Below are 210,959 nucleotides of genomic sequence, written 5' to 3'. Positions count from 1 at the left end.
TGGAGAACCCGTTCGCGCCCGGTTGGATGCAGGGTGGCAACACCTGGATCACCCTGGTGCTCGTCGGCGCGCTGGGCGCGGTCTTCCTCAAGGGGCCGGAGCCGCCGGTGGAACCGTTGGAGGCAGGGGCGGCGGGAGCCGCCGGAGGTGCCGTGAACTCGGGCGCGGTCGGCGCCGGCGAGGCCGGGGCGGGCCGCGGCGCGGGCCGCGGGCCCGGACGGGGACCACCGGTGGAGGCCGGAGCGGCCGGAGCGGCGGGTGCCGCGGCGGAGCTCTCGGCGGCGGCCGGCTTCGGGGCCGGCGGGCGCGGGGCGGCCGGACCCGGACGGGCGGCCTGCGCGGAAGAGGGGGCTGCCGGCCGTGCCGGGGCAGCCTTGCGTGCGGGGGCGGGCTTGCCGCCTCCGCTGCCCTGCTGGAGGGCGTCTGTCAGCTTGCGTACAACGGGCGCCTCGATCGTCGAGGACGCCGAACGGACGAATTCACCGAGTTCTTGGAGCTTGGCCATGACGACCTTGCTCTCCACCCCGAACTCCTTGGCGAGTTCGTATACCCGGACCTTAGCCACTTCGCTCCTTTTAGGTCCGGGTGCGTCCGGACCGTCGCTACTTCATGGGCGTACTCATCGCGTGCTCATCGAGTGCTCATCGCAATCTCGACCTACTTCCAACTCGCGGAATACCGGGCCGCACGGAGGTTCCGTACGACTCGCTCTTACTGTGTTGCCTGCTCGACGTGGAGACGCAACGCCTTTGTGTCGAGCGGTCCCTGGGCACGCAGCGCCCGCGGGAACGCCCGGCGACGTACCGCCAGGTCGAGACAGACCAGGGCGGGATGCAGATACGCACCCCGGCCGGGCAGCGTACCGCGATGATCGGGGACGCATTCGCCCTCGACCGCCACGATCCGCAGCAGTTCCTTCTTGGCCGCTCGCTCCCGGCACCCCACACAGGTGCGTTCAGGGCATGCGCGGGCTCGCGTCCGGCCAGACACTGCTAAGTCTACCTCCCCGCACCGACCTCACCCCTGCGGGGGAAGAATCGAACGGTTGTTGTCGTGATCTAAGCCACGGGCGGCCGAGATCTATTCCTCTGGCTGGTCGGACGGCTGTTCGGTGTCCGGACGGATGTCGATCCGCCAGCCGGTCAGGCGGGCCGCAAGTCGGGCATTCTGCCCTTCCTTGCCGATCGCCAGCGAGAGCTGGTAGTCCGGCACCGTCACCCGCGCGGAGCGGGCCGCGAGGTCCACCACCTCGACCCTGGAGACCCGAGCCGGGGACAGCGCGTTGGCCACCATGTCGGCCGGGTCGTCCGACCAGTCGACGATGTCGATCTTCTCGCCGTTCAGCTCGCCCATCACCGCGCGCACCCGGCCGCCCATCGGGCCGATGCAGGCGCCCTTGGCGTTCAGACCGCTGCGGGTGGAGCGGACGGCGATCTTCGTACGGTGGCCGGCCTCGCGGGCGATGGCGGCGATCTCCACCGACCCGTCGGCGATCTCCGGCACCTCCATGGCGAACAGCTTCTTCACCAGATTGGGATGCGTACGGGACAGCGTCACGGACGGGCCGCGCACACCCTTCGCGACCCGGACGACGTACGACCGAAGGCGCATCCCGTGCGGGTACGTCTCCCCGGGGACCTGCTCCTGCACCGGCAGGATGGCCTCCAGCTTGCCGATGTCGACCAGCACGTTCTTCGGGTCGCGGCCCTGCTGGACCACTCCGGTGACGATGTCGCCCTCGCGGCCCGCGTACTCGCCGAGCGTCGCGTCGTCCTCGGCGTCGCGCAGCCGCTGCAGGATGACCTGCTTGGCGGTGGTGGCGGCGATCCGCCCGAAGTCGGACGGGGTGTCGTCGAACTCGCGCGCCTCCTGCCCCTCCTCCAGGTCCTCGGGGTCCTCCTTCGCCCACACCGTCACGTGGCCGGTCTCCCGGTTGAGCTCCACGCGCGCGTGGCGGCGGCTTCCCTCGGTGCGGTGGTAGGCGATGAGGAGGGCCGACTCGATCGCCTCGACCAACAGGCTGAAGGAGATCTCCTTCTCCCGCACCAGACCCCGCAGGGCGCTCATGTCGATGTCCACGGCTACGCCTCCTCTGTGTTCTCGGCGGTCTCTTCGTTCTTGTTCTTACGGTTGAACTCGACCTGGACGCGGGCCTTGACCACATCCGCGAAGGCGAGCCGCTTGGCGGTGGGCTTGCGCCCCTTCACGCCGGGCACCTCCACGTCGATGCCGTCGTCGTCCACCTCGATGATCCGGGCGACCAGCTCACCGCTCTCGGCCAGTTGGAACCTCACCAGCCGGTCGGTGGCGCGTACGTAGTGACGGTGTTCGGTGAGCTCGCGCTCGGCGCCGGGGGTCCCGACCTCGAGGGTGTACTCGCCCGCGCCCATCGCGTCGGTCTCGTCGAGCTTCGCGGAGAGCGCACGGCTCACATCCGCGATCTGGTCCAGATCGGCACCCGTGTCGGAGTCGACGACCACGCGCAGCACCCGCTTGCGTCCGACCGAGTCCACTTCGACCTCTTCGAGATCGAGTCCCTGGGAACTGACGAGGGGTTCCAGCAGTTCTCGCAGCCTCTCGCTCTGGGTCGTGCTCATCCGGGTGACTCCTCGGCCGCGTGTGCTGTTGTGGGTAGGGCGCGTGTCTGCTCAAAGGGTATCCGGTCCCGGAGCGTGTTGCCGCCCACCTGCGGCCCGACCAGTGCCGGTGACTGCCGTCGGGCGGGTGCGCGGGTACCGTGATCACGGGCGCGCCGCCCTTCCCGCCAATTCGTTCGTACGAGCCCCCCGAGGACGATCTGCCGTGCCGTTCCCCCCACCTCCGCGCACCCTCCCGGGGCCGCGCAGAAGGAGCCTGCTCGCCTCGGCCGCCGGAGCCGCCCTCCTGGTGGGCTGCTCCAACGGCGCCGACGACGCCGAGGACACCGCGGGCAGCCCCTCGGCCGACGAACGCGCACGCGCGCGTGCGGCCTCCGACAGCGAGGCCCTGCTCCGGCGCTACGACGCGGTGCTCGCCGCCCACCCGACGCTGGCGGCGCGACTGAACCCCCTGCGCACGGAGGTCGTCCGGCACGCGACGGCCTTCGGGGGCGGAAGCAGTGGCTCCACGGCCACGACATCTCCTACGACCGCTGCCTCGCCGTCGGCCTCCGCCGCGCCCGGGACCGAGAGCGACGCCCTCGCCGGGCTGGCCGCGGCCGAGCGGGACCTCGCCGACCGGCGGGCCAAGGCACTGCTCGACCTGCCCGGTGAGCTGGCGCGGCTGCTCGCCTCGGTGGCGGCGGCCGGGGCCGCGCACGCGTATCTGCTGACGGAGGGCGCCAAGTGAGCGACGAGGAAAAGAAGGCGGCGCTGACCGCGCTGCAGGCCGCGCTCGCCGCCGAGCACGCGGCGGTGTACGGCTACGGCGTGGTCGGCGGGCGCATCCGGGAGGGCCGGCGCACGGAGGCCAAGGCGGCCTACGACGCACACCGGGCCCGGCGGGACGCGCTCGTGCGCGAGGTGCGGGACCTGGGCGGCAAGCCGGTGGCCGCGTCCGCCGCGTACGCGCTGCCGTACCCTGTGCCGGACTCGGCCGCCGCCGTACGGCTCGCCGCGGAGCTGGAGGAGCGGGTGGCCGGGGTCTACTCCGACCTCGTGCGGGCGGCGACGGGCGGGCTGCGCGGTACGGCCGCCGAGGCGCTGCGGGAAGCGGCGGTCCGGGCGGTGCGCTGGCGCGGCGGGAGCGTACCCTTCCCTGGTCTCGCCGAGCGGGCCGCGACCCCCACGGCCTCGGCGACACCCACGGCGTGATCCGCACGGGGACGCAGGACGGCAGGACCGCAGGAAGGGAACAACTCGCGCATGGCTTTCGAACCGCCGCAGCGTCTGGTGAGGGCGCTCGGTGAGACGGCACCGAGCGGTGACGACTGGTTGGAGAAGCTGCCCGAGGTGGCCCAACAGGCCGTTGATCTACGCGAGTTGACTGTGGAGCGGGTACAGGTGCCCGGTGGGCGCAGCAGCCTGGTCGTGCTGGTGCGCCGACCCGACGGGACACCCGCGGTACTGAAGCTCGCCCCGCACCGGGCCCGGCCGGAGAGCGAGCGGGCCGCGCTCGCGCGCTGGGGCGGTCTGGGTGCCGTCCAGCTCGTCGAGCCGTTCGCCGCCGAGGGCGTGCTCGTGCTGGAGCGCCTGCATCCGGATGTGTCGGTGCGGTCGCTGCCGGAGGCGAAGGCTTTGCTGGAGGCGGCGGGGACGTTGCGGCGGCTGTGGGTGGAGCCGCCCGGGGATCACGCGTTCGAGACCGTCGCCGAGCGGACGGGTCGGCAGGCCGAGCTGATGAGGGGCAGCGGGGCGGAGGTGGCTTCGCTGGTCTCTGCCGCGCTGGATGCCCGGGAGGAGTTGCTGGCCTCGCCGCCCGAGGTGCGGTTGCTGCACGGGACGTTTCGGCAGAGCAAGGTGCTGGCCGCTGAGCGGATGCCGTGGTTGGCCGTGGGGCCGGATCCTGTGGTGGGTGAGTGTGCGTTTGATCTGGCTCGGTTGGTGCGGGACCGGGTGGAGGATCTGATCGCTACGCCCTCGGGGGCGTCTACCACTCGGCGGCGGGTGAAGCGGCTTGCGGAGTCGTTGGAGGTGGATCAGGAGCGGTTGCGGGGGTGGACGTTGTTCCGGGCGGTTGAGTCTGGAGTGAGGGCGCTTCGGGTGGGGCGGCCTCGGGATGCTGAGTTGTTGCTGGAATTTGCCGGGTGGCTTTAGGGGCGCTTATAAGTGCGGGGCGTTGTCGCTGGTCGCGCAGTTCCCCGCGCCCCTGGGCGGGATCACTTCATCGTTAGTTTCAACGCCAGCGCCGGGCAGTCCGCCGCTGCTCTGCGCGCCCTCTTGCGCGTTCGGGGTGGGATGGGGTTGCCGTCCACCAGCGGGTAGCCCCACTCGTCCAGGGTGATGTGGTCGGGGAGGATCTCCGCGCAGAGGCCGTGGGCCTGGCAGGACGTCCAGTCGATGTCGATGTGCTGGTCCATGGTCAGTGGGCCTCGTTCGGGATCGGGAGCAGGGGCGTGGGGTCGGTCGCGGTGCACAAGCCCCTTGCGTGGGCGTCGAGTTCGGCTGTGAAGGTGGTCAGGGCGCTGCGGACCAGGCGGACCGTGCCGTCGGGGTGGTGGCAGGCGCCCCGGCCCTCGACCAGGCCGGACCAACGGGCCACGTCCTGGCGGGTGTTGGACTGGGGGCCCGGAGTGGCCAGGGTCCGGAACGCGGTGGCGATGCGCGGGAGGCCGTTGAGACAGGGGCCGCACTGGCCGGCCGACTGGAGGGCCAAGTAGCGCAGGACGCGGGCGGTTTCGGCCAGGCCGCAGCGGTCGGCGGGGAGGGCGGCGAGGACGCCTGCTCCCAAGTCGCCCGCGTCGAGCGTGCGTTGGGCTGCTTCGCCGGCCGGTATCCAGGTGCCGTGGTAGCCGCCGACGAGGACCGCCGACATGCCCTGGAGCGGCAGCAGACGGTGCAGCGGGAGGCCGAACGGGGCTTCCACGACCCGGACTTCGCGCCCTGGCACATGCAGGGTGCAGAGCGTGCTGCCCGGCTGGGCGGGGGTGCCCGCGCTGCGGAACCAGTCGGCGCCGTAGCGGGCGACCAGGGCGAGGTGGGCCAGCGTTTCCACGTTCTGGACGAGTGTCGGGGCCTTGCGCACCCCACGTTCGCGGACCGGCGGGCGTTGGTCGCGGGGTAGCGGGGCGTTCCCGGAGACGTACTGCGCGAGCGCCGAGGCCTGGCCGGACAGGAAGCGTTTGGGCAGGCGGACGATTCGTACGGGTAGGGGGTCGGCGCGCTGGGCCAGGGCCGATTCCAGGTAGGACGCGCCGTCCTCCACGGCCAGGTGGGCCTCCCCCGCGCCTATCGCCCGAGCCGCCAACTGCAGCCCGTCCAGGACAAGATGGGGTGAGAGGCGCAGCAGGGTCTTGTCCTTGCGGCTGGCCGGTTCGCCCTCGGCGCCGTTCGCGATGACGACGGGGGTGCGGCCGGTGCGGCGGCTCGCGTCGCTGACCACGACCAGTTTGCGGTAGGTCGGGAACGCGGCGCCTCCGCGTCCGGTGAGGCCGGATTCGGCGACGGTTCTCAGGAGCCCGTCGGGGTCTCCGTACGACAGTGGGCCGTAGCGCAGTTCGTGGGTGGCGAGGTCGGCCGCGGTGCCACCGGGGGCGAGGAGGCGGGGGGACATGTAGACGTCGGTGAAGGTCGTGGTCGTCATGAGTGGGCTCCTTCGGCGGTGCAGAGCAGGGCGGCCGGGGTTCGGCGGGCGGCGCGGGCGGAATGGGCGAGGCGAATGCCGAAGGCTGCGACCACTGCGGCCACGCAGGACACGGTCAGCCAGGTCATCCAGTCGGTGCCGGTATCCGTGCCGATGCCTATGCCGTGGATCAGGGCGACCGGCCAGGAGGCGTAGGCCAGCCAGTGGACTGCCCGCCAGGTGCGGTGGCCGATGCGTTCCCTGAGGAGGCTGGTGACCAGGACCGCGAGCATCAAATCGAGGGCGACCGTGCCGAGGCCGAGCCAGAGGGGCTGGTAGTCGGAGACGAAGGGCACGAACGCGTCGACGACGCCGATGCTGACGTATCCGTCGACCACCGCCACCGCGATGTGCAGGGCCAGGAAGGCGGTCGCGGAGAGGGAGAGGGTGCGGTGCAGGGTGACCGTGCCGAAGCGGGGCAGGCCGGGGAGCCGGGTGCGCAGGCGGACCGCGATGCCTAGCAGGACGACGACCGTGAAGAGGACCAGGCAGACGGCTCCGGTGGCACGGTTGGCGTACCAGAGGGTTTCGGAGGTCATCGTCCCGCAACTCCCTGACCGGGCATCGGAGTTGTGGGCCAGCCCGGGGTCGTGACGACCGTGCCGTCCTGGGCGACCAGGCGGGCGGGCAGGCCGAGGCGGGTGAGCCAGCGTTCGGCGCCCGCGCCCTTGACCAGGGAGGCCGTGCTCGCCGCGTTGGCGTCGGCGCTGGTCGCGGCGGCGACCGAGACCGTGCGCCAGGGGCTGCGGACGGGGAGGCCGGTGCGCGGGTCGACGATGTGGTGCAGCTCGTAGCCGCCCCGACGCCAGCGGCGGGCCGCCGTGCCCGAGGTGGCGAGGCCGCCGGAGCGCAGCCCGACCGTGGCGTATGTGCCGTGCGTGGGCGTCTCGTCGACGGAGCCGGTGACGTCCTGGACGCGGATGTTCCAGCCGCCGGCCGGGGGCTCCCCCGCCACGGCGGTGTCGCCGCCCAGGCTCACCAGGACTCCGCAGCCGGCCACCTCGGCGAGCATCGCCGCCGCCTTGTCGGCGGCCCAGGCCTTCGCCGTGGCGCCGAGGTCGAGGCGGACGCCGGCCGGGACGGTGACCGTGCCCGTTGTGCGGTCGAGGTCGATCGTGCGCCAGCCGGGGGCCCGCTTCACGGTGAGCCTGATCGGGCGGTCGTCCTCGCGGACGAGGGTGAAGTCGCGGTCGTAGCCGATGGCGTTCATCGCGGAGCCGACGGTCGGGTCGACCGCGCCGTCCGTCGCTTCGGCGGCGCGCAGGGCGACCGCGAGGGCCTCGGCGAGCAGCGGGCTCACGGTGACCGGCCGGCCGGCCGCCGTGTCGAGGGCGGCGAGTTCGGAGTCGGTACGGAACCGGCTGCACGCCGCGTCGACCTCGGCGAGGTGCCGGGCGAGGAGCAGGTTGCAGGAGTCCAGCAGGGCCGGGTCGGTGACGACCAGCCGGACGCTGGTGCCGAGGGCGCGCCAGTCGGCGGCGGCCGTGGTGCGCGGGGCGGTGGTGGCGGTGGTCATCAGGACGCCCCCGACGTGGAGTCGGTGGAGCCGCCGGAGGACGACGTCACTCCGGACGAGGAGGACTGGAGGTCCGAGGAGGATGAAGAAGATGAGGACGAGGACGAGCTGTCCGTGCTGGACGTCGTGGACGAGGCGGACGGCGAGGGCGTCGCAGTCGAAGAGGCCGACGACGAACCGGTGTTGGTGTTGCTGGCCGTCGTGTCCGCGTCGGTCGACGTCTGCATCGTGCCGACCAGGGCGAACACCCCGGCTGCCGCCGCCAGCGTGACCGCCGCCGTGGCCGCCGCGATACGCCGCCTGCCTCTGCGGACCGCCGCAGCGGCCCCACGCTCCTTGACTGTCATGGTCGTTCCCCTCCGCAGTGACTCTCTGTCACTCACTACGGTCGGGGAACGACCTGAGAGAAGTCTGTGAGGCGTCCATACGCCTCCCGAGAACTCCCTGAGAGCTTTATTTACGCGGCTCGCTTCATACGGCCAGGCGGGCGATCGCCTCGTCGACCGTCAGTTCCTCGCGCTCGCCGGTCCTGCGGTCCTTCAACTCCAGGACGCCTTCGGCCGATCGGCGGCCCGCGACCAGGATCTTCGGTACGCCGATCAGCTCGGAGTCGGTGAACTTGACGCCCGGGGAGACCCCGGCCCGGTCGTCGACGAGGACGCGCAGGCCGGCCGCGCGCAGCTTCTCCGAGACGTCCAGGGCGAGTTCGGTCTGGAGGGCCTTGCCGGCGGCGACGACGTGCACGTCGGCCGGGGCGACCTCTGCGGGCCAGCACAGGCCCTTGTCGTCGGCGGACTGCTCGGCGAGGGCGGCGACCGCGCGGGAGACGCCGATGCCGTAGGAGCCCATGGTCACGCGGACCGGCTTGCCGTGCTGGCCGAGGACGTCGAGCTTGAGGGCGTCGGCGTACTTGCGGCCGAGCTGGAAGATGTGGCCGATCTCGATGGCGCGGTCCAGCTTGAGGCCGGTGCCGCACTTGGGGCAGGGGTCGCCCTCGTTGACGACCACGACGTCGACGTACTCGCCGACCTCGAAGTCACGACCGGCGACCACGTTCTTGGCGTGCGTGGCGTCCTTGTTGGCACCCGTGATCCAGGAGGTGCCGGGGGCCACGCGCGGGTCGGCGATGTAGGTGACCTTGTCACCCAGGCCCTGCGGACCGACGTAGCCGCGGACCAGGTCGGGGCGCCCGGTGAAGTCCTCCGCCGTCACCAACTCCACGGCGGCGGGGGCGAAATGGGCCTCGACCTTGCCGAGGTCGACCTCGCGGTCGCCGGGGACGCCGACGGCCACGATCTCGCCGTCGACCTTGACGAGGAGGTTCTTGAGGGTGGCGGAGGCGGGCACGCCGAGGTGGGCGGCGAGGGTCTCGATGGTGGGGGTGTCGGGGGTGGGGATCTCTTCGAGCGCGGGCACGTCGGTGGCGTCCACGGGCTTCAACTCATACGTGATCGCTTCGGTGTTGGCCGCGAAGTCGCAGTTCGGGCAGTCGGCGAAGGTGTCCTCGCCGGCTTCGGCCGGGGCGAGGAACTCCTCCGACTTGGAGCCGCCCATCGCGCCCGCGGTGGCGGCGCAGATGCGGTAGTCGAGGCCCAGGCGCTCGAACACCTTCTGGTACGCCTGGCGGTGCAGGGCGTAGGAGTGGGCGAGGCCCTCGTCCTCGGTGTCGAAGGAGTACGAGTCCTTCATGAGGAACTCGCGTCCGCGTAGGACGCCGGCCCGCGGGCGGGCCTCGTCCCGGTACTTGTTCTGGATCTGGTAGAGGATGACCGGCAGGTCCTTGTAGGAGGACGCCTGGTCCTTCACCAGCAGGGTGAAGATCTCCTCGTGGGTCGGGCCGAGGAGGTAGTCGCCGCCCTTGCGGTCCTTGAGGCGGAACAGCTCGGGACCGTACTCCTCCCAGCGGCCGGTCGCCTCGTAGGGCTCGCGCGGCAGGATGGCGGGGAGCAGCACCTCCTGGGCGCCGATCGCGTCCATCTCCTCACGGACGACCCGCTCCACGTTGCGCAGAACCCGCATGCCGAGCGGCAGCCAGGACCAGATACCGGCCGCGGTACGGCGGACGTAGCCGGCCCGGACGAGCAGCTTGTGACTGAGGACCTCGGCGTCCGCCGGGTCGTCGCGCAGCGTCTTCGCCATCAACTGGGACATGCGCTGGACCGGTGCGTTCGCCATGGTTCTCGTACTCCTGCCGGGAAAGGGTGATGGCTAGGAGGTTAGCCGGGCGCGCTGTGCCGGTGGAAATCGGTTAGGGCCTGTTGCGGGGCAGGCGGGACTTTCGCAACAGGCCCTAGCGGCGACGCAAGGGAAGCGGGGCGCCCATGACGGCGTACGGCTTCGGGGCGCTGGGGAACAGGACCTGGCGGGCGAGGTCCTCGTAGCCGAGGGAGTGGTAGAGGCCGCGGGCCGGGCTGTCGGTGTCGATCGCGGAGAGGATCGAGCGGGGTTCGTCGACGGAGTCGGTGATGGTGGTGATCAGGGAGCGGCCGACACCGCGGTTCTGGTACTGCGGGTGGACGTGCAGCTCGGTGATCACGAAGGAGTCGTCGAGCCATGCGTCGTGGTCCCGGGCCCGGAGGTAGGGCTCCACGACCGTGGACCACCAGTGGGCGCGGTCGTTGGGCATGCCGTAGACGAACCCGACGAGGCGGCCTTCCGCGGTGGCGCCGAGGGCTCTGGCCCCCGGGTAGGTCATGTGGCGCAGGACGATCTGACGGCGTACGGCCACCTCGTCTGCCCCCAGGCCGAAGGCCAGGGCCTGGACTGCGAGGGCTTCGTCCACACGGGCGGACAGGTCCAGGGGACCGATCACGACGTCTTCGGGGTGGCGGTGGCCGTGACCTGGGAATCGCAGCATGCCGGGGAGACTACAGGCAGTGCGTGGGGCTCAGAACTGCGCACGGGGTCCCGGTCAGAACAGAACGCTCATGAACGCGCCGACCTCCTGGAAGCCGACCCTCAAGTAGGCCCGCCTGGCCGGGGTGTTGAAGTCGTTCACATAGAGGCTGACGACCGGGGCCACGTCCGCCAGGGCGTAGCGCAGGACCGATGCCATGGCGGGTGCGGCCACTCCCCTGCCCCGGTACTCGGGGGCCACCCACACGCCCTGGATCTGGCAGGCCCGGGTCGTCGCGGCGCCGATCTCCGCCTTGAAGACGACCTTGCCGTACTCGTCGAGGCGGGCGAACGACCGCCCGGAGCCGACGAGTTCGGCGACGCGCGCCTGGTACAGCAGCCCCCCGTCGCCCGCGAGCGGGGAGACGCCCACCTCCTCGGTGAACATGGCGACGCAGGCCGGCATGATCGTGTCCATCTCGTCCTTGCGGATGCGGCGGACGTAGGGGTCGGGGGCGATGTCGGTGGGCAGCCGGTCGGCGACCATGAGGGGCTGGTGGCCGCGGACCTCGCGGGCCGGGCCCCAACTGGGTTCGAGGAGCCGCCAGAGCTGGGCGGTGGCGTCGGCCGGGCCGACGATGGAGGAGCAGCGGCGGCCGGCCCGGCGTGCGCGGTCGGCGAAGGCGCGGACGGCCCGGGGGGTCGCGCAGATCGGCACGAGGTTGGCGCCCGCGTAGCAGAGGGATGTCAGCATCCCGTCCTCGTACCAGCCCCACATCTCGCCGCCGAGCCGCCACGGGTCGAGGCCCGCGACCTGCACCCGCGAGGTCACGAAGGCGTTCGTGACCGGCTCGCGGTCCAGTACGGCGAGCGCGGCGTCCAGGTCGCTCGGTTCGAGGACCCGGGAGGTGGTCTGCGTCAACACGGTCGGGAGCCTCACCCTGGGGTCTGCGGATCTCAGCACTTTACCCGGCGGAACTTTGTGGCGCCGCCCGGCGCCGCGACCGGTCCGGGCCCGCGTACAGGTGTGCCCCGGCGCCCGCCCTGAGGGGGTACCGGGGCACGGACGTGGAAGAAGGCACTCAGCCCGCGACCGCCACCGAGGGCTCGCCGGAGGCGACGCCGTCCGCCTCCATCTGCTCGGCGATCTTCATCGCCTCCTCGATCAGGGTCTCGACGATCTTCGACTCGGGGACGGTCTTGATGACCTCGCCCTTGACGAAGATCTGCCCCTTGCCGTTGCCGGAGGCGACCCCGAGGTCGGCCTCCCGCGCCTCGCCCGGACCGTTCACCACACAGCCCATGACCGCGACGCGCAGCGGGACCTCCATGCCCTCCAGGCCCGCCGTGACCTCCTCGGCCAGCTTGTAGACGTCGACCTGGGCGCGGCCGCAGGAGGGGCAGGAGACGATCTCCAGGCGGCGGGGCTTGAGGTTCAGCGACTCCAGGATCTGGTTGCCGACCTTGACCTCCTCCACCGGAGGCGCGGACAGCGAGACCCGGATCGTGTCGCCGATGCCCTGGGAGAGGAGCGCGCCGAAGGCGACGGCCGACTTGATCGTGCCCTGGAAGGCGGGGCCCGCCTCGGTGACGCCGAGGTGGAGGGGGTAGTCGCACTGGGCGGCGAGCTGGCGGTAGGCCTCGACCATGACGACCGGGTCGTTGTGCTTCACCGAGATCTTGATGTCCCGGAAGTCGTGCTCCTCGAAGAGGGACGCCTCCCAGAGGGCGGATTCGGCGAGCGCCTCGGGGGTCGCCTTGCCGTACTTCTTCAGCAGTCGGCTGTCCAGCGAGCCAGCGTTGACCCCGATGCGGATCGGGGTGCCGTGGTCCTTTGCGGCCCGCGCGATCTCCTTGACCTTGTCGTCGAACTGCTTGATGTTGCCGGGGTTGACGCGAACTGCCGCGCAGCCGGCCTCGATCGCGGCGAAGACGTACTTCGGCTGGAAGTGGATGTCCGCGATGACCGGGATCTGCGACTTGCGGGCGATGGTGGCGAGGGCGTCGGCGTCGTCCTGGGTGGGGCAGGCGACGCGGACGATCTGGCAGCCGGACGCGGTGAGTTCGGCGATCTGCTGGAGGGTGGCGCCGATGTCCGACGTACGGGTCGTCGTCATGGACTGCACGGACACCGGCGCGTCGCCGCCGACCGCCACGGTGCCGACCTGGATCTGCCGGCTCTTGCGGCGCTCGGCGAGCCTGGTCGGAACGGACGGAATGCCGAGAGAAATCGCAGTCATCTGCTGTGCAACCCCAAGTCGTGGATCAAGCCCCGGTCCCGGAACAGCGGGCTCCAGGCTTCGAGATTACGTCAAGCGTGCGGGCCGGAGCACATCCCGGAGGTAAACCCACTCAATGGGGAGCGGCCCCGCACGAACAATGCGAGGCCGCCACGAACCAGGGGTGACTAGGAGATTTTCACCGGGTTAACCACGTCCGCGACCAGCACGAGCAGAGTGAAGCAGACGAAGATCCCCGCCACCACATAGGCGACCGGCATCAGCTTCGCCACGTCGAACGGGCCCGGGTCCGGGCGCTTGAGCACCTTGGCCAGGTTCCGCCGCAGCGCCTCCCACAGCGCGCCCGCGACATGCCCGCCGTCGAGCGGGAGCAGCGGGAGCATGTTGAAGAGGAACAGGGAGAGGTTGAAGCCGGCGACCAGCATCAGGGCCATGGCCAACTGCTGGGTGGGCGGGATGTCCAGGGTGAAGATCTCGCCGCCGACGCGGGCCGCGCCGACCACGCCCATCGGGGAGTCGGCCTGGCGGGGGGCGCCGTCGAAGGCCGCGTTCCACAGGGCCGGGATCTTGCCGGGGAGGGCGGCGATGGAGTCGACGGCCTCGCCGAGGCGGTCTCCCATCCAGGTGACCGAGTCGCCGAAGTCCTGGCGGACGATGCCGGTGGCCGCGCTGAAGCCGAGGAAGCCTGCGGTGACGTACTGCCCCTGGACGATCTGGCCGCTGGAGTCCTTCTTGGCGACCTGGTTGGAGGCGATCTTCGCGTGCAGGATGACGTCCTGGCCCTTGCGCTCGACGACGATCGGGACCGTCTTGCCGGGGGCCGCGCGGATCAGGTCGGACAGCTTGTTCCAGTCGGTCGTCTTGACGCCGTTGAAGCTGAGGATCTTGTCGCCGGCCTTGAGGCCCGCGGCGGCGGCCGGGGAGGCCGGGTCGGTGGACTTGCAGGTGTCGCGGTTCTGGCTCTGCGCGATGACGCACTGGGAGACCGAGCTGACCGTGTTGGTCTGCTGCGAGATGCCGAAGCCCATCAGGACGGTGAGGAAGAGGGCGACCGCCAGGATCAGGTTCATGAAGGGGCCCGCGAACATCACGATGACCCGTTTCCAGGGCTTGCGGGTGTAGAACAGGCGGCTCTCGTCGCCGGGCTGGAGTTCCTCGAAGGCCGCCGAGCGGGCGTCCTCGATCATGCCGCGCCAGGGCGAGGTGGAGCGGGCGGTGATCCGGCCGTCGTCGCCGGGCGGGAACATGCCGATCATGCGGATGTAGCCGCCGAACGGGATGGCCTTGAACCCGTACTCGGTGTCGCCCTTCTTCCGGGACCAGATGGTCGGCCCGAAGCCGACCATGTACTGGGGCACCCGGATACCGAAGAGCTTCGCCGTGGACAGATGCCCCAGCTCGTGCCAGGCGATCGAGACCAGCAGGCCGACCGCGAAGACGACTATGCCGAGGATCATCATCAGGGCTGTCATGCACGCGCCTCCGCGTTCACCGTGGTCGTCTGCGTTGTCGTCTGCTGCGCTGTCAGTTCGCGGGCCCGGGCACGCGCCCAGGTCTCCGCTTCGAGGACGTCCGGCACGGTCAGTGAGGTTCCCCCGGCCGGTGTCCCGTGTTCGTCGACCACTCGTGTCACCGTCTCCATGATGCCGTTGAACGGCAGCGCGCCCGTACGGAACGCCTCCACGCACTCCTCGTTCGCCGCATTGAACACCGCCGGGGCGGTGCCCGCGAGCTGTCCCACATGCCGGGCGAGACCGACCGAGGGGAACGCGTCGGTGTCGAGCGGGAAGAACTCCCAGGTCGACGCCTTGCTCCAGTCGAACGCGGGCGCCGCGTCCGGGACCCGCTCGGGCCAGCCGAGCCCGATGGCGATCGGCCCGCGCATGTCGGGGGGCGTCGCCTGGGCGATTGTCGAGCCGTCCGTGAATTCCACCATCGAGTGGACATACGACTGCGGGTGCACGACCACCTCAATGCGATCGAAGGGAATGTCGTACAGCAGGTGCGCCTCGATCACTTCGAGCCCCTTGTTCACCAGGGTCGCGGAGTTGATCGTGATCACCGGGCCCATGGCCCAGGTGGGGTGCGCGAGGGCCTCCGCGACGGTCACGTTCGCCAGCTCCGCCTTCGTACGACCGCGGAAGGGGCCGCCGGACGCGGTGACGACCAGCTTGCGGACGTCGGCGCGGGTGCCGGCCGCGAGGGCCTGGAAGAGCGCCGCGTGCTCGGAGTCGACCGGGATGATCTGGCCGGGCTTGGCGAGCGCCTTCACCAGCGGTCCGCCGACGATGAGCGACTCCTTGTTGGCGAGCGCGAGGACGCGGCCCGCCTCCAGGGCGGCGAGGGTGGGCGCGAGGCCGATGGATCCGGTGATGCCGTTCAGCACGGTGTGGCAGTCCGAGGCGGCGACCTGGGTGGCCGCGTCCGGTCCGGCGAGGATCTCGGGGAGCGGCTCCCCGGTGCCGTACCGCGCGGTGAGCGCTTCGCGCAGGGCCGGTACGACGTCCTCGCGGGCGACCGCGACGGTCCGCACCCGGAGCCGGTGCGCCTGCTCGGCGAGGAGCCCGACCCGGCCGCCGCTCGCGGCGAGGGCGGTGACCCGGAACCGGTCCGGGTTGCGCAGCACCAGGTCGATGGCCTGGGTGCCGATGGACCCGGTGGACCCGAGGATCACCAGGGCCTTGGGAGCGTCGCCGACGACGGGGTCGTAGACGAGATGCGGGTCGGCGAGGGGTGCTGGACTGTCGCTCATCCCTCCATTGTTGCCGCAACGGATGCGGTGGTGGACAGCGGTTCCCTCGGGCGGGTGGCTTATCGGCTCTCGTCGGTTATTGAAGCGAAATCACCGTTTGTGAATATGGCGTGAAGTTCATGTGATAACACTTCAGTCCTGCGCCGGTGGACGACCGGTGCGGTGACGAGATCCTGGGGGGATTCTCCATGCGGATACGCGCTGCCCTGCCCGCGCTCGCGGGCGCCGTGATATTCACCGGCACCTTGCTGAGCACCCCGGCCGAGGCCGCCGGCGGGGTCACGATCTACCACGTCTGGTTCGACAGCCCGGGCTCGGACAACCGGTCCAACACGAGCCTGAACGGCGAGTGGGTGCAGATCAAGAACACCAGCCGGTCGGCGATCTCGCTCAAGGGGTGGGTCCTCAAGGACGTCTCGAACCACCGCTACGTCTTCAAGAACATCAAGATCGGCGCGGGCAAGTACATCAAGGTGCACACGGGCAAGGGCTCGGACACCGCGTCGAACACGTACCAGAACCGCGCCGCCTATGTCTGGAACAACACCAGCGACACGGCGACGCTGACCAGGGCGACCGGCAGCAAGGTCGACACCTGCTCCTGGACGACGCGGGATCCGAGCGACAAGTACTGCTGATCCAGCCTCAGTCGACGGGTCGGTGGACGTTCTCCACCTTGCTGGGTCCGGGGCTCGCGTCGGCGATCCACGGGCCCTCGCCCGACGGGTCGACGATGCCCTCCTCCAGCCACTCGTAGGCACCGCCCATGACCCCCTTGACCACCTTGCGGTCGAGGTCGTCGGTGTTGGACCACAGGCGGCCGAAGAGTTCCTCGACGCGGATGCGGGACTGGTGGCAGAAGGCGTCGGCGAGTTGGTAGGCCTCGCGGCCGTGATCGCCCTGGGAGCGCAGGAGTTCGGCCCGTACGCAGACCGCGCTCATCGCGAACAGTTCGGCGCCGATGTCGACGATCCGGCCCAGGAAACCCTGCTTGGTCTCCATGCGGCCCTGCCAGCGGGACATCGCGTAGAAGGTGGAGCGGGCCAGCTTGCGCGAGTTGCGCTCCACGTAGCGGAGATGCTTGGAGAGGTCGATGCCTTGGCGGAACTCGCCGTAGGTGCCCGGGAGTTGGCCGCTGCCCGCGACCAGCTTCGGGAGCCACTTGGCGTAGAAGACACCCGCGTTGGCGCCCGCCTTCGCCTTGTCGGAGAGGGTCTTGTCCGGGTCGATGAGGTCGCCGGCGACCGTGAGGTGGGCGTCGACGGCCTCGCGGGCGATGAGGAGGTGCATGATCTCCGTCGAGCCCTCGAAGATGCGGTTGATACGGAGGTCGCGCAGGACCTGTTCGGCGGGGACCGCCTTCTCGCCGCGGGCCGCGAGGGACTCGGCGGTCTCGAAGCCGCGGCCGCCACGGATCTGGACCAGCTCGTCGGCCATCAGCCAGCCCATCTCGGAGGCGAACAGCTTGGCCAGCGCGCCCTCGATGCGGATGTCGTTGCGGTCCTCGTCGGCCATCTGCGAGGAGAGGTCGAGTACGGCCTCCAGGGCGAAGGTGGTCGCCGCGATGAAGGAGATCTTCGCGCCCACGGCCTCGTGCTCGGCGATCGGCCTGCCCCACTGTTCACGGGCCGCCGACCACTCACGGGCGATCTTCAGACACCACTTGCCGGCCGCGACACAGGACGCGGGCAGCGAGAGGCGGCCGGTGTTGAGGGTGGTCAGCGCGATCTTCAGACCCGCGCCCTCGGGGCCGATGCGGTTGGCGGCGGGCACCCTGACCTGGTGGAAGCGGGTGACGCCGTTCTCGATGCCGCGCAGGCCCATGAAGGCGTTGCGGTTCTCGACGGTGATGCCGGGCGAGTCGGTCTCCACCACGAACGCGGTGATGCCGCCCTTGCCGTTCTCGGACTTCGGCACGCGGGCCATCACGACCAGCAGGTCCGCGACCACCCCGTTGGTGGTCCACAGTTTCACTCCGTCGAGGACGTACGCGTCCCCGTCCCGCACCGCGGTGGTCGCCAGGCGCGCCGGGTCGGAGCCGACGTCCGGTTCGGTGAGCAGGAAGGCGCTGATGTCGGTGCGGGCGCAGCGGGGCAGGAACTCCGCCTTCTGCTCGTCCGTGCCGAACAGCTTCAGCGGCTGCGGTACGCCGATCGACTGGTGGGCGGAGAGCAGCACGCCGACCGCCGGGCAGGCCGAGCCCACGAGGGACAGCGCCTTGTTGTAGTACACCTGGGTGAGGCCGAGGCCGCCGTACTTGATGTCGATCTTCATGCCGAGGGCCCCGATCTCCTTGAGGCCGCGGATGACCTCGTCGGGGATGCGGGCCTCGCGTTCGATGCGGGCGGCGTCGATCTCCGTCTCGCAGAAGACGCGCAGCTTGGCGAGGAACTCCTCACCGCGCCGCGCGTCCTCGTCCGGCGGCATCGGGTGCGGGTGGATGAGGTCGAGCCGGAAGCGGCCGAGGAACAGTTCCTTGGCGAAGCTGGGCTTGCGCCAGTCCTGTTCCCGGGCGGCCTCGGCCACCTGCCGGGCTTCTCGCTCGGTGACGGTGGGTTTGCTGGATGGAGCGGACATGAAGCTCACCTCGCCGCGAATCGGGCCCTGGCCCCTCGGCGGTTACCGATGGGTGCTACCCGTTCGTATCTACCCGATCCGCCGCGAAGCGGCCACCCTTCGCGCGTCCGTTCAGCCGATGTCGACGGAGTACGCCTTGGTGTCAAGACGGCCCGAGCCCTTGAAGACCTCGGTGCCCGATTCGATGCCGGAGAGGTACTTGTCGTTGCTCAGCAGCTTGCGGCGGACCAGGGCCTGGGTGAAGTCGTCGATGTTCAGGGTCGCCTTGGTGGTGTTGGCCCGCCGGACGAAGGAGTACACGTTCCAGCCGATGTCGCCCTGGTAGATGTCCCACATGGCGCCGTCGAGGCTGACGCTGCCGTACTTGGTGCCGAGAGGGCCCGCGCCGCCCTGCCGGTCGAGCCAGATCATGATCTCGTCGGTGGGCTGGTCCTGCCAGTCTGCGGTGTTCTTGGAGTGCAGCCACAGGTCGTACGCGACGTCGAGCGTGCCGGGGTTGCTGCTGAGCGAGAAGTCCCAGCTCGTCTTCACCGGCTTGCGGTCGCCGACCCGGATCGGCAGGCCGGTGGTCGCCTTGTCGACCTTCCAGCCCCAGTGCCAGCCGAGGACGGTACTGGCGTAGGACTTCACGTCGGCATCCGTGCCCTTGGCACTGTTGGCCCAACTGAAGGACGTGCCCCACGAAATGGTGGACCCGGACTGGGAGTTGTCCCAGACGCACTGGCTGCCGGTGGCGTTGTCCTGGCCCCAGAGGTTGTTGTTCACGTAGTACTTGCCGAGCGTGACGGTGTCGTAGGCCCCGCACTTCTTGCTCGACTCGCCCGCCTGGGCGACGGTGACGCCGGCGAGAGCCATGAGGGCGACCGCGGCGGCGGCCAGCACCTTCGCCTTCTTCGAGAGGCGGGGTCTGCGGTGTTGCATCGGGGGTCCTTCCGGGGGACGGTTCGTCTACGACCTCTCAGTGGCCGCCGACCCGCCCGGAGGTTGCCTCGGAATTCACCCGATCCGGGCTCCGCATGCACCGATCCGGGCGCCGAGAGAAAGTGTCGAAGCGCTTCGACAACCTATGGACACCCCACACCGCCTGAAGCTAATGTCGAACCATCCTCACTCGCCCTTGTCAGCAACGCGCACTGTCGAAGCGCTTCACAAAGCTTGGAGAGCTGGATGGTCACCCTCGCCGAGGTCGCCCAGCACGCCGGAGTCTCGGCGAGCACGGTGAGCTATGTCCTCAGCGGCAAGCGGTCCATCTCCGGAGCCACCCGGCAGCGGGTCGAGCAGAGCATCCGCGAGTTGGGCTACCACCCGAACGCGGGCGCCCGCGCCCTGGCCAGCAGCCGGTCGAACATCATCGCGCTGATGGTGCCGCTGCGGACGGACATGTATGTGCCGGTGATGATGGAGATCGCCATCGCCGTGGCGACCACCGCCCGCCTGCACGGCTACGACGTACTGCTGCTCACCGGCGAGGAGGGTCCCGACGCGGTGCGCCGGGTCACCGGCAGCGGGCTCGCCGACGCGATGATCCTGATGGACGTCGAACTCGACGACGAGCGGCTGCCGTTGCTGCGCGGCACCGACCAACCGTCCGTGCTGATCGGGCTCCCGGCCGACACCACCGGACTGACCTGTGTGGACCTCGACTTCGGGGCGACCGGCGCGCTGTGCGTCGAGCATCTCGCGAAGCTCGGTCACCACGACATCGCTGTCATCGGCGAGGCACCCGCGGTCTACGAGCGGCACACCGGCTTCGCCGAGCGCACCCTCGACGGACTCCGGTCCCGGGCACGGGAGTTGGGCCTGCGGGTGCTGCACCGGCCGTGCGAGGGCGGGTACGACGCGATGTCGGTGACGCTCGCCCGGATCTTCGACGAGCGCCCCGGCACCACGGGCTTCGTCGTGCAGAACGAGTCGGCGGTCGAGCCGCTGCTCGCGCTGCTGCGCCAGCAGGGCCGGGCCGTGCCGGAGGACGTGTCGGTGGTCGCGGTCTGCCCCGACCAGGTCGCCACCCAGGCCTCGGTGCGGCTGACGTCCGTCGCCATCCCCGCGCAGGAGATGGGGCGTTACGCCGTCGAGCATCTGGTGGCCAAGCTGGACGAGCGCGGCAGCGACGAAGTCGTGCTGATCTCGCCCGAGTTGACGGTGCGGGCGAGCACCGGACCGGCGCCCGCCAGCACTTCCTGACCCCGCTTCTCCCTCCGTATGTATCCGTGCCCTGCGGGCACCTCATGTCCCTTGGGGAGCACACTTCGTGAATCAGCCTGCCGAGAACCAGATCAGCCGGGGCGCGGTCAGCCTCGCGCAGTCGTCGCCCACCGTCGGCACGTTCCGTGAGCGGGACGGCGCGCTGGAGTGGACCGGCCGTCAGGAGACCCTCCGGGTCGAGCCCTGGGGACCGGACGCGGTCCGGGTGCGGGCCCGGCTCGGCGGTCCGCTGCTCGACGGGCTGCCGGGCGCACTGCTGGACGAGGCACCGCCCACCGAGGCGAGCGTCAAGATCGAGGACGGCCAAGGGACCCTGACCGTGGGCGCGTTGACGGTCCAGGTCGACGCCGAGGGCCTGATCCGCTTCCTGCGCACCGCCGACTCCGCCGAACTCCTCGCCGAGGAACGCGCCCACTTCTGGTGGCCGGGCTCGCGGCTCTACACGGCGGTCGGCAACGGCCACCACCGCCTGGAACAGCGCTTCGCCGCGTACGAGGACGAGAAGCTCTACGGCCTCGGGCAGCACCAGCACGGGAAGTTGGACCAGAAGGGCCTGGTCGTCGACCTCGTCCAGCGCAACGCCGAGGTGGGCATCCCGGTGCTCGTCTCCAGCCGCGGCTACACCCTGCTGTGGAACAACCCGGCGATCGGCCGCGTGGAACTGGCCGGCAACGGCACCCGCTGGGTGGCCGATTCGGCCCGGCAGCTCGACTACTGGATCACCGCGGGCGACCCGGCCGAGGGCCAGCGCCGCTACAGCGCGGTGACGGGCCGTACGCCGATGCTGCCCACGTGGGCGGCCGGCTTCTGGCAGTGCAAGCTGCGCTACCGCACCCAGGACGAACTCCTCTCCGTGGCAAGGGAGTACAAGCGCCGGGGCCTGCCCCTGTCGGCGATCGTCTGCGACTTCTTCCACTGGACGCACCTGGGCGACTGGAAGTTCGACCCGGCCGAGTGGCCCGACCCGGCCGCCATGGTCCGCGAACTGGACGAGCTGGGCGTGAAGTTGGTGGTCAGTGTCTGGCCCTCCGTCTCCCCGCTCAGCGAGAACCACTCCGTGCTGGAACAGCGCGGCCATCTGATCGGCACCCAGTACGGCCCGATGGCCCACGCCGACTGGCCCGACAAGGGGGTCGCGTCGACGGTCCAGGTGGCCTTCTACGACGCGACCAACCCCGGGGCCCGCGAGTTCGTGTGGTCGAAGATCCGGGACAACTACCTCGTGCCGTACGGCATCACGGCCTTCTGGCTGGACGCCTGCGAGCCGGAGCTGAAGCCGGGCTTCCAGGAGAACCTGCGCTACTGGGCGGGCCCGGGTCTGGAGGTCGGCAACCTCTACCCGGCCGAGAACTCCCGCACCTTCCACGAAGGGCTGCTGGCCGAGGGCGAGTCGGAGGTCATCACCCTCAACCGCTCGGCGTGGGCGGGGAGTCAGCGTCACGGTGCCGCTCTGTGGTCGGGTGACATCGGCACCGACTTCCCGACCCTGCGCCGCCAGATCGCGGCCGGCCTCAACACCGCGCTGTCGGGCATCCCTTGGTGGAACACGGACATCGGCGGCTTCCACGGCGGCGACCCGGACGACCCGGCGTACCGCGAAGTCATGGTCCGCTGGTTCCAGTTCGGGGCGCTGTCGCCGCTGATGCGCCTGCACGGCTTCCGCGACCCGGGCATGCCGCTGGGCCCCGACATGACCGGCGGCCCCAACGAGGTCTGGTCGTACGGCGATCAGGCCCTGCCGATCCTGGAGAAGTACCTGCGGCTGCGCGAGCGCCTGAGGCCGTACATCCTGGAGGTGATGCGCGCCGCGCACGAGGAGGGGCTGCCGGTGATGCGGCCGCTGTTCCTGGAATTCCCCGGGGACCAGACGTCCTGGTCGGTCGACGACGCGTATCTCTTCGGCCCGGACCTGCTGGTCGCTCCGGTGCTGACGGCGGGCGCCACGGCCCGTACGGCGTATCTCCCGGCGGGCGCCTGGTGGACGGACGCGTGGACCGGCGAGACATACGAGGGCGGTACTGCGGTGACGGTCGACGCCCCGCTGGACCGCATCCCGCTGTTCCTGCGGGACGGGGCGACGCTGCCGGTGGCGGAGTAACTCCCCTGCGGAACAAGGGCGTTGGCTCCCGAGCCGTGACACTTCCGTTGCGCGGAACTGTGGGCTCCGTCACAGCCGTACCGATCTTGTTCTGCTGGAGTCGAGCGATGATGCTCCGCAAGCTCGCCGGCGCAGCGGGCCTCGCCGCGTTCGTCCTCTATCTCTGGGGTCTGCTCCACCTCGTGGGCGCGCTGCTGGAGGCGGAGGACGGCGGCACCGACTCGGCACCGCTGCGCCCTTGCCGCACGGCCGGCTGGCAGTACGACAAGAAGGTCCTGAGCGTCACGGACTATTCGGTGGACTACGTCCCGCTCCGGTTCGTCTGCGAGACGGCGGACGGCCGGAGCTATGTCGCCGACACGGTTCCCGGCTACGTCAACCCCGCGGTGGGCGGCCTCGCGCTGGCCGGCCTCGGCTGCTGGGTCGCGGCACTCGTCGTGGCGGAACCGCCCGGTCCCCGGCTGGGCTGACGGGCGTTACTTACCGGTAAATCTCTCACCACATGAGCATGACAACGCAGTCGACGAGGGTACGTAAGCCCTTTCCCCGTCCCCTGCGAGAGGAATCGCTGTCGTGTTCTCCGGTCCCCCGGCCCGCACCGTGGCCAATCTGCTGCTCCGGCCGGGCTTTCGGTCCCGCCGTACGCCCGACGCGGTCTTCGACCGTCTGCTCGCCGACGCCGGGCAGACGAAGGGCGACGAGCCGTTCGTCGACGAGTTCCGGTTCTTACTGCGATGTTGGGCCGGCGCCGAGAACCTCACTCCGGTCGGCTGGCTGTCCGCGCGCGGACACGTCGGCCGGCATCTCAGCAACCGGACGCGGATCAGGCGGCTGATCGCCGAGCACCCGGAGATAGCCGAAGAGCCCATCGACAGACCGGTGTTCGTGGTGGGCCTGCCGCGCACCGCCACCACCCTCACCCACGGTGTGCTGTCCCTGTCCGACGAGCACCGCTGCCCGCTGCTGTGGGAGTTGCTCACGCCCGACCTCGAACTCGGCCCGGAACAGCGGGAGTCGGCGATCACAGCCGCACGTCGACTGGTCGGCGGCATCGATCTGCTCACCCCGCGCTTCCGCGACATCCACGGCCTGCGGCCCGAGGGCCCGGAGGAGTGCACCTTCGCCCTCCCGCACACGGTGATGCCCCTGTCCCAGGCCCGCATCCCCGAGTACCTGCCCTGGCACGACGCGCGGGACTTTGAACCCGACTACCGGCATCTCAAGCAGGTCTACCAGGTGCTCCAGTACGGCCGCCCCCGCCGCCGCTGGGTCCTCAAGTCGCCGCTGCACCTGGAGAACCTGGGGGCCCTGCACACCGTGTTCCCCGACGCCACGATCGTGTGGACGCACCGCGACCCGGCCACCGTCGTGGCCTCGTTCTGCAGCCTGGTCGAGCACGGCATGACCGTGAGCACCCACCCCCTCGACCTGCACGGCATCGGCTCCACCTGGCTGGAACTGCTGAGCCGCTCCGCGTCCCGCGGCCTCGCGGCCCGTGCGGCCGTCCCCCAGGACGCCCTGGTGGACGTGCCCTACTCCTGGCTCGGCTCCGACCCGGCCGCGGGCGCCCCGAAGCTCTACGCGGCCGTCGGCGCCCGCTGGACCGACGCCGACGCGGCCCGTCTCCCCCAGGTCGCCACCCGCCCCAAGGGCACCCGTCCTCACCAGTACGACCTGGCACGCTACGGCCTCACCCGCGCCGATGTCGCCTCGGCCTTCGCGGACTACGACGCCCTGCGCGCCGAGGTCGAACGGGCCTGACGGCACGGGCCGACCCCGCGCGAGTGCGGGGCCGGCCCGGCCGTCCACCGGACTTGCTCAACTACTGGTGACGCTCTCGCTGTTGGTGGTGAAGGCGAGCCCGCCGGACGAGGACGTGATCTCGAAGCCGAACTGCAGGTCCCCGATGGTCACGTTGCCGAACCAGCCCTTGGTGTCCTTGATCCACTTCAGGATCGGCAGGATGTCGATCGTGCCGGACGAGGAGTTGGAGCTGCGGACGAACGAGAACACGTCGTTGCTGCCGTTGTTGCCCTTGTAGACGGTCCAGGTGGAGCCGCCCAGCGTCAGGCTGCCCTGCGAGGTGCCGAGCGGGCCGACCGCGCCGGTCTTGTTGACCCAGAGCATGATCTCGTAGGCGTAGTTGGTGTCCCAGATGTCGTACGACGTGTTGTACGCGCCGGACGACGGCACCGTGACGTTGTAGCTGCTCTTGAGCGAACCGAGCGAGGTGATCGACTTGCCGATCACCTTCTTGGCGTTGGGGTAGGCCTTGATGCCGCCGGTGTTGGGGTGGTTGGCGGTGACACCCCAGTTGGTACCGGAGTTGGCCCAGATGCACTGGGTGCCTGCGCCGGAGCCCCAGATGTCGTTGTAGAGCGTGTAGCCGTTCAGGGTCGTGCTGCCCCACTGGTCGCAGGAGCTCCAAACGGCGGCGGAGGCGGGGGCCGAGGCGAGGCCGACGGTGGCGCCGAGCGCGAGGGCGGGGGCGAGAACGGCCGTAAGTACACGGCCCAGCTTGCGTGTTGCCATGGTGTCCCTTCCATGGGTGGGGGGAATGCGACTGGCTACCGCGCCCCCAGGGTGAGGACGCGGTCTTCTCCGGCGACGAGTTCGAGCGGCTGCGCGCCGGCGGAAGTCCGGAGTTCGACGCGGTGGGTACGGGAGGGGCGGACGACGGCGGTGGCACCGTGGGGGGCCCAGCTCAGGTCGACCTCCGCCCCGAACCTCGTGCGTACGCCGGTGAGTTGACCGTGCGGATACGCCGCCGAAAGCGCGGGCAGCAGGACCAGCCGGTCCGGGGTCGACTGCACCAGCGTCTCGACGAGCAGGCCTGGCAGGGTGTGCGCGGCGTCCGCGTTGTAGACGTCGCGGTTCGGGTAGTGCGCGCTCATCAGCGACGCGTGGAAGAAGTCGCCGTCGAGCACCTGCCCCAGGGCGTGCGCCACGCGCTCGCCGTCCCGGAGGCGGGCGGCGACGAGCGCGTGGTGGAGGTGTCCGTGCGCGGAGTCGTTCTCGGCGCCCCGGAGTTGGAGGGCGCGATGGGCGGCGGACGCGAGCCGCGGGGTGTCGTAGGGGTTGATCTCGTCGAGGGGCCAGACCCCGTAGAGATGGCTGAGGTGGCGGTGATCGTAGCTGTCGTCCAGACCCGGCCAGGCCCATTCGGCGAGGGCTCCGTCGGCGTTGACGCGGTGCGGCGGGAGCCGGTCGGCGAGGGCGAGCCAGCGGAGGGCCTGCGGGGTGTCCGGGTGGTAGGCGGCGGCGGTGCGGAGGGCGTGGCGGGCGGCGGAGAGGTCCATGGCCGCGTTGATCGCACCCCAACTGGCGTTGGCGGGACGGTTCTCGGGCGAGTAGGAGGGGACGAGGACCAGGGTGCCAGCGGGGTTGTGCGGGGCGCTCGGGTCGTCCGGGGCGCTCGGACCACTCAGGCTGGTCGGGCCGCTCGGGTCATCCGGCTCGTCCGAGTCACTCGGGTCGGTCGAGCCGCTCGGGTCGGTCAAGCCGCTCGGGTCGGTCAAGCCGCTCGGGTCGTCTGGGCCAGTCGGGTCGTCTGGGCCGGTCGTGCCAGCCGGACCATCCGAGCCTTCCGGACCGTCCGAGCCGTCCGGGTCACTCCGGCCAACCGGACCGCTCGGGTCGTCTGGACCGCTCGGGTCAACCGAACCGCCCGGGTCGCCTGGACCGCCCGGACCAGCCGGACCATCCGAGCCGCCCGGGTCAGTCGGACCGCTCGGGCCATCCGGGTCACTCCGGCCAACCGAGCCAACCGAGCCAGCCGGACCGCTCGGGTCATCCAGGCCAGTCGGACCGCTCGAGTCTGTTCGGGTGAGGAAGTCCTCGTAGAACAGGGCGACTTCGGCGAGAGCGGCGGCGGTACGGGGGTCGTGTTCGCCGCGTGTCTCGTCGTGGTCGACGAGTGGCTTGAGGAGCCAGTCCGCGCCGGCGGTCCACAGGTGCAGCGGATATTCGCGGCTGAAGTGGTACGACAGCCCGGACTCACCGTCGGTGTGCGCGGGGGCGACGACGCCTCGGGCGCCGAAGACGGCACGGGCGTTCTCGCGCCAGTCGTCGAGCTGACGGTGGATCAGGGAGGCGAGGGCGTCCGTGACTTCGGGGAGGGCGGCGCTCGCGGCGGAGGCGGTCTGGAGATTGAGGTTGGCGTCGTTGGTGAACGCCCCGGACCAGGCCGTGTTCCAGTCGCCGGTCCACAGACCGGTGAGGCGGGGTGGGAGCAGGCCGCTGGAGGAGAGGAGGTGGTAGCGGCCGGCGGCGAAGAGGCGCTCCAGGAGGGCGGGACTGCCTGGGCGCTTGAGCAACTCGGTTCCGGGGAGCGCGCGTTCGGCGGGGTCGGCATGGAGGTCGAGGGTGACGCGGCCGTAGGCGGTGCGGTGGAGGGCGAGGTGCCGGTCGAGGAGGGCGTCGTAGGACTGCTCCCGCTGGGTCAGTTCCCGCAGTGCACGCGTCTCTGCCACGACGTCCGGTTCGCCGCGGTGGCGCCGGACGCGGGTGAGGAGGAGGACCTCGGTGGCACCGGCGACGCGAACTCCGTTCGGGGCGAGTCGAGTTGTCCCACCGGTGACTACGACCAAGGTCACCCCGGTGTACGCGCGGTCGCTGTCGGGATAACGGACGCGGAGGCTGAGCACGGCACCGTCGGGAGTGAGGAGCGTTCCGTGGCCGACGCTCAACCCGGCCGGGGCTCCGGGGAGTTCGTGTTCCTGGGCGAGGTCGAGAGTGAGGTCGGGGGCGGTGACGTGCTGGACGATCACGTCGTCGGCACGGGACACGAAGACACGGCTGCGCCAGTCCGCGCGGTTAGCGGTGGCCTCTCCAGTGCTGAAGTCGACGGACCTGCGGTAATCGACGTCCACTCCGCCGCCCAGTTGTTGCCCACGCAGCCGTACCTGGAAGGCCGGATGGAAGGGCTGCACCCACTGGAGCGGGCGACCGTCCGTGAAGGTCTCGGCGACGGCGAGGTCACCGGCGAGCAACCTCTCCTGGAGCGCCGGGAGTTCGGCGGCGAGTTCCGGGGGCCGGGCGTGCTCGCCGCCGTTCGGGCGGACGAGGGTGTGATGGGTGACGATGACTCGGTCGTCGCTCGGATCACCGAACACGAGGACGCCGTGGCGGCCGTTGCCGCTGAGGAAGGCTTCCTCCCAGCGGGTCGCGGGGTGGGGCTCCCAGGTGGCGTGGACGGGACCCTCGGTCATGGCCGCAGCACCGCCACGCCGTAGCGGCCGAGCGTGATTTCGCCCTCGACGGTCGCGCCGGTGAGCAAGTCGCCGTAGGGGCCCGGGACTTCGACGGTAACCGGCTCGCGTCCGTGGTTGAGCAGGAACAGGAGGTCGCCGCGTCGTACGGCCTCGACGCACCCGGGGAGGCCGTCGAGCACCGGACGGGCACCCGCGTCGGCGGCGATGCGGGTGAGGAGAGCGCTGAGGGCCTGGGGCTCGGGGAGGGTGGAGACGTACCAGGATCGGCCCTTGCGGAGGATGGCGGGGAAGGCGTCCAACTCGCCGCCCTTATAAGGGATCACCTCGTCGACGCTGCCGTCCTCGGGCTCGATCTCCTCCGACCAGAGCGTCCCGCGGAAGCCCTCGCACTCGACGGTCTCCCCCGCGTCCAGCGGCCACCACTCGTGCAGGGTGCGGATGCCGAAGAGGTCGCGGAGGCGGGGGTGCATGCCGCCGGGGCGCACCCGGTCGTCCTCGTCGGCGATGCCGGTGAGGAAGCCGCAGACGAGGGTGCCGCCGTCGCGGACGTACGCGAGGAGGTTGTCGATCGCGGTGTCCGTGAGGAGGTAGAGCTGGGGGACGACCACCAACCTGTAAGCGGACAGATCGTGTTCGGGGTGGGCGAAGTCGGTGGTGAGGTGGGACTCCCAGAGGGCGCGGTGCCAGGCGCGGAGGACGTCGGGGTAGTCGACCTCGGTGGAGGGGCGGCCGTCCTGGGCGCCGGCCCACCACGCGTGCCAGTCGTGCAGGATCGCGATGTCGGAGGTGACGACGTGAGTGCCCGTCACCTTGCCGCCGACAAGGGCCAGTTCGGCACCAAGCTCCTTGACCTCCTGGAACGTGCGGCCCCGCTCCCCCGCGTGGCTGAGCATCCCGGAGTGGAACTTCTCGGCACCCTGCCGCGATTGGCGCCACTGGAAGTAGCAGACGGCGTCGGCGCCGCGGGCCACGGCCTGGAGGGACCAGAGGCGGTTGAGGCCGCGGGGCTTCGGGTGGTTCACTCCGCGCCAGTTGACCGATCCGGCCGCCTGCTCCATGAGCATCCACGGGCCGCGCGCCTGCGAACGGGTCAAGTCCTGGACGAGAGCGGCACTTTGGGCACCGAGCGGATCGCGCGGGTCGGGATAGAGGTCGACCGAGACGACGTCCTCCTCCTCGGACCAGCGCCAGGCGTCCTGCCCCACCCACAACGGCATGAAGTTGGAGGTGACCGGGAGGTGCGGGGTGTGCCGACGGACGATGTCGCGCTCGGCGGCGTAGCACTCCAGAAGCATGTCGGAGGTGAAGCGCCGGAAGTCCAGTACCTGCGTGGGGTTGTTGAGGTAGTGGGCGTGGCGTGGGGGCAGGACACCGTCCCAGGTGTCGTAGCCCTGGCTCCAGAAGGCCGTGCCCCAGGCCGAGTTGAGGGCGTCGAGGGTGCCGTAGCGCGTCCGCAGCCAGCGGCGGAAGGCGTCGGCGGCCTCGTCGCCGTAGTCGAAGGTGCAGTACTCGTTGTTGATGTGCCACATCGTGAGGGCGGGGTGGCTTCCGTAACGGGCGGCCAGGTCCTCGGTGATAGCGGCGGCGTGGCGGCGGTAGACGGCGCTGGAGTGGGAGAAGTGCTGGCGCCCGCCCCACCATTCGACCCGGCCGTCCGCGTCTCGGGGCAGCGTCTCCGGGTGGAGGCGGCCCAGCCAGGGAGGTGGGGAGGAGGTGGGGGTGGCGAGGACGACGCCGATGCCGTTGTCGTGCATCAGGTCCATCAGCCGGTCGAGCCAGCCGAACTCCCTCGCTCCCGGCTCGGGTTCGAGTTTCGCCCAGGAGAAGACGCCGAGCGTGACGGAGTTGACGGCGGCGTCCTTCATCAGCCGGACGTCCTCGTGCCAGGTCTCCTCGGGCCACTGCTCGGGGTTGTAGTCGCCGCCGAAGAGGATGCGGCCACGGGTGGCGTCACCGAGTCGCGGCATCAGACCCGCTCCCCGTACTGGATGCCGCGCCCGTTGGTGGCGAGGTACACGCGGCCGTACACGCGCGGGTCACCGGTGATGCACTGACCTGTCCAACCCCACTGATGCTGATCGTCGTTGATCCGCACCCAGGTCTTCGCCTCGTCGTCGGAGCGGTAGACGGCGGTGATGGTCTCGGTCGAGCCGACCTGATAGACGGCGGGGTACGCGGCTCCGTCGGCCGCCTTGCCGAAGCCGAGGGTGTACGACGCCCAGCAACTGTCGACCTTCGAGAAGCTCACGCCGCCGTCGACGGACCGGTACAACCCGTTCCACTTGACGCTCAGCCACAGGTCACCGGATCTGCCGGGCGCCGCGGCCAAGTGGAACTGACTGTCGCCTGCGGGCAGCCCGCCTGCACGCGCGGTGAAGGAAAGGCCACTGTCAGTGCTGGCGTATAGCGTTCCTGTGTCGGTGTCGTATGCGTAGAAGAGCGTCGGGTCGGCCGGGTCGGCGACCGGCGTGGCGCCCTTCGGGAAGGAGGAGATCTCGGACCAGGTCGCGCCGTTGTCCGCCGAGCGGTGGGCTGCGTACTTCGTGCCGTCCCAGTGCACGAAGGACCACAGCAGCGTACTGCCGTCGGCGTTGGTGGCGATCGGCCCCGGCGCGTCCTTGGCGATGTCGGGCTGGGCAGCGAAGGGCGCCCAAGTCCGCCCGCCGTCGCGGGAGTACGCGCCGTTGCCGTTGTCGCCCCAGCCCGTGCGGACGACGCACGACGGCCTGTCCGCGGCCTGCGCGATCCCCGTCGCCGACCCGAACACGGGGTTCGCCGCCATGCCGCGCGACGGAGACGCCGTGAGCCGCTCGTGGTACATCACACCGATGTCCCCCGAGGCGCTGATCAGGTGCGCCTCCCCGACCGGGGGCGAGATCAGCTGGATCACGGACGTCTCCTCCAGGCCGCGGATCCGCGGTGCCCAGTGGGTGAGGTCACGGGTGCCGTAGAGGGTGGCGCCGGTGCCGTAGACCACGTGCTTCGAGTCGTACGGGTCTACGGCGACCGCCTGGATCCACCAGCCGAACTTCGGCTGATCCGCACCCCACTTGAGGAAAGGAGTCTCGGACACGTCGAGGACAGCGGTCTCTTTGAGAGACGTCCAGGTGCGGCCGCCGTCGGTGGTCCGGTACAGGGTGTCGCCGGCCGTCCAGCGGTTGTTGGTGGAGACGACGACGGTGCCCGCTCGACGGGCGTCGACGGCGACCCCGCCGTAGCCGAAGGTGTCTCCGGGTCCGGGCAGGGCGGGGGTGACGTCCGTCCAACGGCCGGTGCCGGGGGCGTACTTGTGGACGCTGCCGGTGGACTGGCCGTTGGGGCCGGGAGCGTCGGCGTAGGTCACATACAGCTCGCGGGCGTGCCGGTCGTAGGCGGCGCGGACCGGGAACTTGGCGGAGGTGCCGGTGGGCTGCGCGGGGACGGCCGTCCAGGTGGTGCCGTCCGTGGTGCGGTAGAGGGTGACGGCGGTCGAGGTGCCGTCGCCGTCGCCCCAGCCAGCGTAGACGGCGCGGCCCACCGCGAGGAGGAAGGTGACGCCCTGCCCGGTGGCGCTCGGGGTCGCCGGGAAGGCGGTCGCGGCTGCCCAAGTGGCGCCCCGGTCGGTCGACTTGAGCAGGCCGTCGTGCCGGGTGCCGAGCCAGAGGGTGTCGCTGTCCCGCGGGTCGACGAGCAGCCGCTCGCCCGTCCCGCGTCCGTCCTCGTTGCCGCCGAGCTTCACGGCGAGGTCGGTGCGGGTCCAGGTGGCACCGCGGTCCTCGGAGCGCAGGACCGCGCCGTTGCCGGCCCAGGACTGGGCGTAGGTGCCGAGGGCGAGGTAGAGCCGGTCCGGGTGCGCGGGGTCGACGGCGAGGGCCTCCACGCCGAGGAGGTTCCAGTCGTCCCAGCCGAGTTGATCGGTGAGGGGGGTCCAGCGCGCGGCCCGGTCGTCCCAGCGGTAGGCGCCGCCGATGTCGGTGCGGGCGTAGGCGAGGCCTCGGACGGAGGGGTGGAAGAGGACACCGGTGATGAATCCGGTGCCGCCGATCACCGCGTTGCGCCAGCGGTAGGCGGGGGTGGCCTGGGCCGCCGCGTGTGCCCTTGTCGTGAGGGCGGGCACGGTGGTCAGCGCGGCGGCGGCCGCGGACGCGGCGAGAACGGCACGCCGACTTGGTTTGGACGCGGCCATGACATACCTCGCTCTATGGGATGGGGTGGGGATACTTACGCAGGGGCGCGGGGAACTGCGCGACCAGCCACAACGAACCCGCAGCCGCCGAACCACCGCAGCCTGCGCTTCGACAGGCGCCGCTCAACCCTTGACCGCGCCCGTCAGCATCCCCTTCTTGAAGTGCCGCTGCACGAACGGCGACAGCACGGCCACCGGCAGCAACGCCATCACCATGACAGCCATCTGCACAGCCAGCCCGGACAACTCCCCGGTCTTGATCGCCTGCCCGAGTCCCACCGGGGCTTCCTGCTTCTGCACGAGCTGGATCATGACGTTCTGCAGCGGCATCATGTCCTGGTCGTTGAGGTAGAGCGAGGCGTTGAACCAGGCGCTCCAGTAACCGACGGCGTAGAACAGCGTGATGACCGCCAGCACCGCGCGGGACAGCGGCATCACGATCTGCCACAGGACGCGGAAGTCACCGGCGCCGTCGATCCGCGCGCTGTCGATGAGTTCCTGCGAGATGCCCATGAAGAAGCCGCGCAGCACAAGGATGTTGAAGACACTGAGCGCGCTGGGCAGGATCAGCGCCAGATAGCTGTCGGTGAGGCCGAGGGACTGCACCAGCAGATATGTCGGGATGAGCCCGGCGCTGAAGAACATGGTGGCGAGCAGCAGCATCAGGATCCACCGGTGCCCGACCGATCCGATGCGCGAGAGGCCGTAGGCGCACAGGACGGACACCGTCATGGAGAACGCCGTGCCGACGACGGTGATCAGAACACTGATGATCGCCGCGCGGGTGACCTGGCCGCCGCTGAGGAGTTCCTTGTAGGCGATCAAGGTGATGCCCTTGGGCACCATGACCAGGCCGCCGGCCTCGTCGATGGTCTTGCGCGAGGAGAGGCTGGTGACGAGGACGATCCACAGCGGGAAGAGGATGCCGAGGCAGGCGAGGGTGAGGACGAGTCCCTTGCCCGCGAGACCGGCCTTGCTGGGTTCCTCCTCCCAGGTCGGGCGGGGCGGTGCGGCCCACCTGCTCGGCTGTCGCACAGGCTTGTCGATGACGGCGGTCATTTCTTGTACACCCCCTGCTCGCCCATGAGATGGGCCACCTTGTTGGCTGCGAGGACCAGGCCGAGGCTGATCACGCCCTTGACGAGTCCGGCGGCGGCCGCGTAGCCGAAGTCCTGGTTGCGGACGCCGTTCCACCAGACGAAGGTGTCCAGGACCTCCGCCGCGCCCGGTCCCACAGCGTCACGTTGCAGCAGGATCTGTTCGAAGCCGACGGTGAGGGCGTCACCGACGCGCAGCACCAGCAGCAGCGCGATCACCGGGCGGAGCGCGGGCAGCGTGACGTGCCACATGCGGCGCCAGCGGCCGGCGCCGTCCATCGCGGCTGCCTCGTACAGGTCGGGGCTGACCGAGGACAGGGCGGCGAGGAAGACGATGATCCCCCAGCCGGCGTCCTTCCACACGCTCTGCGCGGTGATCAGGAACTTGAACGTGTTCGGGTCGGTCATGACGTCGAGGCCGTCGAAACCGTGTTGCCGCAGGAGCTGCGAGAACAGGCCCGCCCCGCCCAGGAGTTGCTGGAAGACGGCGATGACCAGCACCCAGGAGAAGAAGTGCGGGAGGTAGAGGATGGCCTGGGAGAGTGCCCGGACCCGGGGCCTGACCACGCTGTTGATGAGCAGTGCGAGCAGGATCGGGATCGGGAAGAACAGGACCAGTTGGAGGGAGAAGAGGACGAGCGTGTTCTGCACGGCGTTCCAGAACGCCGAGTCGGCGAAGATCTGCTGGAAGTTCTCCAAGCCGACCCAGGGGCTGTGCAGCATCGAGACGATGCCGTTGTCGCTGACGTAGGGGTCGTAGTCCTCGAAGGCGACGATGTTGCCGAGGATCGGCAGGTAGTTGAAGACCAGGATGAGCAGGACGGCGGGCAGGGTCATCAGGAGCAGGACGCGGTCGCGTCTGAACCTGAGCCGCAGACTCACCTTTCCGCTACGGCGTTTGGGCCGGGTGCCGGTGGCGCCGCCGGACGCCACCGGGGTCTTTCCCGTCGTGTCGGCCTCGGTCCTGCTCCGAGGCACCGTGCTGTGGGACACGGCCGTTCTCCTTGCCTCGGTACCCGGTCAGCTCGCCGCGGTGCCGTTGTCGTCGAGCAACTTCTGGTACCAGGCGCGGAGTTGGTCTCCGCCCTTGCTCTTCCAGTCGGACACGGCCTGCTGCATGTCGCTGATCTTCTTGCGGCCGCGGGTGACGTCGTCCTCCAACTGCTCGAAGTCGTTGGAGAGGTTGGTGTATCGGCTCGGCTCGGTGATCTGCTGACCGTAGAAGCTCGACTTCTTTGTGAAGGCGCCCATCCGCTGCTGCCACTCGACCTGTGCCTTGGCGACCTCGGGGAAGTCGGGGTGGGCGATGGTGGAGGCGGGGCTCGCGACCATGACGTAGGCGTTGATGACCTCGTTGTTGCCCTGGTCGGTCTTGGTGGGCACGCCGTTCTTGACGGTGTAATGGGTGCCTTCGACGCCGTAGTTGGTGAGCATGTACTCCTTGGTGCCGTACGGCGCGGCGGTGACGTTGGCGACGGCCAGCGCGTCATGGATGACCGACTCGGAGGCCTTCTTGCTGATGAAGGCGAAGATGCCGGCCGGTTCGCCGGCCCAGAGGACCGGGTCGCCGCCGTCGTGGCCGAAGATGTCCATGCCCCAGATCTTGTACGCCGGGTTCTGGGTGGCCTGTTCGGCGGTGCGGCTCCACCACTGCGAGATGTCCTGGGGGTAGATGAGGAACTCGCCGGCGGCGAACTTGGGGCCCGGGTCGGTGGCCGCGCTCTTGCCCAACTTGGCGTCCGGGTGCACGTATCCGGCGGCGAACAGCTTGCGGGTCCACTCCAGCGCTTCGAGGTACTCGGGGGTCTCGATGCGGTTGACCAGCTTGCCGTCGACCAGGTTCCAGCCGAGCGCCTTCTCACTTCCCGAGAGCACGCCGAAGGACTGGAAGGCGGTCCACTTCATGTCCAGGCAGGCCCAGCGCTTGGCCTTGGCGTTGGTGATCTCCTTGGCCAGGGCCATGAACTCGTCGGCGGAGGTGGGGACTTCGTACCCTTCCTTGTCGAAGATGTCCTTGCGGTAGAGGGGCACGATGTTGGGGACGTACGAGGACGGCATGGGCAGGCCGCGCAGTTTGCCGCCGAAGACGCAGCGCTGCCAGGCGTCGGTGGGGATGGCGGCGAGGTTCGGGTAGTCCTTGACCTTGTCGCCGGAGAGGTAGGGGCCGAGGTCGGCGAACTTGCCGATGATGGCGCTGGGTATCTTGCCGCCCATGTTCCAACTCGGGACGACCACGACATCCGGGATGTCGCTGGAGGCGAGGACCGCGCCGAGCTTCTGGTCGTAGGTGTTGCCGTCCTGGTTCTGCCAGGCCACATCGACGCCGATGAGGGCGTTCATCGCCTTGTAGTAGGCGTTGTCGCTCTTGGGCGGGGAGCCCCAGAACGGCGACATGATGGAGACCTTGCCGCCCTTGCCGAGCTTCTTGGGCACCGAGGTCTTCAGGGTCGCGAGGTCGAGCTTGCTGGTGAAACCGACCGAGGAGCCGTTCTTGGAAGGGATGTCCGGGGCCACCACATTGCTGGCGACGAACGCCGGCAGCAGCTTCTTGATCCCCTTGCCCTCCGAACTGCCCCCGCCCGAACCGCTGTCCGAGGCGCCGCAGGCGGAGAGCAGCGGTACCCCTCCCGCCACCGCTGCGGCGACGACCGCCGTGGAGGCGAGGAAGCTTCTCCGGCTCGGAGCGGAGGCGGCGGAGGCGTTCGGCGTCATTGCGTCAACCCTTCATGGCGCACCAGGACACCCGGCGGAGGAGCCGTCGGCTGCGGTGTCTTGAGTGGAGCTGCGATGTGGAACAGAGCACTTGGTCGAACTTCGTCGAAGCGCTTCGATGTTGCTGCGAGGTTAAGTGAACACCCAAGGGTGCACAAGGGTCGCTTCCAAGATTCCTCCGAGGTGTAGGGGGTGACCTGTCCGTATGTGCTGCTTGAAATAACGGTGAAGGTCTCTTGACACCCACCCCTGCGTCGAATGAGCATCGAAGCGCTTCGAAAGAGCCGCGCCGCTCCATCGCAAGGGGAACCCCACGTGACCGCAATGCCGCCGACCACGCCGCCTTTCCGCGATCCGCGACTGCCGTTCGCGAAGCGCATCGACGATCTGCTGGCGCGGCTCACCCCGGACGAGAAGATCGGGTTTCTGCACCAGTACGCGCCCGCCGTGGAGCGCCTCGGCATCGCCGCCTTCCGTACCGGCCAGGAGACCCTGCACGGGGTGGCGTGGATGGGCCCGGCGACGGTCTTCCCGCAGGCGGTGGGCCTGGGCGCGACCTGGAACGAGGATCTCGTACGACGGGTCGGCGACGCGGTGTCCAAGGAGGCCCGCGCGATGCACGCGCGCGACGACCGCGTCGGCCTCAACGTGTGGTCCCCCACGGTGAACCTGCTGCGCCACCCGCTGTGGGGCCGCAACGAGGAGGGCTACTCGGAGGACCCCAAGCTGACCTCGGCGATCGCCACCGCGTACACGCACGGTCTGCGTGGCGACCATCCGACGTACTGGCGCACCGCGCCCGTCCTCAAGCACTGGCTGGCGCACAACAACGAGACGGGCCGGGACGTCGGTTCGTCCTCGGTGCGGCCCCGGGTGCTGCACGAGTACGACCTGCGCGCGTTCCGCGAGACGGTCGAGGCGGGCGCGGTGGCCGGGGTGATGCCGGCGTACAACCTGGTCAACGGCCGCCCCAACCACGTCTCGCCGTATCTGCGCGAGCACCTGCGCACCTGGACCGACGAGGATCTCCTCGTCTGCTCGGACGCGGGCGCGCCGTCCAACCTGGTCGACTCCGAGCACTACTTCGACACCCACGAGGAGGCCACCGCGGCCTCGCTGCTCGCCGGTGTGGACAGCTTCACGGATCACGGCACGGACGGCTCGACGATCGTGGCGCGGGTCCAAGGGGCCCTGGAGCAGGGCCTGTTGACCGAGGCGGACATCGACACGGCGGTCCGCCGTCAGCTCTCGGTGCGGTTCCGGCTCGGCGAGTTCGACCCGGCGCACGACCCGCACGCGGGCATCGAGGACTTCGACACACCGGCCCACCGAGCCCTCGCCCAGGAGGCCGCCGAACAGGCGGTGGTCCTCCTCAAGAACGACGACCTGCTGCCGCTGGCCCACGACACCCGCCTCGCCGTCGTCGGCCTGCTCGCCGACGAGTGCAAACTCGACTGGTACAGCGGCACGTTGATCCACCGCTCCACCCCGCTGGAGGGCGTGTACGAGCGGTTCGGCGCGGAACGCGTGGAGTTCGCGGAGGGTGTCGACCGGGTCCGCCTGAAGACGTCCCAAGGCGCCTTCCTGCACGTGCCGTTGGCGGACGTGCCCGACGAAGTGCGCGGCGCCGAGGGCGCGTTGGACCCCGCGCTCCTCGCGGGCCGCACCGACCTCCCGCCCCTCACCACCGACGCCACCGGCACCGAACTCGCGCTCGTCGACTGGGGCGAGGACGTCCTCACCCTCCGCGCCCCGGACGGCCGTTACCTCTCGGTCGCCGAGGACGGCTATGTGCGCGCCTCCGCCGACCAGCCCGGCGGCTGGGTCGTCCAGGAGACATTCCGCCTGGAACCCCACGAGAACGGTCACCTCCTGCTGCACATCGGTACGGGTCGCCACGTCTCTGTCGCCGCCGACGGCGTGAAGGTTGCCGAAACGGACGCGGAGATCTTCGAGCTGATCGTCGCCGAACGCGGCGAGGACGCGGTGGCCCGGGTCGCCGAGGCGGCGGACGTGGTGCTCGTGGTCGCGGGCAACGACCCGCACATCAACGGCCGCGAGACCGAGGACCGTACGACCCTCCGACTCCCCGCCCACCAGGAACGCCTGCTGCGCGCGGCCCGTACCGCGAACCCGAACACGGTCCTGGCACTGGTCTCCGCGTACCCGTACGCGGCCGACCCCGCCGATCTCCCCGCGATCCTGTGGACGGCCCACGGCGGCCAGGGGGCTGGCACCGCCCTCGCCCGGGTCCTGGCCGGCGACGTCTCCCCGGCGGGCCGTCTCCCCCAGACCTGGTACGCCGACGACACGGACCTGCCCGACCTCCTCGACTACGACGTGATCGGCGGCCGTCAGACCTACCTCTACTTCGAGGGCACCCCGCTGTTCCCGTTCGGCCACGGTCTGTCCTACGCGTCCTTCGCGTACGGCGACCTGGCGGCCCGGGTCGAATTCGGCGCGGTGCACGTGTCGTTCAGGGTCACCAACACCGGTGATGTGACGGCGGACGAGGTCGCGCAGATGTACACGCGCGCCGCCGACCCGTCGGTCCCGCGCCCGCGCCGCGAGCTGACCGCACACCGCCGCGTGACACTCGCCCCGGGCGATGCGGCGGACCTCTCCTTCGAAGTCCCGCTGTCCGCCTTCGAGTTCTGGGACGTGGCCCGGGGTGGCCACCGCCTCGAACCGGGCGCCTACGACCTCCTCGTCGGCGCCTCCAGCGAGGACATCCGGCTGCGGACGACGGTCACGCTCGCCGGTGAGGCCGCCGCTCCGCGCGCCGTCCTCCAACACGGCCTGGACGCAGCCGACTTCGACGAGCAGTCGGGCAGCGAGGTCGTCGACCGGACGAAGGCGGCGGGCGACGCGGTGACACCGGGGCGCGACGGCACGGCCGAACTGCTCTACCGGCACTGCGACTTCGGCACCGGTGTCACGGAGGTGACCGTGGAGGTGGCGGGCCAGGGGATCGTGGAACTGGCCCTGGACGGCGGCCCGACACTCGCCGAACTCGCCCTCGCCACGCCCACATCGGGGCCGTACGACTACACCACGCTCGGCGCCGGGATCGTCGCCGAGGGCGTGCACGACGTGCACCTCAGGCTGCGCGGCCCGCTGCGGCTCGCGCACGTCGGCTTCTCCGGCTGAGGGTCCGGAGAGGCCGACGCCGGTCCGGGGGGACCGGCGACAGAGAAGGGGCCCGGCACCGGAAGGCATCGATGCCGGGCCCCTTCGGGGAAGGCTATCTGAAAATGGTTCCCATTAGCTAGAGCTGCCGGGTAAGGCTACGGGCGAGAGGACGGTCAGAGCGCGAGCCCCGTGAGGACCAGCACCCGCTCGTAGGTGTAGTCGTCCATCGCGAACTTCACGCCCTCGCGGCCGACACCGGACTGCTTGGCACCGCCGTAGGGCATCTGGTCGGCGCGGTAGGACGGGACGTCGCCGATCACGACACCGCCGACCTCCAGGGCGCGGTGGGCGCGGAAGGCGACCTGCACGTCGTGGGTGAACACCCCTGCCTGGAGGCCGTACTTGGAGTCGTTGGCGGCGGCGAAGGCCGCGGCCTCGCCGTCCACCTTCGTCACGGTCAGCACCGGTCCGAAGACCTCCTCGCAGGAGATCGTCACGTCGGCCGGTACGTCCGTGAGCACGGTCGGCGCGTACGAGGCGCCGTCGCGCTTGCCTCCGGTGCGCAGAGTGGCGCCGGCGTCGACGGCCTCCTGGACCCACGACTCGACGCGCTGCGCGGCGGCCTCGCTGACCAGCGGGCCGACGTCCGTCTTGTCGTCGCTCGGGTCACCGGTGACCTGGGCCTCGACTGCGGCGACGATACGCGGCAGCAGCCGGTCGTAGACGGAGGCGTCCGCGATGACCCGCTGCACGGAGATGCAGGACTGGCCGCCCTGGTAGTTGGAGAAGGTGGCGATGCGGGTCGCGGCCCAGTCGAGGTCGGCGTCGGAGGCGTAGTCGGCGAGGACGACGGCCGCGCCGTTGCCGCCCAGCTCCAGGGTGCAGTGCTTGCGCGGCACCGAGTCCATGATCGCGTAGCCGACCTTCTCCGAACCGGTGAAGGAGATCACCGGCAGCCGCTCGTCCTGGACCAGGGCGGGCATGTGGTCGTTGGCGACCGGCAGGACGCTCCAGGCGCCGGCCGGCAGTTCGGTCTCGGCGAGCAGGTCGCCGATGATCAGGCCGGAGAGCGGGGTGGCCGGGGCCGGCTTGAGGATGATCGGGGTGCCGGCCGCGATCGCGGGGGCGATCTTGTGGGCGCACAGGTTCAGCGGGAAGTTGAAGGGCGCGATACCGAGGACGACACCCTTCGGGAAGCGCCGAGTGAGGGCAAGCCGACCCTGGCCGCCGAGGTCGGTGTCCAGGCGCTGGGCCTCACCGCCGTTGAACCGGCGGGCCTCCTCGGCCGCGAACCGGAAGACGGAGACGGCGCGGCCGACTTCTCCTCGCGCCCACTTGATCGGCTTGCCGTTCTCGGCGGAGATGAGCCGGGCTATCTCTTCGGTGCGCTCGACCAGACGCCGGCTGACGTGGTCGAGGGCGGCGGCGCGGACATGGGCGGGGGTGGCGGCGAACTCGTCCCGTACGGCGTACGCGGCGGCCACCGCCTCCTCGACCTGGGCGTCGGTCGGCACGCTGACCTTGCCGACGAGGCGTCCGTCCCACGGGGAGGTGACGTCGAAGGTGTCCTCGCCGGTGGCCTGACGGCCGGCCAGCCAGAAGGCGTGGGTGGAAGTCATGTCCCGGCCCTTCCGCGTTGGGGATGTTCTTGGGTCTTCTGCGTCAACCGTAGGGGCGGGAGCACCGCGGTGCGCTTAGCCGAGTCGTAGTGGTGCCCGGCGGGAACGCTCCAGTTCGGCAGATGCCGTCACTCGGCCGCGGCGGTCGCCTTCAGCGCCAGCCACAGCTCCATCCGTACGTCCGGATCGTCCAGCGACCGTCCGAGGATCTCCTCGACCCGCCGCATCCGGTACCGGAGCGTGTGCCGGTGCACCCCGAGATCGGCGGCCGCCGCGTCCCACTGCCCGTGCCGAGACAGCCACGCCCGCAGCGAGGCCACCAGGTCCCCCCGCCCGGTCGCGTCGTGCTCGGAGAGCGGTCGTAGCAGACCGTCCGCGAACGCCCGTACCGCGTCGTCGGCGAGCAGCGGCAGGACGGACCCGGCGGCCAACTGCTCGTGCTCGACGAACACCCGCCCGCGCCTGCGGGCCACGGACAACGCCTGCTCGGCCTGCTTGTAGGCGGCCGCCGCGGCGATGGGCCCGGCCGGCGCCGAGAGCCCCACGACCGGATCGTCGTCCTCGCCCTGCTCCCCTACGTCGGCGGAGGCGCGCTCGCCCTCCAGCGTCGCCGTGTACTCCCGGCAGGCCTCGACCGTCGCGCCGCCGTCCACGGCCAGCACGACCAGCCGTCCCGGCCCTTCCGGCACGACGAGCACGGCCTCCCCGGACCGCGCGGCGGCCGACTCCACGACCTCGGTGAGCCCGCCCAAGGAGTCACCGTCACTGTCCGCCTCGGCGACGATCACCCGGAACGGCGCGTCGAGGAGCCCGCCGAACAACTCCCCGGCGACCGCCCGCGCGTGATCCGGCTGACCGGCGAGCAGCATGCGCAGCACCGCCGCCCCGATCCGCTGCTCGGCGGCCTGGAGCGAACGCGAGCGTTCGGTGGTGAGGGTCAGGAGCGCGATCGCCGAATGCACGGCGTACCGCTCGGCCGTCCCCAGGGCCGCGGCCGTGCCCACGGCGAGTACGGCGCGCGGGCGGCGCCCGGTGCCCAGGGTGTGCAGTTCGACCCGGTCCTCGTTGTCCGGTCCGCCTACGACGGAGGAGGCCGGTGCGGGCCGGTCGCGGAGCCGTTCGACGTCCGCCGTGAGCCGGGCGGCGCGGCGGCCCGCCCATTCCGGTGCGGTGGCGACGACGGCACCGGACGCGTCGTAGAGCGCGGCCCATCCGTCGACCTGCGCGGCGAGCGCGGCGAGCAGTCCCTCCGGGCCGTCGGTGAGGGCCTGCCTGGTCAGTTCCCGCTGTGCGGCGAACCCCGCTGTCACGGCCCGGTACTGGTCGGCGGCGATCGCGGCGGAGACGGCCTTGCTGATCGCGAGGAACGGTGTCCGCCGGGGCACTTCGAGCAGCGGCAGCCCCTCCTCCGCGGCCGTGTCGACCAGTGCCTTCGGGATCTCGTCGTAGTTGACCCCGACCGCGAAGCCGAGCCCGACGACCCCCGCCCCCACCAGCCGCTTCACATACCGCCGCATCGCCTTCGGATCGTCGGCGTCCAGCTTGAGGGCGGTGATCAGCAGCAGTTCCCCGCCCTCCATGTACGGCACCGGGTCGGCCAGTTCACTCACATGGGCCCACCGGACGGGCACGTCCAAGTGGTCCTCGCCTGCGCGCACGGTGAGCTTGAGCGCGGAGTGGTGGACGAGCGAGGCGAGGGTGGGGGGCATGGTGCCTTCAGAGCTGCGGGCGGTTCCGGGGAGGTCGAGTGATCCCGGTGATCTTTTGGCCGTCGCGTATGAACGGCTCGGGGTGATTCTGCCTCACTGTACGGTCACCCTGTACCCGTATGTGGGGTTCAGAGCCCCGACCCCCGCAGATCCACCAGCAGCGGGGGCGCGTGCTCCCCCTTCACGCTGGTCAGGGACAGCACCGCGTGGCCGGCCGGGACGCCGTGCGCCAGTTCGGACGCGGACCACCGCTCCCGCTCGACCTGACGGACGGTGACGGCCTCCGTGGTCACGGCCTTGCCGGTGACCAGCTTGCGGAGGGCGTGGATGGCACGGGTCATGGGCTGGTCGGCGAAGACGGTGTGCTTGGCGACGTCCGTGGTCTCCACCCACTCGGTACCCCAGGCGTGCGCGAAGCGGCTGCCGTCCCAGGTGGTGACGCCGGAGAAGGCCATCCGGCAGCCGACCGCCCCATGCAGGGGTCCGTGCAGAGCCTCGGGCACATCGCCGAGCGTGCGCAGGGAGAGGAGCACGCCCGCGTTCTGGGAGCGCAGACGCTGCATACGGCGGACCGACTCGGTGGTCACCGTGCCGGTGGCGTCGTCGAGGACGAGACACGCGAAGTGGCGGCGCCCGCTGTCGTGCACGACATGGTCGAACTGGGCCAGGATCAGCCGGGTGATCAGCCGGGAGGCCTCCTCGTGCCCGTGGGCCGGCACGTCGATGCGGACGCGCAGGGGGTGGTGGGCGACGGCACGCAGTGAGAACGGCCGGGCCGCCGCGTCGCCGGTGGCGAAGAAGTCGGCGAACACCGGTCGGTCCAGCAGCGCGAGCCGGTCGGCGAGCACCGGGCCCGGGTCGGCGGCGCCACCGGTCTGGCGGAGCCGGGCGTCGAGATCTCGGAGCAGGCCGGCCTGCTCCGGCGCCGACAGGGCCTGGCGCAGGGCGGCGAGCACGGACGGCTCACCCTCCAGGAGTTCCCGTAGGACAGGCAGGGACGGGAAGGTGCCGTGCACCGCCCGGTACGGTCCGAGCAGTTGGGCGAGCGCGGTCGCGGCCCGCTGGGAGCCGACGGTGTCGAGGTCTCCGACCAGTGCCTCGGCGAGGAACGAGGCGGCCGCGTCGGGGTCGCTGGTGTCGGCGTACGGATCCAGGTCGTAGACGGAGGCGGGGTCCCCGATCCGCACCACGACGTCGTACGCCGAGTCCGGGCCGAGCGGGGTGCCGGCCGCGCAGACCGCGACGACGGCGCACTGTCCGGTGAGCGCCCTCAGGGCGAGGGACTCGACGACCGGGGCGACCACATGCCGGGTCTTGCCGGAGCCGGACGGCCCCACGACGAGGAGCGAGGTGCCGAGCGCGTCGGGGCCGAGCGCCGTGCCCGCGCCGCGGTAGGCAGAAGGAGTACGCTCCCCGGCCGACCACTGGCCGATGCGCACCTGCCCTTCGAGCACGTCGTGCCGTGCGGCGCGGCCGGGCAGGTCCCGCGCTCCGGACGGGTGGCTCCAGGCCGCCGCCCCCTTGCGCAGCACGGTCTCGGTGAAGACGGCCGGCCGCGCCTCCCGGCGGGCGGTCTCCCACGCGTACTCGATCCGGGCGCAGTCCACGTCGTTCATACGGCCCGAGAGCACCTCGGCGGTGAGCAGCTCCGCCGCTTCATGCTGGCCCGCCGCCCGCAGCTCGGGCCATTGGGCGGGCGGCAGAGCGGCAGGCGCCGGCTGGGCGCTGTCCGTCTCCGTGCGGCCGCCGCGCGCCGCGAGCCGTTCCTTCGCGAGCGCCCACCAGCCTCCGAGGCGGGCGAACGGCCACAGGACCAACGCGGTGATGAGGCCGTACAGCGTGTCGGTGAGAAGCACCGACTGGAAGATGTCGTAGCCACCGGTGACCAGGGCGAGGAGGGAGAACAGCGGGTCCTGCACCGGCAGAGCGCTCCAGCCGACGCCGAACGCGTCCGGGAACACGAAGCTCAGCGCGATCAGGCCGCCGACGGCCGCCAGCAGGGCGCGAGCGGGCTGTGGGCGGCCGCCGACGACATGGCGGGCGACCTCGAGCCAGCCGCCCAGCCTGACGACGGCATAGACAAGCAGGGCGAAGAAGACACCGTCGTAGACGCTGATGGCCTCGGCGCCCCTGAAGTTCTTGGGTGAGGTGGTGCCGGCCCACCACCAGTCGCTCGGGGTGAACAGCTTGAGCACGACCCATTGGTACGGAACGGCACCGTGGCGCCAGAAGGACCACACGATCAGCGCCACCACCAGCGGGATCAGCAGACCGAGGACCGCGACCGGGGTAAGGCGCGCCGGTGCCCGATCGGGCTTGGCCGGCTGGTAGCCGTAGCGCCAGATGCCGGGTCCGGCGGGCGGGCGGGGCTCGTTCAGCCAGTCGGCGACGGACAGGCCGAATCGCGGAGGCTGTTCGGGCGCGGGGTTCATGTCGGGTGTTCGCGCAGGCCGCGGCGGCATGGCCGGTACCTCCGGCGGCCGCGCCGGACGCGGCACAGGATTGGCCTGTGTGTGTCGCGCGTCCCGCGTCCCGTCGCTGTCCATCGTCCTCGCCCTCGCCCCTTGACCAGCCGTTCCGTACACCGTCAGCGAGTCAATCTAACGCGCCCCGCAAGGGAGTTCACTGCTTACGCGGCCGGGCTGCGACAAGCTCCGCGAACCCGGCACTGTCCATGGCGGACAACCCGCTCCCCCGACACCGCCCACATGGAGCATGCCCACCCCCCGTCCCCCGCCCTAGCCTGCGAGAAAGGAAGAAAAGGAATGCGCGAAAGCGTCCGCACCACCCCAGGAGCCCCTCATGACCGCACTTCCGCAGGAGCGCCGCGTCCTCACCGCCATCCCCGGTCCCAAGTCCCAGGAGCTGCAGGCCCGCCGTACCGCCGCGGTCGCGGCCGGTGTGGGTTCCGTGCTGCCCGTGTTCACCGCGCGGGCCGGCGGCGGGATCCTGGAGGACGTCGACGGGAACAGGTTCATCGACTTCGGTTCCGGTATCGCGGTGACCAGCGTCGGCGTGTCCGCCGAAGCCGTCGTCCGGCGGGCCACCGCGCAGCTCGCCGACTTCACCCACACCTGTTTCATGGTCACGCCGTACGAGGGGTACGTGGAGGTCGCGGAGGCGCTGGCCGAGCTGACCCCGGGCGAACACGCCAAGAAGTCGGCGCTGTTCAACTCCGGTGCCGAGGCCGTCGAGAACGCCGTGAAGATCGCGCGGGCATACACCAAGCGGCAGGCCGTGGTCGTGTTCGACCACGGGTACCACGGGCGGACCAACCTGACGATGGCGCTGACGGCGAAGAACATGCCGTACAAGAACGGCTTCGGGCCGTTCGCGCCCGAGGTGTACCGCGTGCCGGTGGCCTACGGCTACCGCTGGCCGACCGGTCCCGACAACGCCGGTGCCGAGGCCTCCGCGCAGGCCATCGACATGATCAACAAGCAGATCGGCGCCGACAACGTCGCCGCGATCATCATCGAGCCGGTCCTCGGCGAGGGCGGTTTCATCGAGCCGGCGAAGGGCTTCCTGCCGGCGCTGAGCAAGTTCGCCGCGGACAACGGGATCGTGTTCGTCGCCGACGAGATCCAGTCGGGGTTCTGCCGTACGGGTCAGTGGTTCGCGTGTGAGGACGAGGGTGTCGTCCCGGACCTGATCACCACCGCGAAGGGCATCGCCGGCGGTCTGCCGCTCGCGGCCGTCACCGGTCGCGCCGAGATCATGGACGCCGCGCACGCCGGTGGCCTGGGCGGTACGTACGGCGGCAACCCGGTCGCCTGCGCCGGTGCGCTCGGCGCCATCGAAACCATGAAGGAGCTGGACCTCAACGCCAGGGCCAAGAACATCGAGGCCGTGATGAAGGGGCGCCTCTCCGCCATGGCGGACAAGTTCGACGTCATCGGGGATGTACGGGGGCGCGGCGCGATGATCGCCATCGAGCTGGTCAAGGACCGTACGACCAAGGAGCCGAACCCGGAGGCGACCGCCGCGCTCGCCAAGGCGTGCCACCAGGAGGGGCTGCTGGTCCTGACCTGTGGCACCTACGGCAACGTCCTCCGCTTCCTGCCACCGCTGGTCATCGGGGACGACCTGCTGAGCGAGGGGCTGGACATCATCGAGCAGGCGTTCGCACGTATCTGAGCCAGTCCCACGCATGCCCGCCAGTCACGTCCGTCAGGCCATGTGAAGAAGGTGTGCGGGGTGCATGACGGGACGCGATATCGCCTGTCGTACCCGGAGCCCCTGCCGTAGGTTCTACCCAGATGAGAGATACACCCCGCCCACAGGGGACTGTGGGCGACTTCAGGCCGGGGCCTCCCCAGCTTCGACCTGGTCGTGCCCTCGCGCACACAACAGGAGCCTCTGGCTCCGAATCTCCTCACCGATCGGACAGTCGCCCGCCCCAAACCCCCCGGGGCGCGCGACCCGCCGATCCGGACGGCTGGCCCGGAACTACCCCCCCTGTTCCGGGCCGGCCGACCTCCTTTTTCTGGCTGCTTCTGGCCCTTCCCGCGCTGCTCTTCGCGTTGATCACCTGGCAGGTGGCCGCCGACGGCCCGCTCCTGAGCCTGGACTCCCGCGTCAGCCGTGCGCTCGTCCACCCGGACCGTTTCTCCGCACTCCTCTCCGACCTGGGCAACATCGAGGTCGCGGTTCCCGTCTTGATCGTCGTCCTGGCCCACGTCGCCCGGCGCGGCCGTGCCAGTGGTACGGACCGCTGGTGGCTGCCGCCCCTCGCGGGGGCCCTGCTGATGGCCCTGGTCCCGGCGCTGGTAGTCCCCCTCAAGGAACTGATCGCCCGCGGCGGCACCCCCGTGGTCCCGCCCGGCACCGGCTACTACCCCTCCGGCCACACCGCCACCGCGATGATCGCGTACGGCACCTCGACGCTGCTCCTCCTCCCCTGGCTCCGCACGGCACGCGCCCGGCGCTCAGCCGTGGCCGTCTGCGTCCTCCTCGTCGCGGCCGTCAGCTTCGGCCTGGTCAGACGGGGCTGGCACTGGCCACTGGACGTGGTGGCCAGTTGGTGCCTCGGTACGGTGCTGCTGAGGTTCCTGTGGCTGTTCCTCAGCCGAAGTAGCCGTCGAACGTCTTCTGGAACTCCCAGTTCGAGTAGCGGTCCCAGTTGATCGACCAGGTCATCAGGCCGCGCAGGGCCGGCCAGGTGCCGTGGGTGGTGTACGAGCCGCAACTCGCCTTCTTCGTCAGGCAGTCCAGGGTCTTGGTGACCTCGGCCGGGGCGACATAGCCGTTGCCCGCGTTGACCGACGCCGGCATGCCTATGGCGATCTGGTCGGGGCGCAGGGCCGGGAACACGTTGTTCGTGTCGCCCGCGACCGGGAAGCCGGTGAGCAGCATGTCGGTCATCGCGATGTGGAAGTCGGCGCCGCCCATGGTGTGGTACTGGCCGTCGAGACCCATGATCGGGCCCGAGTTGTAGTCCTGGACGTGCAGCAGGGTCAGGTCGTCACGCAGGGCGTAGATGACGGGCAGATACGCCCCGCACCTCGGGTCCTGGCCGCCGAACTTGCCGGTGCCGTAGAACTGGTAGCCCATCTGCACGAAGAAGGTCTCGGGCGCCATGCTCAGCACGAACTTCGCGCCGTACTTGGCCTTCAGGGTCTTCAGGGCCGAGATCAGGTTGACGATCACGGGAGTTGTGGGGCTCTTGAAGTTCGTGTCGCTCGCGTCCAGTGACAGCGAGTGGCCCTCGAAGTCGATGTCGAGGCCGTCGAGACCGTAGGTGTCGATGATGTTCGAGACGGACGACACGAAGGTGTCCCTGGCCGCCGTCGTGGTCAGTTGGACCTGGCCGTTGGCGCCGCCGATGGAGATCAACACCTTTTTGCCGGCCGCCTGTTTGGCCTTGATCGCCGCCTTGAAGTCGGCGTCGCTCTCGACGTTCGGGCACTCGGCGACCGAGCAGCGGTTGAAGCGGATGTCGCCCGAGGTGGCGGACGTCGGTTCGCCGAAGGCCAGGTCGATGACGTCCCAACTGTCGGGCACGTCGGCCAGACGCGTGTAGCCGGAGCCGTTGGCGAAACTCGCGTGGAGGTAGCCCACCAGGGCGTGGGTCGGGAGGTCGGTGTTCCCACCGCCCGATCCGGTGGATGTGGTCGCGGTGACGGCCGTCGACTTCGCCGACTCGCCCGCGTCGTTGGCCGCGGTGACCTGGAAGCTGTACGCCGTCGCCGAGGAGAGGCCGCTCACGGTGGCCGAAGTGCCGCTCGCCGTCTGGACTTTCACCCCGTCACGGTAGACCGCGTAGCTCGTCGCGCCGGTGACGGCGGACCAGGACAGGGCGACGGAGGAGGACGTGACGGTGCCCACGGCGAGGCCGGTCGGGGTCGCGGGCGGTTGTCCCACGTCCGCCGCCGGGCCGGTGAGGGAGAGGTCGTCGGCGTAGTAGGCGCCGGTGCCGTACCAGCCGTGGGTGTAGATCGTGACCTTGGTGGTGGACGGGCCGGTGTGGAAGCTGGTCGTCAACTGCTGCCAGTCGGGGGCTGATTGGGTCCAGGTGGAGACGTCGGTGGTGCCGGTGCCGCTCGCGCCGAGGTAGACGTAGCTGCCGCGGACGTAACCGGCGAGCGAGTAGGAGGAATCCGGTTTCACGGTCACCGTCTGCGCGCACTGGGCGTAGTCGTTGCTGGCCGGGGTCGCCTGCAACGCCGAACTGCCGCCGTGCACGGGCGACTTGACCGTCGTACCGCTGCTCGCGGTACAGGACCAGCCATCCAGGCCGGACTCAAAGCCTCCGTTCTTCGCCAGGTCCGCGTCGGCCGCACGGGCGGCCGACGAGAGCGCGGTGATGCCGGGTACCGCCAGCAGGGCGGCCGTGAGCATGGCGAGGACGGATCTGGTGCGATCCACAAGTGCCTCCGGGCATGGGGGAATTGGAGGGGTGGAGCGCGCCCAATTTGGTCCAGACCAATACCGTTGTCAAGACATCTGTCGGCTACCCGTCCCCCTCCGTGGCCAGCCCCGCCGCCGCCTCGTGCATGGCGAGTTCGAGGAGTGCGGGATCGGTGAGGGTGCCGGAGCCGTCCGGCGGTACCAGCCAGCGGACTCCGCCGGTGGACCGGCCGGGGTACGGCACGACGATCCAGGTGCCGGGCCCGGCCGTGCGGATGCCGGTGCCGAGCCAGCGGGCGGCGGTGCCGGGCGGCACCAGGAAGCCCATCCGTGCGTCGCCGAAGTCGACTAGTACCGGGCCCAGTTGATCGATGACCCTGGTGAGCACATCGAGCGTGGGATAGCCGAGCTCACCCGGCAGGATGAGTACGTCCCAGGCCTTGCCGGCGGGCAGCAGCGCGATCCCGAGGGGGTTGCGCTCCCATTCCCAGCGGCAGGCCTCCGGATCCGGAGCCACCGATGCCAGCCACTCGACGGCCGTCTGCGCCCCAGTCATGAGGAGACCTCCCTTTCTCATGTCGACGCTGGTCGCGTCACAGGAGAGAGGGAGGTCACCCGCCGGCATTACGCGGGTTCCCGCACCTCGAAAGAGTGAACCACGTCACACCGAAGGGAAAGTGCGGCTCAACTGTCGAAGCCGAGGCCCAGCTTGTCCATCGTCTTCAGCCACAGGTTGCGCCGGCCGCCGTGGTCGTCCGCGCGGGCCAGCGACCACTTGGTGAGCGCGATACCGGTCCAGGCGAAGGGTTCGGGCGGGAAGGGCAGCGGCTTCTTGCGGACCATCTCGAGTTCCGTGCGCTCGGTCCGCTCCCCCGCGAGCAGGTCCAGCATCACGTCCGCGCCGAAGCGGGTGGCGCCGACGCCAAGGCCGGTGAAGCCCGCCGCGTACGCCACCTTGCCCTGGTGGGCGGTGCCGAAGAACGCGGAGAAACGCGAGCAGGTGTCGATCGCGCCGCCCCACGCATGGCTGAAGCCCAGGCCCTCCAACTGCGGGAAGCAGGTGAAGAAGTGTTCGGCGAGCTTGGCGTAGGTCTCCGGCCGGTCGTCGTACTCGGCGCGCACCCGGCCGCCGTAGGGATAGATCGCGTCGTAACCGCCCCACAGGATGCGGTTGTCGGCCGACAGCCGGAAGTAGTGGAACTGGTTCGCCGAATCCCCCAGCCCCTGGCGGTTCTTCCAGCCGATCGACGCCAACTGGTCGGCGGAGAGCGGCTCGGTCATCAGCGCGTAGTCGTAGACCGGGACGGTGTACGAGCGGACGCGCTTGACCAGGTTCGGGAAGATGTTGGTGGCGAGCGCGACCCGGCGGGCGCGGACCGAGCCGTAGGGGGTGCGGACGGCCATGCCCGCGCCGTACGGCTTGAGGGCGAGGGCGGGGGTGTGTTCGTAGACGCGGACGCCGAGCCCGAGACAGGCGCGCTTCAAACCCCAGGCCAGTTTCGCCGGGTTGAGCATCGCGACGCCCCGGCTGTCGTACAGGCCGGCCAGGAAGGTCGGGGAGGCGACCTGCTCGCGGACCGCTTCCGCGTCGAGGAACTCGGTGCCTTCGGCAAGGCCCTTGCTTTCCAACTCGGCGTACCAGTCGTGGAGTTCCTCGGCCTGGTGCGGTTCGGTGGCGACGTCGATCTCGCCGGTGCGCTCGAACTCGCAGTCCAGGGAGTAGCGGGCGACCGCCGCCTCGATCTCGTCGAGGTTGCGGGCGCCCAACTCCTCCAGCTTGTGGATCTCGTCCGGCCAGCGGGTGAGCCCGTTGGACAGGCCGTGGGTGAGGGAGGCGGCGCAGAAGCCGCCGTTGCGGCCCGAGGCGGCCCAGCCCACCTCGCGGCCTTCCAGCAGGACGACATCCCGTTGCGGGTCGCGCTCCTTGGCGATGAGCGCGGTCCACAGTCCGCTGTAACCGCCGCCGACGACCAGCAGATCGCAGGTCTCGCCGGTGGTGAGCGCGGGCTCGGGATGAGGTTTGCCGGGATCGTCCAGCCAATAGGGAATCGGCTGGGCTTCGGAAAGAGACTTGGTCCAACGGGTCATGGCGCTTGGGGCCATGATTTCAACTCCCTACAGGGCGCTTGCGGTTATGCCTTCACTTTGTTGCGGCGGTTGGTGATCGCCATCGAGACGAGCACCAACAGTACGGCGACGAGGAACATGGCCGTACCGATGACATTGATCTGAACGGGTGTGCCGCGCTGTGCCGAACCCCAGACGAACATGGGGAAGGTGACGGTGGAGCCCGCGTTGAAATTGGTGATGATGAAATCGTCGAAGGAGAGCGCGAAGGAAAGCAGCGCGCCCGCCGCGATTCCGGGGGCCGCGATGGGCAGGGTGACGCGCAGGAACGTCTGCGCCGGGCCGGCGTAGAGGTCCTGTGCGGCCTGTTCCAGGCGCGGGTCCATCGACATCACCCGGGCCTTGACGGCGGTGACGACGAAGCTGAGGCAGAACATGATGTGGGCGATCAGGATGGTGTAGAAGCCCAGTTGGGCGCCCATGTTGAGGAACAGGGTGAGCAGCGAGGCCGCCATGACGACCTCGGGCATCGCCATCGGCAGGAAGATCAGCGAGTTGATGGCACCGCGGGCGCGGAAGCGGTAGCGGACCAGCGCGAAGGCGATCATCGTGCCGAGGACGGTTGCGCCGATGGTCGCCCAGACGGCGATCTGGAGGCTGATGGAGAGCGAGCCGCACATGTCGGCGACACCGCACGGCTGCTTCCAGGCGTCCAGCGAGAACTGCTGCCACTCGTAATTGAAGCGCCCCTTCGGCTTGTTGAAGGAGAACACCGTGACGATGACGTTCGGAAGGAGCAGATATCCGAGGGTCAACAGCCCCGCGATGACGACGAGATGGCGCTTGAACCAGCGTACGAAGGCCATTTAGACCAGATCCTCCGTCCCGGACTTGCGAATGTAGATGGTCACCATGGCGAGAATGGCGGCCATGAGGATGAAGGAGAGTGCCGCGGCCGTCGGATAGTCCAGGACGCGCAGGAACTGCGTCTGGATGACGTTTCCGATCATGCGGGTGTCGGTGGAGCCGAGGAGTTCGGCGTTCACGTAGTCACCGGCCGCCGGGATGAAGGTCAGCAGGGTGCCGGAGACGACGCCGGGCATCGACAGCGGGAAGGTGACCTTGCGGAAGGTGGTGAACGGCTTGGCGTACAGGTCGCCGGCCGCCTCGTGCAGCCGTCCGTCGATGCGTTCGAGGGAGGTGTAGAGCGGCAGGACCATGAACGGCAGGAAGTTGTACGTCAGTCCGCAGACGACGGCGAGCGGAGTGGCGAGGACGCGGTCCCCCGACGTCCAGCCGAGCCAGTTGGTGACGTCCAGGACGTGCAGCGTGTTGAGGACGCTCACGACCGGGCCGCTGTCCGCGAGGATCGTCTTCCAGGCGAGGGTGCGGATCAGGAAGCTGGTGAAGAACGGCGCGATCACCAGGATCATGATCAGGTTGCGCCAGCGTCCCGCGCGGAAGGCGATGAGGTAGGCGAGCGGGTAGCCGAGCAGCAGACACAGGATGGTCGCGGCGGCGGCGTAGAGGCCCGAGCGCACGAACTGCGGCCAGTACTCGGACACCGCGTCCCAGTAGGTCGCGAAGTGCCAGGTGACCTTGTAGCCGTCCTCCAGGGAGCCCGTCTGGATCGACGTGGAGCCCTGGTAGATCATCGGCAGCGCGAAGAAGATGATCAGCCAGAGGATGCCGGGCAGGAGGAGCCAGTACGGCGTCCAGCGGCCCCTCTTGCGCGGGGGCTTCTTCTCCGGCGCGGTCGGTGACAGGGGCGGGGGCGCCTCGGTGAGGGTCGACATCAGGCGGCCTCTTCCTCGGTGTCGACGCCGGCGTCGATGTCCTGGGCCGCGTCGAGGCCGAAGGTGTGCGCCGGGTTCCAGTGCAGGACGACCTCGGCGCCGGGCCGCAGCCGGGAGTCGCGGTCGATGTTCTGGGCGTAGACCTCGAACTCGGGGCAGACGGGGCTGTCGATGACGTACTGGGTGGAGACGCCGATGAAGCTGGAGTCGGCGATCCGGCCGGTGATGCGGTTGCGGCCCTCGGCGATGTCGCCCGCGTCGTCGGCGTGGGTGAGGGTGATCTTCTCCGGGCGCACGCCGACGAGGACCTTGCCGCCTGTCGTGGTGGGCGCGGAACAGCGCGCCTCGGGGAGGACGAGCTTGCCGCCGCCCGCCTTGAGGACGATCTCGTCGCCCGACTTGGAGTCGACCTCGGCCTCGATGAGGTTGGAGGTGCCAAGGAAGTTGGCGACGAAGGTGGTGTTGGGGTTCTCGTAGAGGTCGGCGGGCGAGCCTAGTTGCTCGACGCGGCCGGCGTTCATCACGGCGACGGTGTCGGCCATGGTCATGGCCTCCTCCTGGTCGTGCGTGACGTGGACGAAGGTGATGCCGACCTCGGTCTGGATGCGCTTGAGCTCCAACTGCATCTGGCGGCGCAGCTTGAGGTCGAGGGCGCCGAGCGGCTCGTCGAGGAGCAGCACCTTGGGGTGGTTGATGAGCGCGCGGGCGACGGCGACGCGCTGCTGCTGGCCGCCGGAGAGCTGGTGCGGCTTCTTGCGGGCCTGCTCGCCGAGCTGCACCAGGTCGAGCATGTCCTCGACCTGCTTCTTCACCGACTTGATGCCGCGCCGGCGCAGCCCGAAGGCCACGTTCTCGAAGATGTCGAGGTGCGGGAAGAGGGCGTAGGACTGGAAGACGGTGTTCACCGGCCGCTTGTACGGCGGGAGATGGCCGACTTCCTGGTCGCCGAGGAACACGGTTCCGGAGGAAGGTTCCTCCAGGCCCGCGATCATGCGCAGGGTGGTGGTCTTGCCGCAGCCGGAGGCGCCGAGCAGGGCGAAGAAGGAGCCCTGCGGGACGGTCAGGTCGAGCGGGTGTACGGCGGTGAAGGAGCCGTAGGTCTTGCTGATACCGGAGAGGCGGACGTCGCCGCTGTTGTCCTTGGTGTTCATCGTCGTCACGCCCCTGTGAGCTTTGCGAACTTCTGCTGGTAGGCCGTCTCTTCCTTCGAGCTCAGTGAGCGGAAGGCGTGGGACCTGGCCGCCATGGCCTTGTCGGGAAGGATCAGCGGGTTGCTCGCCGCCGACTTGTCGAGCTTTGCGAGGTACGGCTTCACGTCCGCGACCGGGCTGACGTAGTTGACGTAGGCGGCGAGTTCGGCGGCCGGCTCGGGCTCGTAGTAGTAGTCGATGAGCCGCTCGGCGTTCGTCTTGTGGCGCGCCTTGTTGGGGATCAGCAGGTTGTCGGTCGACGTCATGTAGCCGCTGTCGGGGATGACGTAGCCGACGTCCGGGTTGTCCGACTGGAGTTGGACGATGTCGCCGCCCCAGGCGACGCACGCGGCGAAGTCGCCCTTGGTGAGGTCGGACGTGTAGTCGTTGCCGGTGAAGCGGCGGATCTGGCCCTTGTCGACGGCCTTCTGGAGGCGGGCGATGACCGCGTCGTAGTCGTCGTCGGTGAACTTCCCCGGGTCCTTGCCCATGTCGAGCATGGTCATGCCGACGCTGTCGCGCATCTCGGTGAGGAAGCCGACGCGGCCCTTGAGCTTGGGGTTGTCGAGCAGGTCGGAGATCGACTTCACCTCGACGCCGTCGAGCGCCTTCTTGTTGTAGGCGATGACGGTCGAGATGCCCTGCCACACGTACGAGTAGGCCCGGCCCGGGTCCCAGTCGGGGCTGCGGAACTGGTCCGAGAGGTTGGCGTAGGCGTGCGGCAGGTTGGACGCGTCCAGTTTCTGGACGTAGCCCAGCCGGATCATGCGGGCGGCCAGCCAGTCGGTGAGGACGATCAGGTCGCGGCCGGTGTCCTGGCCGGCGGCGAGCTGCGGCTGGATCTTGCCGAAGAACTCGTCGTTGTCGTTGATGTCCTCGGTGTACTTGACCTTGATGCCGGTCCGCTTGGTGAACGCGTCCAGGGTGGGGCGGTGCTTGCCGCTGTCGTCCGTGTCGATGTACTCGGGCCAGTTGGAGAAGTCGATCTCCTTCTCCTTGGCCGAGTGGTCGTCGGCGGACACCCCGCCCTGCGTCTTGCCGGCCGCGGGGATCCCGCAGCCGCTCAGGGCGCCGAGTCCGCCGAGCGCGAGCGCGCCGCCCGCGGAGGCGCGCAGCACCGAACGGCGGGTCGTCGCGGACCGGCTCTTGCGGAAGCTGCGCCGCGCGGCGGCCACTTCGGCCGGGGTCAGGCGGTCGGGCTCGTACTGCTTCATGCGCGTGCTGCCCTTTCGGGAGATGACGGCCGCGGGTCGTGCGGCCTGCTGCTGCTATCGGTCCCCGAAGATCGTGCGGTGCCAGTCCTTCGCGGCGACCGCGGTGTTGTCGAACATGACGTGCTTGATCTGGGTGTACTCCTCGAACGAGTAGGCGGACATGTCCTTGCCGAAGCCGGACGCCTTGTAGCCGCCGTGCGGCATCTCGCTGATGATCGGGATGTGGTCGTTGACCCACACACAGCCCGCCTTGATCTCGCGGGTCGCGCGGTTCGCCCGGTAGACGTCCCGGGTCCACGCGGAGGCGGCGAGGCCGTACGGGGTGTCGTTGGCGAGCGCGATGCCTTCGTCGTCGCTGTCGAAGGGCAGCACGACGAGCACCGGCCCGAACAGCTCGGACTGCACGATCTCGCTGTCCTGGGCGGCGTCCGCGACCAGGGTGGGCCGATAGTAGGCGCCGTTCTTGAGATCTCCCTGAGGAGCCTCGCCGCCGGTCACCACGCGCGCGTAGCCACGCGCCCGGTCGACGAAGGCGGCGACGCGGTCGCGCTGGACGTGCGAGATCAGCGGCCCGAGGTCGGTACCGGGGGCGAAGGGGTCGCCGACCCGGACGCCCGCCATGAGGGCGGCGGTCTTCTGGACGAACGCGTCGTACAGGGGCCGCTGCACGTACGCGCGCGTGGCGGCCGTGCAGTCCTGCCCGGTGTTGATCAGCGAACCGGCGACGGCGCCATGGACGGCGGCTTCGAGGTCGGCGTCGTCGAAGACCACGAAGGGTGCCTTGCCGCCCAGCTCCAGGTGGAGGCGCTTGACGGTGGCGGTGGCGATCTCGGCGACGCGCTTGCCCACGGCGGTGGAGCCGGTGAAGGACGTCATGGCCACATCGGGATGACCAACGAGATGCTCACCGGCCTCTTTCCCCGTGCCGGTGATGATGTTGATGACACCGTCCGGGATGCCGGCCTCGGTGGCGGCCTGCGCGAACATCAGCGAGGTGAGCGGGGTCAGCTCGGCGGGCTTCAGCACGATCGTGTTGCCCGCGGCGATCGCCGGGAGGATCTTCCAGGCGGCCATCTGGAGGGGATAGTTCCAGGGCGCGATGGAGCCGACGACACCGATGGGTTCACGGCGTACGTACGACGTGTGGTCGCCGGAGTACTCACCGGCGGACTGCCCCTGCAGATGCCGTGCGGCACCGGCGAAGAAGGCCGTGTTGTCGATCGTCCCGGGGACGTCGAACTCGCGGGTCAGCTTGAGCGGCTTGCCGCACTGGAGCGACTCCGCGCGGGCGAAATCGTCCGCGCGCTCGGCGAGCACGGCGGCGAAGCGGTGCAGCGCGTCGGAGCGCTCGCCGGGCGTGGCGCCCGACCAGCCCGGGAAGGCGGCGCGGGCGGCGGCCACGGCCGCGTCCACGTCCGCCGTACCGGCCAGCTCGTACGTGTACACGTCGTCGCCGGTGGCCGGGTCGACGACCGCGTGCGTACGGCCCGAGGTGCCCTTGGTCAGGCGGCCCGCGATGAATTGCGCGCCGTCCGCGAAGTACTCCTGTGCGGGGAATCGTTCCGGGGTGGCGTTGCCCGGGTTGTGCATGTCGCTCTCCTCCGCCTTCGCCCCGCTTCGTCCGCTGGCGGGTGGCGTAGCTCCAGCTCGATTTGAGTGCTGATCCTGACAGAGCAAAGGGACTCCAACAAGTGATTCCGTTGTTGCCTTTTGGTTACGCGACGGAATCTGTCGACCAGGTGTCGAGTCCGGATGGAAAAGGGGGGACGGAGTGTCAGTGGTGCCTGCAAGACTCGCGTGCATGGAGAAGATCACGGGGAAGCTCGCCGGAGCGATCGATTCACAGGAAGCCCTGATCAGGGAAGTGCGCGCGGGGACCAGGGTCAAATATCTGCACTTCTGGGGCCACCGGCCCCGCCCGGACGGACGTGTGGGCGCGAGCTGTCTGAGCCAGTGGTGGCCGTCGCCGTTCACCGTGGCGGGCGTGACGTATGCGACCGCCGAGCACTGGATGATGGCGGGCAAGGCGCGCCTGTTCGGTGACGCGGAGGCGGAGGCGCGGGTGCTGGCCGCGGATCATCCGTCCCTGGCGAAGAAGGCGGGGCGTCTGGTGCGGGGCTTCGACGAGGAGACCTGGGCCCGGGAGCGGTTCGGGATCGTCGTCGAGGGGAGCGTCCACAAGTTCGCGGCGGACGCGGAGCTGCGGGCGTATCTGCTGGGCACCGGTGACCGGGTGCTGGTCGAGGCGAGCCCGGTGGACCGGGTGTGGGGCATCGGCCTGGCGGCGGACGACGAGGCGGCACAGGACCCCGCGCGGTGGCGGGGCCCGAATCTGTTGGGGTTCGCGTTGATGGCCGCGCGCGAGCGGCTGCGGAGTCAGGCCCCGGGCTGAACCGGTGCCGTCAGGCTGGGGGCCGAGTTGTAGTAGGGGTCGGAATCCGTCGTGTTGTCGTTGTCGTGCTTGACGGCGAAGGCGATGCCGATGATCATCGCGGCGATGGTGATCACGCCTAGGACGGTCCCGACGATGCCCGTGATCAGACCCGCCTGGGCCTGACCCCGGTTGGTGGCCTCACCCCGGTCGGCCCGCTTCTTGCCCTTGACGCCGAGGACGATCGCGGTGATGCCGAGGCCCAGCGAGACGATGCCGTAGATGCAGAAGAGACAGCAGGACAGGATGCCCAGCACCATCGCCGCGGTGCCCATGTTGTTCTGCGGGGCCATCGGCATACCGGGCCAGCCGTAGCCCTGCGGGTAACCGGGGTAGCCGTAGCCGCCGGGGGCGTGGGGCGGGCCGTAGGTGGGCGCGCCGTAGCTGGGCAGGCCGGGAGGCGTGCCGGGCTGGCCGTAGCCGGGGGCGGGCGGGGCGAAGCCGTCGGACGGCATGGCGGTCATGGTGGGCTGGAAGTGCACGGACGACGGCTGCGGCGGCGGCTGTTGGGCAGCGGCGGGCGGCTGGTCCTGCGGGTACGGCTGCTGTCCTGGGGCCGGCGGATACGGCTGCGCCCCGGGTGCGGGCGGCTGTGCGCCCTTCTCCAGCGACGGCTTGCTCTCCGGTGGCGCCCACGGATCGTTGTTCGCTCCCGCGCCGCCGTCCGGCTGTGTCTGGTCCCCCATGTCCCGCCCCGTCCCCATCCCCGTCGGTCGTTCTTCGGCCCGACCATGCTAGAGCGTTCCTCAGCCGACGCCGCCCCCCTGTTCCCGCCCCGGATGCGGTCGGCGCCGCTCCGACCGCCCGGCCTACGATGATCCCGAGTCATCGATCAGCCGATCACCCGCGTCCCGCACCGCACTGCCCGGGACGCCGTTCCGGGGAGGAACCTTGTCCGACCTCAGCGCCGTACCCGTCGCCGGCCAGGCCCGCGATCTGCATGCCTTCATCGCCGGGCTGCCCAAGGCCGAGCTGCATGTCCACCATGTCGGCTCCGCCTCCCCGCGGATCGTGTCGGAGCTGGCGGCCCGCCACTTCGACTCCAAGGTGCCCACCGACCCCGAGGCCCTGGTCGACTACTTCAGCTTCACGGACTTCGCGCACTTCATCGACGTATATCTGTCCGTCGTGGATCTCATCCGCACACCGGAGGACGTACGGCTGCTGACGTACGAGGTGGCCCGGGACCTGGCCCGGCAGCAGGTGCGGTACGCCGAGTTGACCATCACGCCGTTCTCGTCGACCCGGCGCGGGATCGACGAGCGGGCCTTCATGGACGCGATCGAGGACGCCCGCAAGGCGGCCGAGGCGGAGTTCGGGACCGTGCTGCGGTGGTGCTTCGACATTCCCGGCGAGGCCGGGCTCGATGCCGCCGAGGAGACCGCGCGGCTCGCCACCGAGGACGCGGTGCGGCCCGAGGGGCTGGTGTCGTTCGGGCTCGGCGGGCCGGAGATCGGGGTGCCCCGGCCGCAGTTCAAGCCGTACTTCGACCGGGCCATCGCGGCCGGCCTGCACTCCGTGCCGCACGCCGGGGAGACCACCGGGCCCGAGACGGTGTGGGACGCGCTGAACGACCTGCGTGCCGAGCGCATCGGACACGGCACCAGTTCCGCGCGGGACCCCGAGCTGCTCACGCATCTCGCCGAGCACGGCATCGCACTGGAGGTCTGCCCGACCTCCAACATCGCCACCCGCGCGGTCCGCACGCTCGACGAGCACCCGATCAAGGAGTTCACCCGGGCCGGGATCCTGGTGACGATCAACTCCGACGACCCGCCGATGTTCGGCACCGACCTCAACAACGAGTACGCGGTCGCCGCCCGCCTCCTCGACCTCGACGAACGCGGTGTCGCCGAGCTGGCCAAGAACGCCGTGACGGCCTCCTTCCTCGACCCGGCGGGCAAGGCCCGGATCAACGCCGAGATCGACACGTACACCTCGGCGTGGCTCGCCCCCTGATACCGCAGCCCCCTGCTCCCCAGCACAATGGCCTCATGCAGAACGTGACCGCCGTGGGACATCGCGGCGACCCCTACCGCTTCCGTGAGAACACCATCGATTCGCTGCGTTCCGCGCTCGAACAGGGCGCGGACGCGGTCGAGTTCGACGTACGGGTGACCCGTGACGGTGTGCCCGTGCTGCTGCACGACGAGACGCTCAAGCGGCTGTGGGAGCTGGAGCGGCCGCTGAAGTCGCTGTCGGCGGACGAGGTGCGCGGGCTCACCGACGGCGGGGTGCCGACCCTGGTGGAGGCGCTGGCCGCGACCGAGGGCAGCCGGGCCATGGTCGACCTGCCCGGTGCCGCCGATCCACGGGAGGTGCGCCGGATCGTGGACGTGATCCGCGAGTACGGGGCTGAGGACCGGGTGTACTACTGCGCGGGCGCCGATGTGATGCTCGCGGTGCGCGCCGCCGACCCCGCCGCCGAGATCGCCATGACCTGGACCTCGCTCGCACCGCCGCGGCCCGCGCTGCTCGACGCGGTACGGCCCCGCTGGCTCAACTACCGCTTCACACTGATGGACCGGGACCTCACCGCCCGCATCCACCGGGACGGACATCTCGTCTCGGTCTGGACCCCGGACACCCGCCGCTCGATGCGCCGCCTCCTCGACATGGGCGTCGACTCGATCACCACCAACCGGGTCGACGTGCTGTGCGGGCTCAGGAAGGACGGCTGAGGGCACCCGGCGCCCGCGGCCCCGCCAACTCCCTCGGCGGGGCGATGGATTGAGCATCCACCCCCTCCCCCACCCACAGCCGGATCAGCAGCGCGGCGGTCGCCTCCAGCAGCCCCGCGCCCTGCTCCAACTCCCCCGCCGCGAACGGCTCACAGCCCAGATCCCGCACCAACTGCCCTACGACCGCGAGGGCTTCCGCGTCGTCACCGCTCAGCGGAACGCCCAGGGGGCGGCCGTCGAACACCGGGGGTGTCAGGCGCCAGACGTCCTCGTGGCAGAGGTTGAACGCCTTGACGACGTGGGCGCCGGGGCCGGCGGCGGCCAGTCGTTCGGCGGCTGTGGGGCCGCCCAAGGTGAGCAGGCGGAAGCCGTCACCCACCGGGTTCGTGCAGTCGATCAACACCCTTCCGTACAGCGGGAGTTGCCGGGCCACTTCGACGGCCGCCATCCAGGGCAGGGCCACCAGCACGGCGTCGGTACCGGACCCGGCCGCCTCACGAAGCGTGCCGAAGCCCCCGCCCCACCGTCGCGCGAGCGCCTCCGCCCGCCCCAAGTCCCGTCCGCCGAAGAGCACTTCGTGCCCTGCCCGGATCCACTGCGCGCCGAGCGCGTCCGCCATTCCGCCCGTGCCGAGAATTCCAATTCGCATGCCACGACAGTAGGAAGCGGCTCGGGCACCATGTGGTGCGTGACCTCCGAGCGGATGTTCCTCGCCGACTGCCGGGCCCGGCTCGCCTTCGACCTGCTGGGCAACACCTGGAACTGTGTGGTGCTGTGGGCCCTGCGGCACGGCCCGCGCCGGCCGGGCGCGCTGCGCGGGCAGATCGGCGGGATCAGTCAGAAGGTGCTGACCGAGACCTTGCGCCGGCTGGAGTTCAACGGGCTCGTGGAGCGGCGGTCCTACGGTGGTTCGCCGCCCCGGGTGGAGTACGGGCTCACCGCGCTGGGGCGGACGTTGCTCGACCCGATCGACGCGTTCGGGGCCTGGGCCTTCGAGCACGGTGACGAGGTCATGGCCGCGCAGGATGCCTACAGCCGGGAGCCCTGAGGCCTTGGGCCCTGCGGGTCCCGTAGGGGGTATCCCCCGTAAAACCCTTGTCCTGTAAGGGAGTTGATCGGGGCAGCACCAGGGTCGGGCACCCTCCTCGCCGACGATCCGAGGACGGCCGTGGGCGATGAGGCTGATCACCGACAGCCACCGGAGATCCCAGGAGAAGCCGATGCGCCCCCGCCACCGCACCACCGCCGTCCTCACCACCTCCCTCGTCCTCGCGCTCGCGGCCGGGCCGCTGGCCGCGCCCGCGTTCGCCGCGTCCCCGGCGGCCGTCGCGCGGCAGGCGTCCGGGCCGGACGCCGTCGCGCTGCGCGCCGCGCTCGCCGGGCTGCCGGACGCCGATGCCACGGCGGCTCTGGTACGGGTGGGAGGCACCGACGGCATCTGGCGCGGCAGTGCGGGAGTGCACGATCTGGCCAGCGGTGCCGCCGCCGACCCCGACGCCCGGTTCCGGGCCGGTTCGACGACGAAGATCGTGACCGCGACGACCGTGCTGCGGCTCGCGGCGCAGCGGAAGGTCGACCTGGACACACCGGTCCAGCACTATCTGCCGGGGCTGCTCAGCAAGGCCTTCGAGCCCGTCTCCGTACGGCAGTTGCTGAACCACACGAGCGGTATCCAGGCCGGCGACGGCTTCGGGGACGCCTTCGCGGACCAGTACGCGCACCGCTTCGACACGCTCACGCCGAAGGAAGTGGTGGCGTCGGCGGTGGCGAAGGGGCCGGAGTTCCGGCCGGGCGAGCGGCAGGACTATCTCAACATCAACTACACGATCCTCGGCCTGCTGATCGAGAAGGTGACGGGACACTCGTACGCCTCGGCGGCGACCCGACTGGTACTGCGCCCGGCGGGCATGCGGGACACCTACTTCCCCGGCGCCGACCCACGCATCCGGGGTCCGCACAACCACGGCTACCAGGCGGTCCAACAGGCCGACGGGACAACGGAGTTCGTGGACGTCACCGACTGGAACCAGTCGGACCGACGGGCGGCCGGCGACATGATCTCGACGACCGCCGATCTGGAGCGGCTGATCACGGCGCTGTTCCGGGGCCGGATCGTGCCGGGCCCGCAGTTGAAGGAGATGTTCACGGTCCCGGCGGGCATCGAGGGCGCCACGTACAGCGCCGGGCTCCAGCGGTTCGAGTACGACGGCCAGGTGTACTGGCTCAAGTCCGGTGCCCGGTACGGCTACAGCGCGGCCGTCGTCGCCACCCGCGACCTCTCCCGCACCCTCGTCTACTCGGTCGGCGCGACGGACGCGAAGGGCGAGTCGATGAACCCGGTCGCGCAGCGGATCGTGCTGGCCGCGCTCAAGTAGCCAGGGCAGGAGCGGGAGTTGGCGCGAGCGCCGCTTCCAGGCGCTTGATCTTCTTCCGTACGACGTACAGCGGGACGACTCCGACGGCCCCGAAGGACATGTCGATCACCGTCCACCAGAAGGGGATCCCGCGGACCGGTCCGCAGATCAGGGCGAGCGGGATGATCCCGGCGCAGGCGATCATCCCGAACTCGACGACCCAGATGTTGCGGACCGGGTCGCGGTAGGGGCCGTAGAAGGCGACGGCGATGACCAGGTGCGCGAAGGCCAGCCAGTCCGTGCCGTAGAGGAGGAAGGGGTAGTCGGTGTCGGCGGTGTCGAGCCCCTGTCGCATGCGCGCGATCCAGTCCGTCAGGGCGGGCAGGTAGTGCGGTACGGACAGGGATCTCAACGCCTCCTCGGTCCAGCGGAGTTCATGGACCAGCGGAAAGGCCGTGGCGCCGCTGAGCACCAGGCAGACGACGAACAGGACCAGCCAGGCGCGGATGCCCTTCAGGAGGGCGGCTCTGTCGTTCATGGCGGCAGCTTACGCCGCTATTTGAACACGTTCAAAACTCTGTTACGGCGTGCGGGTCTGCCCGGCCGTAGCCGTAGGTGCGGCGGTTCGGGACGCCGGTAGGGGTGTTACCGATGTCGTGGGGGCCATGGACGGTTCCGTGGTGGGGGTGCTCGCGCGGCTCGGGTCCCGGGAGGCTTCGGGGGACCCGGGTCGCACGCTGGGCGTGGGGGCCGTCGACGCGGACGGGGTGGGCGAAGCCGTAGGGCCGCTGCTGGCGGCGGGCGGGGCCAGCGGGACCGTGGGGGTGGTGGGTGAGTCGTGGCCGGCCAGGCGGAACGGCAGGGTGGCGAGGACGATCACCGCGCAGGTCGCGCCGGCGCCGACCGCCGCGCGGAGAAGTCGGCGGCGGCCCGCGCCGCGGCGGATCGACTCGTAGCGGCCGGGGGGCGGGCCGAGGTACGTGGAGGAGGAGGGCCGCAGGATGACCGTGAGGGGGTCGTCGAGGGGGCGGTCGGCGTCCAATCCCTCGTCCTCCTCGTCAAAGTGTGTGGTCAAGGCTTCTCCTCAGGTGGGCGCGGAGCAGTTCGCGGGCCGCGTGGAGGTCGGCCTTGATGGTTCCTTCCTTGCGCCCGGTCAGCACGGACACCTCCCGGATCGGCATGTCAGCGTAGTAGTGCAGGAGGATCGGCACACGCAGCCGTTCGGGCAGCGACTGCACCAGCAGCCGTACGGACGGATCGGTCTGCTCGGTCGGGGGCCGGATCGCCTCCTCGGTGGTGACCCGGCGCACGGCCCGGCGCTCGCGCTCCAGTTTGCGCCAGTGGTCCCGGACGAGATTGGCCGCGGTGACGTAGAGGAAGCCGCGCGGTTCCGCCACCTTCGTCCAGCGGGCCCAGAGCCTGGTGAACGCCTCGGAGGCGATCTCGTGGGCCGTCTCGTCGTCGTCGACGAGCCGGCGGCACCAGCCGGCGAGGCGCGGGTAGACGGCGGCGAACAGCTCGGACGCTGCCCTCTCGCGGGACCGTTTCAACGCTCTCCATGGTCGTGACGTGCTGTGCGCTCGTGGGGGAAGAGTCCGGGCCGACGGCGTACGTTCCACCGGCCCGGACACATTAGGTACTCAGATGGCGCTCAGGGACTCGCGGGGGTCAGGGCGGCGAAGACGATCACGTTGTCGAGGTAGCCCGTACCGGTACGGGTCCCGCCGCAGGTGATCAGCCGCAGTTCGGGCCGGTTCACATCGCCGTACACCTGGTCCGACGGGAAGTCGGCCTTGGCGACCGTGCGCACCCGGGTGACGGTGAACGTGGCCGTCGTGCCGTTCTCCAGGCCCGCCTCGATCCGGTCCCCCGTGCGCAGCCGCGCGAGGTGACGGAAGACCCCGTCCCCGTACGCGCCGACGGTCACATGCCCGAGGATCACCGACGGCCCCCTCTGGCCGGGCGTCGGCGAGTTCCGGTACCAGCCCGCCCGGTCGTGCGCCGCGATCGGCGGCACCTGCACGGTGCCGTCCGAGGCCAGCCCCAGTCCCATGACCGGGGTGTCGACCCCGATGGCCGGGATACGCAGGGTGACCGGGACGGACCGCGCGAGGGTGTGCGCCGCCTTGGCGCCAGCTCCCGTGGAGGGTGTCGAACTCCCTTGTTCGACAGGGGAGTTCGCGGTCGTGGTGGTCCCGTGGCCGCCACCGCAGCCGGCGAGCAGGGTCGCCGTCGCCGCGGTGACGAAGGCGCGCCGGGAGAGCGAGGTCATGCCCCGGTCGCCCTCCGACGGCGTACGACGACGAAGGCACCGCCGCCGATCACCACCGCGGCGGCTCCCCCGCCGGCCAGCCCGGTCGTCAGGTCGCTGGACGACTTCGACGCCGGGGCGACACCGGTGTCCGGGGCGCCGCTGGGGACGACGGAGACCTGGCCGCTGTCCCGGGTCGGTGCGGCGCTGGGTTCGGCGGTGGGCGCGGTGCTCGCGTCGCGGGTGGGGGCGGCGCTGGGTTCGGCGGTGGGCGCCGTGGACGCGGCGGTGGTGGGGGACGCGGACGCCCCCGCCGCGAACGCGGGCACGGTGCTCGCCAGCACGGCGCCGGCCGCGAGTGCCAGGGCGCTGAGGACAGTTCGGCGCATGAATCGCTCTCTCTCGTCGGCCGCCCCACCGGGGTCCGTCGTCGGACGGTCCGGCAGCGGGGCGGGTCACTGATCGAGCGGAGAGACGAGGCAGCGGGAGGGCGGGTTGTAAAGAGCGGGCAAAGTCGCCGGACGGTCGGCATACCCGCCGAGGCCTCACATGTTGATCATGTGGCCGGCCAGGCCGTGCACCGCTTCCTTCACCGCCTCGCCCAGGGTCGGGTGGGCGTGCACATTGCGGGCGACCTCGTGGACGGTGAGGTCCCACTGCTGGGCGAGGGTGAGTTCGGGGAGGAGTTCGGTGACGTCGGGGCCGATGAGGTGGCCGCCGAGGAGTTCGCCGTACTTCGTGTCGCTGATCAGCTTCACGAAGCCGGTGGTGTCACCGAGGCCGTGCGACTTGCCGTTCGCGGTGAACGGGAACTTCGCGACCTTGATGTCGTGGCCCAACTCCCGTGCCTGCGCCTCGGTGTAGCCGAAGCTGGCGATCTGCGGCTGGCAGTAAGTGGCGCGCGGGATCATCGCGTAGTCCAGCTCCATGGTCTCCGCGTCCGCGAGGGTCTCGGCGGCGATCACGCCCATCGCTTCGGCGGCGTGCGCGAGCATCAGCTTCGCGGTGACGTCGCCGATGGCGTACAGATGCGGGACGGAGGTGCGGCACCGGCCGTCGACGTCGATCGCGCCGCGCTCGGTCAGCCGTACGCCCGTGTTCTCCAGGCCGAAGCCGGTGACGTTCGGCGCGAAGCCGATGGCCTGCAACACCTTGTCGGCTTCCAGGACTTGCTGAGTGCCGTCCTTGCCGGTGACCGTGACGCGGACCTGCGGGCCGGACTCGTCGATCGACTCGACACGGGTGGAGGTGAGGACGTCGATGCCCAACTTGCGGTACTGCTTGGCGAGTTCGGCGGAGACCTCGGCATCCTCCAGGGGCGCGACGCGGTCCAGGAACTCCACGACCGTGACCTTCACACCGTAGTTGTGCAGCACGTACGCGAACTCGATGCCGATGGCACCGGCGCCCGCGATGACGATGGAGCGCGGGAGGTCGTCGGCGAGGATCTGCTCCTCGTACGTCACGACCCGCGCGCTGCGCTTGGTGCCGGGCAGCAGCCTGGGAGTGGCTCCGGTGGCGATGACGCACTGCTCGAAGCCGATGGTGCGCGACTCGCCGTCGTAGCCCGCCACTTGGAGCGTGTGCGGGTCGAGGAAGGTGCCGCGGCCGTCGATCTCCGTGATCTTGTTCTTCTTCATCAGATAGTGGACGCCCTTGACCCGGCCGTCCGCGACCCGGCGGCTACGGCGGAACGCCTCGCCGTAGTCGAAGGAGACCTCCCCCTCGACCTTGATGCCGAAGGTCTTCGCCTCCCGGGTGAAGATGTGCGCCAACTCGGCGTTGCGCAGAAGTGCCTTGGTCGGGATGCAGCCCACGTTCAGACAGACACCGCCCCAGTACTTCTCCTCGACCACCGCGACCCGCTTGCCGAGTTGGGCGGCGCGGACGGCGGCGACGTAGCCACCGGGGCCCGCGCCGAGTACGACGACATCGAACCGCTCGTCCTGCGCGTCCTGCTGGTCCATCGACAGATCCTTTCCCGGGGGAAGTCCACGGCGAGCGACTTCCGGAGATCTCTACGTGTCCAGGATGGCAGTCGCGCCGGCGAGGTCAGACCGTCGCGGGCTCGGGCCGCGGGGCGGCCTTCGGAGTGCCGCGCCGGTACACGTCCTTGAGGTACAGCACGAGGACGGCGCCGAGGAACCACACCGGGAGGATCACCAGGGCGCGGACGAGGCCGTCGTTCTGGAAGCGGGACAGGCCCTGCATCGCGCGGACACCGACGCCGACCGGCAGGATCTCGGAGAGCGGGCGCAGCCAGCCGGGCAGATAGGCCGCGGGCATGATGCCGCCGCTGCTGCTGTTGCCGAGGATCAGCATGAGGATCGAGGCGAGGGTGACACCGGCCGAGCCGAAGATCCGCAGCAGCACCATGGTCGTGGCGGCGACGGCGGCGCCCATGAGCGAGATCACGGCCACGAGGGGCAGGAAGGAGCCGGGCAGCGCGCCGAAGCCCGTGCTGCCCGCGATGGTGGCGATGAGGAGTCCGCCCACGATCCCGAACAGGGCCAGGCTGGCCATCCGCCAGCGGTACTGGAGCCGGGGCGCGAGCTGGTAGGTGGTCATACCGAAGAGGTAGCCGGCGAGGACCAGTCCGAAGGCGGCGTAGAACACGGACAGGCCCCGGGTGTCGCCCGCTGCCGCCGGGGCCACGTCCTCGACGGCGAGTTCATGGTTCTCCGCGTGCGCCACGGTGCCGAAGGCGGTGGTCACGGTCGCGGTGACGGAGGCTCCGTTGGCGCTGCCGTAGAGCAGCTTTCCGTCGCCGAGGTAGGCCGCGTAGACGTCCCGGTCCTGTACGGCGTCCCGGGCGGCGGACTCGTCGGGGTAGGTCTCCACGGTGAAGCCGCCCGGGGCGATGCGCTCCAGATCCTGGCTCAGGTGGGCCTGTGCCGTGCCTATCTCCGTTGTGCCGACGCGGAGTTGATGGGGGCTCGGGGCGTGGAAGGCGGCGAGGTAGACGCTGACGAACACGGAGCCGATCAGCAGGACGACGGCCACGGGGAGCAGGACGGCACGGAGGTTTCCGGGGCCGGGCGGTGGATGGGCCACGTCCAAGGCGTGCTTGTGCGGCTGTCGGGTGGCAACTTGCTGGGACATCGGATGCGGTCCTAGATTAGAAGGCAACTGATAATATTTGTACATCACAATCAGCTGCCTTACAAAGGTGCTCCGAGTGAGCGCTCCGCAGAAGAGGTCCTCCCCGTGAACCATCCCGACCGCCGTACCGGCTACGTGGCCTGGCAGATCGGCCAGATCATGGCGGCCCGGATGGAGCGCGCCCTGCGCCCGCTCCGCCTGACCCTCGCCCAGCACCGGGCCCTGATGCAGGCCGTCCTCGATCCGGGGGTCTCCAGCGCGACCGCGGCCCGCAGGGCGGCGATCACCCCGCAGTCCATGGGAACCGCGGTCAACGGCCTGGTCGAGCGGGGAATGCTGGAGCGCCGCACCACCCCCGGCGACCGCCGCACCCAACGCCTGCACGCCACAGAGGCCGGCATCCGCCTCGCGGCCCAGGCCTCGGACACGGTGGACGCCGCCCACGCCGAGGCCCTCCAGGCGCTGACACCGGCGGAGCAGGAGCAGACCCACGCACTGCTGCTGAAGCTGCTGGCTTCGCTGAATCCTTCGGCGGTTGAGGGTGGGGAGGAGTAAGGGGGCGGGAGCGGGGGTGAGACCGGGGCCCGTGAACGAGGACCGTCAGCCTCCTACAACCCCACGATCGCGTTCCACTCCTTCGAGAACTCCACCCGTTCCGTCGACGTGATGTCCCGCGCGATGGCGAGGTGCTTGCGCATGGTCGTGTCCGGGAAGATCAGGGGGTTCTCGGCGAGGGCCGCGGTGTCCTTGTCCTTGGAGGCGGCGAGGACGTCCTGGGCCGCGGGGACGGGGCAGACGTAGTTGACCCAGGCGGCCAGTTCGGCGGCGACCTCGGGGTCGTAGTAGTAGTCGATCAGCTTTTCGGCGTTGGTCTTGTGGCGGGCCAGGTCGGGGATCATCAGGGAGTCCGCCCAGAGTTCGGCGCCCTGCTCGGGGACGACGAAGCGGATGTCCGGGTTGTCGGCCTGGAGCTGGATGACGTCGCCGGAGTAGGCCTGGCAGGCCAGGACGTCGCCGCTGACGAGGTCCTTGGTGTAGTCGTTGCCGGTGAAGCGGCGTATCTGCTTTCTGCTGATCTGCGTCCGCACCTGGTCGCACACCTTGTGGAAGTCGTCCGCGGTCCACTGGGTGATGTCGACGCCGTTGCCCTGCATCAGCAGCGCGAAGGCCTCGTCCAGGCCGGAGAGCAGGGTGACCCGGCCCTTCAGGTCGCTCGCCCACAGGTCGGAGACCGAACGGATCTCACGGCCGAGCTTGCGGTGGTTGTACGCGATGCCGGTGATGCCCGACTGCCACGGCACCGTGTACCGGCGGCCCGGGTCGAAGGCGGGCGAACCGAGCTGCGGGTCGAGGTACTTCGCCACGTTGGGCTGCGCCGCCCGGTCCATCCGCTGGACCCAGCCGAGGCGGACGAACCGCGCGCACATCCAGTCGCTCATGACGATCAGGTCGCGGCCGGTCTGCTGGTGGTTCATGAGGGCCGGGCTGATCTTGCCGAAGAACTCGTCGTTGTCGTTGATCTCCTCGATGTAGTCGACGGAGATCCCGGTGCGCTTCTCGAAGGCGTCCAGCGTGGGCCGCTTCGTCTCGTCGTTGTCATCGGTGTCGATGTACAGCGGCCAGTTCGCCCAGGTCAGCCGCTTGTCCGTGGCGGACAGATCGGCACCGGCCCGGTCCCCGGCCTTCACATACGCGGCGGGCACACCGCACCCGGCCAGGGCACCGAGCGCGGCGGTGCCGCCGAGCGCGCGCAGCAGGGAGCGTCGGGAGGGGGAGTACGACTTCGGAGCCTTCGGAGTCTGGGGCACCCGCGCAGCATGGCGTGCCCACCCCGGTCCGATCAATGGACGCTGCGTCGAGCGCGCTCCCATGGACCCGACACCTTGTCGATCGGTTGCCTGTGAAGTAACCGCCCGTTCACACGAACGTGCGCGAGGCGGGGCGAGGCGCCTGCCGGGGAGGGCCGCACAACAGGCCCTGGGCGTACCGGGACAGGTCCACCAACCTCACCCTCCCCCGACTCTTCAACAACACGCCCAACCACCCAGTCCAGGCAACACCGCGGCCCCGAAAGGAAGTTCACCCCACCCGGGGCCGCACCAAACCCGCTCAACCGCCGGAGGCCTACGCGTCGAGCGAAGTCATCACATGCTTGATCCGCGTGTAGTCCTCGAAGCCGTAGCCCGAAAGGTCCTTGCCGTAGCCGGACTTCTTGAAGCCGCCGTGGGGCATCTCCGCGACCAGCGGGATGTGGGTGTTGATCCAGACGCAGCCGAAGTCGAGGGACTTGGACAGCCGCATCGCGCGGGCGTGGTCCTTCGTCCACACCGAGGAGGCGAGGGCGTAGTCGACGCCGTTGGCCCACTCGATGGCCTGGGTCTCGTCCGTGAACGACTGGACGGTGATGACCGGCCCGAACACCTCGTTCTGGATGATCTCGTCGTCCTGCTTGAGGCCGGAGACGACCGTCGGGGCGTAGAAGTAGCCCTTCTCGCCGACCCGGTGGCCGCCGGACTCCACCTTCGCGTGCGCGGGCAGCCGCTCGATGAAGCCGGTCACCTGCTTGAGCTGGTTGGGGTTGTTCAGCGGCCCGTACAGCACGTCCTCGTCGTCCGGCTGCCCGGTCTTCGTCTCGGCAGCCGCCTTCGCCAGCGCGGCCACGAACTCGTCGTGGATCGACTCCTGGACCAGGACCCGCGTCGCCGCCGTACAGTCCTGCCCGGCGTTGAAGAAGCCCGCGACCGAGATGTCCTCGACGGCCTTGGCGATGTCGGTGTCCTCGAAGACCACGACCGGGGCCTTGCCGCCCAGCTCCAGGTGGACCCGCTTGAGGTCCTTGGACGCGGACTCGGCGACCGACATGCCGGCCCGCACCGAGCCGGTGATGGAGGCCATCGCCGGGATGTGGTGCTCGACCATCGCGCGGCCGGTGTCGCGGTCGCCGCACACCACGTTGAAGACGCCCTTGGGCACGATCGAACCGATGATCTCGGCGATCAGGACGGTGGAGGCGGGGGTGGTGTCCGAGGGCTTGAGGACGACCGTGTTGCCGGCCGCGAGCGCGGGGGCGAACTTCCAGACGGCCATCATCATCGGGTAGTTCCACGGCGCGACCTGCGCGCAGACGCCGATCGGCTCGCGCCGGACGATGGAGGTCAGGCCCTCCATGTACTCGCCGGCCGAGCGGCCCTCCAGCATCCGGGCCGCGCCCGCGAAGAAGCGGATCTGGTCGACCATCGGCGGGATTTCCTCGGAGCGGGTGAGCCCGATCGGCTTGCCGGTGTTCTCCACCTCGGCCGCGATCAGTTCCTCGGCGCGCTCCTCGAACGCGGCGGCGATGTCCAGGAGGTACTTCTGCCGCTTGGCCGGGGTCTCGTCCCGCCAGGCCGGGAAGGCCGCCGCGGCCGCCGTCATCGCGGCGTCCACGTCCGCCGCCCCCGACAGCGGCGCGGTCGCGTACGCCTCCCCCGTCGCCGGGTTGACCACCTCGGTGGTCCGTCCGTCGGCGGCGTCCCGGAACTCACCGTCGATGTAATTGCGCAGACGACGCAGCTCGGTGCTCACTGCCGGCCCTCCAAGTTCGGGTGTCCATTGACTGAGACACCCACAGTAATCCGTGATCCCACGTTTTCAACACCCCCGGTCGCACCGGCGCTGCGAAATCCGCAAGTCTTGGCCACGTAAACAACGAATTTCATCGAAGCGGCCTTGCGGAACGGTCGAGACGTCGTGCACAGTGAAGCCGTGGCCAGTCGCAGCGCAGAACACAGGGACTCCCGCGAGTCCAGGAGCGGGACTCCTCATCTGGATTCCGTCTCCCTCGCCATCATCGAACAGCTCCAGGAGGACGGCCGCCGGCCGTACGCCGCCATCGGCAAGGCCGTCGGCCTCTCCGAGGCGGCCGTGCGTCAGCGCGTCCAGAAGCTGCTCGACCAGGGCGTCATGCAGATCGTCGCCGTCACGGACCCGCTCACCGTGGGTTTCCGCAGGCAGGCGATGGTCGGTGTCACCGTCGAGGGCGATGTCGAGAACGTGGCGGACGCGCTGACGGCCATGCCGGAAGTGGAGTACGTGGTGATGACCGCGGGCTCGTACGACCTCCTCGCCGAGATCGTCTGCGAGGACGACGACCACCTGCTGGACGTCATCAACAAACGCATCCGGGCCCTGCCCGGCGTGCGCTCCACCGAGAGCTTCGTCTATCTGAAGCTCAAGAAGCAGACCTACATGTGGGGAACCCGATAACCGTGAGCAAGGACCTCAGCCGCACCGCGTACGACCACCTGTGGATGCACTTCACCCGCATGTCCTCGTACGAGAACGCGCCCGTTCCCACGATCGTCCGTGGTGAGGGCACCTACATCTACGACGACAAGGGCAAGCGCTACCTCGACGGTCTCGCAGGTCTGTTCGTGGTCCAGGCCGGTCACGGCCGCGCCGAGCTGGCAGAGACGGCGGCCAAGCAGGCGCAGGAACTGGCCTTCTTCCCCATCTGGTCGTACGCCCACCCGAAGGCCGTCGAGCTGGCGGAGCGTCTCGCCCACCACGCGCCCGGCGACCTGAACAAGGTCTTCTTCACCACCGGCGGCGGCGAGGCGGTCGAGACCGCCTGGAAGCTCGCCAAGCAGTACTTCAAGCTCCAGGGCAAGCCCACCAAGTACAAGGTCATCTCCCGCGCGGTCGCTTACCACGGCACCCCGCAGGGCGCCCTGTCGATCACCGGACTCCCCGCCCTGAAGGCCCCGTTCGAGCCGCTCGTCCCGGGCGCGCACAAGGTCCCCAACACCAACATCTACCGCGCCCCGCTCTTCGGCGACGACCCGGAGGCCTTCGGCCGCTGGGCCGCCGACCAGATCGAGCAGCAGATCCTCTTCGAGGGCCCGGAGACGGTCGCGGCCGTGTTCCTGGAGCCGGTGCAGAACGCCGGCGGCTGCTTCCCGCCGCCGCCCGGCTACTTCCAGCGGGTGCGCGAGATCTGCGACCAGTACGACGTGCTGCTCGTGTCGGACGAGGTCATCTGCGCCTTCGGCCGCCTGGGCACGATGTTCGCCTGCGACAAGTTCGACTACGTACCGGACATGATCACCTGCGCCAAGGGCATGACCTCGGGCTACTCCCCGATCGGCGCCTGCATCATCTCCGACCGCCTGGCCGAGCCGTTCTACAAGGGCGACAACACCTTCCTGCACGGTTACACCTTCGGCGGCCACCCGGTCTCCGCGGCGGTCGGCCTCGCCAACCTCGACATCTTCGAGCGCGAGGGCCTCAACCAGCACGTCCTCGACAACGAGGCCAACTTCCTGCAGACCCTGCAGAAGCTGCACGACCTCCCGATCGTCGGCGACGTCCGCGGCAACGGCTTCTTCTACGGCATCGAGCTGGTCAAGGACAAGGCCACCAAGGAGACCTTCACGGACGAGGAGTCGGAGCGCGTGCTCTACGGCTTCGTCTCCAAGAAGCTCTTCGAGTACGGCCTCTACTGCCGTGCCGACGACCGCGGCGACCCGGTCATCCAGCTCTCGCCGCCGCTGATCTCCGACCAGTCGACCTTCGACGAGATCGAGTCGATCGTCCGCCAGGTGCTGACGGAGGCCTGGACCAAGCTCTGACCCTTCCGGAGTCCCGAAGCTCCGATCTTCCTTCTGGATGATCAACACCGGCCCCGGCGCCGCCGTTCGAGTGAGAAACGGCGGCCCGGGGCCGTGTGCTGTCCGGGCTCCCGCCGACCGCTCCTTAGCGTGCCAGTGACCGATCGGCCCTGTCTTCGTTCCCCCGCTTGGGGGATGCGGCACGGGAAAACGGATCTGAACGAGGTGTACGCGCATGGTGGCCCCGCCGGACAACGACGTGCTCTGGGCACGTGCCCTGCACTTCCAGCACCACGACGGAACGCCCGCCCTCGGCGGCGTCTCGCTCGGTGTCCGGGAGGGCGAGATCCTCGCCGTCAGCGGCCCGCGCGGCAGCGGCAAGACGACCCTGCTGAGATGCCTCTCCGGTCTGGAGCGCCCGGGTCGCGGCGAGGTCTGGTTCAACAGCGTGCCCGTGCACACCATGGGCCCGCTCACCCGGGAACGGCTGCGCCGCGACCGCTTCGGCTGGATCGACCCGGCGCCGGTGCTCGTCCCGGAGCTGAACGCCTGGGAGAACGCGGCCCTCCCCCTGATGCTGCGCGGCACCAGCCGCCGTCGCGCCAAGACCGCCGCCCTGGAGTGGCTGGAGCGCCTCGACATCGGCGAGCACGCGCGCAAACGCCCGCACGAACTGCGCCAGGCGGAGCGCCAGCGGGTCTCGATCGCCCGTGCGCTGGCCCCGGCGCCGACGGTCCTGTTCGCCGACGAGCCGACGGCCCCGCTGCACCGCGCGGACCGCGCCCACGTCCTGCGCACGCTCACGACCGCCGCCCGCTCGCACGGCATCACGGTCCTGCTCGCGACCCACGAGGCGGAGACCGCGGCCCTGGCGGACCGCACGGTGTCGCTCCTGGACGGACGCCGGGTGAACACGGTTCACCTTCCCCCGGTCACCGAGGCGGAAGGCCGGGCCGCGTGCTCGCTCTCCGTCTGACCCGCGGCTCGCACCCCGCCGTCCAACTCCGCCGCCTGCTGGTCGCGGTGGCCTCGGCGGGCACGGGCTTCCTGCTGCTGTGCACCCTCGGCTACGCGATGGGCCACCCCGACTCCCCCGCCGCCGCGGCCCTCCGACTGGCCTGGTGCGCGACCCCGCTGGCCGCCACCGTCTACTTCGCGGTCGCCGTCGCCCGCACCGACCCGGCGACGAAACCCCGCCCAGGCCTCTCCGCGATCGGCCTCGGCCCGGGCCGCCTGATGGCCATCTCGGCGACGACGACCGCGCTGGCCTGCGCCCTCGGCTCCATGCTGGCGCTGCTCTTCTTCCTCCACCTGCGCGGCGACCTCACCGGCATGCCCTTCGACGGAGCGGCGGCGGAGTTCCTGGCCTCGGACCAGCCGCTGCCCCTACCGGCCGCGCTGACCCTGCTGTCCCTCGTACCGCTGACCGCGTCCATCGCGGTGGCCCTCGTCCTACGACCCCGGGACATCCGGCCCGCCTCCGAGAAGGGCCCGGCGAGGTCGTACGGCCGCTTCGGCGTGCAGGGCCGCCCGGGCGCGCGCGAGACCTTCGGGGCGTACGGCCGCTTCGGCGCGCGCCTGCGCGGCGATGCCCGCCGTGACGCGACGGAGGACGCCGAGCCCGCCGAGCAGCCCGAGCCCACCACCGCCCCGGACCCGGACCCCTCGCGCCCTCCGGCCCCCCGTGAGGCCCCTCGCGGGCTCCCCTGGGGTGTCGCGGTGCTGGCGGCGGGGCTCGCCGTGGAGGCGTACGCGAACCGGGAGCGGGACGGCGGTGGGCTGTCCCTGCCCGGCGGACTCGCCCATGGACCCGCGAGTGTCCTGGCCGGCTGGGTGCTGACCGCGATCGGGCTGGCGCTGGCAGGACCCGGGCTCACCCACCTGTGCGGCCGGCTGCTCCAGTCCGCCGGCCCGGGCGCGCTGCGGCTGCTCGCCGGGCGGGTGCTGATGGAGGAGGCGTCCCGCATCGGACGTCCGCTGGGCGTGGTCTGCGCGGTGGCGTCCGGCGCGTTCGCGATGACGGCGCTCTACGACCCGAACGCCCCCTCCTTCGGCCCGCTGACCACCCTCGGCGGACTCCTGGTCACCGGCTGCACGGTGGCGACCCTGCTCACCGCGGCCGTGGAGGCCAAGCACGCCCGCGCCGACACCACGGCCGCGCTGCTCCGCCTCGGTGCCCCCGCCACCATGCTGCGCAGCGCGGCGGCCCTGCGCGCGGGCGCGCTGCTCGCGCTGTTCCTCCCGCTGACCCTGTTCGTGGCCGAGCTGGCGGCACTGCCGCTGGCCGGCCGATGAGTTTCGCGCGGACCATCGGTCTACCCACCGAACAGCACGCACCCCGATGGGAGAGACCTCACATGTACCAGCAGATGATCTTCGTGAACCTGGCCACCAACGACGTCGACGCGTCGAAGAAGTTCTTCACGGAGCTGGGCTACACGATCAACCCGCAATTCAGCACGGACGACTGCGCCTGTGTCGTGATCAGCGACACCATCATCGCGATGTTCCTCAGCAAGCAGCGCTACTCCGACTTCACGAAGAAGGAGATCGCGGACTCGACGAAGACCAGCGAGGTGCTGGTCTGTCTGAGCGCCGAGAGCCGCGAGAAGGTCGACGAGCTGGTGAACAAGGCGGTCGCCGCGGGCGGCACCGCCAACGACGACGTCCAGGACCAGGGCTTCATGTACGGCCGTTCCTTCGAGGACCTCGACGGCCACTCCTGGGAGGTCGTGTGGATGGACCCGGCGGCGGTCCAGGGCTGAGGCAGCCGGTGCCTAGCATGGGCGCGTGCAGACGAGCCCGGCCCATGCGGCCCCCCACGACGAACGCGAGATCGAGACGGTCGAGGACTTCGACGCGACCGTCTCGGCTCGCGGCACCCTCGCCGGACACCGCGTCCAGGCCGTCGATCTGACGGACCGTACGCGGGAGTTGCTCACCACGGACACCGCGGGCGCCGTCTTCCTCGGGTGCCCGATGCGCGACGAGGCGGCCGCGAAGATCCGTGCCGACGGCGCCCTGGTCTTCCCGCCCGTCCCGCACCTGCCGTTCGACCCCTATCGCGGCCATCTCTACACGCCCACCGAGCTGTTCGCCTCGCTCGACAAGGGCTACGAGCAGACCCCGGACGCGCTCGCCTACGCCTGGTTCCAGCGGACCAAGGCGGACGGCGACATATACGCCTCGATGCTGCGCGCGATCCACGACGACTCCATCTCCGACGCACTCGACGAACTCCTGCGCGGGGCACGGGTGGTGGGCGTGATGGGCGGCCACGCGATGGCACGCGGGACGGAGGCCTACGCCGGTGCCGCGCGCCTGGGCCGCGAGTTGAGCCGCGCCGGATTCACCGTGGCGACCGGCGGCGGCCCCGGCGCGATGGAGGCCGCGAACCTGGGCGCGTACGCGGCGCCGTACGAGGACGCCATGCTGGAGAAGGCGTGCGAACTCCTCGCCGCCTCGCCGTCGTTCAGCCCCTCGATCACCGACTGGGCCCAGCGCTCCTTCGAGGTCCGCACCCGCTGGCCCAAGGGCAACCACTCGATCGGCATCCCCACCTGGTTCTACGGCCATGAGCCGCCGAACGCCTTCGCCTCGCACATCGCCAAGTACTTCGCCAACGCCACCCGCGAGGACGGCCTGTTGGCCCGCTCGAACGCGGGTGTGGTGTTTCTGCCGGGCGCGGCCGGGACCGTACAGGAGATCTTCGACAACGCGACGCCGAACTACTACGAGTCGCGCGGCGAGCCCACGCCGATGGTTCTGGTGGACCGGGAGCACTGGACGGAACGGCTGCCAACGTGGCCACTGCTGCGTGCACTTGCCCGGGAACGGTCGATGGAGAGCCGTATCGCCCTCGTTGACCGGATCGAGGAGGCTCCCGAGGCGCTGAAACGTCTCGCTGATTAAAGTGCCGGTAAAGGCAACTGCTGTACACCACATTTGCATTGACACTGCTTACGCGAGGCTTATACACCAGTGAGACTCCTGGGGGTGATGGTGCCTCACCTCAACGCTGCCTCATCTCCCCCTAAACCCCCCGCAGTTGCACATCCCGTGAAGGGCAAACGTGTCCATATCTCGACGTTCCGTACGCATCCTCGGTGTCGCGTCCGCCTCGGCCGCTCTCGCGCTGGGATTCGCGGGCAACGCGCTCGCCTGCAGCATCGGTGAATTCTCCGCCGAGGCCACCTGTGACGGCACCAACGGTGTCATCACAGTGACCGACAAGGACGCCTCCGCCACCGAGGCGACCGTCACGGTGTTCCTGGAGAACAACGGCGCCGACGCCAAGCAGATCGGCGAGGCCCAGACGGTCAAGGGCTCCAAAGAGGGCGTCACCATCTCCTTCGCCGAGGACTGGCAGCCGAACGCCACGTACCGCGTGCACGTCACGGCCACCAACGGCCTCAACAAGAACATCTCGCCGAACCTGACCACCCCGTCCAAGGCCTGCCAGACGGAGTCGCCCAGCCCCACCCCGACGGAGGCCTCTCCGACGCCGTCGCAGACCCCCTCCACTCCGGCCGAGTCCGACACCCCGACCCCGTCGGCCACGGAGAGCAGCAGCACCGCCCCCGCGACGACGACGGACAACGCGCCGTCTCCCGCGGCCGGTGACTCGAACCTCGCCGAGACCGGTGCCAACTCCAACACCGGCATGATCGCCGGTATCGCGGGCGCGTTCGTCGTCGTGGGCGGCGGAGCCGTCTACTTCGGCATGCGTCGCCGTGGTGCGACCAACGGCCGCTGATCCACCTGTTGTTGTGGCCCGCCCGGTTCGTGGGGGCGGGCCACACGCATGTCTTCTAGCCGCCGAGTACGACGATCTCGGCCGCGTCGAACTCCACCCCGACCGTGCTCCCGACCTCCGGCGCCTCCCGCAGCGCGCAGGCGGCCTCCAGGCGCGGCGCGTCCTCCGGCTGGAGTTGTACGGCGACATGGGTGCCCCGGAAGGTGCGGGCGGCGACCGTACAGCGCAGGCCCTCGTCGGCGGGGACCAGGCGGACCCCGGCGGGGCGTACGAGGAGCGTGTGCGGGCCCTGGGGGGCGTCCTCGGGGACCGGCACCTTGCCCCAGGGGGTGTCGGCGGCCTCTCCGGCCACGGTCGCCGGGACCACGTTGTCGAAGCCGAGGAAGCGGGCCACGAACTCGTCGGCCGGGTGCTGCCAGACCGCAAGTGGCGTACCGGACTGGGCGATCCGCCCGTCCCGCATCACCACGACCCGGTCGGCCAGCGCGAACGCCTCGCCCTGGTCGTGCGTGACCGCGAGCACGGTCGTGCCCAACACCCCGAACAGCTCACGGAGTTCGACGACCAGCCGCTCCCGCAGTGAGCGGTCGAGCTGGCCGAGCGGTTCGTCGAGCATGAGGAGCCGCGGCCGGGGTGCCAGCGCCCGGGCGAGCGCCACCCGCTGCTGCTCACCGCCGGACAGCCCCGCGACGGCCCGGCGGGCGGCCCCCGGTAGTCCGACCAGGTCGAGCAACTCGCCCACCTGAGCGTCCTGTTGTGCCTTCGACGCCCCGTGCATACGCAGCCCGAAGGAGACGTTGCCGGCCACGTCCCGCTGCGGGAAGAGCTGATGGTCCTGGAACATCAGGCCCACCCCCCGCTTGTGCGCGGGCACCCCGGCCTGGTCGCGTCCGTCGAGCAACACCCGCCCGGAGTCCAGGGGTTGCAGTCCGGCCACCGCCCGCAGCAGCGTCGACTTGCCGCTGCCGCTGGGTCCGAGGACGCACACGATCTCGTGCTCGGCGACCCCGAGATCGACGGCGTCCAGCACAGGCCGGCCACCGAACCGTACGGTCGCGCCCTCAAGGCTCAGCAGCAGCTCCGTCGTCATGCTCGGTGGCATCTAGAACTCCCCCGTCCGGTCGGTGCGCAGCCGCTCAAGGACCAGCAGGGCCACCGCGCACACCAGCATCAGAATCGTCGAAAGGGCCATCGCCTGGCCGTAGTTGAGATCACCGGGCCGCGACAGCAGCCGGGCCACCGCGACCGGCAGGGTCGGGTTGTCGGGCCGGGCGATGAACACGGTCGCCCCGAACTCGCCGAGCGACACCGCGAACGCGAACCCGGCCGCGATCAGCAACGCCCGCCGCACCAGCGGCAGATCGACCTCGCGCCACACCCGCCACGGCGACGCCCCGAGCACGGCCGCCGCCTCCCGCAGCCGCCCGTCCACCGCCCGCAGCACGGGCAGCATGGTCCGTACGACGAAGGGGACGCCGACCAGCGCCTGCGCGAGCGGCACCAGGATCCATGAACTCCGCAGATCCACCGGGGGTTTGTCGAGCGAGATCAGGAACCCGAAGCCGACCGTCACCGCCGACACCCCGAGCGGCAGCATCAGCAGCGCGTCGAAGCCCCGCACCAGCCGCCCGGCATCGCGCCGGGTCAGCGCCGCGGCGGCGAGAGAGCCGATCACCACGGCGATGGCGGTGGCGGCGACGGCGTACTCCAGCGAGTTGCCGATCGCGGCGATCGGCGCGACCAGGAAGGTGCCGCCGTCGTCGTGGGTCAGCGCCCGGTAGTAACCGAAGTCCGGTGTGTCCAGGGACCGTTGCACCAGCACGGCGAGCGGAAGCACGAGCAGCACGAGGACGGAGACGAGGACCCCGGCGAGCAGCGCCCACTGGCCGGCTCCGCGCGGGCGCCGTGCGGTCACCGACGGGTCAACCAGCCGTAGGGCCGTCTCCCGTCGCCGTACCGTCCAGGCGTGGACGGCGAGGATCGCGCCCACCGCGACGAACTGGACGATCGTCAGCACGGCCGCCGTGGAGAGGTCGAAGACCTCCGAGGTCTGGCGGTAGATCTCCACTTCGAGGGTCGAGAAGGTCGGGCCGCCGAGAATCTGGACCACACCGAAGGAGGTGAAGGTGAAGAGGAAGACCATCAGCGCGGCGGCGGCCACGGCGGGCGCGAGCGCGGGCAGCGTCACCTGCCGCCAGGCCCGGAGCCGGGAGGCGCCGAGCATCCGCGCGGCCTCCTCCTGACGCGGGTCGAGCTGGGCCCAGAGGCCGCCCACCGTCCGTACGACGACCGCGTAGTTGAAGAAGACGTGCGCGAGCAGGATGGCCCACACGGTGGTGTCGAGGCGTACGCCCCACAGGTCGTCGAGGAGTCCGCCCCGGCCGACGAGGGCGAGGAACGCCGTACCGACGACGACCGTAGGGAGCACGAAGGGGACCGTCACGACGGCCCGCAGCACATGCCGGCCCGGGAAGTCGAAGCGCGCGAAGACATACGCTCCGGGGAGCGCGATCAGCAGCGTGAGCGCGGTGGAGGCGAGCGCCTGCCAGGTGGTGAACCACAGCACGTGCCGGATGTCCGACTGCGCGAGCACGTCCCCGATGCGGCCCAACTGCCAGGCGCCGTCCACCTTGAGGCCGCGCGCGACGATCGAGGCGACGGGGTAGGCGAAGAACACCGCGAAGAACGCGACGGGCACGGCCATGAGTCCGAGCCGCGTCGCGTTCCCTGTGCGGGTCTTCCGCCGCTGGGCTACTTCAGTACGAGCGAGGTCCACGACTTGACCCACTGGTCCCGGTCGGCGGCGATCTTCGCGGGCGCCATCGTCTCGGGGTCCGGGGCCTGGCGGCCGTACTTCACGAACTCCTGCGGCACCGTGGCGCCTTCGATCACCGGGTAGACGAACATGTTGAGCGGCATGTCCTCCTGGAACTCCTTGGTGAGCAGGAAGTCGATGAAGGCCTTGCCGCCCTTGGTGTTCTTCGCGTTGCTGAGCAGTCCCGCGTACTCGGTCTGCCGGAAGCAGGTGCCGTACGACACCCCGGTGGGCGCGGTGGTCGGCTTCGGGTCGCCGTAGATGACCTCGGCGGGCGGCGAGGAGGCGTACGAGACGACGAGGGGCCGGTCGCCGCCCGCCTTCTTGCCACCGGCCGAACCGGAGAACTCCTGGTCGTAGGCCTGCTCCCAGCCGTCGACGACCTTCACGCCGTTGGCCTTGAGCTTCTTCCAGTACGCCTGCCAGCCGTCGTCGCCGTACTGCGCGGCGCTGCCCAGCAGGAAGCCGAGGCCGGGTGAGGAGGTGGCCGCGTTCTCCGTGACGAGGAGGTTCTTGTACTCCGGCTTGACCAGGTCGGCGAAGGAGGCCGGCGGGGTCAGCTTGTGCTTGCTGAAGTACGCCTTGTCGTAGTTGACGCAGATGTCGCCGGTGTCGATGGGCGTGACCCGGTGCTTGCTCTGGTCGACGCGGTACGCGGACTTGACGAGATCCGCGCCCTTCGCGTCGTAGGACTGGAAGAGGCCGTTGTCGAGGGCGCGGGAGAGCAGGGTGTTGTCGACGCCGAAGAAGACGTCGCCCTGGGGGTTGTCCTTGGTCAGGATCGCCTTGTTGACGGCCTGGCCCGCGTCGCCGTCCTTGAGGACCTTGACCGTGTAGCCGGACTGCTTCTCGAAGTCCTTGAGGACGCTCTTCGAGACGGCCCACGAGTCGTGGCTGACGAGGGTGACGGTCTTGGAGTCGGAGCCACTGCTCCCGTCCGACCCCGAGCCGCACGCGGACAGCGTGACCAGGCCGAGGCCGACGAGGACAGCACAGTACTTCTTGGTGTTCACGGTGATGACCGAACTTCCTACCCAGAATGACCTGGGCGAGGTTCAGAGGGTCTGCGGCCCGATTGCCGCACTCTCAGCGCTGCGCGCTCCCCTGTCGGATATGAAGGTGTACGTACAGGTGGTGCAGGTGAAGGTTACCTCTCGGTGGCGGCGAGCTGACCGCAGGCTCCGTCGATCTCCTGGCCGCGGGTGTCCCGGACGGTGACCGGCACGCCGTGGGCGGCGATGGCCTCGACGAACGCCTTCTCGTCCTCGGGGCGGGAGGCCGTCCACTTGGAGCCCGGCGTCGGGTTCAGCGGGATCAGGTTGACGTGCACCGGCTTGCCCTTGAGGAGTCGGCCGAGCCGGTCACCGCGCCAGGCCTGGTCGTTGATGTCGCGGATCAGCGCGTACTCGATGGACAGCCGGCGTCCGGACTTCGCCGCGTACTCCCAGCCGGCGTCGAGGACCTCGCGCACCTTCCACCGCGTGTTCACGGGGACCAGGGTGTCGCGCAGCTCGTCGTCGGGCGCGTGCAGCGAGATCGCGAGGCGGCACTTGAAGCCCTCGTCGCTGAAGCGGTGGATCGCCGGGACCAGTCCGACGGTCGAGACGGTGATCCCGCGCTGCGAGAGCCCGAGGCCGTCCGGCTCGGGGTCGGTGAGGGCACGGATGGACTGGACGACCCGCTTGTAGTTGGCGAGGGGCTCGCCCATGCCCATGAAGACGATGTTGGACAGCCGCGCGGGACCGCCGGGGATCTCGCCGTCGCGCAGCGCCCGCATGCCGTCCACAATCTGGTGCACGATCTCACCGGTGGAGAGGTTCCGGTCGAGGCCGGCCTGACCCGTCGCGCAGAACGGGCAGTTCATCCCGCACCCCGCCTGCGAGCTGATGCACATGGTCACCCGGTCCGGGTACCGCATCAGCACCGACTCGACGAGCGTCCCGTCGAACAGCCGCCACAGCGTCTTGCGGGTGGTGTCCTGGTCGGTCGACAGATGCCGTACGACGCTCATCAGCTCCGGAAGCAGCGCCTCCTGGAGCTTGGCGCGCGAACCGGCGGGGATGTCGGTCCACTGCTCCGGGTCGTGCGCGAACCGCGCGAAGTAGTGCTGCGAGAGCTGCTTGGCGCGAAACGGCTTCTCCCCGATCGCGGCGACGACTTCCTTGCGCTCGGCAGGCGTGAGATCGGCAAGGTGCCGCGGGGGCTTCTTGGCTCCGCGGGGGGCGACGAATGTGAGTTCTCCGGGCTTAGGCATGGCTGTACCAGTGTCGCAGATCGAATCGTGTGACCTGCGGCCGAAGAGGCGCACGGTGGTCGTTGGCTGTGGGCATCTGTCGTCGTCGGTCACCCTCGGACGGCCCGCAGACGGCCCGGATCAGGTCTCTAGCGGTAGAGGTCAGACCCTCTACCGCTAGAGGTCTCGCTAGCGGCTTACACCCTGTCTGACCAGGGCGCTAGACGATAGAGGCCACACCCATGGAACCTGTAGAAAGCCCCGTACGGCATGGTGTACGACGGCCGCATTGCGAGCCCTAGCAGCGCGGCCCGGCGGGTGCCGTAGCCGCACTAACGTGAGTCGTTAGGCCCGCTAACGTTAGCGGCTCCGATAGCGGTCACTCCTTACATCCGAGCCGCTATCGATAGCGGCAAGGGTCGCTAACGATAGCGACCCTGATAGCGACCAAAACCGCAGGTGACCAGCGTGTTAGCGGTTAGCGACCTGTGCGGGCTGACCCCCAATCGGGCCGTTAGGCACCTCCGAGAGGGGTGCCGCCGAACCGCTATCGGATCGCGCCCGGCCGTCTGTCCGCCGCGATGAAGAGGGAGCGGCCTACGGCCGCACGCCCTTGGGCTCGCTCCGCTCGCGCGCCGCCCGCCGACGAGCCCAGCGAGCGACTGCCCCTTGGAAGGCTCCTGAGGACGGTCTCCAGTCGGGGCAAGAGGAGCACGGCCGCCGTAGCGCGGCAAGGCAGTCCGTAGCGCCACCAAGGGGCGGGTGGCATCCGTGGATGGGCGCCGTCGTGCTCCTCTTGCCCCGACTGGCTCACCAGGGCTCTTCAGGGGGCAGGCCGCGATTCCCCCTCCTGAAGAGCCGTCCTTCACTCTCTTACTAGAGAGTTGGGGAGAGATAGCGTCCGCAGCGTCCGCCGGATATCGCTTACCCACTCCGACCTGGACTGTTTCTGCGGACGCTAAACAAATCGTTTAGCGTCCGCTAGTGTCCGCAGCGTCCGGACGCGCTCCGCTACTAAGAGCCGGTTTCCGCAGGTCAGAGCCGCTCTTAGCAGAGGCGGGTTGCGGACGCTGCGGACACTAGACACAGGCCGGGAGAGCAGAAGAGACCACCCCCGCGCGGGCGGAGGTGGTCTCTTCAACCCGGGCTGATCACGTGGACGGCGGCTGAAACACCACGTGTTGCAGCCGCTTGTCCGGCGGACTGGCCAGACGGGCGCGATGGCGCCCAACCTCGGCGGCAGTCGTCGCGCGCGAGCGGAGCGAGCTGCCAAAGGTCGCGCGGCCGTAGGCCGCACCTTCTATCCCCCGGGGACTCCTCAGGCGTCACCTGCCGGGGAAGGTGCCGACTGGCTACGCTGGTGTGCACCAGTCAACGAGTGGGGAGCGTGCTGCGCGAATGGCAGAGACCAAGACGGCTCGGGTAGAGCGCACGATCCGTGAGTGGGTCGGAGGGGGGAAGCTCTCGCCCGGTGACAAGGTGCCGTCCGAGCGCACGCTGTCGACGGAACTCGACATCGGCCGCACCGCCTTGCGGCAGGTGCTCGCCCGACTCGTTGCTGAAGGCGTGTTGGAGGTTCACGATCGGAGTTCGTACCGAGTGCCGGCGGGGGCCCCGAGCCAGCGGCGCGTGGGTGCCATGGGCTCGGCAGAGCTAGAGCCGTGGCAGATCCACGGCAAGCGGCCCGTGTACAACAACCCCTGGGTACGGCTTGAGTTGGTCGACGTCGAGCCCCCGGGCGTGAAGCGCTTTGAGCACCATGTGGTGCGGCTACAGCACGTCGCGATCACAGCCGTGCTGGACGACCAAGACCGCGTGCTCATGCTCTGGCGCTATCGCTTCGTGCCGGATCAGTGGGGCTGGGAGCTCCCGGGCGGGATCGTGGACGCGGGCGAGGATGCCCGTACGTGCGCCGCGCGGGAAGTCGAGGAAGAGACAGGTTGGCGCCCTGGCGACCTTGACCACGTCGTCACGTATCAACCCATGGTCGGCATGGTGGACTCACCGCACGAGATCTTCGTAGGGCACAGCGCCGAGCAGGTGGGCGAGCCGAGCGATGCGGAGGAAGCGGGCCGCGTTGAGTGGGTACCGCTCGCGGACATCCCGGACCTGATGGCGCGCGGTCAACTCATGGGCTCTGGCACCCTCGTCGGCCTCCTGCACGTGCTCGCGAGCAGGCAGAAGAACACGTCTACAGCTTCTGCGTGAGCTGATCGATCCTGCGGCGATGCCGCGCCGATCCGGTGCGGCTCGCCAACAGGCGGGCGGTCCGCAAGTGCTCTTGCGCCTGGTCGTATTCGCCGCGCGCAAGGTGCGCTTGGGCAAGGTCGCAGCGGAGACCGGATTCCGCACGGACGAACGTGGAATCGAGTGAGTCAAGCGCCTGGTAGAGGCTGCCCACCGCGTCGTCGTCCCCAAGCATCGCAAGGGCATTGCCACGCCAGCGGGCCAGGTGCGAGCCGTTCAGGAAGATGCTCAGCATGTCTGGGTCCCTGGCTTCATCGCCGGGCGGCAGCACAGACCCTGCCATGTCCAGCGCGCGGCGGCAGTCGTCGGCCAGTTCGGGCCCGGCCTTGGCGCACAGCTCTGCCTCGGCCGCGTACAGCCACGCCTGAAGGCGGGGTGACATGTGGCCGTCCGCTGCCCTACGAGCGTCGCGTACGAGCGCCACGGCAAGTTCCGGCCGCCCTGCCTCACTGAGCACGTAGGCCTGTTCCGCCATGGCGTACGCCAAGTACATGGGCTCTCCGGCTTCCTGAGCCGCACGCTTGCCCAACTCGTAGTTCCGCCAAGCTCGTTCGACGGCCCCCGCATCCAGAGCCTGCCAGGCCGCGAGCGTCGCGGCGGCAGAGAGCGCCTGAGCAACCGGCCGGCGGGTGTCGGGAAGGACCGCGAACGTGAGCGCGTCTTCGAGGCGGGCCAGGTGGCCCGTCATCTGGTCGACGAGAGCGGCGGCCCCCATCTGCCTGTCCATCGTGCGGAACAGCTCAGTCTGATCCATAAAGGTCTTCACCATGCTCAGGCCGACACTCCCAGCCGAATCGATTCGGCTGATCAGTTCGTCGTAACCGCCCACCAGCGGCGGCCCGGCCACCTGCACCTCCCCGAGCAACTCCCCATCGGTGAGACCGAGGAGAGGTCGGAGGATCGCGGCGAATCTCGCTGAGATCTTGCGCCTGCCGTTCTCCCACTCGGAGACATAGACGCGGAGGCTCGCGGTCGTTGGGACGTCAAGCATGTGCTGCCGGGCGTATCGCTCGACCTCCCGCACCAGACGTTCCTGAGACCAGCCGCGAGCATTTCGAGCGTCCCTCAGCCGTTCACTCACGCATACCGCCCCCAGTCGCTAGGTCGTTCGAACCTCATACCAGGATGCACCAAATCTCGCAGGTCGGAAGGGGTTAACACCACTCTTAACACGCGGGCCATTAGGGCTTGTTGGCTACCGGCACACCCCTTCACGGGCGTTCCCTCGAAGCATGCAGCAACCGCGAATCTCCCAGATTCAGCGCGCACCCTCTTGCATCTGGTGCGCACCAGATGGAGACTACTGGTGCGCACCAGATAGGAACGCGAAAGCGGGCCATGACGCACATACGTCGCCATGGCCCGACACAGCAAGGAGCGGCCACCTACCGCCAAGCAGTCAGCCGCTCCCCGACCCTCGAAGGGGTACATCCATGATGCCTGTACTCGCTGGTTCCCCGCTCGCATCCGAGGCAGCGACTGCCGAACGGCCCGTGTGGGCTCAGCAGATCCTCGCCGCGCGTCAGGTCCGTCAGTGGTCGCAGGGCGACGCGGTCCGTGAGCTGCGGAAGCTGTCGGCTGAGCCGCTGCCGGATGACGAGACGATGGTCCGGCAGTGGAAGCGGTGGGAGTCCGGCAAGACGATGCCGGGCGCCTTCTACAAGCCGCTGATCGCGAACCTGTTCGGCGCGTCCGTGCTCGGTCTCTTCCCCGAGGTGACCGGGGTTCCGGCCGAGCCGGTCTCTGCGCCGCGTCTGCGGACGCAGGTCGACCTGTTCGGCGGTCCCGAGCCGCAGGACTGGCAGACGCGGGTTGAGATCCGCCTTGCCGTGCATCCGACCGCCGATGAGCTGATGGGCCTGGTCGTCTTCGCCGGAACGGGCGTGCTCACCCCCGACGAGCTGGACGACGACGCCGCGGTGACCGAGACCGTGCGCTTCGCCCTGGCCTACGGCGGTGCGGGCGAGGTGGCCACGTGGGCGCAGCGCATCCGCGAGATGTTCGCCAACCCGGCCACGGGCCCCGAACTGCCCGCCGGGTACCTGCCCAAGCTGCGCCGCACGATCGCGCGGATCTTCGGGGTGGTCGCGTGACCAGCACCCTGGACGCCCTGTATGCGCAGGTGCCGCCTGCCCCGATGCCGGTCGTCTCCCTCGCGGAGATCGACCGGCGCCGGGAAGGCGAGGACTTCCCCACCATCCCCGTGGCCGGGCTGGAACTGACCCCGAACGAGGTCGCCGCCGCGCTGTTCGAGACCGGCGCCGACAACCTGGCGCTTCCGGTGCCGAGCAATGACGCCCTGTACGCCGCGCTGACGGCCGCTGTGAACACGCTCGGTCCGGCCGGGATCGCAGAGGTGACCGACACCTTCGAGAGCCTGGACGCCGACCCTGTGGAGTGGCCTGAGGTGGCCGCGTGCCGCCGCTTCGCCTACCGGCTGGCCCTGTCGTTCTGGTACGAGGGCGCCCGCTCACGGCCGATGACGGCCGGGGAGGTCGGCGTGGCCGTCTACCTGTCCAGCCTGGACCGCTACCGCATGGACGACTTCCGCCAACTCCCCGGCCGCAAGCTGCTGTTGGCCCGCGCCATCCATGAGGGCGTCACGGCCGTGCCGACCGAGACCCTGATCCGGCTCGGCAAGGTGATGGCCGGGGAGTTGGGCAGCGTCGACCGCGACCGCGATCGGGAGTGGCTGTACAAGCAGGCGCTGCCCAACTACCTCCGTCGGCTCTTCGCCTTCAACCTGGTGCAGTGGAACCGGGAGCAGCCCGCGCCGCTCATCGTGCGCCTGGACTCCGGGGGTTACCTGGTCGGGCTGACCCCGCCGGCCGGACCTGACGGCACGTGGCAGCGGCCGGTACGGGCGGAGTGGTAGCCGTGACGCACAAGTGCATGCTCAACTCCACCCGCCGCCGCGTCCGCAAGGAGCAGCTCGCCCGCCGTCACGGGCAGCGGTGCGCCTACTGCCGCCGCCCGTTCGCGGACCTGAGTGAGGCCACCCTCGACCACGTGGCGCCCCTCTCGCTGTGGCGCACCTGGTCGGCCCCCGCCCTGGTACTGGCGTGCGCCCCGTGCAACAACGCCAAGGCCGACCGGTTGCCGCTGTCAATCGCGCTGCTTCTCACGCAGTCGGCCGACCCGAGTAGGTCGACTCCCGGCCCGATCGACTGGCGCTTGCTGGCCCGACTCGCGCACGCCAATCAGTCGGCCTTCGAGGCGGTGTGGTCGCCCGACCCGATCGCTTCACGGTCTACCCCTGACCTGCGTGACGAGCCGCGTCACACCCGACGTCACACGCCCTGTCGCGCGGCCGACCGGCACCCGTCGATCCGACCCGACTGCCTGCGCGCTCCCCGCCCCGTGCGGTCGTGCGTGGGCCCGAGTGGAGAGGCGGTGTTCGCGTGACGAGCACCCGATCCGACCGCCCTGTCAACGGCCATGCCCACCCCGGCAAGAGTCGGGCGGCAGTCGACCCGACCAAGACGGCGCCGCGCCGACCCGAGCACGGCGACAGTGGGGGCAAGCCCCCGGCCGCTGCCGCGCGGATCGTGGCCATGGCGCGCGAGCAGTACCGGTTCGTCACGTCGCCGGACAGCCGCCCCTACGCGGTCGCCCTGGACGGCCCCAACACCGCGCTCCCGCTGCGGAACAAGGGCGGCCTGCGCCAGCGGCTGGCCCGGCAGTTCGCGGACGCCTACCCGGGCGAGGTCGCCTCACAGTCCGCCCTCGCGGACGCGATGACCGTCCTGGAAGGCCTCGCGGAAGACACCGACCCCGTACCCGTGCACCTGCGGGTGGGGCGCGCTGAGGACGGCGCGGTCGTGGTCGACCTCGGCAGCACCGACGGCCGCGCGGTCGTCGTCACCGGTACCGGCTGGAACGTCGTCGACCGGGCCCCGGTGCTCTTCCGCCGCTCCGGAGCCATGGCCCCGATGCCCCCGCCCGTACTGGACGGCGACGGACTGGCCAAGCTGCACGCCCTGCTCAACATGGACACCCCCACCTTCCACCAGTTGGTGGCGTGGCTGGTCGCGGCCTGGATTCCCGACATCCCGCACCCGGCACTCGTGTGCAAGGGCGAGCAGGGCACGGGCAAGTCCAAGGCGGCACAACTGTTCATCAACCTCGTCGACCCGTCCCCGGCAGCCAAGCGCAGCCAGCCGCGCGACCCGAAGGCCTGGAACACGCAGGCCTTCGCGTCATGGGCGCTGTGCCTGGACAACGTCAGCACGATCCCGCCGTGGCTGTCCGACACCCTGTGCAAGGCCGTGACGGGTGACGGAGTCGTCGACCGGGCCCTGTACACCGATGACGACGTGGTGGTGCTCACCTTCCGGCGCGTGCTCGCGCTGACCACGATCGACGCGGGAGCTCTCGCGGGCGACCTCGCCGAACGCGTCCTCTTGCTCGACTTGCAGCTCATCGACGACGACCGGCGCCGCTCCGAAGAGGAGTTGGACGCCACCTTCGCGGCCGTACGGCCCGCCGTGCTCGGGGCCCTGTTCGACGTGCTGGCCTGCGTCCTCGCGGTCCTGCCGTCGGTGCGACTGGACACGATGCCGCGCATGGCGGACTTCGCCCGCGTCCTCGCCGCGATCGACGAAACCCAGGGCTGGAACACCCTGGGCGACTACCTCGCGACCTCGGCGAACGTCGCCACCGACGCGATGGAAGGCGACCCGTTCGCCATGGCCATTGCCCACCTGGTCGAACAGGCAGGCACCTGGCAGGGCACCGCCGGGGAGTTGCTCGAAGCGCTGCCCGCGCCATTCGTCCGGCCGCCGAACTGGCCCAAGGACGCCACCCGCGCCAGCGGACGCGTCAAGCGCCTCGCCCCGTTGCTGCGGTCCATCGGGATCACCGTGGACGACACGCAGCGTAGCCGCGACCGTCACCGCCACCGCCTCATCACGCTGGCCCGCGCGGCACCCGAGGAGGAAACAGCGTCCACACCCGAACAGGGCCCGCTGTGGCCGGAGGTGACCCCGCTCGGGGAGGGCAGAACCCCGCCTGAACAGCCCTGACGTAGCCGGAATACCAGCCGGGCCGGGCCGCACACCAGCGGCCCGGACACGTCGAAGCTGCGGACGCTAGAGCCGTCCAGCGTCCACAGCGTCCGCACTAGCGTCCACACCCATCACTAGCTCTGGCCTGCGGTAACGCAGCCGTGCGGACGCTAGGGCGCTGCGGACGCTGCGATACACCAACTCTCTAGGACGGCGACCGGCACCACTTCCACGCACCCCGCCACGGACACGAGGAGTCACCAAAGCCATGGCCACCACCGACGAACCGGCCGACCCGCGCGTCGCCCTGCGCGGCGGACTGCCGGACCGCTACCTCACTCCGGAAGACCTGGTCACGATGTTCAGCCTCCCGAGCGTGGAGACCGTCTACCAGTGGCGCCGCAAGCGGATCGGCCCGACCGGCTTCCGCGTCGGCCGCTACCTCCGCTTCAACCCGGCCGCCGTTCGAGCGTGGGAGGCCGAACGGACGGCCCTCGAAGACGCGGCCTGACGGGTGCTAGGTCTAGCAGCCTCCGTTGCTAGACCTAGCACCCGGCTAGCAGCCGAAACCGCCCCCGGCCTGCGGCCTAGCACCTAGCAACCCCCTTCCGCGGAACCGTCATCCGACCCGGATACGCGCCCGGCGAGGTCGCCTCCCGTTGCTAGAAGTCCGGCCGCCAGCGCAGGGAGGCACAGCCCGCCGGCCAAGGGAGGCAGGGAGAACTCCCTCACCGCCTCCCTGGCCCGCCTCCCTCTACCTGATCAGCGCAGACGCCCCCTCAGGGAGGCAGGGAGGCACGCCCCCAGCGCCCCCGAAAACCCCTCCCAAAGCCGCCTGACAGCCCCTGTCTCAGCCTCCCTGAGACCCCGCCCGAAGGTGCTACCGGTAGTAGCCCCGCCCGCTACCGGTAGCAACCCCGCTAGCACCCCAAACCCCCAGTGATCAGGCCCGTAGCGAGTAACGGGCACGGCCCAGCACACCCCAAAACCGGCCGGACAGGCGCCCTTTGCCCCTCCCGCGCCCTGCTACCGGCCGCGCACCTCGGCACTCACCCGACAGGAGCCCAACGCCCCATGTCCATCCACCTGGAAGACCGCTGGTACCGGCGCACCCGACCCCAGAGCGACCGCGTCCGCACCGCCCGCTACGGCCAAGCCCCGCGCTACCGCGCCCACTTCATCGACGGCAACGGCACCCGCAAGACCAAGAAGTTCCACGGCCGCCGCGACGCAGAGCGCTGGCTCGTCAAGACCGAAGTAGCCCACCTCCTGAAGGAAGACGCCTGACCATGGCTGGCCACATCCAAGACCGCTGGTACAAGACCGAAACCGACGCCAACGGCAAGACCACCCGCGTCAAGACCGAGCGCTACGGGACTGGCCTGCGCTACCGCGCCCGGTACATCGGCCCCGACGGAACCGAGAAGTCCAAGAGCTTCCCCGATCGGCAGAAGCGCCTCGCCGAGAAGTGGCTCACCGATATCGCGTCCGACATGTCACGCGGCAACTACGTCGACCCGAAAGCCGCCCGGATCACCTTCAAGACTTACGCCGAGAAGTGGCTCAAGACCCACAGCGCGGATCTGTCGAGTCAGATCGTGGCCGAACAGAGGTTGCGCCTCCATGCTCTCCCGGTGCTCGGTTCCCGACCGCTGGACTCGTTCCGCCCGGAGCACATCCGCGAACTCGTGAGCGCGCTGGAAGCGAACCCCGCCGTCAGCGGCTCGTACGCGCGGAATATCTACGGCGACGTACGAGGCGTTCTCAGCGCGGCCGTTGACGACGGCCTGTTGCCGCGTAACCCGTGCGCCGCGAAGTCCGTGCGCCCACCGGCGGCTGAGCAACGCCGGGTTGTGCCGTGGCTGCCTACACAGGTTCACGCTGTCCGCAGGGCACTCCCCGAGCGCTACCAGGCCATGGTGGACCTGGGCGCAGGATGCGGGCTCCGTCAGGGCGAGATCGTCGGGCTCGCTGAGGACGCACTGGACTTCGACGGTGCCAACCTGCGGGTGGTCCGGCAGGTGAAGCTCATCCGAGGGAAGGCCGTGTTCGCCCCACCCAAGTGCAACAAGGAACGGGACGTGCCGTTGCCCGCGTCGGTGGCTGAGGCCATACGCGCCCATATGGACGCGTACAAGCCAGTTGAGATCACATTGCCTTGGCGGAAGCCGGACGGGCCAAAGGTCTCAGCTCGCCTCTTGTTCACGAACACCGCGAACTGGTTGGTCTGGCGCAGCAACTTCAACATCCAGGAGTGGAAGCCTGCGCTCGCGGCGGCCGGACTGATCACTGAAGCCGGGGAAGACGGCAAGTACGAGTCCGCCCGCGAGCACGGCATGCACGCGCTGAGGCACTTCTACGCGTCCGTGTTGCTGGACGCCGGAGAGAGCATCAAGGCCGTCAGCCAGTACCTGGGGCACTCCGATCCGGGGCTGACTCTGCGTGTGTACGCACACCTGATGCCAACGAGTCAGCAGCGCACGCGAGCCGCCGTAGACGCAGTCATACGTGGTTGGTGATTGACACTCACAGTTGCGCGGGTCAGGCGATTCATGCGCCTGACCCGTCTTATTCGGTTGACTCACTCCCGCCTTCTTCGTCTGACTCCTCTCCTTCGTCTGACTCTTCCTGAGCCCTGCGGATAGCTGCATCGAACTGCTTGACCGCATATGCACAGCAACGGTCTTGACGTAAAACACGATCTAAAGTTCGCCCGGCTTCGGGATCAAGCTTGTGAAGCAATGACATCGTCCACACTGCAAGATCTCCTGTCATTTCTGCGATGAACTCTGCCGCAGCCTCAGGGGGTAGTGCAGTCAAGGCATAGACACACAAAGCCCCAGTTTCGGGAGAGGCTCGCATCTTCTGTAACAGCTCTTTACACCTAGATTCCGTATTGGCGGCCGCTGCCCTTAGGTCTCTGAATTCACCCAAGTCCGCATTTGGCTCCAGCGCTAGCACATACGATGCAAGCGTCTCCCATCGGGGGACATGACTCCCTACGAGGATCCGGTGGATTGTGGTACTGCCAATCGGAATTCCCGCCCTCCTGGCAACCACGCGAGCGGCAATCTTCTTCAGTGGCGGCCGACCCTGAGCCTCATATAGGTCATACGTGCGATTGAACAATTGCCCGATTGTGCCAGCTGGATAGTCAGGCCTAGACACTCGTCCCCCTGCTTAAGCGTCACCACACCAAGCGTGGCCAGCTACTACTTGCGACTTTCAGTATGGGCACCTCCATAGCCAACCGCAAGACACTAAGAGCATTGGCTCCGACAGCAGAAGGCTACTGCCAATCGATCATCTCCCGCATTTTCCATTTCGTTCCATGCGTTCCCTCTCGTTCCATGCGGGTTGGCCTGCCCCGCGCCGGCTCATAGTCGTAACAAGGGCTGATGGTAATCACCGACTGTCGGTTGCCGTGATCCGAAATGCGCGACGAGAGGGTGGCGTGAGTGGCTGTGAAGGCAGGGCGACGAGAGGGCACGGGAGCTCCCGCCAGCAGGTGGGATGCGCAAGCGTCGACAAGCAACGTGCCAAAGAGTGGAACATTGGTTCTGGTGGCGGGTGTACCCGCGAGTACAATCGTTGCCGTTTTTGAGCTCACCGGCAACACTACTTTGGCGCTCTGCGCTGCAAGTTTCGCAACGGCCATCGTGATCGTCCTCGGCGTCTTTCTAACGTCCCAGGAGAGCCTCCAGGTAGGCATCAGGCACTGGCCGAGGATTATGCGGATCTACTACCAAGGACGTGCCCTTAAGAAGACTACGGCGGCAGCCGTCGCCGGGCCGTCTTACAGTGCTGCCGTCGCGGAAGGTAAGCGCAGGGACGCAAGGCTGTACAGCGCGGACAGGGCTCGCGCGGTCGACTCTCTCCCCTGAGGCACCCACACCCCCAAAGCCGCCCGGCGGCCCAGAGACGGCCCACCAACTCGAAACCGGCCCCCTATCCGTGCCATACGCGCTGGTAGGGGGACTATTGCTGCCTGCTCACTGCCAGTTCTCCGGGCTTAGGCATGGCTGTACCAGTGTCGCAGATCGTTTACGGTGATCCGTTTCAGCCGGTGGGCGCCAGGTCAGCCGGTGTATTCCAGGTGTTCCCTCAGGAGCTTCTCGTTGTGGGGCAACTCGCGGCGGACCTGGGGGCGGACGACGAGCGGCAGCAGGACCTTGCCGATGCCGTGCCCCTCGAAGTCGAGGTCCATCGTCACGCGGGTACGGCGTCCGTCGTCGACGGGTGTGATCTCGCCATGGAAGTTGCCCCTGACGGGGCCGTCGATCCCCCGCACGGTCCAGGCGCGCGGCGGCTGGAACTCGGTGCACTCCATGGTCATCGCCATGTCGCGGCGCCCAATGTGCCGGGTGACGCGGACCCGGGAGCCGAGTCCGAACGGACGGTCGTCGAGCTGCTCGGCGGAAACCGCGCTCTCCTGCCATTCGGGCATGTGGGACGGGTCGATGACGTACGCCCAGGCTTCCTCGGGACGGCAGTTCACGTCGAACTCTTCATGGAAGGCGGACATGACGCCCTCCTTCGTTCAGGGCGGTCCCCCTTGTGAGGGCTTACACCGAAATCGTACGACCGGGCGCCCCCGTCCTGTACAGGTCAGGGGCGCCCGGAATGCCGTACGGCAGGAGGTTGGACGAACGTCAGGCGGACCCGACGAACAACACCATCAGCAGCCACACCACCGGAGCCGTCGGCAGCAGCGAATCCAGCCGGTCCATGCGGTATCCATGAGCCGCTGCCGCGGCGCGGCGCCGTGACCTCTCACGCCGAACCCACGAACAACACCATCAACAACCACACCACCGGAGCCGTCGGCAGCAGCGAATCCAGCCGGTCCATGATGCCGCCGTGACCCGGCAGCAGCGTGCCCATGTCCTTGATGCCGAGGTCGCGCTTGATCATGGACTCGCCGAGGTCGCCCAGCGTGGCGCTGGCCGCGACCGCGAAGCCCAGGACCAGGCCCTGCCACCAACTGCCGTCGTCGATCAGGAACTGCATGCACAGCGCGCCCGCCACCATCGCGAAGGACACCGCTCCGAGCAGGCCCTCGCGGGTCTTTCCGGGGCTGATGCGCGGGGCGAGCTTGTGGGTGCCGAAACGCCAGCCGACGGCGTAGGCACCCGTGTCGCTGACCACGGTCAGCAGCAGGAACGTCATGACCCGCCAGGCGCCGTCGTCGGCGGTGAGCATCAGGGCGACGAACGTGGCCAGGAACGGCACGTAGAACGCCGCGAAGACGCCCGCCGTGACGTCCTTGAGATAGCCCTCCGGCGGTTCCGTCATCCGCCAGACCAGGACGGCCAGCGCGGTCAGCGCCATCGCCACCCAGGCGCCCTCGGCACCCCGGACATATCCGGCGACGACCATCGCGGCGCCGCCGACCGCGAGCGGCACGAGAGGCGCCTTGATGCCCTTGCGCTCCTGCAGCCGCGAGGTCAGCTCCCACAGACCGACGACGACGGCGACCGCTACCACGCCGACGAACACGGCCTTGACGACGAACAGGGACGCGATGATCACCGCGCCGAGTCCGACCCCGACCCCTATGGCCGCACCGAGGTCCCGGCCCGCGCTCTTCTTCTGCGGGGCGGGCACCGGTGGCGGGGCGTCGGGCATGGGCTCCGGATTCTGCGGCACCGCCCCGTAGGGCTGTGCGTACGGCATGTCGGCGGGCTGCGTCCGCGGCGAGTCGGAGGGCTGCGGCTGCCGTGTGTCGTACGGCGGCTGCCGCGTCTCGTCGCGGAACAAGGGACCGCTCAGCCGAGCGGCCCCCCGATCGTCATCCTGGTGTCCGCCGTATGCGGGCTCGTCGGGCACGATGGGCATGGGGCGAGTCTGCTGCGCCTCAGGCGCATCGTACGTGGGACCCGCCGGGGCAGCCCCCTGGACAGGCCCCTGGTCGGAAGGCCCCCAGTACCCGGCTTGTGGCGGTGCGCCCCAGGAAGAATCGTTCATCAGACCTCAAGCAGCTCCGCTTCCTTGTGCTTGAGGAGCTCGTCCACCTGGGCGACGTACTTCGCCGTGGTGTCGTCGAGTTCCTTCTCGGCGCGACGGCCCTCGTCCTCGCCGATGTCGCCGTCCTTGATCGCCTTGTCGATCGCTTCCTTGGCCTTGCGGCGGATGGAACGGATCGAGATCTTGGAGTCCTCGGCCTTGGTCTTGGCGACCTTGATGTACTCCTTGCGGCGGTCCTGAGTGAGCTCGGGGAACGTCACACGGATGATGTTGCCGTCGTTGCTCGGATTGACGCCGAGGTCCGAGTCCCGGATCGCCTGCTCGATGTTGCGCAGCGCGCTCTTGTCGAACGGGGTCACCACGGCCATGCGCGGTTCCGGCACGGAGAACGAGGCCAGTTGGTTGATCGGCGTCAGCGCGCCGTAGTAGTCGGCCACGATCTTGTTGAACATCGCCGGGTGCGCACGGCCGGTGCGGATCGCGGCGAAGTCCTCCTTGGCGACCACGACGGCCTTCTCCATCTTCTCCTCGGCTTCAAGGAGGGTCTCTTCGATCACCACTTGCTCCTGCGTGTCTTGAGTAGGCCCGGCTGCTGTGCTGTGTCGGCGTCGGCGGCCGGCTGCGTCGCGTCTTCTTCCTGCACGGTTCCCGACCGGCAGGACATTGTCCATCCCCCGGTCAGGGTCATCAGCCCTGGCTGCCTTGGTCACCCACAAGCGTGCCGATCTTCTCACCCTTGACGGCGCGAGCGATATTGCCCTCCGCCAGAAGCTCGAAGACCAGGATCGGAAGCTTGTTGTCGCGGCACAGGGTGATGGCTGTCATGTCCGCGACCTTGAGGTCCTGGGTGATGACCTCGCCGTAGCTGAGCGCGTCGAACTTGACGGCCTCGGAGTTCGTCTTCGGGTCGGAGTCGTAGACCCCGTCCACGCCGTTCTTGCCCATGAGCAGCGCCTCGGCGTTGATCTCCAGGGCGCGCTGGGCGGCGGTGGTGTCGGTGGAGAAGTACGGCATGCCCATACCGGCGCCGAAGATGACCACGCGGCCCTTCTCCAGGTGGCGCACGGCACGCAGCGGGATGTACGGCTCGGCGACCTGGCCCATGGTGATGGCGGTCTGGACGCGGCTGTCGATGCCCTCCTTCTCCAGGAAGTCCTGGAGGGCGAGGCAGTTCATCACCGTGCCGAGCATGCCCATGTAGTCGGAGCGGGCCCGGTCCATGCCGCGCTGCTGGAGTTCGGCGCCCCGGAAGAAGTTGCCGCCGCCGATGACGACGGCGACCTCCGCGCCGTCCCGTACGACGGCCGCGATCTCACGGGCGATCTTGTGCACCACGTCGGGGTCGACGCCCAGGCCCCCGCCACCGGAGAAGGCCTCTCCGGACAGCTTCAGCATGAACCGGCCGCGTACCTTGCCGTCGTCGCTCTTCTGGGGCTTGGTGGTCATGACGTTCTCGCCTCTTTTACGTGGTCGCACACACGAAGAAGGCCACTGCCGGTGGGGTGTCGTTCGCAACCCATGCTCGGCAATGGCCTCCTCGTCAGATCTGCTGTCGTCCGTCAGCCGTAGACAACCGCATACGACCTTATAGGGGTCGCGCGCCCGTCGCGGTACGGACTCAGATGCCGACCTTGATGCGCGTGAAGCGCTTCAGGGCGACACCCGCCTCGTCCAGAACCTTCTGGACGGACTTCTTGGGGTCGAGCGCGTACGGCTGGCCGAGCAGCGTCGCGTCCTTGAAGAAGCCGTTGACACGACCCTCGACGATCTTGGAGATCGCGGCCTCGGGCTTGCCCTCGGCGCGGGTGGTCTCCTCGGCGATACGGCGCTCGGACTCGACGACCTCGGCCGGCACGTCCTCCTTGGCCAGGTACTTCGGCGCGAAGGCGGCGATGTGCTGGGCGACGCCGCGGGCGACCTCCGCGTTCGGCTTGTCCAGCTCGACGAGGACACCGATCTGCGGCGGCAGGTCGGGCATCGTGCGGTGCATGTACGCGGAGACGTAGCCGTCGGCGTACTGGGCGAAGCGGTCCAGGACGATCTTCTCGCCGAGGTTCGCGTTGGCCTCGTCCACGAACGCCTGGACCGTCTTGCCGGGCTCGATCTCGGACGCGAGCAGCGCCTCGATGTCGGCCGGGGCGGTCTTGGCGACGTGCTGGGCGATCTGGTTGGCGACGGCCTGGAACTTCTCGCCCTTGGCGACGAAGTCCGTCTCGCACTTCAGCTCGACCAGGACGCCGGAGGTGTTGTCGTCGGCGATGACGGAGACCACGGCGCCGTTCTCGGCGGAACGGCCCTCGCGCTTGGCGACGCCCTTCTGGCCCTTGATACGGAGCGCCTCGACGGCCTTCTCGACGTTGCCGTCGGCCTCGTCCAGCGCCTTCTTGCAGTCCATCATGCCGGCGCCGGTGAGCTCACGGAGCTTCTTGACGTCGGCGGCGGTGTAGTTCGCCATGATCTGTGAATCTCTTCTCGGAGTTCGAAGTCTCGAAGTCGGCGGCGGCCGCGGGTTCAGCGGGCTTCCGCCAAGGATCTACGGGCTACGAAGATCTAGGGGCCCTGAGTGAACGGCGGGTGGCGCGGTCGGCACCACCCGCCGTCACTTCAGCTCAGCCCTTTGGCCCGGAAGGTCAGGCCTGCTCGGCCTCGGCGGCCGGAGCGGCCTCGACCTCGGCGGCAGCTTCGGCGGCGGGGGCCTCGGCAGCGGCCTCCTCGACGGCGACCGGAGCCTCGGCCTGCTCGGCGTCGGCGACCTTCTCGGTCTCGGCGGAGGTCTGGACCTCGGCCTCGGCGGCCGGGGTCTCGTCGGCCTTCTTCTCGCCTTCGAGCAGGTCGCGCTCCCACGCGGCGAGCGGCTCGCCGGCGGCCTTGTCACCCTTGGCCTCGGCGGCGACGCCGGAGCGGCTGATGAGGCCCTCGGCGACGGCGTCGGCGATCACGCGGGTGAGCAGGGTGACGGAGCGGATCGCGTCGTCGTTGCCCGGGATCTTGTAGTCGACCTCGTCGGGGTCGCAGTTCGTGTCGAGGATGGCGACGACCGGAATGTTGAGCTTCCGGGCCTCACCGACCGCGATGTGCTCCTTCTTGGTGTCCACGATCCAGACGGCGCTGGGAACCTTGGACATCTCGCGGATACCACCGAGGGTCTTCTCCAGCTTGGCCTTCTCGCGCGAGAGCACGAGAAGCTCCTTCTTGGTGAGACCGGACGCGGCGACGTCCTCGAAGTCGATCTGCTCCAGCTCCTTGAGGCGCTGCAGACGCTTGTAGACGGTGGAGAAGTTGGTGAGCATGCCGCCCAGCCAGCGCTGGTTGACGTAGGGCATGCCGACGCGGGTGGCCTGCTCGGCGATGGCCTCCTGCGCCTGCTTCTTCGTGCCGACGAACATGACCGTGCCGCCGTGGGCGACGGTCTCCTTGACGAACTCGTAGGCGCGGTCGATGTACGACAGCGACTGGAGCAGGTCGATGATGTAGATGCCGTTGCGCTCGGTGAAGATGAAGCGCTTCATCTTCGGGTTCCAGCGACGGGTCTGGTGACCGAAGTGGACGCCGCTTTCCAGCAGCTCCCGCATCGTGACGACGGCCATGGCCGTTCTCCTTGATTTTCTCGGTTGTGCCGCGGGTGCCGGGACGGCACTCGCGCCTGACGCCCACGTGCGCGTGCCCAGAGGACCGAGGTGCGCTGACACGGGTCTGTGATGACCAGTTGTCGGGGCGTGCGAAGTCGACCCGGTGACCCGGATCGCCAAAGGAAGTGTACGGGACCCGCGAGGTACCGGGTGACGCCGTTGTCCACAGGCACCCGACGGTCCACAGGTCCAAGCCATGATCGGCGTCGGTACGGCACGGTTTGTGCATGCGAACGCGACGACGTGAACGACCCGTGCGGGCGGCCCTGGTATCAGTCCTGGGCCTGCTGCTGACCCTGCTGACCTGCGCGGCCCGGGCGGACGACAGCCCTCCGCCCGCACCCGGCGTCCCGCCCCCACCCGTACCGGCCGTGGCCCGCGCCTGGCCCGTCGGTTCCCACCCCTTGGTCCTACGGGGCTGGGAGCCCCCGGCGACGCGCTACGCCCGGGGCCACCGCGGCGTGGACCTCGCGACCCCGGCCGGCGCTCCCGTGCGTGCGGTGGCGGCGGGCCGGGTCTCCTTCGCGGGCCGGGTGGCGGGCAAGGGAGTGGTGTCGGTCGAGCTGACCGGCACGGACCTGCGCACGACCTACGAACCGGTGAGCGCGTCGGTGAAGAAGGGGGACGAGGTGGAGCCGGGCGAGGTGGTGGGGACCGTGGAACTCACGGGCTCCCACTGCGCGACTTCGTGCGTGCACTGGGGCCTGTTGAGAGGGGAGCTGTATCTGGACCCGCTGGCCCTGCTGCCGCCGTGGCTGCTGAACAGGGGCCCGTCCCGCCTGTTGCCCGTACTGACAGCGCCCAGCTAAGAGGGGCGACCAGCCCACCTACCCCCGCACACCCCGCAGAGCCATACTCACCGCGGCCTCGGTGATCACCGAAGGATCCTCGGCAGCTCCCAGCTCGATCCGCCGCACGGCCGCGTCGACGACCCCCTGGAGCAGCATCGCCGCCAGCCGGGGCTCCGCATGCCCCATCTCCGCCAGCGCCTCGACGATCATCGCCACCAGCCCACCGTGCGCGGCACGGATCTTCTCCCGCGCCCCCGCGTCCAGTTCGCTCGCGGAGATGGCGACCACGGCCCGGTGCCGACGGTCCCCGACCAGGGCCAGCTGCTGCCGTACGTACGCCTCGACCTTGCCCTCGGCCGAGTCCGCGCGCCGCATCGCCGCCGACACGTCCGCCGCCCAGACGGGGAAGTCGACCTCGCAGAGTTCCTCGACGACGGCCGCCCGCGAGCGGAAGTACTCGTACACGGAGGAGCGCGCGAGACCGGTCCGCTCGGCCAGGGCCGGGAAGGTCAGCGCCTCCGTCCCGCCCTCGGACAACAGGGAACGAGCCGCGTCCAGCAGGGCGGCTCGCTGCATCGATCGGTGCTCGGCCACGGAGGCCGCTCGAATCCTTGGCACGTCAACCACTCTACGGACGGTCCACCCCGGACGGGAGTGACTCAGGTCATGCAGGCACGATTCTGCGAGGTCGACAAGGCCGTACGAGCTGTGCTCAACGGCCGAAACTCGCCAGCTTGGCGCGCAGTTGCAACACGGACTTGGTGTGGATCTGGCTGACCCGGCTCTCGGTCACCCCGAGCACATTGCCGATCTCCGCGAGCGTGAGGCCCTCGTAGTAGTACAGCGTGACGACGGTCTTCTCGCGCTCGGGCAAGGTGTTGATCGCCCGCGCAAGGAACCGCCGCAGCTCCCGGCCCTCGGCCACCTCCACCGGGTTGTCGGCGGCGGTGTCCTCCAGGGTGTCCATCAGGCTGAGCCGGTCGCCGCCCTCCCCGCCGGCGTGCAGCAACTCCTCCAGCGCCACCACGTTGGCCAGCGACAACTGGCTGAAGACGGCGTGGAGATCGTCCACCGCGATGCCCATCTCGGCGGCCACCTCACCCTCGCTAGGGGTGCGCCTCAGCCTCGCCTCCAGCGTGGCGTACGCCCGCTCCACGTTCCGCGCCTTCTGCCGCACCGAGCGCGGGATCCAGTCCAGCGCGCGCAGCTCGTCGATCATCGCGCCCCGGATGCGGGTGATCGCGTACGTCTCGAACTTGATCTCCCGCTCGATGTCGAACTTCTCGATCGCGTCGATCAGTCCGAACACCCCCGACGACACGAAGTCCGCCTGCTCCACATTGGGCGGCAGCCCGACGCTCACCCGTCCCGCGACGTACTTCACGAGCGGCGAGTAGTGCAGGATCAACTGCTCGCGCAGCCGCTCGTCCCCCGTCGTCTTGTACGACCGCCAGAGCTCCTCGAGCGTCGAGGGAGCGGGCGGCCGGACGGCGCCACCGTCGCGGGCGGCTGGGGGGATCGCCGCCCGGTCGGACCCGGAGGTGTGCTGGGGCATTCGTCGCCTTGTGCCGTTCTGCTGTGAAGTGCGGTTGCCTGGGTGAGCTGTCGGAGTGATGCCGAGTTGCCGGTCTGTGCCGGAATCCCCGTGAGCGTAGCGTGACTGGAGTGTCGCGGTGCGCGAAGGGCGAGGCCCGGACCGGGCACGGACGCGTCCGACGAGGTGCCGAAGCGGGTGACTACGATCGCTCTGCGTGATCATCGGAATGTGCCAACTGCGGGAATTTCCAAGGGTGTCGGGGTTCCCCCGGACGGCCGAACACGCTCGGTCAGCGGCGCCCCCGATCGGCCCGGACCGAGATCATCGCCTGGCGTGTCAACTTCCAGCCGTCGCTGTGTCGTTCGACGTAACCAAGTGCTCGGAGTTCGTACAGTCTCGCGATCGCGTCGTCCTCCGTGGTCTGCGCGCCGCGCGCGATCTCCCGCGGTGGCGCCGCCCTGTTGCCGGGCAGGGCGGCGAGGACGCGGCGGGCCGCCGGTTCCAACAGGTCGCGCGGGAGCACCGGTCCGCGTCGGTCCGGGGCCAGCTCGCCCATTCCGCCGACCAGTTCGACGACTTCAGCGGCATCGGTCACCAGCACCGCGTCTCCGCGCAGGAGTTCGTGCACTCCGGCGGAGAGTGCGCTGGTGGCCGGGCCGGGCACTCCTATCGTGTGGCGCCCCAGCTTCTGCGCGGCTCGCGCGGTGACGAGGGACCCGCTGCGATAGGCGGCCTCGACGACCACGGTGCCCCTGGTGAGCGCCGCGATCACCCGGTTCCGGAGGATGAACCTGCTCGGCGTCGGATGCTCCCCTGGCGGCAACTCCCCCACCACGAGCCCCTGTTCGGCGATCCTGCTGATCAACTCGGTGTGGCCGCGCGGGTAGGGCCGGTCGACGCCGCAGGCGAGCACGGCGACGGTGGCGCCGCCCGCGCCGAGGGCGCCGCGATGGGCGGCGCCGTCGACTCCGTAGGCGCCGCCGGACACGACCACCCAGCCGAGTTCGGCGAGGCCGGCGGCGAGGGTGGCCGCCATGTGGGCGCCGTACTCGGTGCAGGCGCGGGCGCCGACGACGGCGACCGAGGTGAGCGCCCACGCCCGCAGGCTGGGCAGCCCGCGCACCCACAGTCCGGTGGGCCGCGCGTCCCCGAGGTCGTCGAGTTGGCCGGGCCACTCGGCGTCGCCGGGACACACGAACCGGACCCCTGCATCCCGTGCGACGGCCAGGTCCCGGCCCGGTTCGACCAGTCCGGCCCGTGCGCACAGCCCGGCCCACCGCTTGTCGGTCACCCCGACGAGCTGCGGCCCGCCGTCCCGCAGGCATCGGGCCACTTCCACGGCGCCCAGTTCGCGGATCCACCGGCCGGCCACTTCGTCGCCGGGCTCGACGACCCGGGCGAGGAAGACACGGGCGTGGAACTCCTCGCCCGGGTCCTCGTTCGTGGTCATGTGCGTGGTCATGCGAGTGCCCCGATGACCATGGGGGCTCCTCGTGGAACGCCGGTGCGCAGTTGCAGGGCGAGGGCCACGTCCATCGCGTCCGGCCGGTCATGGCCCTTGAGGTCCGCGACCGTCCAGGCCACGCGCAGGACGCGGTCGATGCCCCGGGCGGTCAGCATGCCCCGCTCCAGACTGCGCTCGGCCTCGTCCATCGCCCCGCGCACGGCCTGCCAACGGCTGCGCAGCTCACGACCGGGCACTTCGCTATTGGTCTGCCACGGGGTGCCCGCGAGACGGGCCCGCGCCCGCTCCCTGGCCGCCCGCACGCGGTCCGCGACCGTCGCGGTGGACTCGCCCCGGGCGCCGCGCTCGGTGAGTTCGGCACGCGTGACCCGGTCCACCTCCACCCGCAGGTCCACCCGGTCGAGCAGCGGCCCGGAGAGCCTGGCCTGGTACCGGCGGATCGTCATCGGCGGGCACTCGCAGAAGTCGTCGGTCTGCGAGAAGCGGCCGCACGGACAGGGATTGGCCGCGAGCACCATCTGAAAGCGCGCCGGGAACCGCACGACCCCGGCACTGCGCGCGATCACGACATGCCCCGCCTCCAGTGGCTGCCGTAGGGCGTCCAGTGCCTGGCTGTTGAACTCGGGTGTCTCGTCCAGAAAGAGAATTCCGCGATGCGACAACGAGACCGCGCCGGGCCGCGCGATCCCGGGCCCGCCGCCGACCAGGGCCTGCATCGTGGCCGAGTGGTGCGGGGCGCAGTAGGGGGCGACGTCGATCAGGGGTTTGCCCGGGGGCAGCAGGCCCGCCACCGAGTGCACCGCCGTGACCTCCAGCGAGTCCTGCCTGCTGAGCCGGGGCAGGATCGCGGGCAGCCGCTCGGCCAGCATGGTCTTGCCCGCACCGGGCGGACCTTCGAGGAAGAGGTGGTGTCCGCCGGCCGCGGAGACCTCCACCGCGGTGCGCGCCGAGAGCTGCCCGACGACGTCCGCGAGGTCGTGCCCCGGGTCGTGGTGTGCCGCTCCCACACTGTGCATGCCGGTGGCCGCGCCGGTGCCCGGCACACGCAGACCGGCGAGGAGCGGATCCGGGCGGCTCAGGTCGTCCGGTTCCTCGTCGGGGACCGGCTCGTCCGCGAGTACCGCGATCAGTTGCCGCAGGCTGCGGACGCCCAGCACGGACACCCCGGGTACGAGGGACGCCTCGGCGGCGGCGCACTCGGGCACCACCACCTGCTCGTACCCCGCGTCCGCCGCCGCCAGTACCGCCGGCAGGATGCCCCGGACCGGGCGCACCCGGCCGTCCAGTCCCAGCTCCCCGATCATCACGATGTCGGCGAGCACCCGGGGATCGATCCGCTCGGCGGCGCCGAGCACGGCCGCCGCCACGGCCAGGTCGAAGCCGCTGCCGCTCTTCGGCACCGATGCCGGGCTCAGGCCCACCGTCAGTTTCTTCTGCGGCCAGGCGCTGCCCGAGTTGACCACGGCGGCCCGCACTCGGTCCTTGCTCTCCGTCAGGCTCTTGTCGGGCAGTCCCACCAGAGTGAACGCGGCGACGCCGGGTTCGAGGTCGGCCTGGACCTCGACCACTACGCCCTCGACGCCCACCAGCGCCACCGAACACGTACGAGCGAAGCCCATCTCAGGCCACCCCCCGCGCGTGCTCGACGACGGGTGCGCCGCGGCCGGGCAGGAGCACGCCCACCAGGTCGATGCGGACGCCGCCCGGCGGCGCCCCTCCGTGGGCGTGGATCCACCGTCCGGCGAGGCCGCGCAGGCGCTCCGCCTTCTCGGGGGTCAGGGCGGCCATCGGGTGCTGGAAGGCACCGGTCCGCCGTGTCTTGACCTCGCAGACGACCAGGACGTCGCCGTCCCGCGCCACGATGTCGATCTCGCCCGTCCTGCCACAGCGCCAGTTGCGCTCCAGGACCGTCATCCCGGCCTCGACCAGCCGTCGTGCGGCCAGCGTCTCGCCGTACTTGCCGAGTGCACTGCGTGCGTTCATGTCGGCACCACCTCCGCGCCAACCGTGACGCGGAACGGTCCACCAAGTGGATCTTGGTGGACCGTTCAGTGGTTGTGGAGAACTCCGTCACCCGCACGAGCGAAGATCACCCCGCGGAGACCCGCCGTCAGCCGCCCGGCAGTTCCAGATCGCTCTTGTTGAGCTCTTCGATGTTCACGTCCTTGAACGTGAGGACCCGCACCTGTTTCACGAAGCGAGCCGGTCGATACATGTCCCACACCCAGGCATCCGCCATGGACACCTCGAAGAACACCTCACCCTGGACCGAGTGCACCTGCATCTCGTAGTCGTTGGTGAGGTAGAAGCGCCGTTCAGTCTCGATCACGTATTTGAACAGACCGACGACATCGCGGTACTCCCGGTAGAGCTTCAGCTCCATCTCGGTCTCGTACTTTTCGAGGTCCTCGGCGCTCATGGCATGTTCCCCTTCAGCCGTGCTGATCCCACCATTGTGCGCCAGTCCCGTGCGCCCCTAGACGATTTCGGTGTCCAGAGTCACCGGTCCGGCCGGGGGACCTTCGTCGAGCAGCCTGCGGAGCAGCTCGGCGAGTCTGGTCGGATACACCGTCTCATGCGCCCGGTCCAGTTCCCGGCACGTCCACCAACGTGCTCCGGAGACGCTGCGCCGCTCCAGCTCGGTGAGGGCCGTGGCGCCGGGCACGCCGTCGGCCGTGGCGGACGTCCTGGCCAGGTAGTACCGCTCGTCCTGGTCCCAGCGGCGGCCCGCGAACGGGAAGGAACAGGTCCGCGTCCACAGCACCGGGCCGAGCCGGACCTGTGTGATCCCAGTCTCCTCCGCGAGTTCCCGCAGCGCGGCCTCCTCGTGGGTCTCGTCGCCCTCCAGGCCGCCGCCGGGGGTGAACCACCAGTCGTCGGCCGGGTTCTCTGGCTCGTGGCCGTGGAGCAGCAGGATGCGGTCCTTCGGGTCGAGGAGGACGACCCGGGCGACCTTGCGCAGGCCGCCCTCGTAGGAGTCCCGGCCCTCCTCGGTGGCCTCAGCGGGCACCGGCGGGCTCCGGCCGGGGGCGGGAGCGGCGGCCGGCCAGCTTGGCGAGGGGGCCGTAGGCGCCGCCGCCGAGGACGAGCACCGCGCCCGCGACGATCACGGCGAGGATCGTGCGCAGGGGCCCGGGCTGGGAGAGAGTGCCGAGTTCCTCGAAGTTGGTGGGGCGCTCCAGCATGCCCTTCATGGGCCAGACGACGGCGTCCACGCGGGCGCTCACGGCGCTGCTCGCGACGGTGCCGCTGGCGACGTCCGTGAGGTGGGCGCTGGAGTCCAGGGAGCCCTGGCGTTCGTCGCCGAGCAGGAACAGACGGCCCTTGGGGACCTTCACCGCGGGGATCGTCTTGTCCTCGACCGCGCCGCCCTTGAGGTAGGGCTCGTCGATCTGCTTGCCGTTGACGACCAGCTTGCCGTTGGTGCAGCAGGAGACGGTGTCCCCGCCGACGGCGACCACCCGCTTGACCACGGGAGCGTTCGTCACCCAGGTCTTGTCGGTGAAGACCACGACGTCGCCCCGGCGGACCTCGTCACCGTCGACCCGCTGGGCCAGCACCCGGTCGCCCGCGTCGATGGTCGGCGTCATCGAGCTGGTGGGCACGGTGTACGGCCGGTACACCACCGCTCCCCAGCCGAACCCGCCGAGGAACAGCACAAGGCCCAGTGCGACGGCCAGTCCGGACAACCGCTCTCCGGTCCGGCGGCCCACCGGGCCCTTGCCAGTGCCACCGCTGGTACGCGGGGCCGTACGTGTTGCGCTCTCGCCACCCATGGGCGGCACCCTACCCGGCGGTACCGAGGGTGGTCAGCCCTTCCTCCGGGACCTGGGTCACAAGCTCCACAAGGCCTTTACGCGACCTTGGCCGAGCGCCTGCGGCGCCACAGGGCCAGGGGCAGGACACCGACGAGGGCGAGGCCCTCCGGCGCGGCCGTCAGGAGACGGGAGGCCGAGGCCTGGGTGTTGATGCCCGTCTGGTCGAAGGTGTCCGGGATCGGCAGCGTGCCCCAGCGGTTGATGGGCCAGGCCTTGACGATCGCGCGGCCGACGACCTCGTTCACCGGGACCATGCCGTGGTGCTTGTCGGACTGGTTGTAGCGCGAGTCCCGCGAGTTCTGCCGGTGGTCGCCCATCACCCAGATGTCGCCCTTGGGAACCTTGACGGTGAACTGGCCGCCCTGGTCGTCGTTGGTGCACGGGGTGTTGCCGGGGTATACGTACGGCTCGTTCAGCGCCTTGCCGTTGACCATCAGCGGGCCGGTGCCGCTGCAGGAGACGGTGTCGCCGCCGACGCCGATGACCCGCTTGATGAGGTCCTTCTCCTGCGCGGAGGGCATCAGGCCGATCCAACTGAGCACGGTCTGCAGGGCGTTGGGGTTGGCCGTGGGCTCACCCGCCAGCCAGTCGTCCGGGTCGTGGAAGACGACGACCTCGCCGCGCTCGGGCTCGGAACCGAACCACGGGGTGAGCTTGTCGACCAGGACGCGGTCACCCTGCTGGAGAGTGTTCTGCATCGAGTCGGAGGGGATCGAGAACGCCTGCACCAGGAAGGTCTTGATGAGCAGCGCGAGGACGAGCGCGATGACGATCAGGATCGGCAGCTCCTTCCAGAAGGAGCGCGGCTTCTTCGCCTGGGGGGTCGAGTCGCCCGGCCCCTGGCCCTCGGTCCTGGTCTGTGTACCTGACTCCACGCCGTCCTTGCCGTCCTCGTCCGCTCCGGCGTCACTCCCGGAGGTCACGGCGCTGTCCGCGGCCGGGGCGGGTGCTTCCACGGGACGTCCGCGGTGCTCCTCGCCGTCGTGTCCGGACCGTGCGCCAACCGCCACATCCCCCACGCCAACTCCTTACTCCGTGCCGCCGCCCGCGCCATCTTCGACGCAGGCCCACCACTCCCATAACGAGCGGGAGTTCCGCAGGGCTCGGGAGTTGGACCGATCCGTTCGGATCGACCGGGGCAACCCTATGCGACAGTTCGGGAGCGGCGGTCGCCCCTGACACCGAGTTGGAAACCGATGCAAAGGTTTTAGGTTCATTCAGGCTGGTCCAGTGGTCCATGGGCCAGGCGATCATCTTGGCCCGCCCCACCACCAGGCTGAGCGGGACCGTGCCTCCGTAGCTGGTGTTCTGGTGTGCGCGGGAGTCCGCCGAGTTGCCGCGGTGGTCGCCCATCACCCACAGCCGGCCCTTGGGGACGGTGATGTCGAACGCCGTTTCGGACGGTGCGTTCCCGGGATACAGGTAGTCGGCCTCGGTCAGGGGGACGCCGTTGACGGTCACCCGCCCTTGCGCGTCACAGCACTTGACGTGGTCGCCGCCGACGCCGATGACCCGCTTGATGAGGTCCTGCTCGTTGTCGGAGGGCAGCAGGCCGATGAACTGGAGGCCTTCCTTGACCTGCTTGATGACGATGGGGTCGTTCTTCTTGGTGGTCGTCTCGTCCCCCAGCCAGCCGCCCGGGTCGTGGAAGACGACGACGTCGCCGCGCTTGGGCTCGGAACCGAACCACGGGGTGAACTTGTCCACCAGGACGCGGTCGCCGACGCGGATCGTCTCCTCCATGGAGCCCGAGGGGATCACGAACGCCTGGACGAGAAAGGTCTTCAGAACGAGGGCTATGAGAACGGCGACACCGACCAGGAGAGGTATCTCCCGGACCGCGCCGCGCCTGCGCCGCCGCTTGACCTTGCGCTGGAGCTTGCGCCGATCCGCCCGGCTGCGGCCCGCGCCCCCTGCCGGGGCGAGCGCGCCCGCGCGCCGGGAGCCGGTCGGCAGCAGGTTCTCGTTGCCGAAGGAGCCGCCCGGCGTCGCGCCGCGCGGCTTGCCGCGGTTACCCATGGGCGCCGCCGACACTTTTCGCGTCCGGTACGCGCGCGTAGGCCCCGGGCCGGACGAGGTGGGTCCAGTCGCGGGCGGGCCAGACGATCCAGTCGGCTCGCCCGATGACGTCACCAACGGGAATCATGCCTCCGCCCGGGTCGCCCAGGTGGTCCCTGGAGTCGCTTGAGTCGGCGCGGTGGTCGCCCAGGACGAAGAGGGTCCCCTCGGGCACGACCAGGTCGAAAGACACGGTGGACGGAGCGTCCCCGGGGTACAGGAACGCCGACTCGTCGACCGACCGCCCGTTCACCTGGATCCTCCCCTCCTTGTCGCAGCAGACCACGTGGTCTCCCCCCACACCCACAACGCGCTTGATGTAGTCGGCGTCCCCGAAATAGCCAGTGCCATCGAACACAACGATGTCGCCGCGCTGCGGATGGGCACCGAAACGGTACGCCAACTTATTTACGAGAACGCGGTCGCCGATCCTCAATCCGGATTCCATGGATCCGCTGGGAATCTGGAAAGGCTGGAGCAAGAAGGTGTTGAGCAGCAGCAGAAACACCAGACAGACCAGGGCGGTCAGGGTGATCCGGCCACCGGGCAGCCACTCGGCGGCACGCGACACCAACGCGAAACGCGACCGGTCCTCCGGTCCTCCGGTATCCGAGGGGTCCTCGGAGTCGGAAGGGCGGGAGGAGCGGTCGCGCTCCGTCGGCTGTGCTTCGGTGTCCATCGGAGCCAGATGCTATCCGGCCCCGACGAGAACCCCGTACGCGACTAGTTGTCGCGCTTCTCCTTGATCTTCGCGGCCTTGCCGCGCAGGTCACGGAGGTAGTACAGCTTCGCGCGACGGACGTCACCACGGGTCACGAGCTCGATCTTCTCGACGATCGGGGTGTGCACCGGGAAGGTGCGCTCGACGCCGACGGAGAACGAGACCTTGCGGACCGTGAAGGTCTCACGGACACCGGCGCCCTGGCGACGGATGACTACGCCCTTGAACTGCTGCACACGGGAGCGGTTGCCCTCGATGACGCGGACGTGGACGTTGACGGTGTCACCCGGGCGGAAGGCCGGGATGTCGGTGCGCAGCGAGGCGCTGTCGACGGTGTCGAGCAGGTGGGACATTTCGTCTGCTTTCTTCGCTGATGCCACAGGTCACCAACGGGAGCTGGGTTCTGAGAAGGATGCTGTCCGTGTCGGGGCGGGCGTCGTGTCCCCCTGTGGCAGGGGCGCACGCCGGACGACGCACAACAGCGACCTATTCTTCCACGCCGTCCGGCCTGCGCCAAAATCGGCCGTACGGCTCCCCCGCCGGGTCCGGTGCCCAGCCCAGGATCGACAGCATCTCGCGGTCCTTCTTGTCGAAGGCCTTGGGCTCGCAGCGCTCGATCAGGTCGGGCCGGTGGGCGGCCGTGCGCTTCAGCGCCTCGTCGCGCCGCCAGCGGGCGATCTTCCCGTGGTGGCCGCTGAGCAGCACGTCCGGGATCTCCCGGCCGCGCCACTGGGGCGGCTTGGTGTAGATCGGCCCCTCCAGGAGGTTGGCCATCGCCCCGGGCGCGAAGGAGTCGTCGCGGTGCGACTCGGCGTTGCCCAGGACACCCGGCAGCAGCCGTGCCACGGCCTCCGTGACGACCAGGACGGCCGCCTCACCGCCGGCGAGCACGTAGTCGCCGATGGACACCTCGTAGACGGGCATCCGGGTCGCGTACTCGTCGATGACCCGCCGGTCGATGCCCTCGTAGCGGGCGGGTGTGAAGACCAGCCAGGGGCGCTCGGAGAGTTCCACGGCGAGTTCCTGGGTGAACGGCCGGCCGCTGGGGGTGGGCACGATGAGCGCGGGCTCGCCGGAGCCCGTCTCGTAGCCGTCGGCCAGGACGGAGTCCAAGGCCTCCCCCCAGGGCTCGGTCTTCATGACCATGCCGGGGCCGCCGCCGTAGGGGGTGTCGTCGACCGTGTTGTGGCGGTCGTACGTCCAGGAGCGCAGATCATGCACGTGCACATTCAGTTGTCCACGCGCGCGTGCCTTGCCGACCAGGGAGACGTTCAGCGGTTCGAGGTACTCGGGGAAGATCGTGACGACGTCGAGCCTCATCAGGACTCTTCCCGACTGGAAACGATCTCCGCCTGGTCGTCGATCAGTCCGGGCGGCGGGTCGATGACCGCGCGCTGTTCCTCCAGGTCGATCTCGGTGACGATCGACTCGACGAAGGGGATCATCACCTCGCTGCCGTCGGGCCGCTCCACGATGAAGAGGTCCTGGGAGGGCAGGTGCGAGATCTCGGTGATCCGGCCGACCTCGGTGCCGTCCTTGGTGACGACGTCGAGGTCCATGAGCTGGTGGTCGTAGTACTCGTCCTCCTCCTCCGGCAGCTCCTCCGGGTCGATCTCGGCGATCAGGAGGGTGTTGCGCAGGGCCTCGGCGCCGGTGCGGTCGTGCACACCCTCGAAGCGCAGGAGGAGGCGGCCGCTGTGCACCCGGCCGGTCTCGATGGTGAGCGGTCCCGTCGCGGCGGGGTCCGTGGCCAGGACGGCACCGGGCGCGAGCCTGAGCTCCGGTTCGTCGGTGCGTACCTCGACGGTGACCTCGCCCTTGATGCCATGGGCACGGCCGATCCGTGCGACTACCAGTTGCACGTGTCCGAATCTCCTGTGTCATACAGCTCGGGCCGGGGACGGCCAGTGGCCCTCCCCGGCCCGAGCCGGTGTGCGAATTGACGTCAGCGGACGTGGTCCACGTCGACGAGGTCGACGCGGACACCCCGGCCGCCGATGGCGCCCACGACGGTGCGCAGGGCGCGAGCGGTGCGGCCGTTGCGACCGATCACCTTGCCGAGGTCGTCGGGGTGCACCCGGACCTCCAGCACGCGCCCCCGACGCAGGTCGCGCGAGGCGACCTGCACATCGTCAGGGTTGTCGACGATGCCCTTCACGAGGTGCTCAAGAGCCTCCTCAAGCACGCTCAGGCCTCGGTCGACTCAGACGAAGAGGACTCGGCGGCAGCCTCGTCCTTCTTCTCAGCCTTCTTCTTCTGGGTGATGGCCTCGCCCTTGCCCTGGTCGTCGCCACCGAGGGCGTCGAACACCGGGCGGGCGGCCTTCGGCTCGGCCACGAGCAGCGGAGCCGGGGCCGGCAGGCCCTTGAACTTCTGCCAGTCGCCGGTGAGCTTCAGGATGGCGAGGACGGGCTCGGTCGGCTGCGCGCCGACACCCAGCCAGTACTGCGCGCGGTCGGTGTCGACCTCGATGCGCGAGGGGTTCTGCACCGGGTGGTACAGACCGATCTCCTCGATGGCCCGGCCGTCACGGCGGGTACGGGAGTCGGCGACGACGATGCGGTAGTGAGGCGAACGGATCTTGCCCAGACGCTTCAGCTTGATCTTGACTGCCACGGGAGTGGGTTCTCCTGGATTTGACGTGGTTGGGCACGGCAGATGGCCGCGTGGGGTTGCGGTACCCGAGTGCCCGATGGACGCGTCAGCCGGAGGCGAGAGGGTTCCTGTGCGGCTGTCGAGTACAGCTAGCCATTGTGCCACACGCCGAAGGCCCGCCCGACCGGGCGGACGCTCCCGCCCACGCGGAAGCGACACCCGGCGCCGGGAGGTGACCGGCGCGGGTGTGCGCAACCCGGCCCTGCGGGATGCGGCTGCCACGAGCAGCCGCAGCCTCAGGCCGCTCCGAGGACCTCCGGGATGCGGAAGGGCTTGCCGCAGCCCCCGCACACGATCGGCGCCTGGGCCAGCACCGAAGGGACGACCCGTACGTTACGACCGCAGTCGCACACCGCCTTGACGCGGACGCCCCCACCGGAGGACCCGTGCCGGGCGGCCGGGCCGCGGAAGGTGCGGGAGGTGTCCGCGGAGGTGGCGACGGTGTGGGCCTTCAGCGCGCGCTGGAGGCGTTCCATCGTCGGCCGGTAGCGGCGCTTGGCCTCGGGGTTGAGCTGGACCAGCGAGAAACCGCTGCTGGGGTGCGGTTCGTCGGGGTGGTCCAGGCCCAGCTCCTCGGCGATCGCGAGGAATCTCCGGTTGTGGTAGCGGCCGGCACGGGACGTGTCGCGCACGCCGCGCGCGGCGGCGATGCCATGGACTGCCTCATGGAGCAGTCGCTCGAAGGAGAGCTCGTGTCCGCAGGCGGACGACGACTCTCCGATCAGGGACTCGGGCGCGGCCAGATCGGGCAGCTCGGGGTGGTACCGCTGAATGTCGGCCCACGCCTCTGCCAGCTCTGCGGCGAGAACAGGTGGTGTCTGTGTCGTGCTCACGTAATGACAACGAGCCGGAGTGCCCCAGTGTTCCGATTCCGGGGCATCCCAAATAATTTGCACGTACCCGTCAGTTGCCGCTGATGCGTGGAGACGAGGGCGGGTGCGCTGATCTGCGGAGAAGCCTCACAGCTCATACCAAGCTGGTGCGTAGTTCTCGGTACGACCCGGCGCGTAGACGGTGTCCGCGCGCCGGGGGAGCTGATGTCCGCCGTTGCGCAAGAGGCCTTTCGGTCGCTCTGCCGCCGGAGGGCGCCGCCTCAGTATGCGCGCGCGACGACCGCGACGTTACCGGGTGCCTTGTCGGCGTCCGGTACCGACCCGTCCTCGGCGACCAGACACCGTACGGTCACCGCGTGCTCGGCCAGCTCGGCTTCGCCCTCCTCGCCGAGGGTCGCCCACGGGATGCGTGCCCAGCCGCCGGAGGTCGCGGCCTCGACCGCCTCCGCGACCGTCGACACCTCGGAGGTGCGGGACTCGCGCCGCTCGCGGGACTGCTTCAGCAGCAGCGCCTGATCCTCCTCAAGGACGAGAGGCAGCAGCTCTACGAGGGAGTCGATCGCCACCGGCTCCTTGCCTCCCGGGATCCGGCGGGCCAGCATCGCCGTGCCGTTCTCCAGGTCACGGGGCCCGACCTCGATCCGTACGGGCACGCCCTTGAGCTCCCAGTCGACGGCGCGGCGCCCGAAGGGGATGTCCGTGCGGTCGTCGACCCGGACGCGGACGCCCGCCGCCTTCAGCCGGGCCCCGATCTCGCGGACCTTGGCCAGAACCGCCTCGTCGCCCTTGATCGCGAGGACGACGACCTGGATGTGCGCCAGCCGCGGCGGCACCCGGAGTCCGTCGTCGTCGCCGTGCATCATCACCAGGGCGCCGATCATGCGCGTGGTGGAGCCCCAGGAGGTCTGCCAGACCAGCTCCTGCTTGCCCTCCTTGGACAGGTACTGGGTGTTGAAGGCCTTGGCGAAGTTCTGGCCCAACTCGTGGCTGGTGGCCATCTGGAGGGCCTTGCCGTCGCCCATCATCCCTTCGAGGGTGAGGGTGTTGACCGCGCCCGCGAACCGCTCCTTGACCGTCTTGCGCCCCGGTACGACGTCCATCGCGAGGACGTTGACCATGAAGTCCTCGTAGACCTGGCGGTGGATGTGCGCGGCGAAGTCGCGCGCCTCCTCGTAGGTCGCGTGCGCGGTGTGGCCCTCCTGCCAGAGGAACTCGCTCGTCCGGAGGAAGAGCCGGGGCCGCAGCTCCCAACGGACCACGTTGGCCCACTGGTTGATCAGCAGAGGCAGGTCGCGGTAGCTCTGCACCCACTTCGCGAAGTACTCGTTGATGATCATCTCGGAGGTGGGCCGGACGACCGCGGGCTCCTCGAGTTCCTTGCCGCCGCCGTGGGTGACCACGGCCAGCTCGGGCGCGAAGCCCTCGACGTGGTCGGCCTCGCGGGCGAGGTAGGACTGCGGGATCAGCAGCGGGAAGTAGGCGTTCTCGGTGCCCGTCTCCTTGATCCGGGCGTCCATCTCGGCCTGCATCCGCTCCCAGAGGCCGTACCCGTACGGTCGGATGACCATGGAGCCGCGCACCGGGCCGTTGTCGGCCAGCTCGGCCTTGCTGATCAGATCCTGGTACCAGCGGGGGAAGTCGTCCGCCCGAGGCGTGAGTACGGGTGCCTTGGCCATGGCGAGATCGTACGGCTCCACGTTGCCGCCATGTGAATTCTCGCCACTCCCACAGGGAAGCCACAAGCAGGGCCCCACAACCTCTGGACGCCGTAGCGAGTGCGGAGTTTGCTGGCATACGGGGGAAGTGCGGGCGCACATCACGGGGGCCCCGGAAACGGGCACGGCCACAACTCTCGGCGGATTGGGGCGCTTTCGATGACACCTACGCTCGTGCGGCAGTACCTGCCTCATGCGGGGCCCGTGCCCCGCGTGGACCTGGGTGCACGCGCGCGTGACTGGTCCGAGATCCAGGAGCGGATGCTGGTGCCGCTCCACGAAGCCGTCTATGAGCGACTCGAAGTGGGGCCCGGCACCCGGCTGCTCGGCCTCGGCTGCGGCTCCGGGCTCGCCCTGTTGATGGCGGCCTCCAGAGGCGCTTCGATCACCGGTGTCGAGTCCTCCTCCCCCGAACGGCTGGCCCTCGCCCGAGAGCGGCTGCTGCCCGACGCGTGGTCCTCACGCACGCGTGCGCACACCCGGCTCGTCTACGGCTCCCTCAGGGACGCGGCCGACGCGGAGACGCCCGCGTACACCCTGGTGACCGCCTTCGAGCCCATCGGGTGTCTCGCGGGCGACTCGGAGGGCCTCGGCGACCTGCTCGCGTCCGCGACGCCGCTGACCGGGCGCGGGACGCCCGTGGTGCTGGCCGGCTGGGGTCCACCGGAGCGCTGCGCCACCTCGTCCGTGCTGCGGGTGGCCACCAGGCTGGCGGATCCGCTGCGCGGTGGGGGCAGTTGGCGCCCGGCCCTGCGCGACGACCTGGAGGAGGTCGCCCAGCGCGCCGGCCTGAGGCCGGACGGCTCCGGGCGGGTGTCGTGCCCCTTCGGGTACGCCGATGTGGAGAGTGCCCTACGGGGGCTGCTGTCGACGGGTCTCTTCGACGCGGCGATCACCGCGACGGACCAGGTGCAGGTGGACAAGGAGGTGACGGAAGCCCTGCATCCGTATCAGCGGCGGGACGGGACTGTGTGGATGCCGAACGTGTTCCGATATCTCATCGCGCGTACGCCCTGAGGACTACGCGTCCTCCTTGAACAGGCGGGTGACGCCCGCGATGCGGTACGCGTCCGTCTCCTCCAGCGTCTCGTTCTCCAGGAGGGCCGCCGCGAGCGCGTCCAACTGGCCGCGGTGGTCGCGGAGTTTGCGGCAGGCCTCGTCGTAGCACTCGTCGACGATGCGGCGCATCTCGTCGTCGATCACGTCCAGGGTCTGCGGTGCGGCGGCGAGGCCGTAGGCCTGCTGGGCGTCGCTGGGGAGGGCGGAGAGGCGGCCGACGCGCTCGCTCATGCCCCAGCGGGCGACCATCCCGCGCGCGATGTTGGTGACCTGCTCCAGATCGTTCTCGGCGCCGGTGGTGACCACGCCGTAGACGACCTGTTCCGCGGCCATGCCGCCGAGGGCGCCGATGATCCGGCCGCGCAGATACTCCTCGGTGTACGCGTACTTGTCCGCGTCCGGTGTGGAGAGGGTCACGCCGAGGGCACGGCCCCGCGGGACGATGGTGATCTTGCGGACCGGGTCGGCGCCGGGCTGGAGCATGCCGAGGAGGGCGTGGCCGCTCTCGTGGTAGGCGGTGCGGCTGCGTTCCTCCTCGGACATCACCAGCGGGCGTTCGGCGCCCAGTTGGACCTTCTCCAGGGCTTCCGAGAGGTCGGACTGGGTGACCTGGTCCTGCTGGCGCTTGACCGCGAGGAGGGCGGCCTCGTTGGCGAGGTTGGCCAGTTCGGCGCCGGTCATGCCCGGGGTCGTACGGGCGACCTGGGCGAGGTTCACGTCCTCGGCCAGCGGGATCTCGCGGGTGTGGATCTCCAGGATCGCCTCGCGGCCGCCGCGGTCGGGCGGTGAGACCACGACCACCCGGTCGAAGCGGCCGGGGCGGGTGAGCGCGGGGTCCAGGACGTCGGCGCGGTTGGTGGCGGCGATGACGATGACGCCCTCGGAGCCGGAGAAGCCGTCCATCTCGGTGAGGATCTGGTTCAGGGTCTGCTCGCGCTCGTCGTGACCGCCCATGCCCGAACCACCGCCGCGCGCCCGGCCGATGGTGTCGATCTCGTCGATGAAGATGATCGACGGGGCCACCTTGCGGGCCTCCGCGAACAGTTCACGCACGCGTGAGGCGCCGACACCGACGATCATCTCGATGAACTCGGAGGCGGAGGCCGAGAAGAACGGCACCCCCGCCTCTCCCGCGACTGCCCGCGCGAGCAGCGTCTTGCCGGTGCCCGGCGGGCCCGCGAGGAGCACGCCCCGGGGCATCTTGGCGCCCATCTTCCGATAGGCGTCGGGGTTCTTGAGGAAGTCGACGACGTCGTTCAGCTCGCCCTCGACCTCGTCGATGCCGGCCACGTCCTCGAAGGTCGTGCGCTGCTTGCCCGGCTCCAGTTCGACCGGCTTCGGCGGGGCCTTGCGGCCGAGCATGCCGCCCGCGCCGCCGAGCCCCGCGCTCATCCGGCGTGCGATGAAGATCCACAGGACGACCAGGAGCAGCATCGGGGCCAGCGCGATGAGGAGATTGGCCAGAAAGCTTCGGTGCTGGACGACCGGTTCCGCGGTGACCGTGACGTTGTGCTTGGTCAGGTCCTCCCAGAGCTGGTCGTCCGCGAAGGTCGGCCGCTCGGTGTCGAACTTGGTGTACTTGCCGTCGCCCCCGGGGTTGTCCTGGCCCTTCTTGAGCTGGCCCTGGATCGCGTTGCCCTTGGCGTAGATCTTGGTGACGTTGCCCGCGTCGACCTGCTTGCTGAACTCCGTGTAGGAGATCGTCGGCTCGTCGCCCTCGTTGAAGAAGGACAGGATGAGGTTGGCGATCAGGTACACGACCAGCGCGGTGAGGATCAGGCTCCACCAGCCGCCGCGCATCCTCTTCCCGCCCGGCGACGGCTTCGGGGGCTCGTCGGGGGTGCCCTCGGTACGCCAGGGCTGGTCGGGGGACTTGCGCGGCGGCGCAGGGTTGGCCATATCGGGACGTTACGACACGGACCAACCCTTGGCATGCGCAGAGCGTGAGCTCAGTTCATGGACTTTCCGAGGGTCAGCCCATGAACTTCTTGAACTCGTCCGGCAGCTCGAAGTCCTTGCCGCCCTGCTCGGGCAGCCCGAACGCGTTCCCGCCCGGAGCGGCGCCGGCCTCGCGGCGCTGGGCCTCCTCCAGCTCCTGCTGCCTGCGCTTCATCGGGTTGCCGGAACGCTGCTTGCCCTTGGCCTTCTTGGGCTGCTTCTTCGTACGGCCGGGGCCGCCACCCATGCCCGGCATCCCCGGCATGCCGGGCATCCCGCCGCCCTGAGCCATGCGGGACATCATCTTGCGGGCCTCGAAGAACCGCTCGACCAGGCCCTTCACCGCGCTGACCTCGACGCCGGAGCCCTTGGCGATACGGGCGCGGCGTGAGCCGTTGATGATGGTGGGCTCGGCGCGCTCGCCCGGGGTCATCGACTTGATGATGGCCGCCGTACGGTCGACGTCCCGCTCGTCGATGTTGTTGATCTGGTCCTTGATCTGGCCCATGCCGGGCATCATGCCGAGCAGCTTGCTGATGCTGCCCATCTTCCTGACCTGCTCCATCTGGGACAGGAAGTCGTCGAGGGTGAAGTCCTGGCCCTTCTTGGAGGCGAGCTTGGAGGCCATCTTGGCGGCCTCTTCCTCGCTGAACTCCTTCTGCGCCTTCTCGAACAGGGTGGCCAGGTCACCCATGTCGAGGATGCGCGAGGCCATCCGGTCCGGGTGGAAGACGTCGAAGTCCTCCAGCTTCTCGCCGTTCGACGCGAACATGATCGGCTTGCCGGTGACCGAGGCGATCGACAGGGCCGCACCACCGCGGGCGTCGCCGTCGAGCTTGGAGAGCACCACACCGTCGAAGCCGACGCCGTCGCGGAAGGCCTCCGCCGTGGCGACGGCGTCCTGGCCGATCATCGCGTCGACGACGAAGAGGATCTCGTCCGGCGAGACCGCGTCCCGGATGTCCGCGGCCTGCCGCATCATCTCCTGGTCGATGCCCAGGCGGCCGGCGGTGTCCACGATGACGATGTCGTGGACCTTGGTCTTCGCGAACTGGATGGAGTCCTCGGCGACCTTGACCGGGTCGCCCACGCCGTTGCCCGGTTCCGGGGCGAAGACGGCCACGCCCGCGCGCTCGGCGACGACGCTCAACTGGGTCACCGCGTTCGGGCGCTGGAGGTCGGCGGCGACCAGCAGCGGCGAGTGGCCCGCTTCCTTGAGGTGCTTGGCGAGCTTGCCCGCGAGGGTGGTCTTACCGGCGCCCTGGAGACCCGCGAGCATGATCACGGTCGGGGGCTGCTTGGCGAACCGGAGACGGCGGGTCTCGCCGCCCAGGATGGTGACCAGTTCCTCGTTGACGATGTCGAGGACCCGCTGGGCCGGGTACTGCGAGCCGGAGACCTCGGCGCCGAGGGCCCGCTCCTTGACGTTCTTGATGAACGCCCGGACGACCGGCAGGGCGACGTCGGCTTCGAGGAGCGCGATACGGATTTCGCGCGCCGTGGCGTCGATGTCCGCTTCGCTCAAGCGCCCCTTGCCGCGCAAGTTCTTGAAGGTCGCTGAAAGGCGATCGGAGAGAGTATCGAACACGGCGGAGTCGGTCCTCGGAGTCGGGGGCGGTGTGGGCGTCTTCCAGGGTATCCCGGCCGGACAGGCCCTGGACAAGACCGGGTCACGCCCGCAATGTCTCCTCCAGTTTCCGCGCCACCGCCGTCGCCTCCTCGGCCGGCAGGGGCGTGCCCTCGCCCGCGGTGACGTAGAAGGCGTCCACGGCGTTCGCGCCGAGGGTGGAGACGTGCATGCTCCGGACGCGGACCTTCGCCTCGTCCAGCGCCCGTCCGATGCGGTGCAGCAGGCCCGGGGCGTCGTGGGCGCGCACCTCGATGACCGTGGCGTGCCGGGAGGCGGCGGGGGCGACCGTGACGCGGGCCGCCGGTGCCACGACACCCCGGCGGCGCGGGTAGGCGGCGTCGCGTTCGGCGAGGCGGCCCGCGATGTCCAGGGATCCGTCCAGGGCCCGTACGAGATCGGCGCGCAGCCGGGCCGCCTGCGGCAGGGAGCCGTACTCGGCGGCGACCCGCCAGTTCAGCAGCAGGACGGAACCCTCGACTCCGTCCGGGAGGTCGAGCGCGCGGAGTTCCGCCGTGCGGACGGTGAGGCGGTGCATCGCCAACACGCCCGCCACCGCGGGGAGTACGCCCGGCTGTTCCGGTACGGCGATCAGCAGTTCCACGCCGAGGGGTTCGGGGTCGCCGGTGGGCTCGTCCTCGGACGGGGGTTCGGTCTGGGCGCGCAGGGCGAGGACCGGGCCGCCCGTCGCCACCGCCTCGATCGCGAGGCGTTCCTGTTCGGCCGTGGCCGCGAGTGCCTCGGGCTCCTCGGGGGCATCCCCGGCCAGGACGGCGGCGACCCGCTTCACCAGGTCGGCGACGAGGGAGGCCCGCCAGGACGACCACGCGGCCGGACCGGTGGCCAGCGCGTCCGCCTCGGTCAGCGCGTGCAGCAGCTCCAGTGTGCTCGTCGTACCGACCGCCTCGGCGACCGAACGGACCGTCGCCGGGTCCTCCAGATCGCGCCGGGTGGCCGTGTCGATGAGAAGGAGGTGGTGGCGTACGAGAGTCGCGAGTACGGCGACGTCCGCGCGGTCGAAGCCGATGCGGGCGGCCACGTCCTTGGCGATGATCTCGCCGGCCACGGAGTGGTCGCCGGGCCAGCCCTTGCCGATGTCGTGCAGCAGCGCGGAGACGAGCAGGAGGTCGGGGCGGCTTACGCGGCGCGCGAACTCCGAGGCGCGGACGGCGGTTTCGATGAGGTGCCGGTCGACGGTCCAGATGTGCACCGCGTTGCGCTGCGGGCGGCAGCGGACCCGCTCCCAGTCGGGGAGGAGCTGCGTGATCAGGCCCTCGGCCTCCAGCGCCTCCCACACGTCGATGGTGGGCTGCCCGGAGCCGAGCAGGGTGACGAGCTGTTCGCGCGCCTCGGCGGGCCAGGGTGTGGGCAGCGGGCGCACGCCGGTCGCCATGCGCCGGACGGCGTGCAGGGAGAGCGGCAGGCCGGCCTGGGCGGCGGCCGCGGCGGCGCGCAGGGGAAGGACCGGGTCGCGTTCGGGGCGGGCGGCGCGGGCGAGCACCACCTCGCCGTCCTGCTCCACGACGCCCTCGGCGAGCGGGGAGCGCTCGGCGGTCGGCTTGGCGCCCCCACCGAGCATGGCGCGCAGCCTCGGCCGCACGGCCCGCGACCGCAGCACGCGCCCCACTTCACGCCAGGTGACATCACTGGCGTACGACACGACACGTGCCGCTTCGTAGACCTGCCGCAGCAGGGTGTCCGCGTCCAGCAGGCCCAGCTCGGCGGCGACCTGGTCCTGCTCCTGGAGCGCGAGCCGGTCGGTCGCGCGCCCTGTGGTGAGGTGCAGGGCGTCGCGCACGTCGAGGAGAGCGCGGCGGGCGTCGGCGAGGCCCTCGCGCGGGGCGTCGGCGAGCCAGGAGGCGGCTACGGCGCGCAGCGCGGTGGCGTCGCGGAGGCCGCCGCGGGCCTCCTTGAGGTCGGGTTCCAGGAGGTACTGCAACTCGCCCTGGCGCTCGGCGCGTTCGGCGCACAGCTCCTGGAGTTCGGGGAGGCGCTTGGGCGCCTGGTTGCGCCAGTCGGCGAGGACGGCCGTACGCAGGGCGGCGGTCAGGCCGAGGTCGCCGGCGATGTGGCGGGCGTCGAGCAGGCCGAGCTGGACCTTGAGGTCCTCGCCGGCCGTCTTGCGGGCCTCGGAGGGGGTGCGCACGGAGTGGTCGAGGGCGAGGCCGAGGTCCCAGACCGGGTACCAGATGCGGTCGGCGAGGGCGGCGACCGCGCCGGAGTCACCGCCGTCGTGCAGGAGGAGCAGGTCGAGGTCGCTGCGCGGGGAGAGTTCACCGCGGCCGTAGCCGCCGATGGCGACCAGGGAGACGCCCTTGACGGCCTCGGAGCCGGCCGTGAAGAGGCCGGACAGCCAGTCGTCGGTCAGTTCGGCGAGGGCGGCACGGCGCGGCGGCCCGGACCGCGCCTCCTCGGTGAGGAGACGCAGCCGGGCCGCCGCGTAGCCGCTGGGTCCGGAGTCCTCTGCATCCTTGCGCACGTCCGTACTCGTCACCCAGCGACTCCTGTTCTGTTTCTTTTTAGAGCGCGTCCGGTCCGCGCTCGCCGGTCCTGACCCGGACCGCCGTCTCGACCGGGAGGGACCAGACCTTGCCGTCACCGATCTTGCCGGTGCGGGCGGCCTTGACGATGACGTCGATCAACTGCTCGGCGTCGTCGTCCTCGGCCAGCACCTCGATACGGATCTTGGGGACCAGGTCGACCGTGTACTCGGCGCCCCGGTAGACCTCGGTGTGTCCCCGCTGACGACCGTAGCCGCTCGCCTCGGTGACCGTCAGACCGTGCACCCCGAAGGCCTGGAGGGCCTCCTTGATCTCGTCGAGCCGGTGGGGCTTCACGACGGCGGTGATGAGCTTCATGCGTCCACCTTCTTCGTCTCCGTGGCGGTGGCCAGCGTGCTGCCGCCGAGGCCGCCGCCCGCTCCGCTGAAGTCGTATGCGGTCTCGGCGTGCTCGGCCTGGTCGATGCCAGCGACCTCTTCGTCCTCGGTGACCCGCATACCGATGGTCTTGTCGAGGAGGAAGGCGAGGACCGCGGAGACGACCAGGGAGTAGCCGAGGACCGCGCCGACACCGGCGAACTGCTTCCACAGCTGGGTGAAGGTGTGGTCGCCGTAGAGGACGCCCGTGGCGGTCGACTGGCCCTTGCCGGTGGCGAAGAAGCCGATCAGCAGGGAGCCGATGATGCCGCCGACCATGTGGACGCCGACGACGTCGAGGGAGTCGTCGTAGCCGAACTTGAACTTCAGGCCCACGGCCGCGGCGCAGGCGACACCGGCGATGGCGCCGACGGCGATCGCGCCCAGCGGGGAGACCGCACCACCGGACGGGGTGATGGCGACCAGACCGGCGACCGCACCGGAAGCGGCGCCCAGCGTGGTGAACGCGCCGTGCCGGATCTTCTCGTAGGCGAGCCAGGCGAGCATGGCGGCGGCGGTGGCGACCTGGGTGTTGACGAACATCAGCGCGCCGACGCCGTCGTCGTTGCCGAGCCACGAGCCGGCGTTGAAGCCGAACCAGCCGAACCACAGCAGACCGGCGCCGAGCATGACCAGCGGAAGGCTGTGCGGGCGCATGGGGTCACGCTTGAAGCCCTTGCGCTTGCCGATGACCAGGATGACGCCGAGGGCGCCGGCACCGGCGTTGATGTGGACCGCCGTACCACCGGCGAAGTCGATCACACCGAGCTTGAAGGCCCAGCCGTCGGCGCCCCACACCCAGTGGGCGACCGGGACGTAGACGACCGTCAGCCACAGGGCGACGAAGAGCGACCAGGCCGAGAACTTGACGCGGTCGGCGATGGCACCGCTTATCAGGGCCGGCGTGATGACGGCGAACATCATCTGGAAGACCATGAAGACGAAGATCGGGATGGTGTAGCCGTCCCAGAGTTCCGTCAGTCCCACGTTGCTCATGCCCAGCCAGTCGGAGTTCCAGCCGATGAAGCCGTTGCTGGAGCCGAAGGCGAGCGAGAAGCCGTAGAGAACCCACAGGATGGTGACGATCCCGATGCTGATGAAGCTCATCATCAGCATGTTCAGGGTGCTCTTGACGCGGACCATGCCTCCGTAGAAGAAGGCGAGTCCCGGTGTCATGAGCAACACCAGGGCGGAACAGATGAGCATGAAGCCTGTGTTCGCGGAGGACAGTTTGGGTGCCTCCGCGGCAAGCGTGATGGCGGCTGATGCCATCGGCGTCTCCTCGTCGGTTGTACGGCCCCGTGCGGGCGAAGCCTGAATGCGGTCCGGTCAAGGCGGGGGGTCCGGTTATGCGCCCTGAGATTGGCGCAGCGCGGTTTCGGTCGAGGCCCCTCGTTGTTTCGCCGGAGTGACGAAGACGCCGTGTGTGTTACGCGTCGATGAACTGCCGGATCTCCAGCCGCGCGATCGTTATCGTGGCGCAACCTTTCCCGACGGCGTGAAACCGGCCGCGATGGCCTTCGGGCGGCTGGCACCGGGCTCGGTGAGGCCGGCGATTCCCGTCGGACCACCGACACCGCGCACCGTCGCGTGGACGGTCTTTCGAATACGAGTCGCGAAGGGCCGCGGGAGGTGGAACCGGCCGCGGTCGGCCTTCCGATGACCTGGCATGGGGGAGCCGAGTCGGGCGGTTCGGGAAGGCCGGCCGCGGCCGGGGCTCGGGGTCAGACCGCTTCGGCGGTCTCCGGCAGCTCGATCGCGAGCCGGTCGGTGAGGTCGACGACTTCGGCCAGCTCACCGAAGTCACGGACCGCTGTGTCGACGGTCTTTCGAATACGAGTGTTGACCCGCTCGGAGCGCACCTTCTTGGCGACGGTCATCGCCTCCGCCACGAGGACGGTGCTCTGCTCGGGTTCCCGTCGCAGCAGGTGCACGGTGGCCATGCCGATGAGATTGAGTGCGTACGACCGCTGGTGCACGTCGTCCTCGCTGAAGAGGTCCACCGCCCGCTGCATCACGGGCTCGGCCAGCGAGGCGTAGGCGGGGCTGCGGCCGGCGACGTAGGCGAGGTCGCGGTAGGAGTGCGAGTTCTCGCCGTACAGCTCGGCCTCGGAGAAGAAGCGGATCCAGTCCGGGTCCGGGTCGTCCCAGTCGTGTACGTCCGCGAAGGTGTCCTCGGCCATCCGGACCGCCCGCTTGCACTTGCCGGGCTGCCCCATGTTGGCGTAGGCGCGGGCCTCCATCGCATACAGCATCGACTGGGTGCGCGGGCTCGCGCAGTCCCGGCTGCCGTACTGCGCGAGGTGGATCAGCTCCAGCGCGTCGTCGGGCCGGCCGAGGTGGATCATCTGGCGGCTCATGCTGGAGAGGACGTACGAGCCGAGCGGCTTGTCGCCCGCCTCCTTGGCCGCGTGCAGGGCGAGCACGAAGTACTTCTGCGCGGTGGGCTGGAGCCCCACGTCGTACGACATCCAGCCGGCCAGCTCGGCGAGTTCGGCGGCGACCTTGAACAACTTGCGGTTGGTGGCCTCGGGTTGGGGCTCCTGGAGGAGGTCGGTCACCTCGTGGAGCTGTCCCACCACCGCCTTGCGGCGCAGGCCGCCGCCGCACTGGGCGTCCCACTTGCGGAACATCGCGGTGGTGGACTCCAACAGCTCCAACTCGGGCCTGGAGAGCCGCCCGACGTGCCGGGAGGAGCCGACCGGCTCGGGCTCCGTCCGGCCGGCCGAGGGGCCGGGGACGAGCCAGCGCTGCATGGGCTCGATGAGGGTCGGCCCCGCGGACAGGGCCAGCGAGGTCCCGAGGAAGCCGCGCCGCGCCAGCATGAGGTCGCTGCGCGAGAACTCGCTGAGCAGGGCCACCGTCTGCGGGGCCGTCCAGGGCAGGTCGACGCCGGTCGCGGAGGGTGCCTGGCGGGCGGCGCGCAGACCCAGGTCCTCGACCGAGACGACCAGGCCGAAGCGCTCGGAGAACAGCTCCGAGAGGATGCGGGGGATCGGCTCGCGCGGGTTCTCGCCGTCCAGCCAGCGGCGCACCCGCGAGGTGTCCGTGGAGATGTGGTTGGCCCCCAACTGCCGTGCCCTGCGGTTCACTTGGCGCGCCAGCTCACCCTTGGACCAGCCGCTGCGCACGAACCACGAGCCGAGCAGCTCATTGGGGCGCTTGTCCGTACTGGTCGCGGTCGTCCCGCTTCCGTCGTTGCCGCCCACTGGAACGCCCCCATCCCTGGAACCACTTGTCGCCGCTGTGCGCCAAGCCCTATCAGAATGCCGGTAAATACTGCTTCCCGTCCCGCACTTGTCACCCTTCGAACGAGAAGCCGAGTTGCCTCCGGCATACCCACGAGCGCATGTGCCCCGAGGGCTTGTGCACACAAAGTAATCCTACGATCACTGGTCCAGCCACGGCGATCCCGGAAACGCCACCATTCGCCACCCCTTCGAATGAACTAACGGTTGCCCGCGCACGATTCACTTGACATAGGACGACCGGGGGTGGGCGGAGCGATGCACGCAGGGGCGCGCGCCGTCGACCGCACCACCCGGGTTACCCCTGGGCGCCGTCTGGATCGTGCGGCGCCGGGTAGGCGTGGACGCAGAGTGACGATCCGCATCCGTCTCGTAACCACCGGTGCGTTGGACCCGTTGGAGGGGGCATGGGCTTCACGATCGGCAGCAGCCGGGGTATCCGCGACATCCGGTCCGGCACGCGCCGCCGCGGCCGCACCTCGGAGTGCACGGCCGTGGCCGAGTTCACCGGACTGTGGGGCTGGGACGTGGTCGCGGGCGCGCGGGCCGCGGGCGGCGCGTGTTCCTGCGGTGACACCACGTGCCCCGCGCCGGGCGCGCATCCGCTGTCCTTCGCGCCGGAGGTGCGGGCCGGCGCCACCCTCGACGAAGTGACCGAGATCTGGACCGAGTTGCCGGGTGCCGCGGTGATGCTGCCGGTGGGGCGCGCGTTCGACGTGATCGAGGTGGCCGAGGCCGCGGGCCGGCGCGCGCTGGCCCGCCTGGAACGGATGGGCCTCCCGCTCGGCCCGGTCGCGGCGACCCCCGACCACCGCGTCCACTTCTTCGTCGCCCCCGGCGCCGCCGCCGAACTCCCCGCGCTGCTCTACCGCATGGGCTGGGACGACCCCACCTCGCTCGACCTGCGCGGCCTCGGCCCCGGCAGCCACATCACCGCCCCGCCCTCCGACCGGGGCGGCCTCGGCCCGGTCCGCTGGCTCCGCTCCCCCGCCCTGGACTCGGCGACCCGGCCACCGGCGGCACGGCTGCTGCTGGGCACGCTGGCGTATGTGGCACACCGGTCGCGCGCATAGCCGGAGAAGGTCGGCGCAGACAGCCGGTCGTACACGACGAAGTGCCCGTCCCCAACTGCACCTTGGGGGCGGGCACTTCTTGTGGTGCTTCCGGGAATCCGGGGGTGATCAGTCTCCGATAAGGGCGTCAACAAACGCCTCCGGCTCGAACGGTGCCAGGTCGTCCGCGCCCTCGCCGAGGCCGATCAGCTTGACCGGTACGCCGAGTTCGCGCTGTACGGCGATCACGATGCCGCCCTTGGCCGTGCCGTCCAGCTTGGTCAGGACGATGCCGGTGATGTCGACGACCTCGGCGAAGACGCGGGCCTGCACCAGCCCGTTCTGCCCGGTGGTGGCGTCGAGGACGAGCAGCACCTCGTCGAGCGGCGCGTGCTTCTCGACGACGCGCTTGACCTTGCCCAGCTCGTCCATGAGCCCGGTCTTGGTGTGCAGGCGGCCCGCGGTGTCGATCAGCACCACGTCCACCCCCATCTCCTTGCCCTCCTTCACCGCGTCGAAGGCGACGGAGGCGGGGTCGCCGGCCTCGGGCCCGCGCACGGTGTGGGCACCGACGCGCTCGCCCCAGGTCTGGAGCTGGTCGGCGGCGGCGGCGCGGAAGGTGTCTGCGGCGCCGAGCACGACGGTCCGGCCGTCGGCCACGAGGACGCGGGCCAGCTTGCCGGTGGTGGTGGTCTTGCCGGTGCCGTTGACCCCGACGACCATCACGATGCCGGGCTTGCGGTCCTCGGGCTCGGTGCGCACCGTGCGGTCGACGTCGGTGCCGACCAGCTTGAGGAGTTCCTCGCGCAGCAGGGAGCGCAGCTCCTGCGGGGTGCGGGTGCCGAGCACCTTCACGCGCGCGCGCAGCCCGTCGACCAGTTCCTGGGTGGGCGCCACGCCGACGTCGGCGGTGAGGAGCGTGTCCTCGATCTCCTCCCAGGTGTCGTCGTCGAGGTGCTCGCGCGACAGGAGCGTGAGCAGCCCCTGACCGAGCGCGCTCTGGGAGCGGGAGAGCCGCGAGCGCAGCCGGACGAGCCGTCCGGCGGTCGGCTCGGGGACCTCCAGTGCGGGCGGTTCCTCGACGGCGACCGGGGCCGAGCCGTCCGGAAGATCCACCTCCTCTATCGTCCGGCGCGCTTCGTCGCGCGGCGTCTCGGCCTCGTCGCCGATGTGCGGCTCGGCCGGCGGGGCGGTGATGTCGGGCACGGAGGTGGGCGGCGGGGGCAGCGACTTCTTGCGCCGGCTACCGACGACAAGCCCACCCAGCGCACCGAGCACGACCACGGCGATGACTACAGCAAGGATGACGGTTTCCATAACCCGACCAGTATGCGTGACCTCCCGGTCGGCCGTCCGTCGGCGGGAGCGCGTCCGGCGGGGCGTCCGCGCCCATGGCCATCTGATGCCCCGTCAGCTACCGTCCCCCACCACACACCGTAAGGGGGACCTCCCATGCCCGTCTCGGTCGTCCGCTTCAACCTCGTCGAACCCGGCGCCACCCCCGCCTCGCTGAGCGCCCGCTACCGTGCCGCCCTGGGGATGGCCGCGTACGCCGACGAGCACGGGATCACCACCGTGCAGACGGAGGAGCACCACGGCGTCGCCAACAACTGGCTGCCGTCGCCCTTCGCCTTCGCGGGCGCGGTGTTCGGCGCGACCCGGCACATCGCCGTGACCGTGTCCGCGGTCATCGGCCCGTTGCACGACCCGCTGCGGCTGGCCGAGGACATCGCCGTACTGGATCTGCTGAGCGGCGGACGGCTGGTGACCGTGGCCGGGATCGGTTACCGGCCCGAGGAGTACGCCCAGTTCGACGTGGACTGGAAGCGCCGGGGCCGGCTCCAGGACGAGCTGCTGGAGACCGTGCTGAAGGCGTGGTCCGGGGAGGAGTTCGAGTACCGGGGCCGTACCGTACGGGTCACCCCGCGCCCGTTCTCCGACCCGCACCCCCTGCTCCTGGTCGGCGGCTCCTCGAAGGCAGCCGCCCGCCGGGCCGCGCGGCTGGGGCTGCCCTTCTTCCCCAGCGCGCATCTGCCGGACCTGGAGGCGTACTACAAGGACCGGCTCGTCGAGTACGGCACCGAGGGCTGGACCATGATGCCGGGCGCGGAGACCCCGCTGCTGCACATCGCCGAGGACCCGGACCGGGCCTGGGCCGAGTACGGCGCGCACTTCCTGCACGAGGCGCGGACGTACGCCTCCTGGCAGTCCGGGGAGATCCGCTCGGCGGTGAAGTCGGGGGCCACCACCGTGGCGGAGCTGCGCGCGGAGGGCGTCTACCGGATCCTCACTCCGGACGAGTGTGTGGCACAGGGGCTCGACAACCTCGTACTGCATCCGCTGGCGGGCGGGATGCCGGTGGAGGAGGGATGGCGCAGCCTGCGGCTGTTCGCGGAGCGGGTGCTGCCGAGGCTCGCGGAGTGACTCTTACCCTCAACTGGTGGACCGGCCGGACCACCGGTGGTCCACTGCGGTCATGACCTTGGCAGTGGATGTGTTCCTGCGTGACGCGGACGGCCGGTGGAACGTGCTCGACGTTCCGGAGGGGTGCAACGACTCGGCCGGGTTCGAGAACTGGCGCGAGACCGTGTGGGGTTCGCCGACCGTACGCGCGCTGGGGGCCACGCACTTTCCCGTGCTGGCCTCCAGCGATCTCTACGTCGAGGCCTCGGACGTGCCGGAGTTCCTGCGCGAGGTGGAGCTGGTGCGGGCGAACCTCGACGCCGTCGCCGCCGGGGCCGGGGAGCGTGCCGATCTCGTCGGGAGCCGGCTGGACAACATCGAGGAAGCGGCTTTGCGCGCCCGGGAGATCGGTGGCGGTGTCCTGATCTGGTGACGGCCGCGCAGAGGGTTTCGGGGAGGCGGGCGGCGGGGGATGGAGCCCGCCTCCCCGAGTTCAGGGGGGCCGGTCAGCCCATCTCTTCCAGCTTCTTGCCCTTCGTCTCCTTCACGAACTTCAGGACGAACGGGATGGAGAGGGCGGCGAAGACCGTGTAGATCACGTAGGTCGCGGAGAGGTTCCAGTCGGCCAGCGACGGGAAGCTCGCGGTGATGGCCCAGTTGGCGATCCACTGCGCGGAGGCGGCGACGCCGAGCGCGGCGGCGCGGATCCGGTTCGGGAACATCTCGCCGAGGAAGACCCAGACCACGACACCCCAGGAGAGGGCGAAGAAGAGGACGAAGATGTGCGCGGCGATCAGCGCGGTCCAGCCCTGCGCGGCGGGCAGCTTGCCGTCCACGAGGTCGAAGGAGAAGGCCCAGGCCTCCAGGCCGAGCCCGATGACCATCCCGACGGAGCCGATGAGCGCCAGCGGCTTACGGCCGACGCGGTCCACGAAGATCATGGCGATCACGGTGCCGACGATGTTGATGATCGACGTCGTGAAGGAGTAGAAGAACGAGTCCGTCGGGTCGACGCCGACCGACTGCCACAGCGTCGAGGAGTAGTAGAACGCGACGTTGATACCGACGAACTGCTGGAAGACCGAGAGGCCGATGCCGACCCAGACGATCGGCTTGAAGAAGAAGCCGCCACCGCCGAGCAGGTCCTTGAAGGTCGACTTGTGCTCGCTCTTCATCGCGTGCTCGATCTCGGCGACCCGGGCGTCCAGGTCGACGTCGTCGCCCTCGACCTCGCGCAGCACGTCGTGGGCGCGGGCCAGCTTGCCCGCGGAGATCAGGAAGCGCGGGGACTCGGGGATCGCGAAGGAGAGCAGACCGTAGAGGACGGCCGGGATCACCATGACGCCGAGCATGACCTGCCAGGCTTCCAGGCCCATGAGCTGTCCGCGCTGGTCGCCGCCGGCGGCGTTCAGCAGGCCCCAGTTGACGAGCTGCGAGATCGCGATGCCGACGACGATCGCCGCCTGCTGGAAGGAGCCGAGCCGGCCGCGGTAGGCGGGCGGGGAGACCTCGGCGATGTAGGCGGGGCCGATGACGGAGGCCATGCCGATGGCGAAGCCGCCGATGATCCGCCAGAAGGCGAGGTCCCAGAGCGCGAAGGGCAGCGCCGAACCGACCGCGCTGATCGTGAACAGCACGGCGGAGATCTGCATACAGCGGATACGGCCGATGCGGTCGGCTATGCGGCCGGCGGTCGCGGCGCCGATGGCACAGCCGATCAGGGCGATCGCGATGACCTGGGCGAGGGCCGCGGAGCCGATGTCGTAGCGGCTGCGGATCGCCTCGACGGCGCCGTTGATCACCGAGCTGTCGTAGCCGAAGAGGAAGCCGCCCATCGCGGCCGCCGCCGCGATGAAGATGACGTGCCCGAGATGTTCGGGATGAGCCGACCCGGCTCCTGACTGGGATGCCTGCGCAGTGCTGGTCACGTGTAACTCCTGGGGCCACCGGCGTCGCTGCCGGGGTGGGGGGGCGACCCTTCCAGTGGCGCACAGCTTCCCGCTGCCCACCACCTGAAGGTAAAAGCAACGTTGCAGAGACTATGCCTTCAAGTTTCGAAGTCAATAGGGGGTCTGCTGTGACTTTGAAGCCCACAGGTCAGGCAGTTGTGTTCAATACTTGAAGGATTCAGGGTGAACTAGCGAAGCCGCTGCGAGATGACCTTCGACACACCGTCGCCCTGCATGGAGACGCCGTACAAGGCGTCGGCGACCTCCATCGTGCGCTTCTGGTGGGTGATCACGATGAGCTGCGAGGCCTCCTGCAGCTCCTGCATGATCCGGATCAGTCGCTGGAGGTTGGTGTCGTCGAGTGCCGCCTCGACCTCGTCCATCACATAGAACGGGCTGGGCCGCGCCTTGAAGATCGACACCAGGAGGGCTACGGCGGTGAGGGACCGCTCCCCGCCGGAGAGCAGGGAGAGCCGCTTGACCTTCTTGCCGGGCGGACGGGCCTCCACATCCACACCCGTGGTGAGCATGTTGTCGGGATCGGTCAGGATGAGCCGGCCCTCGCCGCCGGGGAAGAGCCGGCTGAAGACGCCCTCGAACTGGAGGGCCGTATCCCGGTAGGCCTCGGTGAAGACCTGCTCGACGCGCTCGTCGACCTCCTTCACCACTTGAAGCAGGTCGGCGCGGGTCTTCTTCAGGTCCTCCAACTGCTCGCTGAGGAACTTGTGCCGCTCCTCCAGCGCCGCGAACTCCTCCAGGGCGAGCGGGTTCACCTTGCCCAACTGCTGATACGCCCGTTCGGCGGCCTTGAGCCGCTTCTCCTGCTCGGCGCGGTGGAACGTCCGGGGCTGGTTGCGCGGATCCTCCGGGTCCTCCGGGAGCACCTCGCCCTCGGCCGCGAGCGAGGGCGGCACGAGCTGGTGCGGGCCGTACTCCTCGACCAGCCCGGCGGGCTCCACGCCCAGTTCCTCCAGCGCCTTGGTCTCCAGTTGCTCGATCCGCATCCGCTTCTCGGCACCGAGCACCTCGCCGCGGTGCACCGAGTCCGTCAGCTTGTCGAGTTCGCCCTTGAGGTCACGGCCCTGGTTGCGGGCGGCGGCCAGCTCCTGCTCGCGCCGCGCCTTGGCCGCGTCGGCGGCGGTGCGCTCCTCGTCGGCGCGGCCCAGCGACACCTCGACATGCGCGAGCAGTTGCCGCGCCCCGAACGCGACCGCTTCGGCCACGCTCGCCTCATGCCGCAGCCGCGCGAGCCGCTGCTCCGCACGCGCACGCGCCTCCCGCTCGGCCCGGGCCCCCCGGTCCAGCGAATCGGCCCGCCCGGCAAGCCCCTTGACCCGCTCCTCATGCGTACGGACCTGAAGCCGCGCCTCCATCTCGGTCTGCCGGGCGTTGGCCCCGTCGGCGGCCAACCGATCCCGCACCCCGGTATCGGGCTCCTCCTCGACCGGCATCTCCTCAGCCACGGCCAGCCGCTCGGCGAGCACTTCGGCCTCTTCTACGGCCTTGTCGAGCGCGTCCTGTGCCCGTGTCGCCGCCGCGGTCGACCGCTCGGCCTCTCCTGCCGCCCCGCGCGCCTGCCCGGCGAGCCGTCCCAACTGCTGTGCCACGGCCGACTTCTCGCGCTCCGCCGCCCGGCGCCGCTCCCCCAACTCCTCGACCAGCGCGGCACATTCCTTGCGCCGCTCCCCTGCCGCCTGCTGCGCATCGGCCAACTCCTCGCAGCGCACGGCCAGTTCCTCCAGCTCGGCGGCTGCTTCGTCGACGGAGGCCTGGACTTCGAGGAGGCTGGGAGCACCGGCGGAGCCGCCGTGCGCGAAGTGGGCGCCGAGGAGGTCGCCTTCGGCGGTGACGGCGGTCAACTCGGGCCGTGCGTAGACGAGTTCCTCGGCGGCTTCGAGAGTGTCGACGACGACGATGTTGCGGAGGAGGCGGCGGACGGCGGGGGTCAGGTCGACGGGGGCGCGGACGAGGTCGGCGGCGTAGGTGAGGGCGGAGGGGCGGGGGGTGGCGTGCGGGTCGGCGTCCGAGGAAGTGGTGCTGATTCCGGCTGGCTGTTCCGAGGCGGAGCCTGCGGGCGGGGACGCTGGGGGCTGATGGGCCGCGTCGTCCGGACGGCCCGGCTGAGGGGGGCCGCCTGGGACGCCGTGCGGGACGGTTTCGTTGGTTCCGCTCGGCCAGCCGCACGGGGACGGCTCGTGCGCGGTCCCGGAGACAGAGCGGCCGTCCGCCGGCACCGCAGGCACCACCCCCGAAACGGAGCCGCCCACGGCCTCCGCGGCGAACCCGGCGCCCTCAGCAGAATTGCCATCCCTCGGCGCGCCCACCGCACCCGAGACGAACCCACCGCCCGCAGACAGCCCGGCCCCGGCGCCTGCGCCAGAACCTCCGTGGGCGGAAGACGCGAATCCTCCCCCATCAGCGCCGGGCGTCCCGGCCGGAGTTCGACCACCCGACCCCTCGCCAGGCCTCGCCTCCTCCGGTGCTCCCGCCAGGAGCAGTGCCGCCCGGCCCCCGTCCTGCTTGCGCAGCAGGCGGATCGCGTCGGCCGCCGATGCCGGGGTCGTCACGGCGATCGCGTCGGCCGCCGCTCCGAAGGCCGCCGCCAGGGCGACCTCGTGGCCCGGGGTCACCGTCAGCAGTTCCGCGGCCGGGCCCAGGAGTCCGGTGAGTCTGTCCCGTGCGCCGAGCAGTATCCCCGTGCCGTCCTTGCGGCGCAGGCCCAGTGCCAGCGCCTCGCGGCGGGCCTGGGTGGCGGCACGTGCGCGTTCCGCCGCGGTGGCCGCCTCGCGAGCGGCGCTCAACGCGGCCTCGGCTTCCGCGAGTTGACGCTTCGCCGCCTCGTGCCGCTCGGAGAGTTCCGCGTCGCCGGCGTCGAGGCCGTCGACCTCGGCCTGGAGTGCCTCGTACTCCTCTTGTGCTGCGGTGGCCCGTTCCTGGGCCTCGTCGCGGGCGGCGGCGAGCCGGTCGATCTCGGCCTGCGCGGAGGCGGCGCGCGAACGGGCCGCGTTGACCTGGCCGTTGAGCCGGGCGAGGCCCTCCCGCCGGTCGGCGATGGAACGGGCCACGTCCTTCAGCCGCCGCTCCTCCGCGATCAACTCGCGCTCCAGTTCGGCACGGTGGGCGACCGTGTCCTCCAACGCGTGCTCGGCCGCCTCCAGGGCCGCTTCGAGCTCGGCCTCCTGCTCCCGGATCCGGGCGGCCTCGCGCTCCATGTCCTCGGGGTCGCGCCCGCGCCGCTCCTCGGGCGGCGCCGAAGTCGCGCTCTTCACCCGGGCATCGGCCAGCGAGATCGTGCCGCGCACCCGCTCGGCCAGTTGGGACAGCTCGTACCAGGTCTGCTGGGCGCGCTGGAGGCGCGGGGTGAGCTGCCGTACCTCGTCCTCCAGGAGCCCTTCGCGCTGGAGCGCCTTGCGCAGCTCCAGTTCGGCGGCTTCCTTGCGTTCCTTCAGCGCGGCCTCGTCGGCGATCTCGGTGTTCAGCGCCTGGCGCAGTCGTACGAGATCGTCGGCCAACAGTCTCAGGCGCGCGTCCCGTAGATCCGCCTGGATGACGGCGGCGCGCCGGGCGACCGCGGCCTGCCGGCCCAGGGGCTTGAGCTGGCGGCGGAGTTCGTCGGTGAGGTCCTGCACGCGCGCGAGGTTGGCCTGCATCGCGTCCAGTTTCCGCAGCGCCTTCTCCTTGCGCTTGCGGTGCTTGAGGACGCCGGCCGCCTCCTCGATGAAGGCGCGGCGGCCCATCGGGTCGGCATGGAGTACGGAGTCGAGCTGGCCCTGGCCGACGATGACGTGCATCTCGCGGCCGATGCCCGAGTCGGAGAGGAGTTCCTGGATGTCGAGGAGACGGCAGGTGTCGCCGTTGATCTGGTACTCACTGCCGCCGTTGCGGAACATGATCCGCGTGATGGTGACCTCGGCGTACTCGATGGGCAGCGCCCCGTCGGAGTTGTCGATGGTCAGGGACACCTCGGCGCGGCCCAGCGGGGGGCGGCCGGTGGTGCCGGCGAAGATGACGTCCTCCATCTTGCCGCCGCGCAGCGACTTGGCGCCCTGTTCGCCCATGACCCAACTGAGCGCGTCCACGACATTGGACTTGCCCGAGCCGTTCGGACCGACGACGCACGTGATCCCCGGCTCGAACCGGAGCGTGGTCGCCGAGGCGAACGACTTGAACCCTCGGAGGGTCAGGGCCTTGAGGTGCACGCCGCTGGACTCTACCTTCCGCCGCTCGCTCTCTCCATGAACGTCCGGTCCCCCGCGGTTTCACCCTTGAACGTGCAGGGCACACCAAACGTTAAAGAGGGTGGAGACCTACGGGGGAAAGAAAGAAGGGACGCCGAAGCGTCCCTTGCAAACTCTGACGACTCAGCGGTTGATACGGGCAGACCAACCACTGCGTGTCATGTTCTTGTCGTGATGCGGTGATCAGGTGAGCGCGGGCTCCGCCTGGCGTGCGTCGAGCTCAAGAAGCGAATCGTGAGTTGCGGCAGCCGTCAACGCGTCGTTCTCTTCCTGGATCCGTACGAGCTCGGATTCCAGGTCCTGGACGCGTTGCTGGAGCCGTCGCATCTCGGCGAGGAGTCGCGGGTCGGAGCCGCCGACGTAACCGAGAAGCGCCTTTGCCATGATGGATGGTCCTCCACACTGAGTGACCGACCGAAGCGGTGTGGGTCGTGAGGGAATCGCACCCGCGATGCTTGACACACGTGAGGGTTGCTCTGGTGTTCTTCCATGCCAAACAGCTAAGGTGCGCGGGGTTTTCAGCGTCTCACCAAAATGTTTGACGGTCAACACGATCACGCCCCGTATTGGCGGGCAACCCGGGGGCACGCGACCCTGAGCGGGCGGCGCTGCGACTCCTGCGGGGCCTGACGGGATGGGCGATCATCCTTAGGTGCGGAGCCTGCCAGAGCGAGCCGTTCTTGGCAACCACCAGGTCGTTTCCGCCGTGGGCACCTGCCAGTGGCATGCCCCTCCGCTTCCGCCGGGACCGCTTTACACCTTTTCGCAGAATGTGCTCAGCGGATCGCGAAGCCGTCGTAGCCGCCGCGAGGTGTGTCCCAGATCTCGGTGACGCCCTCCACCCGCCCGGGCGTGTCGCGCCCGTGGAGCCAGTCGAGGAGTCCTTCGCAGCCCTCGCGCGACCCCTCCGCGACCACTTGCACCCGTCCGTCGCCCAAATTGAGAGCAAAACCACTCAGGCCGCCGATCTCCAGGGCTTTGGCACGGGTAAACCACCGAAAACCCACACCTTGCACACGCCCTCGCACCCAGGCGACCATCCGTACATCCTCGCTCATGGCTGCAACCTAACCGGCCAATGTCTCTCTGGGCACTTGCTCCCCTCCCGCCATGCGGTACCGTCCGCCCCAATGAATCTCATATGAAACTCACTCGATCGAGTGAGCTGGGTCACCGCACGGACGAGTTGACCGCAAGGACGAAAGGCAAGGACATGGGACGCCACCGACGCTCCGCCGCCGGCCGCGCCGCCACGAGCCGCGCCACGGGGGTCACACAGACGCACGGCTCATACACGAGCGGCTACGACCCGCACGATTCGTACGACTGGAACGACTGGAGCCCGGCGGACGGCTCCACGATCGGCATGGCGCCCTATCTCCACCCGGAGGGGCCCGTCGAGTTCCACGTGAACCACCACCAGGCCTACACCTCCAACGGGGTGCCGCCGAAGTCCGAAGCCCGCGTGAAGGCCGAGGCCCGCCTGAAGAGCGAGGCCTATCTCTTCGCCACCGAGGCGGACTACGCGGTGGTCTTCCCGGAGGCGGCGGGTGCCTCCTCCCGGGGTGACGGCTCGGGCGCGGGCCGTGGGCGCCGTCGTAAGCGCAAGGGCGTGACCCCGGTCCGCACCGGCCTGATCGGTGTCTCCGCCGCTGTCGCCCTCGGCACCGTCGCGGTCGCCGCGGGCGCGATGCCGGGGCTGGACAACTTCAAGCTCGGCGGTGGCGGCGGCTCGGACAACGTGCAGGCGGTGGGGTCGCCGTCCAACACGGCGACCGAGCAGGGCGGTACCTCGGGCAGCGCTGAGTCCCGCGACGCCGGCTCGTCCACCAGCCGCGACGCGGACCGCACGGCCTCGCCGTCGGCGGCGCCGACCAAGTCCGCCACCGCGCCGGCCACCAAGGCACCGACGAAGAAGCCGGTGACCACCCCGACCGAGAAGCCGACCACGGCTCCCTCGGCCAAGCCGACTCCGACCCCGACGCCTACGCACTCCGCCGCCGCACCGGTGACGGTCTCCGCGGAGGCCGCCGCCGAGGCCGAGGTGCTCAAGCTCGTCAACGAACAGCGCGCGATCGTCGGCTGCAGCCCGGTGGCCGCCAACAGCGCGCTGACCGATCTGGCCGAGGCCTTCAGCACGCAGATGGCCGACGAGGGCTTCTTCGACCACACCGACCCCAGCGGGGCGACCCCCTGGGACCGCGCGGAGAAGCTCGGCATCACCAACCTGGGCGGCGAGAACATCGCCCGCGGCCAGGCCGACGCGGCCGCGGTCATGGACGCCTGGATGAACAGCCCCGGCCACAAGGCCAACATCCTGAACTGCGACTTCAAGACCCTGGGCGTCGGTGTGCACTTCGGCACCGGCGGCCCCTGGTGGACGCAGGACTTCGGATACTGATCGCTACGCGACCGACAGGGAGCACTAACCTCTGGTTAGTGCTCCCTGTCGGTTAGCGCTGTGTTCACGTACGCTGGCTAAATGGACACAACCCAGGAGCGCGCGGAGGAGCAGAGCTTCCCGTACGACGTCTTCGCCAGGGCCTGCCCCTCCCGAGGCACCCTGGAGCACGTCACCGGTCGCTGGGGCGGGCTCACCCTGTGCGCGCTGCACGAGGGCTCGCTGCGCTTCAACGAACTGCGGCGGCGCGTCGACGGCGTCAGCGAGAAGATGCTCTCGCAGACTCTGCACGCGCTGGAGCGCGACGGCCTGGTGCACCGCGAGGCCCAGCCGACGAATCCGCCCCGCGTGGACTACGAACTGACCCCGCTGGGACGCGGTGTCGCCGAGCGTCTGAAGGGCCTCGTCGACTTCGTGGAAGGCCGCATGGACGACGTCCTCGCGGCCCGCGCGCGCTACGACGAGACGCGCGGCGCCCTCTGACACTTCGGGCAGAAGTAGCTCGACCGGTTCATCCACGCCCGCCGGTTCATCGGCGTGGCGCAGCGCCGGCACGGCAGACCCTCGCGGCCGTACGCGTCGAGCGAGCGGTCGAAGTAGCCCGACTCCCCGTTCACGTTGACGTACAGACTGTCGAAACTGGTGCCGCCCACGGACAGGGCCGCGTTCATCACATCCCGTACGTGGCCCAGGAGTTCAGCGGTGCGCGGACGGGTGAAGGCCGCGGTCGGGCGTTCGTAGTGGACGCGGGCCCGCCAAAGGGCCTCGTCCGCATAGATGTTGCCGACTCCGCTGATCAACGACTGGTCCAGCAGGGCCCGTTTGATCGTCGTGCGCTTGCGGCGCAGGGCCTGGTGGAACAACTCGTCGTCGAACAAGGGGTCCAGGGGGTCACGCGCGATGTGCGCGATGACGTCCGGCAGCCCGTCCGGGGTGGTGTCGTGCAACGACAGCCCGCCGAAGGTGCGTTGGTCGACGAAACGGAGTTCGGTACCGAGACCGTCGGCGAACCGGACCCGGATCCGCAGATGCTTCTCGTCGGGGAACTCGTGCCGCTGTACCAGGAGTTGACCACTCATTCCGAGATGGGCGAGCACCGCCTGCTGAGTGTCCTCCAACGGCAGCCACAGATACTTGCCGCGCCTGCTGGGCACACCGATCCGATGCCCCTTGAGCCGGTGCGCGAAGTCGTCGGCGCCGGCCACATGCCGTCGTACCGCACGCGGATGCAGCACCTCGGCGTCGGCGACCGTGCGATGGGCGACCCACCGCTCCAGACCGCGCCGGACTACCTCGACCTCGGGCAACTCGGGCACTTCTCTCCTTCGCTCGGCTCGCTGGGTGCGGGCGTCGGATATTCGGTCGGGAACAGGTATGCGCAGCCTAGCCCGGTCCCGCCGTCAGTCGGCCGGGCTGTCGGACAGCACGCGGCCGTCAGCGGTAAGCCCCCTGGTCAGCAGCGCGTCGGCCTCGTCTTCGCGGCCCTGGTCGCGGAGCACCGCCACGAGGTCCCACAGCGCGTGATGATCACCTCGGTCGAGGAGCGCACGCAGTTCCTCGGTCCTGCCGAGCTTCTTGAGGAGCTGGCGGTAGCGATAGGGCGGGTCGTCCCGGCCGGGCCCGCTCAGCAGCGCCATGGCACGGTCGGGCTCGCCCCGCGCCACGAGGGCATCCACCAGGGCGGTCGTCACATCGGCCATCCTGTAGGCCCGGCCGCCCCGCGCGTGCAGCCGTAGCGCCTCCTCAAGGTCGCCCGCCTCGACGGCCAGCCTGGTCAACTCACCGGCGGCGTAGGGATCGCCGACCGCCGCGCGTGCCCTCAGCTCGTCCGTCCGGCCCGCGCTGCCCAGGAGTTCGGCCAGCTCACCACAGAGGTAACCACCCTCGTCGGCGAGCGGGGTGAGGATCTCGATCGCCCGCGCGAGGTCTCCCCGGTCGCGCAGCAGCTTGGCCGCTTCACTCGCCGCGTCGGCGTGGCCGTCCGCCGCGCGCTCCAACAGGATGTCGAGATCGCCTCGCTTCCCGAGCAGATGGGCCAGCATGAAGTCGGTGTCGCCGCTGCCCTGGTCGACGAAGTCCCACAGCAGTTCGATGCCCTCGTCCGTACGGCCCTTCTCGTGGAGGAGGTCGGCCAGGCACCAGGCCGCGGCGAAGTACCCCTCCTCGACCAGCTCGTAGAGCCGCTCGACGTGCCCCTCCTCCTTGAGGATTTCGGCGAGGAACAGGATGGCGTCGTCGTAGTCCCGTTCGTGGAGCATCTCCAGGATGGGAATGGCCCGGTCGTTCTCGTCCTCGTCGTGGAACAGCTCGGCCAGCCGGTACCAGGACCCCAGGTCGTCCGGATCGAGATCCTCCAGCAGCAGCGAGATCGCCAACTGCGGATTCCCGTACTCGATGAGGTGGCTGATCGCGTACTCGTTGCCGGCCTCCGCCAGGTCGAACAGCTCCTCGAAGTTCCAGCCCGCGAGGATCGTCCGGTACAGGGCGGCACGCGGGTCGTCGGACTCGGTCAGCCGACCGGCCATCTCCTCGGCGCCGGCGGTGTCGCCCGTCCTGCGGCAGAGCGCCCCCAGCTCCTCCATCGCCGACACGGAGCCCGACTCGACAGCCTTGCGCAGCAGGGGTACGGCGGCGGAGACGCGTTGCCGGGCCGCGGCCGCCGCGCCGGTGCGCAGGACGTCCGTGGGATCGGTGAGGTGGTCGGCGCACGCCTGCCAGAAGGTCTCCGGCGGGGGCACGGCCCGTTGAGCACGGCCGGTGTGGTGCAGCAGATAATCGGCGACCCGGTAGCCGTCCGGGCGGCCCATCCCCGGTCCCTGGCTGACGGGGACGAGGGCCGAGGTGGCACCCAGCAGCGGTTGGGTCGCGTAGCCCAGCGCCTGTTCGAACCAGTCACCGGGGGCACCGGCCCGCTGTCTGGGATCGCAGTAGCCCGGCGCGGCGGCGCGCAGCAGGCTCTCGGTGATGGCCGACTGGACGCCCATGAGAGTCGCGTCGACGGCCGCGGTGAGCAGCGCGCGTACATAGGGACCAGCGGTCTCCCAGCGGTTGACCAGCTGTGGTGCTCCCGCGATGACCTGGGTCAGCCCGAAGTCCTCGGCCTCCAGCGCGACCCGCAATCGGTCGTCCGACGCGGCAAGGCCCGCAGCGCGCTCGCGTTCCGCCGGGCTGAGGTCGGTGCCGAGGGTCACCACCTCCGCGAGCTTCAGCAGCTCGCGTTCGGCACGGTGGCGGTCCTCGTGCGCCGACCCGGGCATCGCCGTCCAGGTGTCGTAGTAGTGCGGCCACAACGTGCCCACCAGCAGCACGGGATACGGCCGAGCCAGCAGGGTACGGACGGTCGCGGCGGTGAGCTGGTGGGCGCCGGACACATGGTTCTGCAGTTCGTCCAGCCAGACCACCAGCGGACCGGGCGCCTGGCCGGCGAGGTCCGCAATCCTGTCGCCATCGGCCGGGTGGAGCAGCAACCAGTCGGGCAGCAGGACACGGACCGCCTCGTGCAGCGACCGGGTCTTGCCCACCGAGGAACCGCCGATCAGGAGGACGAATCCCCCGTCCCGCGCAGCCGTGCCGATCAGCGCCCGCAGGCCGTCGCCGTCCCGGTCGTCCAGGTCGCGGGGCACATAGGTGGGCAGCGCCGTGGACCCGGTGCCGGCGACCCGGATGGGGCGGTGCACTCCGAGCTGTATCGGATCGGCGTCGCGAACCCGTACGAACCCCGGGTCGGCGGCCGGCCCGGTCCGGGCTGGTCTGTCGGCGCCCTTGATCACGGTGACGCTGCCGCCGACGTCCCCGAACTGAAAGACGTCTCCGCCGACAGCGGACTCCACCACCCGGTTCCGGTCTGCTTCCCCCGCCATCGGTGCCCCGATCAATCGCCAGCGGCGAGTCCGAGGCGGACATCGCCGCCCACCGAGCCGATCTGGATGCTGTCCCCGCCGATCACACTGCCGACGACCGCCTGGGAGTTGTCGCCGATCCGCACGCCGGCCGGCGCCTGGGCAAGCAGCGCGCGCAGATCGGCGGCGAGCGTCTCGTCGGCGAGCAGCGCCTTCCGAACGGCCCTGCGCAGCACCGCCTCGACGTCCGGATCATCCGGATCCGTCACCAGGTCGGCGACCGCTTCCGGGGGCTCCTCGCCTTCGGCACGGGGCCCGAAGATCCGCTGCGCCATCCGCCGGCCCAGCTCGACCGTCACGTTCGCGGCCTCTTCCTGGGTGCGGGCGAGGACCGCCAGGCCGTACGCGCCGACAGCCGCCGTCACGAACGGGACCGCGTCCCCCGCCACCTGAGTGATGTCTCCGGTCATGGGCCGGCCCCTCCCCTACGCACCGTGGATATATCGCGGAGCCCCGGCCTCAGTCGCTGAGGCCGGGGCTCCGGTTACTGCTTGGTCAAGCGGAGGCAGGCGCGGGGCCCGTGTCGGCTTCGGACTCGGCATCGGCGGCCTGCTCGGCTGCCGCGGCCTTGGCCGCATTGGCAGCCTTGGCGCGCTCGTCCGCATCGGCCCTGATGGACCGCCAGGCGGACTCGGCGGCCTGCTGCTCCGCCTCCTTCTTGCTGCGGCCGGTGCCGGTGCCGTACGAGACGCCTCCGACGCGGGCGGCAGCAGTGAAGGTCTTCTCGTGATCGGGGCCGGTCTCCGTGACCAGGTACTCGGGGACACCGAGCCCCTCGGTCGCGGTGAGCTCCTGGAGGCTGGTCTTCCAGTCCAGGCCGGCACCGAGGTTCGAGGACTTCTCGATCAGCGGGTCGAACAGGCGGTGCACCAGTTCGGAGGCCGCGTCGAGGCCCTGGTCGAGATAGACCGCGCCGATCACCGCTTCCAGGGTGTCGGCGAGGATGGACGCCTTGTCCCGGCCGCCCGTGCCCTCTTCGCCCCGGCCGAGCCGGATGAAGGAGCCGAGCTCCAGACCGCGACCGACCTCCGCCAGCGCACGAGAGTTGACCACCGCGGCCCGCAGCTTGGCCAGTTGGCCCTCGGGCAGGTCGGGGTGGGTCGTGTACAGCGTGTCCGTGACGACGAGGCCGAGCACGGAGTCCCCGAGGAACTCCAGCCGCTCGTTCGTCGGCAGGCCGCCGTTCTCGTACGCGTACGAACGGTGGGTCAGCGCACGCACCAGAAGGGCGGACTCGAGGTGATACCCGAGCCGCCCTTCCAACAGCGTGTGGGACGAGGCCGTGTCCGCCTGCTTCTTGGCGATTGAGTCCGCCTTGACGTCAGACATGGAGCCTCTCACCAGCCGCTCAGACCTCGAGGACCTGGCGCTTGTTGTACGTGCCGCAAGACGGGCACGCGATGTGCTGCTGCTTGGGCTCGTGGCAGCGCTCGCACGCAACCAGGGGGGTGACCGCAGCCTTCCACTGCGACCGGCGGTGGCGCGTGTTGCTGCGCGACATCTTCCGCTTCGGAACAGCCACGGCTACTTCTCCTGCTTCTCGTTGGCGCGCGCCGGTCGGGGCGCTTCACCACTGATCTCGTCCTTCTCGCCGTCTTCGAGTGAACCGGCGAGTCCCTGCAATGCCGCCCAACGGATGTCTACGGCGTCATGGTGGTGTTCCGGGTCGTCCGCGAGCCGCGCTCCGCACTCGGAGCACAGGCCCGGACAGTCGTCCTGGCACACCGGCTGCATCGGCAGTGCGAGCACCACCGCATCCCGCAGCACGGGTTCGAGGTCGAACAGGCCGTCCTCGATGAAGAGCCTGTCCTCGTCATCCGATTCCTCGGCGTCGTCGGCCGGTTCCGCTTTCGCGCGGCCACGGTCGTCGGCGTCGGGGTACGAGAACATCTCCTGGAAGTCCGCTTCGAGCGACAGCTCCAGCGGCTCCAGACACCTTACGCACTCCCCCTTGGCCTGTGCACGGGCGGTGCCTGTGACAAGCACCCCTTCCATGACCGACTCAAGGCGGAGGTCGAGCTCCACCGGGGCGCCTTCCGGCACTCCGACGACTCCCTGGATCCCTAGATCCCTGGGGGCGTCGATCGAACGGGTCAGGCGCTGCAGCGCACCAGGACGCCGACCCAGCTCGTGAGTGTCGAACACGAGAGGGTTGCGGTGGTCGAGGCGGGCGTTCAGAGCCATTCCTGTCTTTCGGTCTGCTGAGCTCAAGGGGGCGCTGCCCTTCGGTGCTTCCGGGCAGCGTTGATCGCGGACGTACACGCGACCGAAGAGCCAGGATACTGGACCTTTCGCTCACGGCCCAATCCGGTGCTTCCCTACAGGCCGCGACCCTGCTCGTACGCCCGCAACTGCTCCGCGCTGATCATGCCGGTGTCGAAGAGGCTGGTCTCGTCGAGCGCGTACCCCTGCTGCTGGGCCTGCTGGTCGTGCTGGGCCTGCTGCATCTGGTTCGGGTCGTACGCGGGCTGCTGCCCGGTGTCGTAGCCCTGGTAGGCGTAGGGGTCGGCCTGCTGGTAGCCGTAGGGGTCCTGCTGCTGGGGCTGGACGTACTGCTGCTGGTACCCGTACGGGTCCTGCTGCTGCGCGGTCTGCTGGTAGTCGTAGGCCGCCTGCGGGGCGTAGTCCTGCTGCTCGGGCTGGGGCGGTGCCGCGACCGGGGTGTCCGTGACGGACGCGAGGTCGGCGAGGTAGTCGGCGTCGCTGGTGTGCTGGACCTGGTTGCCGTCGTCGTCGAAGGCGAGGGCACCGAGGTCGTCGCTGGCGATCCGGCCGTGCAGCTTCTGCCGGCCCTTGCCGACGGCCTCCAGGGTCTTGGCGAGGACCGCCTCGAAGGCGCCGAGCTTGACGTCCACGTACGCGTCGGCGTCGCGGCGCAGGGTCTCCGGGTCGTGGCTGCGCTCGGGGGCGTCCTCGTCCTCGTAGCCCTGCTCGTCGATCCCGGGACCCGTGCCGAGCAGCTTCTCGCGGCCGCGGCCGACCGAGCCGAGGGTCTTGGTGAGGACGACCTCGAAGTTGGCGAGCTTGGAGTCGACGTAGTCGTCGGCCTCCGCGCGGATCTCCTCGGCCTCCTGACGGGCCTCGTTGAGGATGCGGTCCGCCTCGTTCTGCGAGCGGCGGGCGACCTCGGTGTCGGAGATCAGCGAGCCGCGCTCGGCGTGCGCGCTCTGGATGATCCGCTCGGCCTCCTGGCGGGCCTGTTCGACCATCTCGTGCCGGCCGCCGATCAGCTCCTGCGCCTCGGCCAGCGAGTCCGGCAGCGCCGAGCGCACCTCTTCGAGCAGCGTGAGCAGCTCGGCGCGGTTGACCACGCACGAGGCCGACATGGGCATGGACCGGGCGCTGGAGACCGAGGCGACGATCTCGTCGAGCTTCTTCTGCACGTCCACCGTGTGCTCGCCACTCTCTACCGACGTGTTGGAGACGGACGGGTCGACTGTACGACCACTCCCGCCCCGCCCGACACCGGGTGACGCACTGTCATCCCCTCAGCCCTTGTCGAGCCGCTCCCGGAGCGCTTCCAGGACGACGTCCGGCACCAGGTGGGAGATGTCGCCGCCCCACTGCGCGACCTCTTTGACCAGCGAGGAGGACAGGAAGCTGTAGGTGGGGCTGGTCGGGATGAACAGGGTTTCGACGCCCGACAGTCCATTGTTCATCTGGGCCATCTGGAGTTCGTAGTCGAAGTCGCTGACCGCGCGCAGTCCCTTGACGATGGCGGGGATGTCCCGCTGCTTGCAGAAGTCGACGAGCAGACCGTGGTAGGCCTCGACCTGGATGTTGCCGAACTCCGAGGTGACCTCGCGGATCAGCTCGATCCGCTCGTCGACGGAGAACATGCCCTTCTTCGACTGGTTGATCATCACTACGACGTGCACGACGTCATAGAGCCTGGAGGCACGGGCGATGATGTCGAGGTGTCCATTGGTGATGGGGTCGAACGACCCCGGACAAACGGCGCGGCGCACTTGAGTTCCCTCGCTCTCCGGTCCGGTCATCGTGCGTCTTCGCACGTAGAGGCGGCGCGACCGTACCAAAAGGTCCCCTCGCCATAACGCCGGGCCCGGATCCCCTCGAAACCGTCCGGCCACCCGAATTCGCCGCCTCTGGTGCTGCGCTCCACGGTGACGAGCGCTTCGTCCGCGAGCCACCCCTCCGTGCGGAGTGTGAGCAGAATCTCCCGAAGATCGTGATCTGCGACAACATACGGCGGGTCGAGAAAGACGATGTCGTACGGGTCCGTCGGCGCCGGCGTCTGGACGATCTGCTCGGCTTTGCCCGCCCTCACCTCGGCGCCGGGGAGGCCGAGAGTCTTGACGTTCTCCCGGATCGTCCGGGCCGCTCGCGCGTCCGCCTCGACGAGGAGGGTGTGGCTCGCGCCCCGGGAGAGGGCTTCGAGGCCTACGGCGCCCGAGCCCGCGTAGAGGTCGAGGACACGGTGGCCCTGTAGGGGCGTGCCGAGCAGCGACTGCCAGGTGGAGAAGAGGCCCTCGCGCGCGCGGTCGGAGGTGGGGCGGGTACCGGTGCCCGGCGGCACGGCGAGTCGACGTCCACCGGCTGCGCCGGCGATCACGCGGGTCATCTTGGGTCCTTGCTTGTGGGCGTCTTCAGGTATCAGTGTGGCTGGTCGCGCAGGTCCCCGCGCTCGCAGGCCTCAGCCCTTCTCCAAGTACTGCTCCCTCTCGTCGTCCAGCAGTGCGTCGAGTGCCACACGCAGGCCCGGGAGGTGCTCCAGCTCCGGATCGGCCGCCACCACCGCCGTCGCCTCCTCCCTCGCCTCCGCGATGACCTCCTCGTCCTCGATGACCGACAGGACCCGCAGGGACGTGCGGGCGCCGGACTGGGCCTGGCCCAATACATCGCCCTCTCTGCGCTGTTCGAGGTCGATGCGGGAGAGTTCGAAGCCGTCGAGGGTGGACGCTACGGCGGTGAGCCGCTGGCGGGCCGGGCTGGCCTCGGGCATCTCGGAGACCAGGAGGCAGAGGCCGGGCGCCGAGCCACGCCCCACCCGGCCGCGAAGCTGGTGGAGCTGGGAGACGCCGAAGCGGTCCGCGTCCATGATCACCATGGCGGTGGCGTTGGGCACGTTGACGCCGACCTCGATGACCGTGGTGGCGACCAGGACGTCGGTGTCCCCGGCGGCGAAGCGGCGCATCACGGCGTCCTTGTCGTCGGGGTGCATCCGGCCGTGGAGCACCTCGACCTTCAGCCCCTGGAGGGGGCCCGCGGCGAGCTGGGCGGCCACGTCCAGGACGGCGAGCGGCGGGCGCTTCTCCGCCTCGTCCTCGGCGGACTTCTTCTTGCCGGCCTTCTTGGGGTCGTCCTCCTCGTCGCCGATGCGCGGGCAGACGACGTACGCCTGATGGCCGTTGGACACCTCCTCGCGCACCCGCTCCCAGGCACGGGCCAGGAAGTGGGGTTTGTCGGCGGCGGGGACCACATGGCTGGCGATGGGTGAGCGGCCGGCCGGGAGCTGGTCCAGGACCGAGGTCTCCAGGTCACCGAAGACGGTCATGGCGACCGTGCGCGGGATGGGCGTGGCGGTCATGACGAGGAGGTGCGGTGGCTGCTTGCCCTTGCCCCGGAGGGCGTCGCGCTGCTCGACGCCGAAGCGGTGCTGTTCGTCGACCACGACCAGGCCGAGGTCATGGAACTGGACCTTGTCCTCGATCAACGCGTGCGTGCCGATCACGATCCCGGCCTCACCGGTGACCAGGTCGAGGAGGGCCTGCCGCCGACCGGCGGTCCCCATGGAGCCGGTGAGCAGCGTGACCTTGGTGGCCCGCTCGGCCCCGCCGAGCATCCCGCCCTCGGCCAACTCCCCCATCATCTCGGTGATCGATCTGTGGTGCTGCTGGGCGAGCACTTCGGTGGGGGCGAGCATGGCGGCCTGACCGCCCGCGTCGACGACGGCGAGCATGGCGCGGAGGGCGACCATTGTTTTTCCCGATCCGACTTCCCCCTGCAGCAACCGATGCATCGGATGCTCCGTCGCCAAGTCGTCGAAGATCTCCTTGGATACCTTCACCTGCCCGTCCGTGAGGGTGAACGGCAGGCGGTCGTCGAAGGCGGTGAGGAGGCCGTCCGGGGACGGTTTGCGGGCCACTGCCGGGAGTTGGGCGTCCGTGTGGCGGCGGCGGGCCAGGGCGACCTGGAGGACGAAGGCCTCGTCCCACTTCAGGCGGTCGCGGGCGGCGTCGATGTCCGCCTTGGTGTGGGGGCGGTGGATCTTGAGGAGGGCTTCCGGGAGGGGGACCAGGCCGCGGCCCTCGCGGAGGGAGTCCGGGAGGGGGTCGACGGCGTCCTGGGCGCTGGGCAGGACCGTCTGGAGGGCCTTGCCGATCTTCCAGGACTCCAGTTTGGCGGTGGCGGGGTAGATGGGGATCAGGGTGCCCGCCCAGGTCTCCACCGTCTCCTCGGCGTCGCCCTTCAGCAACTCGTAGGCCGGATGCGCGAGTTGAAGACGGCGGTTGAAGACGGAGACCTTGCCGGCGAACATCGCGCGGGTGCCCGGCAGCAGTTCCTTGTGGGGTTTGTGAACTCCCGAGCCGAAGAAGACGAGTTGGAGCCGGCCGCTGCCGTCCGTGATCGTGACTTCGAGACGCTGGCCCTTGCCCCGGGGTGCCTTGCTGGACGCGAAGGTGTGCAGACGGGCGTCGGCGACCTGGGCGACCACGGTGACGTGCTCGTCCATCGGCAGCTCGGCGAGGTGCGTGAGCTGGCCACGCTCCTCGTATCTGCGCGGGTAGTGGTGCAGGAGGTCGCCCACGGTGTGCAGGCCGAGATGCTCGGCCATCACCTTCGCGGTGGCGGGGCCGAGCACTGATTTCAGTGACTGTTTCAGTGGTTCTTCCAGTGCGGGCACGAGATCCATTGCACACCACGCCACTGACAATCCCGTATACGTCTCGCGAAACCCCTGGTCAGGCGGGTCGTTCCGGCTCTAGGATGGCGCGCTCCGGCCATCCCCCGCGGTCACCGCCTCACAGGGACCGCCCGACCCCCGCGCCGAGCACACCTCCACCACCTCGGCGCTGCGACGATGGACTCCCAGACCTCACAGTCATCCCAGGCATCCCAGTCACCTCACACGTTCCAGGTCGACCTGCGCGGTCTGGTGGACCTGCTCTCCCATCACCTCTACTCCAGCCCCAAGGTCTATCTGCGCGAACTGCTGCAGAACGCCGTGGACGCGATCACCGCCCGCCGGGCCGAACAGCCCGACGCCCCTGCCCTGGTGCGGTTGTACACCGAGGGCGCCACCCTGCGCGTCGAGGACTCCGGTGTCGGTCTCACCGAGGCGGACGTACACAACCTCCTCGCCACCATCGGCCGTAGCTCCAAGCGGGCGGACGGGCTCCAGGAGGCCCGCTCCGAGTTCCTCGGGCAGTTCGGCATCGGGTTGCTCGCCTGTTTCGTGGTCGCCGAGCGAATCCGGGTCGTCAGCCGCAGCGCCCGTACGCCCGAGGCGCCGCCCGTGGAGTGGACGGCGACCGACGACGGCTCGTACACCGTGCGGACACTGCCCGCCGCCGAGCATCCCGAACCGGGCACCACCGTGCACCTGGTGGCGCGCGCCGGGGCCGGCGAGTGGCTCACCAAGGAGCGGGTCCTCGCGCTGGCGCGGGACTTCGGGGCGTTGCTGCCGTACGACGTGCGGGTGGACGGTGAGGCGATCACCGATCTGCCCGCGCCCTGGGACCGGCCGTATCCGAGTCCCGGCAGCCGCAGGGTGGCCCTGGCCCGGCACTGTCACGAGCTGTTCGGGTTCACGCCGTTGGACTCGATCGAGCTGTCCGTGCCGCTCGCCGGGATCCGGGGGGTCGCCTATGTGCTGCCGTCCGCGGTGAGCCCGGCGCAGCGCGCGACCCACCGGGTGCATCTCAAGGGCATGTTGCTGACCGAGCGGGCCGAACAACTGCTGCCCGACTGGGCGTTCTTCGTGCGCTGTGTGCTGGACACGGACAGTCTGCGGCCCACGGCCTCGCGCGAGTCGCTGTACGAGGACGAGACGCTGGCCGCCGTACGGGAGGCGCTCGGGGAAAGGATTCGCTCCTGGCTGACCGGGCTCGCGGCGGGTGACCCGGAGCGGCTGGCCGCGTTCCTGGCGGTGCACCACCTGGGTGTGAAGTCGCTGGCGCGGCACGACCCGGAGATGCTGCGCACGATGCTGCCGTGGCTGCCCTTCGAGACGACCGACGGACGGGTGTCCCTGGAGGAGTTCGCGCAGCGGCATCCGGTGGTGCACTTCACGCGGACCGTCGAGGAGTACCGGCAGGTCGCCCCGATCGCGTCGGCGCAGGGCATCGGGGTGATCAACGGCGGTTACACCTACGACGGCGAGCTGGTCGAGGCGCTGCCGTCGGTGCGCCCGGGGACGGTGGTCGCCGAGCTGGACTCGGACACCGTGACCGCGCACCTGGACTCGGTGGACCCGGCCGAGGAGCTGGCGCTGGCGGACTTCCTGGCGGCGGCGCGGGCCAAGGTGGACCCCCTGGGCTGTGACGTGGTCCTACGGGCCTTCCATCCGCTGTCGGTGCCCGCGCTGCACCTGGACGACCGGTCCGCCCGGCACGAGCAGGCCCGCGCGGAGGCCGAGGAGCAGGCCGACGACCTGTGGGCGGGCATCCTGGGCTCGCTGCGGGGCAGCGCGCCGCGCGCGCGTCTCGTGCTCAACCATCTCAACCCGCTGATCCGGCGGATCAGTTCGCTGAAGGACCGGGACCTGATCGGAACGGCCACGGAGTCGCTCTACGGGCAGGCACTCCTGATGGCGCAGCGCCCCCTGCGCCCCGCCGACTCGGCACTGCTGAACCGGGCGTTCATCGGCCTCCTGGAGTGGGCCACACACGGGGAGACACACGGGGAGGGCGACCACTGATGACAGGGATCACGGACTTCGACGCGCTGCGCCGGGCGATGGCGGAGAACTCCGAGGAGCCGGAGGGACCGGCCCGCAACGCGCGCGCGGAGCAACTGCTCGCAGAGGCCGAGAAGTTGGACATCCCGCTCGCGGTGATCGAGGCGCTCGGGCATCAGTTGAAGGTCTACAACTACAGCTCCGAGAAGGACAAGATGTTCGTCCCCTTCGCGCGCCTGCTGCGCATGTGGGACGAGCGGCCCGAGGACTTCGACGAGTACGAGGTGCACTCGCTGCACTGGGTCTTCAAGTGGATGTCGTCCGGCATGCTCGGCCAGCCGCACATCCCGCTCGCGTCGATCGAGAAGTGGCTCGGCGAGATGGAGCACCGCTACCGGCTGGCCGGCCACTCCGAACGGGCGGTGCGCGGCGCCGAGTTCAGTGTCGCCTCGCACATCGGGGACCTGGCGCGGGCGGAGCGGGCGTACGCGGCGTGGCTGGCCGCCGACCGGGACACCATGGCCGACTGCCACGCGTGCGAACTGCACAGCCAGGGCGAGTGGCAGGTGCGGCGGGGGCGGGACGCCGAGGCGCTCGACCTGTGGGCGCCGGTCCTGGAGGGCGAGTTCACCTGCGCCCACGAGCCGCACACCGTCCTGGCGTCCTCCCTGGCCCCGCTGCTGCGCCTGGGACGGGCCGACGAGGCCCGCGCCCATCATCTGCGCGGCTTCCGTCTCGTACGGCCCATGGAGAGCATGCGGGGCGCGTACGCGGACCATGTGGAGTTCTGCGCGCTGAGCGGCAACGAGGCGCGCGGTCTGGAGCTGCTCGCGGAGCGTCCGGCGTACTTCACGGACTCCGGGAACCCGCGCAGCGGGCTGGACTTCCTGTCCGTGGTGGCGCTGCTGATGGACCGCCTGACCGGGCTGGGCCTCGGCGACCAGCGGGTGCCGGGGCCGCCCGGCCGGGCGTGGACGGCGGGCGAACTCGCCGTCCACGCGCGCGTGGAGGCCCTCGCGCTGGCCGCCCGCTTCGACGAGCGCAACGGCACGACGTACCTCGGCGACCGGGCACGCGCGCGCATGGACCAGCGCCCGTTGGTGGAACGGCTGCCCCTGGGGGTGCGTTCGGCGGCCCGGCCGGCCGCGGCACCGGTGCCGGCCGCGGCGGTCCCGGAACCGTCACCGGAGCAGGACCTCGCCACGCTCCTCACGGAGGCGCGGCGACTGTCGGACACGCTGCGACCGCACGCCGTGGAGGCCTGGTCGGCGGTCGCCCGGGCCGCCGAGGGCGTCGAGCTGGAGGCCCGCGACCGGGCCGAGATCGCCGACCACCAGGCGATGGACCGGGGCCCCGAGGGCATCGCCCTCTTCGAGCGCGCCGCCGAGCTGTACGCGGAGGCGGGCGACCCCGGGGAGGCGTTGGCGGCACGCGCGCGTGGAGCGTACGTACGGGCTCTGGCGGGCGAGGTCGACGAGGCCCTCGCGGTGATCGCCGAGGCGTACGACGGGGTGCTGGCCCTGTACTCCGAGGGCGCCACGGGCGTACGGCAGACGGCGGCCGTGCTGATGAGCCGGGCGCGCGTCCTGATGCGGGCCGTGCACGAGGACCCCTCGGGCGACTCCCCCGACGTGGAGGTCATGGCGGCCGCCGAAGCCGCCGTACGGGAGGTGCTGGCGCTGGTCGAGGGACACACCGGGGAAGATGTCCGGCTGGCCGCGCGGGGTGCCGAGGGGCAGGCGATGCTGGCCGAACTCGCGCTGCGGGGCGGGGACGCGGAGATGGCCGTCCGGTTGTTCGCGAAGGCGTCGGCGGCGTTCGTGGGCGCGGGGCTGCCGTGGTTCGCGGTGGAGTACGAGGCCCGGTCTGCCGGGCTCGCCCATCAGCTCGGTGACGTCACGGAGGCGGAGCGGGCGCTGCGGGCGGCCTTGGAGCACGGCGGGCCGTATCTGGAGGCTCCCGGACGGGCCCAGTTGCACCTTCAGCTCGCCGAGGTGCTCGGCGGCCGGGGGCGGTCCCAGGAGGCGGCGGAACACGCCCTGGAGGCGGCGCACTGGTCCGACGAGGCGGGCGAGGGGCCGACGCTGGGGGCCTGGGCACGGCACCAGTTGGGCGGCTTTCTGCTGCGCCAGGGCCGGTGGGCCGAGGCCGCGGAGGTGCTGGAGTCGGCGCTGCCCGACCTGAGCGCCGAGACGCACGGCGACGGCGCGGTCGTACAGACGCAGTGGTGGCTCGGTGACTGTCTCAGCGAACTGGGTGAGCACCGGGCCGCTGCCGAGCGGCGGTTGCAGGCGGCCGAGATCGCGCGGGAGTGGCCCGAGCAGCACGACCACGCGACGCTCGCGCACCTCGCGGCCGAGTCCCTGGGGCAGGCCGGGCTGCCCGTCGAGGCGGACCGGGCGTACGCGCGCGCGGGTGAGCTGTGGCGGTCCCTGGGGAACGTGCACGGGCTCGTCCGCTCGCTGCGCGCCCGCGCCTGGCTGGCGCTGCGCGCGGACCAGGGCCCGAACAGCGCTGACAGCGCGCGGGAGTTGATGTCGGAGGGGATCGAGGAGTGCGAGGCGGCGCTGCTCGTGACGGACGACGAGGAGGCGCGGCAGCGGCTCACCGGTGAACTCGGCCACACGCACCGGCAGTTCGGCGAGCTGCTGGCGCGTTCCGTCGCCGAGGAGGCCGAGGACACCGCGATCCAGGCCGCGTTCGAGGACGCGCTGGCGCAGACGGCGGAGGCCGTCGCCGTCTTCGCCGCCCTCGGGGAGGGCGCCGTGCACACGCGCACCGCCGTCGAACTCGCCGCGGGCTGGCTGGAGGCCGACCTCAGCCGCCCCGCCGACGCGGCGGCACGCGCGCGTGGCGTGCTGAGGGCCTACGAGGGTGCCGACGACGGCGACGAGACGGTGGCCGCGCGCCGGGCCGAGGCGGAGCAACTGCTCCAACTCATGGAGGAGCAGACCGGGCACCAGTAGGGGTTACTCCACGCCGATGAGCAGCAGGGCGCCCTGCCGGCCGCCCCGGTACACCACCGTGTCGACCGCGAGGTACGTCTCACGGACGTGGACCTCCAGGATGTCGGCGACGTCCGCGGGGGCCTCGTCGCCGAGGACGAGGGTGACGAGTTCGCCGCCGGCCGCGAGCATGCGGTCCAGGACGGCCCGGGCGGTGGCCGTGACGTCGGCACCGATCACGGCCACGTCGCCGTCGACGAGGCCCAGGACGTCCCCGGCCTGGCAGATGCCGGCCATGGTCCAGGACTGGCGTTCCGCGACGGCGACCTCGGCGTAGCGGGTCGCGCCCGCCGCCGAGGTCATGGCGACGACGTCCTCGTCGAAGCGGCGCTCCGGCTCGTGCACGGCGAGCGCGGCGATCCCCTGGACCGCGGACCGGGTCGGGATCAGCGCGACCCGGACGCCCTCGGCCCGCGCCTGCTCGGCGGCGGCCGCCGCCGTGTGGCGCAGATCCGCGTCGTTGGGCAGCAGCACGACCTCACGCGCGTGTGCCCGCCGCAGGGCCGCGACCAGTTCCCCGCTGGCCGGCGGCTCCCCGGGGCGCGCGAGGACAGTGGTCGCGCCCGCCTCGCCGTAGAGCCCCGCCAGGCCCTCACCGGGGACGACGGCGACGACGGCCCGCTGGGCGCGCTCCCTGGGCGGTCGTTCGGCGCCGGTGGTGTGGACGTCACCGAGCCCGAAGTGGGTGATCCGGATGCGGTACGGCCGTCCGGCCTCGACGCCGGCCTCCACGGCGGCACCAGCGTCGTCGACGTGCACGTGGACGTTCCACAGGCCGTCGCCGCCGACCACGACGAGTGAGTCGCCGAGCGCGTCCAGCCGCTCCCGCAGCCGGTTCACGGCGGTGTCCTCGGCCTCCAGGAGGTAGATCACCTCGAAGGCGGGTCCGCCCGCGCACGGGACGGCCTCGGGAGCGCCGGGAGCGGAAACGGTCTCCACGCGTGCGTGCGTGGCATCGGCGGGTACGCGTGCGTGCGGCTCCAGGGCCGTGAAGACCGGCAGCTCGCCGGTGAACGTCTCGACCAGCGCGGCCAGCACCGCCACCAGCCCCCGCCCGCCCGCGTCGACGACCCCGGCGCGCTCCAGGACGGCCAGTTGCGCCGGGGTCTCGGCCAGCGCCGCGCACGCCCCCTCGTAGGCGGCCCGCGCCACGGTCCCGCAGTCGCCCTCGGTGGCGTCGGCCGCGTCCGCCGCCGCCGAGGCGACCGAGAGGACCGTGCCCTCGACCGGGTGGGCCACCGCGTGCCGGGCGGAGTCGGCCGCGTGCCGCAGGGCGAGGCGCAGTCCCTCCCCGTCGGTGTGAGTCGTCTCACCGTCGGCGGCGAGCACATGGGCCATGCCCCGCAGCAGTTGCGCGAGGATGGTCCCGGAGTTCCCGCGCGCCCCTATGAGTGCCCCGTGGGCCATGGCGCGGGCGGCGTCGGCCAGCGGCGGCTTCTGCCCGGTCAGGGTGTCGTGTCCGTCGAACAGCGCCTCGACGGCCGTCACCGCGGACTCCATGGTCAGGTACAGGTTGGTGCCGGTGTCGCCGTCGGCCACCGGGTACACGTTGATCGCGTCGATCTCCTCGCGCGCCCGCCCCAGCGCCCGCAGCGCGAGACCGCACCAGGTGCGCACCGCGAGAGCATCGAAGAATCTCCGCGACACCTGCGGCACCTGCGCCTCCTTGAGCTGCTGGACTGGCACGCAGCGTAGACCCCGAGGCGGTCCGGGGCCGAGGAGGGCCGGAGCGGGCCCCCGACCAGGCATGGTAGTTTCGTTGTACTGGCGCAGTCGTTGTATGCTGCTCCGGTTGCCCGATCCCGATCGGGCCATCCCCCCTGGCAGTGCCACTCAGATCTCACGATCTCGATCCCGGCATGCCGGGATCATCCGTAAGTGCATCTGTGCATCTGAAGTCTTTGGAGTGACCCGTGGCTGCCAACTGCGACGTCTGCGGCAAGGGGCCGGGCTTCGGCAACAACATCTCGCACTCGCACCGCCGTACGCCCCGTCGCTGGAACCCGAACATCCAGCGCGTCCGTACCGTGGTCGGCGGGACGCCGAAGCGCGTGAACGCTTGCACCTCGTGCATCAAGGCCGGCAAGGTCTCGCGCTGACGCACTGCTGAGCGCGCGGCCACTGCTGGTTCGCTGCATCGAGCCGGTCCACCTCGTGTGGGCCGGCTTTTTGCCGTGCCCTGTCAGTAGGTGTCCCGCCGGAGCGCCCACGCGTGATCCACCGGCCCGATCCCGCCGCCGAGCGCGAACCCCGCCGCGATCGCCCCCGTGACATAGGTCTTCGCCGCCGTCACCGCCTCCGGCACCGACCGCCCCATGGCGAGATGCGCGGCGATCGCCGAGGCGAGTGTGCAGCCCGTGCCGTGGGTGTGCCGGTTGTCGTGCCGGGGCGCGCGCAGCCAGTGCTCCTCGGAACCGTCGGACAGCAGGTCCACGGCGTCGCCGGGCAGATGACCGCCCTTGATCAGCACCCAGCGCGGCCCGTACGACAGCACGGCCGCCGCGGCTTCCCGCAACCCGTCCTCCGAGTCGACCCGTACACCGGTCAACTGGGTCACCTCGTCGAGGTTCGGTGTCGCCACGGTCGCGGCCGGCAGCAGGCGCGTGCGGACCGCGTCCAGCGCGGAGGCGGCCAGCAGCGAGTCCCCGTGCTTGGAGATGCCCACCGGGTCGACGACCGCCGGGGCGTCCGTCTCCGCGAGCAACTCCGCGACCGTCTCGACGAGTTCGGCCGAGGCGAGCATCCCGGTCTTCACGGCCTGTACGCCGATGTCGTCGACGACGCTGCGGTACTGGGCGCGCACCGCCTCGGCCGGAAGTTCCCAAGCCCCTTGCACACCGAGGGAGTTCTGCGCGGTGACCGCCGTGACGACGCTCATACCGTGCACGCCGAGTGCGAGCATCGTCTTCAAGTCGGCCTGGATTCCAGCCCCCCCACCGGAGTCGGAGCCCGCGACCGTCAGCACGAGGGGCTTCACGACTCGATGTCCCCGAAGTGGTCCCAGCCGCCCTTGCTGGTCCATGGCGCCCCGTCCACCGTCACCTGGGGCAGCGCCGAGGGGTTGAGGACCTCGCCGATCACCTTCCAGCGGGCCGGCAGCTTCACGTCCGGCGCGAAGGTCGCCACGATCGCGTGGTCCTCTCCCCCGGTGAGCACCCACTGGATGGGGTCGACGCCGACGGCCTGCCCGATGTCGTTCATCTGCGTCGGGACGTCGATCGCCCCGGACCGGATGTCGATCCGCACCTTGCTGGCCTCCGCGATGTGCCCGAGGTCGGCGATCAGCCCGTCGCTGACGTCGCACATCGCGGTCGCGCCGAGCCCGGCCGCCGCCGGACCCGCGTGATACGGCGGCTCGGGGCGCCGGTGCGCCTCCACGAACGCGCGGGGTGAGCGGAAGCCCCGGGACAGCACCGCGTACCCGGCCGCGGACCAGCCCAGCCAGCCGGTCACCGCGACCATGTCGCCGGGCTGCGCGCCGCCCCGGGTGACCGGCTCGCGGCCCCGCAGATCGCCGAGCGCGGTGATCGACACCATGATCGTGTCGCCGCGTACGACATCGCCGCCGACCACCGAGGCACCCGCGACCTGGCACTCGTCGCGCAGCCCGTCCATCAGCTCCATGGGCCAGGTGACCGGGAGTTCGGCCGGCACGACCAGGCCGAGCAGCAGCGCGGTCGGTACGGCGCCCATGGCCGCGATGTCCGCGAGGTTCTGCGCGGCGGCCTTGCGTCCGACGTCGTATGCGGTGGACCAGTCGCGGCGGAAGTGCCGCCCCTCCAGCAGGATGTCGGTGCTCGCCACGACCCTGCGGTCGGGCGCGGCGACGACCGCGGCGTCGTCGCCGGGGCCGACCCGGACCGCGGGGGTGGTGGTGAGCCGGGAAGTGAGCTCCCTGATGAGCCCGAACTCCCCCAACTCACCGACGGTGCCCTTCATCGTTCGTCCTCTTCTCGTGACGACAGCGCCCGGTCGCGAGCCGTCGGTGTGCTCGGTACGGTCGAGGTGACCGTCAACTTAGTCGTGCCCGGACCCCGGCGCGCAGGCTGGGTCGTGTCCGCAAGGTCCCGTCGTCCGACCGAAGGGCGGGCTCCGCGCCCGCCGCGGAAGCGGCTGGTGTCGCAGCCGGTGCGTGCTCTCGGCGTGCCGGGCGGGAGCCCTGGCACTGGACGTACTTGGGCTTCCGCCCGGTGCGGTGAGTGGGGGCACCTCCCACGCCCTTAAGGCAGTGGGGGAGCGTGCCGGGCGTCGCGGAGCAGGCGGGACCTTGCGGACACGACCCACGGTCCCCGCGGGTCTCCCCCTGACGAGCGGCGACGCGATACCGTGGCGTTCCTTTTCCCCACATGATCCTCGTGGCCGCCCTGGAGGTTCCGTGGTACAGGCGTACATCCTGATCCAGACGGAGGTCGGCAAGGCGTCGACCGTCGCCGAGACGATCAGCAAGATTCCTGGAGTGATCCAGGCCGAGGACGTGACAGGACCGTACGACGTGATCGTGCGGGCCCAGGCCGACACGGTCGACGACCTCGGCCGCATGGTGGTCGCCAAGGTCCAGCAAGTGGACGGCATCACCCGAACCCTGACCTGCCCGGTGGTGCATCTGTAGCCCCCGTCTACCCTTGGCCGGTGAACTCTCTCCGTCCCCGGCGCCGTTCTGCCGCCGGGCTGCCCGTGCTGGCCCTGCTGATCACCGTCGCGGGCTGCTCCTCAGCAGACGACAGCGCGTCGGCGGCGGTTCCCTCGCCGGGGGCGAAGGTCACCGGGCTGTGCCGGAATCTGGACAAGGTGCTGCCGTCCGAGGTCGACAGCCAGGGCCGCCGGGATCCCGAGCCCGCGTCCGCGCTGACCGCGGGCTGGGGGAACCCGGCGATCATACTGCGCTGCGGTGTCGTCAGGCCCGCGAAGATGAACGACCCGGAGGCCGACGGCGTCGATGTGAACGGGGTGGGCTGGCTGCTGCAGAAGCAGGACGACGGCTCGTTCCGGTTCACCACGACGCTGCGCAAGGCCTATGTCGAGGTGACCATCCCGAAGGACCGCACCGGGGACGGCCTGGCGCCCCTGGTCGACCTGGCGAAAGCCGTCAAGAAGGCGATCCCCGCAGGGATCGCCGACTAGGTCAGCGAAGTCCGGTGGACCGGCGCAGGGCCGCCTGGATCAGGAGCTCCACCAGCTCGGGGTAGGAGACCCCGCTCGCCCGCCACATCTGCGGGTACATCGAGATCGGTGTCATGCCGGGCATGGTGTTGATCTCGTTGATGACGAACTCGCCGTCCTCGGTGAGGAAGAAGTCCGCGCGCACGAGCCCCTCGCAGGAGGCCGCCTCGAAGGCGTCCACCGCGAGCCGCTGGACCTCGGCCGTCTCCTCGGGAGTCAGGGGCGCGGGCACGATGCCGGGGGTCGAGTCGATGTACTTCGCCTCGAAGTCGTAGTACGCGTGCGCGTCCGGCGGCGGGATCTCCGAGGGCACGCTCGCCCGCGGCCCGTCCTCGAACTCCAGCACCCCGCACTCGATCTCGCGTCCGCGCAGCGCGGCCTCCACGAGGATCTTCGGGTCGTGCCGCTGCGCCTCCGCGAGCGCCTCGTCGAGCCCGGCCAGGTCGTCGACCTTGGTGATGCCGATCGAGGAACCCGCGCGCGCGGGCTTCACGAACAGCGGCCAGCCGTGCTCACCCGCGAAGTCGATGATCTTCTTGCGGGCGGCGGACTCGTCCCGCTCCCACTCGCGCGGCCGGATCACCACGTAGGGGCCGACCTTGAGGCCGAACGAGGTGAAAACCCGCTTCATGTACTCCTTGTCCTGGCCGACGGCCGAGGCGAGCACACCGGCGCCCACGTACGGCACACCGGACAGCTCCAGGAGACCCTGGAGGGTGCCGTCCTCGCCGTAGGGGCCGTGCAGGACGGGGAAGACGACATCGACCTCGCCGAGGGCCTTGGGCACGGATCCCGGCTCGCTGACGACGACTTCGCGGTTTCCGGGGTCGAGCGGGAGCACCACGCCGCCCTCGCTCGACTCGGCGAGTTCGGCGACGTCCGGGGTACGGCGGTCGGTGATCGCCATGCGGTCCGGTTCGTCGGCGGTCAGGGCCCAGCGGCCTTCGCGGGTGATGCCGATCGGCAGGACGTCGTACCTGGTCCGGTCGATGGCCGCGAGGACGGCGCCGGCGGTGACCACGGAGATCCCGTGTTCGGAGCTGCGACCGCCGAACACGACGGCCACACGCGGCTTGCGAGGCGGCTGCTCAGGGCTCTGGGAGAGGTTCTCGGTGCTCATATCGCGATGAGCGTACCCGGTGGTACTGCCTTGAGTCAGCGTCCGTTGACGGGCGGCGGTTCGAACAGCGCCCCCGGGCAATGTCCCGCAGGGGCGCGGGGAACTGCGCGCCCAGCCACAACGGGCCCGCGGCGCCGACCGACACCAGGCGCCCCCACCCCTCCGCCCACCCCAGCGGAGCGCTCAGCGTCGCTCCGGCTTCGCGCTGCGCGACATCAGCTCCTTGACGGCGACCACCGGGGGCTTGCCCTCGTGCACGATCTCGAAGACCGTCTCGGTGATCGGCATGTCGACGTCGTGCCTGCGGGCCAGATCCAGCACGGACTCACAGGACTTGACGCCCTCGGCGGTCTGCTTGGTGACCGCGATGGTCTCCTGGAGGGTCATGCCCTTGCCGAGGTTGGTGCCGAAGGTGTGGTTGCGCGACAGCGGCGAGGAGCAGGTCGCCACCAGGTCGCCGAGGCCCGCGAGTCCGGAGAAGGTCAACGGGTCCGCGCCCATCGCGATACCGAGCCGGGTGGTCTCGACGAGACCGCGGGTGATGAGCGAGCCCTTCGCGTTGTCCCCGAGCCCCATGCCGTCCGCGATGCCGACGGCGAGCCCGATCACGTTCTTCACCGCGCCGCCGAGTTCGCAGCCGACGACGTCGGTGATGGTGTACGGCCTGAAGTACGGCGTGTGGCAAGCCGATTGGAGCCGGCGGGCCACCGCCTCGTCGGTGCAGGCGACCACGGCGGCGGCCGGCATCCGGGAGGCGATCTCCCGCGCGAGGTTGGGTCCGGAGACCACGGCGATACGGTCCGGGCCGACCTTGGCGACGTCCTCGATGACCTCGCTCATCCGCATGACGGAGCCGAGTTCGACGCCCTTCATGAGGGAGACGAGGACCGTGTCGGGCGCCAACAGCGGTGCCCAGTCGGCCAAGTTGGCGCGCAGCGTCTGCGAAGGGACCGACAGGACGGTGAAGTCGGCGCCGGCGGCGGCCTCGGCGGGGTCGGTGGTGGCCCGCAGGTTCTGAGGGAGTTCGATGCCCGGGAAGTAATCGGGGTTCGTACGGCTGGAGTTGATGGCTTCGGCGACCTCCGCGCGGCGCGCCCACAGCGTGACCTCGCACCCCGCGTCGGCGAGCACCATGCCGAAGGCCGTGCCCCACGAACCGGCGCTGAAGACAGCCGCCTTGACCGGCTTGCTCACGTGCCCTGCCCCTCTTCCAGTTCCACCTTGGGCTCCAACTGCTCGGCCTCCGCGGCCGTCCGGCGCCGCTGCTCGATCCGCTCGCGGCGCGGGTCGTAGGGCGTCTCGGGCGCCTGCGCGCCGCGGATCTGCTCCAACAGGCGGGTGATGTCGGCCATGATGACCTCGGTCGCCTCCTTGAGGAGGTCCGGGCTCATGTCCTTGCCGTAGAACCGCGTGAGGTCCACCGGCGGGCCCGCGAGCACATGGCTGGTCTTGCGCGGGAGGACGTGCAGCTTCTTGGCGTACGGAGGCAGCAGTTCGTTCGCGCCCCACTGCGCCACGGGAATCACCGGGCACTTGGTCTGCAGGGCCACGCGCGCGGCACCGGTCTTGCCGGTCATGGGCCACTGGTCGGGGTCCCGGGTGATGGTGCCCTCGGGATAGAACGCGACGCACTCACCGCGCTCCACGGCGTCGATCGCGGCGCGGAAGGCGCTCAGCGCGTCGGTGGTCTCGCGGTAGACGGGGATCTGTCCGGTACCGCGCATCGCGGCGCCGACGAATCCCTTCTTGAAAAGGCCGCTCTTCGCGAGGAATCGCGGAACGCGCCCGGTGTTGTACTGAAAGTGAGCGTACGCGAGGGGATCAACATGCGAATTGTGGTTCACCGCGGTGATAAATCCACCCTCGGCCGGAATGTGCTCCATTCCGCGCCAGTCCCGCTTGATCAGAACCACCAGCGGCGGTTTGCAGAGGACCGCTGCGAAGCGGTACCAGAACCCGATTCTGCGGCGGGGCACGCGAACACCTTCCTCTAGGACCCGGGGGGCCGCACAAGTGTCGCCCCAGGCCGCCGGTCTGTCGAGAACACCGTACGCCCCGCCACCGACACCGCCACGGGTGCCGGGTGACAATGGCGCGGACAAGAGAGGGACGGAACGCTCGTGCAGTGGACCTTGGTCATACCCCTGAAGTCTCTGGCGCGAGCCAAGAGCAGGCTCTCGGACACCGCCGGCGACGGGCTGCGCCCGGGCCTCGCCCTCGCCTTCGCCCAGGACACCGTGGTGGCGGCGCTGGCCTGTCCGGCGGTCCGTGATGTGGCGGTCGTCACGGACGACACCCTGGCCGGCCGCGAACTCGCCGTACTGGGCGCCCGGATCGTCGCCGACGAGCCGGGAGGGGGCCTCAACGCCGCTCTGCGGCACGCGGCGACGGTCGTGCGGGTTTCCCGTCCCGAAAGCGCGGTCGCGGCCCTGAACGCCGATCTGCCGGCGCTGCGCCCCGCGGAATTGGCCAGGGTCCTGGACGCGGCCGCGGAATTCCCGCGCGCATTTCTCCCGGACGCGGCCGCAATCGGCACCACGTTGCTCACCGCGAGGGACGGCCGCGAATTGCGCCCGGCTTTCGGCCCGGATTCCCGCGCCCGCCATCGCGCCTCGGGGGCGACGGAACTCGCGTTGGACGCGGTGGATTCCGTACGACAGGACGTGGACACCGGCGAGGACCTGCGGGCGGCGCTGGTCCTTGGGGTGGGGCCGCGCACGGCGGCAGCGGCGGCGGGGCTGCTGATTCCCGGGCAGTAGACGGCAGTAGGCTGCGGCCATGCAGGCGACCGCTTACACCTACGACGCCGGGACCCGCACCGGCAGTGTGCTGCTCGACGACGGCACCCCGGTGCCCTTCGACGCCGCCGCGTTCGACGCGGGCGGGCTGCGGCTGCTGCGGCCGGGACAGCGGGTGCGGATCGAGACCGAGGGGCCGAAGGACGGGCTCAGGGTCACGCTGGTGACCCTGCAGACCTTCTGAGCGGAACCTCTTGAACGACCCTCCAGGGGCCGTGAATACGCCGCGGGCCGGACTCCCTCAGGGAGTCCGGCCCGGCGCGTGAGTGCCCTGCGACCCGTGACTAGCGGGTGGCGGTGGCCTTCTTGGCGGTGGTCTTGCGCGCCGTCGACTTCCTGGCGGGGGCCTTCTTGGCCGTCGCCTTCTTGGCCGGGGCCTTCTTCGCGGTCGCCTTCTTGGCGGTACCGGTGGCCTTCTTGGCCGCCGTCTTCTTGGCCGTCGCCGTGGTCTTCTTGGCGGTCGACTTCTTGGCCGTGGTCTTCTTGGCGGTGGCCGTCTTGGTCGCCGTCTTCTTCGCCACGGTCTTCTTCGCGGTGGCCGTGGCCCTCTTGGCGGTGGTCTTCTTGGCCGCGGCCTTCTTGACCGTCGCCGAAGCCGTGCCGCTCAGGCTGCCCTTGGGCGCCTTCTTGACGGCGACCTCGCCACCGCGCGGGAGCTTCTTCGAGCCGCTCACCAGGTCCTTGAAACCCTGGCCCGCGCGGAAGCGCGGCACGGAGGTCTTCTTGACCCGAACCCGCTCGCCCGTCTGGGGGTTGCGGGCGTAACGGGCCGGACGGTCGACCTTCTCGAACGAACCGAAGCCGGTGACCGAAACCCGGTCCCCATTTACCACGGCGCGGACGACAGCGTCCAGTACCGCGTCGACCGCCTCGGCGGCCTGCTGACGGCCACCGACCTTGTCCGCAATCGCTTCTACGAGCTGCGCCTTGTTCACGTCTTCCCCTTCGGAGACATTGCCGGAACGAAACTGATCCGGCTTTTTCGCACGTTAGGCAGATATATACCGCAAATCAAACACGAAACGGGCTAATCACCCGTGCGCCGCAACGAACTCGGCTGTCCTGGACTTGTTTCAGCGTTCCTCTTCCGGGAATCGACCCGCGTCGAGGTCCGCGGTGAAGCGGTCCAGTCTCCTTGCCGCGTCGGCGAGATCGTGCTTGGCCGCGGCCGTAATGACCAGCAGCTTCCGGGCCAGCGCCATCCGTACGCCCTCCGGGACTTGCAGTGCGCGCACCCTTGTGTGCGCTTCCTTGAGTTGGTCCGCGACCGCCGCATAGAGCTTGAGTTGGCCGTCGTGTTCCATGCACAGATTGTGCCATCTGGGGCGAGTTGTCGCCTGCGGGGGTAGCAACTGGCACCTCAAACAGCCTTCCGGAGCCCGGCGGCGGCGTTGGCTCAAAGCAGCGCCTACCCGGTCAACACCCTGTCTAACACGGGAAGTTGAGCAAAGCGTTGCAGGCGCGCAGGGCCGTTCGGGTGCAGACATGGCTGTACCCCCAATCGTGGCGATCGGGGGTACAGACGGGGTGTCGCGGTGGCCGGATCCCGACCTGGCGCGGGGGTTCGGTCAGACCTGGACCGTCCGCGGCTTGTACGAGGGGCGCTTGGCCTCGTAGGTGGCGATGTCGCCCTCGTTCTGGAGGGTGATGGAGATGTCGTCCAGCCCGTTCAGCAGTCGCCAGCGGGCGTTCTCGTCGAGTTCGAAGGACGCGGTGATGCCCTCGGCACGCACCTCGCGGGCCTCCAGGTCGACCGTGATCTCGGCCTGCGGGTCCTTCTCGGCGAGGTCCTGGAGAGCTTCCACGATCTTCTGGTCCAGAACGACCGTGAGCAGGCCGTTCTTCAGCGAGTTGCCGCGGAAGATGTCGGCGAACCGGGAGGAGATGACGGTCTTGAAACCGTAGTTCTGCAGCGCCCACACGGCGTGCTCACGGGAGGAGCCGGTACCGAAGTCGGGACCCGCGACCAGGACCGTGGCGCCCTTGCGCTCGGGGCGGTTGAGGATGAAGTTCTCGTCCTTGCGCCAGGCCTCGAACAGCCCGTCCTCGAACCCGTCCCTGGTCACCTTCTTGAGCCAGTGGGCGGGGATGATCTGGTCGGTGTCCACGTTGCTGCGGCGCAGCGGGACGGCCCGGCCGGTGTGCGTGGTGAATGCTTCCATGACTCTCAGACTCCAGCGGGCACAGGGGCGTCGGACAGGTCGGCGGGCGAGGCCAGGTGGCCCAGCACGGCGGTCGCGGCGGCGACCTGCGGCGAGACCAGGTGCGTACGGCCGCCCTTGCCCTGCCTGCCCTCGAAGTTGCGGTTGGAGGTGGACGCGGAGCGCTCACCGGGCGCCAACTGGTCCGGGTTCATGCCCAGACACATCGAGCAGCCCGCGTGCCGCCATTCGGCGCCGGCCTCCTTGAAGACGACGTCCAGGCCCTCGGAGACGGCCTGCAGACCGACCCGCGCGGAGCCGGGGACGACCAGCATCCGTACGCCGTCGGCGACTTTGCGGCCCTCGACGATCGCGGCGGCCGCACGCAGGTCCTCGATACGGCCGTTGGTGCACGAACCTACGAAGACGGTGTCCACCTTGATGTCGCGCAGCGGCTGGCCGGCCTCCAACCCCATGTATTCCAGGGCCTTTTCGGCGGCGTGGCGCTCCGAAGCGTCTTCGTACGAAGCCGGATCGGGGACGGACGCCGAAAGCGGCGCGCCCTGACCGGGGTTGGTGCCCCAGGTGACGAACGGCGCGAGCGAGGGACCGTCGATGACGACCTCGGCGTCGAATTCCGCGTCCTCGTCGGTCTTCAGGGTCTTCCAGTACGCGACGGCGGCGTCCCAGTCCTCGCCCTCGGGGGCGTGGGCGCGGCCCTTGATGTAGTCGAAGGTCGTCTCGTCGGGGGCGATCATGCCCGCGCGGGCACCGGCCTCGATCGACATGTTGCAGATGGTCATGCGGGCCTCCATCGAGAGCTTCTCGATGGCGGAGCCGCGGTACTCCAGGATGTAGCCTTGGCCGCCGCCGGTGCCGATCTTCGCGATGATGGCGAGGATCAGGTCCTTGGCGGTGACACCGTCGGGCAGTTCGCCGTCGACCGTGATGGCCATGGTCTTCGGGCGGGCCAGCGGCAGCGTCTGGGTGGCCAGCACATGCTCCACCTGGGAGGTGCCGATGCCGAACGCCAGCGCGCCGAAGGCGCCGTGGGTGGAGGTGTGGGAGTCACCGCACACGACGGTGGTACCGGGCTGGGTCAGGCCCAACTGCGGTCCCACGACGTGGACGACGCCCTGCTCGACATCGCCGAGGGAGTGCAGGCGCACGCCGAACTCGGCGCAGTTCTTGCGCAGCGTCTCCAGCTGGGCCCGGGAGACCGGGTCCGCGATGGGCTTGTCGATGTCGAGGGTCGGGGTGTTGTGATCCTCGGTGGCGATGGTGAGGTCGAGGCGCCGCACGGGACGCCCGGCCTGGCGGAGACCGTCGAAGGCCTGCGGGCTGGTCACCTCGTGCAGCAGGTGCAGATCGATGAAGAGGAGGTCGGGCTCGCCCTCGGCGCGCCGGACGACATGGTCGTCCCAGACCTTCTCCGCGAGTGTCCTACCCATCGCTTTCCCTCCGGCCGGCAAAACGCGCCGGCCCAACTAGAGATCTTGAGGAGACGGCGCTCGCACCCCTGGTTCACGGGCAGCCGCCGCCTGGCCCGTTGGTCGGCGGGCCGCTGTGCATACAAGGGTTGCGCGTCTCACGGAAAAAGGAACTTGCGTTTCACAGAGTGAGACGCGAGTATCGTTTCATGGACAACAGTAGCGGCGTCGGCGTCCTGGACAAGGCAGCCCTTGTCCTGGGCGCTCTGGAGTCCGGTCCGGCCACCCTCGCGGGTCTGGTCGCGGCGACCGGGCTGGCACGACCCACGGCACACCGACTGGCCGTGGCTTTGGAACACCACCGTATGGTGGCGCGCGACATGCAGGGCCGTTTCATTCTCGGCCCCCGCCTCGCCGAGCTGGCCGCGGCCGCCGGCGAGGACCGTCTGCTCGCCACGGCGGGCCCGGTGCTCACGCATCTGCGGGACATCACCGGCGAGAGCGCGCAGCTCTACCGCCGCCAGGGCGACATGCGCATCTGCGTCGCCGCGGCGGAACGCCTGTCCGGACTGCGGGACACCGTCCCGGTCGGCTCCACGCTCACGATGAAGGCCGGTTCGTCCGCACAGATCCTGATGGCCTGGGAGGAGCCGGAGCGCCTGCACCGCGGCCTCCAGGGCGCCCGCTTCACGGCCACCGCCCTCTCGGGCGTACGGCGCCGGGGCTGGGCCCAGTCCATCGGTGAGCGGGAGCCGGGCGTCGCGTCCGTCTCCGCGCCCGTGCGCGGCCCCTCGAACCGCGTGGTGGCCGCGGTGTCCGTCTCCGGCCCCATCGAGCGCCTGACGCGCCACCCGGGCCGTATGCACGCCCAGGCGGTCATCGACGCCGCCGCCCGCCTCTCCGAGGCCCTGCGCCGCACCGGCTGATCCCCCGGGAACACCACAGGAGGGCCTGCCTCAACGCCGCGGCAGGCCCTCCGTCATGTCTGCGACCGGTACGCGAACCGGTCCTTGGCCCGCCGTCCCCGCTTCTCCACCGGCACCTGTCCGTGGGCGGCGGCGAGCCCGAAGGCCGGCATGTCGGCGTAGATCGCCTCGTACGACCCCTCCGGCACCACATAGCTCTCGTGCCAGAGCCCGACATGGCCGCGCACCTTCCCGGCCTTCTCCTTGCGGTTGATGATCGCCCACACCTTGTGATGGAACATGTCGGGCGAACTCGCGTACGCGTAGAGCTTCTCCTTGGACTCCCAGTACTGGACGACGTAGTACGTCCGCGGGGACGCCGTCAGCAGTACGTGTCCCAGTAGCCCCCGGGTGCTGTCCCGCGCAAGCTCCCCCAGCATGCGGAACATCGACAGCATCACCGGGAGCCACTGGTGCACCGCCCAGAAGTGGTTGACGCGCACCCCGATCAGCAGGACCACCACATCGCCCTCGGCATCCGCGGTCGTACGGCCCGGTACCGGTTTCGCGAACATGATGTCCCCCTGGTCCCCAATCGGATAGCGGCACTATCCTTCTGAGCGATGCTTGGATAGTGACACTTCCCAAGGGGAGGGCGCAAGCCCCCGAAGAAAGGCGCGACAGATGCGGCTGGCCGAGTTGAGCGAGCGCAGCGGTGTGTCCACCGCGACGATCAAGTACTACCTGCGCGAAGGCCTGTTGGCGCCGGGGCGGCAGCTCAACGCGACCACCGCCGAGTACGACGAGGAGCACCTGCGCCGACTGCGGCTGGTGCGCGCGATGATCCAGGTCGGCCGCGTCCCGGTGGCGACGGTCCGGGAGGTGCTCGGGCATGTCGACGACGACTCCCTGGGCCGCACGATCCGGCTCGGCGCGTCCCTGTGGGCACTGCCACAGGTGCCGGAGCCGGACGAGGAGGACGAGCACGTCCAGGCCGCGCACCAGACGGTCGCCGCGCTCCTCGACCGGCTCGGCTGGGAGAACGCCAAACAGCTCACGACCGTCTCCCCCGCGTACCGCTCACTGGTGGTGGCGGTGGCCGCCTTCCGCCGGATCGGCTACGGCTTCGGGGCCGAACTGCTCGCGCCGTACGCCGAGTTGATGCACCGGACAGCCGTCCTCGACCTGGACAACATGGAGATGTACCCGTCGGACGCGGAGCGGGTCGAGTTCGCGATCCTGGGGGCGATCCTCAACGAGCCGGTGCTCCAGGCACTGCACCGGCTGGCACAGGAGGAGGAGTCTGCGCGGCGCTACGGCTTCGAGTGAGCATCGGGTACGACGAAGGCCCTCCACCGAAGTGGAGGGCCTTCATTCGCGCGTACCCCCGACCGGATTCGAACCGGCGCTACCGCCTTGAGAGGGCGGCGTGCTAGGCCGCTACACAACGGGGGCCTAGATGTGCGTTTCCGCAGATCAGAGCTGGTCTACCAGGACTCGAACCTAGAATGACGGTACCAGAAACCGTAGTGTTGCCAATTACACCATAGACCAAGGTATTGCAAGGTAAAGCGTACCCCCGACCGGATTCGAACCGGCGCTACTGCCGTGAGAGGGCAGCGTGCTAGGCCGCTACACAACGGGGGCCCTAGCGATCCTGCATGAGACACAGCGGGTGCGACCCGGACTGCCTCCCTGAGAAGGATCTGTACCCCCGACCGGATTCGAACCGGCGCTACTGCCGTGAGAGGGCAGCGTGCTAGGCCGCTACACAACGGGGGCTTTGCAGAGCTGGATCTCTGCGGTGCAGATGAGCTCTGCGAGCTGGCCTACCAGGACTCGAACCTAGACTAACGGAACCAGAAACCGTCGTGCTGCCAATTACACCATAGGCCACTGGAACGCAACCTCTGATGGAGATCTTGTTCTAGCTTGCGCCTCCGGCTTTCGGACCTTGCGGCCCGCTCTCCGGCGGCGCAGGAAGAACATTACCTGAAGGTGGACGGGGCTCCAAAACGGGTATCGGCGCCGAGGAGCGCGGGGAGTTCGGCGAGAGAGGCGATCCGGTGCCGTCCCACGAAGGCCTCGGCGGAGGCGTGCACACCGTGGCGGTCGATCCAGACCGACAACAGTCCGGCGTCCGCCGCGCCCCGCCAGTCGATCTCGGGGTGATCTCCGACATACGCCACCTCGCGCGGCGGCAGTCCCAGCGCCTCGCAGGCCGCGAGGAAGGCGCCGGCCTCCGGTTTGGAGACGCCCAGTTCGGCCGCGCACAGGATGACCTCGAAGCGGTCGTGCACACCGAGGGTGCGCAGTTTGTGGTCCTGGACGGTGAGACTGGAGTTGGAGAGGACCGCGTGCCGGTGGGTGGCCGCGAGGGCGTCGAGGACGGGCAGGACGTCCGGGAAGAGGGCCCAGGCCGTCTCGTAGTGGGTCTTGTAGCGCCGGAACCACTCCTCGGCCTCGGCGTCGGTCAGTTCCCGCCCCAGGAACAGCCGGACGCGGTCCAGGCGCTGTCCCTCGAACGAGACCTCGCCGGCCGAGAACCGCGCCCAGTGGAACTCGGTGGCGTCCCGCCAGCGCTCCAGGGCGTCCACCACACTCGCGTGTCCGTCGAGCAGTCCCTCGGCCGCCAGGTGTTCGCACATGGCGGCGCGGTCCGCGCCGGTGTAGTCGAACAAGGTGTCGTCGACGTCCCAGACAACGGCCCGAATGGTCATGATCCGACGGTAACCCGGGGCCCGGGGGCACGTCTGCCCCCTGCCGGCCGTCACTCGGGAGCGACGAAGAAGTCCGTCACGAAGCAGGTGACCTCGCCGGCCGCCGTCCGGCCGATCCAGGTGGGGTAGGCGCCGTCGCCCCAGCCGGAGGTGAAGGCGACCAGGTTGTGCCCGGTGTCGGGGGCGGTGATCAGGTGCGGGCCGGGGGCCCACTTGTGCTGCTCGAAGGCGTCCCACAGCGGGCCCTCATCGCCCTCGCAGTCGGGGAAGGAGCCGTCCACCGAGGCGTCGTAGAACGCGCCCGTGCCGGCGTCCACGCCATAGCCGTAGAACTCGTCCTCGGTGAGTTCGGTGAGGTCCTGGCCGGGCTGGAGGGCGAGTTCCCAGGTGGCGGTGGGTTCGTCGCGTATGACGAGGCGGGCGGCGGCCACCCTCAAGTGGGGTTCGTCGGAGGGCGGTTCGTCGGGCTGGGTGAGGGTGGCGACGGCCGCCTCGACGCGGTAGCGGCCGGGGGCGACGGCGACCGTGAAGGGCTCGGCCTCGCCGTGGCCGAGGCCGACGAACGGGTCGCAGGCCACCACCTGGCCGGTGGGCAGCCACAGTTGGCCGCCGTCCACGAGGTGGATCACGCCGACCGTGCCGGTCTCGCCCTCCGTGAACGTGCTGCCGGGCGTGAACAGCCAGGTGTAGTCACGAGCGGTCATCGGCATGCGGGCGCCTCTCAGGGACGATCTTCAATGATCCGGAACCCTAACGCCCCGCACTGACAACGCCGGAGGGGCGGCGGCCTTTCACGGCCGCCGCCCCTCCACGCGCGTGTGCCTTACGCGGCCAGCTTGGCGAGAGCCGCGTCGATGCGGACCAGGGTCTTCTCCTTGCCGAGGATCTCCAGGGACTCGAAGAGCGGCAGGCCGACCGTGCGGCCGGTGACCGCGACGCGGACCGGGGCCTGGGCCTTGCCGAGCTTGAGGCCGTGGGTCTCACCGGCGGCCAGGACGGCCTCCTTGAGGGACTCGGGCGAGGTCCAGTCGGCCGACTCCAGCTTCTCCCGGGCCGTACGGAGCAGGGCGTCGGAGCCCTCCTTCATGGCCTTCGCCCAGGACGCCTCGTCCTGGACGGGCTCGGGCAGGAACAGGAAGTCGACGTTGTCCGTGATCTCGGAGAGGACCTTGAGGCGGGTCTGCGCGTGCGGGGCGATCGCCTGCCACTTGGCCTCGTCGAAGTCCTCCGGCGCCCAGGGGGCGAACGGGGCCTTCAGCCACGGGGCGCAGCGCTCCGTGAAGTCCTTCACGTCGAGCAGCCGGATGTGGTCGCCGTTGATCGACTCGCACTTCTTCAGGTCGAAGCGGGCCGGGTTGGGGTTGACGTCCGCGATGTCGAAGGCCGCGACCATCTCGTCGATCGCGAAGACGTCCCGGTCGGCCGAGAGCGACCAGCCAAGCAGCGAAAGGTAGTTGAGCAGCCCCTCGGGCAGGAAGCCGCGCTCCCGGTAGAGGTTGAGCGAGGACTCGGGGTCGCGCTTGGAGAGCTTCTTGTTGCCCTCGCCCATCACGTACGGCAGATGGCCGAAGGAGGGCACGGACTTCGCGATCCCCAGGTCGATCAGCGCCTTGTAGAGGGCGATCTGGCGCGGGGTGGAGGAGAGCAGGTCCTCGCCGCGCAGGACGTGGGTGATCTCCATCAGGGCGTCGTCGACCGGGTTGACGAGCGTGTAGAGGGGCGCGCCGTTGGCACGCACGATGCCGTAGTCCGGGACGTTCTCCGGAAGGTACGTGATCTCGCCGCGGACCAGGTCCGTGAAGGTGATCGCCTCGTCGGGCATCCGGAAGCGGACGATCGGGGTCCGGCCCTCGGCCTGGTACGCCTCGACCTGCTCGGCGCTCAGGTCGCGGCAGTGGCCGTCGTAACCGGACGGCTTGCCCGCGGCGCGGGCGGCGGCGCGGCGGGCGTCCAGCTCCTCGGTGGAGCAGTAGCAGTGGTAGGCGCGGCCGGCGTCCTGGAGCTTCTGCGCGACGTCCTGGTAGATGTCCATGCGCTGCGACTGGCGGTACGGCGCGTGCGGGCCGCCGATCTCCGGGCCCTCGTCCCAGTCGAAGCCCAACCAGCGCATCGCGTCGAGAAGTTGGCCGTAGGACTCCTCGGAGTCGCGGGCCGCGTCGGTGTCCTCGATGCGGAAGACCAGCGTGCCCTGGTGGTGCCGGGCGAACGCCCAGTTGAACAGGGCGGTGCGGACCAGGCCCACGTGCGGGTTGCCGGTCGGCGAGGGGCAGAAACGGACGCGGACGGGGGAGGCGGGTGCGCTAGCCACGCTTGACAACCTTGTTGGTGAGAGTGCCGATGCCTTCGATGGTGACGGCGACCTCGTCGCCGACGGTGAGCGGTCCGACGCCTGCCGGGGTGCCCGTGAGGATCACGTCGCCGGGGAGCAGCGTCATGGCCTCGGTGATGTTGACGATCAGATCCTCGATCGAGTGGATCATCTCGCTGGTGCGGCCGAGCTGCCGCTGCTGCCCGTTGACCGTGAGCTGGACGGTGAGGTCGCTCGGGTCGAGGTCCGTCTCCACCCAGGGGCCGAGCGGGCAGGAGGTGTCGAAGCCCTTGGCCCTGGCCCACTGCTTCTCGCGCTTCTGGACGTCCCGCGCGGTGATGTCGTTGGCGCAGGTGTAGCCGAGGATGACGTCCTTGACGCGCTCGCGCGGGACCTCGCGGCACATCCGGCCGATGACGACGGCCAGTTCGGCCTCGTGGTGGAGGTCCTCGGTGAAGGAGGGGTACTGGATGTCGTCGCCGGGGCCGATCACCGAGGTGGACGGCTTGAAGAAGGCGAAGGGGGCGTCCGGTACCTCGTTGCCCAGCTCCCGGGCGTGCTCGGCGTAGTTGCGGCCGTAGGCGACGACCTTGTTCGGGAGCACCGGGGGCAGGAGGCGGACCTTGCTCAGGGGGACCTTCGTACCGGAGAGTTCGAAGTCCGCGAACGGGATGCCCTTGATGATGTCGAGGACGAGCTCGTCCGGGCGGTCGCCCTCGACCGCGCCGAAGGCGACATTCCCGTCGATGGAGAATCTGGCGATACGCACGGGATCCTGGCGCCCCTCACTGACCGGCTGGAGTCTGACGCTCCAGGCTAACGCGGTGCGGGGGCGCCTCCGCGCGCAATTACTCCGCGGCGGCGGTGACCGGGATCTCGTCGAGGATGGTGCGGCGCGGGTTGGCGGTCTGGGCCGGCAGGTCGAGCGAGTGTTCCGGCTGCTCCGGCGTCCGCGGCGCTTCGGCGTCCGTGAGGTGCGCCAGCGTGGTGCGTCGGGGGTTGGCAATGTTGCGGAACATCATCGTCGTCTTCACTGTTGTACTCGACCCTTGTCGTCCGTGGGTGGGTGGTTGACAGGTTGTGCCCTCATGTAAAGCGCCAGGCTAAACATCCGATTCCCGGCCGAAGGCGCGAAGACCCCATGATCCGCGTGTGAGTTTGCTCACCACCGCACGGACAAAACGGCCAATTCGGTCCCCCAACTCACCTCAACGAAACGGACATTGACTGCCTGAAGCTGCTATTCCGCTCCTGATCATGGCGACTGGGGCACATCCCATGCCCTGCGGGATGGTGGGGATATGCCCACTTTGGAGTGAATAGCTTTCTACGTCTCGTGACACTGTCCTCACGGGGTGTCACACAGGTCACAGCCTGGCCTACGGGCCTTGTTGGAGATCCGGCACTGTGCTGGAATTCCACGGACCGCCGCAGAATCAGCCCGGCGCGCAGAGGGCGCAACGCAGCGCCAGGGGCGGCGGAAGGGGGAGCAGCGCCGGTCACTCACGACCACACACTGGGGGGCGCGTTCAGGGCGCTCCCTAAGACGCCGACACCGTCCTTCCGTTCGCGCGGAGGGGCGCCTGGTCCAGAGGTTGCGACGCTAGTGCAGGGACGTTTCAAGAGGGATGGCAGTGCTTCGGCGGAGCCGGAGCCGCATGGCGGGGCTGGCCCCAAGACCGGCAGCTCCTCGCCCCAGCACGCCCAGAACCCGGGCCCGGCCCCGTCAGGCGACGGTGGAGCCCCCGGGCGTCCCGGTGTGTCCGCACCCGCGACTCCGCCGCCCCCGGTGAAGCCGGCGGGCCCGGCCGGCCCCGGGCCCCGCGTCGCCCTGCGCAACTGGCGCATCTCCACGCGCCTGGTGTCGCTGCTCGCGCTCCCCGTGGTCGCGGCCACCTCGCTGGGCGCCCTGCGCATCAGCGACTCCATGACCGACATCCAGCAGCTCGACAACATGAAGCTGCTGACGGACATGACCAAGCAGGCCACCGCGCTGGCCACCGCGCTCCAGGACGAGCGCGACATGTCGGCCGGTCCCCTGGCGCACGGTGGCAAGTCCACCGACTACGAGGTCAAGGGCTACGAGGAGAAGACCGACCGCGCCAAGGACAACTTCATCAACGCCTCGGAAGAGGTGGACAGCGCCAGCAAGAGCGGCAACCTCCAGGGCGTCCGGGAGAGCCTGGTCGGCCTCGCCACCGAGCTGGACAACCTCGACAAGATCCGCAAGACGGCGTACCAGTCGAAGAACAACTCGACGCAGACGGTCGACGCCTACCACCGGCTGATCACCCAACTGCTCGACCTCTCGCAGGACATGGCGGAGGCCACCAGCAACCCGGAGATGATCCAGCGCACGCGTGCCCTGGCGGCCTTCTCCTCCGCCAAGGAGTTCTCCTCGGTCCAGCGCGCCGTGATCGCGGCCGCGCTGCCGAACAACAACACGCAGCAGGGCAAGCTCTCCGACAACGACCGGCTCTACGCCGACTCCGCCCTGGAGAGCGAGAAGTCCGAGCTCGCCATCTTCCGCAACATCTACGGCGACCAGGGCGCCGAGGAGCTCATCCAGCCGATCGAGGACAGCAACCCGATCATCGAGTCGGCGGACACCTACGCACAGCGTGTCCTCGACAACAGCAACGGTCTGGCCTCGCTGGACAAGCGGTCCTACAAGGACTGGGTGGACGACAGCTCGACCAAGATCGAGCAGATGAAGAAGATCGAGCACTCGCTCCTGGAGGACATGGAGCAGAAGGCCCGCGAGCTGCGCTCCGCCTCCGAGCGCGAGGCGATCATCTCCGGTGCGCTGATCCTGCTCGTGCTCGGTGTCTCCCTCGTCGGCGCCTTCGTCATCGCCCGGTCCATGATCCGCTCGCTGCGCCGCCTCCAGGAGACCGCCAACAAGGTCGCCCAGGACCGCCTGCCCGAGCTGGTCAAGCAGCTCTCCGAGTCCGACCCGCAGGACGTCGACACCTCCGTCGAGTCGGTCGGTGTGCACTCCCGGGACGAGATCGGCCAGGTGGCCGCGGCCTTCGACGACGTGCACCGCGAGGCCGTCCGCCTCGCCGCCGAGCAGGCCCTTCTGCGGGGCAACGTCAACGCGATGTTCACCAACCTCTCGCGTCGCTCGCAGGGCCTCATCCAGCGTCAGCTCTCGCTCATCTCCGAACTGGAGTCCCGCGAGGCCGACCCGGACCAGCTCTCCTCGCTCTTCAAGCTCGACCACCTCGCGACCCGTATGCGCCGTAACGGTGAGAACCTCCTAGTCCTCGCCGGTGAAGAGCCCGGCCGCCGCTGGACCCGCCCGGTCCCGCTGGTCGACGTGCTCCGCGCCGCCGCCTCCGAGGTGGAGCAGTACGAGCGCATCGAGCTGGCCTCCGTGCCGACCACCGAAGTGGCCGGCCGCGTGGTCAACGACCTCGTGCACCTCCTCGCCGAGCTGCTGGAGAACGCGACCTCGTTCTCCTCGCCCCAGACCAAGGTCAAAGTCACCGGTCACGCGCTGCCCGACGGCCGCGTCCTGATCGAGATCCACGACACCGGTATCGGCCTCTCCCCCGAGGACCTCGCGGCGATCAACGAGCGGCTCGCCTCGCCGCCCACCGTGGACGTCTCGGTCTCCCGCCGCATGGGTCTGTTCGTGGTCGGCCGCCTCTCGCAGCGCCACGGCATCCGCATCCAGCTCCGCCCCTCCGACTCCGGTGGTACGACCGCGCTGGTCATGCTCCCCGTCGATGTCGCCCAGGGCGGCAAGAAGCCCGCTCCGGGCAAGCCCGGCCAGGCCGCCGTCGGTTCCGCCGCGGCTGCCGCCGCGGCCGGTGCCGGTGCGGCCCGCCGGGGCAACGGCCAGGGCAGCTCCGCGCTCGGCGCGGGTGCCTCCGGCGGTGGCAACGGTGGCCTTCTCGGTGCCGGGGCCGCTCCGCGCGGCCAGGTCGGCGCCGGTCAGGGCCCGCGGGCCGCGCTGCCCGGTGCGGGCGGCGGACGTCCCGGTGGTCCGGGCGGTGCGCGCGGCCCGCAGGGTCCCTCGGCGCCGCAGGGCCGTTCGAACGCCTCCGGTGTCTTCGGCGGCCAGGCGCCCGGTGCCCCGCAGGGTCTCCAGGCCGCCGGTCCCGGTGCGCAGCAGGGCTTCGGCGACGGCCGCCAGGACGCCTTCGGCGGGATGCCGCCGCAGGGCAACGGCAACCCGGTGCCGCCGCAGCGGACGGGCGGCGACGAGCCCGAGCCGCCCCGCGGTGGTGGCCGCCGACGCGGACGGCAGCCGCAGCTCCCGCCGCGCGGTGGCGCGCGGGCCGAGCTGCCGGGCGCCAACCAGCGCCCGAGCTGGAGCGACGAGAACGCGCAGCCCCCGCTGGGCCGCGGCAATCTCGACGCCCCGCGCGGCCACGACGAGCGGGACGCCGAGCAGACCTCCCGGATGCCACGCATCGACGACCGTCAGGGCCCCGCGGCCACGACGGAGATGCCTGCGATCCCGCGCCCCGACGCGCAGTTCCCGCGCGGGCCGCAGGACACCGGCTCCTTCCCGCGCCCCGGGGCCAACGGGTCCCAGGACACGGGGTCGTTCCCGCGGCCGGGTGCCAACGGACGCCAGGACACCGGGTCGTTCCCCCGGCCCGGCGCGAACGGCTCGCCGCAGGACACCGGTTCGTTCCCCCGGCCGGACTTCGACACCCCGCGCCCCGGTGCCAACTCCCCGCAGAACGGCGGCGAGTTCGTCCGCTCGGACGTCTTCGGCACTCCGCCGAGCGGTCCCGGCGGCGCGGCCAACAACCCGTCCAACCCGGCCAACACGGGACAGTTCGCCGTCCCGCAGGCCTACGACCCCAGCTCCACGGGTCAGTTCGCGACGCCGGGCTTTGACAACGGGTCCACCGGTCAGCACAATCTGCCGAGCCGTCAGAACCCCGCCAACAGCGGGCAGTTCGAGCGGCCGCAGGTCAACGGGAACCGCAACGGCGCCGACTTCGGCGCCCCGCGGCCGCCCGCCCCGCAGCGTCCCACCCGCCAGGAGCCCGAGGCGTTGCCGCCTGCCACGGGTCCCGGCGACGGCAGGACGCCGCTGTACGACACGCTGGAGACCAACTGGTTCCACGGCCAGCAGGCGGAACAGCAGAGCAACGGCTCCTCCCAGAGCAACGGCTCCGCTTCCGCCCAGCCGCAGGCACCGCAGGCTCCGGCGACACCCCCCCAGCGTTCCACGGGCGGTACCTGGCGCAGCTCGCCGAACGACGACCTCGTTCGGCAGGCAGAGCGTGTCAGGCAACCGGCCGCGGGCGGCGTCACCACCTCCGGCCTGCCGCGCCGGGTGCCCAGGGCGAACCTCGTCCCGGGCACGGCTCAGCAGCAACAGCACCAAACCGGTCCGCAGGTCTCCCGTGCGCCTGACGACGTACGCGGCCGGCTGACCAATCTCCGTCGGGGCATCGCACAGGGCCGCCAGGCCGGTACGGGTACCGGCCAGACCGGCAGCTTCCCCAGCCCCACTCACCAGCAGGAGCGTTAGTTGAGCCAGATGAGCCAGGCGGCACAGAACCTCAACTGGTTGATAACCAACTTCGTGGACAACACCCCGGGTGTGTCCCACACCGTCGTCGTGTCTGCCGACGGACTCCTTCTGGCGATGTCGGAAGGGTTCCCGCGCGACCGCGCCGACCAGCTCGCGGCCGTGGCCTCCGGGCTCACCTCGCTGACGGCCGGGGCGTCCCGGATCTTCGAGGGCGGCGACGTGGCACAGACGGTCGTGGAGATGGAGCGGGGATTCCTCTTCCTCATGTCCGTCTCGGACGGCTCGTCCCTGGCAGTGCTCGCACACCCCGAGTGCGACATCGGCCTTGTCGGGTACGAGATGGCACTGCTCGTCGACCGTGCGGGGGCGGTCCTCACCCCGGACCTGCGCGCCGAACTCCAGGGCAGTCTGCTTCACTGACCGGCCCCGGCACCACCCGTCTCACCAAATCACCGTCCGGCCGCCACAATCCCCCCACCGGCCCTGTCAGACGGCTAGCCCGACCGACTTGCTGTCCCGCCCGGAGGATTCATGACCCCGCCCACCGCCTCTCATGATCCGTACGCCGAGCCGTACGGGGACGAGGGCGACCAGCCGCTGGTACGTCCTTATGCGATGACCGGCGGCCGGACCCGGCCGCGCTACCAGCTCGCCATAGAGGCCCTGATCAGCACCACGGCCGACCCGGCAGCGCTGATGGGACTGCTTCCTGAGCACCAGCGCATCTGCCACCTGTGCCGCGAGGTCAAGTCGGTCGCGGAGGTGTCGGCGCTCCTCGCCATGCCCCTCGGTGTGGCCCGGATCCTCGTCGCGGACCTCGCCGAGGCCGGACTGGTGGCCATCCACCAGCCGGGCGGCGACGAGAACAACGGCGGCGCTCCGGACGTGACGCTGCTCGAAAGGGTGCTCAGTGGACTTCGCAAGCTCTGACGGAGGGCGGGCGACCACCTCCGCGAAGATCGTGGTGGCGGGTGGCTTCGGCGTCGGCAAGACCACGTTCGTGGGTGCCGTCTCGGAGATCAACCCGCTGCGCACGGAGGCCGTTATGACGTCCGCGAGCGCGGGCATCGACGACCTCACCCACACCGGGGACAAGACCACCACCACGGTGGCCATGGACTTCGGCCGTATCACCCTGGACCAGGACCTGATCCTGTACCTCTTCGGTACGCCGGGTCAGGACCGTTTCTGGTTCATGTGGGACGACCTGGTACGCGGCGCGATCGGCGCCGTCGTCCTGGTGGACACCCGCCGTCTCGCCGACTGCTTCCCCGCGGTCGACTACTTCGAGAACAGCGGGCTGCCCTTCGTCATAGCCCTCAACGGCTTCGACGGCCACCAGCCGTACAACCCGGAAGAGGTACGCGAGGCGCTCCAGATCGGTCCGGACGCACCGATCATCACGACGGACGCCCGGCACCGCTCGGATGCGAAGAGCGCGCTGATCACGCTGGTCGAGCACGCACTCATGGCTCGGCTGCGGTAGCTTTCGGGCAGGGCTGAGACAGTGCTCAAGTCGGCAGCGCCATACGGCAGTTGTCGTAGATGTGCCGGAGCCGGCTGTGGCCTTTGACACGGTCGGCCCCGGTGTTCATAACGTTTCGGCAGAGGAATCCGGTGGTACCGCCACGCGTCGCGGTCATCCGGTGCCACTGCGCTAGCAAAGCCCCGTCTTTTGGCGGGGCTCGCTCTTTATGACCGATTTATCTGGGGCTTACATCACTCGGAATCAGCGGTTCCGACTGTTTGGAATCGCGCATGCTGACGTGCTGGAATGCCTGAACTGCCCAATAGTCAACGACGTACTGATACTCAGAGGTCGTTGACGGGCTTGAGACACTGCGGCACGACGATAGGTGCCGACCGCCGGAAGGTTGTTGGTCGAGTGAGGCGAAGCAAGAACGGTCCCGAGCCGTCGGCCCGGGGCAACTTCACCCCGCCGCCGCGCGGAGCGGCGCCCGCCCCTGTGCCAGGCTCGGAGCCGACGGCGCCACCCGCTCCGAGCGGCGGCCGTCTCTCCCCGCGGAACTGGCGGGTGCCGACCCGGCTGAACGCGATCCTGCTCATACCCGTGGTGGTCGGCCTCGTCATGGGCGGCTTCCAGGTGAAGAGTTCGATCGACACCTGGCAGAACGCGGAAGACGCGGAGAAGACCGCCCGGCTGGTGCAGGCCGCCCTCAGTTACGGCGACGCGCTGTACGTGGAGCGCGACAGCAGTGCCGCTCCCCTGCTGCTGGGCAACGACAAGGCGACGGTCACCGCGGTCCGCAAGAAGACCGACGCGGCCGCCGACGCCTTCGACGCCGCCGCGCAGAACATGCCGCAGACCCCGGGTCTGAAGCGGCGCCTGAAGCTCTTCCGCGCCGAGGAGCCCAACCTCCAGTCGCTGCGCACGGCCGCCTACACCACCAAGCTCAGCGGTGTGCAGACCGAAGAGGGCTACACCGAGATCGCCCACCCCCTGATGGAGTTCGCCAACGAACTCGGTCTGGGCACCGGCAACATCACCAGCTACGGCCGTACCGTCTACGCGATCTCGCTGACCAAGGCCGCGCTGTCGCTCGACCGCTCGATCGGCATGCACATGCTGGTCAAGCCGGGCCCCGACGACAGCAACCTGGCCAGCCAGCGCGTCGCCCTCACGTCGTACGCCTATCTCCAGCGCATCGCCATCGAGGAGTACACCGGCGGCGGCACGCAGGAGGACGCCGACAAGCTCACGGCGGCCCAGGCGAAGATGACCACCGACGGCGCCGCCATGGTCCAGCAGGCCAAGGCCAAGGACCCCAACTACGTGGCCCCGCCGGCCAACCCGACCACTCTGGTCACCTACCTCGGGCAGCTCCAGGGCACCGACCCCGCCTACCGCGAGGCCCTCGCCAAGAAGGGCGTCAGCGCGCAGAACTGGTGGGCGGTGACCACCCTCCAGTACAACGCGTATCACAAGATCGAGTTCGACCTCGCCGACAAGGCGGTGACCGAGGCCGCCGGTATCGCCGACGACGCCAAGCAGTCGGCGATCATCACCGGTGCCGCCGTCGTGGTCGCGCTGCTCGCCGCGTTCATCCTGGCCGGCATGGTGGCCCGCCAGATGAGCCGCGCGATGCGCCAGCTCCGCAACGCCGCCTTCGGCATCGCCGAGCAGCGGCTGCCGATGCTGGTCGACCAGCTCTCGCGCACCGACCCCGGCCGCGTCGACACCCGCGTCCAGCCGATCCCCATCACCACCACGGACGAGATCGGCGAAGTCGCCAGGGCCTTCGACCAGGTCCACCGCGAGGCCGTCCGCCTCGCCGCCGAGCAGGCCCTCCTGCGCGGCAACATCAACGCGATCTTCACCAACCTCTCGCGCCGCAACCAGTCGCTGATCGAGGGTCAACTGACCCTGATCACCGAACTGGAGAACAACGAGGCCGACCCGGACCAGCTGGAGAACCTCTTCCGCCTGGACCACCTCGCGACCCGTATGCGCCGCAACGGCGAGAACCTCCTGGTCCTCGCCGGCGAGGAGCCCGGCCGCCGCTGGGACCAGCCGGTCCCGCTGGTCGACGTGTTGCGCGCCGCCTCCTCCGAGGTGGAGCAGTACGAGCGCATCGAGCTGTCGGGCGTCCCGGAGGCCGAGATCCACGGCCGCGCCGTGACCGACCTCGTGCACCTGCTCGCCGAGCTCCTGGAGAACGCCACCACGTTCTCGTCGCCGCAGACCAAGGTCCGCGTCACCGCGACCCGTCTCCCCGACGGCCGCGTCATGATCGAGATCCACGACAAGGGCATCGGCCTCACCGCCGAGGACTTCGCGGACATCAACCACAAGCTGGCCAACCCGCCGACCGTGGACGTCGCGATCTCCCAGCGCATGGGCCTGTTTGTGGTCGGCCGACTCTCCGACCGGCACGGCATCCGCGTCCAGCTCCGCCCCTCGGGCGAGCAGGCCGGTACGACCTCGCTGGTCATGCTGCCGGACGCGATCACCCACGGTGGCGGTGGCGAACAGCAGCTCCAGCGCGACGAGTTCACCGTCTCGCAGATCATGCCGGAGCAGCCGCAGCAGCCGTTCCAGGGCGAGGACTTCAACCACGCCCCGATGCGTACGGCCGCCGAGCTGGGCTTCGACGACACCCGCTACTCCGAGGTGCCGGACGACATCCGCGAGCTCGACCCGGTCGGCCGCTCGCTGATGCGCGAGGAGCGCCGGGCGGCCCTGGAGTCCCAGAAGCCGGGCCAGGAGGCCCTGGAGGCGGGCGAGTACCCGGAGTTCACCGAGTTCCCCGAACCCGGTGACCCGCAGCAGCAGCCGTACGGCAACGGGCAGCAGGGCTACCAGGAGCAGCCCTCGGCCTACCACAACGGCCGGCCGGCGTACGAGGAGCAGCAGCAGACGTCGTACGACGAGCCGCAGCAGCCCGCGTACGACGAGCAGTACTTCGCGCCGAACGGCGGGCTGCCGCAGAACGACACCTTCGCCGACTCCTTCCCGTCGAACGGCGGTTACCCGGAGCCCGGGTATGCGGAGCCGGTCCAGGAGGAGCACGCGTCAGCGCACCCCGCGGCGCCGGAGACGTATCCGGGCTTCGAAGAGCCGTCCTACCAGGACGACTGGCCGCAGCAGGACGGTTACCGCAACGGCTACCCGGACCAGTACGCTCCGGAAGCGGAGTCCACGCAGGCCGCTGACGCGAGTGAGCGGGATCACGTAGGCTTCGACCGTCCGGGACCGGGACCGGCCCCCTCCGCCGTGCACGCGCTGACCGACGCCGGCCTGCCGCGCCGCGGTTCGGCCGCGAACGGCTCAGGCGGTGCGCAACCCGCGCACCGGGAGCCGTCGACCTCCGCGCCGGAGAGCAAGACCAACATGTTCGGCGCGGCGAACGGCACCGCGAACGGCAACGGCAACGGCAGTGCCAACGGCACCACCGGAACCGTGGACTGGCGGTCGGCGAACGACGAGCGCTGGCAGCAGGCGTCGGCGCTGAAGAAGCCCAAGGCGGGCGGGGTCACCTCCTCCGGCCTGCCGCGGCGGGTACCCAAGGCCAATCTGGTCGAGGGCACCGCCGAGAGCACCCCCCAGGGCGGCCCACAGGTCTCCCGCGCTCCCGAGGACATCCGGGGCAGGCTGAGCAACCTGCGTCGCGGGGTTCAGCGGGGACGCAGCGCAGGTAGTGAAACGAACGGTCAGGGCTTCGGCCCCGACAGCACCTACGACCAGGAGCGTTAGTGTGAGCCCGATGAGCCAGGCGGCGCAGAACCTGAACTGGTTGATCACCAACTTCGTGGACAACACCCCCGGTGTGTCCCACACGGTGGTGGTCTCCGCCGACGGACTCCTTCTGGCGATGTCCGAAGGTTTCCCGCGTGACCGTGCCGACCAGTTGGCGGCCGTCGCGTCGGGTCTGACCTCCCTCACCGCCGGTGCCTCGCGCATCTTCGAGGGCGGCAGCGTGAACCAGACGGTTGTGGAGATGGAGCGGGGATTCCTCTTCATCATGTCCGTATCCGACGGTTCCTCGCTCGCGGTGCTCGCACACCCCGAGGCGGACATCGGCCTCATTGGGTACGAGATGGCCCTTCTGGTGGACCGTGCAGGTACGGTCCTGACCCCGGACCTTCGAGCAGAGCTCCAGGGGAGCCTTCTCAACTAACAGACGGACAGTGCGTTTTGGCGTCCCGAGGCCATAAGGTTTCGGGACGCGGCTCCACATTGATGGGTGCCCGGCACAGTCGGAGGAGGAGAAAGTGGCAACACCCCCAGGCGGTTCGTCTTCGGGCAACTGGTCGTACGGCCCCGGCCAGGGGCAGGGCGACGGTTCCCAGAACCGGTACAACTTCCCCTCCTCGCCGTCCCCGCGCCGCCAGCCGTACCCGCAGGGCCCCGGTCCTTCACCGTACGACCAGCCGCCGGCGCCGCGCATCCAGCCCGTGCAGCCTCACCGCCGTTCCCCCGAAGCCGCACCCGCGGCGAACAACCCCTTGGTGCGTCCGTACGCCATGACCGGTGGCCGGACCCGCCCGCGCTACCAGCTCGCCATCGAGGCGCTGGTGCACACCACCGCGCAGCCGCACCAGATGCAGGGCCAGTTGCCCGAGCATCAGCGGATCTGCAACCTCTGCCGGGAGATCAAGTCGGTGGCCGAGATCTCGGCCCTCCTGACGATCCCTCTCGGTGTGGCCAGGATCCTCGTCGCCGACTTGGCGGAGGCGGGCCTGGTCGCCATTCATCAGCCCGGCGGCGACGAGAACGCCGGCGGCCAGCCAGATGTGACACTGCTCGAAAGGGTGCTCAGTGGACTTCGCAAGCTCTAGCGGCGGTCCTTCCCGCTCCACCACCTCGGCGAAGATCGTGGTGGCGGGTGGCTTCGGCGTGGGCAAGACCACGTTCGTCGGGGCCGTCTCGGAGATCAACCCGCTGCGTACCGAGGCTGTGATGACGTCGGCATCGGCCGGCATCGACGACCTCACCCACACCGGAGACAAGACGACCACCACGGTCGCCATGGACTTCGGACGCATCACCCTGGACCAGGACCTGATCCTGTACCTGTTCGGCACCCCCGGCCAGGACCGCTTCTGGTTCATGTGGGACGACCTGGTGCGCGGCGCGATCGGCGCGATCGTGCTGGTCGACACCCGCCGTCTCGCCGACTGCTTCCCCGCGGTCGACTACTTCGAGAACTCGGGTCTCCCCTTCGTCATCGCCCTCAACGGCTTCGACGGCCAGCAGCCGTACAACCCCGACGAGGTCCGCGAGGCCCTGCAGATCGGCCCGGACACCCCGATCATCACGACGGACGCGCGACACCGCGCGGACGCGAAGTCGGCGCTCATCACCCTGGTGGAGCACGCGCTGATGGCACGGCTCCGGTAGCCGACCCTCTTCCTTCGAGGGGCCCTTTCCTGGTGGAGAGGGCCCCTTTGTCGTACCGCGCTGCCACAATGAACGCTCTTGGGTCCGGCGAGGGGGACGGAAATGAGCGCGGAGGCGGCGGCACTGCGTCTGGGGACGACCGTGGCGAACACGGCGGCGCAGATGTGGCTCGGGGGCAAGCGGCGCGAGCAGGAGCGCCGGCTGCCGATGGAGGATCTCGTACGAGTACGGGTGCCGGGCCTGCGCCAACAGCGCAGCGTCAGGCGCCAGTTCGAGGAAATGGCCGACACGGTGGCCGCGCGGATCGAACCGTTCCTGGCCCAGGAGTTCCGCGGCCTCGACGAGAACGGCCGGGAGGCGGCCCTCAACGGCGTGTGCGACACGTTCGCACGCGCCGACCTGTCGGACGAGGCGGTGTTGGCGGCCGACGCGCAACCGGCCGAACTGATCCGCCGCATCACGGCATCGGTGAATCCACCGGTAGGCCTCAGCGAACCGGAGACCCGCCTCTACGAACTCCTCTTCACCGAATGCTGCGAGTACTACGTCAGCATCGTGCGGACCCTGCCGGTCTTCGAGGAGCGGACGCTGACCGAACTGCTCGCCCGCACCAGCGCGTTGAGCGACAGGGTCGCCCGCGTCCTCGAACGGCTCCCCGACCGCTCCCTGTTCGCCCCGGACGGCACCGACCGGGACCATGAATTCCGCCGCTGGTACATGGAGTTGGTCAGCAACAGCCTCGACGAGGTGGAGCTGTTCCGCCGCACGTCCGACCGCGCCGCCGCTCAGGTCCGGCTCTCGGTGGCCTACGTCAGCCTGCGCGCCACCGGCGACGACGGCACCCGGCGCAGGGCCGTCCGCGCACTGCCCCTGAGGCCCGATCTGAGCGGCTGGGAGGAGTTCGGGGCCGAGAGCTCCGGCATGCGGGTGGAGTCCGCGCTCGGCGGGGCGTCCCGGGTCCTGCTGCGCGGCGAGGCCGGCTCCGGCAAGACCACACTGCTGCGCTGGCTGGCGATCACGGCGGCCCGGGGCGCCTTCACCGCCGAACTCGCCGACTGGAACGGCCTCACACCGGTCTTCGTCAAACTCCGCGAGTACAGCGGCCGTCCGCTCCCCAAGAAACCCGAGGAACTGCTCGACGGTGTCGCCGGGAACATCACCGGGATCATGCCCAAGGGCTGGGTGGAACGCCAACTGCGGGACAACAAGGTCCTGTTGCTGGTCGACGGAGTGGACGAGTTGCTCGGCTCGGAGCGGCGATCGGTACGGGAGTGGCTGCGCAGACTGCTCGCCACATACGCCGGCATACGGGTGGTGGTGACCTCACGTCCGACCGCGGCCGGGGCGGACTGGCTGCGCCGGGAGGACTTCACGGCGCTCCACCTGGACCGGATGACGCCCCCGGACCTGGCCGCGTTCGTAAGGCAGTGGCATCAGGCCGTCCGCGAACTGGGCGATGAACTCCCCTGTGCCGTGGACGAGTTGCCGCGCTACGAACAGTCCCTGCTCAACAGCCTCAAGGACCGCGCTCATCTCCAGTCCCTGGCGGGCACCCCGCTGCTCGCCGCGATGCTCTGCGCCATGCACCTGAACCGGGGCAGCCAACTCCCCCGGGACCGCATGGAGTTGTACCGCAACGCCCTCCACACCCTGGTCCACGACCGCGACGCCGACCGGAACGTACCGAGCGCGCTGGACAGCAAGCTGAGCCTGGGCGACAAGCTGGTCGTGCTGCGGGATCTGGCGTGGCGGCTCTCGGACAACAACCGCAGTGAGATCGGGTTGGACCAGGCGGCTGTCCATGTCGCGTCGAAGCTGTCGGCGATGCGGCACCTGGAGGTCCAGGACGGCCATCAGGTCCTCGAGCAGTTGCGGGACCGCTCGGGCATCCTGCGCTCCCCCGTGGAGGGGCGTCTGGACTTCGTCCACCGGACGTTCCAGGAGTACTTGGCCGCCGAGGAGGCGACAGAGGAGGACCGGATCGGCAATCTGGTCGGGCGGGCTCATCTGGACCTGTGGCGCGAGACGATCATCATGGCCGCGGGGCATGCGAACTCGCGGCAGCGGCAGGAGTTGTTGGACGGGGTTCTTGACCGGGCGGAGGCGGAACCTCGGCATGCGCGGGTTCTGCGGCTGCTGGCGGCTTCTTGTCAGGAGACGATGCCGTCGGTTTCGGAGGGGCTTGCGGGGCGGCTGGATGGGGCGATGTCGGCGCTGCTTCCGGCTCGTCGGCCTAAGGACCCGCAGGCGCTGGCGGCTGTGGGGCCGAGCCTGCTGCGGCGACTGCCGCGTTCGCTGGGCGAGTTGACGGAGAAGGCCGCGATACAGACGGTGCGGACCGTGGCGATGGTCGGCGGGGAGGAGGCGCTGGCATTGATGATGGGGTATGCGGAGGACCGACGCGGCACCGTAATCGACGCAATCATCGAGGCCTGGGCGTACTTCGACGCGGATGCCTACGGCGAGCAGGTGCTGACGGGGCTGCCGTTGGAGGGGCACCTGGTGAATCTCAGGCACTCTCAGCAGTGGCACGCGGCGACTCGATTGAGGTCCATCACCAGGCTGTCGATCCATTACCCGCTCCAGAGGCTCGCCACCGTGGACCAACTCCCGCCCGTGAAGGCTCTGTCGGTCTACGACCTCCGTGGCCCCGGAGACCTCTCAGTGCTGACGGCTCACCCACAGCTGCAGTTGCTCACGGTCTTCGGGAGAGGCAAGCTGCGTGGACTCGAATCCGTGGAGAATCTGGGCAACCTCATCTACTTGGGACTCGATCACGGGGGCGTGGCCGACCTCGACAGTCTGCATCTTGGGCCGACGACGTCCTGGTTGAGCCTCTACGAACTGAGCGAGACTAGCGAATTGGCCGCTTTGGGCAATTTCCCCGATGTCGAGAACCTACTTCTGGCGACCGCGAGCACACGTACGCCGCGCAGTCTGAGGAGCGTCTCCGCCATGCCCGGGCTCCTTGACCTCAGCCTAAGAGGCATGCACTTGCCGGAATGGCTGGCAGAACGTGAACCCCTTCCCGCCGAACTACGGACGCTGACGCTGCACAACTGCATCGTGCCTGCGGACTCGCGTGCCTACCGCGACCTCAGTTCCCTCGACTTGCTATACATCACGTCCTGCCAGACGCCCGACGGCACCCCCCTCACCACCCTCGACCTCCCCGTCAAGAACCTCACCATCAACTGAAACGGCCCCACCCTCCCGCAGGAAAGTGGGGCCGTGACCGAGCCAAAAACCTCAGTGCCAGCTATGCGGAGCCCGAAAGCCCCCCTCGCGCTCCAGTCGGCGCCAGCCGGCCTTGCGGTGGGGGCGGTTCGGGGTCGTCGGGGCAGCCGCAGCGCGAGCCAGGAGGACGGCCGTGATGGCGGCGACTTCCTCGGGCTCGGCGTGGCCCTTCTCGACACGAATGTCAGGGGTGCTCATAGGTCTCAGTCTCCGTGAGAGAGGTTTCCGCGGGGTTACTGCGGGGGGTTGCCGTGCTTACGCGAGGGCAGGTCCGCGTGCTTGGTGTGCAGCATCGCGAGCGACTTGATGAGTACTTCGCGGGTCTCGGCGGGGTCGATGACGTCGTCGACGAGTCCGCGCTCGGCCGCGTAGTACGGGTGCATCAACTCGGACTTGTACTCCTTGACCATGCGCGTCCGCATCGCCTCGGGGTCCTCGGCGTCGGCGATCTGGCGGCGGAAGATGACGTTGGCGGCACCTTCGGCGCCCATCACGGCGATCTCGTTGGTGGGCCAGGCGTAGGTGAGGTCGGCACCGATGGACTGGCTGTCCATGACGATGTAGGCACCTCCGTACGCCTTGCGGAGGATGAGCGAAATCCTCGGCACGGTGGCGTTGCAGTACGCGTAGAGCAGCTTCGCTCCGTGCCGGATGATTCCGCCGTGTTCCTGGTCGACACCGGGGAGGAACCCCGGAACATCCAGGAACGTAACGATCGGAATGTTAAAAGCGTCACACATCTGGACAAAGCGCGCAGCTTTTTCGCTCGCCTCGATGTCCAGGACGCCCGCCAGGGTCTGCGGCTGGTTGGCGACGATGCCGACGACCTGGCCGTCGAGGCGGGCCAGCGCGCAGATGATGTTGCGGGCCCAGCGCTCGTGGACCTCCAGGTAGTCGCCGTCGTCGACGATCTCCTCGATGACCTTCGCCATGTCGTACGGCCGGTTGCCGTCGGCCGGGACCAGGTCCAGCAGGATGTCCGAGCGGCGGTCGGCCTCGTCGCCGGAGTCCGCGCGGGGCGGGTTCTCGCGGTTGTTCTGCGGGAGCATCGACAGGAGGTAGCGCACCTCGGCGAGGCAGGTCTCCTCGTCGTCGTAGGCGAAGTGGCAGACGCCGCTCGTCTCGGCGTGCACGTCCGCGCCACCCAGACCGTTCTGGGTGATCTCCTCGCCCGTCACCGCCTTGACGACGTCCGGGCCGGTGATGAACATCTGCGAGGTCTCGCGGACCATGAAGACGAAGTCGGTGAGGGCGGGGCTGTAGGCCGCGCCGCCCGCACACGGGCCGAGCATCACGCTGATCTGCGGGATGACACCGGACGCCTTGGTGTTGCGCTGGAAGATGCCGCCGTAGCCCGCGAGGGCCGAGACGCCCTCCTGGATACGGGCGCCGGCGCCGTCGTTGAGCGAGACGAGCGGGGCACCGGCCGCGATGGCCATGTCCATGATCTTGTGGATCTTGGTGGCGTGGGCCTCGCCCAGCGCGCCGCCGAAGATCCGGAAGTCGTGCGCGTAGACGAAGACCGTGCGGCCCTCGACCGTGCCCCAGCCGGTGATGACACCGTCGGTGTACGGCTTCTTGGCCTCCAGGCCGAAGCCGACGGCGCGGTGCCGACGCAGTTGCTCGACCTCGCGGAAGGACCCGGGGTCGAGGAGCAGATCGATGCGCTCCCGGCCGGTCAGCTTCCCCTTGGCGTGCTGCGCCTCGGTCGCCTTCTCACTCGGGCCGGCCAGTGCCGCGGCACGGATCTCGTGCAGTTCGGCCACTCGCCCGCGCGCGTCCGTCGGCTCACCCAGCGCCTCATCCAAAACGGTCATGTACCGACCCTACGAAGGACACCGCGGAAAGTGCGCCGTCGACTCTGCACAGTCTCCGACCCGTTTTCCTGGTACCCCTGAACAGAACCTCACCCGCGTGCAGCCGTTCCGACTGCTCACAGGGCTTGCTCGTTGTAGGGGTTACACAAAGGTGACGGTTGAGAGCCACCTCACATTCACCTCGGTCGGATGCCATCCCCAGAGTGACTCCGGCAGCGGCGCTCACGTTGCCGAGCCCGTCGGGAGAGCGTACTCGTGGTAGTTACCGGAATACGCTGCGGATGATGTTGAAAATTGAATGGAATAGGTCTACGGTCCTTCTTGTTCGCATCGTTGAACGTTCAACAGATTCGACCCCGGCTTCTTTCCGTCCCCTTCCCGTCCCCCTCAGGAGCACGTCATGGGCATCTTCGGCCGCAAGAACGACGACATCGACACCACCTCGGCGCCCGCCGCCGTCAACCCCGACCTGGCCGCGCTGACCGGCGACTACACGGTCGACCCGGCGCACACCACGCTCGGTTTCGTCGCCCGCCACGCGATGGTCACCAACGTCAAGGGCAAGTTCAACGACTTCTCCGGCACGCTGCACCTGGACGGTTCGGACCCCTCCAAGTCCACCGCTTCCTTCGACGTGAAGATGGAGAGCATCGACACGGGTTCGGCGGACCGCGACGGTCACCTCAAGAGCGCCGACTTCTTCAAGATCGAAGAGTTCCCGACGATGACGTTCCGCTCCACCTCCGCGGAGGCCCTCGGCGGCGACGACTACCGCATCACCGGTGACCTGGAGATTCTCGGCACCACCAAGCCGCTCACCATCGACCTGGAGTTCAACGGCGCCGCGAAGGACCCGTTCGGCAACGAGCGCGTCGGCTTCGAGGGCAAGGCCGAGATCAAGCGCTCCGAGTGGGGCATCACCTGGAACGCGGCCCTGGAGACCGGTGGCGTCCTCGTCTCCGACAAGATCAAGCTGAACTTCGACATCTCGGCGATCAAGAGCGCCTGACGTCAGGAACGCCCGAGGTCGAGCCATACGGCCAGATCCTCGATCTCGGCCTCCACGGCATCGGCGATGCTCCTGCTGAACTCCACGTCCTGATGGACCGCGTTCACCAGGAGCACGCCGGCCTTGCGGTCGGCGGTGACGTCGAGCTTCCCGACGAGCCGGTCGCCGTAGAGGATCGGCAGTGCGAAGTAGCCCCAGCGCCGTTTGGCGGCCGGCTTGTACATCTCCAACTGGTAGTCGTAGCCGAAGAGTTCGGTGGTGCGCTTCCGGTCGTGGATCAGCCGGTCGAACGGTGAGAGCAGCGCGGCCCGCCCGGTGAACGGCCGCTCCAGATACGCCGGATCGATCCGCCACTCCCCCATCACCCCCTCGACGACGGCCGGTTCGCCGGCCTCGCCGACGACGGCGGGTTCGACCGGGAGTGCGGTGCCGGTGGCCCGGGCGATACCGAGCGCGCGCAGCCGCCGTTCGTCGCGCAGCCTGCGCGCCTCGTCCAGCGGGACGGCGGGTTCGTCGGGATACACCCGCCCGGCCAGATCCCAGAGCCGCTCACGCCCCGCGCGCCCCGCTACCGCCACCTCGCCCCTGAGCACCATCAGCTCCAGCATCTGACCGACGTTGCGGTTGTGCGTCCAGCCGGACGACTTCCACGGCACGGCACAGGTGTCGGGCAACTCCCGTGACGTGAGCGGCCCTTGGTCGCCGAGCCGTTCGAGAATGTCGCGCCGGCACCGGTCGTTGGCGGCGACCCACTCGCGGTAGTGCTTCGTCTCCCTCTCCCATACGGCCATGTCCGCGCGGTACAGCGCCAGGTCCTCGCTCGGCCGGATCATCGCGCGGAGTTCGAGAAGCGTGCGGTCCTTGAGCGCGGCGACCAGCTCGCCCGGCGCGTACGCCGACCCGAGACGACTCCAGGCGACCAGGTCGGCGTTGGGGGCGACGGCTGCGGTGGGGTCGATCTGGAGGAGGGTCAACTGACGTACGACGGCTTGGAGTTCGGTGGGGCGGGGGGAGTCGAGGAGCTGGGCCTGGACGGCGATGCGGCGGGCTTCGGGGCGGGTCAGCTTGTGCACGGCGGCGGCGTCACGGGACACGTTTCCCATCCCCCTCTCGGCCCTCAGTTCTCGGTCCTCAGTTCTCAGTTCTCAGTCGAGGCAGAACTCGTTGCCCTCGATGTCCTGCATGTTCTGACACGACTCGTTGTACTCGTCGGCGATCAGCAGTGTGCCGCGCACTGCGCCGAGCGCCTCCAGGCGTACGCACTCGGCCTCCAGCGCGGCGAGGCGCTCCTCACCCACGAGCCCGGTGCCGACCCGTACGTCGAGATGAACCCGGTTCTTGACGACCTTGCCCTCGGGAACGCGCTGGAAGTACATGCGCGGGCCGACCCCTGTGGGATCCATGCAGACGAACCCCGCGCCCTGGCTCTCGGCCGGCAGCGTGCGCTCGTGGTCGGCCCACGTCTCGAACCCCTCCGGTGGCGGCGGCACGACGTACCCGAGCACCTCGCACCAGAAGCGGGCGACGCGCTCCGGCTCCGCGCAGTCGAAGGTGACCTGGAACTTCTTGATCGACGACATCCGTACACCATAGTGGTCACCTGAAACTGCTGTGTGGTGGACGAACGGGCGGAGCCAGTGAGCAGCGACGGCGGGGAACACGGGGAATACAGGGACCACTTCGACTTTCGGGGCAGTACGTTCCACGGGCCCGTCACCGGCAGGGCGGAGTCCCCCCGTGCGGCCCCCTCGCCCACCGCACTGTCCGCGCTGCCCGCCGCCCCGGCCGTCTTCACGGGCCGCGAGGGGGAAGTGGCCGAGTTGCTGGGCGCGTTGGATCCCGGGGTGGGTGAGGGTTCCGAGTCCGTCGTCATCTCCGCCGTCGCGGGGCTCGGCGGCGTCGGCAAGACCGCTCTCGCGCTGGCTGTCGCGCATGCGGCGCGGGACTGCGGGTGGTTTCCCGGGGGTGCGCTCTTCGTCGATCTGCGGGGGTATGACGAGGTTGCGGTGACGGCCGATCAGGCGGTGCTGTCGTTGTTGCGGGCACTGGGGGTCGCGGATGCGGATCTGCCGCCGACGGCTGAGGAGCAGTACGCGCGCTATCGGGCCGAGTTGAGTGTCCGTGATCCTGTCCTGATCCTTCTGGACAACGCCTCCGACCCGGTTCAGATCGCTCCGCTGCTGCCGGGGGAAGGGGGCGGCCATCGGGTTCTGGTGACCTCGCGGGAGGTGCAAGACTCGCTTCCGGTACGGCAGTTCAGTGTGACGGGTCTTGCGCCTGACGCGTCGCGGGATCTGGTCGACGGCTCGCTTCGGCGGTACGACCCCGGGGATCGGCGGGTGGCGGAGGAGCCAGATGCGGTACGTCAACTCGCCGACCTCTGCGGGCACTTGCCGCTCGCTCTGCTGATCGTTTCCTCGCTGCTACGGCGGCGTCGGCAGCGGCCGGTGTCCACGCTGGTGAGTGAGTTGCAGGCCGCGAGTGACCGGGTGCGGGCGTTGCGGGCGCGGGGCGTCGATCAGTACGGGAAGGAGCTGAGTCTGCGGCCCGTGTTCGACGTGATGTATGCGCGGCTGGAGCCTGAACTGGCACGGGTCTTCCGGCTGGTGGGGCAGGCACCTGGAGACAGCATCGGGATCGGGGTGGCTGCCAACCTGACCGGTCTCGCTCCGGAGCACCTGGAGCCGCTCCTCGACGAATTGACCGCCGTCTCGCTCCTCACTGCGAGCCCGGATGATGGGCGCTGGCGGATGCATGACCTCGTACGGCTCTATGCCCGCATCGTCGCCGCCGCTCCCGAGGTAGCCGACGAGACGGCCCGGGGCCGGAAGCGTCTGCTGGCCTTCTACTCCCAAGGGGCCATGTCGGCCTCCGCATACGTCGAGCGGCGCCCCGACATGACGCACCTCGCGCTCTTCGATCACCGCGACCATGCCCTGCATTGGCTCGACTCCGAGCGCACCGGACTGCTGGCCGCCACCCAGTGGACCGACACCGAGGACCAGGACCAACTCCTGGGCGTCATGTGGCTCGCCCTGGCCCTGGAGAGTTACGTCCTCGGGCACCTGCGAGCCTTCGAGGATTTCGGCACCGTGGCGGCAGCCGCGTGTCAGGCCGCCCGCAGTGCCGGCTCCACCACGGGCGAAGCCATGGCACACCGCGCCCCGGGCACCGCCCTCCACTTTCTGAGGCGCTTCACCGAGGCCGCAGTTGCCCACCGACGAGCACTGGACCTCTACGCACAGCTCGCCGATCGCGAGGGACAGGCCAGGACATGGAACAACCTCGGACTCACGCTGGACGCGCTGAGGCAGCACGACGACACAATCGACGCCTACACCCGAAGTCTGCGCATCCACACCAAGTTGGGCTTGCTCCGCGAGGCAGCCATCACGCGTCAGAACCTCGGCGGCGCGCTGGCAATGGCGGGTCGTCTGGACGAGTCGTACGACGCCTTGCAGAAAGCCCTGGCAACATTCGTGGAACTCGGCGACAAGGACGGCGAATCAGCGGCTCAGATCCGTCTTGCTGTCACCCTCCGTGGTCTGGGGCGCCAGGCCGAAGCCGCAACGGCCCTCACCCGCTGCCTGGGGTTGTGCGCCGAACTCGGCAACTGGCACGGCAGGGCCGGTGCCTGGACCGACCTGGGAGCCCTCTGGGCAGGCCTCGGGTTGCACAGCGAGGCTCTCGCGGCCTTCACCCGAGCCCGGGACTGGTGGGTATTCCTCGACAATCCTGAGGAGGTCGCTCGCGCAGAGCGGGCAATCTCCGCGCTCCATGAAACGTCCCGGCGGAACGCCCAGCCCTAGCCCACCCCGAACCCACCCCACAGGCACCCGCATTGCAGCAGTGAACGCCCGGATGTGATGATGCCGGGCATGGCTGAAAACGGGGGGAGTTTTTCGCTGCCCGAGCAGAGTCGGCGGTCGCCGTTCGCCGACTACGCGGACATGGCTGTACCGGGGCCGGACAACGCGGGACCACCCGAGGACCCCGAGGTGGCAGCGCGTAAGCGCGCCTTCGCCGAGTTGCTGGAGGAGTTCCGGCGTACGGCGGTTCTGGTGCCGCTCGGGGACGGCCCCGGGCCGGACGAGGAACGGGGGCTGCTCACCGCGGACTTGAACGGTATTCGGTTCATCCTCGCGTTCTCCGACGAACAGGCCCTGGCCCGCTACGCCCAGGCACGCGGCGCATACGCCCGCGAGTGGACGTACCAGTCGATCCTCGGTGCCCGCCTGCTGGACGTGGCGGTGCCCGCCGCGGGGGTGCCGTGCGGGGTGGCGCTGGACTGTGCGGACGGGCCGGACGGGATGGTGTTCCCGCCGGTGCGAGGGATCGTGCCGGACGCGGCGGCGATCGATGGCGACGACGACACCACGGGGGGTGTGGCATGAGCGGCGGCGAGGACCTGAAGGCGGAGGGTCTGGAGCTCATCACGAAGGGGCTGACCGAGGCGCTCGGTGAGCTCAAGGAACTGGGCATGGTCGGGGTGGCCGGGGCCGGGCGCGGCTTCAGCGACATCGGTCTGTCCGGGCTCGAGCTGGGCACGGACGATGTGACCGACGCCTTCGACTCGTTCTGCACACGCTGGGAGTGGGGCGTGCGCACGCTGATCAACGAGGGGAACCAGTTCGCGCAGGGCGTCGGACTGTCGGCGGGCACGTACTACGAGACCGAGCAGTACGTCGAGGGGACCTTCAAGGTCGTCGCGAACGCGGCCATCGGCAACCCGTACGCGACCGAGGACGAGGTCACCCGGGAGGGCTGGGGCGACATCTACAAGTCCGGGATCTACAGCGGCAACACGGACTTCAGCGCCGAGTCGTGGGACAAGGCGAACGCCAACGTCGAGCAGGGCTGGAAGGACGCGGGCCGCGATGTGATGACCTCCTCCACGCTGGGCCCGATGGGTCTGAACCCGGAGAACCTGCACAGCGCGGCCGGGGTGTCCGACGCCGAGTACGAGAAGTGGCTCGACAGCACCTTCGGTCCCTCCGCCGAGGAACGCGCCAAGTCCGCGCAGCAGCAGCAATCCGCGCAGGGGGCGGGCTGATGGGCATCGGTGATCTCGTCGGCGGGATCAAGGACGGCCTCAACAGAGGGCTTGAGGCCGGCGAGGACCTCATCGACGCGGGCAAGGAGAAGCTCGGCGAGGCCATCGACTACGGCAGCGACAAGCTGGGCGACGGCCTCGACTACGTCGGTCTGGACAAGGCCGGTGACTGGGTCCACAGCGCGGGCGACCACCTGGCCGCCGACCTGGGCGCCACCCCCAGCGAACAGGGTCTGGGCCACACCGAGGACCCGACCGAACTGGTGCACGGCAACCCCGACAAGGTCCGGGAGAGCGCCAAGCATCTGAAGGACTTCTACACCGCCTTCGACCATGTCGGGCAGGGCATGAGGAAGGTCGGCTCATCGGGGTGGACGGGCGAGGCCGGGGACGCCTTCCGTGCGAAGTTCGAGATGCATCCCACCAAGTGGTTGCAGGCCGCCGACGCCTGCGAGGACGCGGCGAAGGCACTGGACTCGTACGCCGACACCATCAAGTGGGCCCAGGGCAAGGCGCAGGAGGCCATCGACCTCTACAAGCGAGGTGAGAAGGCCTACAAGGACGCGGCCGACGCGTACAACAAGAAGGTCGGCGCGTACAACGTCAAGGCCCTGGCCGGTGAGGACCCCGGCCCGAAGCCCGGGCCCTTCGACGAGTCCGCGGGCAAGGCCGACATCGGCAGGGCCGCGGACATCCTCGCGGACGCGCGCCGGGGCCGTAACGAGGAATCGGCCAAGGCCGCCGCCGCCATCAAGGCGGCCCTCGCCCACGCTCCGGCCGAGCCGCCGCCGTTGGACCGGATCGGGGACGATGTCGCCGACGGCTTTCAGGCGTACCACATGGAACTCGCCCATGTGGTCGGGGGCGCCCTCAAGGGCACCGCGGGCCTGCTCAACTTCGCCCGTGGCCTCAACCCGATGGATCCGTACGCCCTCACGCACCCGGCCGCGTACTACCAGAACGTCAGCATGACGCTCTCCGGCCTGGTCTCCACCGCCGCCCACCCCGAACGCGCCCTCCAGGCCGCCGTCGACGGTTTCAAGAAGGACCCCTCCGAGTTCGTCGGCCGCCTCATCCCGGAGCTTGTCGGGACCAAGGGTGTGGGCCTGGCCAAGGGCGGGCTGCGGCTGGCCATGGAGGAGGGCGCGGAGGGCGCCGCGTCGAATCTGGCGTCCAGGGGGATGCGCTACGGCGAGGATCTCGGCGAGGCGGGTGTCCACGCGGACTCGGTGGAGTCCGGGATGGCGCAGAGGTTCCTGGAGGACCAGCATCCGTCGCTCGACGACCTCAACCAGGGCGCCCGGAAACTCTCCGACGAGGATTTCGCCGACCTCGGCACCGAGCAGAAGCACGCGGCGGCCTCCGGTGAACTGTATGAGGGCGCGCATACGTTCCCCGACCAGAATGCGGCGATTTCCTACGGAAGAGATGTCTGGAACGAATACGCCGACAATCTTCCCGAGGAAACCAAGCAGTCCGTTCTGGACTACACGGACGAAAAGGGTCCGGCGAGTCCCGCGAACGCCACGTACAAGGAGATGAACGGATATCTCCGCGGCGACGCCGACCTGGGTACTCCGGACGTGCTCCGCAACATCGAGAACACGGACAAGGCGCTGGCCGGAAACCCGGTGCCGCAGGACATCACGGTGGTCCGCGGGCAGGGTGTCGGTCACCTGGGAGTCGAAGCACCCGAGGATCTCATCGGCTCGCAGATCACGGACAAGGGCTATATGTCGACCTCCCTCGGTGACAACGGCGCCGTGGCCGCGTTCGCGGACAAGGAGGCCATCGTGCACCTCCGGGTCCCCGAGGGGCATCCGGCACTATGGGTGGAGAACGTCAGTAAATTCGGTATGGGTGAGCGGGAGCTGCTTCTCGGGCGTGGCACCACGTATCAGGTGACGCGTGCCTTCGAGGACAACGGTCAGTGGCACATCTACGGCGACGTCGTGCCGAAGTAGTAGTAGCCGAAGAAATAGAAGAGGAAAGCTCTGATGAACTCCGACCGCGGCGCCGGGCCCCGCTTCGTCAAGCGAACGACCAACCCCCGCTTGCACGAGGACGACGGGAAGGGCCTCATCGTCTCCGGAGGGCCGCCTCGCTACCGCTTCCAGACCGACGGCCCGGTGCGGTACGTGAGCGTGGCCGACGCCCAGGACGATCTGCTCGGCCATCTGTGGTTCAACGACCAGGACGACGCGGCGAGTTGGGTCCCGCTCAAGGCGAGGGGCTCCGAGGGTGTCAGCGCGGGCGCCGCGTGGCGGAGCCGGCTTCAGGCGGCCAAGGAGCGCGGGCTCACGCCGTCGCAGGCGGTGACCGAGCTGATCGAGCAGTGGCCTTCGACGAAGTCCTCGCACATCGTGGAGGGTTCCCTCGCCGAGGTGAGCAGTCTGCGGAGGCTCAAGGAGCACGCGGGTCACTCCACCCTGGAGCGGGTCAGGAGGGCGGCCGCCGGCTCCCTCTTCGGCCTGGCCATCGGCGATGCCATGGGCTATCCCACCGAGTTCCTCGACATGGCCCGGATCACCGCCACGTTCGGTTCCTGGCGCGACATGGGTCTGCCGCTCTCCGAGGGTGACATCGTCCGGGTCACCGACGACACCCAGATGGCACTGGCTGTGGGCGAGGCCCTGGTGGAAGTCATGGAGGCCGCCGCGGGCGAGCCCGAACCCCGCACCCGCAGGGGCGGTGGCGCCCCCTCGGCCGCGACCGCCCTCACCCCGGCCGCGGTCGAAGCCGCCCTGCGCAAGCACTTCGTGGCCTGGCTGCACGACCCCGACAACAACCGCGCCCCCGGCCAGACCTGCCTCAACGCCTGCGCCGCTCTCGAACGCGGCCCGCGCTGGCAGGACGCCACCGTCCTCGGCTCCAAGGGCTGCGGCGCCAACATGCGCGTCACCCCCGTCGCCCTCATCCCCGGCCTCGGCCCCGAACAGCGGGCGGGAATCGCCCAGTTGCAGGCGGCCCTCACCCACGGCCACCCCACCGCGCTCGCGGCCAGTGACCTCACCGCGCACGCTACCTGGCTCCTCGCCCACGGCTGCGAACTCGACGACCTGCTGCCCCAACTCCGCGCCTACGCACGGGAATCCCGCCAGACCTACCACGCCGAATGGCTGGGCGACCTGGCCGCCAAGGCGGGCGCCCCCGACCCGGCGGCCTACATCGCCTTCGGCTGGGACGAGTGCCTGCGTGCCCTGGACACCGCCGCCGTCGCCCTGCGGGCCAAGGACCAGGAGCGGGACCCGTCCGAAGCGGTCGGAGCGGGCTGGGTCGCGGAGGAAGCCCTCGCCACCGCCCTGTACTGCTTCCTCGTCGTCGACGGCGATGCCCGCGGCGCGGTCATGCGTGCCTCCCACTCCTCCGGGGACTCGGACTCGATCGCCGCGCTGGCCGGCGCCTTCGCCGGAGCCAAGCACGGCGTCCAGTACTGGCCGCCGGAGTGGCGCGACGCCCTGGAGTACAAGGACCGGATCAGCGCGCTGGCCGCCGTATGGGACAACGCGGGCTGATGGCGTTCGCCGCTCCTACGGACCCTGCCCGGCGGGCGACGGCGTGGCTGGACCAGCTCTACGGCGGGCTCGTCGAGCTCGCCGTGCCGCGACCCGTGCGGGAGACGGACACCGCCTGGCTGATGGCCTGCCGCACCCGGCCCCAGCCCGGTTTCCCCCGCACACCGATGCTGGCGGCCTCCGTGGTGGTCCCCAAGATCGGCGGCCATCCCTTCCACCCGGCCTCGGCCGCGCCCCTCGCGGACATGGAACCGGTATCGCCGGAGGAGGCCGCCCATCGGGTCACCGAGCAGAACCGCCGTATCAACGCGCGGGGTTGTGTCGCCTCCGTCCACTCCATGCTCGACGGCAACCCGTCGGTCGCCCTGCCCTGGCAGCCGTTCCATGAGGCGCCCGGCTGGTGGGGCCGGCTGAGACGGCGCTACCTTCCAGGATTCGGTTCCGTACCCGTGGACGACTGGAGCGACGTCGTCCGGGCCATCCGGGAGCCGGGACCGGACACGCGGGGCGTGGTCTGGGTACGGCGGGAGGCCGACGGGCAGGAAGTCACCGGGAACCTGGTCTACGCCCACAACAACCGGGGCCAGGCCGTCTTCCTGGACGGGGTCACCGCCGCCCTCGCCCGGCTCGACACGGACTCGGTGCGGGAACTGGTTCTCCTACGAGCCCTGAGCCCTACTCCTCCGCCCAGTTCTCGGTGATCTGTTCGGCGACATCGCGCAGGAGGGTCACGAAGACGTTCACCAGGGGCGTGAGGGAGGTCTCGGTCGCGGTGACGACGTGCAGTCGGCGGTGCGGTCGGGGGTGGGTGAGTTCGCGGTGGGTGGTGCCGGGGACGTCGGTCAGGGCCAGGCGGGAGACGAGGGCGACGCCGATGCCTGTGCCGACGAGGGCCTGCGCGACGGCGTACGAGGCGGTCTGGAATCTGATCCTCGGGGTGAAACCGGCGTCGGCGACGCCCCGGTCGAACTGCTCGCGGGCCGCGTGACCGGCCAGGATGGTCACCCATGACTCGTCGCGCAGCTCCTCCAGGCGGATCGGGGTGCCGACGGGGTGCCGGGCGGCCAACGGATGGTCGTCGGGGAGTACGACGACCATCGGGTCGAGCAGCAGAGTCTCGACGCTGACGCGCGGTGGCGGATCGGGAAGCGTGTCCCAGGACGCGATCACCGCGAGGTCGAGCCGGCCCGCGGCGACCTCCTCCACGCCGTGTTCGGACTGCAGGTCCTCCACGGACACATCGGCGTCCGGGTGCCGGTGGCGCAGCGCCGTCAGCGCGGGCGGGAGCAGGTGCACCGACGGGGCCTGGAAGGCTCCGACTCGCAGACGCAGCGACAGGTGCCCGAGCAGACCGGCCAACTCCGTTGTCGCCTGCGCCAGTTGCTCGTCGATGACCTTTCCGTGCCGGGCGAGGAGGCTGCCCGCGGGGGTGAGCGCCGCACCGCGTGGCCCGCGCAGGACCAGCGGTGCCTGCCAGTCGCGCTCCGCCCTGGCCACCTGCTGCGTCACGGCCGCCGGGGTGAGGCCGAGCGCGTGGGCGGCCGCCGCGAGGGAGCCATGGCGTTCGATCAGGGCGAGCAGGCGGAGCTGTCCGGGGTCCGGCATTCACTAATCTTAATGCCGGGTCGACAATCATCGCCTTCTCTATACGCCGCGGTCGCGCCAGCCTGGTCGGACAGGACAGGCAAGGAAGTCCCCACGGAAAGGCCGGTCGACGTGTCCACCCATCTCCCCCTCTTCGTGATCACGACCTGGCTGCTGGCGATGCTGCCGGGAGCGGGGCAGGCGTTCATGATCCGGCAGACCCTGCAGGGCGGCCTCCGCCCGGCGCGGGCGGCCATCACCGGGAACGCCACGGGACTGGTGCTCTGGTCCACCGCGGCGGCGGCCGGGCTGTCCGCGGTCCTGCTGGCCAACCCCGCCGCCTACACGGTCGTACGGGTGGCGGGCGGCCTCGTCCTGATCGCCCTCGGTGTCAGCACGCTCCGGGCAGCCCGCCGGACGGACCCCGAGTCGCACGCGAACTCCCCGACCGGGCCGACGAGTTGGTGGACCTCGTACGCGGCGGGACTCGGTACGAATCTCGGCAACCCCAAGGCCGGTGTCTTCGCGGTCTCCGTACTGCCGCAGTTCGTCACGGCCCACGGACCCGTCCTGCTCACGACCATCGCCCTCGGGGTGCTGTGGGGGCTGGTCAACGCCTGCTGGTACCTGCTCTTCACCTGGGCCGTGAGCAAGGGGCGCGCTCTGGTGACCCGGCCCTCGGTACGGCGGTGGCTGAGCGTCGTGACCGGCGCGGTGCTGTTGGTCCTTGGAGTGGCGGTGGCGGGAGGCGTGTGACGCCTAGTCATCCCAACCCGAACTCGCACCACACCACCTTCCCCGGCGCCCGCTCCCCCACCCCCCACTTGTCCGCGAACGCGGCGACCAGCATCAGGCCCCGGCCGCTGTCCGCGTCCAACTGCTTGTACGGGGTGCGGACCTTGCGGAGTTCGTGCGTGCCGCTGTCGTGGACCTCGATACGGAGGACTCCGTCGGGGTGCAGGGAGAGGTGCACGGCGAAGCCTCGGCCCGGTGGTGCGCCGTGGAGGATCGCGTTCGTCGTCAACTCGCTTACGCAGAGCAGCGCGTCGTCCATGCGATCCGTGATGGACCACGTCGTGAGGGTCTCGCGGGTGAAGTCGCGGGCCAGGGCGATGGATCTGCGGTCGCGGCGGTAGAACGCCTCGCGGGTGTGGCCCTGTTGGAGTTGTTCGTTCATGGGACCACTGTCACAGGCAGTCACTATCGTGGGGCAGTGAGTGAGGTCGTATTTCTTTTCTCTACGACCTCACTACGACGACTTCGGGTGGGCGCGGGGGAAAGGGACACGCATGCAATCGGCGAAGAGGCCCAAGAAGGTCGGTACTTGGCAGGCGGTCGGGGGGCTTGTGGCCCACTTCCGGAAGAAGGCGGGGTTCACCCAGGAGCGGTTCGCCGTGATCGCGAAGGTGCACATCGACACGCTTCAGTCCATCGAGCAGGGGCGGCTCGCGCTCCAGAACGACCGGGCTAAGCAGTTCGATGAACTCCTGGGTACGGGTGGGGCGTTGTTCGCGCTCGTTTACAAGTTGCCGGTGCGGGAGCGGATGCCGGTGTTCGCTCAGGAGCTGGCCGACAATGAGCAGGAGGCGCTCAGCATCCTGTCGTATGAGAGCCAGGTGATTCCTGGGCTGCTCCAGACCCGGGACTACTGCCGGGCCATGTTCGAGTACCGCTATCCACGGCTCGGGAACGAGACGGCAGAGCAGTGGGTCGAGAACCGAATGCAACGGCAGTTGATCTGGGAGCGCGAACAACCTCCCGTGGGCCACTTCATCATCGAGGAGAGCGTCCTGCGGAGGCAGGTCGGCGGACCGGAGGCGATGCGGGCGCAGATCCGTCAAATCCTGGACTTCACCGAACCCGCGCACATGAGCATGCAGATCATGCCCATGGACCGGACACCGCACGCCTGCCTCGCCGGGCCCATGGTGCTGCTGGAGACCCCCGATCACGAGCGCCTGGTCTGGCTGGAGGTGCAGCGCGCCAGCTTCCTGGTCGAGGATCCCGACGAGGTCAGCGGCTATCACCACAAGTATGGAATGCTGCGGTCTCAGGCTCTCACTCCTGACGAGAGTGCGCGCCTCCTGGAGAGACTGCTAGGAGACTGATGAACACCATGGACGCGCTGGCGTGGTTCAAGTCCAGTTACAGCGGCAGCGAGGGCGGCGACTGCCTCGAAGTCGCCTACGCCTGGCGGAAGTCCAGCTACAGCAGTGACGAGGGCGGCAACTGCCTCGAACTCGCCGCCCACCCCTCCGCCATCCACATCCGTGACTCCAAGACCAGCCCCGTCGGTCCGATCCTCACCGTCGCGCCCGGCACTTGGGCCCGCTTTCTCGGCGAGCTCACGCGTCCCGCAGTCTGAACAGCATCCCTCCCACCCCCAACAACCCCACCGCGTAAGCCGCCAGCACCCCCAACCCCGGCCACGGGCCGATCGCCAGCAGGTCCAGGTTCTTGGTCGACTGGATGGAAAGGGCCGCCGGCATCGGGGCCCAGCGTTGCAAACGGTGTTGCCAGGTCAGGGAGTTGAAGAGGTGGGACAGGACCGGGACGACGTAGAGGATGGCCAGGCCGAGGGTGATCGAGCCTGCCGTGTCCCGGAGCAGGGTCGCCAGGGACAGGCCCAGGAGCGTGACCAGGATCAGCAGCAGCACTGAGCCGGCCGCCGCTCGGAGGGTCGCGCCGTCCGTGAGGGTCGGGAGCGGGTAGCCGGTCGACGCCTTGAAGTTGTTCGCCGGGAGGATCAGGCGGGCGAGGCCCAGGGAAGACAGCACCCCCAGTGATCCCGCCGCCCCGGACAGCAGTGCCAGTACCGCCGACTTCGCCGCCAGCACCCGCCACCTCCCCGGCATCGCCGTGAGCGTCGCGCGGATGGTGCCCGTGGCGTACTCCGCGCCCATCGACAGGACGCCCAGGACCAGGCAGGTCGCCTGGCTCAACTGGACGCCGGTGAGGCTCAGTTTGACCGTGTCCTCGTGGCAGTCCGTCGGGGACGGGCACACCGTGGTCGTCACCGACGAGACCGCCGCCGCGCCCAGCGCCAGCGTCAGCGCGAACGTTGCCGCCAGGAGCCACCAAGTGCTGGGGAGCGTACGGAGTTTGGTCCACTCGGCGTGCAGGTGCCTCATGCGTCCCTCCTGCGAACCGTCCACGCCGCCAGCAGGAGTGCCGCCACCGTGTAGGCCACCAGGACCGCCAGGCCGTTGTACGGGGACAGGGGGTAACAGCCGCTCTCCGGAAGGCAGTTGTGCTGGACCTGCGGGTAGTACGTCACGCCCTGCTGGACGGCGAAGGCCGCCGCCGGGGTCACTCGTAGCAGCCACTGCGCCGCGCCGAGCGGGATGGCGAAGGAAAGGATCTGCGGGAGGATCACCAGGACCACCAGTGTGGCGATCGTGCCGGCGCTGTTGCGCAGTACCACCCCAAGCGACAGGGCCAGGACCGCGACCAGGGAGAGCAGTACCGCGCTACCCACCACCGCCCGCAGGGCCGGGTGATCCAGGAGGGAGAAGTCGGGGTACTCGGGGGGCTTGAAGCCGTTGGAGTGCAGGGCCCGTTGGGCCAGCGTGAAGCCGATCGCCGTGGCCAGCAGGCCGGTTGTGAAGGTGATCGCGCCGATCACCGTCGCCTTCGCCGCCAGCACCTTCAGCCGGGACGGCGTCGCCGTGAACGTCGTACGGATCAGGCCCCGTTTGTATTCCGTCGTCACGAAGAGTGTGCCCAGGGCGACCATGAAGAGGAGGCCGACGAAGATTCCCTGGAAGCTCATCTGGACGATGTCGGGGATGGTCTCGTCGGGGGCGATGTCTCCCCGGCCGGTGAGGGTGTAGGTGCCGGTCGGCGTGACCGTCGTCGTGCCCGGACGCCTGTTGTCCGGTGAGCCGTTGAGGGCGGGGCCGCCGATGTCCGTGGCCGTCCAGGTGCTGTCGGTCGACGTGCCCTGGAGGGTGAGGTGATCGAAGGTGCCGGTGGCCTCGCCGCTGCCCGCGGTCTCGCTCGAACCGCCGAAGGAGCGGCGCACGATCTGGTGGTTGGGGGTCCCGAGGAACAGGCCCACCTGGACCGTCGCGGGCAGCCCGCCGAGCCGTACCTCACCGACACGGGTCCACTTCTGCCCGTCCACCGACTCGTAGGCGGTCAGGCTGTCGCCCGCCCTTTTCAGGCGGAGCCACTGCGGGGCCTTCGTCAGGTCGCTGCTCGGGCCCGCCTTGTCGTGGGTGAAGTTCCACTGGAGGCGGACGCCGTGGTCGGGGGTCGCCATCACCGCCGCGTACGAAGAGCCCTGCTTCAGGCTCGACTTGACGATGATCCCGGCCTTCGCCCAGGGTTCCAGCGCCTTGCCGTCGGTGCTCTTCAGCCCGGTGACCCGGGCCGTGACGGTGCCGTCGCCGGTCAGCGGGCGGTGGTTGAAGCGGAAGGCGTCGTTGACGACCTCGCCGCCCGGGCCCGTCACGACCGGGGGGCCGCCGCTCGTGCTGGAGCCGCTCGCGCCCAGCTCACAGACCACGACGGTGACCACGGCCGCCACCGCCAGCACCAGCAGCCAGGCCCGCACCGTCCAGAACTTCGTCCACTCCGCGCGCAGGAGCCGTAGGAAACCCGCGCGGGCGGGGTGCAGCGCCGAGCGGTACGGCGTCGTCGTCCTCGTGGGTGTCGTCGTCATCACCGGGTCACCTCGTCCGTCCCCGTCGTCGCCGAGGTGAACTCGACCGCGTCCCGGGTGAGTTCCATGTACGCCTCCTCCAACGTCGCCCGGTGCGCGCCCACTTCGGCGAGGGGGACCCGGGAGGCGGCCAGCAGTTCCACGATCCGTTCGGCGGGGAGGCCGGTGACGGTGAGGGTGTCGCGGTCGGTGACGGCCACCGTGCCGCCCTCCCTCGCGAGGAGTTCCATGGCTTCCGTACGGCTGCTCGTGCGCAGGCGCACCCGGTCGCCGGAGGCCGCCGCGAGGAGGTCGGCGACCGCCGTGTCGGCGATCAGACGGCCCCGGCCGATGACCACCAAGTGGTCGGCCGTGTCCTCGAGTTCGCTCATCAGATGGCTGGAGACCAGGATCGCGCGACCCTCCGAGGCGAGGTGGCGCAGGAGGGTGCGGATCCACTGGATGCCCTCGGGGTCCAGGCCGTTGACCGGTTCGTCGAGGAGGAGGATCGGCGGGTCGCCGAGCAACGCGGCGGCGATGCCGAGGCGTTGGCGCATGCCGAGGGAGTAGCCGCCGGCCCTTCTGCGGGACGCCTGCTCCATGCCGACCTGTTCGAGGACCTCGTCCACCCGCCGTATCGGCAGACCGTGGGAGTGGGCCAGCCAGCGGAGGTGGTCGCGGCCCCGACGGGCGGGGTGCAGGGCGGCGGCGTCCAGGAGGGCGCCGACCTCCAACAGCGGGGTGCGCAGGGCCTGGTAGGGGCGTCCGCCGATCAGCGCCTGGCCCTCGTCGGGGGTGTCCAGGCCGAGCAGGGAGCGCATGGTGGTGGACTTGCCCGCGCCGTTGGGCCCGACGAAGCCGGTCACCGTGCCGGGCTCGACCGTGAAGGAGAGGCCGTCGACCGCGAGGGTCCGGCCGAACCGCTTGCGTAGCTCGCGGACTTCGATGGTTGCGTCGCTCATGGTGAGGGAGGCTAGGGGCGTCCGGTGCCACGCGTCGTCACGCGGGAGGGGTCCCTCACGAGGGGGACGCCGCCGGGGAAGGGGGTCTGCACAATGACGGAGTGGGTGACAGGAGTGCGGGTGTGCGGGCGGTGACGTCCCGGTGGCGGACCGCCGAAGCCGCTACCCGTGCCCTCGTCGTGCGGGTCGCCCTCGGCGCCCTCGGGGTCCTCGCCGTCTCCGAAGTCCTCGTCCGCGGCACCGACTTGGCCGGTGGTTTCGCCGCCCTGCTGCTGCTCTCCCTCTCCTCCACCCTGCCCCTCGCCTTCGTCCTCGGGACCGAGCGCCTCGCCCGGAGCTGCGCGGCCCTCGCGCTGAGCGCCTCCTGCGTGCTCTCGCTGGTGCCCTTCGGCGAGCTGACCGCGGGCGGGATAGTGGCCCAACTGGTGTGCGTGTATGTGCTGGGCCGGACCGGTGCCACCCGGCTCGGTGGGCTGCTCGTCCTGCCGTACGTCGTGATCGCGCTCGGCAGCCGCGAGGGCCCGACCCGGATCGTCGCGGTGCTCGTGGCGACGCTCGCCTCCGCCGCCGCGGCCACCGGCATCGCCCACCAGGTGCGCAGCACCGCACTGGCCCACAGCGTGACCGAACAGGCCTTCGCGGACACGCTCCTGGAGCATGCCGCCCGGGGTGAACGGGCGCGTATCGCACGGGAGTTGCACGACGTCGTCGCGCATCACATCTCGATGATCGCCGTCCAGGCGGAGACGGCCCGGCTCACCACGCCCGGGCTGCCGGCCGAGGGCGCCACCCGGCTGCTCGCCATCGGCGACACCGCGCGCACCGCGCTCACCGAGATGCGGCGGCTGCTGGGCGTGCTGCGGGAGGACGCGGACACGGGGGTCCAGCGGCGCCCCCAGCCCGGCCTCGGTCAGCTCATGGAACTCGTCGACGCGTCACGGGACGCGGCCGGTTCCCGTACCCGGCTCATCGTCAGCGGCCCCATCACCCCGCTCGACCCCGGCATCGAGGTCACCGCGTACCGGATCGTCCAGGAGGCCCTCACCAACGCCCGCAGGCACGCGCCCGGCGCCGCCGTGGACGTGGAACTCCGGTACGGAGACGAGGACTTGGCGGTGCGGGTGCGGGACAACGGGCCCGGGCCCGCGACCGACGGCACGGGCCACGGGCTGCTGGGGATGCGCGAGCGGGCCGCCACCGTCGGGGGCACACTGCTCACCGGGCCCGCTCCCGGCGGCGGGTTCCTCGTCGAGGCACGACTGCCCGTCAAGCCGGAGGAGGGGGCATGACCATCCGCATCGTCGTCGCCGACGATCATGAGCTGGTCCGGGTCGGATACGCCGGACTCCTCGCCACCCAGGGCGACTTCGCGGTCGTCGGCACGGCCCGCGACGGCGCCGAGGCGGTGGGTGTCTGCCGGGAGCACCTGCCCGACGTGGTGCTGATGGACGTACGGATGCCGGTCATGGACGGGATCGAGGCCACCGCGCGGCTCCAAGGGCCGCACGCGCCACGGGTGTTGGTGCTGACCACCTTCGACCTAGACGAGCATGTGTACGACGCGCTGGCCGCCGGTGCCAGCGGGTTCCTGCTCAAGGACGTGACGGCGGAGCGGCTCTTCGAGGCGGTGCGGGTCGTCGCCGCCGGTGAGGCGCTGCTCGCACCCGGCATCACCCGGCGGCTGATCGCCGAGTTCGCGCGGCTGCGGCCGAAGGCGCCCACCCAGGGCACGCTGGACGTGCTCACCCCGCGCGAGACCGACGTGCTGCGACTCCTCGCGGAGGGGCTGTCCAACCCCGAACTCGCCGGGCGGCTGCACGTCGGCGAGGAGACCGTGAAGACGCACGTCAGCCGCATCCTGTCCAAGCTGGGGCTGCGCGATCGTACGCAGGCCGTGGTGATGGCCTACGAGACGGGACTCGTCGTGCCCCGGACGGGCTGACGGCGGGCGCGCTGCACCGGCAGCAGCCACCACGCCGACGCCACCGACAACGCCGCACCGACCGCGATCCCTTCGAGGCGGGTGGGCAGCAGGTGCAGGGCGTCCTGCCCGAAGTAGCCGAGGAGGAGGGCCAGGGCGCAGGTCATACCGGCCGCCCAGTAGGCGTAGTTGAGGGGCCGCAGCCACAACGCGACCGTGAGAACCGTGAACATCAGCGCCACGGAGGCGTCGCCGGTGACACCGGCCGCCGCGACACCCGCGGCCAGCAGCGTGCCCACGGAGGCCCCGGCGAGCCGCTCGATTCCCTTGCGCAGTACGTCCGTTCGGCCGCGGTTGCCGCTCGCGGCGACGTACGCGGTGAGGACCACCCACGGCCAGTGGTCGGCGAAGAGGAGGTGCCCGAGGGCGAAGGCGGCGGCTATCCCGGCCGCCATCTGCAGGGCCATGCGGGTGCTGGGGCGGGGGTGGAGGCGGTACCGGCGCGGCGGCTGCTCGGGGGCGGGCTCGGTGCGCCAGGGCCCGAACCGGTCCCCCAGCCCCTGCACCAGCCACACCACGCCGCACGCCAGCGCCCCGATCAGCGCCGACCAGCCCCAAGTGACCAGCCCGCTCTGGGCTTTGGCGGGCAGCGCGGGGCCGGGTACGACAAGCAGCGCCATGAGCGGGAGGGCCAGCAGGGTGCCGGCCTTGGTGGCGGCGGGGCCGTAGCGGCGGATCCAGATGGCGAATGCCATGCCCGCCGTGTAGACGGCGGCGCCGAGCGCGTAGTGGGAGGCGAGCAGCCGCCCGAGGAAGATCGAGGCGCCGGCCGTGAGGGGCAGAACGGCGAGCGCGGTGAGTCTGCGGCGGGTGTTGGCGGTGCGCTGGGTGGAGGACAGGGTGAGGCTCAGCGCGACCGCGAGAACCAGCACATCGGTATGCAGGCCCGCGACGCCTTCCAGCCAGAGGGCTGTGCCCCAGCAGAGCAGCACGGCGGTCATCGTCAGGCCAGCTTCGTACGCGTTGCGTATTAGTTTGACGGTCACTGGTAATACAGTACGGGTGTCCACAGGCTGTGGATAGTAAGTATTCGCGTACGATATCTGCCATGGATGATCTCTCCGAAGCCGCCCGGATCCGACGTGGCGTCGTACGGCTGAACCGGCGGCTGCGGCAGGAGCGCGGCGGAGAGGGCCGGCTCACACCGAACCAGTTGATCGTGCTCGGCCATCTGCACCGGCACCGGTCGGCGACACCCGGCGAGGTCGCGGCGGCCGAGCGGCAGCGGCCGCAGTCGCTCACCCGGGTCTTCGCGGAGTTGGAGGCGGAGGGGCTGATCGAGCGGGAGCCGAGCGCGGTGGACCGGCGTCAGTCCGTGCTCACGCTGACGGCGGAGGGGCGGCGAGCACTGGAGCTGGACATGGCCGAGCGCGATGTGTGGCTGGCGGACGCGCTGACGACGCTCAGCGAGACGGAGCGCGGGCTGCTGAAGCTCGCGGCGGCGGTGATGGAGCGGCTGGCGGATACCGAGGGGCCGTCGACCTGAGCGGCGGTCCAGAAGCTCGCCGCGGCCGCGATGGACCGCCCTGCGGATACCGAACGACCGGAGACCCGAGCAGCGATCCAGAAGCTCGCCGCGGCCGCGATGGACCGGCCTGCGCATACCGAACGACCGCAAACCCGAGCAGCGATCCAGAAGCTCGCCGCGGCCGCGATGGACCGGCCTGCGCATACCGAACGACCGCAAACCCGAGCAGCGATCCAGAAGCTCGC

Annotated in this window: 192 protein-coding genes, 5 tRNA genes, 1 pseudogene and 1 riboswitch; of the genes and pseudogenes, 72 read left to right on the top strand and 126 right to left on the bottom strand. The window is 70.0% G+C overall.

The annotated features are described in order from the left end of the window. From ABZT04_RS16015 to rimP, 4 genes are all read right to left on the bottom strand, one after another. Positions 1-565 (bottom strand): translation initiation factor IF-2 N-terminal domain-containing protein (locus ABZT04_RS16015; protein WP_356056837.1); only part of this gene is annotated, 565 nt, incomplete at its 3' end. Positions 566-711: 146 nt separating this feature from the next. Next, complete coding sequence (locus ABZT04_RS16010) at positions 712-990, bottom strand: YlxR family protein (protein WP_355919497.1); 279 nt, start codon at positions 988-990, stop codon at positions 712-714. A gap of 90 nt (positions 991-1,080) precedes the next feature. Further along, entirely contained in the window at positions 1,081-2,079 is a 999-nt protein-coding gene (gene nusA / locus ABZT04_RS16005) for a transcription termination factor NusA (RefSeq protein ID WP_356056834.1), read from the bottom strand. A 2-nt stretch (positions 2,080-2,081) separates the two neighbouring features. Continuing rightward, on the bottom strand, positions 2,082-2,597 hold the full coding sequence (gene rimP / locus ABZT04_RS16000) for a ribosome maturation factor RimP (RefSeq protein WP_356056832.1): 516 nt from the start codon (positions 2,595-2,597) through the stop codon (positions 2,082-2,084). Between the two features lie 205 nt (positions 2,598-2,802). Here rimP and ABZT04_RS15995 point away from each other — a divergent pair, with 205 nt between their 5' ends. From ABZT04_RS15995 to ABZT04_RS15985, 3 genes are read left to right on the top strand one after another with little or no spacing between them, the layout of a single operon-like run. Then, a complete protein-coding gene (locus ABZT04_RS15995) occupies positions 2,803-3,327 on the top strand; it encodes a hypothetical protein (RefSeq protein WP_356056830.1) in 525 nt (174 codons plus the stop codon). Further along, positions 3,324-3,791, top strand: coding sequence for a ferritin-like domain-containing protein (locus ABZT04_RS15990; protein ID WP_356056828.1), 468 nt, complete (start codon positions 3,324-3,326; stop codon positions 3,789-3,791). Before ABZT04_RS15995 ends, ABZT04_RS15990 begins: the two co-directional genes overlap by 4 nt. A gap of 51 nt (positions 3,792-3,842) precedes the next feature. After that, complete coding sequence (locus tag ABZT04_RS15985) at positions 3,843-4,733, top strand: aminoglycoside phosphotransferase family protein (protein WP_356056825.1); 891 nt, start codon at positions 3,843-3,845, stop codon at positions 4,731-4,733. 62 nt (positions 4,734-4,795) lie between these two features. Here ABZT04_RS15985 and ABZT04_RS15980 read toward each other — a convergent pair whose 3' ends face one another. Genes ABZT04_RS15980 through ABZT04_RS15965 form a run of 4 tightly spaced genes read right to left on the bottom strand, consistent with a single transcriptional unit; the run spans position 4,796 to position 7,774 of the window. After that, entirely contained in the window at positions 4,796-4,996 is a 201-nt protein-coding gene (locus ABZT04_RS15980) for a ferredoxin (RefSeq protein ID WP_356056823.1), read from the bottom strand. 2 nt (positions 4,997-4,998) lie between these two features. Next, entirely contained in the window at positions 4,999-6,219 is a 1,221-nt protein-coding gene (locus tag ABZT04_RS15975) for an NADH-ubiquinone oxidoreductase-F iron-sulfur binding region domain-containing protein (protein ID WP_356056821.1), read from the bottom strand. Then, a complete protein-coding gene (locus ABZT04_RS15970; protein WP_356056819.1) occupies positions 6,216-6,797 on the bottom strand; it encodes a ferric reductase-like transmembrane domain-containing protein in 582 nt (193 codons plus the stop codon). The genes ABZT04_RS15975 and ABZT04_RS15970 overlap by 4 nt, the downstream gene beginning before the upstream one ends. Beyond that, positions 6,794-7,774, bottom strand: a complete 981-nt coding sequence (locus ABZT04_RS15965; RefSeq protein ID WP_356056817.1) for an FAD:protein FMN transferase — start codon at positions 7,772-7,774, stop codon at positions 6,794-6,796. The genes ABZT04_RS15970 and ABZT04_RS15965 overlap by 4 nt, the downstream gene beginning before the upstream one ends. Before the next feature lie 15 nt (positions 7,775-7,789). Between ABZT04_RS15965 and ABZT04_RS15960 the strand changes: the two genes are divergently transcribed. Beyond that, positions 7,790-8,191: a hypothetical protein gene (locus tag ABZT04_RS15960; RefSeq protein ID WP_356056816.1), complete on the top strand. Its 402-nt coding sequence runs from the start codon at positions 7,790-7,792 to the stop codon at positions 8,189-8,191. 54 nt (positions 8,192-8,245) lie between these two features. Here the strand turns inward: ABZT04_RS15960 and ABZT04_RS15955 are convergent, their stop codons facing one another. From ABZT04_RS15955 to dxr, 6 genes are all read right to left on the bottom strand, one after another. Next, positions 8,246-9,949: a proline--tRNA ligase gene (locus ABZT04_RS15955; protein WP_356056815.1), complete on the bottom strand. Its 1,704-nt coding sequence runs from the start codon at positions 9,947-9,949 to the stop codon at positions 8,246-8,248. Positions 9,950-10,064: 115 nt separating this feature from the next. After that, the gene (locus ABZT04_RS15950; RefSeq protein WP_356056814.1) at positions 10,065-10,631 is read right to left on the bottom strand and encodes a GNAT family N-acetyltransferase; all 567 of its coding nucleotides are present in this window, start codon (positions 10,629-10,631) and stop codon (positions 10,065-10,067) included. Positions 10,632-10,685: 54 nt separating this feature from the next. Continuing rightward, on the bottom strand, positions 10,686-11,534 hold the full coding sequence (locus ABZT04_RS15945) for a GNAT family N-acetyltransferase (protein ID WP_356056813.1): 849 nt from the start codon (positions 11,532-11,534) through the stop codon (positions 10,686-10,688). 157 nt (positions 11,535-11,691) lie between these two features. Further along, entirely contained in the window at positions 11,692-12,849 is a 1,158-nt protein-coding gene (gene ispG / locus ABZT04_RS15940; protein WP_356056812.1) for a flavodoxin-dependent (E)-4-hydroxy-3-methylbut-2-enyl-diphosphate synthase, read from the bottom strand. A gap of 167 nt (positions 12,850-13,016) precedes the next feature. After that, positions 13,017-14,309: a site-2 protease family protein gene (locus tag ABZT04_RS15935; protein ID WP_356056847.1), complete on the bottom strand. Its 1,293-nt coding sequence runs from the start codon at positions 14,307-14,309 to the stop codon at positions 13,017-13,019. Positions 14,310-14,317: 8 nt separating this feature from the next. Further along, positions 14,318-15,601, bottom strand: a complete 1,284-nt coding sequence (gene dxr, locus ABZT04_RS15930; RefSeq protein WP_356056811.1) for a 1-deoxy-D-xylulose-5-phosphate reductoisomerase — start codon at positions 15,599-15,601, stop codon at positions 14,318-14,320. Between the two features lie 188 nt (positions 15,602-15,789). On the opposite strand from dxr, the gene ABZT04_RS15925 reads away from it, so the two are divergent. Continuing rightward, positions 15,790-16,239, top strand: a complete 450-nt coding sequence (locus tag ABZT04_RS15925; RefSeq protein ID WP_356056810.1) for a lamin tail domain-containing protein — start codon at positions 15,790-15,792, stop codon at positions 16,237-16,239. A gap of 7 nt (positions 16,240-16,246) precedes the next feature. Here the strand turns inward: ABZT04_RS15925 and ABZT04_RS15920 are convergent, their stop codons facing one another. Both ABZT04_RS15920 and ABZT04_RS15915 read right to left on the bottom strand, forming a co-directional pair. Further along, a complete protein-coding gene (locus ABZT04_RS15920; protein ID WP_356056809.1) occupies positions 16,247-18,178 on the bottom strand; it encodes an acyl-CoA dehydrogenase family protein in 1,932 nt (643 codons plus the stop codon). Between the two features lie 111 nt (positions 18,179-18,289). Further along, a complete protein-coding gene (locus tag ABZT04_RS15915; protein WP_356056808.1) occupies positions 18,290-19,099 on the bottom strand; it encodes an endo-1,4-beta-glucanase in 810 nt (269 codons plus the stop codon). A 246-nt stretch (positions 19,100-19,345) separates the two neighbouring features. Between ABZT04_RS15915 and ABZT04_RS15910 the strand changes: the two genes are divergently transcribed. The 4 genes from ABZT04_RS15910 to ABZT04_RS15895 all read left to right on the top strand — a co-directional run bounded on the left by ABZT04_RS15910 (position 19,346) and on the right by ABZT04_RS15895 (position 24,242). Next, positions 19,346-20,362 (top strand): LacI family DNA-binding transcriptional regulator, encoded by a 1,017-nt coding sequence (locus ABZT04_RS15910; RefSeq protein ID WP_356056807.1) that lies wholly within the window; start codon positions 19,346-19,348, stop codon positions 20,360-20,362. 67 nt (positions 20,363-20,429) lie between these two features. Next, the gene (locus ABZT04_RS15905; RefSeq protein WP_356056806.1) at positions 20,430-22,481 is read left to right on the top strand and encodes a TIM-barrel domain-containing protein; all 2,052 of its coding nucleotides are present in this window, start codon (positions 20,430-20,432) and stop codon (positions 22,479-22,481) included. Positions 22,482-22,588: 107 nt separating this feature from the next. Beyond that, complete coding sequence (locus tag ABZT04_RS15900; protein ID WP_356056805.1) at positions 22,589-22,951, top strand: hypothetical protein; 363 nt, start codon at positions 22,589-22,591, stop codon at positions 22,949-22,951. A 103-nt stretch (positions 22,952-23,054) separates the two neighbouring features. Further along, positions 23,055-24,242 carry a sulfotransferase gene (locus ABZT04_RS15895; RefSeq protein ID WP_356056804.1) on the top strand — a complete coding sequence of 396 codons (1,188 nt, stop codon included), beginning with the start codon at positions 23,055-23,057 and terminating at the stop codon, positions 24,240-24,242. A 57-nt stretch (positions 24,243-24,299) separates the two neighbouring features. Here ABZT04_RS15895 and ABZT04_RS15890 read toward each other — a convergent pair whose 3' ends face one another. The 7 genes from ABZT04_RS15890 to ABZT04_RS15860 form a co-directional block, all read right to left on the bottom strand. Continuing rightward, positions 24,300-25,013, bottom strand: a complete 714-nt coding sequence (locus ABZT04_RS15890) for a hypothetical protein (RefSeq protein ID WP_356056803.1) — start codon at positions 25,011-25,013, stop codon at positions 24,300-24,302. Positions 25,014-25,048: 35 nt separating this feature from the next. After that, the gene (locus tag ABZT04_RS15885) at positions 25,049-27,691 is read right to left on the bottom strand and encodes a glycoside hydrolase N-terminal domain-containing protein (RefSeq protein WP_356056802.1); all 2,643 of its coding nucleotides are present in this window, start codon (positions 27,689-27,691) and stop codon (positions 25,049-25,051) included. Next, entirely contained in the window at positions 27,688-29,661 is a 1,974-nt protein-coding gene (locus tag ABZT04_RS15880; protein WP_356056801.1) for a beta-galactosidase, read from the bottom strand. Before ABZT04_RS15880 ends, ABZT04_RS15885 begins: the two co-directional genes overlap by 4 nt. Next, a complete protein-coding gene (locus tag ABZT04_RS15875; protein WP_356056800.1) occupies positions 29,661-31,859 on the bottom strand; it encodes a 1,4-beta-glucanase in 2,199 nt (732 codons plus the stop codon). Before ABZT04_RS15875 ends, ABZT04_RS15880 begins: the two co-directional genes overlap by 1 nt. 123 nt (positions 31,860-31,982) lie before the next feature. Continuing rightward, the gene (locus tag ABZT04_RS15870) at positions 31,983-32,918 is read right to left on the bottom strand and encodes a carbohydrate ABC transporter permease (RefSeq protein ID WP_356056799.1); all 936 of its coding nucleotides are present in this window, start codon (positions 32,916-32,918) and stop codon (positions 31,983-31,985) included. Beyond that, positions 32,915-33,949, bottom strand: a complete 1,035-nt coding sequence (locus tag ABZT04_RS15865; RefSeq protein ID WP_356056798.1) for an ABC transporter permease subunit — start codon at positions 33,947-33,949, stop codon at positions 32,915-32,917. Before ABZT04_RS15865 ends, ABZT04_RS15870 begins: the two co-directional genes overlap by 4 nt. A 27-nt stretch (positions 33,950-33,976) precedes the next feature. Further along, positions 33,977-35,668: an extracellular solute-binding protein gene (locus ABZT04_RS15860; RefSeq protein WP_356056797.1), complete on the bottom strand. Its 1,692-nt coding sequence runs from the start codon at positions 35,666-35,668 to the stop codon at positions 33,977-33,979. A 315-nt stretch (positions 35,669-35,983) separates the two neighbouring features. Between ABZT04_RS15860 and ABZT04_RS15855 the strand changes: the two genes are divergently transcribed. Next, a complete protein-coding gene (locus ABZT04_RS15855) occupies positions 35,984-38,818 on the top strand; it encodes a glycoside hydrolase family 3 C-terminal domain-containing protein (protein ID WP_356056796.1) in 2,835 nt (944 codons plus the stop codon). A gap of 155 nt (positions 38,819-38,973) precedes the next feature. Here ABZT04_RS15855 and ABZT04_RS15850 read toward each other — a convergent pair whose 3' ends face one another. From ABZT04_RS15850 to ABZT04_RS15840, 3 genes are all read right to left on the bottom strand, one after another. Then, a complete protein-coding gene (locus tag ABZT04_RS15850) occupies positions 38,974-40,419 on the bottom strand; it encodes an aldehyde dehydrogenase family protein (protein WP_356056795.1) in 1,446 nt (481 codons plus the stop codon). A gap of 128 nt (positions 40,420-40,547) precedes the next feature. Further along, positions 40,548-42,128, bottom strand: a complete 1,581-nt coding sequence (locus ABZT04_RS15845) for a PucR family transcriptional regulator (protein WP_356056794.1) — start codon at positions 42,126-42,128, stop codon at positions 40,548-40,550. A 128-nt stretch (positions 42,129-42,256) separates the two neighbouring features. Then, a complete protein-coding gene (locus ABZT04_RS15840) occupies positions 42,257-44,674 on the bottom strand; it encodes an ATP/GTP-binding protein (protein WP_356056793.1) in 2,418 nt (805 codons plus the stop codon). 256 nt (positions 44,675-44,930) lie between these two features. Between ABZT04_RS15840 and gabT the strand changes: the two genes are divergently transcribed. Both gabT and ABZT04_RS15830 read left to right on the top strand, forming a co-directional pair. Next, positions 44,931-46,265, top strand: coding sequence for a 4-aminobutyrate--2-oxoglutarate transaminase (gabT, locus tag ABZT04_RS15835; protein ID WP_356056792.1), 1,335 nt, complete (start codon positions 44,931-44,933; stop codon positions 46,263-46,265). 152 nt (positions 46,266-46,417) lie between these two features. Beyond that, positions 46,418-47,254, top strand: coding sequence for a phosphatase PAP2 family protein (locus ABZT04_RS15830; RefSeq protein ID WP_356056846.1), 837 nt, complete (start codon positions 46,418-46,420; stop codon positions 47,252-47,254). On the opposite strand, the gene ABZT04_RS15825 is transcribed toward ABZT04_RS15830, so the two are convergent. The 8 genes from ABZT04_RS15825 to ABZT04_RS15790 form a co-directional block, all read right to left on the bottom strand. Continuing rightward, complete coding sequence (locus tag ABZT04_RS15825) at positions 47,193-48,995, bottom strand: glycoside hydrolase family 18 protein (protein WP_356056790.1); 1,803 nt, start codon at positions 48,993-48,995, stop codon at positions 47,193-47,195. The two genes, ABZT04_RS15830 and ABZT04_RS15825, sit on opposite strands and share 62 nt — an antisense overlap. Before the next feature lie 85 nt (positions 48,996-49,080). After that, positions 49,081-49,533: a hypothetical protein gene (locus ABZT04_RS15820; protein WP_356056789.1), complete on the bottom strand. Its 453-nt coding sequence runs from the start codon at positions 49,531-49,533 to the stop codon at positions 49,081-49,083. 128 nt (positions 49,534-49,661) lie between these two features. Next, entirely contained in the window at positions 49,662-51,080 is a 1,419-nt protein-coding gene (locus ABZT04_RS15815; protein ID WP_356056788.1) for an FAD-dependent oxidoreductase, read from the bottom strand. 29 nt (positions 51,081-51,109) lie between these two features. Beyond that, positions 51,110-51,910, bottom strand: coding sequence for an ABC transporter permease (locus tag ABZT04_RS15810; protein ID WP_356056787.1), 801 nt, complete (start codon positions 51,908-51,910; stop codon positions 51,110-51,112). Further along, positions 51,911-52,840 carry an ABC transporter permease gene (locus ABZT04_RS15805; RefSeq protein ID WP_356056786.1) on the bottom strand — a complete coding sequence of 310 codons (930 nt, stop codon included), beginning with the start codon at positions 52,838-52,840 and terminating at the stop codon, positions 51,911-51,913. Then, a complete protein-coding gene (locus ABZT04_RS15800; RefSeq protein ID WP_355919385.1) occupies positions 52,840-54,000 on the bottom strand; it encodes an ABC transporter ATP-binding protein in 1,161 nt (386 codons plus the stop codon). The genes ABZT04_RS15805 and ABZT04_RS15800 overlap by 1 nt, the downstream gene beginning before the upstream one ends. Beyond that, positions 53,997-55,244, bottom strand: coding sequence for a spermidine/putrescine ABC transporter substrate-binding protein (locus ABZT04_RS15795; protein WP_356056785.1), 1,248 nt, complete (start codon positions 55,242-55,244; stop codon positions 53,997-53,999). Before ABZT04_RS15795 ends, ABZT04_RS15800 begins: the two co-directional genes overlap by 4 nt. A gap of 54 nt (positions 55,245-55,298) precedes the next feature. Next, positions 55,299-56,834: a gamma-aminobutyraldehyde dehydrogenase gene (locus ABZT04_RS15790; RefSeq protein ID WP_356056784.1), complete on the bottom strand. Its 1,536-nt coding sequence runs from the start codon at positions 56,832-56,834 to the stop codon at positions 55,299-55,301. A 211-nt stretch (positions 56,835-57,045) separates the two neighbouring features. On the opposite strand from ABZT04_RS15790, the gene ABZT04_RS15785 reads away from it, so the two are divergent. Then, positions 57,046-57,636, top strand: coding sequence for an NADAR family protein (locus ABZT04_RS15785; RefSeq protein WP_356056783.1), 591 nt, complete (start codon positions 57,046-57,048; stop codon positions 57,634-57,636). On the opposite strand, the gene ABZT04_RS15780 is transcribed toward ABZT04_RS15785, so the two are convergent. After that, positions 57,621-58,361 (bottom strand): DUF4190 domain-containing protein, encoded by a 741-nt coding sequence (locus ABZT04_RS15780; RefSeq protein ID WP_356056782.1) that lies wholly within the window; start codon positions 58,359-58,361, stop codon positions 57,621-57,623. The genes ABZT04_RS15785 and ABZT04_RS15780 overlap by 16 nt on opposite strands. A gap of 205 nt (positions 58,362-58,566) precedes the next feature. Between ABZT04_RS15780 and ABZT04_RS15775 the strand changes: the two genes are divergently transcribed. After that, entirely contained in the window at positions 58,567-59,634 is a 1,068-nt protein-coding gene (locus tag ABZT04_RS15775; protein WP_356056781.1) for an adenosine deaminase, read from the top strand. A gap of 35 nt (positions 59,635-59,669) precedes the next feature. Further along, a complete protein-coding gene (locus tag ABZT04_RS15770) occupies positions 59,670-60,356 on the top strand; it encodes a glycerophosphodiester phosphodiesterase (protein WP_356056780.1) in 687 nt (228 codons plus the stop codon). On the opposite strand, the gene ABZT04_RS15765 is transcribed toward ABZT04_RS15770, so the two are convergent. After that, positions 60,340-61,005, bottom strand: a complete 666-nt coding sequence (locus tag ABZT04_RS15765) for an NAD(P)-binding domain-containing protein (protein WP_356056779.1) — start codon at positions 61,003-61,005, stop codon at positions 60,340-60,342. The two genes, ABZT04_RS15770 and ABZT04_RS15765, sit on opposite strands and share 17 nt — an antisense overlap. A gap of 39 nt (positions 61,006-61,044) precedes the next feature. On the opposite strand from ABZT04_RS15765, the gene ABZT04_RS15760 reads away from it, so the two are divergent. Together ABZT04_RS15760 and ABZT04_RS15755 are read left to right on the top strand one after the other, a co-directional pair. Further along, positions 61,045-61,404 carry a helix-turn-helix domain-containing protein gene (locus ABZT04_RS15760; protein WP_356056778.1) on the top strand — a complete coding sequence of 120 codons (360 nt, stop codon included), beginning with the start codon at positions 61,045-61,047 and terminating at the stop codon, positions 61,402-61,404. Between the two features lie 172 nt (positions 61,405-61,576). After that, positions 61,577-62,731 (top strand): serine hydrolase domain-containing protein, encoded by a 1,155-nt coding sequence (locus ABZT04_RS15755; protein WP_356056845.1) that lies wholly within the window; start codon positions 61,577-61,579, stop codon positions 62,729-62,731. Here ABZT04_RS15755 and ABZT04_RS15750 read toward each other — a convergent pair. The 7 genes from ABZT04_RS15750 to ABZT04_RS15720 form a co-directional block, all read right to left on the bottom strand. After that, positions 62,724-63,248: a hypothetical protein gene (locus ABZT04_RS15750; RefSeq protein WP_356056777.1), complete on the bottom strand. Its 525-nt coding sequence runs from the start codon at positions 63,246-63,248 to the stop codon at positions 62,724-62,726. The genes ABZT04_RS15755 and ABZT04_RS15750 overlap by 8 nt on opposite strands. 42 nt (positions 63,249-63,290) lie before the next feature. Beyond that, entirely contained in the window at positions 63,291-63,785 is a 495-nt protein-coding gene (locus tag ABZT04_RS15745) for a hypothetical protein (RefSeq protein ID WP_356056776.1), read from the bottom strand. Beyond that, a complete protein-coding gene (locus tag ABZT04_RS15740) occupies positions 63,769-64,260 on the bottom strand; it encodes an RNA polymerase sigma factor (RefSeq protein ID WP_033282606.1) in 492 nt (163 codons plus the stop codon). The genes ABZT04_RS15745 and ABZT04_RS15740 overlap by 17 nt, the downstream gene beginning before the upstream one ends. 101 nt (positions 64,261-64,361) lie before the next feature. Further along, positions 64,362-64,982, bottom strand: coding sequence for a class F sortase (locus ABZT04_RS15735; RefSeq protein ID WP_356056775.1), 621 nt, complete (start codon positions 64,980-64,982; stop codon positions 64,362-64,364). Further along, a complete protein-coding gene (locus tag ABZT04_RS15730) occupies positions 64,979-65,350 on the bottom strand; it encodes a sortase-dependent protein (RefSeq protein WP_356056774.1) in 372 nt (123 codons plus the stop codon). The genes ABZT04_RS15735 and ABZT04_RS15730 overlap by 4 nt, the downstream gene beginning before the upstream one ends. A gap of 156 nt (positions 65,351-65,506) precedes the next feature. Further along, positions 65,507-66,928 carry a dihydrolipoyl dehydrogenase gene (lpdA, locus tag ABZT04_RS15725; protein ID WP_356056773.1) on the bottom strand — a complete coding sequence of 474 codons (1,422 nt, stop codon included), beginning with the start codon at positions 66,926-66,928 and terminating at the stop codon, positions 65,507-65,509. A gap of 85 nt (positions 66,929-67,013) precedes the next feature. Further along, entirely contained in the window at positions 67,014-68,063 is a 1,050-nt protein-coding gene (locus tag ABZT04_RS15720; protein ID WP_356056772.1) for an ABC transporter permease, read from the bottom strand. A 105-nt stretch (positions 68,064-68,168) separates the two neighbouring features. Here ABZT04_RS15720 and ABZT04_RS15715 point away from each other — a divergent pair, with 105 nt between their 5' ends. Then, the gene (locus tag ABZT04_RS15715; RefSeq protein WP_356056771.1) at positions 68,169-68,618 is read left to right on the top strand and encodes a MarR family transcriptional regulator; all 450 of its coding nucleotides are present in this window, start codon (positions 68,169-68,171) and stop codon (positions 68,616-68,618) included. Positions 68,619-68,671: 53 nt separating this feature from the next. Here the strand turns inward: ABZT04_RS15715 and ABZT04_RS15710 are convergent, their stop codons facing one another. Both ABZT04_RS15710 and ABZT04_RS15705 read right to left on the bottom strand, forming a co-directional pair. After that, the gene (locus ABZT04_RS15710; RefSeq protein ID WP_356056770.1) at positions 68,672-69,871 is read right to left on the bottom strand and encodes an extracellular solute-binding protein; all 1,200 of its coding nucleotides are present in this window, start codon (positions 69,869-69,871) and stop codon (positions 68,672-68,674) included. A 316-nt stretch (positions 69,872-70,187) separates the two neighbouring features. After that, positions 70,188-71,627 (bottom strand): gamma-aminobutyraldehyde dehydrogenase, encoded by a 1,440-nt coding sequence (locus ABZT04_RS15705; RefSeq protein ID WP_356056769.1) that lies wholly within the window; start codon positions 71,625-71,627, stop codon positions 70,188-70,190. A gap of 165 nt (positions 71,628-71,792) precedes the next feature. Between ABZT04_RS15705 and ABZT04_RS15700 the strand changes: the two genes are divergently transcribed. The 7 genes from ABZT04_RS15700 (at position 71,793) to ABZT04_RS15670 (ending at position 78,407) form a co-directional block, all read left to right on the top strand. Further along, entirely contained in the window at positions 71,793-72,308 is a 516-nt protein-coding gene (locus ABZT04_RS15700; protein WP_356056768.1) for an Lrp/AsnC family transcriptional regulator, read from the top strand. Then, the gene (locus ABZT04_RS15695; RefSeq protein ID WP_356056766.1) at positions 72,293-73,672 is read left to right on the top strand and encodes an aspartate aminotransferase family protein; all 1,380 of its coding nucleotides are present in this window, start codon (positions 72,293-72,295) and stop codon (positions 73,670-73,672) included. The genes ABZT04_RS15700 and ABZT04_RS15695 overlap by 16 nt, the downstream gene beginning before the upstream one ends. 214 nt (positions 73,673-73,886) lie before the next feature. Then, on the top strand, positions 73,887-74,627 hold the full coding sequence (locus tag ABZT04_RS15690) for an ATP-binding cassette domain-containing protein (protein WP_356056765.1): 741 nt from the start codon (positions 73,887-73,889) through the stop codon (positions 74,625-74,627). Then, a complete protein-coding gene (locus tag ABZT04_RS15685) occupies positions 74,609-75,946 on the top strand; it encodes a hypothetical protein (RefSeq protein ID WP_356056764.1) in 1,338 nt (445 codons plus the stop codon). The genes ABZT04_RS15690 and ABZT04_RS15685 overlap by 19 nt, the downstream gene beginning before the upstream one ends. 62 nt (positions 75,947-76,008) lie before the next feature. Next, positions 76,009-76,416 carry a VOC family protein gene (locus tag ABZT04_RS15680; RefSeq protein WP_355919302.1) on the top strand — a complete coding sequence of 136 codons (408 nt, stop codon included), beginning with the start codon at positions 76,009-76,011 and terminating at the stop codon, positions 76,414-76,416. 25 nt (positions 76,417-76,441) lie between these two features. After that, the gene (locus ABZT04_RS15675) at positions 76,442-77,563 is read left to right on the top strand and encodes an LOG family protein (protein ID WP_356056762.1); all 1,122 of its coding nucleotides are present in this window, start codon (positions 76,442-76,444) and stop codon (positions 77,561-77,563) included. Positions 77,564-77,723: 160 nt separating this feature from the next. Further along, positions 77,724-78,407, top strand: a complete 684-nt coding sequence (locus tag ABZT04_RS15670) for an LAETG motif-containing sortase-dependent surface protein (protein ID WP_356056761.1) — start codon at positions 77,724-77,726, stop codon at positions 78,405-78,407. 55 nt (positions 78,408-78,462) lie between these two features. Here ABZT04_RS15670 and ABZT04_RS15665 read toward each other — a convergent pair whose 3' ends face one another. The 4 genes from ABZT04_RS15665 to rlmN form a co-directional block, all read right to left on the bottom strand. After that, on the bottom strand, positions 78,463-79,509 hold the full coding sequence (locus ABZT04_RS15665) for an ABC transporter ATP-binding protein (RefSeq protein WP_356056759.1): 1,047 nt from the start codon (positions 79,507-79,509) through the stop codon (positions 78,463-78,465). Further along, positions 79,510-81,111, bottom strand: a complete 1,602-nt coding sequence (locus ABZT04_RS15660; protein WP_356056758.1) for an iron ABC transporter permease — start codon at positions 81,109-81,111, stop codon at positions 79,510-79,512. It abuts the gene before it with no gap. Positions 81,112-81,158: 47 nt separating this feature from the next. Further along, on the bottom strand, positions 81,159-82,235 hold the full coding sequence (locus ABZT04_RS15655; RefSeq protein ID WP_356056757.1) for a thiamine ABC transporter substrate-binding protein: 1,077 nt from the start codon (positions 82,233-82,235) through the stop codon (positions 81,159-81,161). Beyond that, positions 82,232-82,338, bottom strand: a riboswitch (TPP riboswitch). It overlaps the preceding gene by 4 nt. Before the next feature lie 31 nt (positions 82,339-82,369). Beyond that, positions 82,370-83,476, bottom strand: a complete 1,107-nt coding sequence (gene rlmN, locus ABZT04_RS15650) for a 23S rRNA (adenine(2503)-C(2))-methyltransferase RlmN (protein WP_356056756.1) — start codon at positions 83,474-83,476, stop codon at positions 82,370-82,372. 1,377 nt (positions 83,477-84,853) lie between these two features. On the opposite strand from rlmN, the gene ABZT04_RS15645 reads away from it, so the two are divergent. Then, complete coding sequence (locus ABZT04_RS15645) at positions 84,854-85,663, top strand: NUDIX domain-containing protein (protein ID WP_356056755.1); 810 nt, start codon at positions 84,854-84,856, stop codon at positions 85,661-85,663. Here the strand turns inward: ABZT04_RS15645 and ABZT04_RS15640 are convergent. Next, the gene (locus ABZT04_RS15640) at positions 85,647-86,693 is read right to left on the bottom strand and encodes an XRE family transcriptional regulator (protein ID WP_356056844.1); all 1,047 of its coding nucleotides are present in this window, start codon (positions 86,691-86,693) and stop codon (positions 85,647-85,649) included. The genes ABZT04_RS15645 and ABZT04_RS15640 overlap by 17 nt on opposite strands. A gap of 442 nt (positions 86,694-87,135) precedes the next feature. On the opposite strand from ABZT04_RS15640, the gene ABZT04_RS15635 reads away from it, so the two are divergent. From ABZT04_RS15635 to ABZT04_RS15605, 7 genes are all read left to right on the top strand, one after another. After that, entirely contained in the window at positions 87,136-87,795 is a 660-nt protein-coding gene (locus ABZT04_RS15635; protein WP_356056754.1) for a hypothetical protein, read from the top strand. Beyond that, positions 87,792-88,577: a hypothetical protein gene (locus ABZT04_RS15630; protein ID WP_356056753.1), complete on the top strand. Its 786-nt coding sequence runs from the start codon at positions 87,792-87,794 to the stop codon at positions 88,575-88,577. Before ABZT04_RS15635 ends, ABZT04_RS15630 begins: the two co-directional genes overlap by 4 nt. A gap of 2 nt (positions 88,578-88,579) precedes the next feature. Next, a complete protein-coding gene (locus tag ABZT04_RS15625) occupies positions 88,580-89,107 on the top strand; it encodes an HNH endonuclease (RefSeq protein WP_356056752.1) in 528 nt (175 codons plus the stop codon). Beyond that, positions 89,104-90,726, top strand: a complete 1,623-nt coding sequence (locus tag ABZT04_RS15620) for an ATP-binding protein (protein ID WP_356056751.1) — start codon at positions 89,104-89,106, stop codon at positions 90,724-90,726. The genes ABZT04_RS15625 and ABZT04_RS15620 overlap by 4 nt, the downstream gene beginning before the upstream one ends. Positions 90,727-90,976: 250 nt before the next feature. Further along, positions 90,977-91,219: a helix-turn-helix domain-containing protein gene (locus ABZT04_RS15615; RefSeq protein ID WP_356056750.1), complete on the top strand. Its 243-nt coding sequence runs from the start codon at positions 90,977-90,979 to the stop codon at positions 91,217-91,219. A gap of 563 nt (positions 91,220-91,782) precedes the next feature. Then, a complete protein-coding gene (locus ABZT04_RS15610) occupies positions 91,783-91,995 on the top strand; it encodes a hypothetical protein (RefSeq protein ID WP_356056749.1) in 213 nt (70 codons plus the stop codon). A gap of 2 nt (positions 91,996-91,997) precedes the next feature. Further along, complete coding sequence (locus ABZT04_RS15605) at positions 91,998-93,227, top strand: site-specific integrase (protein ID WP_356056748.1); 1,230 nt, start codon at positions 91,998-92,000, stop codon at positions 93,225-93,227. Positions 93,228-94,786: 1,559 nt separating this feature from the next. On the opposite strand, the gene ABZT04_RS15600 is transcribed toward ABZT04_RS15605, so the two are convergent. The 6 genes from ABZT04_RS15600 to rpsB all read right to left on the bottom strand — a co-directional run bounded on the left by ABZT04_RS15600 (position 94,787) and on the right by rpsB (position 100,262). Then, positions 94,787-95,233 (bottom strand): SRPBCC family protein, encoded by a 447-nt coding sequence (locus tag ABZT04_RS15600; protein ID WP_356056746.1) that lies wholly within the window; start codon positions 95,231-95,233, stop codon positions 94,787-94,789. A 248-nt stretch (positions 95,234-95,481) separates the two neighbouring features. Then, positions 95,482-96,675 (bottom strand): phosphatidate cytidylyltransferase, encoded by a 1,194-nt coding sequence (locus ABZT04_RS15595; protein WP_356056744.1) that lies wholly within the window; start codon positions 96,673-96,675, stop codon positions 95,482-95,484. Beyond that, a complete protein-coding gene (gene frr / locus ABZT04_RS15590) occupies positions 96,675-97,232 on the bottom strand; it encodes a ribosome recycling factor (RefSeq protein WP_127829926.1) in 558 nt (185 codons plus the stop codon). The genes ABZT04_RS15595 and frr overlap by 1 nt, the downstream gene beginning before the upstream one ends. A 130-nt stretch (positions 97,233-97,362) precedes the next feature. After that, positions 97,363-98,121: a UMP kinase gene (pyrH, locus tag ABZT04_RS15585; RefSeq protein ID WP_355919272.1), complete on the bottom strand. Its 759-nt coding sequence runs from the start codon at positions 98,119-98,121 to the stop codon at positions 97,363-97,365. Positions 98,122-98,293: 172 nt separating this feature from the next. After that, the gene (tsf, locus tag ABZT04_RS15580) at positions 98,294-99,130 is read right to left on the bottom strand and encodes a translation elongation factor Ts (RefSeq protein ID WP_356056743.1); all 837 of its coding nucleotides are present in this window, start codon (positions 99,128-99,130) and stop codon (positions 98,294-98,296) included. Between the two features lie 175 nt (positions 99,131-99,305). Then, a complete protein-coding gene (rpsB, locus tag ABZT04_RS15575; protein ID WP_355919267.1) occupies positions 99,306-100,262 on the bottom strand; it encodes a 30S ribosomal protein S2 in 957 nt (318 codons plus the stop codon). A gap of 269 nt (positions 100,263-100,531) precedes the next feature. On the opposite strand from rpsB, the gene ABZT04_RS15570 reads away from it, so the two are divergent. Beyond that, a complete protein-coding gene (locus ABZT04_RS15570; RefSeq protein ID WP_356056742.1) occupies positions 100,532-101,113 on the top strand; it encodes a M23 family metallopeptidase in 582 nt (193 codons plus the stop codon). A gap of 18 nt (positions 101,114-101,131) precedes the next feature. On the opposite strand, the gene ABZT04_RS15565 is transcribed toward ABZT04_RS15570, so the two are convergent. The 18 genes from ABZT04_RS15565 to proS form a co-directional block, all read right to left on the bottom strand. Next, the gene (locus ABZT04_RS15565; protein ID WP_356056741.1) at positions 101,132-101,689 is read right to left on the bottom strand and encodes a helix-turn-helix domain-containing protein; all 558 of its coding nucleotides are present in this window, start codon (positions 101,687-101,689) and stop codon (positions 101,132-101,134) included. Between the two features lie 118 nt (positions 101,690-101,807). Then, positions 101,808-102,650 (bottom strand): RNA polymerase sigma factor WhiG, encoded by an 843-nt coding sequence (whiG, locus tag ABZT04_RS15560; RefSeq protein WP_355919261.1) that lies wholly within the window; start codon positions 102,648-102,650, stop codon positions 101,808-101,810. A 271-nt stretch (positions 102,651-102,921) separates the two neighbouring features. Further along, entirely contained in the window at positions 102,922-104,082 is a 1,161-nt protein-coding gene (gene dprA, locus ABZT04_RS15555) for a DNA-processing protein DprA (protein ID WP_356056740.1), read from the bottom strand. 8 nt (positions 104,083-104,090) lie between these two features. Continuing rightward, positions 104,091-105,716 carry a YifB family Mg chelatase-like AAA ATPase gene (locus ABZT04_RS15550; protein ID WP_356056739.1) on the bottom strand — a complete coding sequence of 542 codons (1,626 nt, stop codon included), beginning with the start codon at positions 105,714-105,716 and terminating at the stop codon, positions 104,091-104,093. A 1-nt stretch (position 105,717) separates the two neighbouring features. Continuing rightward, positions 105,718-106,080, bottom strand: a complete 363-nt coding sequence (locus ABZT04_RS15545; RefSeq protein ID WP_356056738.1) for a YraN family protein — start codon at positions 106,078-106,080, stop codon at positions 105,718-105,720. Between the two features lie 127 nt (positions 106,081-106,207). Beyond that, on the bottom strand, positions 106,208-106,516 hold the full coding sequence (locus ABZT04_RS15540) for a DUF2469 domain-containing protein (protein ID WP_003965949.1): 309 nt from the start codon (positions 106,514-106,516) through the stop codon (positions 106,208-106,210). A gap of 57 nt (positions 106,517-106,573) precedes the next feature. Then, positions 106,574-107,107, bottom strand: a complete 534-nt coding sequence (locus ABZT04_RS15535; RefSeq protein WP_356056737.1) for an NUDIX hydrolase — start codon at positions 107,105-107,107, stop codon at positions 106,574-106,576. After that, positions 107,097-107,873, bottom strand: coding sequence for a signal peptidase I (gene lepB / locus ABZT04_RS15530; protein WP_356056736.1), 777 nt, complete (start codon positions 107,871-107,873; stop codon positions 107,097-107,099). Before lepB (ABZT04_RS15530) ends, ABZT04_RS15535 begins: the two co-directional genes overlap by 11 nt. A gap of 77 nt (positions 107,874-107,950) precedes the next feature. Continuing rightward, the gene (lepB, locus tag ABZT04_RS15525) at positions 107,951-108,934 is read right to left on the bottom strand and encodes a signal peptidase I (RefSeq protein ID WP_356056735.1); all 984 of its coding nucleotides are present in this window, start codon (positions 108,932-108,934) and stop codon (positions 107,951-107,953) included. Next, on the bottom strand, positions 108,822-109,934 hold the full coding sequence (lepB, locus tag ABZT04_RS15520) for a signal peptidase I (RefSeq protein ID WP_356056734.1): 1,113 nt from the start codon (positions 109,932-109,934) through the stop codon (positions 108,822-108,824). The genes lepB (ABZT04_RS15525) and lepB (ABZT04_RS15520) overlap by 113 nt, the downstream gene beginning before the upstream one ends. Further along, on the bottom strand, positions 109,927-110,652 hold the full coding sequence (gene lepB / locus ABZT04_RS15515; protein ID WP_356056732.1) for a signal peptidase I: 726 nt from the start codon (positions 110,650-110,652) through the stop codon (positions 109,927-109,929). Before lepB (ABZT04_RS15515) ends, lepB (ABZT04_RS15520) begins: the two co-directional genes overlap by 8 nt. A gap of 44 nt (positions 110,653-110,696) precedes the next feature. Next, a complete protein-coding gene (gene rplS / locus ABZT04_RS15510) occupies positions 110,697-111,047 on the bottom strand; it encodes a 50S ribosomal protein L19 (protein WP_148010680.1) in 351 nt (116 codons plus the stop codon). A 133-nt stretch (positions 111,048-111,180) separates the two neighbouring features. Beyond that, positions 111,181-112,014, bottom strand: a complete 834-nt coding sequence (gene trmD / locus ABZT04_RS15505; protein ID WP_356056730.1) for a tRNA (guanosine(37)-N1)-methyltransferase TrmD — start codon at positions 112,012-112,014, stop codon at positions 111,181-111,183. Beyond that, positions 112,014-112,556, bottom strand: a complete 543-nt coding sequence (gene rimM / locus ABZT04_RS15500) for a ribosome maturation factor RimM (protein WP_356056728.1) — start codon at positions 112,554-112,556, stop codon at positions 112,014-112,016. The genes trmD and rimM overlap by 1 nt, the downstream gene beginning before the upstream one ends. Positions 112,557-112,639: 83 nt before the next feature. Then, positions 112,640-112,879, bottom strand: a complete 240-nt coding sequence (locus ABZT04_RS15495) for an RNA-binding protein (protein ID WP_005479813.1) — start codon at positions 112,877-112,879, stop codon at positions 112,640-112,642. 2 nt (positions 112,880-112,881) lie between these two features. Then, positions 112,882-113,310 carry a 30S ribosomal protein S16 gene (gene rpsP / locus ABZT04_RS15490; protein WP_355922662.1) on the bottom strand — a complete coding sequence of 143 codons (429 nt, stop codon included), beginning with the start codon at positions 113,308-113,310 and terminating at the stop codon, positions 112,882-112,884. A 275-nt stretch (positions 113,311-113,585) separates the two neighbouring features. Next, positions 113,586-114,182 (bottom strand): hypothetical protein, encoded by a 597-nt coding sequence (locus ABZT04_RS15485; protein ID WP_355922664.1) that lies wholly within the window; start codon positions 114,180-114,182, stop codon positions 113,586-113,588. Between the two features lie 260 nt (positions 114,183-114,442). After that, positions 114,443-115,858, bottom strand: coding sequence for a proline--tRNA ligase (gene proS, locus ABZT04_RS15480; RefSeq protein ID WP_356056727.1), 1,416 nt, complete (start codon positions 115,856-115,858; stop codon positions 114,443-114,445). 198 nt (positions 115,859-116,056) lie between these two features. Between proS and ABZT04_RS15475 the strand changes: the two genes are divergently transcribed. After that, positions 116,057-116,914: an SAM-dependent methyltransferase gene (locus tag ABZT04_RS15475; RefSeq protein ID WP_356056726.1), complete on the top strand. Its 858-nt coding sequence runs from the start codon at positions 116,057-116,059 to the stop codon at positions 116,912-116,914. A gap of 3 nt (positions 116,915-116,917) precedes the next feature. Here the strand turns inward: ABZT04_RS15475 and ftsH are convergent, their stop codons facing one another. The 6 genes from ftsH to ABZT04_RS15445 form a co-directional block, all read right to left on the bottom strand. Then, positions 116,918-118,855, bottom strand: coding sequence for an ATP-dependent zinc metalloprotease FtsH (ftsH, locus tag ABZT04_RS15470; protein ID WP_356056725.1), 1,938 nt, complete (start codon positions 118,853-118,855; stop codon positions 116,918-116,920). Positions 118,856-118,928: 73 nt separating this feature from the next. Then, positions 118,929-120,482: a signal recognition particle protein gene (ffh, locus tag ABZT04_RS15465; protein WP_356056724.1), complete on the bottom strand. Its 1,554-nt coding sequence runs from the start codon at positions 120,480-120,482 to the stop codon at positions 118,929-118,931. A gap of 82 nt (positions 120,483-120,564) precedes the next feature. Then, positions 120,565-123,015, bottom strand: coding sequence for a [protein-PII] uridylyltransferase (locus tag ABZT04_RS15460; RefSeq protein ID WP_356056723.1), 2,451 nt, complete (start codon positions 123,013-123,015; stop codon positions 120,565-120,567). Positions 123,016-123,040: 25 nt separating this feature from the next. Next, positions 123,041-123,379 (bottom strand): P-II family nitrogen regulator, encoded by a 339-nt coding sequence (locus tag ABZT04_RS15455; RefSeq protein WP_003997576.1) that lies wholly within the window; start codon positions 123,377-123,379, stop codon positions 123,041-123,043. Then, complete coding sequence (locus tag ABZT04_RS15450; protein ID WP_356056722.1) at positions 123,376-124,710, bottom strand: ammonium transporter; 1,335 nt, start codon at positions 124,708-124,710, stop codon at positions 123,376-123,378. Before ABZT04_RS15450 ends, ABZT04_RS15455 begins: the two co-directional genes overlap by 4 nt. A gap of 452 nt (positions 124,711-125,162) precedes the next feature. Next, positions 125,163-126,647 (bottom strand): hypothetical protein, encoded by a 1,485-nt coding sequence (locus ABZT04_RS15445; RefSeq protein WP_356056720.1) that lies wholly within the window; start codon positions 126,645-126,647, stop codon positions 125,163-125,165. 446 nt (positions 126,648-127,093) lie between these two features. Here ABZT04_RS15445 and ABZT04_RS15440 point away from each other — a divergent pair, with 446 nt between their 5' ends. Next, on the top strand, positions 127,094-127,759 hold the full coding sequence (locus tag ABZT04_RS15440) for a bifunctional DNA primase/polymerase (RefSeq protein ID WP_356056718.1): 666 nt from the start codon (positions 127,094-127,096) through the stop codon (positions 127,757-127,759). Between the two features lie 108 nt (positions 127,760-127,867). Here ABZT04_RS15440 and ftsY read toward each other — a convergent pair whose 3' ends face one another. Continuing rightward, positions 127,868-129,055 carry a signal recognition particle-docking protein FtsY gene (gene ftsY / locus ABZT04_RS15435; RefSeq protein ID WP_356056717.1) on the bottom strand — a complete coding sequence of 396 codons (1,188 nt, stop codon included), beginning with the start codon at positions 129,053-129,055 and terminating at the stop codon, positions 127,868-127,870. A gap of 135 nt (positions 129,056-129,190) precedes the next feature. Here ftsY and ABZT04_RS15430 point away from each other — a divergent pair, with 135 nt between their 5' ends. Then, positions 129,191-130,162, top strand: coding sequence for an LLM class flavin-dependent oxidoreductase (locus tag ABZT04_RS15430; protein ID WP_356056716.1), 972 nt, complete (start codon positions 129,191-129,193; stop codon positions 130,160-130,162). A 52-nt stretch (positions 130,163-130,214) separates the two neighbouring features. Further along, on the top strand, positions 130,215-130,574 hold the full coding sequence (locus ABZT04_RS15425; RefSeq protein ID WP_356056715.1) for a hypothetical protein: 360 nt from the start codon (positions 130,215-130,217) through the stop codon (positions 130,572-130,574). A 73-nt stretch (positions 130,575-130,647) separates the two neighbouring features. Here ABZT04_RS15425 and ABZT04_RS15420 read toward each other — a convergent pair whose 3' ends face one another. The 4 genes from ABZT04_RS15420 to ABZT04_RS15405 form a co-directional block, all read right to left on the bottom strand. After that, positions 130,648-132,069, bottom strand: coding sequence for a sugar porter family MFS transporter (locus tag ABZT04_RS15420; protein ID WP_355922700.1), 1,422 nt, complete (start codon positions 132,067-132,069; stop codon positions 130,648-130,650). Between the two features lie 209 nt (positions 132,070-132,278). Beyond that, positions 132,279-136,289, bottom strand: coding sequence for an AAA family ATPase (locus ABZT04_RS15415; protein WP_356056714.1), 4,011 nt, complete (start codon positions 136,287-136,289; stop codon positions 132,279-132,281). Positions 136,290-136,511: 222 nt separating this feature from the next. Further along, positions 136,512-136,712: a hypothetical protein gene (locus ABZT04_RS15410; RefSeq protein ID WP_019068749.1), complete on the bottom strand. Its 201-nt coding sequence runs from the start codon at positions 136,710-136,712 to the stop codon at positions 136,512-136,514. Between the two features lie 392 nt (positions 136,713-137,104). Continuing rightward, a complete protein-coding gene (locus ABZT04_RS15405) occupies positions 137,105-137,386 on the bottom strand; it encodes an acylphosphatase (RefSeq protein WP_356056713.1) in 282 nt (93 codons plus the stop codon). 155 nt (positions 137,387-137,541) lie between these two features. Here ABZT04_RS15405 and ABZT04_RS15400 point away from each other — a divergent pair, with 155 nt between their 5' ends. Both ABZT04_RS15400 and ABZT04_RS15395 read left to right on the top strand, forming a co-directional pair. Further along, positions 137,542-138,729 (top strand): CAP domain-containing protein, encoded by a 1,188-nt coding sequence (locus ABZT04_RS15400; protein ID WP_356056712.1) that lies wholly within the window; start codon positions 137,542-137,544, stop codon positions 138,727-138,729. A gap of 81 nt (positions 138,730-138,810) precedes the next feature. Further along, complete coding sequence (locus tag ABZT04_RS15395) at positions 138,811-139,212, top strand: helix-turn-helix domain-containing protein (protein ID WP_356056711.1); 402 nt, start codon at positions 138,811-138,813, stop codon at positions 139,210-139,212. On the opposite strand, the gene mutM is transcribed toward ABZT04_RS15395, so the two are convergent. The 10 genes from mutM to recG form a co-directional block, all read right to left on the bottom strand. Next, positions 139,185-140,045, bottom strand: coding sequence for a bifunctional DNA-formamidopyrimidine glycosylase/DNA-(apurinic or apyrimidinic site) lyase (mutM, locus tag ABZT04_RS15390; protein WP_356056709.1), 861 nt, complete (start codon positions 140,043-140,045; stop codon positions 139,185-139,187). The genes ABZT04_RS15395 and mutM overlap by 28 nt on opposite strands. A gap of 84 nt (positions 140,046-140,129) precedes the next feature. Next, entirely contained in the window at positions 140,130-142,559 is a 2,430-nt protein-coding gene (locus tag ABZT04_RS15385) for a hypothetical protein (RefSeq protein ID WP_356056708.1), read from the bottom strand. A gap of 41 nt (positions 142,560-142,600) precedes the next feature. After that, the gene (locus tag ABZT04_RS15380) at positions 142,601-143,038 is read right to left on the bottom strand and encodes a hypothetical protein (RefSeq protein ID WP_356056707.1); all 438 of its coding nucleotides are present in this window, start codon (positions 143,036-143,038) and stop codon (positions 142,601-142,603) included. Positions 143,039-143,123: 85 nt separating this feature from the next. Further along, the gene (gene rnc / locus ABZT04_RS15375) at positions 143,124-143,969 is read right to left on the bottom strand and encodes a ribonuclease III (protein ID WP_356056706.1); all 846 of its coding nucleotides are present in this window, start codon (positions 143,967-143,969) and stop codon (positions 143,124-143,126) included. 7 nt (positions 143,970-143,976) lie between these two features. Next, positions 143,977-144,150, bottom strand: coding sequence for a 50S ribosomal protein L32 (gene rpmF, locus ABZT04_RS15370; protein ID WP_015657589.1), 174 nt, complete (start codon positions 144,148-144,150; stop codon positions 143,977-143,979). A 2-nt stretch (positions 144,151-144,152) separates the two neighbouring features. Then, the gene (locus tag ABZT04_RS15365; RefSeq protein ID WP_356056705.1) at positions 144,153-144,812 is read right to left on the bottom strand and encodes a YceD family protein; all 660 of its coding nucleotides are present in this window, start codon (positions 144,810-144,812) and stop codon (positions 144,153-144,155) included. A 134-nt stretch (positions 144,813-144,946) separates the two neighbouring features. Next, positions 144,947-146,017, bottom strand: a complete 1,071-nt coding sequence (locus ABZT04_RS15360; RefSeq protein ID WP_356056704.1) for an ATP synthase F0 subunit B — start codon at positions 146,015-146,017, stop codon at positions 144,947-144,949. Between the two features lie 99 nt (positions 146,018-146,116). Beyond that, complete coding sequence (gene coaD / locus ABZT04_RS15355) at positions 146,117-146,596, bottom strand: pantetheine-phosphate adenylyltransferase (RefSeq protein WP_356056703.1); 480 nt, start codon at positions 146,594-146,596, stop codon at positions 146,117-146,119. 26 nt (positions 146,597-146,622) lie between these two features. After that, positions 146,623-147,210 (bottom strand): 16S rRNA (guanine(966)-N(2))-methyltransferase RsmD, encoded by a 588-nt coding sequence (gene rsmD, locus ABZT04_RS15350; RefSeq protein WP_356056702.1) that lies wholly within the window; start codon positions 147,208-147,210, stop codon positions 146,623-146,625. Positions 147,211-147,282: 72 nt separating this feature from the next. Beyond that, on the bottom strand, positions 147,283-149,502 hold the full coding sequence (gene recG, locus ABZT04_RS15345; protein WP_356056701.1) for an ATP-dependent DNA helicase RecG: 2,220 nt from the start codon (positions 149,500-149,502) through the stop codon (positions 147,283-147,285). A gap of 168 nt (positions 149,503-149,670) precedes the next feature. Here recG and ABZT04_RS15340 point away from each other — a divergent pair, with 168 nt between their 5' ends. Together ABZT04_RS15340 and ABZT04_RS15335 are read left to right on the top strand one after the other, a co-directional pair. Continuing rightward, on the top strand, positions 149,671-151,509 hold the full coding sequence (locus tag ABZT04_RS15340) for an HSP90 family protein (protein ID WP_356056699.1): 1,839 nt from the start codon (positions 149,671-149,673) through the stop codon (positions 151,507-151,509). After that, positions 151,509-154,454: a tetratricopeptide repeat protein gene (locus ABZT04_RS15335; RefSeq protein ID WP_356056698.1), complete on the top strand. Its 2,946-nt coding sequence runs from the start codon at positions 151,509-151,511 to the stop codon at positions 154,452-154,454. The genes ABZT04_RS15340 and ABZT04_RS15335 overlap by 1 nt, the downstream gene beginning before the upstream one ends. 3 nt (positions 154,455-154,457) lie before the next feature. Here the strand turns inward: ABZT04_RS15335 and ABZT04_RS15330 are convergent, their stop codons facing one another. Further along, positions 154,458-156,179 (bottom strand): DAK2 domain-containing protein, encoded by a 1,722-nt coding sequence (locus tag ABZT04_RS15330; protein WP_356056697.1) that lies wholly within the window; start codon positions 156,177-156,179, stop codon positions 154,458-154,460. Positions 156,180-156,406: 227 nt separating this feature from the next. Between ABZT04_RS15330 and rpmB the strand changes: the two genes are divergently transcribed. Then, positions 156,407-156,592 carry a 50S ribosomal protein L28 gene (gene rpmB / locus ABZT04_RS15325; RefSeq protein ID WP_004924906.1) on the top strand — a complete coding sequence of 62 codons (186 nt, stop codon included), beginning with the start codon at positions 156,407-156,409 and terminating at the stop codon, positions 156,590-156,592. 83 nt (positions 156,593-156,675) lie between these two features. Here the strand turns inward: rpmB and thiD are convergent, their stop codons facing one another. Beyond that, positions 156,676-157,470, bottom strand: a complete 795-nt coding sequence (gene thiD / locus ABZT04_RS15320; RefSeq protein WP_356056696.1) for a bifunctional hydroxymethylpyrimidine kinase/phosphomethylpyrimidine kinase — start codon at positions 157,468-157,470, stop codon at positions 156,676-156,678. After that, positions 157,467-158,432, bottom strand: coding sequence for a thiamine-phosphate kinase (locus ABZT04_RS15315; RefSeq protein ID WP_356056695.1), 966 nt, complete (start codon positions 158,430-158,432; stop codon positions 157,467-157,469). Before ABZT04_RS15315 ends, thiD begins: the two co-directional genes overlap by 4 nt. 436 nt (positions 158,433-158,868) lie before the next feature. On the opposite strand from ABZT04_RS15315, the gene ABZT04_RS15310 reads away from it, so the two are divergent. Together ABZT04_RS15310 and ABZT04_RS15305 are read left to right on the top strand one after the other, a co-directional pair. Beyond that, positions 158,869-159,102, top strand: coding sequence for an Lrp/AsnC ligand binding domain-containing protein (locus tag ABZT04_RS15310; protein ID WP_003997603.1), 234 nt, complete (start codon positions 158,869-158,871; stop codon positions 159,100-159,102). Between the two features lie 20 nt (positions 159,103-159,122). Then, a complete protein-coding gene (locus tag ABZT04_RS15305) occupies positions 159,123-159,614 on the top strand; it encodes a DUF3515 domain-containing protein (protein WP_356056693.1) in 492 nt (163 codons plus the stop codon). A 1-nt stretch (position 159,615) separates the two neighbouring features. Here the strand turns inward: ABZT04_RS15305 and ABZT04_RS15300 are convergent, their stop codons facing one another. The 3 genes from ABZT04_RS15300 to ABZT04_RS15290 all read right to left on the bottom strand — a co-directional run bounded on the left by ABZT04_RS15300 (position 159,616) and on the right by ABZT04_RS15290 (position 162,749). Then, complete coding sequence (locus ABZT04_RS15300; protein ID WP_356056691.1) at positions 159,616-160,773, bottom strand: D-alanine--D-alanine ligase family protein; 1,158 nt, start codon at positions 160,771-160,773, stop codon at positions 159,616-159,618. A 183-nt stretch (positions 160,774-160,956) separates the two neighbouring features. After that, complete coding sequence (locus tag ABZT04_RS15295; RefSeq protein ID WP_356056690.1) at positions 160,957-161,967, bottom strand: NAD(P)H-dependent glycerol-3-phosphate dehydrogenase; 1,011 nt, start codon at positions 161,965-161,967, stop codon at positions 160,957-160,959. Next, complete coding sequence (locus tag ABZT04_RS15290) at positions 161,964-162,749, bottom strand: lysophospholipid acyltransferase family protein (protein ID WP_356056689.1); 786 nt, start codon at positions 162,747-162,749, stop codon at positions 161,964-161,966. Before ABZT04_RS15290 ends, ABZT04_RS15295 begins: the two co-directional genes overlap by 4 nt. Positions 162,750-162,893: 144 nt before the next feature. Here ABZT04_RS15290 and cofC point away from each other — a divergent pair, with 144 nt between their 5' ends. Together cofC and ABZT04_RS15280 are read left to right on the top strand one after the other, a co-directional pair. Beyond that, a complete protein-coding gene (gene cofC, locus ABZT04_RS15285; RefSeq protein ID WP_356056687.1) occupies positions 162,894-163,532 on the top strand; it encodes a 2-phospho-L-lactate guanylyltransferase in 639 nt (212 codons plus the stop codon). Positions 163,533-163,551: 19 nt separating this feature from the next. Further along, complete coding sequence (locus ABZT04_RS15280; protein WP_355922763.1) at positions 163,552-163,755, top strand: hypothetical protein; 204 nt, start codon at positions 163,552-163,554, stop codon at positions 163,753-163,755. 100 nt (positions 163,756-163,855) lie between these two features. Here ABZT04_RS15280 and ABZT04_RS15275 read toward each other — a convergent pair whose 3' ends face one another. From ABZT04_RS15275 to leuC, 4 genes are all read right to left on the bottom strand, one after another. Beyond that, positions 163,856-164,506 (bottom strand): HU family DNA-binding protein, encoded by a 651-nt coding sequence (locus tag ABZT04_RS15275; RefSeq protein WP_356056685.1) that lies wholly within the window; start codon positions 164,504-164,506, stop codon positions 163,856-163,858. 138 nt (positions 164,507-164,644) lie between these two features. Beyond that, complete coding sequence (locus ABZT04_RS15270) at positions 164,645-164,875, bottom strand: hypothetical protein (protein ID WP_356056684.1); 231 nt, start codon at positions 164,873-164,875, stop codon at positions 164,645-164,647. A gap of 264 nt (positions 164,876-165,139) precedes the next feature. Then, the gene (gene leuD / locus ABZT04_RS15265; RefSeq protein ID WP_356056681.1) at positions 165,140-165,733 is read right to left on the bottom strand and encodes a 3-isopropylmalate dehydratase small subunit; all 594 of its coding nucleotides are present in this window, start codon (positions 165,731-165,733) and stop codon (positions 165,140-165,142) included. Positions 165,734-165,738: 5 nt separating this feature from the next. Next, a complete protein-coding gene (gene leuC, locus ABZT04_RS15260) occupies positions 165,739-167,163 on the bottom strand; it encodes a 3-isopropylmalate dehydratase large subunit (RefSeq protein WP_356056678.1) in 1,425 nt (474 codons plus the stop codon). Between the two features lie 188 nt (positions 167,164-167,351). On the opposite strand from leuC, the gene ndgR reads away from it, so the two are divergent. Next, a complete protein-coding gene (gene ndgR / locus ABZT04_RS15255) occupies positions 167,352-168,068 on the top strand; it encodes an IclR family transcriptional regulator NdgR (protein ID WP_019068721.1) in 717 nt (238 codons plus the stop codon). Positions 168,069-168,121: 53 nt separating this feature from the next. Here ndgR and ABZT04_RS15250 read toward each other — a convergent pair whose 3' ends face one another. Continuing rightward, positions 168,122-168,622 (bottom strand): DUF4188 domain-containing protein, encoded by a 501-nt coding sequence (locus ABZT04_RS15250; protein WP_356056675.1) that lies wholly within the window; start codon positions 168,620-168,622, stop codon positions 168,122-168,124. Between the two features lie 109 nt (positions 168,623-168,731). Here ABZT04_RS15250 and ABZT04_RS15245 point away from each other — a divergent pair, with 109 nt between their 5' ends. Continuing rightward, positions 168,732-169,376 (top strand): MerR family transcriptional regulator, encoded by a 645-nt coding sequence (locus tag ABZT04_RS15245; protein WP_356056674.1) that lies wholly within the window; start codon positions 168,732-168,734, stop codon positions 169,374-169,376. A 53-nt stretch (positions 169,377-169,429) separates the two neighbouring features. On the opposite strand, the gene ABZT04_RS15240 is transcribed toward ABZT04_RS15245, so the two are convergent. The 10 genes from ABZT04_RS15240 to ABZT04_RS15195 form a co-directional block, all read right to left on the bottom strand. Continuing rightward, positions 169,430-169,502 (bottom strand) — tRNA-Glu (locus ABZT04_RS15240). 27 nt (positions 169,503-169,529) lie between these two features. Then, positions 169,530-169,601 (bottom strand) — tRNA-Gln (locus tag ABZT04_RS15235). A gap of 20 nt (positions 169,602-169,621) precedes the next feature. Next, positions 169,622-169,694: transfer RNA gene (locus tag ABZT04_RS15230), tRNA-Glu, on the bottom strand. A 62-nt stretch (positions 169,695-169,756) separates the two neighbouring features. After that, a tRNA-Glu gene (locus ABZT04_RS15225) sits at positions 169,757-169,829 on the bottom strand. Positions 169,830-169,871: 42 nt separating this feature from the next. Then, a tRNA-Gln gene (locus tag ABZT04_RS15220) sits at positions 169,872-169,943 on the bottom strand. A gap of 92 nt (positions 169,944-170,035) precedes the next feature. Further along, on the bottom strand, positions 170,036-170,767 hold the full coding sequence (locus ABZT04_RS15215; RefSeq protein WP_356056672.1) for an HAD family hydrolase: 732 nt from the start codon (positions 170,765-170,767) through the stop codon (positions 170,036-170,038). Between the two features lie 50 nt (positions 170,768-170,817). Further along, positions 170,818-171,477 carry a DUF4241 domain-containing protein gene (locus tag ABZT04_RS15210; protein ID WP_356056670.1) on the bottom strand — a complete coding sequence of 220 codons (660 nt, stop codon included), beginning with the start codon at positions 171,475-171,477 and terminating at the stop codon, positions 170,818-170,820. 113 nt (positions 171,478-171,590) lie between these two features. After that, positions 171,591-173,075: a glutamate--tRNA ligase gene (gene gltX / locus ABZT04_RS15205; RefSeq protein WP_356056668.1), complete on the bottom strand. Its 1,485-nt coding sequence runs from the start codon at positions 173,073-173,075 to the stop codon at positions 171,591-171,593. Beyond that, on the bottom strand, positions 173,068-173,844 hold the full coding sequence (locus ABZT04_RS15200) for a fumarylacetoacetate hydrolase family protein (RefSeq protein ID WP_355925108.1): 777 nt from the start codon (positions 173,842-173,844) through the stop codon (positions 173,068-173,070). Before ABZT04_RS15200 ends, gltX begins: the two co-directional genes overlap by 8 nt. A gap of 79 nt (positions 173,845-173,923) precedes the next feature. Further along, entirely contained in the window at positions 173,924-174,109 is a 186-nt protein-coding gene (locus ABZT04_RS15195; protein WP_356056666.1) for a hypothetical protein, read from the bottom strand. 572 nt (positions 174,110-174,681) lie between these two features. On the opposite strand from ABZT04_RS15195, the gene ABZT04_RS15190 reads away from it, so the two are divergent. The 9 genes from ABZT04_RS15190 (at position 174,682) to ABZT04_RS15150 (ending at position 188,641) form a co-directional block, all read left to right on the top strand. Beyond that, the gene (locus ABZT04_RS15190; RefSeq protein ID WP_356056665.1) at positions 174,682-178,578 is read left to right on the top strand and encodes a nitrate- and nitrite sensing domain-containing protein; all 3,897 of its coding nucleotides are present in this window, start codon (positions 174,682-174,684) and stop codon (positions 178,576-178,578) included. 9 nt (positions 178,579-178,587) lie between these two features. Beyond that, complete coding sequence (locus tag ABZT04_RS15185; protein WP_005479910.1) at positions 178,588-179,001, top strand: roadblock/LC7 domain-containing protein; 414 nt, start codon at positions 178,588-178,590, stop codon at positions 178,999-179,001. A 111-nt stretch (positions 179,002-179,112) separates the two neighbouring features. Further along, on the top strand, positions 179,113-179,511 hold the full coding sequence (locus ABZT04_RS15180; RefSeq protein ID WP_019058642.1) for a DUF742 domain-containing protein: 399 nt from the start codon (positions 179,113-179,115) through the stop codon (positions 179,509-179,511). After that, positions 179,492-180,067, top strand: coding sequence for an ATP/GTP-binding protein (locus tag ABZT04_RS15175; RefSeq protein WP_006375318.1), 576 nt, complete (start codon positions 179,492-179,494; stop codon positions 180,065-180,067). Before ABZT04_RS15180 ends, ABZT04_RS15175 begins: the two co-directional genes overlap by 20 nt. Positions 180,068-180,466: 399 nt before the next feature. Then, positions 180,467-183,796, top strand: coding sequence for a nitrate- and nitrite sensing domain-containing protein (locus ABZT04_RS15170; RefSeq protein WP_356056664.1), 3,330 nt, complete (start codon positions 180,467-180,469; stop codon positions 183,794-183,796). 10 nt (positions 183,797-183,806) lie between these two features. After that, on the top strand, positions 183,807-184,220 hold the full coding sequence (locus ABZT04_RS15165) for a roadblock/LC7 domain-containing protein (protein ID WP_005479603.1): 414 nt from the start codon (positions 183,807-183,809) through the stop codon (positions 184,218-184,220). Positions 184,221-184,314: 94 nt separating this feature from the next. Then, positions 184,315-184,881 (top strand): DUF742 domain-containing protein, encoded by a 567-nt coding sequence (locus ABZT04_RS15160; RefSeq protein ID WP_356056663.1) that lies wholly within the window; start codon positions 184,315-184,317, stop codon positions 184,879-184,881. After that, on the top strand, positions 184,862-185,443 hold the full coding sequence (locus ABZT04_RS15155; RefSeq protein ID WP_009314218.1) for an ATP/GTP-binding protein: 582 nt from the start codon (positions 184,862-184,864) through the stop codon (positions 185,441-185,443). The genes ABZT04_RS15160 and ABZT04_RS15155 overlap by 20 nt, the downstream gene beginning before the upstream one ends. A gap of 102 nt (positions 185,444-185,545) precedes the next feature. Further along, positions 185,546-188,641: an NACHT domain-containing protein gene (locus ABZT04_RS15150; protein ID WP_356056662.1), complete on the top strand. Its 3,096-nt coding sequence runs from the start codon at positions 185,546-185,548 to the stop codon at positions 188,639-188,641. A gap of 51 nt (positions 188,642-188,692) precedes the next feature. Here ABZT04_RS15150 and ABZT04_RS15145 read toward each other — a convergent pair whose 3' ends face one another. Further along, positions 188,693-188,878 carry an acyl-CoA carboxylase subunit epsilon gene (locus ABZT04_RS15145; RefSeq protein WP_356056661.1) on the bottom strand — a complete coding sequence of 62 codons (186 nt, stop codon included), beginning with the start codon at positions 188,876-188,878 and terminating at the stop codon, positions 188,693-188,695. Positions 188,879-188,913: 35 nt separating this feature from the next. Continuing rightward, positions 188,914-190,497 carry an acyl-CoA carboxylase subunit beta gene (locus tag ABZT04_RS15140; RefSeq protein WP_356056659.1) on the bottom strand — a complete coding sequence of 528 codons (1,584 nt, stop codon included), beginning with the start codon at positions 190,495-190,497 and terminating at the stop codon, positions 188,914-188,916. 400 nt (positions 190,498-190,897) lie between these two features. Here ABZT04_RS15140 and ABZT04_RS15135 point away from each other — a divergent pair, with 400 nt between their 5' ends. Then, complete coding sequence (locus ABZT04_RS15135) at positions 190,898-191,506, top strand: YceI family protein (RefSeq protein ID WP_356056658.1); 609 nt, start codon at positions 190,898-190,900, stop codon at positions 191,504-191,506. Positions 191,507-191,508: 2 nt separating this feature from the next. Here the strand turns inward: ABZT04_RS15135 and ABZT04_RS15130 are convergent, their stop codons facing one another. Continuing rightward, positions 191,509-192,600, bottom strand: coding sequence for a crosslink repair DNA glycosylase YcaQ family protein (locus ABZT04_RS15130; protein WP_356056657.1), 1,092 nt, complete (start codon positions 192,598-192,600; stop codon positions 191,509-191,511). A gap of 51 nt (positions 192,601-192,651) precedes the next feature. Continuing rightward, entirely contained in the window at positions 192,652-193,086 is a 435-nt protein-coding gene (locus ABZT04_RS15125) for a VOC family protein (protein WP_356056656.1), read from the bottom strand. A 57-nt stretch (positions 193,087-193,143) separates the two neighbouring features. On the opposite strand from ABZT04_RS15125, the gene ABZT04_RS15120 reads away from it, so the two are divergent. The 6 genes from ABZT04_RS15120 to ABZT04_RS15095 all read left to right on the top strand — a co-directional run bounded on the left by ABZT04_RS15120 (position 193,144) and on the right by ABZT04_RS15095 (position 200,775). Beyond that, on the top strand, positions 193,144-195,315 hold the full coding sequence (locus ABZT04_RS15120; protein WP_356056655.1) for a tetratricopeptide repeat protein: 2,172 nt from the start codon (positions 193,144-193,146) through the stop codon (positions 195,313-195,315). A 69-nt stretch (positions 195,316-195,384) separates the two neighbouring features. Further along, entirely contained in the window at positions 195,385-195,900 is a 516-nt protein-coding gene (locus ABZT04_RS15115; RefSeq protein WP_356056654.1) for a hypothetical protein, read from the top strand. Further along, positions 195,897-196,559: a hypothetical protein gene (locus ABZT04_RS15110; protein ID WP_356056653.1), complete on the top strand. Its 663-nt coding sequence runs from the start codon at positions 195,897-195,899 to the stop codon at positions 196,557-196,559. Before ABZT04_RS15115 ends, ABZT04_RS15110 begins: the two co-directional genes overlap by 4 nt. Continuing rightward, the gene (locus tag ABZT04_RS15105; RefSeq protein WP_356056652.1) at positions 196,559-198,523 is read left to right on the top strand and encodes a putative T7SS-secreted protein; all 1,965 of its coding nucleotides are present in this window, start codon (positions 196,559-196,561) and stop codon (positions 198,521-198,523) included. The genes ABZT04_RS15110 and ABZT04_RS15105 overlap by 1 nt, the downstream gene beginning before the upstream one ends. 465 nt (positions 198,524-198,988) lie before the next feature. Then, positions 198,989-200,074, top strand: coding sequence for an ADP-ribosylglycohydrolase family protein (locus tag ABZT04_RS15100; protein WP_356056842.1), 1,086 nt, complete (start codon positions 198,989-198,991; stop codon positions 200,072-200,074). Then, complete coding sequence (locus ABZT04_RS15095) at positions 200,056-200,775, top strand: toxin glutamine deamidase domain-containing protein (protein ID WP_356056651.1); 720 nt, start codon at positions 200,056-200,058, stop codon at positions 200,773-200,775. Before ABZT04_RS15100 ends, ABZT04_RS15095 begins: the two co-directional genes overlap by 19 nt. On the opposite strand, the gene ABZT04_RS15090 is transcribed toward ABZT04_RS15095, so the two are convergent. Continuing rightward, positions 200,750-201,679: a LysR substrate-binding domain-containing protein gene (locus ABZT04_RS15090; protein ID WP_356056650.1), complete on the bottom strand. Its 930-nt coding sequence runs from the start codon at positions 201,677-201,679 to the stop codon at positions 200,750-200,752. The genes ABZT04_RS15095 and ABZT04_RS15090 overlap by 26 nt on opposite strands. Positions 201,680-201,790: 111 nt before the next feature. Here ABZT04_RS15090 and ABZT04_RS15085 point away from each other — a divergent pair, with 111 nt between their 5' ends. Then, a complete protein-coding gene (locus tag ABZT04_RS15085) occupies positions 201,791-202,414 on the top strand; it encodes a LysE family translocator (protein ID WP_356056648.1) in 624 nt (207 codons plus the stop codon). Positions 202,415-202,421: 7 nt separating this feature from the next. Here ABZT04_RS15085 and ABZT04_RS15080 read toward each other — a convergent pair whose 3' ends face one another. Then, positions 202,422-202,835 carry an ATP-binding protein gene (locus ABZT04_RS15080; RefSeq protein WP_356056646.1) on the bottom strand — a complete coding sequence of 138 codons (414 nt, stop codon included), beginning with the start codon at positions 202,833-202,835 and terminating at the stop codon, positions 202,422-202,424. A 112-nt stretch (positions 202,836-202,947) separates the two neighbouring features. Here ABZT04_RS15080 and ABZT04_RS15075 point away from each other — a divergent pair, with 112 nt between their 5' ends. Further along, the gene (locus ABZT04_RS15075) at positions 202,948-203,766 is read left to right on the top strand and encodes a helix-turn-helix transcriptional regulator (protein WP_356056645.1); all 819 of its coding nucleotides are present in this window, start codon (positions 202,948-202,950) and stop codon (positions 203,764-203,766) included. Then, the gene (locus tag ABZT04_RS15070) at positions 203,766-204,023 is read left to right on the top strand and encodes a DUF397 domain-containing protein (RefSeq protein WP_356056644.1); all 258 of its coding nucleotides are present in this window, start codon (positions 203,766-203,768) and stop codon (positions 204,021-204,023) included. Before ABZT04_RS15075 ends, ABZT04_RS15070 begins: the two co-directional genes overlap by 1 nt. Here ABZT04_RS15070 and ABZT04_RS15065 read toward each other — a convergent pair. Genes ABZT04_RS15065 through ABZT04_RS15055 form a run of 3 tightly spaced genes read right to left on the bottom strand, consistent with a single transcriptional unit; the run spans position 204,004 to position 207,265 of the window. Beyond that, a complete protein-coding gene (locus ABZT04_RS15065; protein ID WP_356056643.1) occupies positions 204,004-204,789 on the bottom strand; it encodes an ABC transporter permease in 786 nt (261 codons plus the stop codon). The two genes, ABZT04_RS15070 and ABZT04_RS15065, sit on opposite strands and share 20 nt — an antisense overlap. Next, on the bottom strand, positions 204,786-206,324 hold the full coding sequence (locus ABZT04_RS15060) for a hypothetical protein (RefSeq protein WP_356056641.1): 1,539 nt from the start codon (positions 206,322-206,324) through the stop codon (positions 204,786-204,788). The genes ABZT04_RS15065 and ABZT04_RS15060 overlap by 4 nt, the downstream gene beginning before the upstream one ends. After that, a complete protein-coding gene (locus ABZT04_RS15055) occupies positions 206,324-207,265 on the bottom strand; it encodes an ATP-binding cassette domain-containing protein (RefSeq protein ID WP_356056640.1) in 942 nt (313 codons plus the stop codon). Before ABZT04_RS15055 ends, ABZT04_RS15060 begins: the two co-directional genes overlap by 1 nt. 101 nt (positions 207,266-207,366) lie before the next feature. Between ABZT04_RS15055 and ABZT04_RS15050 the strand changes: the two genes are divergently transcribed. Both ABZT04_RS15050 and ABZT04_RS15045 read left to right on the top strand, forming a co-directional pair. Continuing rightward, a complete protein-coding gene (locus ABZT04_RS15050; RefSeq protein ID WP_356056639.1) occupies positions 207,367-208,554 on the top strand; it encodes a sensor histidine kinase in 1,188 nt (395 codons plus the stop codon). Beyond that, positions 208,551-209,207 carry a response regulator transcription factor gene (locus ABZT04_RS15045; RefSeq protein ID WP_356056638.1) on the top strand — a complete coding sequence of 219 codons (657 nt, stop codon included), beginning with the start codon at positions 208,551-208,553 and terminating at the stop codon, positions 209,205-209,207. The genes ABZT04_RS15050 and ABZT04_RS15045 overlap by 4 nt, the downstream gene beginning before the upstream one ends. Here ABZT04_RS15045 and ABZT04_RS15040 read toward each other — a convergent pair. Continuing rightward, positions 209,171-210,232 (bottom strand): FUSC family protein, encoded by a 1,062-nt coding sequence (locus ABZT04_RS15040; RefSeq protein WP_356056637.1) that lies wholly within the window; start codon positions 210,230-210,232, stop codon positions 209,171-209,173. The genes ABZT04_RS15045 and ABZT04_RS15040 overlap by 37 nt on opposite strands. A 62-nt stretch (positions 210,233-210,294) precedes the next feature. On the opposite strand from ABZT04_RS15040, the gene ABZT04_RS15035 reads away from it, so the two are divergent. Next, positions 210,295-210,732, top strand: a complete 438-nt coding sequence (locus ABZT04_RS15035; protein WP_356056635.1) for a MarR family transcriptional regulator — start codon at positions 210,295-210,297, stop codon at positions 210,730-210,732. Positions 210,733-210,762: 30 nt separating this feature from the next. Then, a pseudogene (locus ABZT04_RS15030) lies at positions 210,763-210,959 on the top strand (hypothetical protein); the annotation flags it as partial.

Source organism: Streptomyces sp. NPDC005492, from assembly GCF_040605995.1.
Lineage (GTDB): Bacteria > Actinomycetota > Actinomycetes > Streptomycetales > Streptomycetaceae > Streptomyces.
The sequence above is the reverse complement of the archived record's forward strand: the minus strand, read 5'-3'. Positions and strand labels throughout refer to the sequence as shown.

What these genes read in the sequence shown, in the direction of transcription:
- rimP (WP_356056832.1), bottom strand. Translation starts at nt 2,597, where the DNA reads ATGAGCACGACCCAGAGCGAGAGGCTGCGAGAACTGCTGGAACCCCTC.
- ABZT04_RS15985 (WP_356056825.1), top strand. Translation starts at nt 3,843, where the DNA reads ATGGCTTTCGAACCGCCGCAGCGTCTGGTGAGGGCGCTCGGTGAGACG.
- ABZT04_RS15980 (WP_356056823.1), bottom strand. Translation starts at nt 4,996, where the DNA reads ATGGACCAGCACATCGACATCGACTGGACGTCCTGCCAGGCCCACGGC.
- ABZT04_RS15975 (WP_356056821.1), bottom strand. Translation starts at nt 6,219, where the DNA reads ATGACGACCACGACCTTCACCGACGTCTACATGTCCCCCCGCCTCCTC.
- ABZT04_RS15970 (WP_356056819.1), bottom strand. Translation starts at nt 6,797, where the DNA reads ATGACCTCCGAAACCCTCTGGTACGCCAACCGTGCCACCGGAGCCGTC.
- ABZT04_RS15965 (WP_356056817.1), bottom strand. Translation starts at nt 7,774, where the DNA reads ATGACCACCGCCACCACCGCCCCGCGCACCACGGCCGCCGCCGACTGG.
- ABZT04_RS15955 (WP_356056815.1), bottom strand. Translation starts at nt 9,949, where the DNA reads ATGGCGAACGCACCGGTCCAGCGCATGTCCCAGTTGATGGCGAAGACG.
- ABZT04_RS15950 (WP_356056814.1), bottom strand. Translation starts at nt 10,631, where the DNA reads ATGCTGCGATTCCCAGGTCACGGCCACCGCCACCCCGAAGACGTCGTG.
- ispG (WP_356056812.1), bottom strand. Translation starts at nt 12,849, where the DNA reads ATGACTGCGATTTCTCTCGGCATTCCGTCCGTTCCGACCAGGCTCGCC.
- ABZT04_RS15935 (WP_356056847.1), bottom strand. Translation starts at nt 14,309, where the DNA reads ATGATGATCCTCGGCATAGTCGTCTTCGCGGTCGGCCTGCTGGTCTCG.
- dxr (WP_356056811.1), bottom strand. Translation starts at nt 15,601, where the DNA reads ATGAGCGACAGTCCAGCACCCCTCGCCGACCCGCATCTCGTCTACGAC.
- ABZT04_RS15925 (WP_356056810.1), top strand. Translation starts at nt 15,790, where the DNA reads ATGCGGATACGCGCTGCCCTGCCCGCGCTCGCGGGCGCCGTGATATTC.
- ABZT04_RS15920 (WP_356056809.1), bottom strand. Translation starts at nt 18,178, where the DNA reads ATGTCCGCTCCATCCAGCAAACCCACCGTCACCGAGCGAGAAGCCCGG.
- ABZT04_RS15915 (WP_356056808.1), bottom strand. Translation starts at nt 19,099, where the DNA reads ATGCAACACCGCAGACCCCGCCTCTCGAAGAAGGCGAAGGTGCTGGCC.
- ABZT04_RS15910 (WP_356056807.1), top strand. Translation starts at nt 19,346, where the DNA reads ATGGTCACCCTCGCCGAGGTCGCCCAGCACGCCGGAGTCTCGGCGAGC.
- ABZT04_RS15900 (WP_356056805.1), top strand. Translation starts at nt 22,589, where the DNA reads ATGATGCTCCGCAAGCTCGCCGGCGCAGCGGGCCTCGCCGCGTTCGTC.
- ABZT04_RS15890 (WP_356056803.1), bottom strand. Translation starts at nt 25,013, where the DNA reads ATGGCAACACGCAAGCTGGGCCGTGTACTTACGGCCGTTCTCGCCCCC.
- ABZT04_RS15885 (WP_356056802.1), bottom strand. Translation starts at nt 27,691, where the DNA reads ATGACCGAGGGTCCCGTCCACGCCACCTGGGAGCCCCACCCCGCGACC.
- ABZT04_RS15880 (WP_356056801.1), bottom strand. Translation starts at nt 29,661, where the DNA reads ATGCCGCGACTCGGTGACGCCACCCGTGGCCGCATCCTCTTCGGCGGC.
- ABZT04_RS15875 (WP_356056800.1), bottom strand. Translation starts at nt 31,859, where the DNA reads ATGGCCGCGTCCAAACCAAGTCGGCGTGCCGTTCTCGCCGCGTCCGCG.
- ABZT04_RS15870 (WP_356056799.1), bottom strand. Translation starts at nt 32,918, where the DNA reads ATGACCGCCGTCATCGACAAGCCTGTGCGACAGCCGAGCAGGTGGGCC.
- ABZT04_RS15860 (WP_356056797.1), bottom strand. Translation starts at nt 35,668, where the DNA reads ATGACGCCGAACGCCTCCGCCGCCTCCGCTCCGAGCCGGAGAAGCTTC.
- ABZT04_RS15850 (WP_356056795.1), bottom strand. Translation starts at nt 40,419, where the DNA reads ATGACTTCCACCCACGCCTTCTGGCTGGCCGGCCGTCAGGCCACCGGC.
- ABZT04_RS15845 (WP_356056794.1), bottom strand. Translation starts at nt 42,128, where the DNA reads ATGCCCCCCACCCTCGCCTCGCTCGTCCACCACTCCGCGCTCAAGCTC.
- ABZT04_RS15840 (WP_356056793.1), bottom strand. Translation starts at nt 44,674, where the DNA reads ATGGACAGCGACGGGACGCGGGACGCGCGACACACACAGGCCAATCCT.
- gabT (WP_356056792.1), top strand. Translation starts at nt 44,931, where the DNA reads ATGACCGCACTTCCGCAGGAGCGCCGCGTCCTCACCGCCATCCCCGGT.
- ABZT04_RS15820 (WP_356056789.1), bottom strand. Translation starts at nt 49,533, where the DNA reads ATGACTGGGGCGCAGACGGCCGTCGAGTGGCTGGCATCGGTGGCTCCG.
- ABZT04_RS15815 (WP_356056788.1), bottom strand. Translation starts at nt 51,080, where the DNA reads ATGGCCCCAAGCGCCATGACCCGTTGGACCAAGTCTCTTTCCGAAGCC.
- ABZT04_RS15810 (WP_356056787.1), bottom strand. Translation starts at nt 51,910, where the DNA reads ATGGCCTTCGTACGCTGGTTCAAGCGCCATCTCGTCGTCATCGCGGGG.
- ABZT04_RS15805 (WP_356056786.1), bottom strand. Translation starts at nt 52,840, where the DNA reads ATGTCGACCCTCACCGAGGCGCCCCCGCCCCTGTCACCGACCGCGCCG.
- ABZT04_RS15795 (WP_356056785.1), bottom strand. Translation starts at nt 55,244, where the DNA reads ATGAAGCAGTACGAGCCCGACCGCCTGACCCCGGCCGAAGTGGCCGCC.
- ABZT04_RS15790 (WP_356056784.1), bottom strand. Translation starts at nt 56,834, where the DNA reads ATGCACAACCCGGGCAACGCCACCCCGGAACGATTCCCCGCACAGGAG.
- ABZT04_RS15785 (WP_356056783.1), top strand. Translation starts at nt 57,046, where the DNA reads ATGGAGAAGATCACGGGGAAGCTCGCCGGAGCGATCGATTCACAGGAA.
- ABZT04_RS15780 (WP_356056782.1), bottom strand. Translation starts at nt 58,361, where the DNA reads ATGGGGGACCAGACACAGCCGGACGGCGGCGCGGGAGCGAACAACGAT.
- ABZT04_RS15770 (WP_356056780.1), top strand. Translation starts at nt 59,670, where the DNA reads ATGCAGAACGTGACCGCCGTGGGACATCGCGGCGACCCCTACCGCTTC.
- ABZT04_RS15765 (WP_356056779.1), bottom strand. Translation starts at nt 61,005, where the DNA reads ATGCGAATTGGAATTCTCGGCACGGGCGGAATGGCGGACGCGCTCGGC.
- ABZT04_RS15755 (WP_356056845.1), top strand. Translation starts at nt 61,577, where the DNA reads ATGCGCCCCCGCCACCGCACCACCGCCGTCCTCACCACCTCCCTCGTC.
- ABZT04_RS15750 (WP_356056777.1), bottom strand. Translation starts at nt 63,248, where the DNA reads ATGAACGACAGAGCCGCCCTCCTGAAGGGCATCCGCGCCTGGCTGGTC.
- ABZT04_RS15735 (WP_356056775.1), bottom strand. Translation starts at nt 64,982, where the DNA reads ATGACCTCGCTCTCCCGGCGCGCCTTCGTCACCGCGGCGACGGCGACC.
- ABZT04_RS15730 (WP_356056774.1), bottom strand. Translation starts at nt 65,350, where the DNA reads ATGCGCCGAACTGTCCTCAGCGCCCTGGCACTCGCGGCCGGCGCCGTG.
- lpdA (WP_356056773.1), bottom strand. Translation starts at nt 66,928, where the DNA reads ATGGACCAGCAGGACGCGCAGGACGAGCGGTTCGATGTCGTCGTACTC.
- ABZT04_RS15720 (WP_356056772.1), bottom strand. Translation starts at nt 68,063, where the DNA reads ATGTCCCAGCAAGTTGCCACCCGACAGCCGCACAAGCACGCCTTGGAC.
- ABZT04_RS15690 (WP_356056765.1), top strand. Translation starts at nt 73,887, where the DNA reads ATGGTGGCCCCGCCGGACAACGACGTGCTCTGGGCACGTGCCCTGCAC.
- ABZT04_RS15680 (WP_355919302.1), top strand. Translation starts at nt 76,009, where the DNA reads ATGTACCAGCAGATGATCTTCGTGAACCTGGCCACCAACGACGTCGAC.
- ABZT04_RS15665 (WP_356056759.1), bottom strand. Translation starts at nt 79,509, where the DNA reads ATGCCACCGAGCATGACGACGGAGCTGCTGCTGAGCCTTGAGGGCGCG.
- ABZT04_RS15660 (WP_356056758.1), bottom strand. Translation starts at nt 81,111, where the DNA reads ATGGCCGTGCCCGTCGCGTTCTTCGCGGTGTTCTTCGCCTACCCCGTC.
- rlmN (WP_356056756.1), bottom strand. Translation starts at nt 83,476, where the DNA reads ATGCCTAAGCCCGGAGAACTCACATTCGTCGCCCCCCGCGGAGCCAAG.
- ABZT04_RS15645 (WP_356056755.1), top strand. Translation starts at nt 84,854, where the DNA reads ATGGCAGAGACCAAGACGGCTCGGGTAGAGCGCACGATCCGTGAGTGG.
- ABZT04_RS15640 (WP_356056844.1), bottom strand. Translation starts at nt 86,693, where the DNA reads ATGCTTGACGTCCCAACGACCGCGAGCCTCCGCGTCTATGTCTCCGAG.
- ABZT04_RS15635 (WP_356056754.1), top strand. Translation starts at nt 87,136, where the DNA reads ATGATGCCTGTACTCGCTGGTTCCCCGCTCGCATCCGAGGCAGCGACT.
- ABZT04_RS15615 (WP_356056750.1), top strand. Translation starts at nt 90,977, where the DNA reads ATGGCCACCACCGACGAACCGGCCGACCCGCGCGTCGCCCTGCGCGGC.
- ABZT04_RS15610 (WP_356056749.1), top strand. Translation starts at nt 91,783, where the DNA reads ATGTCCATCCACCTGGAAGACCGCTGGTACCGGCGCACCCGACCCCAG.
- ABZT04_RS15605 (WP_356056748.1), top strand. Translation starts at nt 91,998, where the DNA reads ATGGCTGGCCACATCCAAGACCGCTGGTACAAGACCGAAACCGACGCC.
- ABZT04_RS15600 (WP_356056746.1), bottom strand. Translation starts at nt 95,233, where the DNA reads ATGTCCGCCTTCCATGAAGAGTTCGACGTGAACTGCCGTCCCGAGGAA.
- ABZT04_RS15595 (WP_356056744.1), bottom strand. Translation starts at nt 96,675, where the DNA reads ATGAACGATTCTTCCTGGGGCGCACCGCCACAAGCCGGGTACTGGGGG.
- pyrH (WP_355919272.1), bottom strand. Translation starts at nt 98,121, where the DNA reads ATGACCACCAAGCCCCAGAAGAGCGACGACGGCAAGGTACGCGGCCGG.
- tsf (WP_356056743.1), bottom strand. Translation starts at nt 99,130, where the DNA reads ATGGCGAACTACACCGCCGCCGACGTCAAGAAGCTCCGTGAGCTCACC.
- rpsB (WP_355919267.1), bottom strand. Translation starts at nt 100,262, where the DNA reads ATGGCCGTCGTCACGATGCGGGAGCTGCTGGAAAGCGGCGTCCACTTC.
- ABZT04_RS15570 (WP_356056742.1), top strand. Translation starts at nt 100,532, where the DNA reads ATGCGAACGCGACGACGTGAACGACCCGTGCGGGCGGCCCTGGTATCA.
- whiG (WP_355919261.1), bottom strand. Translation starts at nt 102,650, where the DNA reads ATGCCCCAGCACACCTCCGGGTCCGACCGGGCGGCGATCCCCCCAGCC.
- dprA (WP_356056740.1), bottom strand. Translation starts at nt 104,082, where the DNA reads ATGACCACGAACGAGGACCCGGGCGAGGAGTTCCACGCCCGTGTCTTC.
- ABZT04_RS15550 (WP_356056739.1), bottom strand. Translation starts at nt 105,716, where the DNA reads ATGGGCTTCGCTCGTACGTGTTCGGTGGCGCTGGTGGGCGTCGAGGGC.
- ABZT04_RS15545 (WP_356056738.1), bottom strand. Translation starts at nt 106,080, where the DNA reads ATGAACGCACGCAGTGCACTCGGCAAGTACGGCGAGACGCTGGCCGCA.
- ABZT04_RS15540 (WP_003965949.1), bottom strand. Translation starts at nt 106,516, where the DNA reads ATGAGCGCCGAGGACCTCGAAAAGTACGAGACCGAGATGGAGCTGAAG.
- lepB (WP_356056736.1), bottom strand. Translation starts at nt 107,873, where the DNA reads ATGGGTGGCGAGAGCGCAACACGTACGGCCCCGCGTACCAGCGGTGGC.
- lepB (WP_356056734.1), bottom strand. Translation starts at nt 109,934, where the DNA reads ATGGGTAACCGCGGCAAGCCGCGCGGCGCGACGCCGGGCGGCTCCTTC.
- lepB (WP_356056732.1), bottom strand. Translation starts at nt 110,652, where the DNA reads ATGGACACCGAAGCACAGCCGACGGAGCGCGACCGCTCCTCCCGCCCT.
- rplS (WP_148010680.1), bottom strand. Translation starts at nt 111,047, where the DNA reads ATGTCCCACCTGCTCGACACCGTCGACAGCGCCTCGCTGCGCACCGAC.
- trmD (WP_356056730.1), bottom strand. Translation starts at nt 112,014, where the DNA reads ATGAGGCTCGACGTCGTCACGATCTTCCCCGAGTACCTCGAACCGCTG.
- proS (WP_356056727.1), bottom strand. Translation starts at nt 115,858, where the DNA reads ATGGCCAAGGCACCCGTACTCACGCCTCGGGCGGACGACTTCCCCCGC.
- ABZT04_RS15475 (WP_356056726.1), top strand. Translation starts at nt 116,057, where the DNA reads ATGACACCTACGCTCGTGCGGCAGTACCTGCCTCATGCGGGGCCCGTG.
- ftsH (WP_356056725.1), bottom strand. Translation starts at nt 118,855, where the DNA reads ATGGCCAACCCTGCGCCGCCGCGCAAGTCCCCCGACCAGCCCTGGCGT.
- ABZT04_RS15455 (WP_003997576.1), bottom strand. Translation starts at nt 123,379, where the DNA reads ATGAAGCTCATCACCGCCGTCGTGAAGCCCCACCGGCTCGACGAGATC.
- ABZT04_RS15450 (WP_356056722.1), bottom strand. Translation starts at nt 124,710, where the DNA reads ATGGCATCAGCCGCCATCACGCTTGCCGCGGAGGCACCCAAACTGTCC.
- ABZT04_RS15440 (WP_356056718.1), top strand. Translation starts at nt 127,094, where the DNA reads ATGGGCTTCACGATCGGCAGCAGCCGGGGTATCCGCGACATCCGGTCC.
- ftsY (WP_356056717.1), bottom strand. Translation starts at nt 129,055, where the DNA reads ATGGAAACCGTCATCCTTGCTGTAGTCATCGCCGTGGTCGTGCTCGGT.
- ABZT04_RS15430 (WP_356056716.1), top strand. Translation starts at nt 129,191, where the DNA reads ATGCCCGTCTCGGTCGTCCGCTTCAACCTCGTCGAACCCGGCGCCACC.
- ABZT04_RS15425 (WP_356056715.1), top strand. Translation starts at nt 130,215, where the DNA reads ATGACCTTGGCAGTGGATGTGTTCCTGCGTGACGCGGACGGCCGGTGG.
- ABZT04_RS15410 (WP_019068749.1), bottom strand. Translation starts at nt 136,712, where the DNA reads ATGGCAAAGGCGCTTCTCGGTTACGTCGGCGGCTCCGACCCGCGACTC.
- ABZT04_RS15405 (WP_356056713.1), bottom strand. Translation starts at nt 137,386, where the DNA reads ATGAGCGAGGATGTACGGATGGTCGCCTGGGTGCGAGGGCGTGTGCAA.
- ABZT04_RS15400 (WP_356056712.1), top strand. Translation starts at nt 137,542, where the DNA reads ATGGGACGCCACCGACGCTCCGCCGCCGGCCGCGCCGCCACGAGCCGC.
- ABZT04_RS15395 (WP_356056711.1), top strand. Translation starts at nt 138,811, where the DNA reads ATGGACACAACCCAGGAGCGCGCGGAGGAGCAGAGCTTCCCGTACGAC.
- ABZT04_RS15380 (WP_356056707.1), bottom strand. Translation starts at nt 143,038, where the DNA reads ATGACCGGAGACATCACTCAGGTGGCGGGGGACGCGGTCCCGTTCGTG.
- ABZT04_RS15365 (WP_356056705.1), bottom strand. Translation starts at nt 144,812, where the DNA reads ATGGCTCTGAACGCCCGCCTCGACCACCGCAACCCTCTCGTGTTCGAC.
- rsmD (WP_356056702.1), bottom strand. Translation starts at nt 147,210, where the DNA reads ATGACCCGCGTGATCGCCGGCGCAGCCGGTGGACGTCGACTCGCCGTG.
- recG (WP_356056701.1), bottom strand. Translation starts at nt 149,502, where the DNA reads ATGGATCTCGTGCCCGCACTGGAAGAACCACTGAAACAGTCACTGAAA.
- ABZT04_RS15340 (WP_356056699.1), top strand. Translation starts at nt 149,671, where the DNA reads ATGGACTCCCAGACCTCACAGTCATCCCAGGCATCCCAGTCACCTCAC.
- ABZT04_RS15335 (WP_356056698.1), top strand. Translation starts at nt 151,509, where the DNA reads ATGACAGGGATCACGGACTTCGACGCGCTGCGCCGGGCGATGGCGGAG.
- ABZT04_RS15315 (WP_356056695.1), bottom strand. Translation starts at nt 158,432, where the DNA reads ATGAAGGGCACCGTCGGTGAGTTGGGGGAGTTCGGGCTCATCAGGGAG.
- ABZT04_RS15300 (WP_356056691.1), bottom strand. Translation starts at nt 160,773, where the DNA reads ATGAGCACCGAGAACCTCTCCCAGAGCCCTGAGCAGCCGCCTCGCAAG.
- ABZT04_RS15280 (WP_355922763.1), top strand. Translation starts at nt 163,552, where the DNA reads ATGCAGGCGACCGCTTACACCTACGACGCCGGGACCCGCACCGGCAGT.
- ABZT04_RS15270 (WP_356056684.1), bottom strand. Translation starts at nt 164,875, where the DNA reads ATGGAACACGACGGCCAACTCAAGCTCTATGCGGCGGTCGCGGACCAA.
- leuD (WP_356056681.1), bottom strand. Translation starts at nt 165,733, where the DNA reads ATGGAAGCATTCACCACGCACACCGGCCGGGCCGTCCCGCTGCGCCGC.
- leuC (WP_356056678.1), bottom strand. Translation starts at nt 167,163, where the DNA reads ATGGGTAGGACACTCGCGGAGAAGGTCTGGGACGACCATGTCGTCCGG.
- ndgR (WP_019068721.1), top strand. Translation starts at nt 167,352, where the DNA reads ATGGACAACAGTAGCGGCGTCGGCGTCCTGGACAAGGCAGCCCTTGTC.
- ABZT04_RS15250 (WP_356056675.1), bottom strand. Translation starts at nt 168,622, where the DNA reads ATGTTCGCGAAACCGGTACCGGGCCGTACGACCGCGGATGCCGAGGGC.
- ABZT04_RS15245 (WP_356056674.1), top strand. Translation starts at nt 168,732, where the DNA reads ATGCGGCTGGCCGAGTTGAGCGAGCGCAGCGGTGTGTCCACCGCGACG.
- ABZT04_RS15215 (WP_356056672.1), bottom strand. Translation starts at nt 170,767, where the DNA reads ATGACCATTCGGGCCGTTGTCTGGGACGTCGACGACACCTTGTTCGAC.
- ABZT04_RS15210 (WP_356056670.1), bottom strand. Translation starts at nt 171,477, where the DNA reads ATGCCGATGACCGCTCGTGACTACACCTGGCTGTTCACGCCCGGCAGC.
- ABZT04_RS15185 (WP_005479910.1), top strand. Translation starts at nt 178,588, where the DNA reads ATGAGCCAGGCGGCACAGAACCTCAACTGGTTGATAACCAACTTCGTG.
- ABZT04_RS15180 (WP_019058642.1), top strand. Translation starts at nt 179,113, where the DNA reads ATGACCCCGCCCACCGCCTCTCATGATCCGTACGCCGAGCCGTACGGG.
- ABZT04_RS15165 (WP_005479603.1), top strand. Translation starts at nt 183,807, where the DNA reads ATGAGCCAGGCGGCGCAGAACCTGAACTGGTTGATCACCAACTTCGTG.
- ABZT04_RS15150 (WP_356056662.1), top strand. Translation starts at nt 185,546, where the DNA reads ATGAGCGCGGAGGCGGCGGCACTGCGTCTGGGGACGACCGTGGCGAAC.
- ABZT04_RS15145 (WP_356056661.1), bottom strand. Translation starts at nt 188,878, where the DNA reads ATGAGCACCCCTGACATTCGTGTCGAGAAGGGCCACGCCGAGCCCGAG.
- ABZT04_RS15140 (WP_356056659.1), bottom strand. Translation starts at nt 190,497, where the DNA reads ATGACCGTTTTGGATGAGGCGCTGGGTGAGCCGACGGACGCGCGCGGG.
- ABZT04_RS15135 (WP_356056658.1), top strand. Translation starts at nt 190,898, where the DNA reads ATGGGCATCTTCGGCCGCAAGAACGACGACATCGACACCACCTCGGCG.
- ABZT04_RS15125 (WP_356056656.1), bottom strand. Translation starts at nt 193,086, where the DNA reads ATGTCGTCGATCAAGAAGTTCCAGGTCACCTTCGACTGCGCGGAGCCG.
- ABZT04_RS15115 (WP_356056654.1), top strand. Translation starts at nt 195,385, where the DNA reads ATGGCTGAAAACGGGGGGAGTTTTTCGCTGCCCGAGCAGAGTCGGCGG.
- ABZT04_RS15110 (WP_356056653.1), top strand. Translation starts at nt 195,897, where the DNA reads ATGAGCGGCGGCGAGGACCTGAAGGCGGAGGGTCTGGAGCTCATCACG.
- ABZT04_RS15105 (WP_356056652.1), top strand. Translation starts at nt 196,559, where the DNA reads ATGGGCATCGGTGATCTCGTCGGCGGGATCAAGGACGGCCTCAACAGA.
- ABZT04_RS15095 (WP_356056651.1), top strand. Translation starts at nt 200,056, where the DNA reads ATGGGACAACGCGGGCTGATGGCGTTCGCCGCTCCTACGGACCCTGCC.
- ABZT04_RS15090 (WP_356056650.1), bottom strand. Translation starts at nt 201,679, where the DNA reads ATGCCGGACCCCGGACAGCTCCGCCTGCTCGCCCTGATCGAACGCCAT.
- ABZT04_RS15080 (WP_356056646.1), bottom strand. Translation starts at nt 202,835, where the DNA reads ATGAACGAACAACTCCAACAGGGCCACACCCGCGAGGCGTTCTACCGC.
- ABZT04_RS15075 (WP_356056645.1), top strand. Translation starts at nt 202,948, where the DNA reads ATGCAATCGGCGAAGAGGCCCAAGAAGGTCGGTACTTGGCAGGCGGTC.
- ABZT04_RS15070 (WP_356056644.1), top strand. Translation starts at nt 203,766, where the DNA reads ATGAACACCATGGACGCGCTGGCGTGGTTCAAGTCCAGTTACAGCGGC.
- ABZT04_RS15065 (WP_356056643.1), bottom strand. Translation starts at nt 204,789, where the DNA reads ATGAGGCACCTGCACGCCGAGTGGACCAAACTCCGTACGCTCCCCAGC.
- ABZT04_RS15060 (WP_356056641.1), bottom strand. Translation starts at nt 206,324, where the DNA reads ATGACGACGACACCCACGAGGACGACGACGCCGTACCGCTCGGCGCTG.
- ABZT04_RS15055 (WP_356056640.1), bottom strand. Translation starts at nt 207,265, where the DNA reads ATGAGCGACGCAACCATCGAAGTCCGCGAGCTACGCAAGCGGTTCGGC.
- ABZT04_RS15045 (WP_356056638.1), top strand. Translation starts at nt 208,551, where the DNA reads ATGACCATCCGCATCGTCGTCGCCGACGATCATGAGCTGGTCCGGGTC.
- ABZT04_RS15035 (WP_356056635.1), top strand. Translation starts at nt 210,295, where the DNA reads ATGGATGATCTCTCCGAAGCCGCCCGGATCCGACGTGGCGTCGTACGG.